Source organism: Agrobacterium sp. NPDC090273 (assembly GCF_044772305.1).
Taxonomy (GTDB): Bacteria; Pseudomonadota; Alphaproteobacteria; order Rhizobiales; family Rhizobiaceae; genus Agrobacterium.
Map to the genome: position 1 here is coordinate 508365 of NZ_JBIVYN010000001.1, position 220622 is coordinate 728986.

The 220622-nt window shown below is 59.3% G+C and carries 239 protein-coding genes, 3 pseudogenes and 1 riboswitch (2 of these 243 cut by a window edge); of the genes and pseudogenes, 105 read left to right on the top strand and 137 right to left on the bottom strand.

What is annotated here, in order from left to right:
* The 3 genes from ACIQT8_RS02455 to ACIQT8_RS02465 form a co-directional block, all read right to left on the bottom strand.
* On the bottom strand, positions 1–148 hold the 5' portion of the coding sequence (locus tag ACIQT8_RS02455) for a peptidoglycan D,D-transpeptidase FtsI family protein (protein WP_400962979.1). The gene continues 1607 nt to the left of window position 1, outside the view; only the first 148 of its 1755 coding nucleotides appear in the window; it begins with the start codon at positions 146–148; the stop codon falls past the left edge of the window.
* A 224-nt stretch (positions 149–372) separates the two neighbouring features.
* Positions 373–738, bottom strand: a complete 366-nt coding sequence (locus ACIQT8_RS02460; protein WP_400962982.1) for a response regulator — start codon at positions 736–738, stop codon at positions 373–375.
* Positions 739–741: 3 nt separating this feature from the next.
* Positions 742–2274: a sensor histidine kinase gene (locus ACIQT8_RS02465; RefSeq protein WP_400962985.1), complete on the bottom strand. Its 1533-nt coding sequence runs from the start codon at positions 2272–2274 to the stop codon at positions 742–744.
* Between the two features lie 253 nt (positions 2275–2527).
* On the opposite strand from ACIQT8_RS02465, the gene ACIQT8_RS02470 reads away from it, so the two are divergent.
* The gene (locus ACIQT8_RS02470) at positions 2528–3073 is read left to right on the top strand and encodes a GNAT family N-acetyltransferase (protein WP_400962988.1); all 546 of its coding nucleotides are present in this window, start codon (positions 2528–2530) and stop codon (positions 3071–3073) included.
* A gap of 13 nt (positions 3074–3086) precedes the next feature.
* On the opposite strand, the gene ACIQT8_RS02475 is transcribed toward ACIQT8_RS02470, so the two are convergent.
* The 6 genes from ACIQT8_RS02475 to ACIQT8_RS02500 form a co-directional block, all read right to left on the bottom strand.
* A complete protein-coding gene (locus ACIQT8_RS02475; protein ID WP_400962991.1) occupies positions 3087–3845 on the bottom strand; it encodes a prephenate dehydrogenase/arogenate dehydrogenase family protein in 759 nt (252 codons plus the stop codon).
* Positions 3846–4049: 204 nt separating this feature from the next.
* A complete protein-coding gene (locus ACIQT8_RS02480; RefSeq protein ID WP_400962994.1) occupies positions 4050–4826 on the bottom strand; it encodes a polysaccharide deacetylase family protein in 777 nt (258 codons plus the stop codon).
* 199 nt (positions 4827–5025) lie between these two features.
* Entirely contained in the window at positions 5026–6219 is a 1194-nt protein-coding gene (locus ACIQT8_RS02485) for a carboxymuconolactone decarboxylase family protein (protein ID WP_400962997.1), read from the bottom strand.
* Between the two features lie 131 nt (positions 6220–6350).
* A complete protein-coding gene (locus ACIQT8_RS02490; RefSeq protein WP_400963000.1) occupies positions 6351–7430 on the bottom strand; it encodes an alpha/beta hydrolase in 1080 nt (359 codons plus the stop codon).
* A 32-nt stretch (positions 7431–7462) separates the two neighbouring features.
* A complete protein-coding gene (locus ACIQT8_RS02495) occupies positions 7463–7933 on the bottom strand; it encodes a cyclophilin-like fold protein (RefSeq protein ID WP_400963003.1) in 471 nt (156 codons plus the stop codon).
* Positions 7930–9126: an MFS transporter gene (locus ACIQT8_RS02500; RefSeq protein WP_400963006.1), complete on the bottom strand. Its 1197-nt coding sequence runs from the start codon at positions 9124–9126 to the stop codon at positions 7930–7932. The genes ACIQT8_RS02495 and ACIQT8_RS02500 overlap by 4 nt, the downstream gene beginning before the upstream one ends.
* A gap of 122 nt (positions 9127–9248) precedes the next feature.
* Here ACIQT8_RS02500 and ACIQT8_RS02505 point away from each other — a divergent pair, with 122 nt between their 5' ends.
* Positions 9249–10148 carry a LysR family transcriptional regulator gene (locus ACIQT8_RS02505; protein WP_400963009.1) on the top strand — a complete coding sequence of 300 codons (900 nt, stop codon included), beginning with the start codon at positions 9249–9251 and terminating at the stop codon, positions 10146–10148.
* 83 nt (positions 10149–10231) lie between these two features.
* On the opposite strand, the gene ACIQT8_RS02510 is transcribed toward ACIQT8_RS02505, so the two are convergent.
* On the bottom strand, positions 10232–10882 hold the full coding sequence (locus ACIQT8_RS02510; RefSeq protein WP_400964350.1) for an NADPH-dependent F420 reductase: 651 nt from the start codon (positions 10880–10882) through the stop codon (positions 10232–10234).
* Positions 10883–10959: 77 nt separating this feature from the next.
* Here ACIQT8_RS02510 and ACIQT8_RS02515 point away from each other — a divergent pair, with 77 nt between their 5' ends.
* Entirely contained in the window at positions 10960–11850 is an 891-nt protein-coding gene (locus tag ACIQT8_RS02515; protein ID WP_400963012.1) for a LysR family transcriptional regulator, read from the top strand.
* A gap of 42 nt (positions 11851–11892) precedes the next feature.
* Here ACIQT8_RS02515 and gstA read toward each other — a convergent pair whose 3' ends face one another.
* Positions 11893–12528: a glutathione transferase GstA gene (gstA, locus tag ACIQT8_RS02520; RefSeq protein WP_400963015.1), complete on the bottom strand. Its 636-nt coding sequence runs from the start codon at positions 12526–12528 to the stop codon at positions 11893–11895.
* Between the two features lie 150 nt (positions 12529–12678).
* Here gstA and ACIQT8_RS02525 point away from each other — a divergent pair, with 150 nt between their 5' ends.
* Entirely contained in the window at positions 12679–13011 is a 333-nt protein-coding gene (locus tag ACIQT8_RS02525; protein WP_400963018.1) for a winged helix-turn-helix transcriptional regulator, read from the top strand.
* A gap of 41 nt (positions 13012–13052) precedes the next feature.
* On the opposite strand, the gene ACIQT8_RS02530 is transcribed toward ACIQT8_RS02525, so the two are convergent.
* The 7 genes from ACIQT8_RS02530 to ACIQT8_RS02560 form a co-directional block, all read right to left on the bottom strand.
* The gene (locus ACIQT8_RS02530; protein ID WP_400963021.1) at positions 13053–13448 is read right to left on the bottom strand and encodes a hypothetical protein; all 396 of its coding nucleotides are present in this window, start codon (positions 13446–13448) and stop codon (positions 13053–13055) included.
* Positions 13445–13648, bottom strand: coding sequence for a hypothetical protein (locus ACIQT8_RS02535; RefSeq protein WP_400963023.1), 204 nt, complete (start codon positions 13646–13648; stop codon positions 13445–13447). Before ACIQT8_RS02535 ends, ACIQT8_RS02530 begins: the two co-directional genes overlap by 4 nt.
* A 61-nt stretch (positions 13649–13709) precedes the next feature.
* Positions 13710–13961: a hypothetical protein gene (locus tag ACIQT8_RS02540; protein WP_138792483.1), complete on the bottom strand. Its 252-nt coding sequence runs from the start codon at positions 13959–13961 to the stop codon at positions 13710–13712.
* 84 nt (positions 13962–14045) lie between these two features.
* Positions 14046–14624: a hypothetical protein gene (locus ACIQT8_RS02545; protein ID WP_400963026.1), complete on the bottom strand. Its 579-nt coding sequence runs from the start codon at positions 14622–14624 to the stop codon at positions 14046–14048.
* A 9-nt stretch (positions 14625–14633) separates the two neighbouring features.
* The gene (locus tag ACIQT8_RS02550) at positions 14634–16079 is read right to left on the bottom strand and encodes a hypothetical protein (protein WP_400963029.1); all 1446 of its coding nucleotides are present in this window, start codon (positions 16077–16079) and stop codon (positions 14634–14636) included.
* A gap of 47 nt (positions 16080–16126) precedes the next feature.
* On the bottom strand, positions 16127–19945 hold the full coding sequence (locus ACIQT8_RS02555) for a hypothetical protein (RefSeq protein ID WP_400963032.1): 3819 nt from the start codon (positions 19943–19945) through the stop codon (positions 16127–16129).
* Between the two features lie 83 nt (positions 19946–20028).
* Entirely contained in the window at positions 20029–22881 is a 2853-nt protein-coding gene (locus ACIQT8_RS02560; protein WP_400963035.1) for a hypothetical protein, read from the bottom strand.
* A 58-nt stretch (positions 22882–22939) separates the two neighbouring features.
* Here ACIQT8_RS02560 and ACIQT8_RS02565 point away from each other — a divergent pair, with 58 nt between their 5' ends.
* Entirely contained in the window at positions 22940–23659 is a 720-nt protein-coding gene (locus tag ACIQT8_RS02565) for a hypothetical protein (RefSeq protein ID WP_400963038.1), read from the top strand.
* Positions 23660–23967: 308 nt separating this feature from the next.
* Entirely contained in the window at positions 23968–24357 is a 390-nt protein-coding gene (locus tag ACIQT8_RS02570; RefSeq protein WP_262525960.1) for a hypothetical protein, read from the top strand.
* Positions 24358–24449: 92 nt separating this feature from the next.
* On the opposite strand, the gene ACIQT8_RS02575 is transcribed toward ACIQT8_RS02570, so the two are convergent.
* Positions 24450–25325, bottom strand: coding sequence for a LysR family transcriptional regulator (locus ACIQT8_RS02575; RefSeq protein WP_400963041.1), 876 nt, complete (start codon positions 25323–25325; stop codon positions 24450–24452).
* 130 nt (positions 25326–25455) lie between these two features.
* On the opposite strand from ACIQT8_RS02575, the gene ACIQT8_RS02580 reads away from it, so the two are divergent.
* Genes ACIQT8_RS02580 through ACIQT8_RS02590 form a run of 3 tightly spaced genes read left to right on the top strand, consistent with a single transcriptional unit; the run spans position 25456 to position 27204 of the window.
* Positions 25456–26199, top strand: a complete 744-nt coding sequence (locus ACIQT8_RS02580; protein WP_400963044.1) for a glutamine amidotransferase — start codon at positions 25456–25458, stop codon at positions 26197–26199.
* Between the two features lie 28 nt (positions 26200–26227).
* Positions 26228–26452, top strand: a complete 225-nt coding sequence (locus ACIQT8_RS02585) for a 4-oxalocrotonate tautomerase family protein (RefSeq protein ID WP_400963047.1) — start codon at positions 26228–26230, stop codon at positions 26450–26452.
* A 29-nt stretch (positions 26453–26481) separates the two neighbouring features.
* Positions 26482–27204: an aspartate/glutamate racemase family protein gene (locus tag ACIQT8_RS02590; RefSeq protein WP_400963050.1), complete on the top strand. Its 723-nt coding sequence runs from the start codon at positions 26482–26484 to the stop codon at positions 27202–27204.
* Here the strand turns inward: ACIQT8_RS02590 and ACIQT8_RS02595 are convergent, their stop codons facing one another.
* On the bottom strand, positions 27205–28110 hold the full coding sequence (locus ACIQT8_RS02595) for a LysR substrate-binding domain-containing protein (protein WP_400963053.1): 906 nt from the start codon (positions 28108–28110) through the stop codon (positions 27205–27207). It lies immediately after the preceding gene.
* Positions 28111–28227: 117 nt separating this feature from the next.
* Between ACIQT8_RS02595 and ACIQT8_RS02600 the strand changes: the two genes are divergently transcribed.
* Entirely contained in the window at positions 28228–28932 is a 705-nt protein-coding gene (locus ACIQT8_RS02600) for an SDR family oxidoreductase (protein WP_138792472.1), read from the top strand.
* A gap of 67 nt (positions 28933–28999) precedes the next feature.
* Here the strand turns inward: ACIQT8_RS02600 and ACIQT8_RS02605 are convergent, their stop codons facing one another.
* From ACIQT8_RS02605 to ACIQT8_RS02635, 7 genes are all read right to left on the bottom strand, one after another.
* Positions 29000–29806 carry an AraC family transcriptional regulator gene (locus tag ACIQT8_RS02605; protein ID WP_400963056.1) on the bottom strand — a complete coding sequence of 269 codons (807 nt, stop codon included), beginning with the start codon at positions 29804–29806 and terminating at the stop codon, positions 29000–29002.
* A 44-nt stretch (positions 29807–29850) separates the two neighbouring features.
* Positions 29851–31386: an MFS transporter gene (locus ACIQT8_RS02610; protein WP_400963059.1), complete on the bottom strand. Its 1536-nt coding sequence runs from the start codon at positions 31384–31386 to the stop codon at positions 29851–29853.
* Positions 31373–32548 carry an HlyD family secretion protein gene (locus ACIQT8_RS02615; RefSeq protein ID WP_400963062.1) on the bottom strand — a complete coding sequence of 392 codons (1176 nt, stop codon included), beginning with the start codon at positions 32546–32548 and terminating at the stop codon, positions 31373–31375. The genes ACIQT8_RS02610 and ACIQT8_RS02615 overlap by 14 nt, the downstream gene beginning before the upstream one ends.
* 218 nt (positions 32549–32766) lie before the next feature.
* A complete protein-coding gene (locus ACIQT8_RS02620; protein WP_400963065.1) occupies positions 32767–33435 on the bottom strand; it encodes a GNAT family N-acetyltransferase in 669 nt (222 codons plus the stop codon).
* Between the two features lie 185 nt (positions 33436–33620).
* The gene (locus tag ACIQT8_RS02625) at positions 33621–34658 is read right to left on the bottom strand and encodes an aliphatic amidase (RefSeq protein ID WP_400963068.1); all 1038 of its coding nucleotides are present in this window, start codon (positions 34656–34658) and stop codon (positions 33621–33623) included.
* A gap of 13 nt (positions 34659–34671) precedes the next feature.
* The gene (locus tag ACIQT8_RS02630) at positions 34672–35505 is read right to left on the bottom strand and encodes an MFS transporter (protein ID WP_400963071.1); all 834 of its coding nucleotides are present in this window, start codon (positions 35503–35505) and stop codon (positions 34672–34674) included.
* A 141-nt stretch (positions 35506–35646) separates the two neighbouring features.
* Positions 35647–36075: a cupin domain-containing protein gene (locus tag ACIQT8_RS02635; protein WP_400963072.1), complete on the bottom strand. Its 429-nt coding sequence runs from the start codon at positions 36073–36075 to the stop codon at positions 35647–35649.
* Between the two features lie 83 nt (positions 36076–36158).
* Between ACIQT8_RS02635 and ACIQT8_RS02640 the strand changes: the two genes are divergently transcribed.
* The 3 genes from ACIQT8_RS02640 to ACIQT8_RS02650 all read left to right on the top strand — a co-directional run bounded on the left by ACIQT8_RS02640 (position 36159) and on the right by ACIQT8_RS02650 (position 38767).
* Positions 36159–36968 carry an AraC family transcriptional regulator gene (locus tag ACIQT8_RS02640; protein ID WP_400963075.1) on the top strand — a complete coding sequence of 270 codons (810 nt, stop codon included), beginning with the start codon at positions 36159–36161 and terminating at the stop codon, positions 36966–36968.
* Between the two features lie 163 nt (positions 36969–37131).
* Positions 37132–37716: a TetR/AcrR family transcriptional regulator gene (locus ACIQT8_RS02645; protein ID WP_400963078.1), complete on the top strand. Its 585-nt coding sequence runs from the start codon at positions 37132–37134 to the stop codon at positions 37714–37716.
* Between the two features lie 25 nt (positions 37717–37741).
* Entirely contained in the window at positions 37742–38767 is a 1026-nt protein-coding gene (locus tag ACIQT8_RS02650) for an NAD-dependent epimerase/dehydratase family protein (protein ID WP_400963081.1), read from the top strand.
* Here the strand turns inward: ACIQT8_RS02650 and ACIQT8_RS02655 are convergent.
* Positions 38758–39156 (bottom strand): MerR family transcriptional regulator, encoded by a 399-nt coding sequence (locus ACIQT8_RS02655; protein ID WP_400963084.1) that lies wholly within the window; start codon positions 39154–39156, stop codon positions 38758–38760. The genes ACIQT8_RS02650 and ACIQT8_RS02655 overlap by 10 nt on opposite strands.
* Positions 39157–39223: 67 nt before the next feature.
* On the opposite strand from ACIQT8_RS02655, the gene ACIQT8_RS02660 reads away from it, so the two are divergent.
* From ACIQT8_RS02660 to ACIQT8_RS02675, 4 genes are all read left to right on the top strand, one after another.
* A complete protein-coding gene (locus ACIQT8_RS02660) occupies positions 39224–40207 on the top strand; it encodes an aldo/keto reductase (protein ID WP_400963087.1) in 984 nt (327 codons plus the stop codon).
* Between the two features lie 121 nt (positions 40208–40328).
* Positions 40329–40982 (top strand): NAD-dependent dehydratase, encoded by a 654-nt coding sequence (locus tag ACIQT8_RS02665; RefSeq protein ID WP_400963090.1) that lies wholly within the window; start codon positions 40329–40331, stop codon positions 40980–40982.
* A gap of 19 nt (positions 40983–41001) precedes the next feature.
* A complete protein-coding gene (locus tag ACIQT8_RS02670) occupies positions 41002–42162 on the top strand; it encodes a M20 aminoacylase family protein (protein ID WP_400963093.1) in 1161 nt (386 codons plus the stop codon).
* 49 nt (positions 42163–42211) lie between these two features.
* Positions 42212–42487: a hypothetical protein gene (locus ACIQT8_RS02675; protein WP_400963096.1), complete on the top strand. Its 276-nt coding sequence runs from the start codon at positions 42212–42214 to the stop codon at positions 42485–42487.
* Positions 42488–42518: 31 nt separating this feature from the next.
* On the opposite strand, the gene ACIQT8_RS02680 is transcribed toward ACIQT8_RS02675, so the two are convergent.
* Positions 42519–43538, bottom strand: coding sequence for a LysR family transcriptional regulator (locus ACIQT8_RS02680; protein ID WP_400963099.1), 1020 nt, complete (start codon positions 43536–43538; stop codon positions 42519–42521).
* Here ACIQT8_RS02680 and ACIQT8_RS02685 point away from each other — a divergent pair.
* The 3 genes from ACIQT8_RS02685 to ACIQT8_RS02695 all read left to right on the top strand — a co-directional run bounded on the left by ACIQT8_RS02685 (position 43537) and on the right by ACIQT8_RS02695 (position 46851).
* Complete coding sequence (locus ACIQT8_RS02685; protein WP_400963102.1) at positions 43537–44709, top strand: MFS transporter; 1173 nt, start codon at positions 43537–43539, stop codon at positions 44707–44709. The genes ACIQT8_RS02680 and ACIQT8_RS02685 overlap by 2 nt on opposite strands.
* A gap of 4 nt (positions 44710–44713) precedes the next feature.
* The gene (locus tag ACIQT8_RS02690; protein WP_400963105.1) at positions 44714–45724 is read left to right on the top strand and encodes an alpha/beta fold hydrolase; all 1011 of its coding nucleotides are present in this window, start codon (positions 44714–44716) and stop codon (positions 45722–45724) included.
* A 116-nt stretch (positions 45725–45840) separates the two neighbouring features.
* Positions 45841–46851 carry an NADP-dependent oxidoreductase gene (locus ACIQT8_RS02695; protein ID WP_400963108.1) on the top strand — a complete coding sequence of 337 codons (1011 nt, stop codon included), beginning with the start codon at positions 45841–45843 and terminating at the stop codon, positions 46849–46851.
* Between the two features lie 20 nt (positions 46852–46871).
* On the opposite strand, the gene ACIQT8_RS02700 is transcribed toward ACIQT8_RS02695, so the two are convergent.
* Complete coding sequence (locus ACIQT8_RS02700; RefSeq protein WP_400963111.1) at positions 46872–47762, bottom strand: LysR family transcriptional regulator; 891 nt, start codon at positions 47760–47762, stop codon at positions 46872–46874.
* Between the two features lie 127 nt (positions 47763–47889).
* Between ACIQT8_RS02700 and ACIQT8_RS02705 the strand changes: the two genes are divergently transcribed.
* Entirely contained in the window at positions 47890–49428 is a 1539-nt protein-coding gene (locus ACIQT8_RS02705) for an MFS transporter (protein WP_400963114.1), read from the top strand.
* Between the two features lie 29 nt (positions 49429–49457).
* Here the strand turns inward: ACIQT8_RS02705 and ACIQT8_RS02710 are convergent, their stop codons facing one another.
* Positions 49458–50153: an alpha/beta fold hydrolase gene (locus ACIQT8_RS02710; protein WP_400963117.1), complete on the bottom strand. Its 696-nt coding sequence runs from the start codon at positions 50151–50153 to the stop codon at positions 49458–49460.
* Between the two features lie 268 nt (positions 50154–50421).
* Here ACIQT8_RS02710 and ACIQT8_RS02715 point away from each other — a divergent pair, with 268 nt between their 5' ends.
* On the top strand, positions 50422–51411 hold the full coding sequence (locus ACIQT8_RS02715) for a carbon-nitrogen hydrolase family protein (RefSeq protein WP_400963120.1): 990 nt from the start codon (positions 50422–50424) through the stop codon (positions 51409–51411).
* Positions 51412–51451: 40 nt separating this feature from the next.
* On the opposite strand, the gene ACIQT8_RS02720 is transcribed toward ACIQT8_RS02715, so the two are convergent.
* Entirely contained in the window at positions 51452–52081 is a 630-nt protein-coding gene (locus ACIQT8_RS02720) for a TetR/AcrR family transcriptional regulator C-terminal ligand-binding domain-containing protein (protein WP_400963123.1), read from the bottom strand.
* Between the two features lie 53 nt (positions 52082–52134).
* Here ACIQT8_RS02720 and ACIQT8_RS02725 point away from each other — a divergent pair, with 53 nt between their 5' ends.
* Positions 52135–52974: an N-acyl homoserine lactonase family protein gene (locus ACIQT8_RS02725; protein ID WP_400963126.1), complete on the top strand. Its 840-nt coding sequence runs from the start codon at positions 52135–52137 to the stop codon at positions 52972–52974.
* Between the two features lie 216 nt (positions 52975–53190).
* Positions 53191–53511 (top strand): hypothetical protein, encoded by a 321-nt coding sequence (locus ACIQT8_RS02730; protein ID WP_400963129.1) that lies wholly within the window; start codon positions 53191–53193, stop codon positions 53509–53511.
* A 39-nt stretch (positions 53512–53550) separates the two neighbouring features.
* Here the strand turns inward: ACIQT8_RS02730 and ACIQT8_RS02735 are convergent, their stop codons facing one another.
* The 11 genes from ACIQT8_RS02735 to ACIQT8_RS02785 form a co-directional block, all read right to left on the bottom strand.
* On the bottom strand, positions 53551–55707 hold the full coding sequence (locus ACIQT8_RS02735) for a hypothetical protein (RefSeq protein WP_400963132.1): 2157 nt from the start codon (positions 55705–55707) through the stop codon (positions 53551–53553).
* 11 nt (positions 55708–55718) lie between these two features.
* A complete protein-coding gene (locus ACIQT8_RS02740) occupies positions 55719–56228 on the bottom strand; it encodes a hypothetical protein (RefSeq protein ID WP_262525940.1) in 510 nt (169 codons plus the stop codon).
* Positions 56221–56697, bottom strand: coding sequence for a hypothetical protein (locus ACIQT8_RS02745; protein WP_400963135.1), 477 nt, complete (start codon positions 56695–56697; stop codon positions 56221–56223). The genes ACIQT8_RS02740 and ACIQT8_RS02745 overlap by 8 nt, the downstream gene beginning before the upstream one ends.
* The gene (locus ACIQT8_RS02750) at positions 56678–58774 is read right to left on the bottom strand and encodes a hypothetical protein (protein WP_400963138.1); all 2097 of its coding nucleotides are present in this window, start codon (positions 58772–58774) and stop codon (positions 56678–56680) included. The genes ACIQT8_RS02745 and ACIQT8_RS02750 overlap by 20 nt, the downstream gene beginning before the upstream one ends.
* Positions 58767–59384: a hypothetical protein gene (locus ACIQT8_RS02755; RefSeq protein WP_400963141.1), complete on the bottom strand. Its 618-nt coding sequence runs from the start codon at positions 59382–59384 to the stop codon at positions 58767–58769. Before ACIQT8_RS02755 ends, ACIQT8_RS02750 begins: the two co-directional genes overlap by 8 nt.
* A gap of 100 nt (positions 59385–59484) precedes the next feature.
* Positions 59485–59958 (bottom strand): pyridoxamine 5'-phosphate oxidase family protein, encoded by a 474-nt coding sequence (locus ACIQT8_RS02760; RefSeq protein ID WP_400963144.1) that lies wholly within the window; start codon positions 59956–59958, stop codon positions 59485–59487.
* A 30-nt stretch (positions 59959–59988) separates the two neighbouring features.
* The gene (locus tag ACIQT8_RS02765) at positions 59989–60678 is read right to left on the bottom strand and encodes a pentapeptide repeat-containing protein (protein ID WP_400963147.1); all 690 of its coding nucleotides are present in this window, start codon (positions 60676–60678) and stop codon (positions 59989–59991) included.
* A 110-nt stretch (positions 60679–60788) separates the two neighbouring features.
* Complete coding sequence (locus ACIQT8_RS02770) at positions 60789–63959, bottom strand: multidrug efflux RND transporter permease subunit (protein ID WP_400963150.1); 3171 nt, start codon at positions 63957–63959, stop codon at positions 60789–60791.
* A gap of 9 nt (positions 63960–63968) precedes the next feature.
* Positions 63969–65189, bottom strand: coding sequence for an efflux RND transporter periplasmic adaptor subunit (locus tag ACIQT8_RS02775; RefSeq protein ID WP_400963153.1), 1221 nt, complete (start codon positions 65187–65189; stop codon positions 63969–63971).
* Between the two features lie 60 nt (positions 65190–65249).
* Positions 65250–65807: a TetR/AcrR family transcriptional regulator gene (locus tag ACIQT8_RS02780; RefSeq protein WP_400963156.1), complete on the bottom strand. Its 558-nt coding sequence runs from the start codon at positions 65805–65807 to the stop codon at positions 65250–65252.
* Between the two features lie 863 nt (positions 65808–66670).
* The gene (locus ACIQT8_RS02785; RefSeq protein WP_400964352.1) at positions 66671–68917 is read right to left on the bottom strand and encodes a hypothetical protein; all 2247 of its coding nucleotides are present in this window, start codon (positions 68915–68917) and stop codon (positions 66671–66673) included.
* Between the two features lie 30 nt (positions 68918–68947).
* Here ACIQT8_RS02785 and ACIQT8_RS02790 point away from each other — a divergent pair, with 30 nt between their 5' ends.
* Positions 68948–69037, top strand: a complete 90-nt coding sequence (locus tag ACIQT8_RS02790) for a hypothetical protein (RefSeq protein WP_400964354.1) — start codon at positions 68948–68950, stop codon at positions 69035–69037.
* A 1855-nt stretch (positions 69038–70892) separates the two neighbouring features.
* On the opposite strand, the gene ACIQT8_RS02795 is transcribed toward ACIQT8_RS02790, so the two are convergent.
* Positions 70893–71369, bottom strand: coding sequence for an Lrp/AsnC family transcriptional regulator (locus ACIQT8_RS02795; RefSeq protein ID WP_400963159.1), 477 nt, complete (start codon positions 71367–71369; stop codon positions 70893–70895).
* Positions 71370–71472: 103 nt separating this feature from the next.
* On the opposite strand from ACIQT8_RS02795, the gene ACIQT8_RS02800 reads away from it, so the two are divergent.
* The 4 genes from ACIQT8_RS02800 (at position 71473) to ACIQT8_RS02815 (ending at position 75653) form a co-directional block, all read left to right on the top strand.
* Positions 71473–72672, top strand: a complete 1200-nt coding sequence (locus tag ACIQT8_RS02800) for a diaminopropionate ammonia-lyase (protein ID WP_400963162.1) — start codon at positions 71473–71475, stop codon at positions 72670–72672.
* Positions 72672–73922 (top strand): Zn-dependent hydrolase, encoded by a 1251-nt coding sequence (locus tag ACIQT8_RS02805; protein ID WP_400963165.1) that lies wholly within the window; start codon positions 72672–72674, stop codon positions 73920–73922. The genes ACIQT8_RS02800 and ACIQT8_RS02805 overlap by 1 nt, the downstream gene beginning before the upstream one ends.
* Complete coding sequence (locus tag ACIQT8_RS02810) at positions 73919–75076, top strand: M20 aminoacylase family protein (protein WP_400963168.1); 1158 nt, start codon at positions 73919–73921, stop codon at positions 75074–75076. Before ACIQT8_RS02805 ends, ACIQT8_RS02810 begins: the two co-directional genes overlap by 4 nt.
* Positions 75077–75140: 64 nt before the next feature.
* Positions 75141–75653, top strand: coding sequence for a GrpB family protein (locus tag ACIQT8_RS02815; protein ID WP_400963171.1), 513 nt, complete (start codon positions 75141–75143; stop codon positions 75651–75653).
* A 7-nt stretch (positions 75654–75660) separates the two neighbouring features.
* Here the strand turns inward: ACIQT8_RS02815 and ACIQT8_RS02820 are convergent, their stop codons facing one another.
* On the bottom strand, positions 75661–76056 hold the full coding sequence (locus ACIQT8_RS02820; RefSeq protein WP_262525925.1) for a helix-turn-helix domain-containing protein: 396 nt from the start codon (positions 76054–76056) through the stop codon (positions 75661–75663).
* A gap of 138 nt (positions 76057–76194) precedes the next feature.
* On the opposite strand from ACIQT8_RS02820, the gene ACIQT8_RS02825 reads away from it, so the two are divergent.
* Complete coding sequence (locus ACIQT8_RS02825) at positions 76195–77190, top strand: zinc-dependent alcohol dehydrogenase family protein (RefSeq protein WP_400963175.1); 996 nt, start codon at positions 76195–76197, stop codon at positions 77188–77190.
* 58 nt (positions 77191–77248) lie between these two features.
* On the opposite strand, the gene ACIQT8_RS02830 is transcribed toward ACIQT8_RS02825, so the two are convergent.
* The 8 genes from ACIQT8_RS02830 to nikA form a co-directional block, all read right to left on the bottom strand.
* Complete coding sequence (locus tag ACIQT8_RS02830; RefSeq protein WP_400963178.1) at positions 77249–77911, bottom strand: LysE family translocator; 663 nt, start codon at positions 77909–77911, stop codon at positions 77249–77251.
* A 132-nt stretch (positions 77912–78043) separates the two neighbouring features.
* Entirely contained in the window at positions 78044–79075 is a 1032-nt protein-coding gene (locus tag ACIQT8_RS02835; protein ID WP_400963180.1) for a hypothetical protein, read from the bottom strand.
* A gap of 41 nt (positions 79076–79116) precedes the next feature.
* Complete coding sequence (locus ACIQT8_RS02840; RefSeq protein ID WP_400963182.1) at positions 79117–80304, bottom strand: hypothetical protein; 1188 nt, start codon at positions 80302–80304, stop codon at positions 79117–79119.
* Between the two features lie 114 nt (positions 80305–80418).
* Positions 80419–81204, bottom strand: a complete 786-nt coding sequence (gene nikE / locus ACIQT8_RS02845) for a nickel import ATP-binding protein NikE (RefSeq protein ID WP_400963185.1) — start codon at positions 81202–81204, stop codon at positions 80419–80421.
* Entirely contained in the window at positions 81201–81989 is a 789-nt protein-coding gene (gene nikD, locus ACIQT8_RS02850; RefSeq protein WP_400963188.1) for a nickel import ATP-binding protein NikD, read from the bottom strand. Before nikD ends, nikE begins: the two co-directional genes overlap by 4 nt.
* Positions 81986–82855 carry a nickel ABC transporter permease subunit NikC gene (gene nikC, locus ACIQT8_RS02855; protein ID WP_400963191.1) on the bottom strand — a complete coding sequence of 290 codons (870 nt, stop codon included), beginning with the start codon at positions 82853–82855 and terminating at the stop codon, positions 81986–81988. The genes nikD and nikC overlap by 4 nt, the downstream gene beginning before the upstream one ends.
* A complete protein-coding gene (gene nikB / locus ACIQT8_RS02860) occupies positions 82852–83796 on the bottom strand; it encodes a nickel ABC transporter permease subunit NikB (RefSeq protein ID WP_400963194.1) in 945 nt (314 codons plus the stop codon). Before nikB ends, nikC begins: the two co-directional genes overlap by 4 nt.
* A 1-nt stretch (position 83797) precedes the next feature.
* Entirely contained in the window at positions 83798–85378 is a 1581-nt protein-coding gene (gene nikA / locus ACIQT8_RS02865; protein WP_400963196.1) for a nickel ABC transporter substrate-binding protein, read from the bottom strand.
* A 168-nt stretch (positions 85379–85546) separates the two neighbouring features.
* Here nikA and nikR point away from each other — a divergent pair, with 168 nt between their 5' ends.
* On the top strand, positions 85547–85945 hold the full coding sequence (gene nikR, locus ACIQT8_RS02870; protein WP_400963199.1) for a nickel-responsive transcriptional regulator NikR: 399 nt from the start codon (positions 85547–85549) through the stop codon (positions 85943–85945).
* A 6-nt stretch (positions 85946–85951) separates the two neighbouring features.
* Here nikR and ACIQT8_RS02875 read toward each other — a convergent pair whose 3' ends face one another.
* A complete protein-coding gene (locus tag ACIQT8_RS02875) occupies positions 85952–86338 on the bottom strand; it encodes a DUF4440 domain-containing protein (RefSeq protein ID WP_400963202.1) in 387 nt (128 codons plus the stop codon).
* A 47-nt stretch (positions 86339–86385) separates the two neighbouring features.
* Positions 86386–87117, bottom strand: a complete 732-nt coding sequence (locus tag ACIQT8_RS02880; protein ID WP_400963205.1) for a class I SAM-dependent methyltransferase — start codon at positions 87115–87117, stop codon at positions 86386–86388.
* Between the two features lie 263 nt (positions 87118–87380).
* On the opposite strand from ACIQT8_RS02880, the gene ACIQT8_RS02885 reads away from it, so the two are divergent.
* Both ACIQT8_RS02885 and ACIQT8_RS02890 read left to right on the top strand, forming a co-directional pair.
* The gene (locus ACIQT8_RS02885) at positions 87381–87722 is read left to right on the top strand and encodes a hypothetical protein (RefSeq protein ID WP_400963208.1); all 342 of its coding nucleotides are present in this window, start codon (positions 87381–87383) and stop codon (positions 87720–87722) included.
* A gap of 264 nt (positions 87723–87986) precedes the next feature.
* A complete protein-coding gene (locus tag ACIQT8_RS02890; RefSeq protein WP_400963211.1) occupies positions 87987–88328 on the top strand; it encodes a hypothetical protein in 342 nt (113 codons plus the stop codon).
* 81 nt (positions 88329–88409) lie between these two features.
* Here ACIQT8_RS02890 and ACIQT8_RS02895 read toward each other — a convergent pair.
* The 5 genes and pseudogenes from ACIQT8_RS02895 to ACIQT8_RS02915 all read right to left on the bottom strand — a co-directional run bounded on the left by ACIQT8_RS02895 (position 88410) and on the right by ACIQT8_RS02915 (position 92396).
* Positions 88410–88846 (bottom strand): annotated as a pseudogene (locus ACIQT8_RS02895) (acetyltransferase).
* 19 nt (positions 88847–88865) lie between these two features.
* The gene (locus ACIQT8_RS02900; RefSeq protein WP_400963214.1) at positions 88866–90071 is read right to left on the bottom strand and encodes an MFS transporter; all 1206 of its coding nucleotides are present in this window, start codon (positions 90069–90071) and stop codon (positions 88866–88868) included.
* Between the two features lie 48 nt (positions 90072–90119).
* The gene (locus ACIQT8_RS02905; RefSeq protein ID WP_400964356.1) at positions 90120–90776 is read right to left on the bottom strand and encodes a DapH/DapD/GlmU-related protein; all 657 of its coding nucleotides are present in this window, start codon (positions 90774–90776) and stop codon (positions 90120–90122) included.
* A gap of 76 nt (positions 90777–90852) precedes the next feature.
* Positions 90853–91590: an SDR family oxidoreductase gene (locus ACIQT8_RS02910; RefSeq protein ID WP_400963217.1), complete on the bottom strand. Its 738-nt coding sequence runs from the start codon at positions 91588–91590 to the stop codon at positions 90853–90855.
* Between the two features lie 152 nt (positions 91591–91742).
* Positions 91743–92396 carry a hydrolase gene (locus ACIQT8_RS02915; protein ID WP_138792432.1) on the bottom strand — a complete coding sequence of 218 codons (654 nt, stop codon included), beginning with the start codon at positions 92394–92396 and terminating at the stop codon, positions 91743–91745.
* 157 nt (positions 92397–92553) lie between these two features.
* On the opposite strand from ACIQT8_RS02915, the gene ACIQT8_RS02920 reads away from it, so the two are divergent.
* Entirely contained in the window at positions 92554–93435 is an 882-nt protein-coding gene (locus ACIQT8_RS02920; RefSeq protein ID WP_178340822.1) for a LysR family transcriptional regulator, read from the top strand.
* 5 nt (positions 93436–93440) lie between these two features.
* On the opposite strand, the gene ACIQT8_RS02925 is transcribed toward ACIQT8_RS02920, so the two are convergent.
* The 3 genes from ACIQT8_RS02925 to ACIQT8_RS02935 all read right to left on the bottom strand — a co-directional run bounded on the left by ACIQT8_RS02925 (position 93441) and on the right by ACIQT8_RS02935 (position 96223).
* Positions 93441–95042: an EAL domain-containing protein gene (locus ACIQT8_RS02925; protein ID WP_400963221.1), complete on the bottom strand. Its 1602-nt coding sequence runs from the start codon at positions 95040–95042 to the stop codon at positions 93441–93443.
* Between the two features lie 107 nt (positions 95043–95149).
* On the bottom strand, positions 95150–95641 hold the full coding sequence (locus tag ACIQT8_RS02930; protein ID WP_400963224.1) for an AAA family ATPase: 492 nt from the start codon (positions 95639–95641) through the stop codon (positions 95150–95152).
* Positions 95642–95725: 84 nt separating this feature from the next.
* A complete protein-coding gene (locus ACIQT8_RS02935) occupies positions 95726–96223 on the bottom strand; it encodes an Lrp/AsnC family transcriptional regulator (RefSeq protein WP_400963226.1) in 498 nt (165 codons plus the stop codon).
* A gap of 88 nt (positions 96224–96311) precedes the next feature.
* On the opposite strand from ACIQT8_RS02935, the gene ACIQT8_RS02940 reads away from it, so the two are divergent.
* Complete coding sequence (locus tag ACIQT8_RS02940; RefSeq protein ID WP_400963229.1) at positions 96312–97484, top strand: MFS transporter; 1173 nt, start codon at positions 96312–96314, stop codon at positions 97482–97484.
* Positions 97485–97532: 48 nt separating this feature from the next.
* On the opposite strand, the gene ACIQT8_RS02945 is transcribed toward ACIQT8_RS02940, so the two are convergent.
* From ACIQT8_RS02945 to ACIQT8_RS02965, 5 genes are read right to left on the bottom strand one after another with little or no spacing between them, the layout of a single operon-like run.
* The gene (locus ACIQT8_RS02945) at positions 97533–97922 is read right to left on the bottom strand and encodes a hypothetical protein (RefSeq protein WP_262525905.1); all 390 of its coding nucleotides are present in this window, start codon (positions 97920–97922) and stop codon (positions 97533–97535) included.
* A gap of 14 nt (positions 97923–97936) precedes the next feature.
* The gene (locus ACIQT8_RS02950) at positions 97937–98827 is read right to left on the bottom strand and encodes an FAD:protein FMN transferase (protein WP_400963232.1); all 891 of its coding nucleotides are present in this window, start codon (positions 98825–98827) and stop codon (positions 97937–97939) included.
* A gap of 1 nt (position 98828) precedes the next feature.
* A complete protein-coding gene (locus tag ACIQT8_RS02955; protein ID WP_262525901.1) occupies positions 98829–99818 on the bottom strand; it encodes an aldo/keto reductase in 990 nt (329 codons plus the stop codon).
* A gap of 15 nt (positions 99819–99833) precedes the next feature.
* Positions 99834–100817 carry an aldo/keto reductase gene (locus tag ACIQT8_RS02960; RefSeq protein WP_400963235.1) on the bottom strand — a complete coding sequence of 328 codons (984 nt, stop codon included), beginning with the start codon at positions 100815–100817 and terminating at the stop codon, positions 99834–99836.
* A 16-nt stretch (positions 100818–100833) separates the two neighbouring features.
* Complete coding sequence (locus tag ACIQT8_RS02965; protein WP_400963237.1) at positions 100834–102267, bottom strand: MFS transporter; 1434 nt, start codon at positions 102265–102267, stop codon at positions 100834–100836.
* A 134-nt stretch (positions 102268–102401) separates the two neighbouring features.
* Here ACIQT8_RS02965 and ACIQT8_RS02970 point away from each other — a divergent pair, with 134 nt between their 5' ends.
* Positions 102402–103295, top strand: coding sequence for a LysR family transcriptional regulator (locus ACIQT8_RS02970; RefSeq protein ID WP_138792423.1), 894 nt, complete (start codon positions 102402–102404; stop codon positions 103293–103295).
* A 4-nt stretch (positions 103296–103299) separates the two neighbouring features.
* Here the strand turns inward: ACIQT8_RS02970 and ACIQT8_RS02975 are convergent, their stop codons facing one another.
* The gene (locus tag ACIQT8_RS02975; protein WP_400963241.1) at positions 103300–104613 is read right to left on the bottom strand and encodes an adenylate/guanylate cyclase domain-containing protein; all 1314 of its coding nucleotides are present in this window, start codon (positions 104611–104613) and stop codon (positions 103300–103302) included.
* A gap of 313 nt (positions 104614–104926) precedes the next feature.
* On the opposite strand from ACIQT8_RS02975, the gene ACIQT8_RS02980 reads away from it, so the two are divergent.
* From ACIQT8_RS02980 to ACIQT8_RS03005, 6 genes are all read left to right on the top strand, one after another.
* Positions 104927–106009, top strand: a complete 1083-nt coding sequence (locus ACIQT8_RS02980; RefSeq protein WP_400964358.1) for an alpha/beta fold hydrolase — start codon at positions 104927–104929, stop codon at positions 106007–106009.
* Between the two features lie 141 nt (positions 106010–106150).
* On the top strand, positions 106151–107161 hold the full coding sequence (locus ACIQT8_RS02985; protein ID WP_400964359.1) for an alpha/beta hydrolase: 1011 nt from the start codon (positions 106151–106153) through the stop codon (positions 107159–107161).
* Between the two features lie 161 nt (positions 107162–107322).
* Positions 107323–107667 (top strand): carboxymuconolactone decarboxylase family protein, encoded by a 345-nt coding sequence (locus ACIQT8_RS02990; protein WP_400964361.1) that lies wholly within the window; start codon positions 107323–107325, stop codon positions 107665–107667.
* 3 nt (positions 107668–107670) lie between these two features.
* Entirely contained in the window at positions 107671–108162 is a 492-nt protein-coding gene (locus ACIQT8_RS02995; protein WP_400963244.1) for a cupin domain-containing protein, read from the top strand.
* Positions 108155–108628 carry a cytochrome P460 family protein gene (locus ACIQT8_RS03000; RefSeq protein ID WP_400963247.1) on the top strand — a complete coding sequence of 158 codons (474 nt, stop codon included), beginning with the start codon at positions 108155–108157 and terminating at the stop codon, positions 108626–108628. Before ACIQT8_RS02995 ends, ACIQT8_RS03000 begins: the two co-directional genes overlap by 8 nt.
* Positions 108625–109302, top strand: coding sequence for a DUF4405 domain-containing protein (locus tag ACIQT8_RS03005; protein ID WP_400963250.1), 678 nt, complete (start codon positions 108625–108627; stop codon positions 109300–109302). Before ACIQT8_RS03000 ends, ACIQT8_RS03005 begins: the two co-directional genes overlap by 4 nt.
* Here the strand turns inward: ACIQT8_RS03005 and arsK are convergent.
* Positions 109299–110477 (bottom strand): arsenite efflux MFS transporter ArsK, encoded by a 1179-nt coding sequence (gene arsK, locus ACIQT8_RS03010; protein ID WP_400963252.1) that lies wholly within the window; start codon positions 110475–110477, stop codon positions 109299–109301. The two genes, ACIQT8_RS03005 and arsK, sit on opposite strands and share 4 nt — an antisense overlap.
* Positions 110470–110820, bottom strand: a complete 351-nt coding sequence (locus ACIQT8_RS03015) for an ArsR/SmtB family transcription factor (protein ID WP_400963254.1) — start codon at positions 110818–110820, stop codon at positions 110470–110472. The genes arsK and ACIQT8_RS03015 overlap by 8 nt, the downstream gene beginning before the upstream one ends.
* 42 nt (positions 110821–110862) lie before the next feature.
* Here ACIQT8_RS03015 and ACIQT8_RS03020 point away from each other — a divergent pair, with 42 nt between their 5' ends.
* Positions 110863–111378 (top strand): DUF6428 family protein, encoded by a 516-nt coding sequence (locus ACIQT8_RS03020; protein WP_400963256.1) that lies wholly within the window; start codon positions 110863–110865, stop codon positions 111376–111378.
* Between the two features lie 63 nt (positions 111379–111441).
* Here the strand turns inward: ACIQT8_RS03020 and ACIQT8_RS03025 are convergent, their stop codons facing one another.
* Both ACIQT8_RS03025 and ACIQT8_RS03030 read right to left on the bottom strand, forming a co-directional pair.
* Positions 111442–112188: a F0F1 ATP synthase subunit A gene (locus tag ACIQT8_RS03025; protein ID WP_400963259.1), complete on the bottom strand. Its 747-nt coding sequence runs from the start codon at positions 112186–112188 to the stop codon at positions 111442–111444.
* A gap of 482 nt (positions 112189–112670) precedes the next feature.
* A complete protein-coding gene (locus ACIQT8_RS03030; RefSeq protein WP_400963262.1) occupies positions 112671–113840 on the bottom strand; it encodes a calcium:proton antiporter in 1170 nt (389 codons plus the stop codon).
* A 268-nt stretch (positions 113841–114108) separates the two neighbouring features.
* Between ACIQT8_RS03030 and ACIQT8_RS03035 the strand changes: the two genes are divergently transcribed.
* Positions 114109–115257, top strand: a complete 1149-nt coding sequence (locus ACIQT8_RS03035; RefSeq protein ID WP_400963264.1) for an aminotransferase class V-fold PLP-dependent enzyme — start codon at positions 114109–114111, stop codon at positions 115255–115257.
* A 125-nt stretch (positions 115258–115382) separates the two neighbouring features.
* On the opposite strand, the gene ACIQT8_RS03040 is transcribed toward ACIQT8_RS03035, so the two are convergent.
* A complete protein-coding gene (locus ACIQT8_RS03040) occupies positions 115383–118292 on the bottom strand; it encodes an autotransporter outer membrane beta-barrel domain-containing protein (RefSeq protein ID WP_400963267.1) in 2910 nt (969 codons plus the stop codon).
* Positions 118293–118913: 621 nt separating this feature from the next.
* Between ACIQT8_RS03040 and ACIQT8_RS03045 the strand changes: the two genes are divergently transcribed.
* Entirely contained in the window at positions 118914–120368 is a 1455-nt protein-coding gene (locus tag ACIQT8_RS03045) for an amidohydrolase family protein (RefSeq protein ID WP_400963270.1), read from the top strand.
* A gap of 20 nt (positions 120369–120388) precedes the next feature.
* On the opposite strand, the gene ACIQT8_RS03050 is transcribed toward ACIQT8_RS03045, so the two are convergent.
* Both ACIQT8_RS03050 and ACIQT8_RS03055 read right to left on the bottom strand, forming a co-directional pair.
* Positions 120389–120688, bottom strand: a complete 300-nt coding sequence (locus ACIQT8_RS03050) for an AzlD family protein (RefSeq protein ID WP_400964363.1) — start codon at positions 120686–120688, stop codon at positions 120389–120391.
* A gap of 16 nt (positions 120689–120704) precedes the next feature.
* Entirely contained in the window at positions 120705–121343 is a 639-nt protein-coding gene (locus ACIQT8_RS03055; RefSeq protein ID WP_400964365.1) for an AzlC family ABC transporter permease, read from the bottom strand.
* Positions 121344–121594: 251 nt separating this feature from the next.
* Here ACIQT8_RS03055 and ACIQT8_RS03060 point away from each other — a divergent pair, with 251 nt between their 5' ends.
* Positions 121595–122053, top strand: coding sequence for an Lrp/AsnC family transcriptional regulator (locus tag ACIQT8_RS03060; RefSeq protein WP_138792408.1), 459 nt, complete (start codon positions 121595–121597; stop codon positions 122051–122053).
* On the opposite strand, the gene ACIQT8_RS03065 is transcribed toward ACIQT8_RS03060, so the two are convergent.
* Positions 122025–123089: an AI-2E family transporter gene (locus tag ACIQT8_RS03065; RefSeq protein WP_400963274.1), complete on the bottom strand. Its 1065-nt coding sequence runs from the start codon at positions 123087–123089 to the stop codon at positions 122025–122027. The genes ACIQT8_RS03060 and ACIQT8_RS03065 overlap by 29 nt on opposite strands.
* A gap of 247 nt (positions 123090–123336) precedes the next feature.
* Between ACIQT8_RS03065 and ACIQT8_RS03070 the strand changes: the two genes are divergently transcribed.
* Positions 123337–123825: a hypothetical protein gene (locus ACIQT8_RS03070; RefSeq protein WP_400963277.1), complete on the top strand. Its 489-nt coding sequence runs from the start codon at positions 123337–123339 to the stop codon at positions 123823–123825.
* Between the two features lie 59 nt (positions 123826–123884).
* On the opposite strand, the gene ACIQT8_RS03075 is transcribed toward ACIQT8_RS03070, so the two are convergent.
* Positions 123885–124472 (bottom strand): sugar O-acetyltransferase, encoded by a 588-nt coding sequence (locus ACIQT8_RS03075; protein WP_138792405.1) that lies wholly within the window; start codon positions 124470–124472, stop codon positions 123885–123887.
* An 83-nt stretch (positions 124473–124555) separates the two neighbouring features.
* On the bottom strand, positions 124556–125758 hold the full coding sequence (locus ACIQT8_RS03080; protein ID WP_400963280.1) for an MFS transporter: 1203 nt from the start codon (positions 125756–125758) through the stop codon (positions 124556–124558).
* Positions 125759–125838: 80 nt separating this feature from the next.
* On the opposite strand from ACIQT8_RS03080, the gene ACIQT8_RS03085 reads away from it, so the two are divergent.
* The 6 genes from ACIQT8_RS03085 (at position 125839) to arsH (ending at position 129676) form a co-directional block, all read left to right on the top strand.
* A complete protein-coding gene (locus tag ACIQT8_RS03085) occupies positions 125839–126402 on the top strand; it encodes a TetR/AcrR family transcriptional regulator (RefSeq protein WP_400963283.1) in 564 nt (187 codons plus the stop codon).
* A 150-nt stretch (positions 126403–126552) separates the two neighbouring features.
* Positions 126553–126918 carry an ArsR/SmtB family transcription factor gene (locus tag ACIQT8_RS03090; protein WP_400963286.1) on the top strand — a complete coding sequence of 122 codons (366 nt, stop codon included), beginning with the start codon at positions 126553–126555 and terminating at the stop codon, positions 126916–126918.
* Between the two features lie 39 nt (positions 126919–126957).
* Positions 126958–127485 (top strand): arsenate reductase ArsC, encoded by a 528-nt coding sequence (locus ACIQT8_RS03095; protein ID WP_400963289.1) that lies wholly within the window; start codon positions 126958–126960, stop codon positions 127483–127485.
* Position 127486: 1 nt separating this feature from the next.
* Positions 127487–128545, top strand: coding sequence for an ACR3 family arsenite efflux transporter (arsB, locus tag ACIQT8_RS03100; RefSeq protein WP_400963292.1), 1059 nt, complete (start codon positions 127487–127489; stop codon positions 128543–128545).
* Positions 128546–128547: 2 nt separating this feature from the next.
* Entirely contained in the window at positions 128548–128973 is a 426-nt protein-coding gene (arsC, locus tag ACIQT8_RS03105; RefSeq protein ID WP_400963295.1) for an arsenate reductase (glutaredoxin), read from the top strand.
* Entirely contained in the window at positions 128900–129676 is a 777-nt protein-coding gene (arsH, locus tag ACIQT8_RS03110; RefSeq protein ID WP_400963298.1) for an arsenical resistance protein ArsH, read from the top strand. The genes arsC and arsH overlap by 74 nt, the downstream gene beginning before the upstream one ends.
* Before the next feature lie 40 nt (positions 129677–129716).
* Here arsH and ACIQT8_RS03115 read toward each other — a convergent pair whose 3' ends face one another.
* Positions 129717–130133: a rhodanese-like domain-containing protein gene (locus ACIQT8_RS03115; RefSeq protein WP_400963301.1), complete on the bottom strand. Its 417-nt coding sequence runs from the start codon at positions 130131–130133 to the stop codon at positions 129717–129719.
* Positions 130134–130191: 58 nt separating this feature from the next.
* Between ACIQT8_RS03115 and ftrA the strand changes: the two genes are divergently transcribed.
* The 3 genes from ftrA to ACIQT8_RS03130 all read left to right on the top strand — a co-directional run bounded on the left by ftrA (position 130192) and on the right by ACIQT8_RS03130 (position 132267).
* Positions 130192–131199: a transcriptional regulator FtrA gene (ftrA, locus tag ACIQT8_RS03120; RefSeq protein ID WP_400963303.1), complete on the top strand. Its 1008-nt coding sequence runs from the start codon at positions 130192–130194 to the stop codon at positions 131197–131199.
* A 264-nt stretch (positions 131200–131463) separates the two neighbouring features.
* A complete protein-coding gene (locus tag ACIQT8_RS03125; RefSeq protein WP_246705207.1) occupies positions 131464–131808 on the top strand; it encodes a YkgJ family cysteine cluster protein in 345 nt (114 codons plus the stop codon).
* An 84-nt stretch (positions 131809–131892) separates the two neighbouring features.
* Positions 131893–132267, top strand: coding sequence for a VOC family protein (locus ACIQT8_RS03130; RefSeq protein WP_400963306.1), 375 nt, complete (start codon positions 131893–131895; stop codon positions 132265–132267).
* A gap of 257 nt (positions 132268–132524) precedes the next feature.
* Here ACIQT8_RS03130 and ACIQT8_RS03135 read toward each other — a convergent pair whose 3' ends face one another.
* Positions 132525–133454: a LysR substrate-binding domain-containing protein gene (locus ACIQT8_RS03135; protein WP_400963309.1), complete on the bottom strand. Its 930-nt coding sequence runs from the start codon at positions 133452–133454 to the stop codon at positions 132525–132527.
* Between the two features lie 111 nt (positions 133455–133565).
* On the opposite strand from ACIQT8_RS03135, the gene ACIQT8_RS03140 reads away from it, so the two are divergent.
* Both ACIQT8_RS03140 and ACIQT8_RS03145 read left to right on the top strand, forming a co-directional pair.
* Positions 133566–134318: a 3-oxoacyl-ACP reductase family protein gene (locus tag ACIQT8_RS03140; RefSeq protein ID WP_400963312.1), complete on the top strand. Its 753-nt coding sequence runs from the start codon at positions 133566–133568 to the stop codon at positions 134316–134318.
* A gap of 22 nt (positions 134319–134340) precedes the next feature.
* The gene (locus ACIQT8_RS03145; RefSeq protein WP_400963315.1) at positions 134341–134937 is read left to right on the top strand and encodes an NADPH-dependent F420 reductase; all 597 of its coding nucleotides are present in this window, start codon (positions 134341–134343) and stop codon (positions 134935–134937) included.
* Positions 134938–135100: 163 nt separating this feature from the next.
* Here ACIQT8_RS03145 and ACIQT8_RS03150 read toward each other — a convergent pair whose 3' ends face one another.
* Positions 135101–135853, bottom strand: a complete 753-nt coding sequence (locus ACIQT8_RS03150; protein ID WP_400963318.1) for an SDR family oxidoreductase — start codon at positions 135851–135853, stop codon at positions 135101–135103.
* A 95-nt stretch (positions 135854–135948) separates the two neighbouring features.
* On the opposite strand from ACIQT8_RS03150, the pseudogene ACIQT8_RS03155 reads away from it, so the two are divergent.
* Positions 135949–136837, top strand: a pseudogene (locus ACIQT8_RS03155) (cupin domain-containing protein).
* 123 nt (positions 136838–136960) lie between these two features.
* Positions 136961–137626, top strand: a complete 666-nt coding sequence (locus tag ACIQT8_RS03160) for an aspartate/glutamate racemase family protein (RefSeq protein WP_400963321.1) — start codon at positions 136961–136963, stop codon at positions 137624–137626.
* Between the two features lie 32 nt (positions 137627–137658).
* Here ACIQT8_RS03160 and ACIQT8_RS03165 read toward each other — a convergent pair whose 3' ends face one another.
* Positions 137659–137961 carry a hypothetical protein gene (locus ACIQT8_RS03165; RefSeq protein ID WP_400963324.1) on the bottom strand — a complete coding sequence of 101 codons (303 nt, stop codon included), beginning with the start codon at positions 137959–137961 and terminating at the stop codon, positions 137659–137661.
* Between the two features lie 200 nt (positions 137962–138161).
* Between ACIQT8_RS03165 and ACIQT8_RS03170 the strand changes: the two genes are divergently transcribed.
* From ACIQT8_RS03170 to ACIQT8_RS03190, 5 genes are all read left to right on the top strand, one after another.
* On the top strand, positions 138162–138350 hold the full coding sequence (locus ACIQT8_RS03170) for an XRE family transcriptional regulator (RefSeq protein ID WP_138792386.1): 189 nt from the start codon (positions 138162–138164) through the stop codon (positions 138348–138350).
* Positions 138351–138384: 34 nt separating this feature from the next.
* Positions 138385–138741, top strand: a complete 357-nt coding sequence (locus ACIQT8_RS03175; RefSeq protein ID WP_400963327.1) for a hypothetical protein — start codon at positions 138385–138387, stop codon at positions 138739–138741.
* Positions 138742–138753: 12 nt separating this feature from the next.
* Complete coding sequence (locus tag ACIQT8_RS03180; protein WP_400963330.1) at positions 138754–139452, top strand: glutathione S-transferase family protein; 699 nt, start codon at positions 138754–138756, stop codon at positions 139450–139452.
* A gap of 68 nt (positions 139453–139520) precedes the next feature.
* Complete coding sequence (locus tag ACIQT8_RS03185) at positions 139521–140150, top strand: hypothetical protein (protein ID WP_400963333.1); 630 nt, start codon at positions 139521–139523, stop codon at positions 140148–140150.
* Positions 140151–140263: 113 nt separating this feature from the next.
* The gene (locus ACIQT8_RS03190; RefSeq protein ID WP_400963336.1) at positions 140264–140848 is read left to right on the top strand and encodes a tyrosine phosphatase family protein; all 585 of its coding nucleotides are present in this window, start codon (positions 140264–140266) and stop codon (positions 140846–140848) included.
* 43 nt (positions 140849–140891) lie between these two features.
* Here the strand turns inward: ACIQT8_RS03190 and ACIQT8_RS03195 are convergent, their stop codons facing one another.
* On the bottom strand, positions 140892–141398 hold the full coding sequence (locus ACIQT8_RS03195) for an NUDIX hydrolase (protein WP_400963339.1): 507 nt from the start codon (positions 141396–141398) through the stop codon (positions 140892–140894).
* The gene (locus ACIQT8_RS03200; protein ID WP_400963342.1) at positions 141388–141903 is read right to left on the bottom strand and encodes a hypothetical protein; all 516 of its coding nucleotides are present in this window, start codon (positions 141901–141903) and stop codon (positions 141388–141390) included. Before ACIQT8_RS03200 ends, ACIQT8_RS03195 begins: the two co-directional genes overlap by 11 nt.
* Positions 141904–142053: 150 nt before the next feature.
* On the opposite strand from ACIQT8_RS03200, the gene ACIQT8_RS03205 reads away from it, so the two are divergent.
* The 3 genes from ACIQT8_RS03205 (at position 142054) to ACIQT8_RS03215 (ending at position 143809) form a co-directional block, all read left to right on the top strand.
* Positions 142054–142629, top strand: coding sequence for a GNAT family N-acetyltransferase (locus ACIQT8_RS03205; protein WP_400963345.1), 576 nt, complete (start codon positions 142054–142056; stop codon positions 142627–142629).
* 75 nt (positions 142630–142704) lie between these two features.
* Positions 142705–143220: a GNAT family N-acetyltransferase gene (locus ACIQT8_RS03210; RefSeq protein WP_400963348.1), complete on the top strand. Its 516-nt coding sequence runs from the start codon at positions 142705–142707 to the stop codon at positions 143218–143220.
* Positions 143221–143413: 193 nt separating this feature from the next.
* The gene (locus ACIQT8_RS03215) at positions 143414–143809 is read left to right on the top strand and encodes a YybH family protein (RefSeq protein ID WP_400963351.1); all 396 of its coding nucleotides are present in this window, start codon (positions 143414–143416) and stop codon (positions 143807–143809) included.
* A 62-nt stretch (positions 143810–143871) separates the two neighbouring features.
* Here the strand turns inward: ACIQT8_RS03215 and ACIQT8_RS03220 are convergent, their stop codons facing one another.
* The 3 genes from ACIQT8_RS03220 to ACIQT8_RS03230 form a co-directional block, all read right to left on the bottom strand.
* A complete protein-coding gene (locus tag ACIQT8_RS03220) occupies positions 143872–144135 on the bottom strand; it encodes a hypothetical protein (protein WP_400963354.1) in 264 nt (87 codons plus the stop codon).
* Between the two features lie 109 nt (positions 144136–144244).
* Positions 144245–144682, bottom strand: a complete 438-nt coding sequence (locus ACIQT8_RS03225) for a GNAT family N-acetyltransferase (protein WP_400963357.1) — start codon at positions 144680–144682, stop codon at positions 144245–144247.
* A 99-nt stretch (positions 144683–144781) separates the two neighbouring features.
* Positions 144782–145495: a DNA helicase gene (locus ACIQT8_RS03230; RefSeq protein WP_400963360.1), complete on the bottom strand. Its 714-nt coding sequence runs from the start codon at positions 145493–145495 to the stop codon at positions 144782–144784.
* Between the two features lie 339 nt (positions 145496–145834).
* Between ACIQT8_RS03230 and ACIQT8_RS03235 the strand changes: the two genes are divergently transcribed.
* Complete coding sequence (locus tag ACIQT8_RS03235; protein ID WP_400963362.1) at positions 145835–146704, top strand: PhzF family phenazine biosynthesis protein; 870 nt, start codon at positions 145835–145837, stop codon at positions 146702–146704.
* A 222-nt stretch (positions 146705–146926) separates the two neighbouring features.
* Positions 146927–148126 carry a CmlA/FloR family chloramphenicol efflux MFS transporter gene (cml, locus tag ACIQT8_RS03240; RefSeq protein WP_400963365.1) on the top strand — a complete coding sequence of 400 codons (1200 nt, stop codon included), beginning with the start codon at positions 146927–146929 and terminating at the stop codon, positions 148124–148126.
* A 72-nt stretch (positions 148127–148198) separates the two neighbouring features.
* Here cml and ACIQT8_RS03245 read toward each other — a convergent pair whose 3' ends face one another.
* The 4 genes from ACIQT8_RS03245 to ACIQT8_RS03260 all read right to left on the bottom strand — a co-directional run bounded on the left by ACIQT8_RS03245 (position 148199) and on the right by ACIQT8_RS03260 (position 150628).
* Positions 148199–148537, bottom strand: coding sequence for a DUF6616 family protein (locus ACIQT8_RS03245; RefSeq protein WP_400963368.1), 339 nt, complete (start codon positions 148535–148537; stop codon positions 148199–148201).
* A complete protein-coding gene (locus ACIQT8_RS03250) occupies positions 148534–149352 on the bottom strand; it encodes a DNA alkylation repair protein (RefSeq protein ID WP_400963371.1) in 819 nt (272 codons plus the stop codon). The genes ACIQT8_RS03245 and ACIQT8_RS03250 overlap by 4 nt, the downstream gene beginning before the upstream one ends.
* The gene (locus ACIQT8_RS03255) at positions 149349–149876 is read right to left on the bottom strand and encodes a MarR family winged helix-turn-helix transcriptional regulator (RefSeq protein WP_400963374.1); all 528 of its coding nucleotides are present in this window, start codon (positions 149874–149876) and stop codon (positions 149349–149351) included. The genes ACIQT8_RS03250 and ACIQT8_RS03255 overlap by 4 nt, the downstream gene beginning before the upstream one ends.
* A gap of 104 nt (positions 149877–149980) precedes the next feature.
* Positions 149981–150628: an HAD family hydrolase gene (locus tag ACIQT8_RS03260; RefSeq protein WP_400963377.1), complete on the bottom strand. Its 648-nt coding sequence runs from the start codon at positions 150626–150628 to the stop codon at positions 149981–149983.
* A 184-nt stretch (positions 150629–150812) separates the two neighbouring features.
* On the opposite strand from ACIQT8_RS03260, the gene ACIQT8_RS03265 reads away from it, so the two are divergent.
* Complete coding sequence (locus ACIQT8_RS03265; RefSeq protein WP_400963379.1) at positions 150813–151208, top strand: hypothetical protein; 396 nt, start codon at positions 150813–150815, stop codon at positions 151206–151208.
* 249 nt (positions 151209–151457) lie between these two features.
* Here the strand turns inward: ACIQT8_RS03265 and ACIQT8_RS03270 are convergent, their stop codons facing one another.
* Together ACIQT8_RS03270 and ACIQT8_RS03275 are read right to left on the bottom strand one after the other, a co-directional pair.
* On the bottom strand, positions 151458–152066 hold the full coding sequence (locus ACIQT8_RS03270; RefSeq protein WP_400963381.1) for a LysE family translocator: 609 nt from the start codon (positions 152064–152066) through the stop codon (positions 151458–151460).
* Positions 152067–152068: 2 nt separating this feature from the next.
* Positions 152069–152932 carry a DMT family transporter gene (locus ACIQT8_RS03275; protein WP_400964367.1) on the bottom strand — a complete coding sequence of 288 codons (864 nt, stop codon included), beginning with the start codon at positions 152930–152932 and terminating at the stop codon, positions 152069–152071.
* A 200-nt stretch (positions 152933–153132) separates the two neighbouring features.
* Here ACIQT8_RS03275 and gcvA point away from each other — a divergent pair, with 200 nt between their 5' ends.
* Positions 153133–154050: a transcriptional regulator GcvA gene (gcvA, locus tag ACIQT8_RS03280; protein WP_400963384.1), complete on the top strand. Its 918-nt coding sequence runs from the start codon at positions 153133–153135 to the stop codon at positions 154048–154050.
* A 313-nt stretch (positions 154051–154363) separates the two neighbouring features.
* Complete coding sequence (locus tag ACIQT8_RS03285; protein WP_400963387.1) at positions 154364–154792, top strand: GNAT family N-acetyltransferase; 429 nt, start codon at positions 154364–154366, stop codon at positions 154790–154792.
* A 42-nt stretch (positions 154793–154834) separates the two neighbouring features.
* Here the strand turns inward: ACIQT8_RS03285 and ACIQT8_RS03290 are convergent.
* Positions 154835–154948, bottom strand: a pseudogene (locus ACIQT8_RS03290) (integrase); the annotation flags it as partial.
* Between the two features lie 224 nt (positions 154949–155172).
* Here ACIQT8_RS03290 and ACIQT8_RS03295 point away from each other — a divergent pair.
* Entirely contained in the window at positions 155173–155619 is a 447-nt protein-coding gene (locus tag ACIQT8_RS03295; protein ID WP_400963390.1) for a GNAT family N-acetyltransferase, read from the top strand.
* A gap of 255 nt (positions 155620–155874) precedes the next feature.
* Here the strand turns inward: ACIQT8_RS03295 and ACIQT8_RS03300 are convergent, their stop codons facing one another.
* The 9 genes from ACIQT8_RS03300 to ACIQT8_RS03340 form a co-directional block, all read right to left on the bottom strand.
* Positions 155875–157335: a hypothetical protein gene (locus ACIQT8_RS03300; protein WP_400963393.1), complete on the bottom strand. Its 1461-nt coding sequence runs from the start codon at positions 157333–157335 to the stop codon at positions 155875–155877.
* Positions 157336–157483: 148 nt separating this feature from the next.
* Positions 157484–157699: a hypothetical protein gene (locus ACIQT8_RS03305; RefSeq protein ID WP_400963396.1), complete on the bottom strand. Its 216-nt coding sequence runs from the start codon at positions 157697–157699 to the stop codon at positions 157484–157486.
* Positions 157692–158102: a Bbp16 family capsid cement protein gene (locus tag ACIQT8_RS03310; RefSeq protein WP_400963399.1), complete on the bottom strand. Its 411-nt coding sequence runs from the start codon at positions 158100–158102 to the stop codon at positions 157692–157694. The genes ACIQT8_RS03305 and ACIQT8_RS03310 overlap by 8 nt, the downstream gene beginning before the upstream one ends.
* Positions 158103–158222: 120 nt before the next feature.
* Complete coding sequence (locus ACIQT8_RS03315; protein WP_138792358.1) at positions 158223–159263, bottom strand: major capsid protein; 1041 nt, start codon at positions 159261–159263, stop codon at positions 158223–158225.
* Between the two features lie 3 nt (positions 159264–159266).
* Positions 159267–159998, bottom strand: coding sequence for a hypothetical protein (locus ACIQT8_RS03320; protein WP_400963402.1), 732 nt, complete (start codon positions 159996–159998; stop codon positions 159267–159269).
* Positions 159982–160344, bottom strand: coding sequence for a hypothetical protein (locus ACIQT8_RS03325; protein ID WP_400963405.1), 363 nt, complete (start codon positions 160342–160344; stop codon positions 159982–159984). Before ACIQT8_RS03325 ends, ACIQT8_RS03320 begins: the two co-directional genes overlap by 17 nt.
* On the bottom strand, positions 160341–162029 hold the full coding sequence (locus ACIQT8_RS03330) for a portal protein (protein WP_400963408.1): 1689 nt from the start codon (positions 162027–162029) through the stop codon (positions 160341–160343). The genes ACIQT8_RS03325 and ACIQT8_RS03330 overlap by 4 nt, the downstream gene beginning before the upstream one ends.
* A 3-nt stretch (positions 162030–162032) precedes the next feature.
* Positions 162033–162275, bottom strand: a complete 243-nt coding sequence (locus ACIQT8_RS03335) for a hypothetical protein (protein ID WP_400963410.1) — start codon at positions 162273–162275, stop codon at positions 162033–162035.
* A 5-nt stretch (positions 162276–162280) separates the two neighbouring features.
* Positions 162281–162406 (bottom strand): hypothetical protein, encoded by a 126-nt coding sequence (locus ACIQT8_RS03340; protein ID WP_400963413.1) that lies wholly within the window; start codon positions 162404–162406, stop codon positions 162281–162283.
* A 675-nt stretch (positions 162407–163081) separates the two neighbouring features.
* Here ACIQT8_RS03340 and ACIQT8_RS03345 point away from each other — a divergent pair.
* Positions 163082–163552 (top strand): GNAT family N-acetyltransferase, encoded by a 471-nt coding sequence (locus ACIQT8_RS03345; protein WP_400963416.1) that lies wholly within the window; start codon positions 163082–163084, stop codon positions 163550–163552.
* Positions 163553–163597: 45 nt separating this feature from the next.
* On the opposite strand, the gene ACIQT8_RS03350 is transcribed toward ACIQT8_RS03345, so the two are convergent.
* From ACIQT8_RS03350 to ACIQT8_RS03365, 4 genes are all read right to left on the bottom strand, one after another.
* Positions 163598–164197, bottom strand: a complete 600-nt coding sequence (locus ACIQT8_RS03350) for a DsbA family protein (RefSeq protein ID WP_400963419.1) — start codon at positions 164195–164197, stop codon at positions 163598–163600.
* A gap of 11 nt (positions 164198–164208) precedes the next feature.
* Positions 164209–164703, bottom strand: a complete 495-nt coding sequence (locus ACIQT8_RS03355) for a GNAT family N-acetyltransferase (protein ID WP_400963421.1) — start codon at positions 164701–164703, stop codon at positions 164209–164211.
* Positions 164704–164912: 209 nt separating this feature from the next.
* Entirely contained in the window at positions 164913–165665 is a 753-nt protein-coding gene (locus ACIQT8_RS03360) for an SDR family oxidoreductase (RefSeq protein ID WP_400963424.1), read from the bottom strand.
* Positions 165662–167128: an MFS transporter gene (locus ACIQT8_RS03365; RefSeq protein WP_400963427.1), complete on the bottom strand. Its 1467-nt coding sequence runs from the start codon at positions 167126–167128 to the stop codon at positions 165662–165664. Before ACIQT8_RS03365 ends, ACIQT8_RS03360 begins: the two co-directional genes overlap by 4 nt.
* 96 nt (positions 167129–167224) lie before the next feature.
* On the opposite strand from ACIQT8_RS03365, the gene ACIQT8_RS03370 reads away from it, so the two are divergent.
* The 4 genes from ACIQT8_RS03370 to ACIQT8_RS03385 all read left to right on the top strand — a co-directional run bounded on the left by ACIQT8_RS03370 (position 167225) and on the right by ACIQT8_RS03385 (position 169813).
* Complete coding sequence (locus tag ACIQT8_RS03370; RefSeq protein ID WP_400963429.1) at positions 167225–167869, top strand: TetR/AcrR family transcriptional regulator; 645 nt, start codon at positions 167225–167227, stop codon at positions 167867–167869.
* 81 nt (positions 167870–167950) lie between these two features.
* Positions 167951–168913 (top strand): cation diffusion facilitator family transporter, encoded by a 963-nt coding sequence (locus tag ACIQT8_RS03375; protein ID WP_138792349.1) that lies wholly within the window; start codon positions 167951–167953, stop codon positions 168911–168913.
* Positions 168914–169013: 100 nt separating this feature from the next.
* Positions 169014–169343: a hypothetical protein gene (locus ACIQT8_RS03380; RefSeq protein ID WP_400963432.1), complete on the top strand. Its 330-nt coding sequence runs from the start codon at positions 169014–169016 to the stop codon at positions 169341–169343.
* A gap of 38 nt (positions 169344–169381) precedes the next feature.
* Positions 169382–169813: a GNAT family N-acetyltransferase gene (locus ACIQT8_RS03385; protein WP_400963435.1), complete on the top strand. Its 432-nt coding sequence runs from the start codon at positions 169382–169384 to the stop codon at positions 169811–169813.
* An 80-nt stretch (positions 169814–169893) separates the two neighbouring features.
* Here ACIQT8_RS03385 and ACIQT8_RS03390 read toward each other — a convergent pair whose 3' ends face one another.
* Both ACIQT8_RS03390 and ACIQT8_RS03395 read right to left on the bottom strand, forming a co-directional pair.
* The gene (locus ACIQT8_RS03390) at positions 169894–171405 is read right to left on the bottom strand and encodes a terminase (protein WP_400963438.1); all 1512 of its coding nucleotides are present in this window, start codon (positions 171403–171405) and stop codon (positions 169894–169896) included.
* Positions 171389–172027: a terminase small subunit gene (locus ACIQT8_RS03395; protein WP_400963441.1), complete on the bottom strand. Its 639-nt coding sequence runs from the start codon at positions 172025–172027 to the stop codon at positions 171389–171391. The genes ACIQT8_RS03390 and ACIQT8_RS03395 overlap by 17 nt, the downstream gene beginning before the upstream one ends.
* Positions 172028–172112: 85 nt before the next feature.
* On the opposite strand from ACIQT8_RS03395, the gene ACIQT8_RS03400 reads away from it, so the two are divergent.
* The 3 genes from ACIQT8_RS03400 (at position 172113) to ACIQT8_RS03410 (ending at position 173994) form a co-directional block, all read left to right on the top strand.
* The gene (locus ACIQT8_RS03400) at positions 172113–172337 is read left to right on the top strand and encodes a hypothetical protein (protein WP_400963443.1); all 225 of its coding nucleotides are present in this window, start codon (positions 172113–172115) and stop codon (positions 172335–172337) included.
* 62 nt (positions 172338–172399) lie between these two features.
* On the top strand, positions 172400–172705 hold the full coding sequence (locus tag ACIQT8_RS03405; protein ID WP_400963446.1) for a hypothetical protein: 306 nt from the start codon (positions 172400–172402) through the stop codon (positions 172703–172705).
* Positions 172706–173538: 833 nt separating this feature from the next.
* Complete coding sequence (locus ACIQT8_RS03410; RefSeq protein WP_400963449.1) at positions 173539–173994, top strand: hypothetical protein; 456 nt, start codon at positions 173539–173541, stop codon at positions 173992–173994.
* A gap of 44 nt (positions 173995–174038) precedes the next feature.
* On the opposite strand, the gene ACIQT8_RS03415 is transcribed toward ACIQT8_RS03410, so the two are convergent.
* Positions 174039–175196, bottom strand: a complete 1158-nt coding sequence (locus tag ACIQT8_RS03415) for an acyl-CoA dehydrogenase family protein (protein WP_400963452.1) — start codon at positions 175194–175196, stop codon at positions 174039–174041.
* 193 nt (positions 175197–175389) lie between these two features.
* Between ACIQT8_RS03415 and ACIQT8_RS03420 the strand changes: the two genes are divergently transcribed.
* The gene (locus ACIQT8_RS03420) at positions 175390–176082 is read left to right on the top strand and encodes a winged helix-turn-helix transcriptional regulator (RefSeq protein WP_400963455.1); all 693 of its coding nucleotides are present in this window, start codon (positions 175390–175392) and stop codon (positions 176080–176082) included.
* A gap of 330 nt (positions 176083–176412) precedes the next feature.
* On the opposite strand, the gene ACIQT8_RS03425 is transcribed toward ACIQT8_RS03420, so the two are convergent.
* Positions 176413–178029 (bottom strand): DUF5677 domain-containing protein, encoded by a 1617-nt coding sequence (locus tag ACIQT8_RS03425; RefSeq protein WP_400963458.1) that lies wholly within the window; start codon positions 178027–178029, stop codon positions 176413–176415.
* 184 nt (positions 178030–178213) lie between these two features.
* Positions 178214–179080 carry a LysR family transcriptional regulator gene (locus tag ACIQT8_RS03430; RefSeq protein ID WP_400963461.1) on the bottom strand — a complete coding sequence of 289 codons (867 nt, stop codon included), beginning with the start codon at positions 179078–179080 and terminating at the stop codon, positions 178214–178216.
* Positions 179081–179165: 85 nt separating this feature from the next.
* Here ACIQT8_RS03430 and ACIQT8_RS03435 point away from each other — a divergent pair, with 85 nt between their 5' ends.
* Positions 179166–180104, top strand: a complete 939-nt coding sequence (locus tag ACIQT8_RS03435) for a DMT family transporter (protein WP_400963464.1) — start codon at positions 179166–179168, stop codon at positions 180102–180104.
* Between the two features lie 13 nt (positions 180105–180117).
* Here ACIQT8_RS03435 and ACIQT8_RS03440 read toward each other — a convergent pair whose 3' ends face one another.
* The 4 genes from ACIQT8_RS03440 to ACIQT8_RS03455 form a co-directional block, all read right to left on the bottom strand.
* The gene (locus ACIQT8_RS03440) at positions 180118–180510 is read right to left on the bottom strand and encodes a GFA family protein (RefSeq protein ID WP_400963467.1); all 393 of its coding nucleotides are present in this window, start codon (positions 180508–180510) and stop codon (positions 180118–180120) included.
* Positions 180511–180577: 67 nt separating this feature from the next.
* Positions 180578–181252, bottom strand: a complete 675-nt coding sequence (locus ACIQT8_RS03445) for an HD family hydrolase (protein ID WP_400963470.1) — start codon at positions 181250–181252, stop codon at positions 180578–180580.
* 75 nt (positions 181253–181327) lie between these two features.
* On the bottom strand, positions 181328–182017 hold the full coding sequence (locus tag ACIQT8_RS03450) for a Type 1 glutamine amidotransferase-like domain-containing protein (protein WP_400963473.1): 690 nt from the start codon (positions 182015–182017) through the stop codon (positions 181328–181330).
* 65 nt (positions 182018–182082) lie between these two features.
* Positions 182083–182388 (bottom strand): hypothetical protein, encoded by a 306-nt coding sequence (locus ACIQT8_RS03455; RefSeq protein WP_138792327.1) that lies wholly within the window; start codon positions 182386–182388, stop codon positions 182083–182085.
* A 175-nt stretch (positions 182389–182563) separates the two neighbouring features.
* Here ACIQT8_RS03455 and ACIQT8_RS03460 point away from each other — a divergent pair, with 175 nt between their 5' ends.
* Positions 182564–183094: an AAA family ATPase gene (locus tag ACIQT8_RS03460; protein ID WP_400963476.1), complete on the top strand. Its 531-nt coding sequence runs from the start codon at positions 182564–182566 to the stop codon at positions 183092–183094.
* An 83-nt stretch (positions 183095–183177) separates the two neighbouring features.
* On the top strand, positions 183178–183705 hold the full coding sequence (locus ACIQT8_RS03465; RefSeq protein WP_400964369.1) for a GNAT family N-acetyltransferase: 528 nt from the start codon (positions 183178–183180) through the stop codon (positions 183703–183705).
* Between the two features lie 189 nt (positions 183706–183894).
* Here the strand turns inward: ACIQT8_RS03465 and ACIQT8_RS03470 are convergent, their stop codons facing one another.
* Complete coding sequence (locus ACIQT8_RS03470; RefSeq protein WP_400963479.1) at positions 183895–184626, bottom strand: SDR family NAD(P)-dependent oxidoreductase; 732 nt, start codon at positions 184624–184626, stop codon at positions 183895–183897.
* Between the two features lie 79 nt (positions 184627–184705).
* Positions 184706–185287 carry a TetR/AcrR family transcriptional regulator gene (locus tag ACIQT8_RS03475; protein WP_400963482.1) on the bottom strand — a complete coding sequence of 194 codons (582 nt, stop codon included), beginning with the start codon at positions 185285–185287 and terminating at the stop codon, positions 184706–184708.
* Between the two features lie 176 nt (positions 185288–185463).
* Here ACIQT8_RS03475 and ACIQT8_RS03480 point away from each other — a divergent pair, with 176 nt between their 5' ends.
* Positions 185464–185796 carry a hypothetical protein gene (locus ACIQT8_RS03480; protein WP_400963485.1) on the top strand — a complete coding sequence of 111 codons (333 nt, stop codon included), beginning with the start codon at positions 185464–185466 and terminating at the stop codon, positions 185794–185796.
* Positions 185797–185865: 69 nt separating this feature from the next.
* Here ACIQT8_RS03480 and ACIQT8_RS03485 read toward each other — a convergent pair whose 3' ends face one another.
* Both ACIQT8_RS03485 and ACIQT8_RS03490 read right to left on the bottom strand, forming a co-directional pair.
* Positions 185866–186297 carry a hypothetical protein gene (locus tag ACIQT8_RS03485; RefSeq protein ID WP_400963487.1) on the bottom strand — a complete coding sequence of 144 codons (432 nt, stop codon included), beginning with the start codon at positions 186295–186297 and terminating at the stop codon, positions 185866–185868.
* A 150-nt stretch (positions 186298–186447) separates the two neighbouring features.
* On the bottom strand, positions 186448–187314 hold the full coding sequence (locus ACIQT8_RS03490; RefSeq protein ID WP_400963489.1) for an aldo/keto reductase family oxidoreductase: 867 nt from the start codon (positions 187312–187314) through the stop codon (positions 186448–186450).
* Positions 187315–187444: 130 nt separating this feature from the next.
* On the opposite strand from ACIQT8_RS03490, the gene ACIQT8_RS03495 reads away from it, so the two are divergent.
* From ACIQT8_RS03495 to ACIQT8_RS03505, 3 genes are all read left to right on the top strand, one after another.
* Positions 187445–188338 carry a LysR substrate-binding domain-containing protein gene (locus ACIQT8_RS03495; RefSeq protein WP_400964371.1) on the top strand — a complete coding sequence of 298 codons (894 nt, stop codon included), beginning with the start codon at positions 187445–187447 and terminating at the stop codon, positions 188336–188338.
* A gap of 505 nt (positions 188339–188843) precedes the next feature.
* On the top strand, positions 188844–190844 hold the full coding sequence (locus tag ACIQT8_RS03500) for a GAF domain-containing protein (protein WP_400963491.1): 2001 nt from the start codon (positions 188844–188846) through the stop codon (positions 190842–190844).
* Positions 190845–190849: 5 nt separating this feature from the next.
* Positions 190850–191230 carry a response regulator gene (locus tag ACIQT8_RS03505; protein ID WP_400963494.1) on the top strand — a complete coding sequence of 127 codons (381 nt, stop codon included), beginning with the start codon at positions 190850–190852 and terminating at the stop codon, positions 191228–191230.
* A 126-nt stretch (positions 191231–191356) separates the two neighbouring features.
* Here the strand turns inward: ACIQT8_RS03505 and ACIQT8_RS03510 are convergent, their stop codons facing one another.
* Complete coding sequence (locus ACIQT8_RS03510) at positions 191357–192253, bottom strand: LysR family transcriptional regulator (protein ID WP_400963497.1); 897 nt, start codon at positions 192251–192253, stop codon at positions 191357–191359.
* Positions 192254–192388: 135 nt separating this feature from the next.
* Between ACIQT8_RS03510 and ACIQT8_RS03515 the strand changes: the two genes are divergently transcribed.
* Entirely contained in the window at positions 192389–193363 is a 975-nt protein-coding gene (locus tag ACIQT8_RS03515) for an MBL fold metallo-hydrolase (protein WP_400963500.1), read from the top strand.
* A gap of 53 nt (positions 193364–193416) precedes the next feature.
* Entirely contained in the window at positions 193417–193983 is a 567-nt protein-coding gene (locus ACIQT8_RS03520; protein ID WP_400963503.1) for a pyridoxamine 5'-phosphate oxidase family protein, read from the top strand.
* Here ACIQT8_RS03520 and ACIQT8_RS03525 read toward each other — a convergent pair whose 3' ends face one another.
* A complete protein-coding gene (locus ACIQT8_RS03525) occupies positions 193984–194442 on the bottom strand; it encodes an Lrp/AsnC family transcriptional regulator (RefSeq protein WP_400963506.1) in 459 nt (152 codons plus the stop codon).
* A 126-nt stretch (positions 194443–194568) separates the two neighbouring features.
* On the opposite strand from ACIQT8_RS03525, the gene ACIQT8_RS03530 reads away from it, so the two are divergent.
* On the top strand, positions 194569–195852 hold the full coding sequence (locus tag ACIQT8_RS03530) for a cystathionine gamma-synthase family protein (RefSeq protein ID WP_400963509.1): 1284 nt from the start codon (positions 194569–194571) through the stop codon (positions 195850–195852).
* Between the two features lie 360 nt (positions 195853–196212).
* On the opposite strand, the gene ACIQT8_RS03535 is transcribed toward ACIQT8_RS03530, so the two are convergent.
* Complete coding sequence (locus ACIQT8_RS03535) at positions 196213–197145, bottom strand: NADP-dependent oxidoreductase (RefSeq protein WP_400963512.1); 933 nt, start codon at positions 197143–197145, stop codon at positions 196213–196215.
* A 31-nt stretch (positions 197146–197176) separates the two neighbouring features.
* Between ACIQT8_RS03535 and ACIQT8_RS03540 the strand changes: the two genes are divergently transcribed.
* The 3 genes from ACIQT8_RS03540 (at position 197177) to bchE (ending at position 200565) form a co-directional block, all read left to right on the top strand.
* Positions 197177–197980: an AraC family transcriptional regulator gene (locus ACIQT8_RS03540; protein WP_400963515.1), complete on the top strand. Its 804-nt coding sequence runs from the start codon at positions 197177–197179 to the stop codon at positions 197978–197980.
* Positions 197981–198087: 107 nt separating this feature from the next.
* Positions 198088–198897 (top strand): hypothetical protein, encoded by an 810-nt coding sequence (locus tag ACIQT8_RS03545; RefSeq protein WP_400963518.1) that lies wholly within the window; start codon positions 198088–198090, stop codon positions 198895–198897.
* Between the two features lie 129 nt (positions 198898–199026).
* Positions 199027–200565 carry a magnesium-protoporphyrin IX monomethyl ester anaerobic oxidative cyclase gene (bchE, locus tag ACIQT8_RS03550; RefSeq protein WP_400963521.1) on the top strand — a complete coding sequence of 513 codons (1539 nt, stop codon included), beginning with the start codon at positions 199027–199029 and terminating at the stop codon, positions 200563–200565.
* 36 nt (positions 200566–200601) lie between these two features.
* Here the strand turns inward: bchE and ACIQT8_RS03555 are convergent, their stop codons facing one another.
* A complete protein-coding gene (locus tag ACIQT8_RS03555) occupies positions 200602–201468 on the bottom strand; it encodes a protein-L-isoaspartate O-methyltransferase (protein ID WP_400963524.1) in 867 nt (288 codons plus the stop codon).
* Between the two features lie 237 nt (positions 201469–201705).
* Entirely contained in the window at positions 201706–202884 is a 1179-nt protein-coding gene (locus tag ACIQT8_RS03560; RefSeq protein WP_400963527.1) for a GGDEF domain-containing protein, read from the bottom strand.
* A gap of 334 nt (positions 202885–203218) precedes the next feature.
* On the opposite strand from ACIQT8_RS03560, the gene ACIQT8_RS03565 reads away from it, so the two are divergent.
* Positions 203219–203749, top strand: a complete 531-nt coding sequence (locus ACIQT8_RS03565; RefSeq protein WP_400963530.1) for a hypothetical protein — start codon at positions 203219–203221, stop codon at positions 203747–203749.
* Positions 203750–203982: 233 nt separating this feature from the next.
* Positions 203983–204405 (top strand): hypothetical protein, encoded by a 423-nt coding sequence (locus ACIQT8_RS03570; protein ID WP_400963533.1) that lies wholly within the window; start codon positions 203983–203985, stop codon positions 204403–204405.
* A gap of 79 nt (positions 204406–204484) precedes the next feature.
* On the opposite strand, the gene ACIQT8_RS03575 is transcribed toward ACIQT8_RS03570, so the two are convergent.
* The 3 genes from ACIQT8_RS03575 to ACIQT8_RS03585 all read right to left on the bottom strand — a co-directional run bounded on the left by ACIQT8_RS03575 (position 204485) and on the right by ACIQT8_RS03585 (position 206479).
* Positions 204485–205039 carry a hypothetical protein gene (locus ACIQT8_RS03575; protein ID WP_400963536.1) on the bottom strand — a complete coding sequence of 185 codons (555 nt, stop codon included), beginning with the start codon at positions 205037–205039 and terminating at the stop codon, positions 204485–204487.
* Between the two features lie 205 nt (positions 205040–205244).
* Complete coding sequence (locus ACIQT8_RS03580; protein WP_400963539.1) at positions 205245–205991, bottom strand: SDR family oxidoreductase; 747 nt, start codon at positions 205989–205991, stop codon at positions 205245–205247.
* A gap of 53 nt (positions 205992–206044) precedes the next feature.
* Positions 206045–206479 (bottom strand): MarR family winged helix-turn-helix transcriptional regulator, encoded by a 435-nt coding sequence (locus tag ACIQT8_RS03585; RefSeq protein WP_400963541.1) that lies wholly within the window; start codon positions 206477–206479, stop codon positions 206045–206047.
* 365 nt (positions 206480–206844) lie between these two features.
* On the opposite strand from ACIQT8_RS03585, the gene ACIQT8_RS03590 reads away from it, so the two are divergent.
* Positions 206845–208182, top strand: coding sequence for an enoyl-acyl carrier protein reductase FabMG (locus tag ACIQT8_RS03590; protein ID WP_400963544.1), 1338 nt, complete (start codon positions 206845–206847; stop codon positions 208180–208182).
* Between the two features lie 231 nt (positions 208183–208413).
* Here ACIQT8_RS03590 and ACIQT8_RS03595 read toward each other — a convergent pair whose 3' ends face one another.
* Complete coding sequence (locus ACIQT8_RS03595; protein ID WP_400963547.1) at positions 208414–208974, bottom strand: peroxiredoxin; 561 nt, start codon at positions 208972–208974, stop codon at positions 208414–208416.
* 168 nt (positions 208975–209142) lie between these two features.
* Positions 209143–209970 (bottom strand): oxidoreductase, encoded by an 828-nt coding sequence (locus ACIQT8_RS03600; RefSeq protein WP_400963549.1) that lies wholly within the window; start codon positions 209968–209970, stop codon positions 209143–209145.
* Between the two features lie 75 nt (positions 209971–210045).
* Here ACIQT8_RS03600 and ACIQT8_RS03605 point away from each other — a divergent pair, with 75 nt between their 5' ends.
* Positions 210046–210957, top strand: coding sequence for an AraC family transcriptional regulator N-terminal domain-containing protein (locus ACIQT8_RS03605; protein ID WP_400963552.1), 912 nt, complete (start codon positions 210046–210048; stop codon positions 210955–210957).
* Positions 210958–211058: 101 nt separating this feature from the next.
* Here ACIQT8_RS03605 and ACIQT8_RS03610 read toward each other — a convergent pair whose 3' ends face one another.
* Positions 211059–211625, bottom strand: coding sequence for a TetR/AcrR family transcriptional regulator (locus ACIQT8_RS03610; RefSeq protein ID WP_400963555.1), 567 nt, complete (start codon positions 211623–211625; stop codon positions 211059–211061).
* Positions 211626–211967: 342 nt separating this feature from the next.
* On the opposite strand from ACIQT8_RS03610, the gene dctP reads away from it, so the two are divergent.
* Positions 211968–212966: a TRAP transporter substrate-binding protein DctP gene (gene dctP / locus ACIQT8_RS03615; RefSeq protein WP_400963558.1), complete on the top strand. Its 999-nt coding sequence runs from the start codon at positions 211968–211970 to the stop codon at positions 212964–212966.
* A 78-nt stretch (positions 212967–213044) separates the two neighbouring features.
* Here the strand turns inward: dctP and ACIQT8_RS03620 are convergent, their stop codons facing one another.
* Positions 213045–213932, bottom strand: a complete 888-nt coding sequence (locus ACIQT8_RS03620; RefSeq protein ID WP_400963561.1) for a LysR family transcriptional regulator — start codon at positions 213930–213932, stop codon at positions 213045–213047.
* Between the two features lie 2 nt (positions 213933–213934).
* Entirely contained in the window at positions 213935–214771 is an 837-nt protein-coding gene (locus ACIQT8_RS03625; RefSeq protein ID WP_400963564.1) for an acyl-CoA thioesterase, read from the bottom strand.
* Positions 214772–214869: 98 nt separating this feature from the next.
* A riboswitch (cobalamin riboswitch) is annotated at positions 214870–215073 on the bottom strand.
* A gap of 222 nt (positions 215074–215295) precedes the next feature.
* Between ACIQT8_RS03625 and ACIQT8_RS03630 the strand changes: the two genes are divergently transcribed.
* Complete coding sequence (locus ACIQT8_RS03630) at positions 215296–216279, top strand: DUF1852 domain-containing protein (RefSeq protein ID WP_400963567.1); 984 nt, start codon at positions 215296–215298, stop codon at positions 216277–216279.
* Positions 216280–216308: 29 nt separating this feature from the next.
* Positions 216309–217337, top strand: a complete 1029-nt coding sequence (locus ACIQT8_RS03635) for a methionine synthase (protein WP_400963570.1) — start codon at positions 216309–216311, stop codon at positions 217335–217337.
* 81 nt (positions 217338–217418) lie between these two features.
* Here ACIQT8_RS03635 and ACIQT8_RS03640 read toward each other — a convergent pair whose 3' ends face one another.
* The 3 genes from ACIQT8_RS03640 to ACIQT8_RS03650 form a co-directional block, all read right to left on the bottom strand.
* The gene (locus ACIQT8_RS03640) at positions 217419–217904 is read right to left on the bottom strand and encodes a hypothetical protein (protein WP_400963573.1); all 486 of its coding nucleotides are present in this window, start codon (positions 217902–217904) and stop codon (positions 217419–217421) included.
* Positions 217905–218092: 188 nt separating this feature from the next.
* Complete coding sequence (locus tag ACIQT8_RS03645; RefSeq protein ID WP_400963576.1) at positions 218093–218683, bottom strand: TetR/AcrR family transcriptional regulator; 591 nt, start codon at positions 218681–218683, stop codon at positions 218093–218095.
* 322 nt (positions 218684–219005) lie between these two features.
* The gene (locus tag ACIQT8_RS03650; RefSeq protein WP_400963578.1) at positions 219006–219650 is read right to left on the bottom strand and encodes a DUF3885 domain-containing protein; all 645 of its coding nucleotides are present in this window, start codon (positions 219648–219650) and stop codon (positions 219006–219008) included.
* A gap of 303 nt (positions 219651–219953) precedes the next feature.
* On the opposite strand from ACIQT8_RS03650, the gene ACIQT8_RS03655 reads away from it, so the two are divergent.
* Together ACIQT8_RS03655 and ACIQT8_RS03660 are read left to right on the top strand one after the other, a co-directional pair.
* The gene (locus tag ACIQT8_RS03655; protein WP_138795015.1) at positions 219954–220289 is read left to right on the top strand and encodes a hypothetical protein; all 336 of its coding nucleotides are present in this window, start codon (positions 219954–219956) and stop codon (positions 220287–220289) included.
* A protein-coding gene (locus tag ACIQT8_RS03660; protein ID WP_400963580.1) for a DUF429 domain-containing protein crosses the window boundary here: on the top strand, positions 220286–220622 show its 5' end (the start). 464 nt of this gene lie beyond the right edge of the window; 337 of the gene's 801 nt are visible here — the first part of the coding sequence; the start codon lies at positions 220286–220288; its stop codon lies off the right edge, out of view. The genes ACIQT8_RS03655 and ACIQT8_RS03660 overlap by 4 nt, the downstream gene beginning before the upstream one ends.

Here is a 220622-nt window from a genome sequence, read left to right on the forward strand (position 1 = left end):
TGAAACTGCCGATCAGCACCAGAAGACGTTTGCGCGTTTCCTTGCGTCTTGAAACCGCCGCGCCGGGAAGGCGAAAACTGTCGCCGCGTTTGTGCTGGGCAAAATGAAATCGGCTGCGGGCGGAGAGGATGCGAGATGACAGCGACATTGAGTTCCAGAGACCGTGTTCCGGGGCAGTCAAAATCCGATCACTCGGCACCACCGGGATTATTAATGCGAATCAATTAGCATTAATAATGCGAGTCACTCGTTAATGCGAATTTAATTGCATTAGATGGAAGTGGCCGTTTGTCGCAGGGCATAATAAGCCTGTCCGTTGCCTCCAGGCATCGGCCGAAACATCATCGACTGGGGAACTGCGGGCAGAGAGGGCTAGGCCGCCATTCGCCGCATCTGGGCGATCACGTCTCTTTCCCTGTATGGCTTTGAAAAGAAGACGCTGTTTTCCGGCAGACTTGTCTGTGCCGGGGTCATGTGACCGGAGGTGATAATCAGGTGGATGGGTGGCCAGCGGTCACGGATAAGGGCTGCCAGTTTCATGCCGTCCATGCCACGCGGCATGTCGATATCGGTAAAGACAATGGTGATATCCGGTCGCGCTTCGAGAATGGCAATCGCCTCTGTTGCATCCGCAGCTTCGATCGCTTCGAAACCTTCGGCCTCGATCATGTCGACAGCCGCCATTCGCAACAGCGGTTCGTCCTCGACCACGAGTATCTTGGGCGCTGACATTGGCATACCTTACGCCGCCTGTACCTGAACAAGCGGTGCCTTGAATTCGGCACTGAAGCCCGATGGAGCGTAACTCAGCCGAACCTGTCCGGTTCCCACGAGGCCCATTTTTATCAGTTTCGAGCCAAAACCCTTGCTGGTCGGTTCCACGGCGGGAGGGCCGTTTTCTTCGTCCCATGACAGCACGAGCTCGTCTGCGCCGTCTTCCTGCCGCTCTACACCCCAGCGAACGCATACGCTGCCTTCCGCAACGGAAAGAGCACCATATTTCAGGGCATTGGTGGCAAGTTCGTGCAACAGCAGCGAGATGGAGAGTGTGGCGCGGGCTCCAAGGTCGACGCTTGGCCCATCAAGGCGAAAACGGCTTGGATCGACCAGCGCGCCGAGGACGGCCGAAACCACATCACCGATTTTGGCTTCGGCCCAATTCTGTTGCAGGAGGACGTCGTGGGCGGTCGACAGCGCGTGCAGTCTCTGCATGAAGGCATCGACAGGTTCGCGATCTGGAATTGGCCGAAGCGTCTGTGCCGCGATCGCCTGTATCATCGCAAAGGTATTTTTCATGCGATGGCTGAGTTCGTGGTTGAGAACCTTCTGGGCTTCGTCGGCATTGGCCTTGAGCTGCGCTACGGCCTTGCGCTCACTGTTGTCGGTAAAAAGAATGCCGACGCGCAGTTCCGAAGGATCGCCAACGCGAAAGGCTTGCACGTCGAACCAGCGTTGTTCCAGTTCGTTGGCGAAATGTTCGAAGCGTGCAGTTTCGCCCGTGAGCGCAACGCGGCCGTAAATCTCGAACCAGTGTTCCTCGTGGTTGGGTGCCAGATCGCGCATCCATTTGCCATGGGCGTCCACCAGTCCCGTCTGGTCTGCAAAAGCGGGATTGATTTCGATGAAACGATAATCCACGGCCAGTTCGCCATCGAATTTCATTTCGACGATGCAGAAGCCGTCCTCGATGGCGTCGAAGAGCGTCCTGTACTGGTTTTCGGTCAGTCGCTTCTGAATATCGAGATCGTTTTGCCGCGTGATCGCCTCGTTGCGGGCATTGATCGCACGTTTCAGCTCCAGTTGCGTCATGACCTGGCGGGCAAGATTGCGCAGACCTTCGGCCTGTTGCTCATTCAGCCCTTCCGGGCGTGGCTTGTTGTCGATGACACAAAGGCTGCCAAGCGCGTTGCCCGCTTCGTCGCGAAGCGGCGCGCCGGCGTAGAAACGGATATGCGGCGAACCGGTGACCAGCGGGTTTTTATGCGTGCGCGGGTCTTGCGTCAGATCGGGAATGACCAGCAAATCGCTTTCGACCAGGGCATAGGCACAGACTGAACTGTCCAGATCCGTCTCGCAGGGTTCGAAGCCGACCTTGGCCTTGAACCATTGCCGTGTGCCGCTGACCAGGCTGACCAGGGCAACCGGTGTTTCGCAGATCAGACAGGCAAGCGATACGATGTCGTCAAAGCCCTGTTCTGGCGGGGTGTCGAGAACGGCGAAGTCGTCGAGGGCGGCAAGGCGCGTTTTGTTCTGAACGTATTCTGGAATCGACACTTCAAGCCTATCATCGGACATCACGAAAACGCGACAATGACACTTCTGCCGCCAAATAAAAAGAGGCTGTAGCCTTGGCATCCGGCCTATCAGGCAAGCCTAAAAGACGATCTCGGGATGTGTCGCAAGGATTGCGCTTCTCGTTGCGATGCAATCCGGTTTCGCTCTTCGTGGTGCTGGCCTTTTCACGCCTTTGTCGTGAAAAGAGGTTAGGGGCGACGGCTCTGATGAAAACTGGCTGGGAATGGCAGACATGATCGTGACGAAACGCCTGCAATTATGCCGTCTGGACGATCGCCATCGTCACGCATTCGCGATGATGCATGCCGACCGGGAGGTGATGGAAGACCTTGGCGGGCCTGTCGATCACGCGGAAAGCGAGGCCAAGTTCGACCGGTATCTGGCCGCACTGGCTGAACATGGCGTTGCCCGCTGGGCGGTCGAAGACAGCAAAGGCGATTTCCTCGGATATTGTGGCGTAATGCCGCGCATGGCGAGGGAGCATCCCCTTGGGCCGCATTTCGAAGTTGGCTGGCGGTTCAGCCGCGCCGCATGGGGCAATGGGTATGCGGCGGAAAGTGCGGGTGCGGCGCTGACACATGCCGTCACCGATCTCGGCCTGACCGGCATTGTCTCCTACACCGGTGCAGCCAATCTGCGCTCGCAGAGCGTGATGCGAAAGCTTGGCCTGGTTCGCGACGCAGCGCGTGATTTCACCATCACGCACCTGTCAAAGCCGTGGCACGGTCTGGTCTGGACGGTTCCCGTCGATTTCCGTCCGACCCCGACCAGCCGGTAGCATTGCGTACGCATCACGGCCGCGACAGGGCCGATGGCATGTCCAGAGCAGAGGTGAGCGATTTGAACTGCCGGATCATGTCACCGGCATAGGGATTTGCGCCGAGGATCGCCTGAAACACTTCCGGTGCATCGTGGCGAACCATGTCCACGGCGGACATCAGCGCATCGAAGCTTTTTGTCGTCAGGCGTGTCTGTCTCAGGTCCATCTGCAGAAGCAGGTTGGCAACAAGGTGGGTCAGCCCCTGAACCTGCGCGGCATCGCGGTCATGATCGTCAGGCGTGGTGATGATGACATCAAGGCCAAGCCTGCGGAAGAAGGCGGCAACTCGCAGGTGAGGCCCACGCACCGGGCAGACAGCGATCCGCAGCCCGCGAATGCCGCCTCTCGCACTCTGCGGTCCAAACAGCGGATGCGTCGCGACAATCTCTACGTCGTCGGGAAGCAGCTCCTTCATCATGGCGGCGGGTCCGGTCTTGACGCTGCCGACATCGAGCACGAGCGTTGCGGGCTTCAGATGCGGGGCAATTTCGATCAGCACATCGCGCATCCTGCTGACCGGCATGGCCAGCACCACGATGGCGCATTGCGCCGCTGCCTCAAGCGAAACAACCGATACGCCGAGCCTTTCGGCGCGGGCGATATCCGGCGCGATGTCAAAGACGCGGATATCGAAATGCGGGCCAAGGTGTTCGGCAATCAGTTGACCGAAGGCACCGAAGCCAATGATCCCCAGCGATATCAGGGGCAGTTCATGGGAAACGTCAGACATGACATCCTCGAAAAGGCCACACGGCCAGAGGCGTCCGTCAAAATCAAACCGCTGGCCAGGCAGCGGTTGAACAATATGATGAACCCGCCGCTATTTCAGCAGCGCATAATACAGGCCGGCAAAGGTCGTAACGGTCATCATGAGAGCCGAATAGCAAGCCGCATTCTGCAAGTCAACGAAGCTTTGCGGAGGGATACCGGCCTTTCAGTCGCTTGCGACGACCTGCGGTTCGTAGGTTGTCAGATCTTCGAACTTGTAGCCGCGTTTCTTCAATTCGCGGATTACCGTGCGAAGATTGTTTTCTCCGTCGAACTTGTCCTGAAACATCTGGTCGTGCATCAGCAGGATCATCTTTCCGCGCGTGACGAAGCGGTTATGCGCGAAGAGCGCGTCGATCTCGTTCACCAGTGTCCTCGCGGATTGAACAGGCTTGCCGTCGTTGTAGTGAACCCATTCATGATCCCAGCCAAACAGGCGGAAACCGGCCTCGCTGACCAGCTCGAAGTCCAGCCACTCCTGTCCCCATTCGCGCACATCGAGCGAAAGGTCTTCGGAATGAATGTTCTGCAATCGAAACACGTTTCGTCCCGGTAATCTCGCAGGCGTCGGCTTTGCCAGACCGAGAACGCCGTTGGCCTTCTCGAAATCCGCAATGACGCCATCGCTGTTCGAATAGAACTGCCTGTAACGGTTATGGGCGTGGCTGTAGCTGTGATTGCCGACGACGACGGCATCCAGCGATTTTGCTTCCTTCAGAACAGCGCGGCCGCCGTCTTGCGTTTCAACGTGAAGGCCGACCATGAACATCGTTGCCGGCACGTTTTCTTCGAACAGCACCTGCAGAACATTCTCCGTGCCGGGAAGCGGGCCGTCATCGAAGGTCAGATAGATGGTTCGCTCGGCCGCCTTGGCCGATGGTGCGCAAAACGCGGCAAAGGCCACGGCAGCAACAAGGGCTCGAAATCTGTCACCAAACCGCATCCGCACGATCTCCCAGGCCGCCATGGCGTGGAGAGTGCCACAATCAGACGGCGAGACGCAATGTCATCGACAAACTTCTACGATACGGACTGGTCGTGTCGAGAAGAAAGGGCAGGGAGCTACCCCTTCTCTTCCCGGCTCTGCGAATGCTGGCATGTGCGCGGTCAGACAATGCCTTGTCCGACCGCCGCGGGCGCGTTCACTCCGTTGCCGCACCGGATGCATAGTCGCTGTCCGTCACCTTCTCCATCCAGGTTACGGAGCTTCCGTTCAGCGCTTCCGCCACGGCGAAATGGCTCATGGCTTCGTCTGCCGAGGCACCGTGCCAATGCCGGACAAGTGGCGGTATCCAGACGATGTCACCGGTGGTGACTTCCTGGACGTCATCACCTTCCTTCTGCACCCAGCCCCGGCCACTCAGGATATAAAGCGTCTGACCGAGAGGGTGCGTATGCCATGCGGTGCGAGCGCCCGCTGTGAAGGAAACGGTTGCGCCGCCGACACGCGCCGGCTGCGCGGCCTGATAAAAGCTCGAGATTTCCACCTTGCCGGTGAAATACTGCTCTGGCGCCGCAATCATCCCGGTTCCTGCACGGGTGATCTCGATATCGGCATTTTCAGCGTTTGCCGGGGTAGCGTTCCTGGCTTCCAGCACCTGCTTCAGCACCGGCACAGCCGACATGGCGCGAGGCCAGCCGGCGTAGAAAGCCACATGGCTCAACACTTCCGAAGCTTCGGCCTGTGACAGGCCATTATCCATGGCCCGGTTGGCGTGGAACGGCAATTGTTCGGGCTGACCGAGCGCAATCAGCGCGGCAACCGTGATGAGACTGCGGTCGCGGGCGGAGAGATCGGGCCGTTGCCAGAGATCGCCGAAGAGGACGCGGTTGGTGAGGTCTGCGAGCGTTGCGGCTGTCGGCGCCACAGCGGTATTGACGGTGTTTGCGCGGGCTGCCTCTGCGGCGGCTTCCAGTGCGATGCGAGGACCGGTGCTGTTTTCCACCGGCGCGATGCTGCGCTCATCGAACACCTTCTTGGTTTCCGTGACTGCGGAGATGGCGTTCGGCCAACCGGAATAAAATCCGAGATGGGTGATGATCTCGCCGATTTCTTTCGGCTTCACGCCATTGTCCAGCGCGCGGCCAACATGGGCGGCAATCTGCGCGGTCTTGCCTGTCGAAACCAGTGCCGAAACGGTGACCAGGCTGCGGTCGCGCGGCGAGAGGTCGGCCCGTTCCCAGACCTCACCGAAGAGAACGCTGTCGGTGAAATGCCCAAGACCGGGTGCGACGTCATAGACGGCCGGTGGGGCAATCCGCCGGCGTTCTTCCTGTGCTTCGGCGCCAGTGGCGGCGAGGGCGGAGATGGCGAAACTTGCAGCAATGTTTTTCATGTCGGTATCCTTTGTCGTGCAGACAGGCGCGGTCAGCATGAAACGTCTGCCGAACGGGGCCTGTGACGTGGGGATTGACGTCGCCGTTCATCGGCGACGCAGAGTTTCAGGGGTGATTTGTTTTGTTCGTCTCAAGCCAGATGCTGGCCGAAGAAATCGGCGATCCGGTCGAACGGGATCTTGTCCATCCGGTCATAAAGATCGGTGTGGTTGGCGCCGGGAACGATCAGCAACTCTTTCGGCTCTGCCGCTGCGGCAAAGGCCGTTTCGCTGAAATAGCGGGAATGCGCCTTTTCGCCGTGGACGAAGAGAACCGGGCGCGGTGAAATCTCGGCGATATAGGTCAGGATCGGCATGTTCATGAACGACAGCGGCGTCGTCTGGCTCCAGGCGTTTCCGGAGTTGACGGCTCGGGCATGGTAGCCGCGCGGCGTCATGTAATAATCGTGGTAGTCGACGAGAAACTGAGCCTCGCCACCCTTCAGCTCGTTATAGGGTGGCTGGTAGGCGGGCGTGCCATTTTGCGCATCCTGCCAGCGCTGCCGGCTCATCTGTTCAAGCGCCTGAGTGCGCTGCTCAAGGGTAACGCTGTCATTGTAGCCTTTCGACATGACGCGGGTCATGTCGTACATGGTGCTGGCCACCACGGCCTTGACGCGCTTGTCCACGGCCACCGCATTCAGCGCCATGCCGCCCCAGCCGCAGATGCCGATGACACCGAGACGCTCGCGGTCAACGAAAGACTGCAGGCCAAGATAATCGACCGCAGCACTGAAATCCTCGGTGTTGATATCGGGTGAGGCAACGTTGCGGGGTTCACCACCGCTTTCGCCCGTATAGGACGGATCGAAGGCCAGTGCCGCAAAGCCACGCTCGGCCATTGTCTGGGCATAAAGGCCCGATGACTGTTCCTTGACCGCGCCGAACGGACCACTGATGACGAGACCTGAGAGCGGTGCGCTGCCGCGATCCTTCGGCAAATAGAGGTCACCGGCGAGCGTGATGCCGTAGCGGTTCCTGAACGAGACCTTTTGATGGTCAACACGGTCGCTCTTGGCAAAGACCTTGTCCCATGTGGCGTCCTGCGCCACCGCCGCCGACTGGCCAGCCACGGTTACCATGCTCAATGCGGCGACCGTCAGGCCGGTTGTCTTCATCAGATTTCGTCTGCTGGTGTTGAGGGTTTCAATTGTTTCGACGTGTCTGGTCATGGAGAAATCTCCTGCGTGTTTGAGGTTTCGGGTCATGGGAGGGGTTCGATGCGAAGTGGAAATTTCCCGGCGAGATGAAGGGCATCCCGGCCTTCATCAACACGCCCAAGCCGGATCAGGCCGGGGTGTTTGTAATCGGCGTAAAACATCGCCAGATTGCCCCAGGGCATGTAGTAGCAGAGGTCGTATGGGCGCTCGTTGTTGAATGGACCGTGGCCTTCCGTCGTGAGCTTGCGCGGCAGATAGGCGATCTTCTCGTTGGAGCTGAAGTCATCGATCGTCAGGTTGAGCGGAAGCATCGTGAAAAAGTCGCGGGCGGATGCATTGTCATAGAGCGATGCGCTCATGCTTCTGTCGGCGAATGTCAGTCTGATCTTCATGTCGGTCATGTCCTGATTGTTGGGGTCGCTTTTGCCGAAGACGTGTGCGGGCAGGACGAGGGCTGTCAGCGCCGTTGCCAGAAGTGTTCTCCGCTGCGGTTCCGGCGCGTCTGATCTCTTCATGGCCGGTTCCGTGCAGCCCGCCATGCGGCGACGGAAAGAAGCGAGGAGCAGAACAGGAGAAGCGCGCTCATCGAGAATGTCGACAGCCAGCCAAGCGCATCGAAGACCAGCCCGCCGGCCGATGCCCCCGCCGTGATGGCGAGCTGGATGACGGCGACCTGAAGCCCGCCGCCGGCCTCGGCATCATCGGGAAGCGTGCGGCTCAGCCACGTGCCCCATCCGACCGGTGCCGCCGTGCCGAGGAAGCCCCAACCGATCAAGGCGGCGAAGACCGGGATTTTCATAGCCCCGAAGGCGATCATGAACAGGGCGACAACGGCCATCAGCAGCGGGATGGTGATCAGAATGCCGAACAAGCGGTGTTGCAGCAGTCTTCCGACGACCCAGGTTCCGACCGCTCCCGCCAGACCCATGACAAGCAGGAACAGCGACAGCGTTTCGATGTGGACCCGTGTGACCTGTTCCAGAAACGGGCGGAGATAGGTGAAAAGCGCAAACTGCCCCATGAACAGCGTCAGGATCGCCGCCATGCCCATTGCCACCGGCAACCGCGCCAGAAGCCTGAATACGTTGAGCGATGCGCGTTCCCGACGAGGGGGAAGGGATGGCAGGCTGACCCATTGCCAGACAAGCGCAAGCAGACCCACCGGTACAACCAGAAAAAAGGCGCCACGCCAGCCGATATAGGCACCGAGAAGACTGCCAAGCGGGGCTGACACGGTTGCCGCGATGGCATTGCCGGCGTTTAGCAGAGCGAGCGCTTTCGGTATCTCTTTATCGGGGACAAGTCGCATGACGATGGATGTCGACATCGACCAGAAACCGCCGATCGATACGCCCAGCAGAGCGCGTCCTAGCATCAGAACGGGGTAGGAGGCGGCGAAGGTGACAATGGCGCCCGATACCATCAGCAGCGCCGTCAGGCCGAGAACGACGGTCCGGCGGTCCAGCCTGCGGATGACGGAGGCAATGCACAGACTGGTCAGCACGGCAAAGATGCCGGAAACCGATATGGCCTGACCGGTATTTCCTTCGGAAACGCCGAGATCGGTGGCAATGGGCGTGAGCAGGCTGACCGGCATGAATTCCGAGGCGATCAGAACGAAAACGCACAGTGTCATGGATAGCACGGCGCTCCAGGCAGCGGGCGCCGTCTCCTTCGCTTGAACGTTTTCGTTGTAGGTGAGTGTCATATGGCGCCGCCTGTCGAAACGGGGTTTCTCTCTATGGCGCCAGGATATTGTCGCTCTACTTTGCGGACAATCCGTGCTAATCCGCATGGACTTATCGAAATCCAATATCAATAGGGGCAGCCATGCAGCGTGAGGACATGAAGGATCTGCTGTGGTTTCTCGAGGTTGCGAAGGCGCAGAGCTTCACGAAGGCGGCAGCGACACTTGGTACGTCGCAATCGACGCTCAGCTATACGATCAAGCAACTGGAGGCACGGCTTGGCGTGCGTTTGCTGACGAGGACCACACGCAGCGTTGCGACGACCGAGGCTGGTGAGCGTCTGTTCCAGTCGCTTTCGCCGCGTTTTGAGGGAATTGAGGCTGATCTCGCCGACCTCGTCGCTTTTCGCGAAAAGCCCTCGGGCACCGTGCGTCTGACGCTCTCCGATCACGCCTTGCAGATGACCGTCTGGCCAAAATTGAGCAGGGTGCTTTCGGGGTATCCCGACATCCGCGTCGAACTTTATAGCGACAACGGCATGCGCAATATTGTCGAGGAACGTTTCGATGCGGGTGTGCGGCTCGGTGAGAGCGTCGACAAGGACATGATTGCCGTGCGTATCGGTCCGGACTGGCGTTTGCGGGCGGTGGGTTCACCCGACTATTTTGCCAGCCACGGCATTCCACGGGTGCCGCAGGATCTGGTCGGGCATATCTGCATCAACACGCGGCAGGCTACCTGGGGCGGATTTTATGCCTGGGAATTTGAAAAGGACGGCCGCGAGCTTCGGGTCAGGGTGGATGGGCAACTGAGTTTCAACTCATCGATCGCGCAGATCGACGCCGCCATGAAAGGATATGGAATTGCCTATATACCCGAGGATCTCGTCGAGGAGCACATTGCTGCCGGCAGATTGCAGGGCGTACTCGACGACTGGTGTGAACCGTTTACCGGCTATCATCTCTATTATGCCAGCAGACGGCAGATGTCGCCGGCGATGAAGGTTGTGCTTGAGGCGCTGCGCTATCACGGACGATGCTAGATTTTACGTCGCGATATTCCGGTTGACTGAAAGGAAGGGGCGGGATGCCCCTTCGATTTTACACGATCGCTGTTCTCTCGTCTTCAGAGTTGGGTTTCTGCCAGCATCTGTCTGAGGCGGTCGGTGTTCATCGGTACGCAATAGACTGGCCGGTCACGCTCGAAACGCCAGCCTTCAGACAGAGGGCCGACATCCACCGCGTCAAAGCCGAATTCATCATAGAGCCTGATGGCTATGGCCTTGTCTTCCTTGCTGTCACCGGCAAGAGGCAAGGCGCGGCGCTCAGTCGAGCCTGCGGGGCGGCCATCCGTTTCGAGGTCATTCATGGTAACGGCGTTGAAGGCTTTGACGATACGCGATTGCGGAAGGTGTTTTGCCAGAAGTTCGCTTGTCGTGGTCGTGCCGGCATCCAGTTCTGCTATGCCACCATCGCGTTCCCGGTAGTAGTTGTTGGTGTCGATCACCACCTTGCCCGCCAGAGGCGCCACCGGAATGGAACGATAGGCGGCAAGCGGAATGGCAACGACCACGATATCGCCAAAGGCGGCGGCTTCTTCCACCGTGCCGACCTCGCAGCCAACGCCGTATTTGAGGCTGAACAGGGTTTGCGGTCCGCGTGAATTGCTGAGCATGACCTTATGGCCCGCAGCGACGGCAAGCTTGCCGATGGCGCGGCCGACAAAACCTGCGCCGATAATTCCGATGTTCATGTCGTATCTCCGTGTTGATGGGATGACGGAGGTTTAATTTGATGTCAAAACCGGATAAATTCTCCATATTGAACGACATTCAACACTGTCAGGGGTTAATCGTGGACAGACTTACCAGCATGGCGGTTTTCGTCAAATCCGCGGATCTGGGTTCTTTTGCCGGTGCCGCCGAGGCCATGGGCATCTCGCCGCAGATGGTCGCCAAGCACGTCGTGTTTCTGGAAGACCGGCTGGGCACTGCGCTGCTGCACCGGACAACGCGGCGCCAGAGCCTGACGGATGTGGGCCGCGCCTATTACGATCGCTGCAAGCAACTGCTTTCGGAGGTCGAGGCGGCGGAATCCGTGGCGAAGGAGATGCGCTCGCGTCCGAAAGGCGTGCTGCGCGTCAACGCACCCATGACGTTTGGCGCCTTCAGCCTCGCGCCATTCGTCACCCGCTATCTCAGCCGCTACCCGGATATGCAGATCGACCTGACGCTGAACGACCGTTTTGTCGATCCGCTGGAAGAGGGTTTCGAGGTGATGGTGCGTGTCGGCGAGGTCAATGATGCAGCCCTTGTTGCCCATCCTCTTGCGCCATACCGGCTGATTGCCTGCGCGTCTCCGGATTATCTGGCGCGACGCGGCGTGCCCAGGACGCCAGCCGAACTCGCAAAACATGATTGCCTGGCCTATTCCTACTGGTCACCCTCCGTTCCCTGCCGCTGGCAGTTCAGCCGCAACGGCAGGACCGAAGAGGTGCAGGCGACAGGACGCATCCGCAGCAACGACTGGAAAGCGCTGCTGCATGCCGCTACAGAAGGTTTCGGCGTTACCCTTGGGCCTGAGAGCGTGTTAGACGCCGAAATCGCCGCCGGTCGGCTTGTGCGGGTGTTGCCCGATTATGAAGGACCGGTTCGGCCGATGCATGTGATCTATCCGGCGGGGCGCCGACCGACCGTGAAGGTTCAAAGCTTCGTCCAGGCGGTCTTGGAGGAGTTCGGCGAATGAAACCCGGCGCCATGCCGCATGATGTCGCCGGGAGGTGAGAGGTCAATGAAAGGCCAGACCTTCTTCCTGGAGTGACTGTTTCACAGCCTCTATTTGCCGCATGCGTATGTACCATGCCTGCAGGTTGAGGAAGGCATCGAGACGAATATCGGCGTTATAATAGGATTTCAGCCAGGATGCCTGCCCCCAGCCGGTCAGCGCGAACAGATAGGCATCGGCAACGGTGAAGCGGTCTCCCATCAGATAGGGGGCTTTTGCCAGTTGCTCATCAATCCAGGCGAAGCGTTTTAGCAGTTTCGGCCGTGCCGTCTCCAGATAACGACCGGCGAGGTCCGCGTATAGCAGCGGGATGAACCCCTTGTGGATTTCCGTCGCCAGGAAGCCCAGCATTTCCTGCAGCTTGTAGCGCTCGAATGTTCCGTTGGCTGGCGCCAGGCAGCGTTCCGGTTTCAGATCGGCCAGATATTGCAGAATGGCGGCGCCTTCGAACAATACGCGGCCATTGTCCAACTGCAGGGCCGGAATGTAACCATTGGGGTTGATCCGGTAAAAATCTTGACCTGTTTCGTCTTTTCGATCGCTGACGTTGACTTTGATAAACTCGACCGCCAGTTCAAGTTCGTTGGCGACGATATGCGATGCGAGCGAGCATGCCGCCGGCATATAATAGAGTTTCATTGCTGTCTCCGAATGTGTCTCTGCGCGAACCCGTGTCGTATTGCTCGCGGCAGGAAACCCACTTAATGGAGGCGGTATAAAAACGTAAGAACGCAAAATATTGTCATCTAGGTACATAAATTATACCTGTCTTCGCGAAAGGCGCCCGTTATGAAGGATAGCGTGACCGGCTGTTCGGTTGAGGAAACAATGCGTTTGCTGGGCGGGCGATGGCGATTGCTGATTGCTTCCTATCTGGTGGATGGGCCGAAGCGGTTCAATGAATTGCGCAGGCTTGTGCCGGGTATTTCGCAGCGGATGTTGACGCTTGATCTTCGCGCCCTGGAAGAGGCGGGACTGGTGATGCGCACCGTCTATCCCACCATTCCCGTCAAGGTGGAGTATTCGCTGACCAGCGATGGTCGTCGTCTGGAGAAGCTCGTTGCGGTGGTGAAGGAATTCGGCCTTTGGCTGAAGGCGCGCGACGACGTTCAAAGTGGATGAGTGCGGCTCTTTGGCCGTTGCGCAAATTAAAGTGGTGTTCGCTACCGGCGGATGCGACGAGCCAGCAGCGCGCCGGCATCCCCGATGACGATTGCCGGTATCAGGATCAGCGCCATGTCGTTGATGTGCTTGGGTACATCCACAATAACGAGATTTAGCCCAAACCACGGGTTGACGATCTGTACCAGGTAGATTGCTGCCCACCAGAGGCCAAAAGGAACGACGATCAGCCAGCGTCCGAAGCGGGTGGCGCTCCAGCGATCGGCGGTTTCGGTTATGGCAATATCGCGGGCTGCCTCAAGGCGCTTGATCGTTTCGTCGGCGGCGAGACGATCCCCGTCCGTTTCCGCAGCCAGTTTCGCCTGATAGGCGGCAAGCAATGGCGCGGTGAATTTTTCGACCAGTCCGCCAACGAGGAGGTTGGTGAGCCACGTCATCTTGCCCAACCGAATCTATGGGCAAGCATATACCAGCCTTCCGCCAGGGCGGCGATGAGCGCACCGATGAGGATCTGCAGCGCCATCGCAATATCGGGATCTGCGGACATCAGGTCTCCGAGTTCAGGCGCGATAAGCCCCTGGGTAACAAGGACCGCCGCAATATACCGCAACAGAATGCGAATGAAGACGAGCGTCATGTGTGGTGCCCTCCTTTGATGACGGAGGCAGGATTGTTGGGGAAAGGTTGTTCGCGCAAATCTAGAGATGGGTGGAGAGCGCGCCGGCGGCAAAGGCCTTGAACAGCAGTGCGATCATTGGCCCCAGAACGAGCAGCAACAACGCCCAAAGCGCGTTGCGTATCCTGTCGGCGATCTTGCCGACACTGCCCTCAATGCGCATCAATGCGGCGTTGATATGGGGTTGCTGGGCTTCCAGCGTGACAAGCCGCTCTTTCATGTCGTTGATCCGCGCATGAAGTTTTTCGACTTCGCTTCTGATAACCTCATCCATCGTGCTGCTGCCATGTTGTTGGGGAATTGCTTGGTTTCGGGGCGTGGATCGTTCGCGTTTGAAGCAATTTTCCACGCCCGGAAATCAGGCCTGTTGTGCTTGCCGCCACAGAGTGTCGACAGCCGATTCATCGAGATCGAGCGCGGTGGCGATCGTCAGCAAGGTTGGATGCGACCGCTCAAACGCGCTGGCATCGGCCCACTCGATCTCGGCTTCCTGTTTTTCCAATCCTTCCGGCATTGAGGCAATCGCAGCCTCTACACTCGCAAGCGAAATCTGGTTTCTGACCAGGGTCAGACGCAACTGGCGTCGTGAGACGGGCTTGAAGATTTCCGCTGCAGGCGGATCGGGTGGTGCTGGCGTCAGCAGGCCATCTCGATAGATCATGCCCTCGGTGATGTCCGAAGGCTCCGCATCTATGCCCAGCACAATCCTGTCATTGGGCACCATGCGCGAGGGGTCATGCTCGACATTGGTCACTTTGCGCGTGGCAGGGTCAACCATTGCCCAGGCACCATAAATGGCATTCAGAAAATTGCCCTGGTTATCCCAGGCGGTGAGGCTGCGCCTCAGATCATACCAATCCTGGCCCTCCTGGTTGGCAAAGGTCATGATGCCGGTTGAACTGGTCAGGCTGAAATGGCCGAAGTCAATGATGTCCATGATGATGCCTCACGCATTATGTGCGGTGATCCAACCGCGAACGGGGTCGAAGAGTTGGAGGTAGCGGAAGGAATAGTGAGATACGCCGGTTGGGTCTTCGTTACCGCCTCTAAAGTAATACCACCCTATAATAGCTGCTCCCGATGGGGTTTCCCTCCAGCCTGAGGTGCCTGCTGCGACATTAATTTCTCCACGCGACACCCACCTCGAATTGAGGTTCGCAACGCGATCATTGGCCCAGGCCATCGCGCGGTTTTCCAGGCGATCGTTGAGGTCACCCAGTTCCGATGTCCAGACCTTGCCATTGTCACTGACGCGAAGTTTCCAGGTGTCGTCGGCGCCTACAAAGCCAATCGTGCCGTCGTTGTGATGCAGCCTGCGGATCTGATTGTTGTCGGTATCGATGAGCGCAACGGAAGGACCTGTATTTTGAATTCTGAGGTCGCCGGTCATGGTGTCGCCAGCCCTGGCGATCTTTTCGGCGATTGCCGTATCGCGCTGGCTGACTGTCTCGTCTATTTCACTCTTGGTGTAATAGTCACCAAGTGCCGTTTTCAATCCATCGACCTTCGCAACCGGCAAAAGCCCGGTCATGTTGGCGAGATCGTAGACATCGCCGCCGATGCCTTGCGGATCGTAGTCGAGGCGCAGCATGTCACCGACGGTTTCGATGGTGACCCAGACAAAATCATAATCGGAATCGCTGGATTTGACCAAAAACTGCTTGGTGGTACCGCCGGAGAAACGCGCGGTCACTCCAGCCATGAGTTCCGCCTCTGCGCGTGCTTCGATGGCATAGTGGCGGGATGAATATGCGTCTCCTGTGACAATGATGCCATGTGGATTGCTGGCCCATTTTTCGGCGAGGTCGCGCGCCTGCAATGTACCGTGGTAGGCGTGGCTGATCGTGTCGATGTTCGTGCTGACGGTCTGTAGCGCATCGGTAACCTCTGCGACGGCGGCAATATTTTCCTGCATGCCAACGACCGTATCGATCGCATCGGCACTGTCTGCAAGACGAAGGATATCGCCCACAAGTTCATCGAGTTCGGAGGCGTCGGCCGATGCCGGCAGTTTCACGGCGCGGCTCACTTCTTCCTGCAGTTGCTGGTCGCGCATGGCGGCCAGATCAAGCGCTGTTTCCACCACTTCGGCGAAATAGGCGCCCTGGTTTTCAAGGTCGATTTCCTGCACGAAGGGGACAGAAAGCAGCAGTGTGATCTTGAAGCCCGTCTCCGGCGCGACCAGCAGGACCGCACTTCCACCGCCATCTTCGCCAACGCCTGTCACCGTGTAGTCCGTCTGGTGTTGGAGTATGGTGTCGGTGCCGTCGGGTGCGGTGTGCAGAACCCTCAAATGCAGGGGATCGTAGATCTTGAATTTATATTCGAAGGTCTTCGTCGCGCCATTGCCGTTGTAAGGGCCGGATCGGTTCACTTCGCTGGGAATTGTCATGTTAGCTCGCGCCTTGTGAATGTTGCCGAATCCTAGGCGCGAGAAGGTTATTTCCCTGAATTGCCCATCGAATATTCGATTGGGAGTTTTCTCTGCTCCGAAATCTGCCGAAAGAAGTCTTCGATGCTCCGGTGGATCTGGTCCGCTGACCAGTCCGTCCCTAGCCCGGAGGCATGAACGATCGCCGCGACGTCGAATCTGTCGATGTTATCGCCTGCGAAGGACGTATGGACGACCTCCGCAAGCATATTGGCCTCATGGACCTCCACAGGGTTTGCGCGGTCCCTGATTGCGGGCAGGGTACTCGTTGCGAAATGATGTTCGGTTCCTTCGATCGCCTCGAGGATTACAGCATTGGCAAAAAACAGCATGGAGAGATCAATCGCCAGCGATACGCCTGCGTGCTTTGATTGCTGAATGGGTATGTCGCGGTGGGCAGAAATTGCGCCACTGTCGTTGAAGAGAATCCTGGCGTTGAGATAAGAGCCAAGTGCCGAGACCAATCGTTCGACATCGCTCAGATCGGCATTGCCTGAGATGCGGAAACGTTTGATCAGATCGTCGGCATGCGCGACGGCCATTGCGTCATCGTTTGCGAAACTGCGTAAACCTTGATGATAGCGGGCGAGCCAGCACGGTACCTCTACCATCCGGTGGTGTAGGGTCTGTACCAGCCAAAAGGCGATTTCGCTCCAGGCCGTTGCCGCGTTGCCCAGATGTTTTCCGCGAGCATCTTGCCGCCCGGCCATGACGGCCGATTTACGGGCAATGTCATCCAACACATCCGGGCGGAGAGCGTCTCGCACACCAATTGCGAAGTCGTTTTTTCCGACCAGAGACATGAACTGCGAGAGGCCGGTCGCCTGCGACAGGACCGTTGCCAGAGCCGTGACGAGGCGTGTCACAGTCAAATTCTCTCTGGCAACGGAAGCCGTGTGGCCAAGCAGGTCGGCAAGGCTTATCTCCGCTGCGGCGACATCACCGAGCCAGTTTTGCAATCCAGCGAGATCGGCAGTTTTATCGGCTTGATCGAAGATGCTGCGAATTCGGTCATCGTGAAGAATGCGCCTTGTGTTCGAGAGGGTTTCGCCGAGTTCAAGATCGAGAACAAGTCCGTCGACATGCCGGTGCAAGACAAAGAGGTCGAGATCGACGGGGCCGTCTTTGGCCACCTTCTCGTGATGGCTATGCCCGGAGAGCGTCTGCGCCCTGGCGAATTGTCCTGTCATGACAGCTTTTGAAATGCCCATATCTCCAGGTGGTGGCATCATCCCTCGATCAGTGTTCTGATCACTGGAAGAGGAAGGGAACAAGGGCTGGTTACGATAGGCAAGGGGATAAAACCCGCCAGACAGTTCGCTGCCGCCGATGATCACAGGTTCGGCTTTCACCCATTGCGGCGCGGCTCCTGTCGTTCGCTTTTCGCGCGCGGCAATCTCGGGCTGGAACGATGCCAGATAGTCCCAGATGGATTGCACGAAGCGTGCATCCCGTTCGTCAAGGGAGCCCAGAATGGCGTCGATCTGCGCATCGTTCAGGGCGTCATGGCTGCCAGTCTCGGTCAGGCGTTGGCGGTTTGTCGTGTTGCCGCAGTTCAGGGCAATGGCGATCCTGTCCCATTTGGACAGGGCGGAACCGAGTCCGGGCGCAAGCATGCGCCGCGCCATGTCGCATCGTTTTTCGGGGGAGTAAACTTCGTAGAGCGCGGCCAGATCGCTGGTAGCCTTTCGCCTGCGCCTCGCAAGCCGTTCTGCAGCATCATCAACGGGCGCTTTGATCGCGTTATAGGCAACACCGGTATCTCCACCATCTATGTGCCTCAGCGTTGTCGTGGCGGCCACCGTGGGATCGAGATGCGCATTTGCACCAGCTAAAGCGCCTGTCAGGAGGGCCTTTTCAACAGCGCTGACCACACCCGAAGCGGTTTCGTGGAAGTCCCTGTCATGCGTGGCGTCGATCAGTCGGTTGGCACGTTGTGCGCTGTGCTCCACGTTCCTGATGCTGTCGATCACGTCGCGAAGCGCGCGGACTGATCCCTTCCTGTAGGGGGAAGGCCTGGCGTCAGACAGCACGCTGTCGGCAATGGCAAGTTCATTTCCCCGGCCTGCCGTGTTCATGGTGGCGACATAGGCATTCAGTTGGCCGCGCCCATCGGGCTCGCCTGATCTTGCCGGGCGAAAACTGTAACGACCCAGCAGGTCATCGATCGCTGAGAGATAATCGACACGATCGCTGTCGTCATGTCCGGCATCGGTTATTTTTTCGCGGATGGTCGGGTCGCTGAAGCGCTGGAGATCGGTCTCGGTCGCTTCGATTTCGCCAGCGATCTTTCGGCTTTCGACATAGAGCGAATGATTGAGCAATTGTCGGCGTTTGGCGTCGTAAAGCTTCTCCACCATATGCTGTCCGTCAGGCTCGCTTGGCGTCTTGGCTTTCGCAGAGCGGGCTTTTTTCAGTCCTGCGCCAAGGTCGGCCGCTTCGTCGGCCGCCCGGCGTTCAACGGCCAGAAAGCGGTCACTGGCTACGGCATCCTCAACAGGCATGCGGGTGATAGAGGTTTCCGCATAATCCTGCGCCTGTTTGAGTGTCAGCGTATCCGAACGGTTGGCGATCCTGCCGATTGCCGCGAGTTCGATTTCCAGCCATTTCCCGCGTGTAGCATTGTGCACGGCGTCCAGCGCCCTGATATCGGCAGAGCCATCCAGAAGTATATCGCCGTGGCGATGGCGCATGATCTGCTCGACGTTGAAAGCAACAGCATCAAGGCGGCTAGGCGCTTGCACCATGGCCTGCACAAGTTCATCGCCGGATGAATAGCCGAAGATGCCGGCAACGTCGTCAGGGTCCAGCCCACCTTTTTCAGCATAAACGGTCTGCTGCCCGCGCGGCAGGGCATCCAGAATGTCCGCTCCGTAGCGATCGACAAGGATTGCCTTGTCCAGACGAAGAGGCGCAGGCATGCTCGCGTGGCTATCGTCCAGCCAGCGGCCATTGGTCATCCATTCAATTGCGCGGTAAACACCCTCTGCGTTGATCGATCGCTCGATGTCGTGGCGCACCACAGCCTTTTCCCGGCTGTAGTTTTTCTGCCGCTCGCGCCGCAACGGCTCCATCGCGCCGCCCAGAAGCTGCGCTTTCGCTTCATCTTCAGCCTGACGGCGCAGATCCAGAAATTGCTCGTAATCCGTCTCTGGCAGACCCATCGCTTCCGCCGTATCAAAGACCGGATCTGTCTCGCCGGTGGACTGGCGGGCGAACTCTGCGTGGCTGGCGCTTTCCATTGCGCGGTTGAAGATTTCACTGACCTCGGCATGTATCGGCACGCCCTGGATCGTCATGGCGCCATAGATCGAGGTCAGCCATTTCAGATAGGTTTCAAACATGCCGAGAAGATCAGGTGAGGGCGCCTTGCCTTCCATCAGATAGGTTTCGAAGGCCTGATTGAACTGCGTCTGCATCGCCTCATCAATGGCCGCGTCCATCGCCGCATTGCCGGTCGTACCTTTGTCGAGTGCGGTCAGCACCGAGGCTTTCGAGATCTTGGCCCTGCGCTCGTTGGATTTGCGCCCGATCCGTACGGCCATCGCGATGGTGTCGGCATTGTTTCGCCACCACCCCATCAGCACGGCCATGTCTTCAGCGGATTTTACGGCGCCGCGGCTGCCCATGTCCTCTGTTGCCTGCAGGAAGAAGCGGCTGCTGCCTTGAATGATGGTGGAAAGGTCAGAACCGCCAAACAGATCGACGATGGTATCACCGGCGGCGTGGGGCGCGTCCAAAAACTGAAAGAGGCCGCGTGTGCCACCTGTCGCCCTGTCGAAGAGTAAGGAGGACTGTCTGGAGTGAGGTTTATCGGCTGCTCTCATCTTGGTATTCTTCTCAACAGGGGCATTCTGCCGGATTTCAGGGGAGTTTCTGTCTCGCGTGGCTCTATGCTTGTTCATGGCCATCACGGTTTCCTGCTGTTTTTGGCAGGCTGGTTGTGGATCAAGCCCCTGATCCTGCTGTTCTGGCCAACAAATGAATTGTGAGACGGCGGAAACGCGTCAGAAAACGGTTTTATCTTTTTAAAGGGTGCCGTTGGTCCCGACGTCGTCGCGCGCGGCTGGGTACCCGTTAAGACCGATGGAGCGCGCTCCATCGCAATACTGGGCATCCTTAATGCATTTTGTTGAGCCGGGATTTCGAGTTGAGCGGGCTGACCGGGTGAGGATCGCTTGTTCGTATCTCGTTCGGGCGAATTGGCAGACCTGGGACTGCTTGATGTCTGCAGTTGTAACTCCGGCTGTTGCCGTAGCGGAAAACGCTGCAGAAATGCGTCCATCGGCATGCCGTTGCGCTTAGCCAGAGCGGCAGTCAGAGCAGGGTATGCCATGGCCTCTTTGATTGCCGCATCTGCGCTTGTGCCGTGGCGGAGAAACTCCAGCTCTGCGTCGTGACTGATGCGCCTTGCGGTTTCAATTTCTATTTCGAGGCGTTTTTGTGCCTGTTCAACGTCACGGCTTTCTGCTGTGCGCAATCCCTCGCTACGGGCTTTCAAACCTTGAGCTTCGGCGTAAGTGGGCGTTTCTGGATCAAAACGCCCGTTGTGCTTGAAGAATGCTTCGTGGTCGGTGCCAGCGATTTTCGAGGTGAAAACGCTCGTTGGTATCTTGAGATCGCCGCCAGCTGTAAGGGCGTGGTCCACATCCGCAGGCGTTATTCCCCAGCCACGGGGATCAATTCCCTTCGCCTCAAGATATTTGAAGAGGTCCTTGGCGGGCACATAATAATTTTCAACCGGCGTCCCCTCCAAAGTCTTCGCAGTAAAGCTCTGGAATTGTTCGGGCGCGTGATTGCGGATGGTTGAAGATTGCGCAGCTTGTGAGATGTCGTCGATGGTTGAGGGAGTTTGCTCAGCTCTTCTGATGTCGCTTTCCATCGTGGACGAACGGCTGGGTCCAAACGCTTTTGCCCCGCGTCCACCAAACGCGGTAAACGCGGAAAATGCGAAGCCTGCTGCGAAGCTGGTTGGAACTTCATCAAACACGGTTTTCTTGGTGTCATATTGTTTAATGATGAGGTTTTGGCCGACTTGCTGAGCAGCTTCTTTTAGTCCTTCTGCCGCAGGAGGGATTGTGTGCGATAGTACTGAGTTTATGACAGAGGGGGTGCGAGTAAGTTTAAGGGTTCCGCGCCCGAATGGTAATAAACCTATCAGAGCTAGGGGAGCGCTTTTTATCGCGACTTGCATCTGGTCGTGTTCGTTGAGCCCAGCCTTCCGTGCCTCATTTTTCATTTTACCGGTCATGGCGAGAGCTCCAATGCTCCCACTGACGAGTCGGCTGAAAACCGGGCCGGTGCCGCTTGTTAACGCGCCGACGATAGCGGTGGGGACCAATGAGCCAACGGCTTCCCCAAACTTGCGCCCGGGACTGTTTTCGAAACCTGGTGCTGCAGGCGCAAATTTCGCGCCGTAGGTTTGAAGCGCTTTACCTCTCTCGTCGAACCAACTCGAAACGCGTTCAAGGCCTGAGTTATAATTTTTTCCGAGCAGATCACGCAGTTGTTCTGGTGTCATGTCATCGGCCAAAATTTGCGAAAGAAGATTTATTGCGAACGTCGGTGAAATAGCACTTTGCTTGAGGATTTTCTGTCGAAGTTGGTGGAGTTGCTCTGCATTGAGGTCTTTCGCGTTTGCCATTTCTTCGCCCAAAGCGATACGCGGAGCCGGATCGACCGGTTTGAGGAACATACCGGTCCCTTCGAGTAAACTGCCGGATTCTGTTACCGTCTGGCTCGGAAGTCCTTTTCCTGCCTCTACAATGTTTTGTCCCAACCACTTCAGATTCTCGACCGTCATGAGTCGCCCGTCATGACGCTCTACGAGTTCCAAGTCTTCGCTCGCGAAGTGTCGCCTGTCTTCAGGCGTCAAGTACGGCTTTATCTGAAGGAGGACATTCTCGCGCGGCATTCCGGCGAGTTGCTCAGTCACAAGCCCCAATGCAAAGTAGGGGTTAATGTCGCTCTGAGCCTGAATGTCCGTACGAAGCTGGTGAACTCCGGCTTCGTCGAGGCTTCCTGAGTCAGCGATCCTTAGAATCAGTTCGACTTTTTGCTCTGAGACTGAAGGTCCCACATGTTGGATTGCCGCAGTGTCAGCCCTCTTACCAGCCTCGCCTACGGTCTTAGGGGCAGTGGCCATCGGCGTGATTGAATCCGACGGCGCCGGGCCTGGGGGGGTAACAGAGACGGCGGGGTTTGCAGTGCGTCCAACGTCACCGTCCGTATTGCTTCCGGCTACCGGCGTCGTGACAGGAGTGAAGGGTGACCGGGATTGTTGGGCTGTCGGACCAGCCGTTTGGTACATTAGGCTGTTGGGCTGGCCTGTCGCGCGTTCGTCAGCGTCCGTTTTGCTCGCTGCAGCCGGCTGGTAAAAAACACTGTTGCGCCGGTCTTTCTCACGTTCCGTTGCATCTGTAGCGATCCGGTCAAATCTTGCGAGATTTTCGAGATCACGTTCGGCAATTTCGCCATTGGTGCGGTTTTCCGCCAGCCAGGCGGCGAGGCGTGGGTGTTCTTTGAGCAGTTTTGCCCGACGGATTTTGTCAATCGTTCTCTGAAACTCAGCCTCGTTCCCCATGATGATGGAATGTGGTGGGGCAGGGTGGCCGGTCGCCTCTGAATATGCCTGGCCAAGCCTGGCTGTTTTCGAAAATACGTCTGGTTTTTCATCCCCAGATTGCATATCGATATCGGGTGAGACAGCATCCCGACGGTGGTTCTCTTTTCCTTGAGTTTCGCGATCGGGTTGAGTGTCCAAGGCATGCCTTTCCTGTTTGATTGAGGCATGGTTACGGGGGCAATGGTTGTGGGGGTGAATGATGCGCGCAGAAGCCGTAAGCCGTCTTGTCGGCTGGGTGGGCTTGTTGTTGTGTGGGCTGGTCATGCCCGCTCATGCAGCACCGCCCGGAAATTACGCGCCGCCGGAATTCTGGCAGGGCGTCAGGGCGGGAGACAGTTACGACCGGGTGAAAGCGCAGCCCGGCTGGACTGAATGCGGCGGTGCGCCTCGAACACGGTTGTGCCACTACGATCCAGGGCCGAAGGGCGATACAGAGGCATTCGTACTGAAGTTCTTGGGTGAAAGGGCGTTTTCGGGTACGTTCGGCATGGCAGGTGCCGAGAATTTCCTGCCGCTCTACAGGCGTTTTCAGCTTTCCGGGTCGGGAAACACGACAACCATTCGGATCAAAACGTTATTTGTCGATGTCGATCTTTTCAAGGATATGCATGAGCTGGGGGTCAAGAACGCGGTTTTGAAAGCCTTGCCGCTCATCGATCCGAAAAACGTAGAGGCACTTTTAGAACTTCAATTCGTTCCACGCCGTTTGGAAGAGGGCGCTCACTATCGGAATGCTGATGAGTATTTGGAGGCCTTGCCTCCCGGTGCACTTGTTTTGACGGCTCAGAGAAATCCGCTGCGCGAGGTCAATATTGCAGTCATCATGTTCGAATTGAACCTGGCCGACAAAAAGATTGTGTTTCCCGAGTATTGCGTCGATCAATGCAAGTCATGGAGAATGCCCGAGGGAAACTGAGGCATTCGCGTTCGAAACGAGCGAGGGTCTACCGCATTCCGAACTTTTTTCATTGTGCGTGGATTTTCATCTTTAAATTGTATTGTAATGTGTCGTTCTTGCTCCCTGTTGCGGGTGCGTTGGGCAATGATTGCGTCGATACGTTGTGACCTGTTTTTGAGGCTGATCGCTTTTCTCTCTGGCCGACAGAACGATGTTTCCGAATGGTCTGTGGACAATTGCAGGTTCTCGACGAAGCCGTAAGGCGTTTGAGCTTCGACGAACGCTACAGATGAATAACTAGAAATTTTTATGATAAGGATTATGCGATGAATGAATTTGACATGATGATCGGGGGAAACTTTTTCCTGCTCATTCTCCTTGTTGCCTTTGTCACATTTGGCTGCATGCTGAAAATCTCCAGATGGTTCAAGCGCAGCATCGCCACGACGCTGCTGATATGCCTGATGGGGCCGGTTCTGGGTCTGTTGGTCGGCACGGTCACGGTTTTCGTTTTGGCGCTTTTCAACTATTTGCCATCCACACTTGCGACGGTGACGAGTAACCCGCTCGGCTCACTCGCCTATTTTCTGGAGACGGGATTTCCGATCAGCGTGGGCTCCCCTCTCAGCATCATCTTTTTTCTGTTCTTCCGGCCCAAAGCAGCTTCGCCTGAGCAGAGTGTTGCCGGCGCAGACTCCTCAGCCAATTTGAACTGATGTGGTGAGGGGGTGTCCGCGTGGCGGCAATGCTGCTGCGTCTGGACACCGGCAGGCCGGATGCCACAATCGGATCGCCTGTGGCACCCATCTTATTTATCCTGGCTGCGCTTCAGTTCGCCACGCAGCGCCTCCAGTGCCACTGAGGAATAGCCGCGGCGGGTTATGAGGTGTGTGCGGGTCTTTCCAAACCGTGGCGGAAGGGGAATGGCCTGTACCTCAGCCTCGGTGTGGACGGCGCGAAGCACGGAACGTGGCATGATGCCGATGCCTGAACCGGCCGCGACGCAGGCGGTGATCGCATGGTAGGAACCGAGTTCGAGAACCCTTTCCGGCATGATGTTTGAGCTGGAGAGCCAGTCCTCGAAAATGCGCCGATAGGAGCAGCCGGTGGCAAAGGCAATGACGGTGCGTTTTGCCAGTTGCCGTGCGGCCTCAATAGACGCCACCTCTTTGGCGCCGATCAGCACCAGTTCCTCCGTAAAGGCCGGGCAGGTGTCCAGATCGTCGGCCTGAAATGGCTCCGACACAAAGGCGGCTTCCACATCGTAGTTGCGGACACGCTCGATCATCGAGGTTGTGTCGCCTGTCACCAGTTCCAGGCGAACGTCCGGATAACGTTGATGGTAAGATGCCAGCAGGGGCGGCAGGCGGGCGGCTGCCGTGCTTTCCAGTGTGCCAATTCTCAGTGTTCCGCTTGGAGCACGAGAGCGCAGCGCCGCTTCCGCCTCGTTGGACAGGCGCAACAACCTTTCTGCATAGGTCAGAAGCAGTTGTCCCTCGGCGGTGAGAACCAGCTTGCCGCCTTCGCGGTGAAACAGCGAGACCTTTAACCGCTCTTCGAGGTTTTTGACCCGTGTTGTGATGTTCGACTGGACCCTGTTCAGCCGCATCGCTGCTTTCGTTATGCCGCCGCAATCCACGACAGCCTTGAAGATTTCAAGTGAGTCTATGTCTATGTTTCTCAATTCAAGAACTCCCTATCTCTATTATTCATTTTTCAAGATGGGGAAGGCAAGCTAGAAATGTCGCGGACGGATCGGAGCTGTTGCTGCTGGCGCGCCTTGCCAACTCCAACCCATAATCGCGAGGACTATCTTGGATTTGTCTCCCTTGCTGCTCATACAGGTCGGCACGCCGCCTGAAGCCATCCGCACCCGGCATGGCGATCTGCCGCAGTGGTTCCGGCATGCGCTGGGGCCGTTGGCTGAAACGCTGCAAGTGGTCCGTGTTTTCGACGGAGAGGTTTTGCCCGCGCCGGAAAGCATTTGCGGCGCAATCATCACCGGTTCGTGGGACATGGTGACGGAACGTTTGCCGTGGAGCGAAGCGACAGTGCAATGGATCGGTCAGGCGATGGCAATCGACCTGCCGCTGTTCGGCGTTTGTTACGGTCACCAGCTCATGGCGCATGCTCTGGGCGGTCACGTTGACTACCACCCAAATGGGCGCGAGATCGGAACGCAGACGATCCGCCTTTTGGAAGGTGCAGAGCATGATCCACTGCTTCAGGCCATGCCGCCGCTATTTCCTGCGCATCTGACCCACATGCAGACCATCATAAGGCTTCCACCCGGCGCCAAGGCACTTGCCGCGTCCAGTCACGATCCGCATCAGATCGTCCGTTATGGGCGCAATGCCATATCCACACAGTTTCACCCCGAGTTCACGCCGGAGATCGGTGCAGCAATCATTCACCTGCGCGCCGATGCATTGCGCAATGAGGGACGAGACCCGGACAGCCTGCTTGCGGCGGTTGTGGATGCACCAGAGCCGGTTGGACTGCTTCGCCGCTTTGCGGTGCAGGCGCTGAGCCGTCAGCAGCTCGAGACCACTGCCTAGTTTCACGCACCAACATGGAGGCGATCATATGCCCTACGTCAACATCAAGGTTACCGGCGGCTCGGAGGCACCAACCGCTGAGCAGAAAGCGGAACTCATCCGTGAGGTTACGCAGCTTCTGGCCCGCGTCCTGAACAAGAACCCGGAAACAACCGTGGTCATCATCGATGAGGTCTCCATGGACAATTGGGGTGTCGGTGGCGAAAGCACGACCGTTCGCCGGCAGAAAAGCAAATCGCAGAAGCCGGCTTAAGACCAGCACGGCGCTCAAGAGGGACAAGCATGAGAAAGCTGGGTCTTATCGGCGGTATCGGGCCGGAATCGACGCTGCTCTATTATCGGAGGCTGGTCTATGCGGCGCATGCGCGGGTTGGAGACCATTTCTTTCCAAACATGACGATCGAAAGCCTGAATGTCTTTGATGTCTTCCGTTTTTGTCAGGCAAGGGATTATGACGGGCTGACGACCTATCTGATGGCGGGCATCGACAGGCTGATCGCGGCCGGGGCGGAAATCGTGGCGCTCACAGGCAACACACCGCACATCGTTTTCGATGCGCTACAGGCACGGTCGAGCGTACCGCTCATCAGCATCGTCGAGGCGACCCGCGAGGAAGCTGCCAGGAGAGAGCTTCATCGTCTTGGCCTGTTCGGGACACGGTTCACGATGGAAGCAGATTTCTTCAAGGCGCCGTTTCGCGAAAGCGGCATTGAGGTGATCGCACCGTCCGTGCCGGAAATCGATTACATAGCGGCAAAGATCGCGGACGAACTCGAACGGGGAATTGTCCGTCACGAGACGCGTGAAAGTTTTCTCGCCATCGTTCGGCGCATGCAGCGCGATCACGCTATCGACGCGCTGGTGTTGGGCTGCACGGAACTGCCATTGTTGTTCAGCGATGCCGACTTACCGGTAACGAAGCTGGACACCATGGAAATTCATGTGGAAGCGCTGCTTGCGGCGGCGCTTGAGATGTCAGCGGGCGGTAACGGAACGGCTCGCTGATCAATCGGCCCCTGTCGTCGCTGACACCATCCAGCTTTTGATCGCCTCCAGAGCTGCCGATTTTCTGTGGCGGGGCCAGACGAGGTAGAAATCGGAGGGGCCGCGCAGCGTGTGCTGGCAGACCTGTACGAGCCGCTGTTCAGCCAGATCGCTGGCAATGAAGTTGCGGGTGGCGAGTACGATGCCCTGGCCGGCAATGGCCGCGTCGATGGCGTGTGAGGTCTGGTTGAAGCTGATGCGGCGAAAGGCCGGCGCCTCCTGTGGTGCATCCGGCACGCCGAATTGCTGCTCGATATATTCCGGCCAGAAATTGTGGGCGTCCAGCAGAAGCGGAAAACCTGCCAGTTCTGCCATGGTTTTCGGCGGTTCTCGGTCCCTCAGCAGCATGGGACTGCAGGCGGCGACAATTTCCTGTTCGAACAGCAATTGCCAGGACAAGCCCGGTCCAAACGGTGCTCGACCATAACGCACAGCAAGGTCGACGCCATCCACCTGAAAATGCGAGATGCGATCGGTCGCAACGATATGGATATCGAGATCGGGGTGGCGGGCGGTCAGATCCGGCAATCTCGGAATAAGCCATTTGGACGCGAAGGTCGGCGTGGTGCTGATGGCAAGCCGCACGGGCTGCGGCCGCAGGTCGCCGGTTGCGCGGGCAATGATTTCGAAGGCACGCCTGACATCGGCAATATAGGCGCGGCCTTCGCCGGTCAGCGCCAGCGTGCGGGGCAGGCGCTCGAAGAGCTGCAGGCCCAGTTCGGCCTCCAGTCCGCGCACCTGTTGTGCCACCGCACCCTGTGTCACGCCAAGCTCTTCCGCCGCCAGGCGAAAGTTCAGGTGGCGTGCGGCTGCCTCAAAGGCTTTCAGCCCATTGAGGGAGGGAATTTTTCCGAGTGTGTCGCTCATCCGATAGATTTTCTACAGTCAAAATTCAGGAGAACTGATTGGCTGACCGGGCATGTAAGATGATAATCATGGTTTCAGCATAATCAATGTGCGCGTCGATGTGAAAAGGATGAGGACATGGCAGTAGAAAAAGTAGCAATTGTCACCGCGGGCGGAAGCGGCATGGGGGCAGCGGCAGCCAGGCGTCTGGCGGCCGATGGTTTCAAGGTTGCGATCTTGTCTTCCTCCGGCAAGGGCGAGGCGCTGGCCGCAGACCTCGGCGGCATCGGCATTACCGGTTCGAACCAGTCCAATGATGATCTGAAGCGTCTGGTCGATGCTGCGATGGATAAATGGGGACGTATCGACGCGCTGGTCAACAGCGCCGGTCACGGTCCGCGCGCCGCCATTACCGAGATCACCGATGAGCAATGGCACACCGGCCTGGACGTCTATCTGATGAACGTCATTCGCCCGGTCAGGCTGGTCACGCCGATCATGCAGGCGCAGAAATCCGGCGCCATCGTCAACATCTCGACTGCCTGGGCGTTTGAACCGGCAGCTATGTTCCCGACCTCTGCGGTGTTCCGCGCCGGTCTGGCGTCCTACACCAAGATCTATGCCGATACCTACGCGGCCGACAATATCCGCATCAACAACGTGCTGCCCGGCTGGATCGACAGCCTGCCTGCCACCGAAGAGCGCCGCGACATGGTGCCGATGAAGCGTTACGGCACCAGCGACGAAATCGCCGCGACCATTTCCTTCCTCGTGTCGGAAGGCGCCGGCTACATCACCGGCCAGAACCTCAAGGTCGATGGCGGTCTGACCCGTTCGGTCTGACATCAGGCAAAAGCAGCTCCTGTTCCATGGCGGGCAGGGGTCGCAACCGCTTGGCGTGATCTGGCTCCTAGGGTTGATTGCGTGGCTCGGCGAATGCCGTGCTGAGATATCGTGCCGGTGTCGTGCCGAGCATGCGTCGAAACATGGCGATGAAAGCGCTGACACTCTCATAGCCCAGATCAACGGCGATGTTTGTCACGGATTCTCCAACTGACAGTCTCTGAAGCGCCAGGCTGACGTGCCATTGCTGTCGCCATTGCCCGAACGACATGCCGGTATCGCGCTGGAACAGCCGCGTCAGCGTGCGATGGCTGGCGCCAACCCGCGCGCCCCATTCTTCAAGGCTCAATCTGATCGAGGGCTCCGCCATCAGCGTGTCGACAAGCCGTTTCAAGCGAGGATCTGAGGGGATGGGAAGGCGCAACGGCTCCAGCGGCGCCATCTCAAGCTCGTCCAGCAGAACGGCGGCAAGGCGCATCTCCCGCTCATCCCCTGGCGTGTAGGACTGGGTGTCGTTGACGAAGCGTAGAACGAGTTCTCGCAACAGTGGTTGAACGAAAAGTATGCCGCAATCGAGCAAGCCCTCGCGGCTCACGTCTTTTTCAATGTAGAGATTGCCGATCGAAACACGGCCAACCGGCCTTGCAGAATGTTCGATACCTGCCGGTATCCAGATCGCGCATCGAGGCGGCACCGTCCACACGCCTTGCCCGACCTCAACCGTAATCAATCCCTCGATCACATAAAGCAGCTGGTCCTTGCGGTGTGCGTGCACGTCGCCTTCTCCGGTCGAGGCGAACTCTACCTTCTGCCCGACGATCGGTCGGGCAACGTGGTCAAGATAGTCCTGTTTGTCGGAAAATGGTTCTCTCATGCGTACACCGTTTGTGGCAGGCCCGGAGGCACCAGGATTTCACCTTATACAAGTTTGGGCGGTGTCAAATGGTTCGGTGGTGCCGGCTTCAATGTTGCCGCAAGCAAAAGCACGACCATGGCGACACAGAAAACCAGGTGAAAGCCATCGATGAAGGAGAGCACGCTCGATTCTCGCGCCAGGTCACTGACAAGGGTGCCGAGGTTGCCGGCAACGCGCTGGGTGACGAGGGGTTGTCCCGCCTCAATGCCTGCTCTTAGCGCCTCATCATGCGTATCGGCAGCAACTCTCAATGTGAGTGCCGACATACCTGACACAACGGAGGGCACGAAAATTCGCACCAGCGGAATATACGCGCCAATCGCAACGCCATAGGCCGGATTCATGTTCAGGACGACGACGGGAAATGTGCCCATCAGCGTCAGGCATTCGCCGATTGCAAACAGAATGAGAAGCGGGGTGACGTCCTCCAGACGCCATGCGCTGGTCATGGTGCTGCCGCAGTAGACACACAGGCCGGCAATGATCGTGACACCGAGGATCAATAACAGTCGCGAGTCGACACGGCGTGCAAGCCACACCGCAACCGGCGTCATGGCCAGATATGTTGCGAAGACGAGAACCGTCGCGGCGCCCGTCTGCAAAGGCTTCATTTTGGCAACAGTCGTCAGGAAGCTGGGGATCAGGACAGAAGTTGGCGTCACCAGGATTGCGTAGAGGCAGGCAATCAGCAGTGCGGTGCGAACGTTATGGTTGCCTAGTGGCTTGAAGTTGACGAATGCAGCCGGGTTGAGACCGATATGAGCAAGACAGGCGGCCAGCAGAACCGCGCCGACGACAAAGCCTGCGACGATCACACTGGAATCGAACCAGCCCAATGTTTCGCCGAGCGAAAATGCTGCCGCAAGCATCGACAGGCTCAGGCAGAACATCGCCATGCCGCCCCAGTCGGTACTTTTGAATGTCTCCCGGTCGATCGGGCCGATGGGCAGGGCTTTCCACGCGGCAAACGCAAGCATTGGGCAGAGCGCCGTCGTTGTCCAGTATATCCAGCGCCAGTCGAAATGATCGACAAAGACGCCTGATGCCCCAACACCCACATCCGTTCCGAAGGAAAGGCGCAGGCTGTAAATCGCCATCGCCCAAAGCCAGTGGTGAGGCTTGAGATTACGCAGTGCCATGGACATCGTCAGCGGCAGGTAAGTGCCAAGGCAAAGGCCGACGATGAGGTGCATCGCAAGCAGCAGCTGGTAGTCTCTGGCAAACGGGATCATGGCGGTCGTAAGGGCCAGCGTCAGGCTTGGCACCATGATAACCCTTGCGGGTCCGAAGATCAGCGAAAGCCAGACTGTTATCGGCATGATCAGCAGTTGCCCGGCATTCATTGCAGCGCTCAGCCAGGCGCCCTGAATGACGTCGAGGCCAAAATCGCCGCGCAGATCCGGTAAGGACATGCCGAAAAGCCGACCCTGGAACGTGGTCAGAAAGGCGCATGCAAACACCAGACCCACCGTCATGGGCGCGTTGGCGGATGATGCACGGCGGATCAGGCGGGTGAGGCGGGCGTTAAGGTCTAACATCTGCCAGGGCCTGTTTCGTCTCGTCCAATTCCGGATTGCCATAGGCGGCGACGGATTGTCCGTGTGTGTCAATCCCGGCTTCCACCGACATGCCTGAACGCAGCTGCTCAAGTGCCGGTTGGCCCGGTTCGAGTTCGATGCGCACGGGGATGCGCTGAACGACCTTGGTGAAATTGCCGGTCGCGTTATCGGTGGGAACGACGGAGGCCTCCATTCCGGTCATCGGCGCAATCTGTTCTACCCGGGCCTTGAGCATATGCCCGGGCAACGCGTCCACGCTGACGGAAACCGGCTGGCCCACCTGAACGTTGGTAAGCTGCGTTTCCTTGAAATTTGCCACGATATGCTTGTTGATGGCGGGGACGATGGCAATGATGTTCGCACCTGAACTGACGAGGCTGCCAACCTGTGCGCCGCGTCTTCCGACCGTGCCATCAAACGGTGCGACAATCCTTGTTCGGCCGAGTTCGATCCGTGCCGATTTCAGATCTGCTGCGGCGGAATCTCTGTCAGCGGCGCGTTCGGCACGCTGTCCGGAAAGCGTCTTCAGTTGCCTCTGGGCGAGGGTGACTGCGGCGCCTGCTGCTTCTCGTCCGGCCTTTGCTGCCGCCAGCTCCACGACCGCATCGTCGAGCGATTTTCGGGTCACGGCGCCACTCGGCTCCAGTTGTTGCCGTCGTTCGAATTCCTGCTGTGCCTGCCTCAAGTGCGCCTGGGCAATGTGCAGTGAGGCCATTGCCTGCTCGATGACAGCAAACTGCTGTGCTTCTTCGTTATCGAGATTGGCCAGGATCGCCTGTGCCTTTGCCAATGTGGCTTCAGCCGCCTGCGACCGTGCAAGATAGGTATCGTTGTCAATCTCGGCGATAAGATCACCCGCCTTGACCGCCTGATAATCACCGACAGAAATGCGAGTCACATATCCGCCGACGGATGTGCTCAACAGGGTTGGTTCCGATTTGACAAAGGCGTTCTGGGTCCACTGCACCGTGCGTGCGCCGACCCAGCCATTCCAGTTGGTGGATATTGCGATCACGGAGACCAGTGCCACACCACATGCCAGCCACGGCGCCAGTTTCAGCACCCACGCATCCGAACGTTTCGAGTTTTCGTTTTCCTGGCGGGATGCCACCTTGTTTTCGCCTGCGTTGCCTTCGCCCATGTCGTCACCTGCCTGAGAAGATTTTTAAGCAAGGTTTTTGGAACGACCGGAAAAGAATTGCGCCCGCGAGAAGGACAACAAATCCCGAGAAACGGCCATATTGGAGCGACTGCAGTTCGTTGATCGAGGGGCGAACACCCAGTCATCTTCGTTTGCCGACCAGGTGTTAACGATGGGATTCCGTCTCGTCGTTTCGGTAAACGCGCGAGACTACTCTTTCAGGCACCCTGGACGGACAGCCTGCTTTTTTGTGCGCCGTTGGCGTCAAAGTTTTCCGGCCTCAACCAACGGACGTATTCTTGTTTGATGGCCGGCCAATCCTCACTTGTCATGGCGAACCATGCTGTGTCGCGATTTTGGCCCTTCATGACCATGTGATTGCGGAAAATTCCTTCAAACCGGAAGCCGAACCGCACGGCAGCCTTCTTGGAAGGCTCGTTGTCGTTGTGACATTTCCACTCGAAACGGCGGTAACCAAGCTCGTCGAATATGTATTGTGCGAACAGAAAGAGAGCTTCGGTACACACGGTGCTTCTGGCGATCGCTGGCCCCCACAGTATGTTGCCAACCTCGACCACGCCATGCGTCGCATCAATGCGCATGAGCGCCTGACGCCCCTCGACCAATCCGGTTTTCTGATCGATGACCGCGAAGAACATCGGGTCATCCGAGGAGGATGCCTTTTCCAGCCAGCTATCGAATTCGCTGTTTTGGCTGGGTGCCGCTTCGAACAGAAAGCGGAACCGATCATCCGCTCCGGGTGCGATTGTCGAACGATAAAGCTGATCTCTGTGCTTTCCCGCTTCCAGAGGTTCCAGACGGGCATAGTTGCCGTTGAGAACTTTCCGAGACGGCTTTGCGACGCCCAGCCAGTTGGTCAAATCCATTTTAAAGCCTTCACTGTATTTTGGACGCGCAAACTATGAGGTGGAAGAGTTCGCCGTCCCGCCAATGTTTGTCGCCAATCAGACAAAGCATCATGACGACGCCAGTATCTCAGTCATTCTCGACTAACGATCGGCTCGCGTAGCACCCGATGCGAAGCTCGGACCGGGTGCCATGGCTTTCGAGCCTAGTAGTTGCTGCGCCTGCCGTTCGGGATGCCGTCGATCGCGCACTCGTCTGTTCCGATTGTCGGGCGCGTCAGTGCCTCGACCATCTCCCGTGTTCCCTCCGGGTCACTGACCCATTTCGCGTAGAAGCCATAGGGGCATTCTGCGATACCGCGATCGCCATCACCGGAATTGATCATGCCGGTATAGCCTCGGTGCAAGAGCTTGAAGAGATGGTTCTGGGACTGGCCATTGCGGCGGGCATCCCTGATCGCCGAGACGGAAAGCTGGGCATATTGGATGCCGTTTTCCTCGGTCCCGCATTCGCCAAGAGTGCGCCCATCGAATCCGATAATCGCAGAATGACCGAAATAGGAGTAGACGCCGTCGAAGCCCGCGGCATTTGCGACCGCCACGTAGCAATTGTTGGCCCAGGCCATCGACTTCGAGATCTGCACCTGCTGCTCTTTCGCGGGATACATGTAACCCTGGCAACGAACGATGAACTCAGCCCCACGCATCGCGCAGTCGCGCCAGATCTCCGGGTAGTTTCCATCGTCGCAGATGATGAGGCTGATCTTGAGGCCTTTCGGGCCTTCGGATAGGTAGGTGCGGTCTCCCGGATACCATCCTTCGATCGGTGTCCAGGGCATGATCTTGCGGTACTTCTGCACGATCTCACCCTCACTATTGATGAGAATGAGCGTGTTATAAGGCGCCTTTTTAGGATGGTCTTCGTGCCGCTCACCTGTCAGCGAGAAGACACCCCATACTTTCGACCTGCGGCATGCCTCGGCAAAAATCGCCGTTTCCTCGCCGGGGACCTGGGAGGCGGTTTCATACATTTCATCCTGGTCGTACATGATACCGTGGGTCGAGTATTCCGGGAATATGACAAGGTCCATTCCGGGAAGCCCGACCTTCATTCCCTCAACCATACTGGCAATCTTCCGCGCATTTTCGAGCACATCCTGGCGGGTGTGAAGGCGCGGCATCTTGTAGTTGACTACGGCCACTCCGACCGTGTCGTTGCTACTGCTGATATCACCGTGATACATTTGTTTCCCTCATTTATGATATTGATTTTATTAGTCGAATTATCGATGTAGCCAATCGCCGTGAAAGTTCGCAGCAAGGAACATCAGCGGGTCTCCCACGGAGCCCCCCGGCCGCAGACAAAATCCGCGTTTTTTGCAATTTCAGCATATCCAGCATTGGCGTTTCTGTGCGTGCTGTCTCCGTGAACTCGGAGGATTCCGATGTGCCGCGTCTGATGTAGAGGCCGATCGGACCAAGCAACGCGCCAAACAGGAATGGAATTCTCCAACCCCAGCTTTCGAACTCGGCAGGCGTCAATGCCCATGCGAGATATGCGCCAAAAGCTGCGGCCAGCATCATCGCCAGGCCCTGTGTTGCTGTTTGCCAACTTGAAAGGAAGCCGCGTTTTTGCGGGTTGTGTTCGGCAAGAAGTGCCGTTGCGCTACCGTATTCGCCACCGGCAGAAAAACCCTGCAGCATTCTTCCTCCAACGACGAGAAGGGGCGCAAGCACGCCGATCGCGGAGTAGGTTGGCGCAAGTGCGATGATCAGCATTCCGATTGTCATCAGAAACAGGGAAAGGCTCATCACTTTCTTGCGGCCGATCCTGTCGCCGAGATTACCGAGATAGATCGCGCCGAGCGGTCTCATAAAGAACGTTACACCGAAGGTTCCCAGGAACAGCAGCAGGGAGACGGTGTCATTGCCGGTTGGAAAGTAAAGTTTGGCGATCGTGCCCGCCATGATGCCGTAGATATAAAGATCGAAACATTCGAACAGATTGCCAAGTGTCGCCGCAATGACCGTTCCTCTGGAGGTATTGCTTCGCTGTTCGGCAAGTGGATAGGCTGACGTTATGTCACTCATTTTTATTCCCCTTTTTGTGCAGACTGCGGTCGCGACCAATTGCGATGCGCAGGAATTCATCTCCATCATGACCTAGGGGGCGGCCGCTCGATCTCCCTCAGGGCCGCCGCCAATTGCATCGTGAAAGCGTTCAGCGCTTTCTCAGGCGACTTTTGCCGCCGTTTTTACTTCCGGAGCAAAGCCGCCCGGGCCGCCCACGTTGACAACGGTCTCACCCTCGCCGACACGGACAAAAACGTAGTGGACGTCGTCGCCGCCCTCGAGAATTTGGCAGCGGTGGATGGCGCGTCGCGGGAAGTAGGCGTAATCGCCTTTTCCGATCTCGAAGGATCGATCGCCATTCTCGCCGAAATCGACGCGAATGCGCCCGGACAGCATGTACATGACGCTGTCGAATTCCTGGTGGTGGTGCCACTGGCTTGGGGCATCCAGTGCCGTGACGTGGCATTGTCCCACCCAGAGATTGCCCGCTTCCAACGCCTTGCGACGGTTTTGGCCTGGCGTGATAGGTCCGTCGACCAGTTGATCCGCAGTGACGTAGCCGATTTCTTGAAAGAGCCCTGTGCTCATCTTTTTTTCCTTCCTTCGCTCCGCATCCTTGAAAGATGCAAGCAAAAGCCTAGACTGGTCGAATGGAAACATCTGGACAATTTTTGTCGCCAAACAGACAAGCGGAAATCCTGCCATTCGAAACGGCAGAGAGGCCGATCGTTGGTTTTTCCCGCGACTATCCCTCTGGTTTGACAACAGGTTTTCACACGCATCCGCGCGCGCAGCTTGTCTATGCGATCAGCGGTGTCATGCGCGTGGAAACACGGACCTCAAACTACGTCGTGCCTCCGACCACCGCGCTTCTCTTGCCCGCCGACTTGGAACACGCAGTCCGTATGGAGGGGCCCGTCGCTATGCGTGAGTTGTTTCTCAGAGAGGAGGCGACCGACAGACTGGGTACACGGTCGCGCGTTATCGTCGTGTCTCCGCTTCTGCGCGAGTTGATCGTTGCAGTCTGTGCTGAACCGGTAGACTGGAAACCTGACGGACGAGGATACCATCTCGCTGAGCTCGTCATCAGCGAGATCGAACATTCCACCACCATGCCACTGGGGCTGCCCCTTCCGAAGGACAGCAGGTTGAGGCGCGTGGTGAGTGCACTTCGCGACAGACCGCATGACAATAGAGGTCTGGAGGAGTGGACCGAAATTGGGAATGCGTCCAGCCGCACACTTGCACGTCTGTTTCGTGCGGAAACTGGTCTCAGTTTCCGGCAATGGCGGCAACAGGCGCGATTGACCGAAGCTTTGACTGCTCTTTCTATCGGTGCAACGCCAACGAAAGCTGCAGCAATTGCGGGATTCAACAGCGTTCCAGCGTTTGGTGTGGCTTTTCGAGAGTTCTTTGGCATGACGCCCGGACAAGCAAGGTCGCTGAATGAAGAAAGGAATTCTGTTCGTGCTGCACCGTAGGCTGGACGTTGCGTAATGCGGGGCTCCTCTCCAGGTTTTCAGGCTCAGATCACTTTCGTCACGACACGGAGAAAGAAGGTTTGCCCATAAGCATCCTTTCCGCTGGACATTCAGCTCATATTTAATTTATAACCATCTGGTTGGAAATAAATTGGATGAGACGATGGGCAGGAAGCGGGTTATCGATCAGCAGGCGGTTCTTGATGCGGCGGAAAGGGTTGTCGGTCGCGATGGGGCGGCGAATCTGACGGTTGATGCTGTCGCCAGGGAGGCGGGTATCAACAAGGCGAGCGTGCTTTACGACCACAAGTCCAAGCAGGCCCTGGTCGAAGCCGTGGTGGACCGCGCGTTTGAACGCGACAATGATCATCATGCCGGGATTGAAGCGCAGATCGCTGCTGTCGAGGACAAGGCCATCCGTGGGCGTATTCTTGCCGCTGCTGCCCCGCCGCCGGAGGAGTTCAGGGCGGTTGCGCTGAACCTCAGTGCCGCGCTTGCGCTGGATGCCGGGCTGCGTACCAAGATGCAGGATAATCAAGCCCGCACCATTTCCCGCATCGAGGCCACATCACCATCGCCGCGTGGTGCGCTTCTTGCCTATCTGGCGCTGGAGGGGCTGAAATTCCTCGAACATCTCGATTTCCACCATTTCCCGCGTGAAGAGCGCGACAGGCTTCTTCGCGAGATCAACTGGCTTGCAACAGCGCAACCGGGTGAGAGCGACCTTCCCGAAATCGCCACGAGCTGACCCTCCCAGAACACAGGTGAATGACATGACTGACAGCATTGCCGCACAGGACGCGGCCACGGATAAACTCGTTCCGTTTCAACGGATCTTTGTAACGGGCGCTAGCGGCTATGTCGGCCGCAACCTGATCCGCCATTTTGTTGCGCGCGGTGTGGAAATCTCCGCCCTGGTGCGCAGTGAAAGCGTGGCAGAACTGGTTCGGTCGTTGGGGGCGAAACCGGTCATTGGCGAACTTTTCGATCCCGCTTTGTCCGCCGGCATGGCGGGCTGCGATGCGCTGATCCACGCCGCCGCCGATACCGACCATGGGCCTGCCAGCGAAAAACAGCGACGTGTGAATGAGGACGGCACGCGTGCGGTTCTCGATGCGGCCCGTGTCGCCGGCATTCGCAAGGTCATTCATCTCAGCACGGAATCCGTGCTCGCCACCGGCAAGCCGCTCGTCAATGTGGATGAAACCATGCCATTGCCGCAAAGACCGGCAGGCGGTTATTCCCGTACGAAGGCGGCGGCAGAGCGCCTCGCTCTCGCTGCTGACGGGCCCGACTTTTCTGTCGTGGTGCTGCGCCCGCGTTTTGTCTGGGGCAGGGACGATACGACTGCCCTTCCAGCGCTGACGCAGGCGGTAAAATCCGGCAAGTTCGCCTGGATCAGCGGCGGAACCTATCTGACCTCGACCACCCACATCGCCAATCTTTGCACCGCCGTGGAACTGGCGCTTGGCCGTGGTCGCGGTGGCCAGGTCTATTTCATTTCGGACGGCGCGCCCGTGCCGTTCCGCAGCATCGTTTCAGCGCTGGTGGAAACACAGGGGCTTGCCGTTCCTGAAAAGGTGGTGCCGCGTGCCATCGTTCGCACCGTGGCGACCATTGGCGATATTCTGGCGGGCATATCTGGCGGCAGGATTGTTCCGCCGCTGACAAGGCAGGCTTATGCGACCTCGGCTGTGGAGGTCTCGTTCGATATTGGCAAGGCGCGGCGGGAGCTTGGATACGAGCCGGTGATATCAAGGGAAGAAGGGCTGGCGGAACTCAGCGCCGCTCAACACTGATAGTCTTCAAGGCGCGGCGCGTCATCGGGCTTGCCCGCCTTGATCCAGTCCACCTTGCCACGCAGAAACGACAGGGCCGCATCCAGCGCGGCCTTGCGCTCTTCCAGCCTGGCTATCTGCGATTGCAGCACCTCGATCGTGCGTTCTGACGAATGTTCGCCGTCGCGATATTCCTCATTCAGCGCCAGGATTTCACCGAGAGAATAACCCAGCGTCTGCTGCAGACGGATCATGCGTGCCGCCGTCACGTCTTCAGCGCGGAACATCTGGTAAGGATTGGAGCCGCCCTTGGCGCCGCGCTCCGGTTTCAGCAGTCCCTTGGTGATGTAGAAACGGATCGTATCGACCGGCAGATCGGTGGCTCTGGCAAATTCCGAAATCAGCATCATAAACCCTTGACCATGGACTATACTCCATACTTATAAGAGGTGCTTGTCAGAAAGTGGAGACCCAAAAATGACAAGCGAAAATACCCCCATGCCTCAGCTTCAGCTTGGTCCGAATGGCCCGATGATCGGCGTTCAGGGACTGGGCTGCATGGGCATGAGCGAATTTTATGGCGCTACCGATGTGGCCCAGTCGCGTGCAACGCTGGAACGGGCGCTGGACCTCGGCGTAACCATGTTCGACACGGCAGACATGTATGGTGTCGGCGCCAATGAGGAGTTTCTGGCGCCGTTCGTTACGGCCAACCGCGACAAAGTCATCATCGCCACCAAGTTCGGATACACGCGCACGCCCGATAACCCTGATGACTGGAGCATCGATAACCGCCCTGAATTCATCAGGGCGGCGGTGGATCGCTCCCTGAAGCGACTGGGTGTCGAGGTGATCGACCTCTATTACATGCACCGGCGCATCGAGACCGTGCCACTGGAAGAGTCGATCGGCGCGATGGCCGATCTGGTCAAGGCGGGCAAGGTGAAGTGGCTTGGTCTGTCGGCTGTCAGCGCCGCTGAGCTGCGCCTCGCCAATGCCATTCATCCCATCGCCGCCCTGCAGTCGGAATGGTCGATCTTTACCCGCGATATCGAGCGGGAAATCGTGCCGGCGGCGGCAGAGCTCGGGGTGACCATTGTGCCTTATTCGCCCTTGGGGCGCGGCCTGCTGACGGGGCAGGGGTTTTCCGCGTCACTAAGCGGTGATGATGCGCGTCAGAACTTCCCGCGTTTCTCGGCTGAAAACCTGGAAGCCAATATGAAGCTGGTCGCCGGTATCGAAGACATCGCTTCTTCGAAGGGCGTCACGCCTGCGCAACTGGCGCTCGCCTGGCTCTATGCCCAGTCCGACAGATTGAAAGCGAAAACCGTTCCCATTCCCGGCACACGCAAGCCCGAACGGCTGGTGGAAAACGTCGCCGCCGCCACCATTCACCTGACCGATAAAGAAATGGATCGGCTGGAACCACTGGCGGCTGCGGTGCAGGGTGTCGCGGTCTGATGCCTCGGAAGCGCGGTCTTATGGCCGCGCTACCATCTGATCACCGCCAAGGGATCGACGCCGCAGCGCGTACCGGGTAGCCTGTCTCGTATCTGAAGGCAGTTGAACGGGGAGAGGCGGCATGGCGGATATGGCGGGTGAGGGGGCGACGCTTCTGCTTGTCGGGGCTTCGGGGCTGGTCGGAGGTCATGTTCTCAGGCTGGCTTTGGCAGATCCGGCTGTTGCCCGCGTTGTCGCGCCCACGCGCCGCCCTTTGCCGCCGCACCCGAAACTCATTTCGCCTCAGGTGGATTTCGATCAGTTGCCCGAGACGGCCGACTGGTGGCAGGCAAATGCGGTCATCTGCACGCTGGGAACGACCATCAGGACGGCGGGTTCGCAGGACGCGTTCAGGCGGGTGGATCATGACTATCCGCTGGCAGTGGCGCGTCTTGCCCATGCCCACGGCACGCAGACCTATGTTCTCAATTCGGCTATCGGCGCGGACAGCCGTTCATCGATTTTCTACAACCGGGTGAAAGGCGAGGTGGAAGATGGCCTCAAGACAATCGGCTTTCGATCCCTCACTCTGGTTCGGCCGGGTCTGATCGGCGGGCAGCGTGACGAGTTCCGGTTCGGTGAGCGTGCCATGACGGTGGTGTTGAAAGCTCTCGGCCCGCTGTTGCCGAAAAAGTGGCGCATCAATCCGGCCGACAAGATTGCGCGTGCCATACTCGATGCCGCGCTGCGCCCGGTGGGCGGTGTTTACATCGTTTCGGCAAGTCAGTTGGCGTAAGATGATCGCGGGAGGCGGCATGGTTGGACCCTATGGCGATTATGCCGATGTGGTGGCGTGGCGGCGGGATCTTCACGCTCATCCCGAATTGCAGTTCGACGTGCACAGAACGGCTGCGTTTGTTGCTGAAAAACTCGCTGAATTTGGCTGTGACGAGGTGGTGACAGGCATCGGCAAGACGGGTGTGGTCGGCGTCATTCATGGTCAGGCGAAGAGCAGCGGAAAGGTCATCGGCCTGCGGGCCGATATGGATGCCTTGCCAATTCAGGAGGAGACCGGCGCCGCATGGGCCTCGACCGTTGACGGTGTGATGCATGCGTGCGGGCATGATGGCCACACGGCGATGTTGCTGGGGGCGGCGCGCGAGCTTGCCCGCAGCCGAGCCTTCAACGGCACGGCAGTGGTGATCTTCCAGCCGGCGGAAGAAGGCGGTGGCGGCGGCAAGGCGATGGTCGACGATGGGCTGATGGACCGTTTCGGCATCAGCGAAGTTTACGCCATGCACACCGAACCCGGCCTGTCGATTGGTCAGTTTTCGACCGCCAGCGGGCCGCTTGCTGCATCTGCGGATGGTTTCAGGATCAGGATCGACGGCAAAGGCGCGCATGGCGCATCGCCGCATGTCAGTGTCGATCCGCTTGTCGTCGGCGCAAACATTCTGCTTGCGTTACAGACCATCGTGTCCCGCAACGTCCATCCGCGCCAATGCGCGGTTGTGACCGTGGGCTGGATGGGTGGCGGCAAGGCGGGAAATGTCATTCCGCAATCGGCCGAGATGGGCGGCACGACGCGCACCTTTGACCCGGCGACCCGCGATCTGATCGAAAGACGGGTGAAAGAGATCGCCGAACATGTCGCGGTCGCCTACGGCGCTGGCGCAACCGTTACTTACAGACGCATGTATCCGCCCACCGTGAATCATCCGCTGGAAACGGCTTTTGCGGTAAAAGCGGCGCAGTCACTGGTGGGTGATAACGCGGTCAATGGCTTCATGGAACCGCTGATGGGCTCGGAAGACTTTGCCTTCATGCTGGAAGCGCGTCCCGGAAACATCATGCTGATCGGTAACGGAGACGGCCCTTCGGTTCACGATGCGGGTTTCGATTTCAACGACGCCGCCATTCCCTATGGCATTGCCTATTTTCGGGCTTTGGTCGAGCGCGGGATGCCGCTCGATTAGAGGCCGGGGCCAAGGGGTTGCAGGAACGTCTGGACGACAGGGGGATGGAATGGACAAAGACAGGGTGACGTTCTCGACGAGAATTTTGCGCAAGGAAGAGTTTCTGCCGCGCTACATCGTGGTGAAACCCGAGCATGTGACCGGTCGCACCGGTGCCTTTACAGCGGATATCATGCTCAATGAAACAGGCCCGTTCACGCGCAACATCAGGCCCTGGGGCAAGGGCTCGGACGTCTTCTTCTTCAACCTGACCGCACCGCAATGCACCAAGGCCGGGCTGGAGACCAACGACGAATGCCGGGTGACGATCATTCCGAAGCGGTGATCTCGGTTATCGCGATTTTCGCGGAAAGTGCCTATTCCCAGGGGGCACCGGCCGCCCACTCCTTGCGGATTGCCTCAACGAAACGCCGAACCTTCGGCGAGACGTGGCGGCGGGTGGGATAGACGGCGGCAATCGGTGGCTCCTCGCGGCTGAAGTCTTCGAGAACGGGCACGAGACGCCCTTGCCGGATATCGTCGCCAACAAGGAAGGCGCCAAGCTGGGCAATGCCAAGGCCCGCCAGCGTCGCATCGCGTATGGCTTCGGTGTTGCTGAGCCTGAGCGCGCCACGCACATGGACGTCGCGCAGCGCGCCCGCGATGCGGTAACGCCAGGGCACGGGCCCGTTGGCATAGGTGAAGATGATCTTTTCATGCTGCTGTAGCGCGTCGATATCTTCAGGTGTGCCGCGTCGTTCCAGATAGGATGGGGCAGCACAGGTCACCAGCCGGTGAGGGGCCAGAACCTGTCGGATCAGCCCGCTATCTGCCGGTCCACCGATGCGGATAGCGACATCGATCCCGTCACTGACCAGATCGCAATAATCATCGGAAAACGACACATCGGCCTCCAGTTCCGGCCAGTCGGCCAGGAAACGTTGCAGCACGGGCAGAACATGCAGGCGGCCAAAGGCCGTCGGCAGATCGAGGCGAAGCCGGCCTTTCGGTGTCTGGTGGCGTTCGGCAAGTGTGGCCTCGGCATCATCCACCTCGCACAGAATGCGCAGGGCATGTTCGTAGAAAAGCTGGCCTTCATCCGTCAGGCTGGTGCTGCGTGTCGTTCGCTGAATGAGGCGGGTTGCGAGGTTTTCCTCAAGCCGCGCAATGCTCTTGCCCACGGCGGAGCGTGAGATGCCGAGCCGTTCTGCCGCGCGGGTAAAACTTTGCGTATCCGCCACACGCACGAAGGCCAGCACGTCGCCAAAGTGATCGAGCATTGTTTCCAAATCGTCCCATCTGTTGCCCTTGTCGGCCACTTTATCGGTTTTTCGTATCCAGTAAACACCGGTCCGGCAGAGCGACATCGCTCGCCGCAGCACGAAAGGTTTACTCATGGAACTGGAGACGCGTTCGGCACGAACTGCCCGTAGCGGCGGTTGGGCCTCGGTCTATGCGGTGGGACTCTCCACCTTTTCGGTCGTCACGACGGAGATGTTGCCCGTCGGGCTTATGACCGCGATCGCGATGGAGCTGGAAACGTCGGTCGGCACAGCCGGACTGATGCTGTCGGTTCCGGCGATCCTCGCCGCCCTTTTCGCGCCCTTCGTCATTCTGGTGGCCGGCAGCATCGATCGGCGGCGCATTCTGGCCGGGCTCCTGGTGCTGCTGGTTGCTGCCAACATCGCTTCAGCGCTGGCACCCTCCATCGGCTGGCTGCTGGCGGCGCGGGTCGTCGTCGGTTTCTGCATGGGCGGCATCTGGGCGATTGCCGGTGGGCTGGCGCCAAGGCTGGTTCCTACGCATTCCGTCGGCACTGCAACAGCCATCATCTTTGGCGGTGTGGCGGCCGCTTCCGTGCTGGGCGTGCCTGTGGGTGCCGTCATCGGCGACATCGCAGGCTGGCGCTCAGCATTCGGGGCAATGGCGCTGTTCAGCCTTATCGTGCTGGTGTTGAACCTCGTGGCGTTGCCTGCACTTCCCGTCCGCCAGTCCGTCGGTCTTGGTCAATTCAAGGCGCAGCTTGCGCGGCCTGCGGTTCAATCCGGCCTCATCGTCACGCTGCTGATCGTGGCGGGGCACTTCATGGCCTATACCTTCGTCAGCCCCATCCTGCAGTCCATTTCTGGCGTCAGGGTGGAATGGATCGGCGTGCTGCTTTTCCTCTATGGCGCGGCAGGAATTGCCGGAAATTTTCTGGCAGGCATGGCTGTCTCGCGGCAGCTTCCCGCCACACTCGTCAGCATCGCCATCGGGCTGGTCGTGGCAATCCTCGGTTTCCGGTTCCTGGGCACGACGGCGTTTGCTGGTGCCGCGCTGCTTCTTGTCTGGGGTGTGGCCTATGGCGGCGTTTCAGTCAGCCTGCAGAGCTGGATGATGAAGGCCGCGCCATCCGCCCTTGAAATCGCCACGGCGCTTTTCGTTGCCGCCTTCAACATCGGCATTGCCGCCGGTTCGTTCGCCGGCGGGCTTGTGGTCGACCGCTTCGATCTACCCACCACTCTGCTGCTCGCCGCCCTCATGCCGGCGACCGCACTGCTGTTCTTTATCGTCATTCCCAGGAGGTAAGACCTTGACCCACGATATCTTCGAACTCGGCGACATCCAGTTGCAGTCAGGACGCTGCATCCGTCAGGCAAAGCTTGCTTACAAAACCTACGGCACGCTGAACGCGGCAAAAGACAACGCCATCATCTACCCGACCTCGTTCGCTGCCACGCATGAGGATGCAGCCTGGCTGATCGGGCCGGGCAGGGCGCTGGACCCCGAGCGATATTTCATTGTCGTGCCTGACATGTTCGGCAATGGCCTCTCCAGTTCGCCCAGCAATACGCCGATGCCCGGCGGTGGCGGGCGTTTTCCGCCTGTCACCATTCATGACAACGTCCAGCAGCAGCAGCGTCTGCTCATCGAAAAGTTCGGCATCGAGACGCTGCGCCTTGCCATCGGCTGGTCGCTTGGCGGTGCGCAGGCCTTTGAGTGGGCCGCGGCTTTTCCTGACAGGGTGGAACGGTTGTTCACCTTTCAAAGTGCCGCCCGCACCTCGCGTCACTTCCATCTGTTCTTCGACAGCGTGCGTGCCGCCATCGAACTGGATGACGATTTTCGCGATGGCTTTTACGCAACGCAGCCGCTGCGGGGCCTGCGGGTGGCGGCGCGGATCTATGCCGCGTGGGGCTTCTCGCAAGGCTTCTTTCGCGAGCGGCTGGATGAGACGGCACTCGGTTACGCCTCGCTAGAAGATTTCCTCGTCGATTTCTGGGAGGGCTGGTTCCTCAAACGCGACGTCAACAACCTGCTCTCCCATATCTGGACCGGACAGCACGCCGACATCAGCGCTAATGACCGTTACAAGGGTGATCTCGACAAGGCTTTGGCATCGATCAGGGCCGATACCATCATCATGCCATCCTCAAGCGATCTCTATTTCCCGCCTGAAGATGCCGCCGATGAAGCCCGGAAAATTCCGGGCGCGGAGTTCCGGCTTCTGCACTCATCCTGGGGCCATGTGGCGGGCGAGGGCATGAACGAGGCCGACACCGACACCATCGAAACCGCCATCCGCGACCTGCTTGCACGGTGATGTCACCACACGGTTGCGGCAGGAGATGACGCATGCTCCTCCGATCCTGGACTTTGCGCTTCTCGGGGTCATATCCTACCTTTGGGAGACATCATCGTTGTGAGCGGGAGGTCGCGATGCGGGCGTTTGTTTTGACGGAATATGGCGGGGCTGACAGGGCGCAGCTGATTGAGGTGTCCCGTCCGCATCCGGCGCCCGCAAGCGTGCTTGTGCGCGTTCACGCGGCCGGTCTCAATCCCGTTGATTACAAGACGCGCGACGGCGCGTTGAAGGTGGTGCAGCGATACACGTTGCCCGTCGTCATGGGAAATGAACTGGCGGGCGTGGTCGAGGCGTGCGGTGAGGGCGTGACCGGCTTTCTGCCCGGCGACCGCGTTTTTGCCCGTATGCCGAAGGACGCGATGGGCGCGCTTGCGGATTATGCCGTGGTGCCGGAAAAGTTTCTGGCGAAAATGCCTGAGACCGTCGATTTCGTCACTGCGGCCGGTGTTCCCCTGGCCGGGCTTACAGCGCTGCAGGCACTTCGCGATGAACTCGGTGTTACGCAGGGCACCCGCATCTTCATCCCCGGAGGTGCCGGCGGTGTCGGCACTTTCGCCATCCAGATCGCCAGGTGGCTTGGCGCAGAGGTAACAACCACGGCATCGCCACGCGGCAGAGCGCTTGTCGAGGATCTCGGCGCTGATCGGGTCATCGATTACACGACGGAGCGGTTCGAAACCCTGCTTCGCGATATGGACGGCGCCTTCGATCTGCTGGGTGCTGAAACGCTGATGAAGACATTCGGCGTCGTAAAGCGTGGCGGAAAGGTCGTGTCGATTGCGGGCATGCCGGAACCGGAGACGGCGCGAAAGGATCTCGGTCGCGGCCCGATCCTTACGGCGCTGTTCTGGCTTATTTCCTATCGTCTGCGGGCCGAAGCACGCAAACACGCCGTTTCCTATCGTTACCTTTTCATGCATCCAAGCGGGCGCGAACTTGCTGAACTCGCAGCCCTGATCGATGCCGGCACGATCAAGCCGGTTATCGATCGCGTCTTTCCCTTCGATGCGGTCTCCGAAGCCTTTGCCTATCTCGAATCCGGCCGGGCCAAGGGCAAGGTGGTGGTCCAGCTTGTCGAGCCGTGAAGCACCGGTTCTCTTCCGGATCAGGTTTCCCTGAACATGTTTTCAGAGGCGAAATCGATGAAGGCGCGCAGGCGCGGGGTCATGAACCGCGTTGCCGGCCACAGGATCGAAAAGTGGCCGGGTGCCGCGAGATATTCATTCAGCACACTTTCCAGCAAGCCGTCGCGAATGGCGTCCTTTGCCAGAAACTCCGGCATGTAACCAAGGCCGAGGCCATCGATTGCAGCGGCGCGTATCGCTTCCATGTTGCCGCAGGTCAGCGCAACACGCATACCGGCCAGCGCATTGTCGCCATTTTCAAGCCGCCAGTCCTGGAACCTGCCGGATGAGGGGAAACGAAAGCGCAAAGCGTCATGGTGCAGCAACTGGCCGGGCTGCTGCGGTCTGCCCATGCGGGCAAAATAGTCAGGCGCGCCGCAGACGACGAAACGAAACGGTCCGAGGCGTCGCATCATCAGGCTGGAATCGTCGAGTGCGCCGCTGCGAATGGCGGCATCGAAACCGCCTTCGATCAGGTCGACGCGCCGGTCGTTGAAATCGAATTCCAGATCGATGTCAGGATAAAGCCGACGAAACTCCGGCAGGATGGGCAGCAGGAAACGATAGCCGATGGTCGGCAGCGTCACGCGCAGGCTGCCGCTTGGGGCGGCCTTGTTATCCTTGACGGCATCGTGAGTGTCACGCAGGTCCGTCAGAATGGCGCTGTAGCGCTCAAACAGCATCGTGCCTTCGTCTGTCAACGTGACCTGCCGCGTCGTGCGGTTGAAGAGCCGTACGCCAAGCGAGGATTCCAGCCGTGCCACGCTTTTGCCGATAGCCGAGGGCGACAGGCCAAGGCTCTGCCCCGCCTTGGCAAAGTTCAGCCTTTCGGCAACGCGAACGAAGGCTTCTATCTCGCTGAGTTTATCCATGCTTCGCAAATTATAGAATTCTGGTCCGCAATGAAAGGACGAAGAGGCTGATTATCGAATTCCTGTCATCGGGTGCACATGGGCTTTGCGCGTTGATCGCGTCCGCATGTCCAAGCCTGGAGTTCTCATGACCGTCACACCTCAAACCCCATCGGCCAGCCGCAATTCGGTTCTGGCGGCTGTTTGCCTTGCCGCGTTGACCCTGCCTTTAAGCTTTTCGGCGGGCGCCGTGGCAACGCCCGCCATCGGCCAGGATCTCGGTGGATCACCGGCGGCGCTCACCTGGATCACCAATGCCTTCATGCTGACTTTCGGCAGCCTGCTGATGGCGGCTGGAGCTTTGGCCGATCGTTATGGCAGACGGCGGGTGTTTCTGACCGGCCTTGCCCTGTTCGTCGGTTTCTCATTGGCGCTTGGGCTGGCAGGTTCGGTCTGGCTGATCGACCTGCTGCGCGCCTGTCAGGGCGTTGGCGCCGCTGCGGCACTGGCCGGGGGAACGGCAGCGCTCGCGCAGGAATTTGACGGTCATGCCAGAACGCGTGCCTTCGGCCTGCTTGGTACCACCTTCGGCGTCGGTCTTGCCTTCGGACCGTTATTGACGGGTTTGCTGATTGAAAGCATCGGCTGGAGGGCGATCTTTCTGGCAAGCGGTATCATCGGTCTCGTCGCCCTGATCCTCGGTCCGCCGCGCATGCGCGAAACGCGCGATCCCGACGCCGCGAAACTCGACTGGCTGGGCGCGGCAAGCTTCACCGTGATGCTGACGCTCTTCACCGTGGCGATGATTGAAATGTCGGCCCTTGGCACCACAGGCCTGATCGCGCTCGCTGCGGGATTTTTCCTGTCGCTTGCCGTCTTCATTGTAACGGAGATGCGCGTGGAAAGGCCGATGCTCGATCTCTCGCTTTTCCGGTATCCGCGTTTTGTCGGTGTGCAGTTGCTGCCGGTCGCCACCTGCGCCTGCTTTGTCGTTCTTCTCGTCATCATCCCGCTGCGGCTGATCGGCATCGCGCAGCTTGGCGCCATCGAGGCCGGTTTCATCATGCTGGGTCTGTCGGCACCGATGCTGGTGGTGCCCATTCTGGCAACCGTGCTGGCGCGGCATGTCGCGCCGGGTCTGATCTCCGGCATCGGGTTGCTGGTCGCCGCGCTCGGTCTCGTCTGGCTCTCGGGTTTCACGGCTCGGGATGGCAGCCTCATCGTGCTGCCGATGCTGGTGATCGGTATCGGCGCGGGTTTGCCCTGGGGTCTGATGGACGGCCTTTCCATCAGCGTCGTGCCAGCGGAGCGGGCGGGCATGGCGACCGGCATCTTCAGCACGGTGCGTGTGGCTGGCGAGGGGATTGCGCTTGCCATCGTCAGCGCCGCCCTGTCGGCATTGATCGCCGCGTCGCTCGGCCAGTTTACACACCTGTCGGGCAGCGTGCTTGGCAATACCGGGCAGCGTCTTGCCGTCGGCGATCTGGCCTCGGCTGCAGCGCTGTCACCTGATATCGATGTCCATCTTCTGCAGCAGGCTTATCAGGCGGCCTTTTCCACCCTTTGCTGGTGGCTGGCGGCAGCGACGGCGCTTTGCGCCATCACCATCATCGTGCTTCTTCCCAAGGCCGCTGTGGTCGCCGATTTCGAACCGGAGGATATCGACGCTGACGTCGTGGCTGATTGAGCCATTGCATGCTGGGGGCCGGGGAGACTTTACCCTGCCGGAAACGAGGCGAGAAATTGCCGGATGGTCTCAGCCAGCGCGTCCGGCGCCTCCAGCGGGATCATGTGTCCGGTCTGCTCGATCACCTTGAAGCTTGATCCGCTGATACCGTGGTAAAGCTCCTCGGTCTCGGCGCGGCTGCGAAGCCTGTCGTTTTCGCCAGCCACGACGAGACATGGACAGTGAATGTTGACAAGCGTTTCCTGTTCGTCGACGCGGTCGAGCAGGGATTGCTGGCGAAACACCTCGGCTCCCAGCCTTTGGCCCATCGCCTGAATACGCTCGATCAGATCGCTGCGGCCGGCATTGTCGGGGTGAAGCGATGAGGCAACGGCAGGCGCGCTCAATCCCTTGAAGGCGAGGTTGGTTTTTTGCGTTGCGACGGAGGCCTTGCGCTGGCGCTGCACCTCCGTATCGCCCCTGGCAGATGTGGCGATCAGAACAAGGGCGCTGACACGCTCCGGCGCCTGCCGCACGATTTCGCGTGCCACATATCCGCCCATGGAAAAACCGACGAGAATGAAGCGCTCCGGCGCGCTGGCAAGGGTGCGTCGCGCCATCGCCTCGATCGAGCCGTCCTTTGACAGATCGGCATGCACGAAAGGACCGAACTCGCTGATGGCAGGCAGGATATCGCGCCAGAGATCGGCATCGAGCATGAAGCCGGGAACGAGAAGCATCGACATGAAATTTCGCCTTGAACATTGAATCTGCAATCTGCGACACGTTAGCGCCGAGCCGATCCGATGACCATGTGCCATTGCGCTCGATTGACGAATCGAGAGCTGCCCGCCATCCTTTCTTCAGGCGTGGCCTGCGCCCAACCTCCTTGACCTTCCCCGGCATGGTCTTGAACGGAGGCAAAGGGACTTTTGTCTCAGGCCGCCTGTCCATGGTCCGGTCGTTTCGGGCGGGTTGCTGGGGGACTGCGTCTGAGACGTGAAAGGCCCGACAATGACACAGAACGGAAATCTCAAACGCCGTGTGCGCGCCCGCGCCGCCAAAACCGGCGAATCCTACACCGCCGCTCTTCGCCACATCCGTCAGCCATCGCCGACACCCGAGGCGACTTCGTTGCGGCTTGCCGTAGCGCAGACGTCGCTGTTCAATTATCCCGGCGATCCCGCGCAGTTGCGAGAGAGCGGGGCGGAAATTCGCGCTCTGATGCGGGATGCACATCAGGCTGGCGCACGTCTCATCCATTTCCCGGAGGGGGCGACGTCTTCGCCCAACAAGCGGCTGATGTCGGCCAGCGGCCCGAGGGAAATCGGTCCATCCGACTGGTCGCGCTGCGACTGGGTGACGCTGCGGGACGAGTTGCGGGCCATCAGCGCGCTTGCAAAGGCCTTGCGCCTGTGGACGGTGCTCGGTTCCGTGCATGCGCTGACACCGCCGCATCGCCCGCACAACAGCCTCTACGTCATCTCCGATCGCGGTGAACTGGTGACCCGTTACGACGAGCGCATGCTGTCGAACACGAAGATCTCCTTCATGTATTCGCCCGGAAAAGGCCCGGTGACCTTCGATGTCGATGGCATCCGCTTTGGCTGCGCAATTGGCATGGAAACCCATTACGCTGAAGTCTTTGCCGAATATGAGCGTCTTGAGGTCGATTGCGTGCTGTTTTCGACTACCGGTGAAAGCCCATCTGCCGCCCCGGCCTTTGCGGCAGAGGTGCTGGGCCATGCCGCCAGCAATGCCTATTGGGTAAGCTATGCGGCCCATGCGCCGCAAAGTGTCACCGTTCCAGCCGGCATTGCATCGCCGGGTGGCCGCTGGGCAAGCCGCGCCCCGGCAGATGGTAAGGCATCGATCACCGTTACCGATATCCTCGTCGACAGGGACAACCCGGCACGGCCATGGCGCCGCAAGGCCCGCGCCGATCTCTACTCGGCACACCATGTGGAGAGCGATCCGCGCAGCGACAGCCGCGATACGTTCTGACATCTGAAACTCTGGTCAGCGGGCGTTCTGTCCGCTGGCTTCAGGGGTGGGTGTTGCCACTGCGGGCAAGCGCCAACGCCGCGCCGACACAACGTTGCTGGAAACCTTGATCGACGGGCATTCGGCTAATGAAGGTTCTGAACCATGCGGGTGCCACCAGTGCCTCCATAACGGCGGTATGATCCGGATTTTCCGGCAGTTCGCCGCGAAGCACGGCTTTATCGAGCATTACATAGGAACCGGAAAACCGTCCCTGCCAGAATTCGGCGAGCACGTGACCCACCACCTCGTCACCTTCCAGTGATGCGGCGAAAAACGCCTGTGCCAGTTTCTTCGTCCCTGGGTCAGCCAGCATGGCCACGATGCTGGCCAGATAGGCCTGAAGGTCGCTCCCGACTGATCCCGTGTCCGGTATGGGAACCAGATCGTTGGAAATGTCGTGCAGCATGTCACTGACAAGTTGCGGGCGGGTCGGCCAGCGACGGTAGATCGTGGCGTTGTCCACCGAGGCGATTGCGGCAACGGCGCGGTGGGTAAGGCCGCTATAGCCTTCCTCCTGCAGCAGACGCCGTACGGCATCCATCACCGCTTCGCGCACGCGTTCGCTGCGACCGCCACGCCGTTCCTGAACCCTGTCGAACGGCCCAATGTCCGACCCACTTGACCGCATCGCCTGTCACTCCTATTTCTTAATGCAGCAAATGCTGCGTTAAGGTAGATACCATGAAAATTCATTGCATTCAAACAGGCGATGTCCAGATCAAGAGCCGTCATCAGCTCGCCCGCTTTGCGGCCCGGCCGGCACGTGCCCTGGATGTCGTTGTCGATGGGAGTTGGTCGCCAAGATTGCCGATCGGCTGCTGGCTGATTGAGCATCCCGAAGGTCTTATTGTCGTCGATACCGGTGAAACGTCGCATGCGAACGATCCGGGTTATCAACCGTGGTGGCATCCTTTCATGCAGTTTTGCGAGCGCCGTTGGGTGCGACCGGAAGAAGAGGTTGGACCGCGGCTCCGCGCCATGGGTTTTGACCCGAAAGACGTGCGCTGGGTGGTGATGACCCACATGCATGGCGACCATGCTGGCGGCATAGGTCATTTTCCCAACAGCACTATATTGCTCAGCAAACCGGAGGCGCATGCGGCGCTGTCACGCACTGGCCCGCTCACCGGTTATCTCAACATGCATTATCCTCAATGGCTGAAACCCACGGAGGTCGAGTTTACCGATGGTCCTTTTGAAAGTTTCGGCAGCAGTAAAACGCTGACGCGGGACGGCAAGGTTCATATCGTTCCGACCCCCGGACATACGCAAGGTCACATGTCTGTGGTGGTGGATACGGGCGATCAATGCGTGTTGATCGCAGGCGACGCGTCCTACAGCGAGAATGACATGATCGCCGGTCATGTCGACGGCGTCGCCTTCGATGCGGCCATCCACCACGATACCACGCGGCGAATGCGCGAACTTTGCCAGCGCAGGCGGACAATCACCCAATTTGCCCATGACCCGCAGAGTGCAGCCCGTCTCGCAGCCCTGCAGATCACCGAAATCCCGGTCTGATGTCGTTCCCTGCGGCGTAAAACAGAGCTGTTGCAATTTCGTGTTTGCTGCAACCATGTGTGGATTTTTGCCTGGCGATTGCATAACGATAATGGCGGCGTCAATTGGGGCGCTGTTTTAGAAAATTACCGTGCGCCAAGTGCCACGAACATATTCATTTTTGCCTGGGTTGCTCTCTGTTTCGCAGTGGCGGCGCCGGGCGTATTGGGGGATTTCATGACGGACGTGGTTGAGGGTATTTCGCCGGCTCAATGGAAAAGACAGAGATGGCAGGTCATCAGAAATATGGCGCTGCTGGCTCTTGGCTTACAGTTGGTGAAAGTCGTGATCGTTGGCCGTTTCCCCATTTCCGGTTGGGGCGCCTTTGTCGGCGAGCAATTGGGCGCTGCGCTTGCCTATTTCCTTTTTGGCCTGTTGGGCTTTTTCGTCGCCCGTATTGTTCAGAGGGGACGTAACCCGTCGGCAGGGCTTTACACCGGCTCGATCATGATTGTCATCTTTGGCATTCTTGCATTCATTGCCGAGATGAAACACTAGGATCAGGCGTTCCTGTTTTTCGCACCTGCATCCACAAGGTCACGAACGCTCGCCGGTGATCGGGGGGCGGCTGGCGATCATGGGGATCAGCCGGTCGTTGAGCATCTTCTGCATGTCAGTCTCCGTCAGGGTCTTGCCGTTGTTCAGCCGTTTGAATTCGGTCACGTCTTCGGCGAGGCCGATCTGCAATTGCGCCAGGCGTCTGGCCTCCTCGGCGGTCATGTTGGCGGGGTATCTGATGAAGCCGAGTTCCGTCATCAATTCGCGTGAACGCGTGAAGGTGCGGTTCAGATCGAAGCTTTCGGATTTCGCCCTTTTCCGGTCGGTCTGGGCCGCCTGTCGCCATGCGGTGACCTTTTCCCAGTCCTGATCGGACAGCCGGCTGCGGTGTTGGAAAAGATCCGCTTTTGCAAAACCTTGCGGGTCGTTGGCATACTGGCTCTGCAGCTCGGAGAGCGTGCTTTCGTCAGTGTTCGGCTCACCGGACTGGCGCACGGTCCTGTGGTAGTCTCTGAGGGCGCGCATGCCCGAGGGGCCGATGGTCGACTGGGTCTTGACGGGCATGGTCATCGGGTCGAACGCGGGGTCGGACTTCACCTGCGCCTGCGCCCACTGCTGGGCATCTTCCCGTGCGGCATCGATCGCGCGCTTCTGCGCGGTGAAATAGGCGTCCAGCACGTTCCTCGTTGCGGCGCGTTCATCGGGATCGGCAATTGCAGCCAGTTTCCGTTCGATCTCGCTCAGGCCCTTCGGGCTGTAATTGGCCAGTTTCATGGTGTCGGGATCGACAGTTCCGGCTGTGCGGATGCCAAGCAGTCTGGTCGGGTCCTCAGCCGTGACCTCAATCCTTCCGGCCCGCGAACGATTGCTGCCAAGCACCAGAAACCTGCCATTGGCATCATGGCCCTGAAACAGACCGACATCGGCGATGTCGTTGTCGCGGTTGAAAACGACGATATCGCCGGGGCGAGGCGCATCGGTGGCCGTGCCGAAATGGAGATAGGAGCGGGGCTCCCGATTGTGCCCTGGCGTGACACCCTGGCGGTCAAGCACATCGTTGAGAACGTCTCTGGACCAAAGGCCGACCGAGGGGTCGACAGTCGTTCCGGCGGCGTTTTTCAGAAAACCGGTGACCGCCGTTTCCGTGTCGCCGTTCATCATGCCCGAAGGGCCACGCGGCAGCGCTGGAAGTCGACCCAAAGGGGCATTTTGCGGGCCGGTTACGGCCGACGCGGCAAAGGTTCGGTAATCCTGCGGCAACAGGGCCGCGCGGGCGCGGGTGGGGCCGGGTCCAGGCCCGGCGTCCGGGCTGGCACTGGCGGCCACAAGGTCTCGTCGCGGTCCGGCCGGGCGCCCGTCATCATAGGTCGGAATGGAGAGGCTGCCGGTAATCTCGCTCAGATTGCGGTTTGCCCTGGCCTGAAGAACGGGGCCTGCGAGCGCCGTTTCCAGCTCTTCACGGTCGGCTTGGATAAGCTGTCCGCGCCGTTCTGCCATGTAGTCTTCAGCGGCCAGTGCATCCCTGCCGGCAATATCGAGGACGATGTCTTTCGTGACGCCCGAGACATAGTGCTGTTTGCGCTCTGCCAGCACATCGGCACTCCAGCCGTGCATATAGCCCTGTTCATCCAGCTCGTTCATGCCGCCTTCTATGGCGGCGTCAGCCTTTGCCGGATCGTTGTAGGTCGCCAGTGCATCGTTGGCGTAACCGGCGATACGGCGGTTGGAGGTCTCCGTGAACCAGGCCTTGCGCTGCTCGGCAACGTGGCTGATTGCGCTGTCCAGCAGGCCGGTCATCGCCTCGCGGGAGCTGTGGTCGTAAAGTTTTGCGGCGCCCGGCGTCAGTCCTCTGGCAAATTCCATGCGCTTTTGCCCGGCCTGCCGTTCGAAAGCGGCACGCGCGTCGAGCGCAGCTTTGCCCGTGAGTTTCAGGAAGCCGTCTTCGCCGTAAAGCGCGTTGCGTTGCCAGTCTGCGTAATGTGTACCGGCATCCTTGGCGCTGTTGGCGTCGTCCAGTTCCTGCACGCGCACCATGGCGTCACCAGCGGTTTCGAGCCCTCTGGCCAGCACCTGCATGCCGCGGCCAACACCGGCGCCAAAGGCTTCCGCGTCGGCGCGCACGCTCAACCCCTCGGTATATTCGGGGCGCAGGGCGACGTGCTGCTGGGTGTCCTGATAACGTGGAACGGTCGGCATGTTGAACCTCTTCAGATATAGCCCAGTTTATTGGCCTGCGCGTAGGCGTTGCTACCGCCGCCGAGAATGGTGCCGATGGAACTCAGATAACCGCTCTTTGTCGCGGCGTCGGCGCGCATGCGGTCCAGTGTGGCGCTGGCGCGCTGGTTGGTGGCCTGCACCTTGTAACCATAGGCTTCACGGTAGGCGTTGGTCTTGATGTTCAGCGCATCCATCTCTCCCATGCGGGCTGTGTCGACGATGGTGTCGAGCGGCGATCCGAAGGAAAGGTCGAGCCCGTTCGCGGCCATGGCGGCACGCTGGCGGCCCTGCAGATCGGCGGTCTGCATGCGCTTCTGCTGCTCTTCCTGCTTGCCGCGCTCGATGGCGTCTTTCGCCTGCCGGTCGGCAATCTGCGCATTCATGGTCGCGACCTCGGCGTTATAGCGGTTGGCCGCCGCAGTCGCTTTTGCTTCCTGCACCTGTCCCGCCGCGCCCAGCAGGGTTGAACCCAGCGTCAACGCAATTCCCAAATCACACATCGGTCGCCCTCATTTCGAAAAGCCGGAAGGAATGCCCGTTGATATCCACGGGGTCGAACAGCCGAAAACCCAGCCATTCGAGCCAGCGAACGGAAACCGTGTTGCGGGCATCCACAAAGTTTCTGAGCACGGAATAACGCTGCAACAGTTGCGACGGCCAATGGCTGGATATGCGAAGAAACACCCGAAAATTCTGCTCCACCGCGTCGGTGCCCAAAAGCCAGGGGGCGCCAACGCCGGTGAGGACGTTGATGTCGCCAACGCCCCACATCAGTTCCGGGCGGCCGTTGAAGATGGCTGTCCAGCAGCAGGATGACTTGCGATAGGAATAGGAAAGTGCCGCAAGCGGTGTGCGGCCGGACGCGGCGAACACCTCTTGGCGGTCTGCAGCCCGCATGCGGGATGCAATGGCGCGGATGTGGCCGGGGCAGGCGCGTACGATGTTGAGATCAGCGGCCAAGGGTGACATCCGGCATGATGGCGAGGATGGTCATGGGCAGCGGATCGAACTGCTTTACCCACATGCTGCCGCTTTCCGTCCAGTCCCAGTTGGGGGTGATCCTGAGGTCGCCGGTGTAGAGCCTGATAGCCTCGTTCCAGGCCTCGTCGCGGCGCTGCTTGTATTCCACCAGCGTGTCGTCATCGCGCCCGCCATCATTGGGGCCAACGAAGATGCCGCGCGTACTTTCCACTCTCAGCGTCACTTCGCTGATGGATTTTGCCCGGCCCTGAACGGTGCCCAGCCCCTGAATCTGGCCGAGATCGAGGTCCAGCGTCTGGATGGTCGCCGTCATCGGCAGACCGATATGGATCTTGGCGGCGGCGTTCTGCAGCGTGACAGCGCCGCCCGCGACCTTCAGATTGCGCACCACATTGCCATCGGCCAACGCCACCACATCCTGCCCCTCCAGATGATCGAGGCCGGTGATGGTGGAAGCGGGCGGGCCGTTATAGGTCAGGCCGCTATCGACGAAAAATGCATCCGCAACGGTGGCGAAGGAGCGGCTGTGCAGGCGCTCGATATAGCGTTTCGTCTCGCCGTTGATCGTGCGGCGTACGATGAAATAGGCGACGTCTTCGCCGTTTTCCTCGATCACCGTCACGTCTTCGAAATGCGCGTCGCCATCAGGGCCGCTTTCATGGCGGGTCCAGCCCCACACATCCTGTTCCTTCATGTAGGTCAGCGACACCAGCGCGCCATTATCGAGCACGACCCAGACGATGGAGTCAGGCGCCTGCGAATAATCCCAGGCGGCAATTTCGCGGTCCTTGAAGAGATGCCGTGCAAGAACCGTCAGGTCTTTGCCGACATAGCTGTCCTGCGTGTAATCATAGGAGAAATCGCGGATCACGCCGCCAAGCCGCTGGGCAAACAGCACCGTGTTGCCAACCACAATCGGCTGCACCTTCGCCGCGCCGCGATAACCCTGGTTGTCGAGTTTCAGGGCAGAGGGTGAAATGGCGTCGGAGGCCGAACCGCCGGTGACGATCCATTCCGACCCGGAGGTCAGAAGCAGAAGACCCCGCACGGAAATCATCGAACGGATTTCATTCACCTGCCGGGCGCGGATACGGAACGTCACCGCGTCACTTGCCTTGGCAGGCGAGGAAACACCAAAATTCTCGTAATTGGCAGACTGGCTCAACCACACCGCCTGCGGGTCGTCCTCGGTCGAGGCGAAGGCCAGCCGCTGTTCGATGAAGGTTACGCAGCGAGGATAGCTGCCAGCGGCGTTAAAGGGGTTGCGGCCGGTTTGCGGCGTGTCGGCAAGGTCGGGCGTGATGTTCTCGTCATCGAAGGAAAAGCCCGTCGTGCCGCCGATATAGCCGTAAATGCCGTTGTCTTCGCGGTAGACGATGTAGCGCACGGCGCCTGCCACGCCGTTCCACGTCACGCGGTTGATGCCGCCTTGAATGGCAAGGTCGTTTACCACGCCGCCACTGTTGGATGGCAGGCTTTCTTCGCCGCTCTCCGCCACGGCTGAAACAACGTAGTTATAGACCGTTGCCACATAACCGGCCTTGCCGGCCGTATCGCCCGGCTTGTTGACGGAGGTCAGAACCGGGGAGGCGATCTTCGGCTGAAAACTGACATTGCTCAGCGTCCAGTTGTCATCGGCCAGCCGCCCGAGTTTCCGGACCGGATGGGCCACATGGCAAAGGTAGAGAACGTCCGCCTCCTGCACGAACACCAGATCGGCCACCTGTGCGGCCGTATAGGTCGTGGCAATTTCATAGGCGGCTGCGCCTGTCACGATCAGCCCGCCGTCGCGGAAAATCCTGATGTAGTTGTGGCCGAATTCCAGCACATAGGTCTGCTCGGTGTTGAACTGGAATTTTATCAGCCGGGCACGGCTGGCGCTGTCCTTGATTTCATGGACGAATTCCAGCCCGGCCCGGTTCGAGACCCCGCCATGCGGGTGAATGAACACGTTGAGCGCGGTGCGCATGCCACTGCCATATTTGGCAAGATCGGTGCGGGCGCCAAGGGCAGGGGAAAGCTCGCCTGCGGTAAAGGAGGGCTGGTAGGCGCGAAATTCAGCCATGGTCACGCACCGCGATGAAATCGGTCACGATGTCGGATGTGTGCCGCGTCTCGCTGGCATCGGCCTGTTCGGCGCTCGCCTGCGCGCTGGTTGCCACCTTCAACGCATCGGCACGAATTTTCGGCTCGCGCGTCAAGGGCATCGCAAGACGCACGGCCAGATGCCAGGACAGCGCCTCGATGAACAGCGGTGAATATTTGGTGGGGTCGGTCAGTCGTGCCGTGTAGCGAAGCACGCAGGGGGAGAGATTGCCATAAAGCGTCTGCCCCTCGATTTCATAAGGATGCTTCAGCTCGTCACTGTCCTGACTGTACTCCTTCAGCGTGCTGCCATCCCCGGCATAAACCGGCCTGATCCAGCGCACCTGCAGGCAATCGGAGGGCAGGGTGTAGGCGTAACGCCAGGCACCCGGCTTGTCATTGTCGACCTCCGCCAGAAACTGCGTCCTCCTCGCCGCCGTCCAGGGATAGGACTGCAGCAGGACATCGCGCGTGTGAGCATAGAACTGATTGCAAGCACGCGCCTCGGCGCTCTTTTCCGTCAGATCGGTGATGTTGGACTTGCCGACATTGGAAAGGGCAAGATTGCAGATAGAAACGACCGAAGCCATGAACCAACCTTTCGTGTTGGCTCCTGGATAGGGCGGGAATGGTTGTCAGGCTGGCATGGGTAAAGCGACATCCCGCCCACGCGGCGGGTGGTGCCTGCCGTCAGCGCTCACGCAGGGTCACGCCGTAGGTTTCGAGTGCGCTCGCCATGCGCTCGTCTTCCGTGCGCTCGGGAAAGAGCGTGTAGCTCGGTGCCCAGATTCTCGAGATGCGGTCGATCTTGATGGCTATGATGTGGCGGATTGGGAAGTCGGTTCCTGCCATCTGCAGAAGTCTCTCACCGTAGACCGGAAAGTCCTGCTCGTCTGGTTTGATAATCCGGGCGGTGCCGACGATCTTGAAGCCGCGTTGGCGAAAGACGTCGATGAAGCTGACGCAGGCTCTGGGCTGGGCGCGCAGGTTGCGGACGGTGTTGGCGGAGGCGATATCGGCCACGACGATATGGTCGTCGCCGTGCGACGCGAAGATTTCCTTCGGGCTCACATTCGGCGTTCCCTCGGCATCGACGCTCGCCAGCCAGCACAGTACGGAATTTTCGATATCGGTCCTGATGGCGTCGTTGATCCTGGCGTTCATGCGTGTCTCGCTTTGTTCGTCCTTGCCCTGTTATCGGACGTTCAAACCCAGTTCGGCAAGCAGCATTCCGGCCTGTTCGCGCGAGATCGTCGCGCCCTTGAATTTTTTTGCGTCGATCAGGCGCAGACCGCCGAGATCGGCGCCTCGCAGATCGGCGTCTTCGAAGCGGGCATCCACCACATTGGCTTCGCGCAGGCTGCATCGGTCGAACACCGCTGCCCTGAAATCGCATCTGGCAAGATCGGCCATGCTGAAATCCACGCCCTCGATGCGCGCCTTGCGGAAGGAGAGACCGGGCAGGCGGGCGGCGGAGAGCAGCGTGTCTTTGAAGCTGATGCCCATGGCACGCAGGCGTGTCAGGTTGGCGCCGGTCAGCTTGCAGCCGGTAAAGGCGGTGTCGTTGACGCGGGCCTCCACGAAAGACGCGTTGTTGAAATCGCAGCCCTGAAACGTGACTTCGGGCAGGTCCGCACCGGAGAAATCGGCGAAGGGACCACGGCAGGCGGCGAATTTTGCGCCTTCAAGGTTGGCGCCGCGCAGATCGGTGCGGCCGAAGCGGCACTTTTCGAAGCTCCAGCCTTCGAATTCAAGACCGGCAAGATCGGCTTCCTCGAAATCGCAATCAACCAGATGCACGGGCAGGGATGGCTGTCCCAGTTCGGTGACATCGGCGCGTGAAAGTCTGCGTCCTTCGATTGTCCGGGCGATTTTGTCGGCCATGTCTGCACTCCTGCCAGTCTTGATTTTCGTCATCTATGCCGACCGGCCCCGCGCTGATTGCTCAGAAACGGGGCCGGTCATTCACGGGGTATCAAACAGTCGCGGGAGGATCAAACGGAGCTCAGCTCTTTTTGACGCGCCGCCTGATGCGCCTCTTCCTCCATCAGATCCGCCTCGTCATCGTCCACCGGCCGCTTGGTCCTGAACAGTTTCAGCACGAAGACGAAGAAGGCCGGAACGAAGAACACCGCAAGGACGGTGGCCGAGATCATGCCGCCCAGAACCGCCGTACCGATGGCGTTCTGGCTTGCGGCGCTGGCGCCGGAGGCGATGACCAGCGGCACCACGCCCAGCGTGAAGGCAAGCGAGGTCATGATGATCGGGCGGAAGCGAAGCTTTGCCGCATCGATGGCCGATTCCAGCAGCGGTTTGCCTTCGGCATAATAGTCCTTGGCAAATTCGATGATCAGGATCGCGTTCTTGGCCGAGAGACCGATGATGGCGATCAGGCCCACCTTGAAGTAGATGTCGTTGGGCATGCCCGCGACCATGACCGCCAGCACGGAGCCGATGACGCCGAGCGGCACCACGAGCATGACCGAGAGCGGAATGGACCAGCTTTCGTAGAGACCGGCCAGAAGCAGGAACACGAACAGAAGGCTGATGCCGAACAGGAACGGCGCCTGCGAACCGGACTTGATCTCTTCCAGAGACTGCCCCGTCCATTCAAAGCCGATGCCTTCGGGCATTTCGCCCGCCAGACGTTCCATTTCCGCCATGGCCACACCGGAGGAATTGCCGGCCGCCGGTTCGCCGGAAATACGCACGGTCGGATAACCGTTGTAACCGACGATCTGCGGCGAGCCCTTCTGCCATTGTGCAATGGCAAAGGAAGACAGCGGAACCATGCCGCCGCTGGCATTGCGCACGTTCAGCTTCAGCAGGTCTTCCACCTGCAGGCGGTTACGATCCTGCGCCTGCACGATCACGCGCTGCATGCGGCCCGAATTCGGGAAGTCGTTGATGTAGGACGAACCGAGATTGGCGGTGATGGTGTTGTTGATATCGGCAAAGGTCACACCAAAGGTGTTGGCCTTTTCACGGTCGATCACCAGCAGCACCTGCGCGGCATCCGGCAGGCCTTCCACACGCATGCCTGCAAGAACCGGGCTCTGGCTGGCCTTGGCCATCAGGTCGGCGGCAGCCGCCGTCAGGGCAGCCTGGCCAACGCCGTTGCGGTCCTGCAGACGGAAGGCGAAACCGCCGGTGGCGCCGAAGCCTTCGATGGCCGGTGGCGACAGCGCGAAGCTGGTTGCATCCTTCAGGCCAAACAGGGCCATGTTGACACGGTCGGCAATGTCCTGCGCGGAGTTGCCTTCGCCACGTTCGCTCCAGTCCTTCAGCGTCACGAACATCAGGGCGGCATTGGCGCCGCTACCGGAGAAGCTGAAGCCCTGAATGGCAACGATATCCTTCACGGCAGGCTCGGAGCGGAAGATCGCCTCGATCTGTTCCACCGATGCCAGCGTGCGGTTGGCACTCGCCTCCGGCGGGCCCTGGATATCGACCAGCAGGTTGCCCTGGTCTTCGGCCGGAACGAAGGACGACGGCAGGTTGACGAAGAGGTAGCCGAGACCGACGACGAGGGCGAGGTAGATCACCATCATCCGGCCGGCACGTTTCGCCATGCCGTTGGTCACGCTGACGTAGCGGTTGGTCAGCCGGTCAAAATTGCGGTTGAACCAGCCGGCCGGGCCTTTTTTCTCATGGTGGCCCTTCTTGATCGGTTTCAGGAAGGTTGCGCAGAGCGCCGGTGTCAGAGACAGCGCCAGGAAGGCGGAGAAGGCAATCGAAACCACCATCGTCAGCGAGAACTGGCGATAGATGATGCCGGTCGAACCGGGGAAGAACGCCATGGGAATGAACACGCAGGAAAGAACCAGCGTGATGCCCAGAATGGCACCGGTGATCTGCTTCATGGCCTTGCGGGTGGCAGCCTTTGGCGAAAGGCCTTCTTCGGCCATGATGCGTTCGACGTTTTCGACCACGACGATGGCGTCATCGACGAGAATGCCGATCGCCAGCACCATGGCGAACATGGTCAGCACGTTGATGGAGAAGCCTGTGGCGAACATCACCGCCACGGTGCCCAGCAGCGCCACCGGCACAACAAGGGTCGGAATGACCGTGTAGCGGAAGTTCTGCAGGAACACGAACATCACCACGAAGACCAGCACAACGGCTTCGATCAACGTGTGCAGCACCTTTTCGATGGAGGCCGAAACGAAGGGGCTGGTGTCGTAAGGCGTGTCATAAACGACGCCCGTGGGGAAGAAGCCAGAGAGTTCGTCCAGCTTTGCCTTGACGGCGTTGGAGGTGGCAACGGCGTTACCCGTGGAGGAAAGCTGGATGCCGACTGCCGCACTCGGCTGGCCGTTCAGGCGGCTGGAGAAGTTGTAGTTTTCCGCGCCGAGTTCGATGCGGGCCACGTCCTTCAGCAGCACGGTGCTGCCATCCGGGTTGGCGCGCAGAATGATCTCTCCGAATGCCTTGGGATCGGAAAGCTGGCCCTGCACCAGAACGGTGGCGGTCAGGTCCTGCGACACGGGGTTGGGGGCAGCACCGATCTGGCCGGCGGCAACCTGCGCGTTCTGCGCGGTGATGGCGGCGTTGACGTCTGCTGCCGTCATGTTCAGGCCAACCAGCTTGTCCGGATCGATCCAGACACGCATGGCGCGCTGGGCGGCAAAAAGCTGCGCACGGCCCACGCCGTCAATACGGCGCAGTTCACCCAGCACGTTGCGGTTCAGGTAATCGCCCAGCGCCACTTCGTCCATGCGGCCATCGGTGGAGGTCAGCGTCACCATCATCAGAAAGCCCGATGCGGCCTCTTCAACCGTCACGCCTTGCGAGGTCACGGCCGAAGGCAGGCGGGATTCCACGCGACGGATAGCGTTCTGCACATCCACCGACGCCTGGTCGATATCCGTGCCCGCCTCGAAGGTGGCGTTGATGCTGACGGAGCCGGAGGTATCCGAGGTGGACTCGAAATACATCATCCCGGAGACGCCATTCAGCTCTTCTTCGATTAGGCGCGTCACACCCTGATAGATTTCCTGCGGCGAGGCGCCGGGGTAGGCGGTGGATATGGTCAGCTGCGGCGGCGCAACCTTGGGGTATTGCGCAATCGGCAGAAAGGGCAGGGCAATGATGCCCGCGATGGAAATGAACAGGGCGAAGACCCAGGCAAGGATCGGCCTGCTGATAAAGAACTGTGCCATGGTTTTTCCTTACTGGCCCGTCGTCGCGGCAGCGCCGTTACCGGCGGCCTGCTCGCTGGCTTTCTGCGGGGTGGGCGCCCAGGGTTCAGGCGCCACCTTGGCGTCCGGCTGCACCTTCTGCACACCGTCCACCACGAGTTTTTCGCCCTGCTTCAGGCCGCTTTCGACCACCCATTCCTGGCCAAGCGCCTGGCCGAGTTCGACCTCGCGCAGCTTTGCAATGTTGTCGGCATCCACCACATAGACCTGGGCTCGGCCGTCCTGCGTGCGGGTCACGGCGCGTTGCGGCACGGTAATCGCATCCTGGCGCACCGCCTGTTCGATCTTCACGCGCACATACATGCCGGGCAGCAGGTCGCCGCCGGTGTTGGGAAACTCGGCGCGCAGCGTCACCTGACCGGTGGTGGAATCCACATTGGCGCTGGAAAACAGAAGCTTGCCCTTTTCGCGGTAGACATCGCCATTGTCGAACACCAGTTCAACGCTGGCCTGACCGGGGGCGGGGCTCTGCAGCCTGCCTTCGTTCACGGCGCGGCGCAGCGCCAGAAGATCCTGCGCGGACTGGGTGAAGTCGGCATAGACAGGGTCGATCTGCTGGATCAGCGCCAGGCTCGATGTGCCGTCAGCCGTGACAAGCGCACCTTCGGTCACCAGCGCACCGCCGATGATGCCGGTGATCGGCGCGCGAACCTCGGTGTATTCGAGGTTGATGCGGGCTTCTTCCAGCGCGGCCTGCTGCAGAGCCACGTCTGCCTCCGCCTGCGCCAGATTGACGGAGGCCGTGTCGTATTCGACGCCGGTTGCGACATTGCGTTCGCGCAGCGTCTTCTGGCGGTCAAGCTGCACTTTGGCGTTGTCGCGGGTCGCTTCCGCCCGGCGCAGGGCCGCTTCGGCGCTGGCCACACGCACGCGGAACAGTTTCGGGTCGATGCGGTAGAGCACGTCACCCTGCTGCACCAGCGCACCCTGTTCGAAAACGCGCTCCTGCAGGATGCCGGAAACGCGGGCGCGAACTTCGGAAACGCGGGTTGCCGCAACGCGGCCCGGCAATTCGCTGACCACGGGAATGGCATGCGCCTTGAGGTCTATCACGCCAACGGCGGCGGGCGGCATGGCGGGCATGCCCTCCTGGGCGCGTGCGCCGGTGGTTGCGCCCATGGCGGTCAGGGTCAGAAGCGAGGTTGCAAAAAGGCACGCCTTCAGGCGCGGCAGTGTTCTGCTGCGTTGCATGGTGGTTCTCTCAATGTTGGGGTCAGGCCATCAGGCGGCTTCAGCCGTCAGGCCGGGATTTCAGGTCTTGTCGGGAAAGGATGTGTAGATCGTTCGCACACCTTCAAGAATGCTTGTCCGCTCTTCGTCGCTCCATTGGTGGAAGCCAAAAAATTCGGTGACACAGAAGCCGCACAAGGCAAGGTAAGCCATCAGCGCCGCCCTGGGTTTCGGGCCTTTGCTGATTGCGTCGAGGTCGGTCTGGGTCCACTCGCGCATCTGCTGCTGGATCTTTTCTTCCGATGACATCGAGGCGCTGATGGCGATGGCAACAGCCCGCTCCACATCATCCACCACACGCTCGGCCGCGGTAATACGGCCGTAAAGCTCGGGGTGAGGGGTGTCCTTCGCCGCAGCCACCAGTTCCGCCTGACGCTCCAGTTCCTGGTGCATCCGGCGGTCGATCAAGGCTTCCAGCAGGGCGCTCTTGGATTTGTGGTCGTAAACGACGGTTGATTTGCTGACACCAGCCTCCTGCGCCACGGCATCGATGGAAAGCCCGGCAGCACCCAGCTTCACCACCACCCGCTCGGCAGCATCCAGAATGTCATCCTTCATGATCTTGCGAATACGGCCCACGTCACTCTCCAAATCAGAACACACCCCGTTCTAAACGAAATCATCAGGCATGTTCTATCTGTTCGCACTTTCGCATCTTCCACAGGCAAACCCAAAACACGGATCACCCGGAATCGCTCAAGTCGCAGGATTATTTACGAACGATCGTATTTAAATGCAATAAAAAACGACCGTTCGTATAAAAATAATGGTTTTGGGGTGTGGGGGTGTGTTTGCGTGTTGTGGTGGTGAGAGCTGTTTAAGTGCGACAGGGAACAGTGCTTTGGGCGTGGATGAAGGCGCCCAGAGTGCGTGCTGATTAGATGGGGCATTCCTGGAAGCTAAGGCGCTGAATAACAGCGTCTTTTGCAGGAAGGGAGTGAGACGCGATGTCTTGTTTATGTGCTGTTTTTCTTCGCTGACGATAATTGCATGGCAATAAGGCGGATGTCAGTTTGCCTTATCCGTTACCTCTGGAATGTACGAAATGGTGGCGCAGGAGGGAGCGCTAACCATCGCTTGAAAGCCTTGGAAACCGGGCCTTAAGGGATGCCTAGGGGGAGGATGATGTCTGCCTTGTATGCCTCTGCTTTGCACAGTCTAGCGAAGCGTTCAAGAGGCGGGCATACGCATTGCAAATTGAGCAAGATACGACAGCCAAAATCTGAGATGCTAAATGCGGCAGCTTGTCAAACAATGCCGTTTTAGTAGTGCATTTTTGCTATCTAAGGTGTTGATGCAAGCGTTACTCGAAGACGGTTGGCAAAAGACGATGTCCAGCTTTGCCAGCGGAGATTTCTATACAGGTAGTAGGCGCAAAATCGCTATCCGCGCATGAAATGGCGACCATCTACCTAGTTGATTAAGGCAGATCGTCACCGACATCACGTTAAAAAGTGCCCTTCCTGCCAGCCATATATGTATTCGGCAATTTGAGGGTCACGTACCAAACGCCGAACAGCCTCTAACAATGGCTTATAGTTTGCAGTTTGGTTCCTCAATAGCTTTCGCAGTATGATGCTTGTGGCTCTCTCACGATTGACAACTAGGGGGCTGCGGGACCAAATTTCTACGATAGCCGAGACCGCGACCGGGACGTGAGATCTCATCTCGGCTCCCGCCTGACCAATCAGCGAACAGAACAAATCCACTTCCGCATCGCTCAAATCTCCTGAACTCAGCATGTCGAATGCTGTCACCACTCGTCCGGCGTTCAAACTAAGGGCCTCTTCCCCAACGTCGCTCAAGTGAATGGTGCTCTTAACGACAGTCGTAGTGTCTAGTTGACCAACTTCCTCCAGATGAAAGAGCAACGACTGCAGCCAAGTAGATTGAACGCCGAAAAGACCCTCAGCCCATTGACGCAGATGAAAGTCATCAGACAGCAGTAGACGCCCAGAGCCATCGGCTGCGAAAATGTCATCAAAGAACCGGCCTCCGTCTCGATTGCGAAATCTTATAATCTCCGCGGCCGGGTCCGTTCTCGCAATCGTCGGAAGCAAATCGCAATCGTCTTTCAACCACTGCAAGTCGGATCGCAAAAGATCTATTCTAGACCGCACCTCATCTTCAGTGCTGTCGGAGATCACGAGACTGCCATTATGGATGGCGATCGTTGAGGTGCGTTTTGTACCATCTTCCGCCTCAAAATAGCTTGTCTGCTCTGCTTCCTGTAACCGCTTCGCAAATATGTCGATCGTAGTTTGTGTAACGCCTATTCTTCCAAATTCTTGTTCAACACACTTTTCGATACCCAGTCTTCTGATGAAATAACAAGCTACGGGGTCGGCAATAAGTCCAAGTTTTGTAGCATTTTTTATTGATGCGCTTGCCCTGTCTTGATCTGCTTGAACGGAAGAAGATACTTTGGGAGAAACGTTACACTCTCGCTTAAGGCCTAGAAATGCGTCGATAGGATCAATACCTAGATGGAAGCCAAGGATCGGTAAAGGATAAGATCCCTCCTGATATTCCTTTGCTTTCTGCTGTGAATATTCTGCGCGCTGCTGAAGGAGCGCCTTCATTTCCTCAAGGCCGCCTTCTTGATCGGGTGCTATTGATATCGATTTGAAGCCGGACGCATCAGGAAATTGTTCCTCAAAGCGCCTCAGAATGTAATGAAACGCGTCCAGAACTTTGTGCTTGATAGTAGTAATGGTCGCATCTTCGCCCTTGCCAAAAGGCCATAAAAAGACGTCGCCCTCCTGTTTTCCAAAAGCCGCTATTGCGATTGGGTGATCCATAGCAATATTCTCGTCTCTTAACAGAAACAGTCGCTTATTTTCCTCGAGAATATAGGTCTGCCTGGACCCATCCACGCGCATGACTTCAAACGCTGCATTGCCCTCAACTTTGGTTAGGTGCAAATCATCGCTAGTACCCGGAGGTTTCCCAAAGCCGAGCACGCTCGAACTCAGAGCCATCCATGCTCTGTGGTCGTTTCGGTTTTCGCAGAAGAGTTGATAAGCATAGGTTCTGGCGCGTTCCATCTCCCCGCAAAAGACGAGCAAATTTACGTATTCTCTTTTCTCATCAATGGTACCGACCATGTCAGCATCAGTAAGGTCGGCCACCACTCGCCGGATGCGAGTGTTGTCGTTCATTCTAAGAAGTGATTGGACGTACCATTCGAGCGCACTAATGGACTTCGAATTATTCTCAAAAAGTTTGCGCGTGACAGGCACAGCTTTCGCTGCTTCTCCATGGAGGTAACTGGCATTCGCGATAAATTTCCACCCAAAAACCGAGTTCTTAACTTCGACCGATAGCTGATCTACAATCTCTTTTGCGGTGGTACCTAGCCCGCCTCGAACACAGGCATCGCAAAGAGTTTGCAGCGCTGGGCTTTCCTTGCTGAAACTGACTCTGCCTCGTAATATGTCGGCACATTCGCGGTAATATCCACGAGCCAACAGCTCATCAGCAGCCCGGATGACGCTTAGAAAATTCCATTCATCAGCCTCAATTAGTGATCCAAGAAGTTTTCGGTCGCTTTCTGTCTTCTCTTTCTCTGCTATCGGAATCCGTTCTATCTCGTCACTTTCGTCAATCAATTCGAACGCACGACTATATGCTGAGCGAATTAAGACGAGTTCGAGCGAGGCTGCTTCGATCGAAGTCAACTCTTCCATTGCTTCATCGGCCGCCCTCCGGTCTGAAGAATTTATCGCGATACGTGCCTTGGTAAGAAGTGCAGTCGAGCGGAGTGCATCAGGCAGTGCTTTCTTGAGGGTCTCATTGATGCGATGTAGGGCCTCTTTACGTCTGCCCATTTTCGCTTCGATCTCTGAAGCCATCACCTGTAGTTCTGGAACTGTCTCAATAGTCTCAATAAGCTCGAATGCTTCGTAATCCCTGTCTTCCTGCAAAAATAGAACAGCGCGAATTTGGGCTAATTCAGCCAGCAAAGTCGGATATCCTTCGATAACTCTGTCCAACAACTTTGCCGCTTCCGAAACACTACCGGACAATCGAAGGGCGACAGCCGTGTTATTCGCTTGCGAAGGCAGTAGAAGTTTATTTGGAGGTCGACGCTTCAGCGACGCCTCCAGATCGGAGCGAAGGATGTCAGCACTTTTAGAAAGTTGCTGCTCAAATGCATCGGCAACCTTCGCCCCGAGGAGAAATGCTTGGTTTTGCTGGGCATTATCGAGAACATCTTGAGCCCACATTATGGCGACACGGCTATTAGCAGGGTGGGATTTATAAGCAGCGTCTAGTGATGTGGAGTAGTCCTCACTGCGAGCAGTGCGAATAAATTCAAGGTTTGCCGCGACGATGTCATCGTTGTCGGGCTCCTGGAGTTTGTAATCTTCAATATTAAACTCTTCTTCAGCTCTTGCGGCTGCGTACAGTGAGACAACAACCGCCAAGCTCTGATGGTCGCCTTGTTCCTCGATGAGACTTTTGGCTCGTTCTAAGGCCTCTTTATTCTGCCCATCGTTTAACTCTGCGAGCGCCAATCCCGTTTGAGCCTTTTTATCTTCAGGGGCATACGAGTATGCTTTTCTTAGGGACGCGCTTGCCTCCGCCAGCTCACCAATGTTCTCTTGAATTATGCCAATATTGAAGTACAGGCGAAATGCGACAAACCCGGAGCTGTACTTCTCGTCAGACTGCAAATTCGCAAGCAACTTTAGCGCTGTTTCGCTATCTCCGTCAGTAGCAATCTGGCGGTATTCTACAATTCTCTTTATTTCATCTTGATCGGTGTTTTCTTCTACGCTAATCGCACCTTGAATGTTGTTTTTGGGGCTGTGCCCAGACATCGTTTGGGTGAGCCATTCGCGGTTGTTGTTGTCGCCAGCATTCAGAGAGACGTGAATGTGTTGTTCAACTGTATTGTAGTCTCCGCTTATATTTGCCGATTGCACGTTTGAACGAGACTTAGACAAGACGGCAGATATTAGCGAAGACAGGCCAAATTTCATGTCGGCTTACTTATCCGTTCCAACGTTTGAGGACTGATTTACAGTATTGCCACGACCTGAAACTTTCGCATTCTGCCGTGTCTCAGTTCTGTTAAGAATAGTCTTTCCCGCCCAGAACAGCGCTGCAAACGCTATTACAGCCCCTATGATGGTCGCTACCCAAGACGCCTCTTCAAGCATGATCGTCTCCCCCTTTGATTTTGGATCGTGCGTTTGCACAGTACTTTTATGTTCGGTGTTGCTGGCGGATAAAACAATAGACTATCGCCAATTTATACACTTACTCCGGCTGCATCGCGCTATGTTGCAACACCTTATCCACAGCCGCACGGCGCAGAGAAATGGCAAATTGTTACAAGGGGTTTTAAAGCTTCTTCGTTCAGCTACGTCCCAATGGGCGCTGCTGTTCTGGCGTGTCGGAACTCATTCCCTTTTTTGCGTGCGGTCTGTCCACATAAGGCCTAACTATCAATGGAGTGACATAAGGCGGGGGGACATGGTGTTGTCTGCAAGGGCATAACCTTATGGACATCGATCAGTGCTATCTTCGCGTGCGCGGAAACTTTGATGCGACTATCTGCCATCAATGGCAATGGACAGCAGCCTTTCGTACGCTTGCTGCCACCTGTGCTAGAAAATCTGGACGGGAACCCGCGAGCTAAACCTACTAATAACTCTACCGCACCACCGGCACCTCAAGCCCGGATTTCACCCGGTCCATTGCCACGAAGGTTTTGAAGCGTTTGACGTTGTTGTTTCCGAAGAACAGTTCGCGGGTCAGGGTTTCGTAGCGGGCCATGTCGCTGACCACGAAGACGAGGACGAAGTCGGCTTCGCCGGTGACGTAGTAGCATTGCTGGATTTCGGGGGTGCTGGCGAATTGCTGCTTGGCGGCTTCGATCTGGGCGGCGGTTTCGCTGATGACTTCGACTTCCACGAAAATGGTGATCGGCTGGCCCAGCGCATCGGGGTCGACCACGGCGACGTTGGCCTTGATGACGCCCATGTCGGTCATGCGCTTGATGCGGCGCTGCACGGCGGGCGCGGAGAGGTTGACGGCTTCGCCAATCGTTCTTTGCGGCGTGAGGTTGTCTTTCTGCAGGATCGCCAGAATTTTCAGGTCGAAGTCGTCAAGCGGCTGTGAACGGCGCATCGGGCGGCTTTCATGAAACAAAATTGCAAATAAGCGCCAAGATATCAGCGCAAATATCGTGTTGAATGCAATATGTTTTCTTCAACCGAGATTGGAGATGGCGATGTTTCTTCGAAATGAAAACCCTGTTTATGGCGCCGCGCTGGATGTAACGGATGCGGAGACGCTTGGCCGTGCGGCGGCAAGCGAGGTGTCGCGTTTCCTGTCTTACCGGGTGGGTCATGCTGCCACACCACTGGTGTCACTCCCGGCGCTTGCCGCAAAGCTTGGTGTCGGGGCCATCCATATCAAGGATGAGGGGCATCGTCTGGGCCTGAAGAGTTTCAAGGCGCTGGGCGGTTCCTATGCCGTGATCCGGCTGGTGCTGGAAGAAGCCTCGCGGCGGCTGGGGCGCGCGGTCGATATTGCCGAACTGGATAGCGGCGAGGTTCTGGCCATTGCCAAAACCATGACCTTTGCCTGCGCCACGGATGGAAACCACGGTCGCTCGGTTGCCCAGGGCGCGCAACTGGTGGGCGCCAGCGCGGCAATCTTCGTGCATTCCGGTGTCAGCGATGAGCGCGTTGCGGCGATTGCCCGTTTCGGGGCGGAGATGATCCGCGTTGAGGGCAATTACGACGATTCCGTGCGGCACGCCGCCCGTGTTGCCGAAGAGCGCGGCTGGACGATCGTGTCCGATACCTCCTGGCCGGGATACGAGCGTATTCCCGGTCTGGTGATGCAGGGTTACACCGCCATCGTCACCGAGGCGCTTGCCGCGCTTGCCGAACCACCCACCCACATCTTCATCCAGTCCGGCGTCGGCGGCATTGCGGCGGCGGTGGCCGGGCATATGGCGGTGCTGTTTGGCGACAGGCGGCCGGTGTTCACGGTGGTTGATCCCGCCCGCGCGGCCTGCCTCTACGCGTCGGCCAAGGCGGGGCATGCGGTTGTCATTCCGCATGGCGAACCCACCGTCATGGCCATGCTGGAGTGCTACGAGCCCTCGCTTGTTGCATGGCGCATTCTTTCGCGGGTGGCCGATGCCTTCATGACTGTCGATGAGGAAGACGCCATCGCCGTCATGCGCTCGCTTGCCAGTCCGTTGCCCGGTGATCCCGCCATCGTCTCGGGAGAAAGCGGCGGCGTCGGTCTTGCTGGTCTCATCAAGGCTGCGCAAGATCCCGCCATCAAGGCGGCGCTCGGTCTGAACGATGCGTCCCGCGTGTTGCTGGTCAACACCGAAGGCGCGACTGATCCGTTGCGCTATCAGGAGATTGTCGGCCAGTCGCCGGACACGGTTCTCGCGGAGGAGAAGGCTTGATGAGCGGCATATCCATTGATCGCCAGCGGCTGCTTGGCCGGTTGAGACAGCTTGGCGATATCGGCCGGGATCAGGAAGGCCGCCTCATTCGCCTTGCCGCGACAGACAGCGAAAAGGCCGGGCGCGACCAGTTCGTCGCCTGGCTGCGCGAGGCCGGTCTTGAGGTGGCCATCGATCGTATCGGCAACATCTTCGGCATCTGGCGGCCAGAGGCCGGACATGACGCCCAACCTCTGATGTTGGGATCGCATATCGATACGGTCATCAATGCCGGTATTTATGATGGCTGCTACGGCGTGCTGGCGGGGCTTGAGGTTATCCAGTCGCTTGCGGAAAACGGCTTTGTGCCTGCCATGCCTGTGGTCGTTGCGGCCTTTACCAATGAGGAAGGTGTTCGTTTCGCACCTGACATGCTGGGTTCGCTCGTTCATGCCGGCGGTCTCGGCATCGAGGAGGCGCTGGCAACCATTGGCACGGATGGCGCAATCCTTGGAGATGAGCTTGCCCGCATCGGTTATGCCGGTCCGCATGAGCCCGGTTTCCTGAAGCCGGAAACCTATATCGAACTGCATATCGAGCAGGGGCCGGTCCTGGAGCGCGAGGGGCTGCCGATTGGCGCGGTGGAAAACCTGCAGGGCATTTCCTGGCAGAAGGTCGTTATTGAAGGCGATGCCAACCATGCCGGCACGACGCCGATGTCCATGCGCCGCGATGCCGGGCTTGCCGCTGCCCGCGTCATCACCTTTCTGCGGGAGCGGGCCGCCGCCTCCAACACGCCCATGGTTGCCACTGTCGGCACCATGGCCTTTGAGCCGAACGCCATCAATGTCATCCCGTCCAGGGCCACCTTCACGGTCGATCTGCGTGACCCGGATGAGCAGCGCCTGAAGGACGAGGAGGCCGCGCTGGCTGCCTTTCTTCTGCGGCTGCAGCAGGAGGAGGAGGTCAGCATAAGCGTGGAGCGGCTGGCGCGTTTTGAGCCTGTTGTGTTCGACAGCGGCATCGTGTCGCTGATCGAAAAGGCTGTCTCCGGTCGGGGACTTCGCTCGCGGCGCATGACATCCGGGGCAGGGCATGATGCGCAGATGATGGCGCGGATTGCCCCCTCGGCCATGATCTTCGTGCCGAGCGTTGGCGGTATCAGCCACAACCCCAGGGAATTCACCGCAGATGACGATCTTGTCGCCGGTGCCAACGTGCTGCTCGATGTCGTCAGATCGCTGACAGATGCGCAAAAGGTAAAGCCATGACCGGGATTTCTTCGCTTCACGCCGCCATGAAAGAGTGGCGCCAGCACTTGCATGCCAACCCGGAATTCGGCTTTGAGGAACGGGCGACAGCCGCTTTCGTGGCAGCAAAGCTCAGGGAATTCGGGCTGGATGAGGTGGTGGAGGGGGTCGGCGGTACCGGCGTTGTCGGTACGCTGAAACGCGGCACGGGCAACCGCTCCATTGCGCTGCGGGCCGATATGGATGCGCTGCGCATTACCGAACACGCCGACAATTCTTACAGATCGCGCAACCCCGGTGTCATGCATGCCTGCGGGCATGATGGCCACACCGCCATGCTCTTGGGTGCGGCCAGACACCTGGCGGAAGAGGGCGATTTTGACGGCACCGTGCGCTTCCTCTTCCAGCCGGCCGAGGAATGGGGGCGGGGCGCTCTGGCGATGATCGATGACGGGCTGTTTCAGCGGTTTCCCTTCGATGAAATCTACGGCATTCACAACATGCCCGGTCTTCCCGTCGGTCTGCTGCAAACCAGGCCCGGCGCCATCATGTCGGCGGAGGACAATTTCGAAATCACGCTGTCAGGTGTTGGCGGTCATGCGGCCCGTCCGCATTGGGGCAACGAGGTTCTGGTGGCGGCCTGCGCGCTTGTCACCAACCTGCAGACCATCGTGTCGCGCCGCATCGATCCGGCCGATATCGGCGTGGTCTCCGTCACCGAACTGATTACCGATGGCACGCGCAACGCGCTTCCCGGTCTGGCGCGCATTCTGGGCGATGCCAGAAGCTTCGACCCCAGGGTCAGCGCGCGCATCGAACAGCAGATGCGCACCATCGCCGAGGGAACGGCGCTGACCTACAATGTCACCGCAGAGGTGGCCTACAGCCGCGAGTTCGTGCCGCTGGTCAACGATGCGGCGCTTGCCGGCGAGGTGCTGTCGCTGGCTGAGGATCTCTATGGCAGCGAGAATGTCGATATCGCCGACAAACCGATGACCGGCTCGGAAGATTTCGCCCGTTTTCTGGATAAGGTGCCGGGCTGCTTTGTCTTTCTCGGCAACGGCAAAAATTCCGCGCCGCTGCATAATGCCAGCTACGATTTCAACGACGACGGCCTGATCCACGGCGCCAACTTCCATGTCGGCATCGTTGAGCGGCGGTTGCGACAGGGCTGAAAATGGCTTGATCTCCGCAGACAAAGCCTGTCCAAACGGACGGCGGTGTTTTCAGGGGTTTTCCATGCCGACCTTGGTTGAAATCGTTGCATATGATCCGGACTGGCCGCGGCATTTCGAACGCGCCGCAGCGCGGTTGCGGGCCATGCTCGGCGGCCGGGTCGTGGCGATTGATCATATCGGCAGCACCGCCATTCCCGGACTTTCGGCAAAGCCTGTTATCGATATCGATGTGACCGTGTCAGGCCCCGGTGACATTGCCGATGCGAGCGCGGTGCTTGTTGAGGCCGGGTTCGAGCCGCGTGGCAATCGCCATGCTGATGATATCTGGGCCTTCCTCGACAGAGATTCCTCGCCGCAGCTCAGGGTCTATCTCTGCCCACCCGAAAACCGGACCCATCAGGCCCGCATGCTGTTTCGAAACCACCTGCGCCAAAATCCGCAGACGGCTGCCGCCTATGCGGCCTTGAAAACCCGGCTTGCTGCCCGTTTTCCCTATGATGGCGACCGCTACACCTCGGAAAAAACCGCTTTCATCGCCGGGATTGTCAGCGGCCTCGAGAACAGTTCCCCATGACGTCCGGTCAGGCAGAGGGGCTGGTCTCGGGCTTCACGGCTTGCAGATGGTCGTCGCGGGCAACGAGGTTGCGGCGGGTGAGCCAGCCATGCCCCCAGTCGCGCAGACCCAGCAGGATCGGGGCGAGTGTTCTGCCTTCTTCGGTGATCGAATAATCGACCCTCGGCGGTATGACCGCGAAGACCTTGCGTTCAACAAGGCCGTCATCTTCCAGCTCACGAAGCTGCTTGATCAGAAGGCGTTGCGAACAGTCGCCAAGCTCTCGTTTCAGCGCGTTAAAGCGCAGGGTTCCCTTGAGCAGGTGATACAGGATCATGCCTTTCCACTTGCCGCTGATCAGGTTCAGGGCCGCGTACATGGTGCAGCCGGGCACCTCGTCGTAATTCCTGTCCTTGTTCATCATGACCTCGCAGGCGGTATACTTTTGGGCACTATATGCATTCGATTACCGTATTTTCATTTCTGCATCCAGTTGCCAATTGCATCTGACCGTTCCCGCCGCTCCTAAGGCCGGGCGCGAAAGATGCAAGGAGTAAGCAGCATGACGAGAGTTGTACGGTTTCACGAATACGGCGAGCCGGAGGTGCTTCGGATCGACGATATCGAGGTTCCAGCACCAGCACCTGACGAGGTGCAGATTGATGTGAAGGCCATTGGCCTCAACCGCGCCGAGGTGATGTTTCGCAAAAACGCCTATCTGCAACAGGCCGAATTTCCCTCAAGGCTCGGTTATGAAGCCGCCGGTACGGTGAAGGCGTTTGGCAGGCATGTTTCCGGTTTTGCAGAGGGGGATGCGGTCAGCGTCATCCCCACACTCGATATGGCGCGGTGGGGCACGTATGGGGAGGTCATCAACGTTCCGGCCCGGCACGTCGTCAGGCATCCGGAAAATCTGTCCTTCGAACAGGCCGCCGCATCGTGGATGCAATATGTGACGGCATGGGGAGCCTTGATCGAACAGGCGAAATTGTCGGCGGGCGAGTTCGTCATCGTCTCGGCCGCATCGAGCAGCGTCGGCATCGCGGCATTCCAGATTGCCCGCGGCGTTGGCGCTGTCGTGATTGCCACAACGCGGACCAGCGCCAAGGCGCAGGCTCTGCTCGATGCCGGCGCGCATCACGTCATCGCCACGGCGGAAGAGGATCTGCCGGCGCGTGTCAGCGACATCACGGCCGGTAAAGGCGCCCGCGTGGTCTTCGATCCGATCGGCGGCCCCGCCATCGCCGAGCTTGCCGAATGCATGTCCGTTGGCGGTATCCTGCTGGAATATGGCGCCCTCAGCCCTGACGAAGGACCGTTTCCGCAGTTCGCCGTGCTCGGCAAAAGCCTGACGTTGAAGGGTTACCTCTACACGGAGATCGTTTCGGACGATGCGATCCTGATGCGGGCGAAGACCTTCATCAATGAGGGGCTGCGAACCGGGGCGCTGAAACCGCTGATTTCTCGTAGCTTCGCGTTTGACGATATTCAGGATGCGACACGTTTTCTGGAAAGCAATGCGCAGATCGGCAAGATCGTCGTTTCGCTGTCGTCCTGACCACGGATCGATTTAACCGCTCTCCCGTCAGCCTCCGGAGGTTGGCGGGAGGACCGCACTATCGCGCTGGCGCCGGTGCGGGTGAGGGGCTGCCGGAAAGCAGCAGCCTGATACCGAGGCCCAGCAGGATGATGCCGGTGAAACGTTCCTGCCAGGCCAGCAATCTTGGCCAACGATGCAGGAATTGGCCGACACTGCCGGAGGCGATCGCCACACCACCCAGAGAAACGATGCCGACCAGTTTCTGTATCGATCCCAGAACCAGCAACTGCAGCCAGACAGGGCCTGCGCCCGGATCGACAAACAGCGGCAGGAAGGTGAACATGAAAAGCAGCGATTTCGGGTTTGTCAGGCTGTTGAGCGTGCCTTCGCGCACGGCCTTCCAACCGGAAACCGGTTTTGCTTTCAGCCGTGCTTCGGACTGTGGCCCAAAGCTCGCCCAGACCATTTTGGCACCAAGGTAGATCAGATATGCCGCGCCGGCCCATTGGAGCGCGGTGAGGGCGGACGGATAGGCCGCCACGAGCGATGCCAGACCCAACACCAGCAAACTTACCTGGACAATACCGGCAACGAATATCATGCCGACAACTGTCAGCAATGCGATCTTGCGCCCTTGGCCAACGCCACGTGCTATCACCAGCATCATGTCAGGCCCCGGCGTTATTTCGAGAACGGCGAGTGCTATGAGAAAGGTCAGAAAAGTGGAAGCGTCGGGCATTGGCAATCACGGTAGAAGATCGACTTCAGACGTCTTAACACACGCCGTTTTGAAAAGGCAGCATCGGGGATCTTTGTCGCTGAATTGGTCAACAGCGGTGGATATTTCTGATGTGACCGTTCCCTCGATTTTTCAAACGCCGCAGGTGGCGCGGTCCACGTAGAGTTGTTTCGACGGTTCGTTGCTATTGCGGATGATGATTGCCCAGATCGTCACGCCGAGACGAAGGGCTGTCTGGAAATGAGGCGCGCTGCACATTCGTTTTTTCGCATCGGCATCAAACCCGGCGGAAATCGGGCCAGGCATGAAGAGATATAATATATAGTTTTTGTTCGTGTACCGCGGTGGATGATACGTATATTCAACTCCTTCCAGAAAGTTCACCTTCGCCAGACCTGCGATATAGGCGTCGATCTGTTCGTCCAGGGTCTGACATTGAGCCGGGTTGATCCGCACATTCAGAACAGTGTTGTCGTCACGATTGTGGTAACGGCTCAATATGCTGACGCCCCTGTCAAAGAAATCTCTCCGGATGGCCGGGTCGGTGCAGCGTGTGTAGATTTCGCGGAGCTTCGTTTCCTCGGGTTTTCCCTTGTTGCCCGTTGCGCTTATCACAAGCAGAACGGCGTCAGATTCTGCTTTTACCGCTGTAAGCGTAAGCCCAGGTCCCATGTTCATCGGAGGCTTCAGGTTCATATCGGATACGATTTGCATCGCCTGTCTGTGGGCGAGGGAACGTCCTGTCGTCTGCGCGGCGGTAATTCTCCGTTCAAGCGACTTTCGATCCGCTTTTGCTGCCGTCGCTTCAACTCTGTTCTTGTTCCAGACCTCACACGAAGACCGCGTCAACGTCACGTTTGCGATGGGCTGGTCGTTCTTGTCCCAGTAACGGGTTTCGGCAATTCCGGTCCAATCGAAAACCTCTTCGACCTCCGGTGAGTTACAGGCATCGTGGGTTTCGTAGGCTGTGAGCAGATCGGTATCCGCTTCAGCATCGCCGTGAATTTTAATCGTGCGGATAAGGGTTCTGCCTATGACTTTTACGTCGATCAAAGTCCTGTTGTCGTCAGCATGCTCCATCCCAGCGCAGCCGCGATTGTGTCCATGCCTTTTTCTTTCAATTAAGGGCTGTGATAATAACTTTTTCAAATAAGGGACAAGCATCAGCTCTTGCTGCCAGCCGTCATCCGATCATCGCCTGGATCTCATAAAGGATCGTCGATTGGCTGTGTGGGCCGCTCCGGGTTGCTTAGAGCCTGACAGGTATCCCAGTCGGCGGAAATCGCAGCGAGCGGTGCGCCTGTCTCCGTAAGGTAGACGTTCCGAAGCGTTAAACCCACGTTCACCTGGAATAGCGGTAATTGACACTCGCCGCTTATGATCTCTGCCTCTACCCCGTCGGGCCAGGCGATGCTCAGTGTGATGTAGCGGGTGAGGGTTTTATCGGCGTAGGACATTCGGATGAGGGTCGACACTTCGTCCATTTTTACCGGTGTTTTTTCAGATGCTGCAATCGCTGTCATTCCGTCATCGACCGCGGTGTTCCATATCTCACAGAGTGAGGTGCTGGCTGTCACCGTATCGAGAGTTTTTCCCGCCTTGTCCTGATAGCTGAACATTGCGGCTGCGCCTGATGAATACAGCGTCTTCAAGTTTTCCGCGTTGCAGAGCGCGTACATGCTGCCATCGCGGATAAGTAGAGCCTGCTGTTCATCGGGGGCCTCGATCTGCAAAACCTGGATCAGGGTTTTGGTGTCAGCTTTGACCGCGACCTTGGTCGCCTTCACCGGAGCTTCTGGAAAGTTGTCGGACCGGGAGGAAATGAGCTGGATGTAGCGTTCGGCGATGCGGCTCTGTTCATTGTCCTCAGAGGCTGTCTCGGTCGTGTTTCTTTTCACAATCGTGTCCTTGACACGCATCGATACGGACTGTCCCGCCATCGCAAGAATGAAGCTGAGCAGGATGATGCCAGTCGCTTTCATGCCGCTTGTTCTGGTGCGGTTTTTAGGCTTGGCAAACAGGAGAAAAAGATTGGCGACAGGAATGAACGACAAGATATATCTGTTGCGTGTTCCATATGCATCGAGTGATCGAGCCGCCGCAGTGATGCCAAGAAAGGCACCAATGGGTATGAGAGATCCATAGTAAGCGGCGACGATGAGCGAGAGGTAGCCGTTTTCCGATGCATGTGGCACCGCTAACGACAAAACGGAAGTCAGCCCGACCAGAAACGACGAAAATCCGTTAGACAGGACGTATGCAGATCGCCCCATTTTCCAGGGAAGCTGTATCAGGGCGCCCGCCAACAGGCCGGAGACGCTCACAATACCCCAAACTAAAAAGAGCGTCTGCCACGCCCCCATCTGCAGCACGTCATACGCGATTGATTCCATGTCCCGCCCCTCAATTCATGATTGTGGTAGCGCTCATTTTGATCGCGCGCAAGCGGGAGGGTGATGTCGGTAAAGTTGTGCTGTTCAGGGGTTTCCTGTTGTGTCGATTCCGCTTTATCGAACCGGCAATGGTGGCAATACGGCCTGGTGCAGAAGCCTGGATGCCGGGTGGCTGACATGGTCGAATCCGGCTGATCCGATCTCCTCGACGATGCGTCCTTCATCCATGACAAGGCAGCGCGAAGCAAAGCGTTTCACCAGTCTCAGATCATGCGTCACGAACAGATAGGCGATACCGCTTTCGCGTTGCAGCCGTGCCAGCAGCGCGAGCGCGGAAGCCTGCAGATGGATGTCGAGATTGGAGACGGCCTCGTCGAGAATAATCAGTCTGGGGTTTACGGCCAGCGCACGGGCAATGCAGACACGCTGTAGTTGTCCTCCACTGAGCTGAGCCGGCAGACGTCCGGCAATGTCGGCTGGCAGTTCCACCATCCGCAGCAGTTCCCGCACACGCGTTTCGCGCTGGGCCTCCCTCAGCGTCGTCAGGTGCCGCAATGGCTCGGCAATGATGGCGCGAATGCTGAAACGGGCGTTCACCGCGCTCGGTGAATCCTGGAAGATCAGCTGAACCTCACGCCGGAAGTTCCGGCTTTCGGCACGGTCGAGCGCCGGTACCGGCTTGCCGCGAAACAGCACCTGTCCCGCATCTGGTTGTTCCAGGCCCACCAGCAGACGGGCCAGCGTGCTCTTGCCGCAGCCGCTGCGGCCAAGAAGCGCCACAGTCTCGCCCTCGGCAATGGTCAGCGAGACCTTTTCGAGAACCGTCTTGCGGCGGCTCTTACCCACCAGAGACTGGGTCTGGTAGCTCTTGTCGATATCGATGGCGGCAAGAAGGCTCATGCGGTCAGTTCCATACCGTAAAGCGACAGATGCGCGGCGACCAGCATACGCGTCACCTCATGTCGGGGGCGGTGAAAAATCTCCATGACCGGCGCCTGTTCCACCAGGCGGCCATGATCGAGAACGGCAACATCATGGGCCAGTCTTGCCACGACACCCATATCGTGCGTGACGAGCAGGATGCCGAGATTTCGCTCTGTTACCAGCCGCTCCAGAAGGTCGAGGACGCGGAGCTGTACGACGAGGTCGAGATCTGTCGTCGGTTCATCGGCAAAGAGGAAAGACGCCTCGCTCAGCAATGCCAGCGCAATCATCATTCGCTGCAACATGCCGCCGCTCATCTCGAAGGCGTGCAGGCCGAGAGTGTTTTTCACCTCGTCCAGACCGGCAGCGCGCATCGCATCCTCAATGCGATCTTTTGCATCGGCGCCATGTTTGCCTGTTGCCTTCAGGGTTTCAATCGCGTGGTCGCGCATGGTGCGGACCGGGTTGAAGGCGCTGCGCGGGTTTTGCATGATGGTCGCAACGTGGCGGCCGCGCAGCGCTGCGGCGTGCTGTGCCGCCCCGTCAATCGTGATGCGGCCCTTGGCCACCACCACGCCGGGCGGCAATACGCCAAGAGCGGCTGAACAGGTCATGGATTTGCCCGATCCGCTGGCACCGACCAGTGCCAGAATGCGCCCCTGTTGAATGGTCAGCGACAGGTCGTTGACGAGGTGGCGTGTGCTTCCGTCGAATGTGGTCGTCGCGGTCAGGCCTTCGATGGCCAGGGTCTTGCCGGTCAATGGCTGTGCTCCGCCTTGATGTGTGGGTCGAGACGATCTCGAAGGGCGTCTCCGAAAATGTTGAAGGCCATGACGCTGAGAAACAGCGCCAGTCCCGGCCAGAGGATCAATGTTGGCGCCGTCCAGACGAACTGGCGGGCATCGCTGATCATCACGCCCCATTCGGCGGTGGGCGGCGTCACGCCAAGGCCGAGGAAGGAGAGGCCCGAAACATGTAGCATGATATGGCCGATATCGAGTGTCGCCAGAACGACAAGCTGCGAAAAGGTGGCGGGCAGCAGATGTTCCACGAAGGTGCGGATTGGCCCCGCGCCACTCATTCGCGCCGCCAGCAGGAATTCCCGATGTCTTAGCGACATGACGATGCCGCGCACGATGCGCGCATACCAGGCCCAGTGCGACAGCGCGATAGCCAGAATGACATTGGTGAGACCCGTGCCGAGCATGCCGACCATGAACAGCGCCAGCACCAGCGTGGGAAAGGTCAGGAACACATCGGTCACGCGCATGATGAGCTGATCGGCCCGCCCGCCGAGAAAACCTGCCGCGCCGCCGATCACCACGCCAAGCATCAGTATCAACGCCAGTGTAATGGCAACGGAACCGAGTGAGACCCGGACACCGGCAATCAGCCGCGAGAGAATGTCGCGGCCGAGATGATCGGTACCCAGCCAGTGCGCAAAGCCGGGAGATTGCAGCCGCCGCACCAACTCCACCTCGTCGGGATGGTAGGGGGTAATCCACGGTCCGGCGATGGCGGCAAGAATGAGCAGCGCGATGATGAGGCAGGCAAGCCGCAGCGACCAGCGGCGGGGCATCAGGAACGACCATTTGCTGCGGCTGGGATTGGTGGCGAGATCGGTCATTCCGCGCCCTCCGCAGACAGGCGAATGCGCGGGTCGGCCCAGGCATAGACGATATCGACGATCAGATTACAGACAACGAAGATGGTGACCATGACGAGCGTGAAGCACTGGATGACGGGGTAATCGCGGTTCATGATGGCCGAGACGGCGTATCGGCCAACACCTGGCCAGCCAAAAATGCTTTCAATCACCAGCGTGCCGCCAATCAGTTCACCGATATGCATACCGGTTGCGGTGATGACCGGAAGCCAGGCGTTGCGCAGCACATGAGAGCGTTCGACGGTGCGTTCCGACAGGCCGCGAAGGCGCGCGTAACGAACGTGGCGTTGCCCTGCGACCTCCAGCATGCTGGCCCGCAGCAGCCGCGCATTGATCGACAGCAACATGAAGGCGATGGCAATGGCGGGCATGACGAGATGCGCAAAATCGCCGCGTCCCATCGGCGGCAGCCAGCCAAGCTTGATGGAAAACACCAGCACCAGCAGAAAGCCCAGCCAGAAGTTCGGCATGGATACGCCCAGAAAGGCAACGGTCCTGACAACCTGATCCTGCCAGCCTTCCCGGTGGCGCGCCGCCCACATGCCAAGAGGGATGGAGAGGCCAAGCGTCAGCAGCAAAGCCAGCCCCGCCAGTTGCAGCGTTGCTGGCAGAAAATAGAGAAGGTCCGGCAGGACAGGCCGCTGGGTGGCAAAGGATATGCCGAAATCGCCGCGCACGGCCTTGCCCAGCCAGTCAAGATATTGCGTGGCTAGCGGCCGGTCGAGGCCGAGCATCTGGCGGGCATCCTGCAGCGCCTCGGCAGTCGGCGGCACCTTGGACAGACGAAGGTAGTCCATGGCCGGATCGCTCGGCCCAAGCCGCAGCATCAGGAAAATGACCAGCGAAGCGCCAAGCAGCATCGGCACCAGCAGGAGCACCCGGCGGGCAATGAATGCAAGCATGTCAGTTGGTCCCGGGGGCAAGTTTCTCGAAAGGGATTTCGCTCGACATCGCGCCAAAGGTGATCTTGCCGATTTCCGGTTTTGCCACGGCAATCGCCGTCACATAGGTCAGCGGCAGATAGACGGCCTCTTCGTGCAGGCGCGTCAGAATATCCTTGTAAAGCGCCTGCCGTTTCGTTTCATCGGTGGAGACAAGCACTTGGCCGATCTTCGCGTCGATCTCGGCCTTGTCGGGAAGGCCAAGCTGCGCCTGATAGTCGGCATGCGAGGGCACCCGCATGGAACTGACGAAGGCGTGTGGATCGTAGGGCGCACCCCAGGTGCGGTTGAAGATGATGCCGAACCGGCCATCGCGCTGGCGGGCATAGACGCTGCTTTCTTCCTCTCCGGTCAGCGTGACATCGATGCCGACCTTGCGCAGATCCGCCTGAACGATTTCAGCCATCGACTTGCTGATGGCGTCCGTACCGACGAAGCAGAGTTCAACCGTCAGCGGCTCTCCATTCTTTTCGCGGATGCCGCCTTCTGTTTTTTGCAGCCAGCCGGCCTCATCCAGTATTTTTGCGGCGAGTGCGCGGTCGAACGTATAGGGTTTCAGGCCGACATTGGCGTAGGGCACGTTGTCGGCAAACAGGGTGTCGGCGCGTTTCTGTGTGCCGTAGAGTACGGTGGCGATCATCGTGTCCTTGTCGACCGCATGGTTGATCGCCTTGCGGACGGCGAGGTCTCTGGTCGTCCCGTGATTTGTGTTGATGGCCAGCACGCGGGTTTCCAGCGGCGCGGATAGCTCCGCCTTGTAGGTGCCCATTCTGGCGAAGCGCTCATAGGTATCGGGAGAGATCGGCCCGTCCGTTCCGTAGATCAGGTCTATCTCGCCGGTTTCGAATGCAATGGCGCGGGTATTGGGGTCGGGAATGACCTTGACCGTGACCTGCTCGTAGACGGGTTTGTCACCCCAGTATCTGTCGTTTCGGGTGAAGACATCGCTTTCCCCCAGCCTTGTTTCCGTCAGCATCCACGGACCGGTACCAATGGGAGCTGCGATGCCATCCGCCGTGCCGCCGTTCCTGAACTGCGAGGGTGCCACGAAGCGGAAGGGGCGTGGCAGGGCCAGTTCCTGCAACAGCGGATAATAGGCGTCTTTCAGGCTGATGCGCACCCGGCGGGCGTCAACGACATCGGCCGAGACAATCTGGTTGGCAAGCTCCAGCCACCCATGGCGTGTGCGGTTTTGCAGCACGGCATCGATATTGGCCTTGACGGCGGCGGCATCGAACACCTCGCCATTGGAGAATTTTACCTCGTCGCGCAGCGTAAAGAGATAGGTTCTGCCGTCGGCCGAAGTTTCCCACGATGACGCCAGCCACGGCCCGACGGTGCCATCGGCCCTGTAGCGAACCAGCGGCTCATAAACCATGTTCTGCGCAAACATCTGGTTGGGCGAATAAAGATGCGGGTTGAGCGGCCCGACATTCATCGGCCATGAAAAGTTCAGTTTCGGATCTGCCTGAGCAGCGGATGCGAATGCAACCGTCGCAACGGAAAGGGCGATGGCGAGCCCTCGAAATCTGTGGCTGAACATGGCAATACCTTTATGGCAGGATGTCTGAGTATGTTGTTTTTTCAAAAATCTCATACTCGGCAATTCGTCAATACGCACATACGTCAAATAGCGTAGCTGGCGGCTGGACAATGGCTGTTTTGAAGGCGAGAACGGCAGGGTGACCGGTCATCTCAGGAAGGAAAGCGCATGCAGCGGATTACGATCACCATCGACGACGAGCTGATGGCTGAGCTGGACAGGATGATCGAGGCGAGGGGGTATCAGAACCGTTCGGAAGCGCTGCGCGATCTCGCCCGTGCGGGTCTGCAGCAGGCATCCCTCGAGGATGGTCAGATGGACCGTTGCGTTGGCGTTTTGAGCTATACCTACGACCATCACGCCCGCGATCTTTCCCGCAAGCTCACCAATACCCATCACGACCACCACGATATTTCAGTGGCCAGCATGCATGTGCATCTCGACCACGATCGGTGTCTCGAAGTCAGCATCCTCAAGGGTAAGACGGAAGACGTGCGCCACTTTGCCGACCATGTGAAGGCCGAGCGCCATGTCACCCACGGCACGCTGGCGGTGCTGCCGCTCTGAAGGCGATCAGCGGGGAACTGGCGTTCCCTGATGGAAGATCATCTGCCAGCGACCATCAACGCGTTTCCAGATGGAACTTCTCAGCGCCTCGTTGCTCTGCTGGTCCTCCGCCAGCGGGCGGATGCTCTTGTAGGTGACCAGCACCACATCTTCTGACAGTGGTTTTGCGGTAAAGTCGGCGACCCCTAGCGGTGGTGTCGACACCGATACCTCTTCCTGCGCCAGCGCCTCGATGGTGATCTGCTTGTCGTAGACGCGGCCGGACTTGCCGAACTCGACGAAGTCATCGGCCAGCAGATCGGAGACCGCCTGCGGCGACGATCTGACCTTAGGGCGGTGCAGGCTGGTTTCCAGAGAGAAAAACATCTCGATATCATTCGCATCAAACGACATTGCAGCTCCGGCTGGCATGGAATGGGAGGTGTGGGGCGGGGTGTCCGTCAGGGGCGATGTGCCGCGACCAGCAGCATCATCGGGCGCTCAAGTTCTTCCGCCAGTGAAGGAAACTGCCTGATCTGGTCCGCCGTCGGGGCGAATTCCCTGATTTCGCGGATGGTGAAGCCATTGGTAACAAGGCTGTTCAGCGTCGTTGCCATCGTGCGATGGTATTTGAGAACGCCTTTGGCGAACCAGTCGGTGCGCCGCTCTCCCTCGATCGAATAGCCGTTGACCGGCCAGGTCTTTCGTCCGTCGTCACCGGATATCCATTGCGGCTTGTCGGCGGCCATGAAAATCGGATGTTCGATGGTGAAGACGAAATCGCCGCCTGAAACGAGTGCGGCATGAACCATGCGAACGAGGCGCTCAAAATCGCTGACATAGTGGAAGGCGAGCGCACTGTAGGCGAGATCGAACGACGCCTTCGGCAATTCAAGCGTTTCGAGATCGGCTCTTTGATAGTCGATTGCAGGGTAGGGCGTGTCGGCGCGTGCCCGCTCGATCATGTTTTCAGAGAGGTCGATGCCAAGCACCGAGGCCGCGCCCTGCTCATGCATCCAGCGCGAGGCCCAGCCGAAACCGCAACCGAGGTCGACGACGCGTTTGCCGGTCAATGACGGCAGCATGGCGCGAATGGCCGGCCATTCCGGCGCACCATCCAGACCCTGCACTTGGCGCGGAAGCTGGCTGTAACCGGCAAAAAACGCCGCGTTGTCGTAAATGTTCTGCGCCATGATCGAACCTCGCATCCGCACTGCCATGACAGGCCGTCACCTGAAAGTGACATACCTGGCCGCCCGATGACGGCGGCACATGATAGCTGCTTCGCCAGAGGCGTCAAAGACGTGGACGAGCATCGCTCACTTCGGTGAAGGTTGCGTCATGATGCGGGCGACAGCGCATTCCAGTCTGGTGTCGATCCCAGCATGCACACTCCGCTGCTTGCATTTGATGTAGGGTAGGATACTGCTCTGGAAGAGGTATTCAGGGGGCTCGAATGAAACTCAAACTGTTGGTTCTTTTCGCTTTTCTCGTGCCGGGACAAGCATTTGCGTTTTGCTCGGAACCTTATGCTCGTCTTACAACTCCCACGGCTCCAGGTAGCTTCAACAAGCCGGATGTGCCCTACTGTTTGTCGTCCTACAAATTCTCAGGAAGTCACACCTGCGACCAATGGGAGATTGACAGCTATAAACGTGAAATTGAACGTTATGTAGACAATCTGCAGACTTACGTTGATGAAGCTTACGCGGTCGCGAAGGTGGCATCCAATTATGCAGACGAGGTTCAAGCTTACGCCGAGTGCGAAGCGAAAGAGGTGAGCTCACAGCATCAGTAGTAATTGCCGGTCACGGGCGTGGGCTTTTGATGTTGATATATTTCGATTTTCTTTTCATGAGCTTGCTCGTTAGTTGACAATGTGTACTCTAGTCAGTGGGGAATGACTTGGGGGCTACAATTGAAATCAAATGCTGTACTAATTCTGGCTTGCACTGTTGTGGTGTCAGGCTGCACGAGTTCGAGCGTCGTAAGGACATCTCAGAACACGGCCATCATCAAGACCAGCGCAGAACCGATGTGTGGGAGTACGGGTGCTGCGAGGGTGGCCGAAAAACAGGCTGCTATAGAAACAATTAAAGCCGGATTTGATCGCTATATCATTACGGGTGCAGGTTCGTCGGATAACGTCAGTGTTACTCAGCTTCCTGGCCACTACAACACGTACGGCACAGCAAACATGTACGGCAACTATGGTACGTACAGCGCTACCACTGTTTATCAGCCGGGACCAACAATCGTTAGCGGATCTTATGATCAATCGTTTGCGATACGCATGTTCCGCGATGGAGAGCCGGGAGCATCGCAAGCGCTCTCAGCAAAGCAGACTTTGGGACCAAAGTGGGAGCTCTTTGTGAAGAACGGTGTGAATTTCTGCACCTCGTGACGAATGATGGCGGCGCTCTATGCGTCGCCAGTCCTCCCGAGGCCCTTAGAAATCTTGGCCTCTGTCCGAAGCGCAATTGGCTCAGTTCACATAAGCCAGATGAATGAGCGGGTAAGGCCTGCCTTGTCCGTCGAGGGGTGAGCGGCCCGTTTCACGAAATCCCATTTTCTTATAGAAGCCAATGGCCTGATCGTTCTGCTCGTTGACGTCTGTTGTCATATCAGGATGAAGCGAGAGGCCGTGGCGGACGAGTGCGGCGCCAATGCCGTTACCGCTGTGACGCGGATCGACGAACAGCGCTTCCATATGGCGCTGTCGATCAGCATGAAGGCGAGAGGATGATCGGCCGCATCGACCGCGAGCCAGAGCGGTGCCTGCGGCAGGAAACCGCAGAGCATTTCATCGAGGGCGATACGGTCTTCGGGCAGCAGGTAGCCATGCGTGGCATCAACCGCGCTTCTCCAGATATCCATGATGCGGTCGCCCTCGCCGGGGCGTGCTGGTCGAATGCTGATCATGATCTACGCCTATACCAGTTCACGCTTGCGCCGTGGATTTTTTCGACACGAGCAGCAGCACCGGCAAAGCACAGAGCGACAGGACCGCGCCCGTGGTGAAGGCGGTGGCGGAGCCGTAGAATTCCCAGAGGAAACCGGCAAAGACATTGCCGATCAGCACGGTGAAGCCGGTCATCAGGTTGAAGGCGCCAAAGGATGTGCCCTTGAGATGCGCCGGGGCGGATTGGGCAATCAGCGTGGCAAGAAGACCTTGCGAGAGCCCCATGTGAAGACCCCAGAGAACAATGCCGAGGAGGAAGACGGGGATCGAGGTCGAAAGCGCCAGCACGGCATAAGCGGCGGCCAGGACGGCAACGCTTGCGGCAAGCAGCCCGTTCGGCCCGATGATATCCGAAAGGCGTCCGGTCGGGTAGGCGGTCAGGCCATAAACGGCGTGCATGATGACCATGGTGATCGGTATCCAGGCGGGCTGGAAACCAGCCTCCTGCGATTTCAACAGCAGGAACGCCTCGCTGAAACGGACGAAGGTGAGGGCGGAGGCGGCGAGGATGACGAGCCATGTCGCGCGGCTCAGTCGCATCATCTCGCCGATCCTTGGAGCCGGGCTTGCCTTGCGTGGTGGCTGGTCGGGTTCGCTCACGCCGAACATCAGCACAAGGACGGAAAGGAAAGCCGGGATGACAGCGATCCAGAAGATGAGCGAGACATTGCCGCTCAGCGCAAACATCAGCCCGATGGCCGCCAATGGGCCGACAAAACCGCCAACCGTATCGAGTGATTTTCTCAGGCCGAAGGCCGCACCGCGAATTTCCGGTGGCGTGACATCGGCAATCAGCGCATCGCGCGGCGTGCCGCGTATGCCCTTGCCAACCCGATCCACGGCCTTGGCGGCAATCACCGCATCAACCGAGGTTGCCAGCGGAAAGACGAGCTTCGAGACCGCGCCCAGCCCGTATCCGATCACGGCCAGCATCTTTCTGTTGCGAGTCCAGTCGGCAATGACGCCGGAAAACAGCTTTGTCACAGTGGCGATCGCCACTGAGATGCCCTCGATGAAGCCGACGGTGATTGCGGACGCGCCAAGCCCTGACACCAGGTAAAACGGCAGCAATGTCTGCACCATCTCGGATGATATATCCATCAGAAGGCTGACGAGCCCGAGCAGCCAGACGGTTTGCGGGATCGGTGTCGATGTCGCGGCTGTTCTGCTGAAAAGAAATGTCATGGCTGGCCCCCGGCTTGAGGAGCGGGATAGATCGCCGTTTATTCCCGGTCAATCGCCATCCGTCTCCCAGAGGCGGCAGAATTCTTCGATGTCGTCGGTACGAAATTCGCCAGCGCGCGCCACGATCTCGTCCTGCGGCCTGTCCCACCATGCCAGCCGCGCCAGCCGCCCGGCAATCTCGCGGGAAAAGCGCTCGCGGATGAGGCGGGCGGGCACGCCGCCAACAATGGTGTAGGGCGCGACATCGCGTGAGACGACCGCACCGGCGGCGAGAACGGCGCCGTCGCCAACCGTCACGCCCGGCAGCACGATGACGCCGTGGCCGATCCACACATCGTTGCCGATGGTGACGATGGCGCGTCTTCGATCTTCGAAAAACGCGTGATCGCGGCCGACATCGCTCGAGTAATAATCGGTGCAATAGGTGAAGCGGTGCAGGGAGGGGCGCTGCATGGGATGGTTCGGTGCACCGATCCTGACCGATGCGGCAATGGCGCAGAATTTGCCGATCCGCGCATCGGCCACCATGCAGTTTTCACCGAGATAGCTGAAATCCCCGAGCGTCGAATATTCGACCCTTGTGGCCTCGAGGATTTCGCAGTGTTTGCCGATGTCGACCTCACGCAGTCCCACAGTCGGGTGGATGAAGGTTTCGGCAAGTTTGGGAGCCGGCCGAGCGTTCGTCTCGTCCGGCGATGTCGTCATCGTCACGATGCAGTCCTGTCCTGGGAGGTCTCGATAGGGCGTCGACTAAACCAGGCGGATGACGATGGTGCGACACTCACTGCATGATGAGGCCGCCATCGACGGCATACTGGCTGCCGGTGACATAGGATGCTTCGGATGAAAGCAGGAACAGGGCAACGGCGGCCGCTTCATCTGCGCTGCCAGCCCGGCCGAGCGGAACCTGATTGACGACGAAATCCTCAAAACCCTGCCGTGCTTCATCCGGCAGGAAGCTGCGGAAGTTGGTTTCGATCGGGCCGGGGACCAGTGTGTTGACCCGGATGCCGCGCGGCGCCAGCGCCGACGCCCAGGAGCGGGCCATGGCGACGACCGCACCCTTGGTTGCCGCATAGAGCGCGGTTGCGGCCGCCCCTTCATAGGTCGAGCTGGAAGAGGTGAGCAGAACCGATGCGCCGGAGACGAGATGCGGCGAAAGTGCTGCAAGCTGCAGCATCGGGCCGCGCACATTGGTCGCCATCATGGCGTCGAAGCCTTCGGCATCAATCTCTTCCGGCAGGCCAAGGGTCGCGAAGGCGGCGTTCAGCCACAGCCCGTCCAGCGGACCGGCCGAGGCCACGGTTTCGGCAAGGGCTGTTGCAGTCGGTTCGGCGGCGTCGTTGCGGAACACCACGGCCTTGTCGGCGAATTCCCGCTCTGCGGCTTTCAGGCGCTGTTCGTTCAGGCCGGTCAGAAGCACTGTTCCGCCTTCGGCAATGATGCGCCTTGCGCCAACCAGTCCCATGCCGCTTGTGCCACCGGTGATCAAGATGCGTTTGCCGCTGAATCTGCTCATGGTTCGATCTCCTTATGCACATTTCGTTCTGAAACGGGCCTGTTCTACGCCCGGCAATGCAGCCGGCGCAATGATCGATGATGACGCAGTTCTGCCAGAAGACGATGCGGCAACCGGCGTCGGGGATGGGGTCTCCACCCCCGCGCCGATGATCAGCCAGCCGTGGTCGGGACCGGGGTGTTGAGCAGCTGCTGCTCCCAGAGATAGGCGATGCCGCTGCCTGCCGCGTGGTGCTTCAGGATATCCGTCAGTTCCGCGGCATGTTCGGTGCGGGCCCAGTCGCGCTGCCATTCGGCGGCCAGTGCCAGCCACGTCATCATGTTGGCACCGGCGGCGATCATGCGCTGGATCGCAAGTTCGTGGGCTTCGACGGACACGCTGCCCGAGGCATCGGTAATCACCGTCACATCCCAGCCTTCGCCAAGGGCCTGGATCGTCGGCATGGCAACGCAGATCTCTGTCCACAGACCGGCGATGATGAGCTGCTTGCGTCCGGTTGCCTTGACGGCATCCACCACGGTCTGATCCTGCCAGGTGTTGATGAAGGTACGGTCGATCACCTCCTGACCCGGAAAGACATCGGTGATCTGCGGGAAGATCAGGCCGCCGCGATCGGCGATCACGCTGGTCAGAATGGTGGGGACGCCGAACACCTTTGCGGCTTTTGCCAGCGCCGTCGCGTTGTTGACCACCATCTGCGGCTCGTGGCTGTTCAGGTTGGCAAGCTGGTAGGGTTGATGGTCGATCAGAACCAGAACCGAATCTTCGGGGCGAAGGAGTGAAGCAAGGCCGTTACGAAAGGTCATGAATGCATCCTCTTGCTGTCGTTTTGGGTGTGATGTTCGTTTGCCGACAGGGTTGCGCTGACAGCGGCGCAGCCTGTGGCGCGAACACTGTCATTGCGTTTTTCGCTACGATAGTGCTGACTTGCGGCAAGCTGTGTCGCGCAAACCGGAACGCCAGATGGATATCGAAGACCTCAGGACATTCGTGGAAGTTGCCGAAGCCGGCGGTGTTTCACCGGCCGCACGGCGGCTCAACCTGTCGAAATCGATTGTCAGCCGCCGGCTGATCCGGCTGGAGGCGGAACTCGGCATCCAGCTTCTGGCCCGCACGACACGGGGTGCCGCCTTGACCGAGGCCGGGATCACCTTTCGCGATCATGCGGCCAGAGCCTGCGCCGAAATCGATGAAGCCAGGGAAACCATCCTGCCGGCGGGAGAGCTTTGCGGGCGCCTGCGCATTGCCGTGCCTCTTTCCTTCGGCCCGACGCATTTTGCCCCGGTGCTTGCGCAGATGGCGCAGCGTCATCCGCAACTCAATGTGCACACATCCTACAGCGATCGCTTTGTCGATCTGATCGCAGAGGGTTTCGATTGCGCCATTCGCGTCGGATATCTTGCGGATTCCAACCTGATTGCCAGACGTGTCGGCCCGCTTTACGGCAAGCTGGTCGCCAGCCCAGACTATGTCAGGAAACATGGAGAGCCGAAGACACCGGCCGAAATTGTCGATCATCAGGCGCTGATGCAGGGCACGGAAGCCTGGCAGTTTCTGGATGGAGAGAAGACGATCACGGTCTATCCGCGCGGCCGGTTCAAGGCCGACAATGCCGTGGCGCTAACCGCGGCGGCGCTGGCTGGTCTCGGCATCGGCTGGTTGCCGGATGGTATTACCGGCGAACACATCGCCTCCGGTGCGCTGGTTCCGGTCATGACCCGCTATCCGCCGCCGCCGGCCGGCATCTATGTCATCCGCCCGCCGGGGCAGCACCCTTCCAGAAAGGTCCGGGTGCTGACCGAAATGCTGATCGACTGTTTCGAGCACACGCGCAGTGCGGGCTGACGGCCTTAACGTGAATGGCTGAAGTGGACAGGGCGGATGATCTTGGCGCCGCCCTTGATATCGGCGTTGCGCCGCTCGTAGAACGCCATGAATTGCTCAAAGGGCAGGGCCTTCGAATAGAGCCAGCCTTGCCCATATTGCACCCCGGCCTTGTGCAGAACCGCTTCCTGTTCGGCGGTTTCGATGCCTTCTGCGACCATCTTGAGTTTCAGGCTGTGCGCCATCTCGATGATGTGCGGTGTGACGAGGCTGGTGGCGGCATTGCGACCGAGGGCATCGATGAAGGACTTGTCGATCTTGAGCACCGTCACCGGCAGGCTCTGCAACATCGACAGGCTGGAATAGCCGGTTCCGAAATCGTCGATGGCAATCACATGTCCGGCGTCGCGGGCTCTGGTCAGCGTGGCGCTGGCGGCATCTGCCTGAATGAAGCCGCGCTCCGTCACCTCCAGCCAGATCTGCGATGTCTGGACCTTCATGGTCCGGAGCTGATCGTCGATCTGGGTCAGGAACCGGCCGTCCTCCACATCCTGTGGCGATATGTTGATGGCGACGTGCATGTCGCGGTGTTCGGCAAGCGCATCCTTCATGGTTTCAAGCACGTTGCGCACCATGATTTCGGTGATCTGGCCGATCATGCCGTTCTGCTCGGCAACGGGAATGAAAAGATCGGGCCGGACAGAAGAGCCATCCGGGCGCTGCCAGCGGATCAGGGCTTCGGCCCCGATGCAGCGGCCGGTCGCGAGATCGATGATCGGCTGGTAATGGGCGACGAATTCCTTGCGACGAATACCGATCGCCAGTTCACCGGCCAGTGACAATCGCTGCCGCGACACCCAGGCAATCAACGCGATGAGGCCGAGCGATATGCCGATGCCAACCGGGATCATCTTCCAGAGTTCGGCGTCGGTGCGCCAGTCCACGACGCTGCGGTTGGAAATGGCGAAGGCGGCAAAGTCCTTGCCGCGACGGGAGGAAAAGACCTGCCTGTCATTGAAGCCGCTGATTTCCTGGCTGACCAGACGCGAGACAAGCTGCGGATCGGCTGCGCCGGACAGTGCAATCGGCTGGCCATCCAGCGAAGCGATGCCGAGCAGCATGGGCGTGTCGTGCAGCACATCAACCAGCCGTTCGCGTTTCAGAAGCGCGTGGTAATTGCCTTGGCTTACCACGATCATGCCATCGACCGGGTCCGAGAGACCGCCGCCATTGAGGCGCAGTTCATAACCTTCGGAAAGCGCGATGCTGTCCTCGAACAGCGTTGCCTCGGTGCGGGCCATCCCCCAGGTGTCGCAGACGAGTTGTCCGTTGTTCGTCACGGCAATCTCATCGACGGAGAGTGCGTCGGTCGTCAGTTTCTGCAGCCGGGCAATATCGTCGGGTGTGCAGGACTGGCGATTTTCCGCTGCAAGCACCTTGAGCACGGCGCGGGCGCGGGCAATGTTGAGGTCGCCGCGCTGCACGGTCCAGTCGGCATAATCGGCAAGGTGCCGTCGTTCCAGCGCAAAGGCCCGTTCGCGTGAAATGTAGACTGCGGCGAGCAGCGGCAAAGCCCCGGCGCAAATTGCCAATCCGAATGCAATCGTCAAAACAATGTTTCGCCGCATCTTGGCTTCCTTGAGCGCCGGGCATCACAAGCAATGATGTTCAACTTAAACGTTCAAGGTTGTCAGAACCTTACAATTGCGGTGGTAATTCTCACGGGGACAATCCATCAGAGCAAAGCCATGATCTCAGTCACACTGTCTTCGACCGACAGGCGAAATGTGTCGAGGCTGAGGTCAGTCGACCACGGTTCGAAGCTGCGCGCCTCGATTGCCGCCCATGTGGGCGGTGTCAGGCCTTCTATGGTCGAAGGGCGGGTCTCTGCGCGGTGACGATGGGTGGTCGCATCCGAGCAGCGGATTTCAATCTCGATGTATCGGCGGTCGTTCTCCGTCGCCACCTGCCTGAAGGCCTTGCGGGTGATCTCCGTTGCATTGACGGAGTCTACAATCACGGTCCGGCCGAGCCGCAGATTGTCCGCCGCCAGCCGGTAAAGGCCGATGTAGCCGGCCGGTCCGACATCGCATCCGTCCGGCAGGCACGAACGGATTGCCTGTTCCAGCGTATCGACCCTGAGGTAACAGGCGCCGATGCGTGCGGCGAGCGCCTGCGCGATGGTGCTTTTTCCCGAACCGGGCAGGCCGCCCAGAATAATCAGCATGTCACCCTCCCGATCAACCCCGTTCCATCTTCGACGCCATGACGCCATGACGCCATGAGCCCGTGACGCCGTGATGTCTGCCGTTCAGGGGTAAGGGCCACGCTCCAGAAAGGTTGAAAGGGCGATGTAACTGCGCACGGAGCGCACCCCTTCGAGGCTTTGAATTTCCATCAGGAAGTTTTCGAGCGATTCCGTGTCGACAGCCCGCACCTTGACCAGCACGCAGCCATCGCCCGCCACGGTATGCAGTTCTTCGACCTCGGGCCGTTTGGTGAATTTCAGCAATTCGCGCGTTGCGCTGTAGCTGCTGGTATCGATCACCAGAAAGGTCAGCAGCGAGCGGCCAAGCTTGCAGCCGTCAAGCTGGGCAACCGTGCCCTTGATGACGCCATCGCGCTTCAGACGCTTGACGCGTTCGTGCACGGCGGGGGCGGAGAGATTCACGATCTTGCTGAGTTCGGCGTAGCTGGCGGAGGCATCCTCGGCGAGCACGCCTAATATTTTTCGGTCTGTCGCATCGATATCGGCAGGGTGATGGCGTGTTTGCCGAACCGTATCTTTTTCTTCAACTTCAGCTGCCATTTCGGCTTTACCTCCGAATTTCATTCCACCATATGGCCATTAACGCCGAATTTTATTCGGAAGACAACCGCCTATCTGGAGTTTCATCATGCCCTTGGCTCTTCTCGCGCTGGCCGTCGGCGCTTTCGGTATCGGATTGACCGAATTCGTCGTCGCCGGCATCCTGCCGCAGATCGCCCAGGAGTTCGGCGTCGACATACCGACGGCCGGTCTCATGGCCACCACCTATGCGCTGGGTGTGTTTGTCGGCGCACCTGTTCTGACCGTGCTGGGGGCGAAAGTGCCCAGAAAGACGATGCTGATCGGTCTTGCGGTCATCTTCACGCTTGGCAATGTCATCACCGCCATTGCGCCGACCCTGTCGATTGCGCTGACGGGGCGCATCATCACCTCCTTCAACCACGGTGCGTTCTTCGGCATCGGTTCCATCATCGCCGCCTCGCTGGTGGCCCCTGACCGGCAGGCGCGTGCGATCGCCTTCATGTTCTCCGGCCTGACGATGGCCAATCTCGTCGGCGTTCCCGCCGCGACATGGCTGGCACAGGTCTATGACTGGCGGCTGGTGTTCTGGCTTTCGGCCGCCATCGGCGTTGTCACCATTGTCAGCGTTGCTTTGCTGGTGCCGCAGATCAAGGCGGGCAAGGCCATTGCCCTGCGCCGTGAACTGCGTGCCTTCACCGATCCGCAGGTGTTGCTGGCCATGGGCATCACCGTTTTCGGCCCGGCGGCCTTCTTCACCTCGATCACCTATATCGCGCCGATGATGATCGAGGAGGGTGGTTTTTCGGAAGCCGGTGTGGCGCGACTGATGGTTCTCTTCGGTCTTGGCCTTGCCGTCGGCAACTGGGTAGGCGGGCGTTTTGCCGACCGCTCGCTGTTCGGTACGCTGTTCGTGACGCTTGCCGCACAGGCCGCCATCCTGATGGTGTTCTGGGCCGGCGTTGAAAATGCCGTGGTCGCCTCGGCCTCGGTCTTCCTCATGGCGGCCTTCGGTTTTGCCACGGTTTCGCCGATCCAGAAGCTGGTCATGGACCGCGCCAATGCCGCCGGTGCGCCAACCATCGCCGCTTCGGTCAATATCGGCATGTTCAATCTCGGTAACGCACTTGGTGCCTGGGCGGGCGGCGCCACCATTGCGGCCGGTTTCGGTCTTGCCTCACCAAACTGGGCAGGCGCCATTCTGTCGCTCATCGCGCTGGCTCTGGCCTTCATCGCACGGCTTGGAGCCGATGCGGAATATGCCCGGGCGGCGGCGGAATAACACCTTTCGCCGAACATGTGTGGCGGCCGGTTTCGACCGGCCGTTGCCTTATCCGGCTTTGCGCGCCGCCTGATCCCTGATCTGCCTGAGAGCCGCGTTGAAGCCTTTCGGCGTGCCGCTGGACCCCGCCAGCTTGCCGACCTTGACCTGATCGATGCGCCTGCCAACCACGACATCGGGCACTGCCGCCGCAAAGGCGCGCTGCAGTTCCAGCGACCTTGGGACATAGGCATGCGGTGTGACCGTGACGGCGGTGATGATGTCGTTTTGCAGGGTGACACGCACGGTCACGAAAGACGGCTGGCCGCCATATTGGCCGGTCGCTTCATAGTCACCATCGACATATCGGCTGCGGTTCACGCCCTGCGCATCGGCCGCTCCGGCAAGTGTCAGCACGAGAGCCGATGCCATCAGCATGGTTCTGGTCTGGCTGGTCATATCAATGTCCTTTCTCAGGTGAAAACTTCGCCATCGAAGTTGTCGGAAACTTCGGCGCGGCCATCGGCGAACAGGCGGACGAAGGAAAAATCGAATGCCTGCCTCAGACGTGCGGCCGGGGCGAAGAACAACGCCGTGGCAAGGCCATCGGCCGTCGCCGCATCTGCCGCCACCGCCCATGTGGCGATGACATCGTGCGTCGGTCGTCCGGTGCGGCCATCGACAACGTGGTGCAGCCCATCACCCCAGGCGCGACGATTGACCGCCGAGGCGCAGAGTGCGCCATCGGAAAGCGCGGCGATGCCGATAACGCGTGAGGGATCGCGTGGATCTTCCAGCCCGACGGTCACAGGCAGGTTGCCCCGATGCCGCATGTCGCCGCTGCCATCGACAAGGAAATCCTCGATGTCTTTCGATTCCAGCAGGTCGGCGATCAGGTCGACAAGCCGGCCCTTGCCGAGTGCGCCGAGATCGATGGTCAGCGGTCGTCCGGTCGTGAGTGTCGCGCCATGTCTCGTGACATCGAGGTTCCATGCCGGACGTTGCGATGCCGGGCAGGGTGTCGAGTCAGAGGTTACAAGCGAATAGCTGCGGTCATACCCCAGCCGCTCGAGATCGGCGCCAACCAGCGGATCGACCGCGCCATCGGTTGCGGTGTGAAGCCGGTCGTAGAGGTCGAACATCACCGCCGCATCAGGCGGAAAGTCAAAGACGCCACCGCCTTGGGCAGCGGCGATCTTTGCGATCAGTGAAGTCTCGCGAAAGCGCGAATAGAGCCTGTCGAAGTCTTCCGTCAGCTCAAGCACGCGCTCTCGCATGGTGGTCGATAGCGGTTGCGGCGTGTCGATCTCGAAGCGCGTGCCGATGGCATCGAAGCTGAAACGGCAGTTCGGCACGCCGTCCATCTCAGCGGCCCGTCATCTTCATGGCGGCTTCGGGAAGCCGGTCGCCAACCACCTCGATCCTGGACAGCACGGCGTCGATTTCCGTGAGGTCGGCTGCGGTCAGTTGCAGATCGACGCTGCCAAGGTTTTCGTCCAGACGGTGCTGTTTGGTCGTGCCGGGGATCGGCACGATCCACGGTTTTTGCGCCAGCAGCCAGGCCAGCGCCACCTGGGCGGTTGTGGCGCGCTTGTTTTCGGCGATGACCGTGATGGCGTCGACCAGCGCGAAATTCGCCTTGCGTGCCTCCGGCGTAAAGCGCGGCACGCTGTTGCGGAAGTCGGTCGGGTCGAAGGTGGTGTTCTCATCGATCTTGCCGGTCAGGAAACCGGCGCCAAGCGGACTGAACGGCACGAAACCGATGCCCAGTTCTTCAAGCGCCGGCAGAAGCTCCGCCTCCGGGCCGCGCCAGAACAGCGAATATTCGCTCTGCACGGCGGCCACCGGCTGCACGGCATGGGCCTTGCGAATGGTCGCCACACCGGCTTCCGAAAGGCCGAAATGCTTGACCTTGCCTTCGGCAATCAGGTCTTTCACCGCACCGGCGACGTCCTCAATCGGCACGGCCGGATCGACACGATGCTGGTAAAACAGATCGATACGGTCGGTCTTCAGCCGCTTGAGGCTGGCTTCGGCCACGGCGCGAATATGCTCCGGGCGGCTGTTGGTGCCGCCGCGCCGTTCGCCGGTTTCAAGGTCGATGTCGAAACCGAATTTGGTGGCGATGACCACGCTGTCTCGGATTGGTGAAAGGGCTTCGCCCAGCAGCTCTTCATTGACGAAGGGGCCGTAGGCTTCGGCGGTGTCGAACAGGGTGATGCCCCTGTCATGGGCATGGCGGATCAGCGCGATCATGTCGCCGCGGTCGGCGGCCGGGCCATAGGCCGAGCTCATGCTCATGCAGCCAAGGCCGAGGGCGGAAACCTCGAGGTTTCCGATAGTTCTCTTTTTCATGGGTTTCTCCCGTTGTTACTTGCCGACGCGGGCTTGCAGATGGGCCGGGTAGCGGTCGCCGACGATATCGATCTTTGCCAGCGCATCGGCGATTTCGGCGGCGTCCTGCGCGCTCAGTTCAACAGTCGCGGCACCGAGATTTTCTTCCAGACGGTGCAGCTTGGTGGTGCCGGGGATCGGCACGATCCAGGGTTTGCGGGCCAGAAGCCAGGCGAGGGCGATCTGTGCCGGTGTCACGCCCTTGGCGTCGGCAATCTGCGTCAGGGCTTCCACCAGTGCCGTGTTGGCTTTCAGGTTTTCGGCCTGGAAACGCGGCACGACGCTGCGGAAATCACCGGGCGCGAAGGTTGACGAGGCGTCGATCTTGCCGGTCAGGAACCCCTTGCCGAGTGGGCTGAACGGCACGAAGCCGATACCAAGCTCTTCCAGCGTTGGAATGATCTCCTTTTCCGGCTCGCGCCAGAACAGCGAATATTCGCTTTGCAGCGCCGTGACCGGCTGCACCGCATGTGCCCTGCGAATGGTCTGCGCACCCGCCTCGGAAAGACCGAAATGCTTGACCTTGCCTTCGGCAATCAGGTCCTTCACCACGCCCGCCACATCCTCAATCGGCACATTCGGGTCGACACGATGCTGATAAAGCAGATCGATGACATCGGTCTTCAGGCGCTTCAGCGAGGCCTCGACCGACTGGCGCACATAATCGGGGCGGCTGTTCATGTGCTGGCCGCCATCCGGGCTTGGCAGTTCGAAACCGAACTTGGTGGCGATGACCACCTTGTCGCGGAACGGCTGCAGCGCTTCGCCAACCAGTTCTTCATTGGTGAAGGGGCCGTAGACCTGTGCGGTGTCGAAGAAGGTCACGCCACGGTCGTGGGCGGCGCGGATCAGCGCGATGGCGTCCTTCGTGTCGGTCGCGGCGCCATAACCGAAACTGAGGCCCATGCAGCCAAGGCCGAGGGCGGAGACGTCGAGCGTTCCGAGTTTGCGATTTTGCATTTTATTCTCCTTCGGGTCAGGCCGTGCGCTCAGTCGGCACGGCGTTGGAGTTTGCCTGGCGCGAGGCCGCAGGCACGATTGTCAGAAGGGCAATGATCAATGTCAGCACGAGCATAACCGTTCCGGCATCAAAGGCATGGGATACGCGGTAGGCCGTCAGGTCAGCGCCGCTGAGGCCAGCAGAACCGATGGCCGCAATGGCGATCAACACGCTGAGGCCGACCGAAGCACCCATCTGGTGGGCGACATTGACTGCGCCGGAGGCTGCACCGGCATCGGCATTGTCGACGCGGGCAACGCCGGATGAGGTGAGCGGGCTCAGCGTCAGACCCTGGCTGATGCCGATCAGCAGCATGGGCATGGCAATCGCCGTCCAGTAACTTGAGCCGACGCCGGCGCGGCTCAGCCAGGCCATCGCCACGATACCGACCATCATGCCGGCAACAAGCACCGCGTTGCGGCCAAACCGGCGGATCAGGCGCGGCACGATCATGGCTATGGGCACATGCAGGGCTGTGGCCGGAACGAAGGCAATGCCTGTGAGCGCCGGGCGCAGCCCTGCCACTTCCTGCAGATAGAGCGTCGTGAAAAAGAAGAAACCGACCATTGCACCGAGGTAGAGAACGCGGGCGCCATAGGCACCGGAACGTTCGATATCCGAAAACAGGCGCAGCGGCAGGATCGGCTGTTTTGCGCGGCGTTCGATGCGCACGAAGGTGGCAAGCAGGACGAGCGACAGGGCAATGATGCCGATGGTCGTGCCGTCCCATCCGGCCTGCGCCGAACGGATGAAACCGTAGACGAGGCCGCTCATGCCCGTGGTCGAGGTCAGCGCACCGGGAATATCGAAGGTGCCGGGCTGTCTGCCGGTTTCCTTGATGTAGACGCGGGCTGCAAGGATCATGGCAATGCCGATCGGCAGGTTGATGAGGAAGCCGACACGCCAGGACAGCCAGTCGGCCAGCAGCCCGCCGACGATCAGGCCGACAGTCGCCGACACACCGGCCGCCGCACTGTAGAGCGAAACGGCGCGCACGCGTTCATCGCCTTCCTCGAAATTGGTCTGCAGCAGGGCAAGCGTGGCGGGCGCGAGAATGGCCGAGCCGAGACCCTGAATGGCCCGCCACGCCAGCATCCAGGCGGCGGATTGCGAGGCGCCGATTGCAAGCGAGGCCAGCGTGAAGATCGCCATGCCGGTGATGAACATGCGGCGACGGCCGAGAATGTCACCGGCACGCGCACCCAGAAGCAGGAAACCGCCGAAGGTCAGCGTATAGGCGCTCTGCACCCAGGCAAGGCCGGCATCGGTAAAGCCGAGTTCGTGGTGGATTTTCGGAAGTCCGGTCAACACGACCGATATGTCCAGCACGATCATCACGTAGCTGATGAGGATGATGGCGAGGATTGCGGTCTTGTGTTGCGGGGAGGCGGTCAAGTGAATGTCGGGCATCGTCGTTCCGTTCTGCGCGGGCGCTTGGCCGTCCTCCACGGCAAGGCTGCGGTTTCGATGCTCTGAAGATATTCCTTGCCGACCTTATCGATTAGAGGCAGTAATCGGCATGAGGCTATAAGGATACCTAATAAATGCCGCAGGAAAATTTCAACGATCTGATCGCCTTCGTCACGGTGGCGCGCGAGGAGAGTTTTACCCGCGCAGCCGTCAAGCTCGGTGTCTCGCAATCGGCGCTCAGCCAGACGGTGCGCGGTCTTGAGGAGCGGCTGGGACTTCGCCTGCTCACCCGAACCACGCGCCGCGTTTCACCGACGGCGGCGGGCGAGCGGCTGTTGCAGACGGCAGGGCCGCGCTTCGATGAGATACAGGCGGAGCTGTCTGCGCTCAGTGACATGCGCGACAAACCCGCCGGCACCATTCGCATCACAACCGGCGAACATGCGGCAATCTCGGTGCTTGCGCCCGCCCTTGAAAAATTCATTCCGCAATATCCCGATATCAACGTCGAGATCACCGTCGATTACGGCCTGACGGACATTGTTGCGGAGCGTTATGACGCGGGCGTGCGGCTTGGCGAACAACTGGCCAAGGACATGATCGCGGTCAGGATCGGACCGGAAATGCGCATGGCTGTGGTCGGTTCGCCCTCCTATTTCCAGCAGAACCTCTGGCCGGAGGTTCCCGAAGATCTGACCAGCCACAATTGCATCCAGATCCGCATGCCGACCTACGGCAACATTCTTGCCTGGGAGTTCGAGAAGGACGGCCACGAACTGAAGGTCCGTGTCGAGGGGCAGCTCGTATTCAACAACATCGCCATGCGGCTCGATGCCGTCAAACGCGGTTTCGGCCTGGCCTATATGCCGGAAGATCTGGTGGAAGAGCACATTGCGAAGGGCGAGCTGATCCGGGTGCTGGAAGACTGGTGTGCGCCGTTTGCGGGCTACCACCTCTATTATCCGAACCGGCGCCATGCCTCGCCAGCCTTTGCGCTGGTGGTCGATGCGCTGCGTTACCGCGGATAGGGTTTCAGTCGTTCAGCACATAGAGATCGACGGGCTTTTGCCGGTTGCGCACATTCGCCGCGCCGAGATAGGTCAGCCCGACTGCATGGCCCGCCGCCTTTGCCGTTTCGCCGCTCAGCAGGCAGCGCGTGTCATGATCCTTGTTCAGCGCTTCCAGCCGCTGCGCCAGGTTCACGGTATCGCCGTAAAGCGTGTAGGACAGCCGGTCATCGCTGCCCACCGTCCCGGCGGCAACCGGGCCGGTGGCAATGCCGATGCGCAGTTTCAGGCTGTGGCCGCCAAATTTTTTCTGGTCCGTCAGCCGCAGGATTTCGCGGGCCGAGGCGATGGCGCGTTCGGCATGATCTTCGACCGGCAGCGGCGCGTTGAAGGAGGCGATGAAGGCATCGCCCATGTAGCTGACGACAAGACCGCCATTGCGGGCAATGACGCCTGCGGTGGCGGAAAAGAGTTCGTTCAGCACCGCAATCAGCACTTCGGGGAAAAGCTGTTCCGATAGCGCGGTAAAACCTTCGACATCGGCAAACAGCAGCGTTGCCTCGCGCATCTGCGGGCGGAGATAGCCTTCATTGCTGGCAAGTTCGCGTACCACATGCGGCGGCACGTATTTGCCGAAGATCCGCTGCATGCGCCGCCGTCCGGTTTCGGCCACGGCTCTGGCCTGCACCATGTGCCGGGCGCGATGCACGGCGAGGGCGGCAATGCCCGTGACCGCGCCGATAATCAGCACCTCCTGCAGTCTGGAGGCCATGCCGAGAAAATGCGGGCTCAGCACCACCGAATAAAACACCTCCCGTTTCGGCGCGAGCGGCAGGTTTTCGTAAGTCAGGAAGTCGCCCAGGCTGAAAACGATCCAGCCGATCGATGCCGAGAGCCCCGCCATGCACCACACACCGGTCCAGACGACGAGGCGGGGGGAGAGCGTCAGCACCGAGGCGACAATAACGATGTAATAGAAGTGATCGCGGCTGGTCAGAAAGACGAGGTTCTGCGGCACCATCTCGCCGCTGCTCAATGGCACGAAGGACAGGACAGCCGAAATCAGCAGCGCATCCATGGCAAAGAAGGCATAGCGTGAGGGGACTTCGTAACGCGTCTCTTCGGCTGCCAGCGGCAGAAGACCGATCGCCGCCAGCAGCAGAAACAGCCCGGCGACCCAGAGATTGTTGGGATAGTGATACCCCCAGAACGCCGTTCCGGCCATCAGCACCGCCGCAACGGTGCGGCCGTAAACCGCAAGCTCAAAACCGCGACGTTCGGCAAATGCCGTGGCGCGGAGGGCGGGATCGAGCGCAGGCGTTTTTATCTCCAACGGCATATCTCCACGGCAGTTGATGTAAGCCGCGGAGCGAAGCAGACGGCTACTCGCGGTATCAACGCGCAAACGTGGGAATCTGGACAATCTTGTGGCGACGTTTTTTGCGAGATTTCGTGAAAACCCGAATGCGATCAGCCGTTTGAACGGTTTTCAGCCGCTTTGGCGCCGAGGTATTTTTACGGGTGGGGTGGAAATAGTAATCAACACTCTGTGATTGATAAGTGGGGCTAATAACCTCATCCGGTTTCCGGCCGCTAATCCCGTCAAAGCGACCGCGATATCGTTTCTCATCGCAATTCTCGAGACGGGTATGATGAGACAGAATTTCAAATCGCTGGCGTCGGTACTGGTGCTCTCCGGTGGCCTGATGGCATCGCCATCGGCATGGGCGGAGGCGGCCAAACCCGGCCCCATCATCATTCAGCAGCAGGGCAGTTTTGCCGTGGGCGGCACGGTGGCAAAGACGCCGGGCACCTATAACAACAATGCGCCTGGTGCGGAGGGACAGTCGCTCCACGGCGACCACGCCTATGTTTTCTATCAGGTGCCGGAGAACCCGAAGCCGCTGCCCATCGTCATGCTGCATGGTGCCTTTCAGTCGGCGCGAAGCTGGGAAACCACGCCGGATGGACGTGAGGGGTTTCAGAACATCTTCCTGCGTCGCGGTTATTCCACCTATCTTGTCGATCAGCCGCGCCGGGGCCGGGCGGGCAACAGCACGGTGGCGACGACCATCGAGCCGACGCCTTACGACCAGCTGTTTTTCGACCAGTTCCGCATCGGCAAATGGCCCGATTATTTCGGGAACGTGCAGTTCTCGCGTGACCCGGCCGCACTCGACCAGTTTTTCCGCTCGGTCACACCCAATACCGGTCCCTTTAATGCGACGGTGATTTCGGATGCCATGTCGGCGCTGTTCGACCGGACCGGTCCCGCCATTCTGTTCACCCATTCGCAGGCCGGTGGCCCCGGCTGGCTGACGGCGATCAGGAACCCGAACGTCAAGGCCATCGTGGCGCTGGAGCCGGGCAGCGGTTTCATCTTTCCAGAAGGTGAGGTGCCTGCCGACATGCCGAGTGCGGCTGGCACGCTGAAGGGCGAGGCGGTCTCTGCTGCCGATTTCGAAAAGCTGACCCGTCTGCCGATCGTCATCTATTACGGCGACAATTTCCCGACCGAACCGACCGCCGAGCGCGGCCAGGACAACTGGCGTGTGCGGCTGGCGATGGCGAAGCTCTGGGTCGATGCCGTCAACAGACACGGTGGCGACGCCACGCTGGTGCACCTGCCGGAAAAGGGCATCAAGGGCGGCACGCATTTTCTGATGTCGGACCTGAACAATGTCGAGATCGCCGACCAGATCTCGCAATTCCTCACCGACAAGGCGCTCGATTGAGCGAGCGGCGCATGGGCAAAAACCCGGCCCGATCTGACAAGGAGCCTCTGCATGAGCAATGACATCATCAACGGCGCGAGACGCAGGTTTCTCGGCGCCACGGCGCTTTTCGTTTCCGGCGCAATTTTCGGAGTATCAACCATGAGCACGACCGAGGCTGTCGCAGCCGATTACAAACAGAACCCGTTCACGCTGGTCTATGACGGTGCGATCACCAAAAACGAACCTGGCAAGGTGAATATCCACCCGGTGACATACAGGCTTGCTGGTCTCGACATCGTTGCCAATGTTTATACCCCTGCCAATTACGACCCGGCGCAAAAATACCCCGCCATCGTGCTGGCTCACCCGAATGGCGGCGTGAAGGAACAGACCACCGGGCTTTACGCGCAGCGTCTGGCGGAGCGCGGTTTCATCACCATCACCGCCGACGCAGCCTATCAGGGCGGAAGCGGCGGGGCGCCGCGCAGCGTCGACAAACCGCAGCATCGCATCGAGGACATTCACGGCATGGCCGATTTCATCAGCGGTTTTCCGGGTGTCGATACGGCGCGGCTGGGGCTGCTCGGCATCTGCGGCGGCGGCGGATATTCGCTGGCGGCGGCCAAGACCGACAAGCGTTTCAGGTCGGTTGCCACGCTCAGCATGTTCAATTCCGGCCGCGTTCGCCGCAACGGCTTTCAGGACTCGCAGCTCGAAACGATCCAGACGCGGCTGCAGCAGGCGTCCGCCGCCCGCGCTCAGGAAGCCGCAGGTGGAGAGGTGCTTTATGCCGGTGATGCCAACCTGACCGATGCGCAGATCGAAGCCTTGCCTTTCGATCTCTATCGTCAGGGGTATCACTATTACTGGCGCACCCATGCGCATCCGGGCTCGACCTTCCGTTACACCATGAGCAGCCTGATGGATCTGATGCGCTGGGATGCGACCGACGAGATCGAGCTGATCGACGTCCCCTTGCTGATGATCGCCGGCAGCGAAGCCGATACGCTTTACATGACGGAAGACGCGTTCCCCCGGGCCACCGGCACGAAGGACAAGGAACTCTTCAGGATTGCCGGCGCCAGACACATCGAAACCTACTGGGTGCCGGAATATGTCGATGCGGCGCTCGACAAGCTGACCCCGTTCTTCGGCAGAACGCTCGTCTGAAACAGTCTCGTTTTTTCATTCCCCTCGAAAACAGGTCAGGGCGTTGCCATGCCGCATCGCCCCGGCCATCCCCTGTGCCATGCAAGGAGTTCCCTTTGAAGCGACTGACCAGAAGCCTGTTTTTCGCCACCAGCGTCACTCTCATTCTCGGTTCCGTTACGATGACCCAAGCCCAGACCACGACACCTTCGCCACAGCAGAGCCGTGCCCAGCAACTGATGGGCGAGACCGCGCCAAAGCTCGCCGAACTGACCGATGGTGTCCTCTACGCCGATATTTGGGAACGCTCCCAACTCTCCAAACGCGACCGCAGCCTTGTGACGATCACGGCGCTGATTGCGCTCAATCGTCCCGATCAGTTGCGCTCGCATATCCGTCTTGGCCGACAGAATGGTCTGACGGAGGAGGAGATCGTCGAAACCATCACGCATATGGCGTTCTATTCCGGCTGGCCAAGTGGTGTCTCGGCTGTCGCGATCGCCAAAGACGTGTTTGCGGAGGACTGATCCATGAACACGACATCGCTGGTTACTGTCGCGGCAGCCCTGAGCGCCACCGCAGCTTTTGCTGAACCCGATCGCGCCGTGAAGGTTACGCGGTCGAGTGTTGCGACTGCGACCGCAGGCTCTGCGGAAAACTTCACTGGCTCCGTGACAGTGCAGTCGCGGTTTCAGACACCATCGCCCGCCCGGGTCGGTGGTGGCCTCGTTACCTTCGAACCGTCTGCCCGAACCGCCTGGCACACCCATCCACTCGGTCAGACCCTGATCGTAACAGAGGGCGTGGGGCGCGTGCAGCACTGGGATGGCGAGATTGAGGAGATCGTTCCCGGAGACGTGGTGTGGATACCGCCCGGCGTCAAGCATTGGCACGGGGCATCGCCCGAAAGCGGCATGGCGCATATCGCCGTTGCGGAAGCCCTTGATGGCAAGACGGTGGAGTGGATGGAACACGTGACCGACGCACAATATGGCCTGAAAAACGGGGGCGCCGATGAATAAGGTTTTCAGGATGGCGGCTGCTGCCGCTTTCGTCACCAGCGCTGTCGTGCTCGTCGGCATGCAGGTTCAGGCAGAGCCGACGCGGGCGACCATGCCGGATATCAGCAAGCTCGTCCATTACACCACGGTGACGCGGGGTGAGGTGACGGAGCATATCATGACGACGCGGGAAGCGATCGAGGCGGTCAAGCGGGGCGAGCCGATCCCCAACGGTACGCATGTGGCGCTGGTCGATTATCGCGGTGGCGAGGTCTTCCGTTATTTCATCATGGAAAAAGGCGAGGGCTGGGGGCAGGACTATGATGAAAACCGCCGCACCGCCGACTGGCAGTTCCAGTGGTTCAAGCCCGATGGCTCGATCAACATGGAAGAGAACACGGCGCGCTGCCAGCGTTGCCACACATCGCGGGCAGACAGGGACTTCCTCTATACCTTCAACGACATGCGCCGGTTCGAATTCGAATGAGCGCCGTCTTTCGTCTGCGCCTGCTGCTCGATGTCGTTGCCATCGGGCTGATTGTCGCCTGTCTGGCCTACTGGTGGCTCGATAATCTTGCGCATGAGATCTTCGGCACGGCCCTGTTCGCGCTGGTCATCGGGCACAATGTCTTCAATCGGCGCTGGTATGGCGGCGTGGCGAAGCGCAGGCTTGATGCCGTGCGCATCGTCAATCTGGCGACCATCGCCTGTCTCGCCCTGGGCATGACGATCATGCTGGTGACGAGCCTGCTGATCTCGCGCGACCTGCTGCCGTTCATGGCGCTAGACGGCGCCTTTGCGGTGCGGGAACTGCATATGTTTGCAGCCTATTGGGTGCTGCTTGTCATCGCCATCCATCTCGGCACCCGCTGGCAGGTGGTGATGAATGCCTGCGCCGCGCTGTTGCGTCTCGACGGCAAAAGCCGCTGGCGCACGGCGGGTCTGCGGGTGGTGACAGCGGCCGTTGCAGCGCTTGGTGTCAGAAGCACGGTCGAGATGGGTTTCGGCTCGAAGCTGATGCTGACCTACGCGCTGGATATGTGGGATTTCAACGCCTCGACGCTGCAGTTTTTCGTCAACTACGCGTTGATCGTCGGGCTGTTTGCCGCCGTGACCCATTACGCCCTCCTGCTTGCCAGACGCGGCAGATCAGGTGTCTAGCGCGCCAGTCTTGCCAGACTGACGAAGAGGATGATCGCCGATGCGCCAAGGGTTGCCGTGACCGCAAGCGAAGCGCCAATGCCAATGGCGGACATGGCAAATGCCAGCGCGAAGGGGGCGAGTGCGGAGACGATCAGACGCGCCGCCATCATCTTTCCCTGCAGCCTGCCATAACCCTGGCTGCCGAAGAGGTGGAGCGGCAAGGCGCCGATCACGATGCTCAACAGGCCGTTGCCCATACCGAAGACCACGGCGAAGACCATGGCGCCAGCGATGGAGGGTGCTGAAACGGCAAGCGTCATCACGCCTGCCGGCATCAGCGCGGCGGCGATGATGGCCAGATGCGCCGCATCGATGCCCTTGCCAAACACCATGTTGATCAACCGGCTCGCCACCTGTGAGGGGCCGAACAGGGTGGCGATCATGGCGGCGGTTGCGCCAAGCCCGAGGCCGGACAGCAGCGGCACCATGTGCACCAGCACAGCGGCGCTAACCAGCGAGGTCAGGGAGAAGCCCGCCACCATCAGCACAAATCCAAGCTTTCGATGCTCTCCAGGCAGGACGCCTTCGACAAGCTGAAGCTCGCGGGCAGGGGCATTGCGCGACTTTACCATGGTCGCGGCAAGCCAGGCGTGAAGCGGCAGGCAGATCAAGAGGTTCAGGGCGGCAAACACCAGATAGACCTGCTGCCACGACAGATGGGCGTGCAGTGCCGTGGTGATCGGCCAAAAGATGGTGGAGGCAAAACCGGCAATCAGCGTCAGATAGGTGATGCTGCGTGCGGCGACCTGCGGCTGAAGCTGCACCAGCAGCGCAAAGGCGGCGCCATACTGAACGAGGTTGGCCGCCACCTCCATCACGATCAGCGCGGCGGCATAGGATGCCTTTTCCGGTGCGTAGGCGCAGGCAACAAGTGCTGCCGCCGCCACCGCCGAGCCTGCCGTCATGACCTTTGCCGCGCCCAGCCGGTCAAACAGCGTCCCAAGCCACGGCGCCGTCAACCCGCCAACCATGAGCGCCACGGACAGCGCGGCAAACACCCATTGCTGCGACAACCCGAAATGCCCGGCCATATCGGGTGCGAGAATGCTGAAACTGTAATAGAGCGTGCCGTAACCGATGTTCTGGGTAACGCCCAGCAGCAGGACGGCGGCGACAGGCACACGATCAGACAATTGGTTTTCCGTTCGCGTTCATTTCTGATTTGCAGGACATGGGCTTGCAGATGTCCGGGTGTCCGGCACAGCAGTCTTCCAGCAGGAAGCGCACCAGACCGCTCAGGGCAGCGTAATTGGCGGTGTAGATGATCGAGCGCGCCTCGCGTTGCTGGCCGATCAGACCGGCACGGTCCAGCTCCTTCAAATGGAACGAGACGTTGGAGGGCGAGGCTTCCAGCCGTTCGGCAATCGACCCCGCCGACATGCCGTCCGGACCCGCCACCACCAGCATCCGCACGATCTGTAGCCGGCTTTCCTGTGACAGCGCGCCGAAGGATGCGAGGGCTTGACGTTCTTCCATGTTTCAATAATCCTTGAAATATTGAAACGAGGAATAACGCGGATGAACGCCTTCGACAAGACCTCATCGCCCGACATCAGCCTCGGGCTTCTGCTCGGAACGCTGGCGCGCAAACCCGACCTGCCGCTGGTGTTCCGCTATGACGGGCAGGTGGTAAAGCCCGGCTATCACGTTACCGAAGTGAAGGCCGGGCAGTTTTCGGGCCTGGATTGCGGCGCGAACCCCGAGGCATGGGCGGAAATCTTCGTGCAGCTCTGGGATGTCGAAGAGGGCGGGCGAACCCACATGCAGGCCGGGAAATTTGCGGCGATCATCCGCAAGGTATCGGAGCATGTGAAGCTGGATGGCTCGGCGCGGCTGACCTTCGAGGTCAGCGACGGGGTGCGGCCGATGGCGCTTTATTGCGCGGCAACGCCGCAGGTTGGCGAGACTGTCATCTCGGTAGAACTTGCACCGCGCCCGGCCAGCTGCAAGCCGCGTGACCGGTGGCTGGCGGCGCAGGAAACCGCCACGCCAAAGCCGTGTTGCGCACCGTCATCGACAGGCTGTTGCGCCTGATCCTATGGCAAGCGGCGGGCCTTGGCCCGCCCGTTTCACATCAGGGTTTCAGTTGTCGGGTTTTCAGTGGCCGGGATGCAGTGCGTCGTTCAGATACATGCAGGTCAGCATGGTGAAGACGTAAGCCTGAATGGCAGCCATCAGGAATTCCAGCGCGGTGATCGCAACCGTCATGAACAGCGGCATGATGGCGCCGGCGACACCCAGCGTTCCCATGGCACCGAGCGATGCGACAAAACCGGCAAACACCTTGAGCGTGATGTGGCCTGCCAGCATGACGGCGAAGAGACGCACCGAATGGCTGACCGGGCGAGAGAGGTAGGAAATCAGCTCGATGGGAATGATGATCGGCGCCAGAACGGCGGGAACGCCATCCGGCTTGAACAGCCGCAGGAAACCGAAGCCGTGCTTGTAGAGGCCGTAGAGCGTTACCGTCAGGAACACGAGTGCGGCGAGCCCGAAGGTCACGACAATCTGGGCCGTGACCGTGAAAGCGTAGGGAAACATGCCAAGCAGGTTGGCAGTCAGAATGAACATGAACAGCGTGAAAACGAACGGAAAGAAATGCATTCCGTGTTTGCCGACATTGTCGCGCAGCGTCTTGTTGACGAACAGGTAGAGCATTTCTGCGCTGGATTGCCACCGGCCGGGGACAAGCCGTTTCTGCGCTGTCGCCAGAAGCAGGAAACCGGTGGCGATGGCGACGGTCAAAAACATGGTGGCGGAGGCGTTGGTGAAGCTCAGATCCACACCGCCGATGTTGATCTCGATGATCTTTTTCACTTCGAATTGTTCAATGGGTCCGGCCATTCGGCTTCCTCTGACGGGCTGTGGCCACGACAGACCGACGGCACGCCAAAGCAGCGCCACAGCGTTGCCGGGCGCGCAGAGCCTGCGGACCAATGATTTCTGGATGATGGGTGACGGTCAACAATCGGGCGGCCTCTGATCTCGACAAGGAGATTCGGGGCCGTCCCCGGAACGTTTCAAGGCGCGGGTCGTCCCGCACAGGGGCTTCTTAGCTGCGTCGCGCTCTGATTGCAACGGCCATAGTTCAAAGGCTGCTGCACGGCGAAAACGCACCTCACGGTTGGCGGTGAGCAGGAAAATGGCGAGCGCGGACACGCGTGTAACGATGCCCGGCGATCGCTCGCACGCACTGTCCATGATCGTCTGGCGTATCGCCCGGTAAAGCTTTCGGCGGCTGGTCCACATCATGATTACCTCATGGCTGTGGGGCCGTCCCCTGGTCGCTTGGCAGAGCGCAGGTCGTCCTGCGGTGCATCTGCGTGTCAGGCGGTAAACAGCATCAGGCCGAACACGAAGAAGAGAAGAATATGCAGCATGCCCTGCGTGGCGGAGGTGCGGTGCCCGAGATAGGTCAGTGTCGTCAGACCGATGGTCAGTGCCAGAAGCACGGTTTCCACCGCCGAAATGCCGAAAACCACGGTCTTGCCGGTCATCAGGCCCACCGTCAGCACGGCTGGAACCGTAAGGCCGACGGTCGAGACGAAGGCGCCGAGGCACAGGTTGATCGCGCGCTGCGTTTCGTTGTTGAGCGCGGCCTTGATGGCGGTGATGGATTCCGGTGTGAAGACGATGATGGCAATCAGCACGCCACCCACGGCAACCGGTGCGCCAGCCTGCACCACGCCGTAGTCGATGATGATGGCGAGGTCATGTGCCAGAAGCACGATGGGCAACATCAGCGCCACCAGCGTGACCGCATGCATGAGGTTGCTGCTGCCGCCGGCCTCTGCCGTCGTGTCGTCGGCCTTGTTGCGGCTTGCTGCTTCCGATAGCAGAATCCACATGCGCCCGGCTTCGGGCTGCATGAAATCGCTGCGGTATCTGCCCATCTGCAGCGCCAGAAAACCGCCATAACCGATCACGGTCAGAACCGAGAGAACGAACGCCTGCACCGGCGTAAACGTGCCGTTGCCCGTGCTCAGTGTGTTGGGCAGCAGCAGTGCGACGCCGACAAGGATCAGGATCATGCTGATGAAGGTGATGGTGCCGGGGGCGTTGTATTCCTGCTCGCCATATTTCAGCGCACCGGCCAGCAGGCAGATACCGGTGATGAGGTTCATGATGATCATCATCACGGCAAAGATCGAGTCCCGCGCAATGGTCGGCGCTTCGCCCGGCCCAAGCATCACGGCGGCAATCAGGATCACCTCTATCGACACGATGGAAAGCGTCAGGATCAGGGTGCCATAGGGTTCGCCAAGCCGGTGCGCCAGCGCATCGGCCTCACGCACGACACCGAACGCGGCCATCAGGATTGTCGCAAACAGCACGGCAAAACAGGCGATCGCCACTATCGGCGACATGTCGGCGGAAAGCCAGGAATGAAACTCGAACTGAAACGCGGCAACGACGGCCCAGGCGATGACAAGCTTGGGGACAACACCACGGAAAAGAGAAATTGCGGGCATGTGGGGCATAAATGGTGACCTCATCCGGGGTCGTCCCCAATCACATCATGCCGCCCTCGGGTCGTCCCGAACGGAGCTTATCAAGCTGGTTCGAGGAATTATCACGTCTGTGCGCCAGGGTCTAGGGTAGTCCGATTTTGTGAGAATCGCGGAGACGACATGTTCACTTCTCGGCAGACAGACGGCTGAAGTCTGCAAGCGCACAGCAAACTCCACGGACGCCGCAGGTGGGTTGCCTGCCGATATTCCGGAACGTAGTATCCTCTCAATTTTGCGGGCGGCAGGACCTTGAATGAACGATGAATTCATACGGCAGTTGCGAAGCGACATCCCCTACATTCACGACAAGATTTACGTCGACAACGCTTCGGTAACGCCCATACCGACGCGTGTTCAGGTGGCTAGTGAGCAATATAACAGGATCGTGTCCGAAAGGCTGCGGGAATACCGCGCCGCATCGTTACCATTCTTCGACAAAGGCCGTGCTCTTGCCGCAAAGCTTGTCGGATCACGTCCTGACAATATTGCCTATGTCCAGAATACTGCTCACGGGCTCTCGCTCGTAGCCTTGGGTGTGGACTGGCGTGCTGGTGACAACATCGTTGTTTGCGCGGAAGATTTCCCTTCGAACTATCTTTGCTGGGTGCAATTGGCTGAGTTTGGTGTTGATGTTCGGAGGGTCGGTTCCAAGGCAGGACGTATTGAAGTCAGCGATGTTCGCGAAGTCGTCGATAGCCGGACCCGTGTCGTCTCGGTAAGTCACGTCCAGTTCTACAGCGGGTTCCGTGTCGATGTTGCCGCGCTTGGGGAAATCTGCGCAGCCTCAGGGGCGCTGCTTGTGGTCGACGGTACTCAATCCACCGGGGCAATCAAACTCGATGTCGGAGCCGCTGGTGTCGACGTCCTTGTCGTCAGTGCTCACAAGTGGATGATGGGGCCGCGCGGGATCGGTTTTGCCAGTTTCTCCGAACGCGCTCTTGCCGCGATCACTCCAAGGGTTGTCGGTTGGCTTAGTGTCAACGATCCATTCGCTTTCAATCGCAAGCTCGACTTCCTGCCGGATGCCCGTCGCTTTGAGCCCGGAACTGCCAATGGTTCAGGCATCTTGGGACTGGCCGAGAGGCTTGCTCAAATCGATGAGCTAGGCATCGACCGGATCGAGGAGAGGATTTTATCGCTCAGCGAATTGCTTCGTGAGCGCTCACGGGAGAAAGGTCTCAATCTTGTCTACGATTTCGGTGGCAAAACTGGCTCCGGGATAAACCTTCTCAGAAGGCTCGGAACCTCCACCTTGGAAACACATGCCAACTTAACCGCTAACGGAATTTTCGCCAGCATCCGAAACGACGCGATCCGGATATCGCCGCACTACTATAACACGCCGGACGAAATCGAGCGGATCGTAACGGTGATGTCGTGTGACAGAGTGGGATCGGCATAACCGATCGCTAGGCCGTAAACAGCGTGACGACAATCGATTAAGAGACGCTCCGAAACTAATCTCAATAAGGCGATGTGAACAAATAAAACGGCGGGCAGCTTCTGCCGCCCGCCGGCCGTTTCAGGTTACCACTTCACGCGGAAGCCGGCTGTTCCGCTGAGGGCGTAGCTGTCGGTGAAGTCTTTCAGGGCGGATTTGGCGGTGAGTTCGCCGTAGATCGAGAAGCGGTCCTGCTTCCAGGTCATGGAGCCGCCCAGCGTCACGCCTGCCCAAAGCCGTTCGCTGCTGCTGTCGAAGCCGACGCCGGAGACGTCGATGGCGGTCCCGTTGAGGAACTCGTTATAGAGATTGGCAACGCCGTAGATGCGGCCGCGAACGGTTTCGCCGTTCTTGTCCTGCCAGGTCTCGTCGCGGTCCACCGCCACGCCCAGACGCCCGATCAGGCTGTCGCCGTCCTTCAGCGAAACGCGGGCGCCGAAGCGGTCGTTGAAGGTGGAGAAATCGACCGAGGAATAAACGAGCTGCGCCTGCGGGGTGATGACCCATGAGCCGTAGGTGAAGCGGCGGCCGCCTTCGAGGCTGAGGGCATAACCGAAGCCGTTACTGCCGTTTTTCAGCGCGCCATTGACCAGATCGGATTTCAGGATGGTGTCGTACCACGTCGCCTGGCTGACGGCGTCGGCGTAAAAGCCGTCATTACCGTACCAGGTCAGCGTGCCGCCGATGCCATAGCCCGTCGTGTCGACCTCGCCATTGCCGTAGATCGAGTTGATATCGCCGGTGATGGTGCCGAGATGGGCGGTCAGCCCACCGATCAGGCGGCCTTTTTCATTGTCGTAAAGCGCGCCGTCGATGCCACCTTCGGCCTTCCAAAGATCGTAGTCATAGGTCGCACCGCTGCTGCTGGACTTCGGGTCGATGCTGCCATGCATGCCCTTGGTGCGGAACCAGACGCCATCGAGACCCGATGTCGCGACAGGCTCGAGATCCGTCTGCCAGTAGCGGTTGCCGACGCGCTGCTGCAGGGTGTCCAGTTCGTTCAGCATCTGCAGCATTTGCGGATAGGCTTCGTAAAGCGCCACGCCCGGCTGGTAGAGCGGGTCCGTGGCCGAAACCGATGCATCGAGAACGGAACGCAGATACCAGTCGCCATCCGCACCCTGATAGAGCCGGTAGGCATAAGCGCCGCCGACCACGGCCTCTTCGCCTTCATAGGTGTAATCGCCGAGCAGCGAGAAAAGACCTGCCGAAGTGCCCGCGACATCGACGATCCTGATGCCGTCGATCGTCAACGCACCATCGCCATTGAGGTTGGTCACGGCGACATTGGTGCTGCCGGAGGTGTTGCCCGTCACGACCAGTCCGTCGGTGGCTGAGCTGTCGTCGCCCAGCACGCTTTCAATCGCCAGCGTGCCGCCATTGCCGGTGTAGTCGCCGCCGATGGTCAGGGTGCCGATGCCATTGCTGCCGGGCGCAATGGTGCCGCCCGCCTGGTTGGTGGTGTTGCCGACCGTGCCCGTACCGGCCAGCGTGCCGGAGATGACATCCACCACGCCGCCGAGCGTGGCGTTTACTTCGAGAACGCCGCCATAGATGCTGGCAATGCCGGAAAAGCCTGTCTGGGCGGCATTGAAGACGGTGCGGCCGGCATACTGGTTGATCGCACCGCTGCCATTGATGGGCGTGTCGAACACATAGCCGGTTTCGGTGTGGTTGAAATTGATCTCGGCACTTGCCGCCAGTGTGACGGCGGAGGCGACCAGCGTACCTGCGGCCTCAGCAGCCTGACCGGCGACGCCACCGATGTTCAGTGAGGCATTGCTGTCAGCGTCCGCACCGCCAACCACAAGGGCAGAAGCGCCGCCATTGACGATCACCGTACCGTCATTGGCAATCGTCAGAGCGCCGGTTCCGAAGGTGCCGACACTAATTGCATTCGCCTGCAGTTCCGAACCTTCGCCAGAGACAAGCACACTTGCATTGGGAACAGTCGCGCCGGTCGCAGTTGCAATGCTCATCGTTGTTGCTGTCACCAGACCACCGTCAAGGATCGAAAGCGAGCCTTTCTGTAAGGCAAAGGCTGTCCCCGTGCTCCAGCGTGAACCTTCGCCCGAAACAACGGCGACGATGTTCGCTCCCGCGTATACGTTGTTGCCCAACGCGCCCAGTGTTGTGCCATTGGCGACATCGATCACGCCTCCTTCCAGCACATTGACGTAGGTTGTGCCGTTGAACGACGTGAAGGCGTTCCCAGCTGAAATTTGCGACCCGCCTCCAACGACATTTATAATCGAAGTGCCGAGTGATCCGGTATTATGAGAGGCAATGCTGCCAGCCGTCGTGTAGGTCGCACCGGCTTCAACCGTAAATGTGGAGGTGCCGCCACCAGTTGCGAGAATGGTTCCGTCAGTTCCTGTTGCTGTAACGTTCGTCCCGGTTCCGGAAATCGTCAGGCTTGCTTCCGATCCCGCGACCGAAGCAATGTCGAGTTGTCGCAGAGCGCCGCCACTCGATGATCCAAATGTCACGGTGCTTCCACCGTTGATAACAGTCTGGCCGCTGTTCAGAGCAATTCTGTTGACGCCAAGGGTCGTGCCGCTGATGCTGAGCGTACCGTCGCCGTTTTTGGTGAGGACCGTCGTGCCCGTGTAGAGTTGACCGGAAAAGGTGAGTGTTGAGCCCGCTGCCACATCGAAGGATGCCGTTGCCGGCAAGGTCAACGTAAACGTTCCAGTATTGACCGTGATGGTGCTGTTCACGGCCGGCAGGGCGCCAGTCACGGCAAAACTGCCGGTCAGCGTAATGGTGGAGGAGGCGTCGCCGCTGGCTGCCGCGTCGGTAATGGCCTGTGAAAGTTCGGCCTCATTGGAGGCTGTGAAACTTGCGGCCAGCGACGGCCGCATGGAACAGCCGAGTGCCAGAACGGCGAGAGATACGCCTGAAAGAAAACGGATGTTTTTGCTGGATCTGATGGCATCGCGTGCCAATGCGCGCGCTTCTTTCGAAGCCCGTGGTTCTACCGTAACGTCGTTCACTATTCGCCCCCGAATATGACAAATACCGCAGTGCGGCCGATCTGCCCGTCTCCCCGTCTTCAGACTCACTTAGAACAAGGGAAAGTTGCAGTTTCGCAATGTCGAATAGTCGAAAAAACTGACGATCGGTAGAACAAGATTTCCCGGATGGAAATTGGGGGAGGTGTCACGCCATTCAGTTTTCTTCTCACAAATACGTTGTAAAACAATATGTTAAAATTATATCTGTCGGCGCACTTCCCTTAACGTAAGGTGCGTTTTGCGTGCTGTCATTCGTCAAGAAATCAATTGCACGTTATAGGTGTTGCAGGCGCTTCGTCATCATCTGCCGTTCCCTTCGCAGCCGCGGTATTTCAGCCTGAAAATGGCCTCTAAATGTGCTGACGCGGCAACCAGCACGCGTGCGTTCCCGCAGTCATTTCCAGCAGCACTTTGCAGCGTGGGGCAGGTGGTGAAAACGGTCAATTCGTGGTTTGAGCGTCGAAAAAATATCTGCCGGTCTGATTGTTCGCTTATCCGCTGTTCCCGGCATGATTGCGCTTGTCGCTCAGCGGCAAATCGGCTTAACTCGCAACCCGACGGTGGTTGATCCGCTTCCGCAGAAACAAGGGGTATCACTTGGTGTTTCGTCTCGGACAAAGGTACGCTCATCTCACGCATGGTGGCGGCTGCGCCTGCCACAGTCCTGAAGCTCAGAACCTCTTTGCAAGGATGAATGCGGGGCTTTCCCGCCGTTCCGTGCTGAAGGGCATTGCGGCAAGCCTGGCGGTGGCCGCACTCGGTCAGGTCGACCCTGCTTTCGCGCAGGCACCGGCAAAATCGATCCTGCTGCGCAATGTCAAAATCTTCAACGGCATCGACAGCAGGCTCATCGACGGCAATGGCGTGCTGATCGAGGGCAATCTCATCAAGGCGCTGGTGGGTGCGGCGGATGCGGTTGCGGATGCGCAGGTGATCGATTGCGGCGGCCGCACCCTGATGCCGGGCATGATCGACGCCCACTGGCATTCCATTCTCGCCGGCATTTCTCAGGTGGCGGCCATGACAGCGGATGTACCCTATGTGCATCTGGTGGCGGCACAGGAGGCGGAACGTACGGTGCTGCGCGGTTTTACCACCGTGCGCGATGTCGGCGGGCCTTCCTTTGCGCTGAAACGCGCCATCGATGAAAACCGTGTGGCCGGTCCGCGAATCTATCCCTCCGGTGCCATGGTGTCGCAAACCTCGGGGCATGGCGATTTCCGCATGCGCACTGATCTGCCGCGCCAGCCGCAGAGCGATCTGAGCGTTGCCGAGACGGCGGGTATTTCCGCCATTGCCGATGGCGAAGCGGAAGTGCTGCGCCGGGTGCGCGAGCAGCTGATGCTTGGCGCCAGTCAGATCAAGATCATGGGCGGCGGCGGTGTGTCATCCTCCTTCGATCCGATCGATTCCCTGCAATATACGCCCGCCGAAATGAAGGCGGCCGTTGCGGCGGCATCGGACTGGGGCACCTATGTCTGCATTCACGCCTACACCTCCGCGGCCATTCGCCGGGCGCTGGAATGCGGCGTCAAATCCATCGAACACGGCCAGCTGGCGGATGAGGAAACCGTGCAGCGGATCGCCGATGCCGATGCGTGGTGGAGCATCCAGCCGTTTCTCGCCGATGAGGATGCCAATGCCAAACCATCGCCGGAACAGCGCCAGCAGCAGGAGCTGATTGCCGAGGGCACGGTGCGGGCGATCGAGCTTGGTCGCAAATACAAGGTCAGGATGGCGCTGGGCACCGATATTCTGTTCAACCCGGCTGGCACCGCTACGCAGGGCAGGCAGCTCGCCAAATTCGCCCGCTGGTATGACAATGCCGAGGTTTTGCGGATGCTGACCAGCGGCAATGCCGATCTCTTGGGGCTTTCGGGCCCGCGCAATCCCTATCCCGGCGAGCTTGGCCGCATCGAGGCCGGCGCATATGCCGACCTGTTGCTGCTGGATGGCGATCCGCTGCAGGACATATCCCTGATCGGTGACCCCGATCGCAGCATGCCGCTGGTGATGAAGGACGGGCGCATCCACAAGAACACCTTGCCTGCCTGAGACGCCGGCAAGGCGTCTTTTCAGCCCATCATGTTGCGCAGAAGACCGGCAGAGACGATGCCGATGATGACGGTCGGCAGAATGGGCAGGCGCGTGGCGGCAAGCATCGTCACGGCCAGCGCGATGAGATCGGCCGGTCGGCCCGAGACGAAATCCGGGGCGATGATGGTGATGAGTACGCAGCCCGGCGCGGTCTCCATTGCCGCCTGCATGCGCGGGCTCAGCGTGCGGTTGCGCAGGAACAGATAACCGCCGATCCGCGTCAGATAGGTCACCGTTGCCATCAGAAAAATCGCAGCGACATAATGCGGGTCGAACAGGGGGGTGGGGAGTGCGTCAAACATGCGCTTTGGCCAGTAGATAAGAGAACAGGACGCCGGAGAGCGCACCGGCGGGCACGTACCACGCGCCGGGAACGAGAAGGTGAACGGTGGCTGCCACGACAACGCTCATGAGCCAGGGCAGGGCAGAGCGCGCGCCTTTCCACATGCCCGCCAGCATCACCAGAAACACCGCCGGAAAGGCCATGTCGAAACCGTAACGCGTCACATCTCCCAAGAGCGGGCCGACGGCTGCGCCAACAGCGGTAAAGACAATCCAGCTCACATAAAGGCCAAGCGCGACACCGAAGAAATAGCCCGCACTCAGGCCGCGTCTCGCCTTCCGGGCATCGGCCAGACCCATCGCCCAGCTTTCGTCGCACATGAAGAACAGTGCCACCAATGCCTTGCGGCGGGAAAGGTGCTGCATCAGCGGCGCAAATGCCGCGCCCATCAGCAGGTGGCGGCTGTTGACCAGGAAGGTGATGGCGACGATGAGCGCGATATGCGGCGGCGAGGTCCATAGCTCGACGGCGGCAAATTCCGATCCGCCGCCAAAATTCAGCCCGGTCATCAGCGGCACTTCGGCAATGCTGAACCCCTTGGCGGCGGCCTGCGCCCCCAGCACCAGCGCGAAGGGCACGAAGCCCAGCATCACCGGAATCCCATCCTTCAATCCGCGCCACAGTTCGCTTCGCGCACCGCCATAAAGGCGGGCGTCACTTGCAACATATTCAACCACCGAACGTCTCTTTTCACTTTCATGCCATTTCGCCCCGAAGCCTTGATCGAGACGGCGGCATCATAGAGCTGTCGGTGTGGTGGTTGGTTGCGTTCTCTTTCCAATTTTTAGAAAAACTGGCATTCTGTGCCAATCAATCGCCATATGCTTGAAACGAAACGCCAATGAAACTCGATGCCATCGACCGCAAGATTCTCCGTGTGCTGCAGCAGGATGGGCGCATTCAGAACACCGACCTCGCGGCCAAAGTCGGCCTGTCGCCATCGCCGTGCCTCAGGCGCGTCAAGCTTCTGGAGGAGGCTGGCATCATCCGCCAGTATGTGGCGCTGGTCGACGCCGCCAAGCTCGACATGGGCTTTACCGTGTTCGTGCGCATCTGGCTCGACAGCCAGGACGAGGAAACCACAACGACCTTTTACGAAGCGGCCGAGAAGCTGCCGCAGGTGGTGGAATGTCACCTGATGGCGGGCGATTGCGATTTCATGCTGCGCGTCGTGGCGCCCGATCTCGATGGTTATCGCCGCTTCCAGATGGAACACCTTGGCCGCATCAAGGGCGTGCGCAACATCAAATCGGAAATCCCGATGCAGAAGATCAAGCAGTCGTGGGAGGTTCCGGTATAGCGTCCGGATCGGGCTCCGGTCCTTCGGCACCCATCAAGGCCGCAAGCCACGCGGCCGATGGTGAGGAGGCGGCAAAAGAGGCCACCGCAATGGCGATGGGAACACCGATGAAGGTGCCGTAGATGCCCCACAGGAAGGTCCAGAGAAAGATCGACGCCAGAATGACGAAGGGCGACAGGGTCAGCATGCCGCCTGAAAGCACGGGTTCGAGATAGTTGCCGCTGACGAACTGCACGACGGTGAGGGTGGAAAACAGCACGAATGCCGTCCACGGGTCGCCAAGCTGGACGAGCCCGAATACCGTGGGCAGGATGGTGGCAATCAGCGGGCCGATGAAGGGAATGTAGTTCAGCACGAAGGCGATCACCGCCCATTGCGGCGCCAGCGGCACGTCGAGCGCATAGATCACCACGCCGAAGCAGAAACCCGTGAGCAGGCTGATGACGGTGCGGACCCAGATATAGGTGCGAAGCTTCTTTGCCGTCGTGCGGCAGGTATCGAGCATAATTTTGGCCGACGAGCCCAGTGAGAAGCGGTCAAGACGGTTCTCAACGGCATCGACCTCGATCAGCCCCGTCAGAAGATAGGCAACGGCGACCATCAGGAAACTGGTAAACTGGCTCATGCGCGAAAAGGCCTGCTGCACGGCGCGCAGCATCCAGTTGACGTTGAAACCATCGGCCCACAGCGCGCCAACGACAATGCCGTTCTTTTCCAGCCAGCCTGTGACGCTCTGGTAGAGCAACTGGTAGCGTTCCGACTGGGCGGCAACATTGCTCCAGACCGCGCCGGATGCCCAGACGATGGCGAAACCGAAAAGCGCCAGTACCAGTGTCGCGCCCACCAGTGTTACCGCCGCGGCAACCACCTTCGGCACATGCATCTGCAACGCCTTCTGCGCTGGCCAGACCAGCGCCAGCACGAAGATCGCAAGCGTCAGCGGGGCCAGAAACACATAGGCAGCCTTGGCCGACCACAGTGCAATGAGAACCGCAATCACCGTCAGGCTGACACGCGCACCCTGAAATCCGGCCATCAGTTCGCCCCTGCTATTGCCTTGTAACGACGATGCTGATCGACAGCATTCAGCCGGGCGGCAGCGGTGAAGACAGGTGATAAAAAGGCTGCAAGGCGTCGTCGCATGAACTACCCGTTTTCTATGGGGGAAGCGGGAACCGGCAATTCCCCAAGCTATAACGGCTCGATACAACAGGTGCAATGCTGGGTAGAAGGCGAATGGCGGTAGCGGCAATATGAGGCTTTTGGGAAAATGGACGCGGCGGATGGATGACGGGCTGATCGACACGTTGCAATCGACCATCGACACCGCCTGGGAAAAGACCGGTCTTGGCACGGCGGTCCGTGTCAGGACTGCACGTCAGGACGATGGATCGCCGCATGTCGAAATCCGTCGTGGCCTCTACGAGATCGTCATTACCGAACGCGGGCAGGAGACGCAGCGGATGTCAGGTCTTTCGCTGCCGGATGCGGCACGCTGGTTTTTGTCCGGCATGGCGTTCGGCCATGCCTGCGCCTCTGAACTGAAGGACAGACGTGCGCCCGAAAACGCCCCTCCGCTGGATTACGGCCTGAAGGATGACGGCTATTCGCGCTGGAACTGGATGGCCCCCGCCATCGCCACCATGCACCGCATTTCGCCGGAGATGGGCGCCTTCATGGAACAGCATTATGCCGAGGTGCTGCGCCATGCGCCGCTCAACGCATCTGAAAAACGCAATGCCCGTTATCCCTTGCTGCCGTTTGCGGCGTGACGGCGATGGGTGAAAGGGCCTCAGCCGGATCGTTGAGGCCCAGGAAAAATATGCGGCGATTACGCCTCGCGGTACTTGGCGATGTCGGCGTCAGTGATCTGACGGATCACGCGGGCGGGGTTTCCACCGACCAGTGACATGGGCGGCACATCGCGGATGACGATGGCGCCCGCAGCCACGACGCTGCCACGGCCGACCGTGACGCCGGGAAGGATCTGCGCGCCCGCGCCAATCCAGACGTCGTCTTCAATTGTCACCGGGAAGGCATATTCCAGCCCCTTGTTGCGGCGTTCGATGTCCAGCGGATGCCCGGCGCAGCAGATGTGCACATTCGGTGCGATGAAGACATTGCTGCCGATCTTTACTTTGGCGCCATCGAGAATGACCAGATTGACGTTGGCGTAGAAGTTTTCGCCGATTTCGATGTTGAAGCCGTAATCGCAGTTGAACGGCGCCTCGATCAGAAACTCCTTGCCGGTCTTGCCGAACAGGGAACGGATGATCTCGCGGCGCTTTTCGCTCTGGCTGGGCGGCGTGGTGTTGAAGGCAAACAGCGCATCCTTGGCGGCATCGCGTTGACGCTTCAGCTCGGGATCGTAGTTCGCATCGTAGAGCAGGCCGGCGGCCGCCTTTTCCATTTCGTTCATGGGGTATCCTTTCGATGTCTGTGGCAGGCCCGTGAGGCTGTGGGATTGTGCTACGGGCCAGCAGGATGGTCAGGTTACGCCGCTCAGGCCGGCGTTCTCGATGTTTCCTCGGCGTTTGCTGCAACCCTTGGCCGCACGGCGGGGGCGGCGGCAATGGCGCAGAACAGCAGCGTCAGCACCACCAGCATGGCGTTGCGCAGGCCATAATGTTCGCCGATCAGTCCGAGCAGCGGCGGCCCGACGAGGAAGGCGACATATCCGCCGATCGTCACGATCTTGACCCGCTCTGCGGAGTTGGCGCCGGAGTCACCGGCGGCGGAAATGGCAACCGGAAAGCCGAGCGAGGCGCCAAGCCCCCACAACAGCACGGATGCGCCGGCCAGAACCGGGTGATGCGAGAAGATCACCCCGGCAAGCCCGAGCGCGCCGAAGATCGCGCTGGTGCGAATGACGGCGGACCGGCCGAAACGCTCCAGAAAATACCCGCCGGAGAAGCGCCCGATGGTCATGGCCGTGGCAAACACCAGGAAGATCAGCGAACCCGTGGTTTTGGAAAAATCATGCTCGTCGACCATCAGGATCGGCAGCCAGTCATTGGCTGCACCTTCGGCCAGCGCCGTGGCAAGAACGATCAGGGCAATGGCGAGCAGGCGCGGGTCGCGCCACGGGGCATCTTCGCTGTCGCCTCTCACCTCGCTGGTCTGCGCTGCATCGTTGCGCGCCGTTCCCTCGGGGATATGGCGGATGAAATAGAGCGTCGATGGTGCGATGAGAACGACCACGGCAGCCAGATGCGCCTCGACCGGCACGGCCAGCGCATTGGCGGCGAAACCGGCCAGCGCTCCCAGCACCGTGCCGAAGCTGAAACAGCCGTGCAGCGCATGCATCAACGGCTTTCCCGAGGCGCGCTCGACCATGGCGCCATCGATATTGACGGCAATTTCCGCAAAACCCATGCCGAGGCCGAACGATCCAAGCCCCAGTGCCACAATGGCGGCCTCTCCGGTCAACGTGCCGGTTGCCATCAGCGCGACACCCGTTGCCACCGCCCATGTTCCGGCGTGGATCACCGTTTTGGTGCCGAACCTGCCGACGGCGAAGCCGGAAAACAGGATGCCGGTCATGGAGCCGACCGAGAGACCGAGAAGGACGAGCCCCATCTCGGCAATCGAGGCATCGATGCGATCGCGAATGGCAGGTGTGCGGGTGACCCAGGAGGCCATGGCAATGCCGGGAAGGAAAAAGAACGCGAAGAGAGCGAGGCGTCGTTGCTGGAGCGAGGGCATGGTATCTCTTGGTCTGGGAAAGGAATTGTTGATATATGTACGATAGTACACAACGTCAATCTACCTGAAAAGCGACGATCATGACCAAAGTTTCCCCGCCCAGAAGCCGCCGGGCAGCCAACGACCCGGAAAGGCGTGAAAAAATCATCGCCGCAGCCCGCCAAACCATTGCGCGGCTTGGCGTTGCCGACACCACGCATCGGCGCATCGCGGAAACCGCCGGTCTGCCGCTCGGTTCACTGACCTATTATTTTTCAGGTCTCGACGAGATCATCGCCGCCGCCTTCGAGCAGCTGGCGGAGGAAGTCTCCGGCCGTTTCCTTGCCGTCATGGCGGCTGCGGCAGACCGCGAGGCGGCGCGCGAGGCGCTGGTTTCCTATCTCTGCGACGATGCGCCGGACAAATCCGATGACATGATCGTCATCTACGAACTCTACGCCTATGCCTCACGCCGGACGCTTCTGAAAACCATCATGCTGAACTGGATGGCCGCCAGCCGTCGTGCACTGGAGCAGCATTTCACGCCGGAAGAGGCGAGGGCGCTCGACGCCATGATCGAAGGTATCACCATCCACAACGCCACCAACCCCAAACTGCTCGACCGCGCCGATATCGCCCGGATCGTGGAGACGCTGACGCGCTGATTTCCGGGGTGTGCGGAGCCCGAACTGGCTGGTTGTTCGGGCCGGAGGGAGGCTTGCCGCGCAAAAAAAGTCCTGCGCTTTCCACTGCGCCAACCACGCCCATAGAGATTTTCCATTGACAATGCACGTTATATCCATAAATCTGGATATATGGAAAACTTGACAGCAATAGCGGCGCTTGCCGCGCTCGCCCAGACCACCAGGCTCGATACGTTCCGGCTGCTCGTGCGGCACGAGCCGGAGGGTGTTCCGGCTGGTGAACTTGCCCGGCTTCTCGATGTGCCGCAGAACACCATGTCGGCGCATCTTGCCACCTTGTCGCGTGCCGGTCTGGTGAAAAGCGAACGCAAGAGCCGATCGATCATCTATCGGGCCGATCTCGATGGCCTGCGTGATCTGACTTTGTTTCTGCTGAAGGACTGCTGCGGCGGTTCGACCGAACTCTGCGCGCCGCTGATCGCGGAGCTGACGCCCTGCTGCGCGCCGGGTGCTGCCAACCATCAACAACCCTCATGACGCTCCATCACGCTCCGGCGTAACCACGGACACACGACCATGACAGACAGGATCTACAACGTGCTCTTCCTGTGCACGGGCAATTCCGCACGCTCCATTCTCGCCGAAGCCATTCTCAACAAGGAAGGGGCCGGACGCTTCAGGGCCTATTCGGCCGGCAGCCAGCCCAAAGGCAGCGTGAACCCGCACGCGCTTCAGGAGCTGAACGTGCTTGGTTACGACGCAACCGGTTTCTCATCGAAAAGCTGGGACGTTTTCTCGGGGCCGGATGCCCCGGAGATGGATTTCATTTTCACGGTATGCGACAGCGCCGCAGGTGAGGCCTGTCCGGTTTGGATCGGTCATCCGATGACGGCACATTGGGGTATCGAAGATCCGGCGGCGGTGGAAGGTTCCGAGGTCGAGATCCAGCGCGCTTTTGCACAGGCAGCCCGCTTCCTCAAAAACCGCATTACTGCCTTTATAAATCTGCCCATCGCCTCCATCGATCGCATGGCGCTTGAACAGCATGTTCGCCAGATCGGTTCGCTTGACGGTGCGTCCGTCAAATCCACCGGGGATGCGTGATATGTCCGCGTTCGAACGCTACCTGACCGTCTGGGTCTTCCTCTGTATCGCCGTCGGCGTTGCACTCGGTCACATCATGCCGGGCGTCTTCCACGTCATCGCAGCGGCAGAGATTGCCAGCGTCAACATCCCTGTCGCCATTCTGATATGGCTGATGATTATCCCGATGCTGCTCAAGATCGATTTCCGGTCGTTGACGCAGGTAGGGTCGTACTGGCGCGGAATTGGCGTGACCCTGTTCATCAACTGGGCCGTGAAGCCGTTTTCAATGGCGCTGCTCGGCTGGCTTTTCATCGGTTGGCTGTTCCGTCCCTATCTGCCTGCCGATCAGATAGACTCCTACATTGCAGGGCTGATCATTCTCGCGGCAGCGCCGTGCACCGCCATGGTTTTCGTCTGGAGCAATCTGACGCGGGGCGAACCGCTGTTCACGCTTTCGCAGGTCGCGTTGAACGACGCGATTATGGTCGTTGCCTTCGCGCCGATCGTCGGGCTTCTGCTTGGTCTTTCGGCGATCACCGTGCCGTGGGCGACACTTGCGCTTTCGGTTGCGCTTTACATCGTCGTGCCAGTCATCATTGCGCAGGCCGTGCGCCGCCACCTGACGGCGGATGGAACGACCGGTGCGCTCGACAGCCTGCTTTCGAAACTTCAGCCGATGTCTCTTGTGGCATTGCTCGCGACGCTGGTGCTGCTCTTTGCATTCCAGGGTGAGCAGATCATCGCGCAGCCGGGCATCATCGCTTTGCTCGCGGTTCCAATCCTCATCCAGGTCTATCTCAACTCCGGTCTTGCCTATCTCCTGAACCGGATGACGGGGGAACGCCATTGCATCGCCGGACCTTCGGCATTGATCGGCGCCAGCAACTTCTTCGAACTGGCGGTCGCCGCCGCCATCAGTCTGTTCGGGTTTCAGTCTGGCGCGGCGCTGGCAACGGTTGTCGGCGTGCTGATCGAGGTTCCGGTCATGCTCTCGGTCGTCTGGATCGTGAACCGCTCGAAGGACTGGTACGAGGCTTCCCCCGCCGTTTCCCGAACCATCGTCACTGAAAGGACCTGAACGTGGACGTCACGATCTATCATAACCCGGCCTGCGGCACGTCGCGCAATACGCTCGAACTCATCCGTCACGCCGGCATCGAACCGACGGTGATCGAATATCTGAAGACCCCGCCGAGCCGCGAGCAGCTTGTGCGGATGATTGCCAGTGCCGGCCTCACGGTACGGCAGGCAATGCGCGAAAAGGGCACACCCTATGCGGAACTCGGCCTGGACAATCCGGAGCTGAGCGACGCGCAGTTGCTGGATGCGATGCTGGAAACGCCGATCCTGATCAATCGTCCGTTTGTCATGACCCCGATGGGCACGCGGTTATCCCGTCCGTCCGAAGTCGTTCTCGATATTCTTCCTGCCGATGCTTTCAAGGGGCCGTTTACCAAGGAGGGCGGCGAACAGCTTCTTAACGACGAAGGAAAGCGCCTTGTCTGATCATCTTCCGGCGCTTGCGAGCGAACATCTTCACGCGATCGATCACGATGCCCTGCGCCCGGCATTCTCGCGCCACAAGCCACGCATCCTGATCCTGTACGGATCGCTGCGTGAGGTGTCCTACAGCCGCCTGCTTGCCTTTGAAGTGAAACGCCTGCTGGAGAAAATGGGGTGCGACATCAGGGTGTTCGACCCGAAGGGATTGCCGCTTCCGGATGAAGAACCCGCAAGTCACCCCAAGGTGCAGGAGCTGCGTGAACTCTCGCAATGGTCGGAGGGGCAGGTCTGGATCAGCCCGGAGCGCCACGGAGCGATGACGGGGATCATGAAGTCGCAGATCGACTGGATACCGCTTTCCGTTGGCTCCGTACGCCCGACGCAGGGCAAGACCCTTGCGGTGATGGAGGTTTCCGGCGGCAGCCAGTCGTTCAACGCGGTCAACCAGATGCGTATCCTCGGCCGCTGGATGCGGATGATCACCATCCCCAACCAGTCGTCGGTCGCCCGGGCGTATCAGGAATTCGATGCGGATGGCCGGATGAAGCCATCGTCCTATTACGACCGCGTCGTCGATGTCTGCGAGGAGCTGGTCAAGTTCACCATCCTGACGCGCGATGCATCGGCCTACCTCACCGACCGCTACAGCGAGCGAAAGGAAGAGGCGGCCGAACTGGAAAAGCGGGTGTCGCTGACATCGATCTGACCGGCCGCATCATGGCCTTGGGCCGCAAGGGATTAAGGGATCAGGTGCCGGTTGCGGCGGCAGTTTCGGCCGTTTCCAGCCTGAACCCTTCATCGATCCAGCCGGTGATGCCGCCAGCCATGATCTTGACCGGGCGGTCCAGCCCGGCAAGACGCAGCGCGCCGCGGGCCGCGCCGTTGCAATGCGGGCCGGCGCAATAGGTGACGAAGACAATTTCTTGTGGCCATTCGCTCATCTTGGAGCGGACGATCTTGCCGTGCGGCAGGTTGATGGCGCCCGGCACATGGCCTCTGGCGAACAGAGCGGGGCTGCGCACATCGATGAGCACGAAATCCGCACCCTTTTCGAGCGCGTCGTGCACATCCCAGCAATCGGTTTCGAAGGTGAATTCGGCGGCAAAATGCTCGCGGGCCAGTGCGCTTGGGGCAGGCGGAACGGCGGTTACGGCTGTGCTCATGGGGATCTCCTTTGCCCTTCCGGTCTATCCCTTGCAGCCGTGCTTGCAATTGGCGCAAATGACAATATACGTAAAGATCATGCCAAACCTCACCGGACCCCTCGTTGTCGGCCTTCTTTACGATGGTCTCTGCACCTTCGAATTCGGCATCGTTGCCGAAATCTTCGGTCTGTCACGGCCCGAAATGGGCGAGACCTGGTATCGCTTTGCCAGTTGCGCGGTGGATGAGGGGCCGATGCGCGCTCATGGCGGTTTTTCGATTGTTGCCGATCACGGGCCTGAAATTCTCGAAGAAGCCGATATCATCGTCGTTCCCGGCTGGAAGGGCACAGACATTGCCGTACCAGACACACTGTGCCGTCAGCTTCGGGCCGCGCACAGCCGTGGCGCACGGATCGCCTCGATCTGCTCCGGCGCCTTCGTTCTGGCTGCAACCGGTCTTCTCTCCGGCGGCACGGCGACAACGCACTGGCGTTACGCCGACAAGCTGCGCCAGCTTTATCCCGATATCGAGGTCGACGATGCCTCGCTCTACCGTGCCCATGATCGCATCTACACCTCCGCCGGCAGTGCGGCGGGCATCGATCTTCTGATCGAGATCGTCAGGCAGGATTTCGGGGCAGGGGCCGCCAACTCCGTGGCGCGACGCCTTGTCATGCCCGCGCACCGCACGGGCGGACAGGCGCAGTTTCTCGAACGGCCGGTCTCGGCCCGCGAAGGCCTCGAAATTGCCCCGCTTCTCGACCGCATCCGCGCCGATCTGGCACGGGAATGGAGCGTCAGGCAGATGGCCGAGGCAACCCGCATGAGCACCCGCACCTTTCTGCGCCGCTTTTCGGAAGCCACCGGCCAGACGCCGGGAGACTGGCTGGCGGACGAGCGCATAAACGAAGCCAAACGGCTGCTCTGTCAGGGCAATGCCAGAATGGAAACCGTGGCCATGACCGCAGGCTTCGGAAGCTCCCACACCCTGCGCCACCACTTCCGAAAAAAAGTCGGCATCAGCCCGGTGGAATATCGAGCCCGCTTCATGCGGGAGACGGCGGACAGGCGGGCAACGGTCTGAGCGGACACGACAGGGGCTGGGGCGATATTCGCAACGCGGACAGCATAAGACCTTTCCCCCTTGATGCCGGTGATCTATAGGTCAGGCGACGGCATGTCGCAGAGTGGCTCGTCCAGCGGCAATTTGCGGAGTGGCAATTCGCATCTGCCGCAAACACCCGCAAGGGCGGGATATGCACATAAAACTGTTGCCTACATGACTGTCCATGCGCGCCAGGCGCAAGCATGGCGTTGAGAACGAAGCCATTGGGCAAGGAGCGCCGAGATGCCTGAGGGTTACGATTACGCCATGGAATTTTCCGACCTTGAAACCAGCGTCGACTGGGACTGTCAGACCTGCGGTGCCTGCTGTTCCTATTCGTCGGAATGGCCGCGTTTCACCATGGAAAGCGATGAGGCGCTGGACCGGATTCCGGCAAAGTTCGTCTCCGATGACGCCCGGGGCATGCGTTGCGATGGCGAACGGTGTACGGCGCTGTCAGGCGAAATAGGCAAGGGGACCGCGTGCACGGTCTATGACGTCCGCCCGGATGTCTGTCGCGCCTGCCTGCCGGGAGATCCCGAATGCATAATGGCCCGCGCCGCTCATGGCATGGAAACGGGCATCTGAGCAGAAACCTCGTCGCGCGGCCTTGCAAAAGCTCTTGAAAAATGGCGCTCTGGCCGGAACCGGTTCGGTCTCTGGAGATGAAGCATGTTCACCCACATCATGATTGGCAGCAACGATCTGGAGCAGGCCAGACGCTTTTACGACGCCACCTTCGCCGCACTCGGCGGCAAGCCCGGCGAGATGGATGCGCGTGGCAGGCTGATCTATGTCCATGAGGGCGGGCGCCTGATGGTCACCACGCCGATCGACGGCAACCCGGCAACTGCGGCCAACGGCGGAACAATCGGCATTGCCGCCGAAAGCCCCGACCATGTTCTGGCATGGCACGCCGCAGGCACCGTCAACGGCGGCAAATCAATCGAAACCCCACCCTCGGAACGCCCAAACGGCGCATTCGTCGCCTATCTTCGCGACCCCGACGGAAACAAACTGACCGCACGGTCTAAGCCGACGAAATGATGTGGGCGCCTGCCTGACCGATCAATGATCTGGAGTGTAGATGGACTGGCTTGGTTCCATTTTCACGCCAGAATTGTCGGGGCAGCGCGTCACCGTCCAACACGGAAAGTCAGCATCTGTCAGGTGTGGTTATCATGCCACCTTGCATGCAGAGCCCAGGTTTTCTTGCCTTCCGGCAGCACGCTGTTTCAGTTCGAATTAAACGATGAGGGGCTGTCGTCCGGATTTTTGCGACCTTGCGCCTGTTTGAAAGCGCGCTATCCCAACGTGCCTGCAAATCGCGTGGGCCATTCTTGCCGTTGAAAAACGTCACTGATGAAATCGATGAATACGCGTGTCTTGGTCGGAAGCAGGGTTCGGTTCGCATAGTAGATGGAGATTGGACCGGCGTCTGCGTACCAGGCGGGTATGAGCCGAACAAGTTGTCTATTGTCGAGATAGGGCAAGGCATCCGGTTTTGCAATCATGGCAACGCCAAGACCAAGCAATGCTGCGGATCGCATCGCGGCCGGATCGTTAAGGACAATCCTTTCCTTCAATGTCGCTGGTTGCTCTCTGCCTTCGACGTTGCGCATCTGCCATTGCCGGATACGCCCCGTTTTCGCAGAGCGCATGACAATGCCGTCCAGTTCCATAAGGCCGGATGGATCGTAAGGGGGAATGCGATCCCGCATATACGACGGTGACGCCACCGCGATGATGTGAGCCGAAGCGAGTGTTCTGGCGATAATTCCGGGCGTCAGGTCGAACCCACCGCCGATGGCCGCATCGTATCCCTCCGCGATTAGATCCACCTGTCTGTTGTCAAACATCCATTCTGGTTTGATGCGCGGATATCGGCGCATAAATTCGGGCAGGGTTGGGAGAATGTACTCAGCCCCGAATGTTGGGCTCATGCTCAGCTTCAGCACACCCGCTGGCTCGGCGTCGTCGTTGGATGCCTCTGAGATCGCACCCTGAAGGCTTTCCAGGTGATCACGGATGGAGAGCAGGAAACGCTCACCGGCCTCGGTGAGTGTCAGACGTCGTGTGCTGCGTTGGAAAAGCCGCAGTTTGAGGTTGGCCTCAAGAGTGGCGACGTTGCGGCTAACCGCTGCTGGCGTCAATCCCAGCCTGCGAGCGGCCGTCGAGAAGCTGCCAAACTCGGCACTTCTTACGAAGGATTCCAGATTTGCGAGAGTTTCCACGCTGTCACTTTCAAGAATTGTTTGAAAGTAATAACACTCAAAACCCTCTAATCAAAGCGGAATAAGAGCGCGATATTTCCTCCACCGAAACCAAACGATGGAGTTATCGAAATGTCCAATACTTCTCTCAAACTGTCCGGCAAGACTGCTCTTGTCACCGGCGGTTCGCGTTCTATCGGCGCGGCAATTGCAAAGCGTCTCGCGGCTGACGGAGCCGCAGTGGCGATCACCTATAGCGCCTCGCCGGAAAAGGCAGCCGCTGTCGTGAAAGAAATCGAGGCCGCAGGCGGTCGTGCTGTCGCAATCCATGCCGACTCTGGCGATCCGCAATCTGTCCGGGCTGCGGTGGCCGAAACCGAAAAGCAGTTCGGTTCGCTTGATATCCTCGTCAACAATGCCGGAATCGCACTGGGCGGGCCAATCGAGGACATCAAATTTGAAGATTACGAGCGGATGATTGCCGTCAACGTCACGGGTGTATTCGTTGGGACGCAGGAAGCGGCTCGCCGTATGAAACCGGGTGGCCGCATTATCCACATCGGTTCCTCCATGGTCCGTTACGCGGCCTTTCCAACGGCCTCTCTCTACACATTGACCAAGGGCGCCGTATCGGGGTTCAATCGTAGCCTGGTTCGTGATCTCGGTCCGAAGGGTATCACCGTGAACACCGTGCATCCTGGCCCGACTGATACCGACATGAACCCGGATGGAGGTCCCGTCTCGAAGATCGTTGGTCCCGGTATGGCGATCGGCCGTTATGGCAAGGACTACGAGGTCGCAAGCGTCGTTGCCTACCTCGCCAGCCCGGAAGCTGCCTTCGTTACCGGCGCTGAGATTGTCGCCGATGGTGGTTTTACCGCCTGATCCTCTAACCTGGAGACGCATCATGTCTATCGGAATTATTGGGGCTGGAGCGATAGGCTCCGCATTTGCCCGCGCTCTGGCGCGAAACGGCATCGCCGCTACGATTTCCAACAGTCGAGGTCCTGACACGCTTCGGGACTTTGTCCTGGAACTCGCGCCATACATTACAGCAGGTACAATTGAAGACGCCGCCGAGGCTGATCTCGTGCTCATCGCCGTGCCGTGGTCGAAACTGCCGAAAGCACTGGCGAACATGCCAGATTGGGCGGGGCGTATCGTGATCGATGCCAACAACCCGATTGAAGCGCCGCTCTTTAAACCCGCCGAACTGGGTGGCAGGCTTTCGACAGAAATCTTTGCGGAGCTGGTACCGGGTGCTCGTGTGGTCAAGGCGTTCAATCACTTGCCGCCGCATCTGATATCAGGCGATCCGCATGCGGAAGGCGGAAGCCGTGTGCTCTTCTATTCTGGAGATGATGCAAGGGCGAAGGCAGAGGTGGGTGAATTGATCGTCAAGCTGGGTTTTGCCGGTGTTGATCTCGGTTCGATTGCGATCGGCGGAAAACTCGTTCAGTTCCCCGGTGGACCGCTGCCCGCACTCAATCTCGTCAAGTTCTGAGATTTTCCGTCGTGCCCGATGCATACGGCTTCGTTGCGTCGGGCACACATCATCCCACACGACTTCTGAAACGATTCCTGATGGTCTTCGATTGGATTGATCGGAGAACGCACCTTACCTAACGACAGTGCGTTCTCCTTACGTTATCTAGCAGGCGGGCTGGTTACAGACCGGCCTCGGCCATCCACAGTTCGGCGTCCGCGCCTGCGGCAATGCGCAGCGGGGCGGAGGGATTGGTGGCGGCGTGCCAGATTGCTTCGGCAACATCGGGCGCGTGGGTGACGGGCCCCTTGTCTTCCTGAACGTTTTTGATGAACTGCTGCAGAAGCGGCGCGTAGTCGGTATCATCCATGCCGCGCAGGTGCGGGCGGGCGCTGCTGCCGAAGCTTGTTTCGGGTGAGCGGCCGGGCAGCACGATATGCACGCGAACGCCCAGCGGCTGCATTTCGATTGCCAGCGACTCGCTGAACGCATTCACCGCCGCCTTGCTGGCGCGGTAAACCCCGACCACCGGCATCGGTTTTACCGTGACCGTGGAGGTGACGTTGATGATGACGCCGGCGCGGCGCGCACGCATTTGCGGGGCAACGGCCTGGATCATCGCCAGGGTTCCGATGGTGTTGGTCTGGAACAGTGCCTGCACGGTTTCCGGCGCGGTCAGTTCCACCGGGGAGGGTGCGCCAAACCCGGCATTGTTGACGAGAACGTCAATCTCGCCCGCCGCCGCGACCGCTTTTGAAATGCTGTTCTGATCGGTGACATCGAGGGCCAGTATGCGCAGGCGCTCCGATTGCGGCAGCACATCCGGGTTGGGTGTCCGCATTGTCGCAACCACATCCCAGCCTCTTTCGAGGAACAGTTTTGCGGTTTCGAGGCCGAAGCCTGAGGAACAGCCGGTAATCAAGATCGTGGGCATGACTTTCTCCTTGGGTGACTGTTTCCAAGGGTAGTGACGGGAAGCGAGACTTTGTATAGTCTGAAGTCCTCATTTCTTTAGCGATAGTCCTTGTTATGACCGTAGATCCCCTTGCTGAAATCGTCACGCTTCTGCAGCCCGCCGCGCGGCTGTCGAAACTGGTGGAGTGTGGCGGCGCGTGGCGCATCCCCCGGGAGGCGACCGGCGAACCCTTTTATTGCGCGATCCTTGAAGGAAGCTGCCGGGTGACCTTTGACGGTCATCAGGTGCTGACGCTGCAGGCCGGAGATTTCGTTCTTGCACCCGCCATGCGTGACCTCGTCAACGAGAGCATCGATGCCGCAGCCGATCTGCCGGCCATGCTGCCGGTCAGGATCAATGACGGGCATTTTCGCGTCGGCTCGCAGCACGGTCCGGCCAGTCTGCGCATGCGCATCGGCCATTGCAGCTTCGGTGCGCCTGACACGGCGCTGCTCGTCTCGCTTTTGCCGGAGGTGGTTGTGGTGCGCGACAAACCCCGGCTTGCCACGCTGATGCAGCTGATCGATGAAGAAACGCGCGAGCGGCGCGCGGCCCGCGAGCTTGTTCTGGAACGGTTGATCGAGGTGCTGCTGATCGAGGCGCTGCGCTCGGGCACGGAAACCGGGGTTGAGCCGGGGGCTGGGGGATGAGCGTCTGGCGGGTGCGCTGCGTGCCATGCATGCCCGGCCAGATCAGGCCTGGACCGTGGTCGATCTCGCCCAAGAGGCGGCGCTGTCGCGTTCGGCCTTCTTTGCACGTTTCAGCCGCGTTGTCGGCGTTCCGCCGATGGAATATCTGCTGGTCTGGCGCATGGCGCTGGCAAAGCAGTTGCTGCGCAATGGCCGGCTGGGGATCGAGGACGTGGCCGAACGGGTAGGGTATGGCTCTGCCAGCACCTTCAGCGTGGCTTTCGCCCGCCATGCCGGTGTGCCCCCGGCGCGATATGCGCGTATGGCCGCGTAGGATTGGCCGCCTAGGATGGGCAGCGTAGAATGGCCCGTGTTTGGCCTTGCCGCGCGGGCCAAAATTTCGGAAGACATGGCGTCCTGATGCGGACAGAACCATTTCCTCCAGCCGGAGTTCGTCGTGAAAATTGCCTGCCTGCATACTGCCGAAAGCAATGTCGCCGTTTTTGAAAGTGCCGCAAGGGAGCTTGACCTTCCGGCAGGCGCGCTTTTGCATGAGGTGCGTGCGGATCTTCTCGCTGCGGCTGAAACGGCCGGAGGGCTCAACGCCGACATTGCGCGTAACACGGCTTCAGTGCTGCGCCAGCTCTGCCAGAGCGCGGATGCCGTTCTTCTTACCTGCTCGACATTGGGACCGGTTGCGGACGAACTCACCGATACAACAGAGGTTCCGGTTCTGCGCGTCGATGCCGCGCTCGCCAGTCAGGCGATGAAGCATGGCGGCAAGGTTGTGGTGCTCTGCGCGGTGGAAACGACGCTTCAGCCGACAGCACGATTGTTTGAAAAGGCGGCCGGGACGCGCCTTATCCCCGCTGACGTCAGGATACCCGCTGACATCAGGATCGTTTCCGGCGCATGGGCGCGTTTCAAGGCTGGCGATAACGAGGGTTATCTCGCTGCCATCGCGGCGGCTGCCGATCGCGCCTATGACGAGGGTGCCGATATCGTCGCTCTTGCCCAGGCCTCCATGGCTGGCGCATCGCGGCTCGCAGGCAAAGGCAGAACGCCACTCACCAGCCCCATCGCGGGGCTCGCCGCTGCCGTCAGGTCAGCCGCGCGGGACTGACACACGGGCAGGAGTGGCCACGGCAGGTTTTCTTATTCCGAGTACAAGGGCCTGTCGTCGCCGGAAACGGTGGCGCCGGGGCTTTTGACAACCGTTCCACCACCCAGAATTCGGCCCTTGATGGTGCCGCTCAGGACCAGATTGCCATCGTTGTGAACGTTGCGACCGATCTCGCCCGAGACAACCGCGTTTGCGCCCGCATCGATTTTCAGCCCGCCTGAGAGACCACCGGATGCGATGAGACTTCCGCCCGGTTTGACATGTGTGACGCCAGTGACCTGACGGCTCGTGATCGTCACGTCGGTTACGACCAGATCGCCAATATGCTGGTCCATCTCGATGGCTCCTTCATAGGTGAAAGGGGTACTCGCGGGTCGCATGGTAGCGTCTAAACCGGCTTTGACAAACAGCCGTGCCATCGAGCAGCGCGTGTGTCCGGTTGCCCGCTGCAAATATTTCGCTGAACCCTGCCATCTCCAGGGAACTGCAACGCCGTCTGATCTGTTTCTTGTCGCCTGATTTTTGGAGCCACAAGATGGATCAGATTACCTTGAAACCCCACTCCGCCCAACGTCGTCGCCAGGCCCGCCTGGCAAAAGGCTACAGTTATGAAGACCTTGCAATTGCCACCGGTCTGACTGTTGCCGAAATCGCCGCTGCTGAAGAGGCCGACGAGGCGGCGCCCGTCAAATATCTTGAAAGGATCGAGCACGCGCTGTTCTGAAACATATGGCGCCCTGACGAACGGAGACGACCACTTGAAGACCAGCCCGCCGCTCGAGACGCCCGATGGACGCTACATCGTCGTGCGGGGCAGGCTGTGGCGCAAATCCAACCCGCGCCTGCCGCCGGAGCGCCTGATGTCGCTGGTATCGGAGCTGATGTCGGCGCGCAGGGCGGTCAGGCAGGCCGGGGCGGATGACGGCAGGCTTCGCCATGCGCGAGACGCGGTCAATGCGGCCAAGATTGCACTCGGTGAACGCGGGCCGGTGTGGTGGTCGGATGGCGCGCCGGATTTTAACCGGCGTCTGGTGACATCCACGCCCTATGCCGACTGGTATCATGCGCGCAGCGTCGGCGATGCTGATGACGGTGCTGATAGCGATGCGCGATGAGAGGAGAAGGATTTGAGCGATTTCGAACTTTATTATTGGCCCGTTCCGTTTCGCGGCCAGTTCATCCGGGCCGTTCTGGCCTATGGCGGCCAGAGCTGGGACGAGCACGACGCCGATGATATCGGAGAGATGATGGCTCTCGATGCCGCACAGCAACCGGTTGCCTTCATGGGCCCGCCGGTGCTGATCGATCGAAAGCGTGGTTTTGCCATTTCGCAGATGCCGGCGATTGCTCTTTATCTCGGAGAACGGCTCGGGCTTTTGCCCGATACGGCAGAGGGCAGGGCGTTGAGCGTGAAGATCGTCAACGACGCCAACGATGTGATCGATGAGCTGACCCTCGACGGTGGCCGCGAGATGTGGACGTCGGACAAGTGGGACGCATTTGTGCCGCGACTTGAAGCGTGGATCAGGATTTTCGAGGCGACCGGCGTGCGAAACGGGCTGCAGGCCGGGTCCGGGTTCATGCTCGGCACGGAAAAGCCCGGCATTGCCGATATCGTCACCTCCATTCTCTTCACGACGATGGCGGATCGTTTCCCGGCCATCAAGGCGGTGATCGTCAGGACGTCTCCGTTGATCTGGGGGCTTGCCGAGCGCATGCAGGCGACACCGGCGCTCTCGTCGCTGAACCGCAAGAGCTTCGAGGATTACGGGGATTCCTATTGTGGCGGAGAGATCGAAAAATCGCTGAGAAAGGTCGCGGGTTAAATCCACGCGGGCCTTCATGGCATCACAAAATCATTGACCTCTCGGGCTGCAAATCCCATCTAAAGGCCATGCCAAAGAACGCAAAGAACGATATCGAGCTGATCAGAACGTGGACGCTGTCGACGGCGGCGACGCTTGGTTCGTCGGTGCGGGCCAAGGGCATTCTGCAGGAAATGCAGGCAAGACTGCCCGCCGCCATCAAGAAGCTGCTGGTTCTCGAAGGGCGCGAGCTGACGCTTGCGATGCCCGCCAGTGACAAGGCCGTCTTCAATGCCGCCGTCGCCGTTATCTCCAGGGCGATGGATGAGGTTGAAACCCTGCCGGTCATTCCGCGCGAGATCCAGGATATTCTGACCATCAAGACCAGCGAACGCCACAGGTGGCTTGCGGACGGGCGCCTGCCGAGTGCCGGAACGCGCACCGTTCGGCTGAACGGCCGCGCTCGTCGCATCACCTTCCACGTTTTCGACCCCAAGGTGGTGGAAGACCTTCTCGACCGGGGTGCGGTTGATGAATGGCGTGTTGAAGATGCCGAAGCCAAGGCCGAAAAAAGACGCCGTGCCGCCTATCAGGCGAAACTGACACGGTCTCTGAAAAAGGCTGAGAAGACCGCGAAAAAGCCGAAAAATGATCCCGACAATCCGGCTGCGGAGCTTCGCGGCTGGGCCGAATTCGACGTCGACGGATTTCTTCGTTAGCCGTCAGCCAGCTTTCATATCCCGGTCGTCGAACTGGATTATCAGGCTGGACCGTGGCGGAGCTTGCTGTAAGCTCCGCATCGCTTTTACTTCGCATGACCAGGTGTAATTCCATGAAGATCCATTTCTCCCCCGAACTGACCGTCTGTGGCATTGATGAGCTGACATCGCACAGCGCCAGAAACGTTACCCATGTGCTGTCCATCATCGATCCGGACCGTCCGGCCCTGACCGAATTCTCCGGCTATGGCGATCACAGCCGCACGACGCTGCGCTTCCATGACATCATTGCCGAGCAGAACGGCCACATCCTGCCGACGCAACAGCATCTGGAAGAAATTCTGGCATTCGGCCAGTCGTTCCTCGACAGTCGGGATGATGAGACCGCCGCGCATATTCTCGTGCATTGCCACATGGGCGTTTCGCGCTCCACGGCGGCGATGATGACGCTGATGGCGCAGGCCAATCCGGATGAGACGGCGCAGGCGCTGTTCCTGAAGCTGGTGGAAATCCGCCCGCAGGCGTGGCCGAACTCCCGCATGATCGCCTTTGCCGACGAGCAGCTTGGCCGCAAGGGTGAATTGAGCGAGCAGTTGAAACGCCATTATGGACGCCAGCTCAAGGCCCAGCCGCAGTTCAGAGACTGGATGGCCTCGCTTGGTCGCGGCGCCGAAGTCGAGATGGCTGTCGAGGCGTAATTGCCTTGACCTCTTTTGCTGTGAGCGTGGCGTGACGCCGGGCTCAGGCTTTCAGGGAAAGCGTCTGTGACAGGGCCTGCTGGACAAGATCGAGCAGGCCGGCCTCGCGTGCGGCATGCACCGCCGAGGAGAGTTTGGGAGCGGCTGACACGTCCTTGAAGGTCCGTCGCTTTCTTATCTGCACTTCGGGGTAGTCGGCTACCAGCTCGTCCACCTCGACCAGAATGAGGGCAGCGCGGCGCGGCCAGAATTCCGAGCCCTTGCGGTAGGTAAAATCGCCGATGAAGGGGTTGAGGATACGGCCTTTGACGCCAGCTTCCTCGTAAGCCTCCCGCAATGCCGCTTCCGCCACCGTTTCGCCAGCTTCAATCGTGCCTTTGGGAAAGGTCCAGCCGTTGCCAGACAGCGAGCTGACCATGACAACGGAAATGTCATCGCCTTGCATGCGCACACATGACACCATCACCTGAGTCACAGGGACCAGACGCTCAAGAAGACGCTTGCGCGGCTGCATTGGCCACAGACGTGACCGGGCTGCTTCATGCCTCATAGTAAGGTTCCCGGACGTTCGATCTGATACCATCGAAGTGCTCCGTGTTTAGATCCGCACGCGGAAGAACGAGAAGAGTAATATTGCGTCCCACATCAACCGAACGCGGTTTGGAACAAAGGCGTTCCGCAAGAACGAAAACCCGGCGTGTCTTTTTGTCGAATGCCGGCAGGCACATTAGTTTCAGGTAGCTTTCGATATAGGACTGACCGGAGTTTTCCTGATCCCAGACCAGCAGTAAAACATCCGAGACCGACAGAAAAATGGCCTGCACATAATCGTGTCTGCAATCACTGATCAGCATGATGTCGCGGGAGTTTTCCCGTGCCTGTGCTACTTCGGCCAATATTGCCCGGCCTTGCAGCATCGGGCTTAATCCATCCTTGTCCGAAATGTCGCGTACGGGAATGTCACAGCCAATCGCGGCCGACAGCTTGTTCACCTCTCGAATGACAGATGCCTTTGCCGCTGACGTCTCTCTGCCGGCGAAAGCTATGACAGTCATTTTAACGCCAACTCCTCAACGCTTGTGACGGTTTTATGACACAGCTTGTCGCATATTGAAAGGTACAGTTTCTCACCGGCACGCTCTGAGAGGGCGGCTTCACAAATTTGTGCCTGCTTGCCGATCGCTGTAGCGTTGCCGGATACGGGAATGGCAATGGAAAGCGAGGTCATGGTGCGAGACGGAAATCTGCCGCCAACGGCGTTCCAGACCGGGCGTCTGTGGCTGCACGCTGCGCGGGCCGACCATGCGCCACGCCTTTTTGCTGAATATACCGGCGATCTCGAGGCTTCACGCTTTCTGCCGCGCGGGCCCCATCAGTCGCAGGCGCAAACCCTCGCCGTAATCGATGCGTGGGGGGCTGACCGCTGGACCTCAAACGACCGCTTCGCCTGGAGCATCATCGATCGGGAAAGCGACAGGCCAATCGGCCTTTTTCTGCTGCTGATGCAGGGCGACGGCGCGGAGATCCATTACGGGCTGGGGCGTGGTTTCTGGGGGCAGGGGCTGGCGACCGAAGCCGGCAAGGCGGTGATGTTTTGGGTCACCGGGCAATCGCACCTTTCCACCATCCGCACCACATGTGCCGCAACCCACGGCGCAAGCTGCCGCGTACTGGAAAAGATCGGTCTTGTGCGCGATGCGTTTTTGCCCGGCGCGTTGCTGATGAAGCCTCGCGGCGAAAGACTGGATGGCTGGTCCTATCTGTGGCGGCGCACGGATTGATGGCTCCTCAAATCGTCATTCAGGCTTTAGAGAGCTGGCTTAGAGATCGACCGAACTGGCAGGAGAGTGTTTGAAATGGTGGCGTTTTCGATTGATAGGCTGGGCCGGGATGATGCGGAGGCCTATCGTGCGCTGCGTCTTGAAGGTCTCATGCGTCATCCGCAGGCGTTCGGCGCGTCCCATGACGATGAGGCCGTTCTGAGTGTCGAGCAGTTTGCCGGGCGTGTTGAAGATGCCCTTATCTTCGGTGCCCGCTCGAGCGTCGACCTGAGCCTGATCGGCACCATGGCGATCCGCATTCCCACGGCGGAAAAGCTTCGGCACAAGGCGTTGCTGTGGGGTGTTTATGTTCGGCCTGAGGCGCGCGGTCTCGGCGTTGGCGCGGCACTTCTTTCCCATGTCCTTGACCATGCGGCGACGCTTGTGGAGGAGGTGACACTGGTTGTCGGGGCGGACAATGCGCCGGCTTTCGCCATGTATTGCCGCGCCGGCTTCGAGCAATACGGCCTTGAAAAACGCGCCCTGAAGCTTGGCGATACCTATGTCGACGAGCGGCTGATGGCGCTCGATGTCACCGGCCGGAGAAAATGAGCCTGATCGACGGAGTGGTTTACGCCGTGCCGCTGCCCATGCTAGTCAACAAGCATGGAATTTGAACGCGCCGCCGCATCGATTATGACCGCCATTCTTCGAGTGGTGGGTTAGGCACGTCTTCGTTCCAGACAAAGCAACCCGCCGCGAGGCGGGTTTTCTGTTTCCGCTTGCGGCCATTTTGGAGTCCGAAATGACCGAGCATCCCCTGAAATCCCTGATCGTATCAGCCGACCGCGCCATCACCGCCAAAGACTTCGACGGGCTGATGCGGTTTTACACCGATGATGCCACGCTGGTGGTGAAACCCGGCCTTGTCGCCAAAGGCAAGGACCAGATCCGTAGTGCATTCGAAGCCATTTCCGCCTACTTTCAGGGGCAACTGACCGTGCACCAGGGCAGGATGGAGGTGATCGAAGGCGGCGATACCGCGCTGGTGATCATGGAGACAGTGCTTGAAACGGCTGACGGGGAAGGGGCGAAAACCGCAATCACCCGCCGCGCCACCTACGTGTTCCGCAAGGACGCCACTGGCAACTGGCTTTGCGCAATCGACAATTCCTACGGCACATCCCTGCTCGACGCCTGATACACATCCCCCGGCCGTGTTTCAGAAATGCGGTCGGGGTGATGTTTTGCGGGTTCGGGTATTCAGGACTGCGAGGAAACCTCTTTCCAGCGTTTGTAGAGCAGCCATGCACCGGGCAGCATGTAGCGGGTCACAACGAGAGACCCGAAAATCAGGGCGATCACGAAAACATGGAACAGGACGGGATTATCGATGGCGCTGACGAATACGCGGCGATTGATCCGTATTTCGCCGGTGATGAGCTTGTTGATCGACGCCCCAAGCGCGACAGGGCCTATCATTCCCATGCCGACGATTAGGCTCCACATCTGCAGCTTGTCTTTCATTTGCTCCACCTCCCATAAGGCGATGGTAGCAACACGATCCGTTCGAACCCTGAAATTCGACGATGCAATTTTAGCGATTCATGCGATGGGTTAGGCGTCCTGTCAGAGATCAGACGCGGGTCTTGATCAGCCGGATCTGGTTGTCGTCGGCCACGCCATCGTCGCGCCAGCCAAGGTGGCGGTAAAAGCCGGCGGCGCGGCTGTCGGGTTCCGTTTCCAGCCAGATTGCGGCGTGGTGGCGGAAGAGTTCGGCTTCCGCGGCGAGGACGAGGGGTTTGCCCAGCCCTTTTCCCTCATGCGCAGGCAGCACGAAAGCCGCAAACAGCGAGGCTTCTTCGGCATCGATCATGGAAAAGCCCACCACCTCGCCATCGTGCACGGCAACCCATGCTGAGGGCGAGGCGGCAATCATGTCGGCAATGGCATCTTCGGTGATGCCCATCGCGGTCAGCTGCTCCCGCGACAGATGGTTTTCCTGCACCGAGGTCCGCACATGGAATATGGCCGGAATGTCGGTTATCAGGGCAAGTCTGATCTCTGCAGGCACGGCTTCACCTTGATATGTTGTATCTCGACGCCGCTGATATCACCGATTGTACTGGCATGCATGAAAAATGCCGCGACCTGGTGCCGTCGCGGCAGGTTTTCAGGCGACCGCCTTCATCTGCGCTTCGCCGCCATGCAGGAAGCAGGCCTTGCTGAATAGGGCTTTATCGACGAAGTTAGGCAGACGGATATCGCCGATATCAGGCAGCCGTTTGCCGGTCGTTTCAAAGGCCCGGTCTATCTGGGAAATGAAGCCCAGGATAATGCCTGTCTCCCTTGCAAAACGCCCAAGCGATTGAAGCTGTTCGGAAAGGTCGGGCTTGCTCCGCTGCTGGTCGAGCAACTGCAGATAATCGATGACGGCGACCGTTCCCGGTTCCAGTCCGGACATCTGCCTGATGATATAGTCGGCGCTGATATCGTCGGAGGTGAACACCTGAACGGCATCTGCGGCAACGCAGGCATCACCCTGCAGGGACGCCAGATGCCTGCGCGCCTGCGGCTCGGTGAATTCCAGCGTGAAGAACAGGGCCTTGCGGCCATTTCGGGCGGCATCCAGCAGCAGTTTTAGACCAAGCCGCGTCTTGCCCTGACCGGGGCGCCCGGCCAGCAAAAGCAGATCACCATCGTCCAGCCGGTCCAGAATGATTTCGGAAAGCGGCGTGGAAGACAGGCTGGCGGACAGCAGGCTCCAGCGGGCAAATCCTTCCTCGCGGGCGATGTGATCGAGCGCTTCGTTCAGCGGCAAAGCCTTGTTGCGGGCCATCAATCTGGCGCGTCTTTTCAACTGGAAGATAGGGGTAGAAAGCTTCATCAAAACCTCCATTGCGAGCTGAAACGCAATCCCTCCTCATGCGATGCTCGAACAGATGGTTCGACAAACGGGCGTTACCCTGCATGTGTCATGCTTTCCCGAAAGGAGGGGGGAGGCCTGGGGCTGCCTGTGCCAGAAAGCTAGCGAGTTGCATGATTCCCGGCAAGGGGTGATTGTTCTCGCGGCATTGCGCCCGCGTGTTTCCTCAGCGCTGCAAGGCATCCGACCCGGACCGGGGCCTGCACCAAATCTGATGGCATCCATCAGCCGATTAGATTTGTCATGGCGCGAGGATGGGAATAGTTGCAGATGGACCCAGACCACGCAGGGAGCCATAGAGTGCGAACATATAAAGTTGTCGATGCCTTTTCGAACAGGCCGTTCATGGGCAATCCCGTTGCTGTCGTTCTCGAGGCGGCGGGGCTGACCGATGACGAGATGCAGACCATTGCGCGGTGGACAAACCTTTCCGAAACCACCTTCGTTCTGCCCGCGACCACACCGGATGCGGACTACCGCCTTCGCATTTTCACGCCGCGAAGCGAGTTGCCGTTTGCGGGGCATCCGACCCTGGGCAGTGCCCATGCCGTGCTGGAGGCGGGCCTTGTCAGTCCGCGCGCTGGCCTGCTCGTTCAGGAGTGTGGAGCAGGTCTCATCAGGATTTCTGTGGCGGGAGAGGGTGCCGAGCGAAGACTGACGTTGTCGATGCCACCGGCAAAAATCCGCACGCTGACAGGTGCGGAGGTGGATGAACTTGAAGCCATCCTCGGCCGTGCTGTTCAAAGGGAGAGTGCCCCTGCCATCGTCGACGTTGGCGCGGTCTGGGTCGTGGCGCGTCTTCAGGATGGCGAGGCTGTTCTTGGATTGACACCCGACTTCGCACGTTCGGCAGCGTTCGAGCGTCAACTCGGCGCCACCGGTGTAACCGTGTTCGGCGGCTACCAGGGCGGCGAGGCGGATATTGAAGTCCGCTCCTTCGCGCCGTCCTGCGGTGTGGAGGAGGACCCCGTCTGCGGCTCCGGTAACGGCAGTGTCGGCTATTTCCGCGCAGCACGCGAAGCATCTGCGGCAGGCGGCATCCACTATACGGCGTCACAGGGGCGCCGGGTCGGCCGCGACGGCCGCATATCGGTCGTCACCGATGGCAAAGGCGGTGTCACTGTTGGCGGTATGTGCGTGACATGTGCCGAAGGCACATTGCTTTATTGATCCGCTTGTGACGGCGCGTCGGCCCTCGACTTGAGGCCGCCAATCGCCTAACCTCCCGGCCATCGAGATTTCGCCCGTGGAGCGCATTATGGGTTCGGCCAAACAAGCAGACAGATAAGCCGCAACAGCTTTTTCGTTGTTGCGGCGTCCTGTCGAACCCAGATCCAGCCATTGCTGCAGACAGACGCTGCCAGATGCTCTCATTTGTGCGGACGTTTTCTCATGTCTCATCCTACTCCTCTCTGGAGCCACCGCCTGCCTGCGGCACTGCTGCTGATGGCGCCTTTCGATATCCTCGCGTCGCTGGCGATGGATATCTATCTGCCGGTCGTTCCGGCCATGCCCGGTATTCTCGGCACCAGCCCCGGCATCGTCCAGTTAACGCTCAGTCTCTACATGGTGACACTTGGCGCAGGTCAGCTCGTCTTCGGGCCGGTTTCCGATCGCATTGGCCGTCGCCCGGTGCTGATTTTCGGAGGTGTCGTGTTTGCCATCGCGTCCTTCGCGCTTGCCGCATCTTCCGCAGCCGTACCGTTCCTGCTGTTGCGGTTGCTGCAGGGCCTTGGCGCCTCGGCGGCGCTGGTTGCCCTGTTTGCAACGGTTCGCGATGTTTACGCCGAGCGCCCGGAAGGTGCGACCATCTACAGCCTGTTCGGATCGATGCTGGCTTTCGTGCCCGCGCTCGGGCCGATCGCCGGTGCCCTGATTGCCGATGCCTATGGATGGCGGGCAATCTTCCTCCTGCTCGGCGGGCTTGCCTCGCTGGCGGTCCTCAATGCGCTGGCGCAATGGCACGAAACACGACCGGTCACGGCCATGCCATCGCACCGGTCCTTCCGGCCGATGTTCCGCAGCCTTGCATTCTGGAGCTACACGCTGGGTTTCAGTGCGGCGATGGGCACGTTTTTCGTGTTCTTCTCCACCGCGCCGCGGGTGCTGATCGACAAAGCGGGGTACTCCGAACTGCACTTCAGCCTGATGTTTGCGACAGTGGCCGTGGTGATGATCCTCATCAGCCGCTTTGCCAGAGGATTTGTCGCCGCCTGGGGCATTACCGGCAGTCTCGTCAGGGGCATGGTCATGCTGCTGGCCGGTGCCATTCCGCTCGGTCTCGGGCAGGCATTCGCGCAGCCATCCTTCTTCAGCTTCGTCATGCCGATGTGGCTGATGGCGACAGGCATCGTGTTTGCGGTGTCCGTCACGGCCAATGGTGCGCTGGCCGAATTCGACGACAGGGCCGGCTCGGCAGTGGCGCTCTATTTCTGCATCCAGAGCCTGTTCGTCGGCATCGTGGGAACGCTGATGGTCCTTGCATTTGATGGCGACACCGCCTGGCCGCTGGTGGCCTATGCCACGGTCATGGCGGTGCTGGTGCTGTTTGCGCTTTACCTGCTGGGTCGAAACCGCCGCCAGGTCCTATGATGTCTGCCGGGCGGTGGATGATCTGCCGCCCGGCAATCTCATGGGTGGATGAGTGGTGCTTCAAGGTTCCCCTTACAGCGCTGCCAGTTCCGCAAGATGCGTGTTCAGGTCGCCACCGGCGCCTGTGGCGTTGATCGTGTCGAAGTAGTCGTGCCAGCCGGAGGCGGCGATGCCGTTGATGAGCGCTTGCATGGCGGTGGCGTCGGGTGCGCGCCAGATTGCGAAGAACTGCTGGGTGGGGGCGTTCAGTGTTGTCGCCTCGGTTCGTCCCAGCGCGATTGCCTCGATGCCGAGGGCGGACAAGGCGCCCATGCCTGCGCCGATGGCTTCGAAAAAGCCGGTGCGGCCGGCTTCATCCAGAGACAGCCATTGCTGCCTGGGGGAATAAAGTTCGGCAAGATAGTGCGTCATCGGTGTGGGCCTTTCGTTTCTGATGAAGCCTTGCGGGTGAGCGAGCGCAGCGCACGGCGGCAGATCCGCTGTGTTTGCGGCGTCGGGCTCTGGCTGGACCAGCGGTCGCAAAGGTCCTGCACCCAGTCTGGCCGGTCCTTGCTGGCATCGTTCAGCCAGTTGCCGAGGGAATCCTGAACGTAAGGGGAAGGGTCGGCGCGCAGGGGCTCGAGGATCGGCAAGGCCTGTTCAGGGCACTGGCGCAGCGTTGCGATATGCGCGCACCACACGCCGCGCGGCCGGGTCGCCTCGCACGCGAAACGTCGCAGCCGTTCCGAAGGCGCATGGGTCCAGGCCGCAAGCTCGCGGATGGCGCTTTCGATCTCCTTGGCAATATGCGGGCGCACCGCCATCCATGCCCATTCGCGCACGCCGAAATGCATGTCGTCAGCCAGCGGCCGGATGAGTTGAAGGCGCTGATGAAGCGTGCGGTCGGGCGTCGCTCCCACCAGAAAACATGCCCAGCCGCGCACCGTATCGGAAGGGTGCCGCCGCAGCCTGTCCAGCATCGACGCGCCCTGATGCTCGTCCACCAGCGCCTGCCGGATCAGTTGCGCCGCCAGCGCCATGCGCCGGGAAATGCCATCTGTCGAGGCCTGCCGCATGGTTCCGATCGCCTCTTCGCCAATTTCAGGCAGTGCGGCAGCCATAAGGGCAGCGAAATCGACGGCCAGGCATTCCGTCAGCGTGGTCGCCTCCACAGTGCCTGCATTCAGCTGCGCCAGACGTGACGGCGCGATATCCGCAACGCGTTTTCCGGATGCACGACCGCTCACGGGGAAGGGGCCTCTGTCGCGGCGAGGTCATCATGCGGCAGGGTCACGTTGCGCCATACACGTTGCAGCATGTTGCTCAGCATCAAGCGTTCGGCGGCGTCGAAGCCTGCAAATAATGAGCCGATCCAGCGGCTGTGTTCATGGAAAAGCTCTGCGGCCGTCGCCTGTCCCTTTTCCGTCAGGCGAACGGAGACCTTGCGGCGATCCTGCCTGTCGTTGTGCCGGGCCAGAAAACCATCGCGTTCCAGCCCGTCCAGAAGACCTGTTACCGTTGCACGCGTCACACCGGCGCGTTCGGCCAGTTCGTGCGGCGCCAGCCCCTCGGGCAGATCGCGCAGCAGAAACAGCAGAACGAATTTGCCTTCCGACAGGTTGTGCGGCGCAAGCCGCCCGGCGCAGGCACGATCAATGGAGGCCGCAAGCGACAGCACCTCGAAACACAAGCGCATATTGCCGATGTCAGTCTGACCCCGGCGTTCGGCCTCGTCGAGCAAGGCAAGGTGTTTTTGTTCCAGTAATGTCATGTGGCGGCATATAGTATGGTGCCTAACGATGAGTCAACAGGCTGTTTCTATTGGGGTAAGGCCGCAATGAGGGATCGGCTGGCAGGGCAATGGCGCGGTCTGGCTCAGATGCCGAGAATGGACCGCGCTTCGGCGAGCGAACCTGCCTGGTGGTGGGCGCGCAGATCGCGGCTCATCACCATGTCGGGAATCTGGATGACCTTCGCCAGTCCGGCCTCCACGGCTGCGCGCACGCCAAGGTCGCTGTCATCAAGCGCGATGCACTCCGATGGGTCGAGACCGAGCGCTGCGGCGGCGGCGATATACACATCCGGCGCAGGCTTGCCGCGCTTGACCTTGTCGACGCCGACGACTGCGTTGACGCGCTCGAGAAGACCGGCATGTTCGAGCTTCCATTCGGCTCTGGCGGTGACGCTGTTGGTGGCGATGGCGCGGGGCAGTTTGCGCTCATCCAGCGCGTCCAGAAAATCATGCACACCGGGACGCAGGGGAATGGCGTCGCGCATTTTCTCGTCCATCGCCTCGTTCCAGGCACGGTTCAGTTCCTGGCTGTCGATGGAGGCGCCGATTTCGAGGTTGATCAGCCGCGCGCTCTCCACCCGGTCGACACCGACCAGCGTGTGAAAGAAATCCTGCGAAACCGCATATCCGAGACTGCGCAGCACCGCTGGCCCGACCTCGAACTGTAGCCGCTCGGTATCGAGCAGAAGCCCATCAAGGTCGAGCAACACACCTGAAAACTGCAACGCCATCGTTTCCCCCCCCTGCCATCAGAGTTCCGGTTTAAGCGGCCAGTCTCATATAGTCCAGCCCGAGGCGGGCATCTCGGCCATATGGCAGGGCGCGTTCAGGTGCGATCTGGACGTGTGGCTTGATTCCCAAGCGTATTGTGATCTTAGTCACTCTCCAACAGCGGTATGTCCTGGGGATAGTGCGATGGGCGAGGGCCAGAGCGAATATTGTGCGGAGGTGGTGAACGCGATTGAACGCATCAGGCGGTTCGCGCAAAAATTTCACACGAACGCCGAGGCGGCATTGCTGGCGGGCTCGCGCTCAAGGGGCACAGCACGCGCGAACTCGGATTACGATGCCGTTCTGTTTTTCCCTTCGCTGCCCACGGGCGCATGGCGCGAGGTTGTGGCGTTCGAAGGGCAGGTGCTTGAAGTCTTTTGTCACGACCTCAACACGTTCTCCTATTTCCGCCGGGAGATTGACCGCCCATCAGGAAAACCGGTTCTGCCTGCGCTGGTGACGGAAGGTATCTCTGTCTTGCCGCCCACGCCGACGCTGGAGCGTGCGCGTGTCATCGCAAAGCAGGTGATTGACGCATGACCTCTGCCGCTGACCAACGTTGAGATTGATCGCCGCCGCTTCTCTGATCGCAGGGTAACGTCAAGCTCTTTCCCATTTATCCGATGGCCGACGGAGTTCGAACATTGTCCGCAGTCGGCCCAAAGCGGTCATCTGACTAAACGCGGACCAAGAATAATAAGCAAAATCCACCGCGCTTTTCATTGAAGCACAACCACGCTTGTTCGACCGGGCACGCCCCATGTGAGAAGATTGCTTGTTTGGGGTTGGCTAGCGGAGAGGCAGGGCCAGTCCGACTGCGACGAACAGGCCGCCGCAGATATGATTGAACTTCTTTCCGACCCGAGCGAGCCAGGGTTTCACACGGTCGGCCATTGCAGCCAATCCATACTCGACCAGGAACTCGGTCAGCGCGTACGTCGCAGCGATCACCAAGAATTGGATGAATAGATCGCCGTGCGGATCGAGAAATTGCGGCAAGAGTGCGCTGAAAAACAGGAAGCTCTTGGGGTTGGTGCCGCCCGTCAGCAGACCTGCACGGAACAATGTCCAGCCGCTTGTGATGCGCGGTTTGGAGTCGGACGAGACTGTTACAGGCGGCGAGCGCCAGAGCTTGATGCCCAGAAAGATCAGATAGGCGCCGCCGATGAGTTTAAGGGCGGTCAACCATCCCAGCGACGATCGCAGAAGTGCGCCGATCCCGAACATGCAGACCGCAATGATGATCGTGAAGGCGATCAAACCACCCGCGATAGTCCAGAGCGTCTTGCGCGTCCCATGCATCGCTCCGTGGGTCAGGACTAGCAGGCAGTTCGGCCCAGGCGTAAGCGATATGCCGAGCGATGTCAGCAGGAACAGTAACCAGATATCAAATTGCATGATCAAAGATTTTCAACGTTGTCGTTTGGACGTTTGGGCGTCTTCATGGCAAGGGCAAGCCCTGCGAGGATGCAGACCACTCCAAGGATGAACTTGGAGCCGATCAGGTCGCCGAAGATCAGCGATGAGGCGATAATGCCGAAGACCGGCTGAAGGTATTGAACGCTAGCAGCGACGCCGGCGGGCACTCCGCGCAGAATGTGGAGCCAAAGGAAAAGGCCAAGTGCGGTAACGACAACTCCGAGATATGCAGCTGCACCCAAGGCTCCGCCGGTGATCTGGAAAGGTGCGTGGTAAGCCTCCCAACCGGCCCAGGGCAGAAGAGCGATGAAGCCGAAGAATGTGCTCCATGCCGCGACGACGATCGTTCCGTACCGATTGGTCAGTTCGACGCTCCAGACATAATAGAAGGCGATCGCCAGCGCAGATACGATCATCCATACAGGCCCCACGATGGTCGTGGTAGCCGCAATATCGCCGTCACCTGAAGCGACTACGGTGATGCCCGCAAAAGCTGCGACCAGGCCGATGAGCTGAAGCCGTGAAATCTTCTGCTTCAGCCTGAGTGCAGCAAAGAAAACTATGAAGACAGGGATTGTGGCGGAGATGATCGTGCCCACAGAGGCTGATGTTCCGGCAACCCCAAAGGTCTGCGCTACCTGGCCGATGCCAATGCCCAGAACCCCAAGCGCTGCAACCGCCGGCACGGCATTCCATGCAAGCCGCTTCCTGCCGATCGTTAGGATCAACAGAAGTGGTACGGCGACCGCAAATCTCACTGCCGTCAGTGTCAGCGGCGGCATCGTTTCAAGCCCATATTTCGTGACTGGGATCGAAAGTCCCCACATCAGCGCAAGCGCCAGCATTGCCACCAGGTTGCGGATCGACAATGGAGCCTGAACCGCAAGCACAGGCAATGCAGCAATTGAAGTCGAAGCTTGAGTGTCTGTGGTCACGGGACGATCCGATCGTTGTGCTTATACGTCACGTCTACCGCGCCAGGATCACGATAGACAAACGATATGTTCTCACCTATGTGTGATGCATTATCACACATGAGAAAGCGATGTTCGATCACCTTCCACCTTTGCAAAACCTGCGAGCCTTCGAGGCCACGGGACGTAGGTTGAGTATGACCCTTGCGGCCGACGAGCTGCACATCACGCATGGGGCGATTAGCCGACAGATCAAATCACTGGAAGACCATCTGGGCATCGCCCTCTTTCGGCGATTGACCCGTAAAATCGAGCTAACCGATGCAGGACTCTCCTATTATGGTGTCGTGACAAGGGTGTTGGCCGAATTGTCACGGGAGACCGAACTTCTTCGACGGCGAGGCGATAGTGGACGCGTGGTCCTCAGTACGGGCATTTCATTCGCGAGCAAATGGCTCACGTCGAGATTGCACAAACTTGTCGACCGTTATCCTGATTTCGACGTCCATCTGGAAGTGACGGACGTGAACGTCAGTTTCATCGAAGGGCAGGTGGATGTTGCCATCCATTACGGCAATGGGGAGTACCCATTCGCATCCTGCGAACGGATCATGACGGAGACGGTGACTCCCGTCTGCACCGCGGAATATCTTGCCCGTCTAGGGGTAGCTGTCCCGGCCGACCTGGGTCGTTGTAAACTCCTCCACGAAAATCGGATGAATGCGAATTGGGAGACGTGGTTCGAAGCACAGGGATTGCCATACCCAGGTGCGCGCGGCACTGCGTTTAGTCATGGCAGCATGGCCATTGAGGCGGCTATCCGAGGTGAAGGTGTGGCCATGGGGCGGACGGTTCTGATTGCCGACGATGTATCCTCAGGCCGTCTCGTCGTGCCTTTTCCGCGTGACCGGCTCGAAGTTGAGCTCGGATATGATCTCGTTTATCGGCAAGGTCACTACAGCCATCCGAAGGTGAAAGCGGTTAGAGCCTGGATCGTTGATGAGATTGCCGCGTTCGAGCAGGTACGATCCAACTGGCTTCTGACTTGAGCATGCGGCGTTGTGGGCATATGCGTGAGCCGCTGTCATGAATAGGTGACAATTGCCCGTTTGTCAGGATCGAACGCTCCAAGTAATTGGCTTTGAACTGCTCCCAGTAGTTTCCCCCGTCAAGATAGTGGTAGCGACTTCAGTCTTCGGACGACGGTCTCCTTGGATGTCTGCTTCTGGCGCGAAACGGAAGACCACCTTCGGCCCCGAGAGGAAGTCGAGCTCAGTCCTGAACGTCCATTGACAACTGACCCCGTTTGGAGTGGGAAATAATCGCTATTTTATGGGCTCAATTTGGAAAGCGTCCGATAAGATGGAACAATCGCAATACAGCATCGCGTCCCGTTTGCCGACAGTGGAAGAGTACCTGCATCTTCGTTCTGTCGCCGGGCTAAGTGCGTTTTCGCCAGAGGCTGCCCGGTTAGGGCTAACGGGTACGGTTTACTCGGTCGTTGTCATGCATCAAGGCGCGGCAATCGGGATGGGGCGATTGATCGGCGATGGAGGCTGCTTTTTCCAGGTTGTCGATATCGCTGTTCATCCCGACCATCAGGGACGAGGACTGGGAAAAACCATCATGCAGACAATCATGTCGTATGTCTCGCGAAAGCTGCCAGTCTCGGCCTATGTCAGTCTGATCGCCGACGTTCCGGCGAACAAACTCTACGAAAAATTTGGCTTCAAAGAAACTGCTCCGCGATCGCTGGGAATGGCATATCGGGTTACTTCGGCTGAACCTTAAAACGAGCTTGCAAGACGGCCGCAATGGGCGCGAGGCAGACCATCATTTGCTTTTAAGTTCGATCTGCTCAGCGATCCTGAGCGCGTCATCGACTTCCACGCCGAGGTATCGGACGGTGCTTTCGAGTTTTGTGTGACCAAGCAGAATCTGGACAGCCCAGTCTTGGGCTGAAGCGGTCGCTTTTGGGCGACCAACATTCCCTTATTCCAGGGACGACGGGTACGCAGCACAATGTCCATGACAAAACCCTGCCACTCTTCCCACTTCGTCGCCCGTATTGGGAAGGGCAAATGATACTATAATTGCGGCTGCTCGGCCCTTTGCGGCCGTAAGGATCACATGATACGGAGGAAAAAGTCGACATCATTGACGAGACGGTCATGGAGCCTGCAATCGAGATCAAACCTGTTCTGGAATTGCCGCCCGGCATAGAAGGTCTTCGAGCCGAGGCATCCAGCGCAGGCTTTCGTTTCATAGAGAAACTCGTCAATGAATGGGAATCGAACGCCAATCGCTTCGATCGGCCTGGAGAGATTTTGGCGGGTGCTTTTCAAAATGGACAGTTGGTGGCTGTCGGCGGATTGAATATCGATCCTTACGTCGAGGACATTACCGTCGCTCGTTTGCGCCACCTATATGTACTCAAAGATTTCCACCGCAGAGGGGTAGCGTCCAACGTCGCTCGCTATCTGCTGGATGCGGCGCGAAGATCATTTGACACAGTCCGGTTATTTACTGATACGGCAGAAGCCGCAGCGCTCTATGATGCGCTTGGTTTCACGCCAGCCAAATCCACCAGCGCCACTCACATTATCAGGTTCCGATGACCGCTTCTGGCGCTTTCCAACCTAAAGCGCTGTTTTACATAAGAAAGTGTTCTCCGTCTGCGTCCGGCTCACGCAGCGTTCAACGTCTTTTCGCGGCCCGCGCTTCTCTAAGGGTTCAGCACTCGGCCCTCCTTCGATGGGGTCGAACGCCGTTCAATCTATGCTGCATCTTGATGACGGATCATCGGCCCAAGCGACGTAACGAGCCCACATCACCATTGTCCGCGAAGGACGCCTCACCACGCCGCCCCACGCTCAAACCATCGCCAGTTTCTCCAGCCTCGGCCGGCGCACGCGGATTGTGGCGGAGCCGGGGGCCATGAAGATGATGTCGAGGGCGCGGCTGACGATCCATTGGACGCTGTCGAAGGCGGGCAGGGTTGCCGGTTCGGTGGCGTCTTCGAATGTGAAACCTTCGGTCGAGGGGAAGGCGCCGTAATTGCCGACGCCGGTGCCTGGCTGGTTGCAGCCGTGGGCATAGATGGAGGCGTTGATGCCATCTCGGGTGTAGTTGAAATCCATGGAGGGCGAGGCGGCACCCAGACTGGTCGCGCCAGACATGACCTCAATGGTGGAGAAACCCTGCAGAACTTCTCCGGCGGCGACCTTGGTGGCGGGGCTCGTCACTTCGTTCTGAAACAGAATGCCGCCATTGGCTGCCGTTGCGGTGATGACGAATTCCACGTAACGCCCGGCCGCATCTTCTCCCACGTTCACGGTAAAGGCCGTGGTGGTGTCGTTGGCGCGGCGCCGCGCAATCCAGCTTGTCGGCACACCGGCGAGTGCGCCGCCTGTGGCATTGGTGCCAAGCGTTCCGCCGGCGTTCAGGGTGCCGCTGGTGCCTGAAAATTCCGGGTTGGTCAGAAGCTGGGTCGTGTAGTTCGAGGAATAGCGTTCCGAAGCATCAGAATAGGAAACGGGAAGGGGCGGAATAGCCTCCCTTATGATGTCGGCAAGCTTCTTGCCCACCGCATAGGCGCCGGGAACCGCCTCATGCACGAAGACACCGGAATCGTTCATCATCGTGCCGGTGCGGAAGGTTATGGCGCTGCTGGTGGTGGTCAGCGGGTTACGCAGCGCATCGCGCACTTCCAGAAGATGCACGTCGCGCCGTCCCTTGCAGAGCGCCTGGATCTTGCGGTTGGCATCGGCTGTCGCGGCAATCATTGCCGCGTTGTAGTTGGATGCGCCATGCAGGGTGCGGAAAATGCACTGAATGCCAAGTGCGCTGCAGGCGTTCAAAAGCCGTGCCGCATTGGCAACGATGTTGTCGGCCACATTGGTCAGCGTTACGGCCGCGCCGCTCAAAAGGTCGGTGTAGCTGCTCTGGGCAATGTCATTGGTGCCCATGGTGAAGATCAGCGTGCCCGCACCGCTGGCAACCAGCGAGCCATTGCCGAGATCGGCCAGAAAACGCTGCAGGATCTGGTCGCTGCGCTCGCCGGATGCGGCGCGCTTGACCACAAACTGCATTCTCTGGCCACTCAGCGCATTGGCAATGTTGATGCTGTTATAGACGGTGCGGCGTACCCGCGTGCCGGGGTCCATGAAGGTCTGCGCCACCAGGCTGTCGCCATAGAGCGCCACCAGATTGGTGGATTTCGTGGCGCGGGTCAGCGGCACCACACCCAGAACGCGCTGGTCGTTGAACATCTTCGTGCTGTCATCGACAAAGCGCACGCCGAGAACGCGCTGCTCGTTGTAAAGTTCTGCCATGGGTCACCGTCTGGAAAAGAGGATAGAGCGGAGGAGAGGGCGGCCCGAAGCCGCCCCGATGTTTTCGCGTTTGCCGGTCCGCGGCCGCTGGCGCTGTGGCTCAGTCGGCCGGGCTGTCCGGTTCCCGCTGCACGCCATCGCCTTTCGGCTAGGTTGATCCGGCAGCCGGTCTGGCGGCGTTTTTCACCGGTTTGCGGGTGCTGTCCTGCCGCGCGGCTGCGGCGCGTTCGGGCGTGTAGGGCGCCACCCATTTCGGCCGGCGCGTTTCGTCCTTCCACAGCGCATCGTCAATGTCGAAGCTGTCGCCCGCCTCGCGGATTTCACCGTCGATGTACCCACGGGTACTGGCGATGACCTTAACCATTGGAATGGTTTCCGAGTGTCACGCCAGCGGTGATCCTGCCCGCCGTCGGCGCTGTGCCGGTGACCGTGTAGTTCAGCCGCAGATAACGTTCGGCCGTGCCACGCGGCAGATACTCCGGCAGCAGAACCTTGCCGGTTTTCAGCTCCGCCAGCGGAACGGTCTGCGACCAGAGGCTTTTCGGCGATGAAAAGCCGGTGTTGTCGTCGCTCTGCAGATCGAGCGTCAGCGAGGTGAGGTTGTTGAAATCCTCCACCACCTGCAGGCGGAACGGGACCGCTTTGCCCTTGCCGATATCGCGGGCGATGCCGGAGGGGACAGGGCCGAGATCGAGCGTGTTGGTGGAAGGCGCCGTGGCTGTCACGGCCTGGGCGTTGGAAAGCATGCTTTGAGTGTCGAAAATCACGACGTGTTCCTTTCTCAAACGTCGACCGAATGCGGTTTCGGGGGTATCCGCTGCGGCAACGAGACAAGCGGGGAGAGGGCCTGCCGCCCTGAAACCGGCGGCAGACGCTTTGGGCAATCGTCAGAGTGCGACGGGCGGAACCGGCGCCTCGGTGCTTAGAAGCGAGTCCGCGATGCGGATCGGGATGTTGCGATAGGTCGTCACTTCCTCGCCTTCGAGGTTGGCGGATTTCAGCGGCACAGAGTTGGCGCGTCCCGTCGTCAGGCCACGGTCGGTGGACTGCTCGTCGAGAATTTCCATGACCTGGCGGTTCATGTAGCACACCGTGCGGCCGCCCTTGGCGTTGATGCCGTAGGTCATGTAGAGGCGGTAATAAGCCTGGCGCAGAAGCTTCCAGAGGTCGACATTGCCAGCCATCATCTCCGACACATCGATATTGGCGATACGCGCCATGTAGCGGTAATCCTTGACGAAAGCGCCCATGTGCCACTCGAAGGCGGTCACCTTGGCGTAATAGGTGTTGCCGTCGTCGTCCTTCACCGGCTCTTCGCCCTTGTCCATCACTTCCACGCCGGCCTTGGTGCCTTCGGGATAGAGCAGGGATGCGGCATGGTCGGCCCAGGTCACGAACCAGATGGAGGTGTTGTCGCCGCCGGTGCCACCGGCATTGATCACCTGGTTGGCGGCGTTCGGCCGCGTCGGGTCGGGAATGTTGCTGTTATAGGCGCTGAAACGCGGCGCAAAACCCTTGAACTTTTCCGGGGTCTTGTCCGTGTCGTGGTAGAAAAGGCCGGTGGCCATTTCCTGGTTCATGGCTTCCAGAAACGGTGCGCTGTCGACCAGACGCTGCTTGGCCGGGTCAGGCGCCAGTTTCAGCAGGCGCGTATCGATTTCCGAGCGCGCTTCGAGAAAACCTGTCGTGTCATCCACCTGCTGCAGCGTGCTCTTCGACTTCTGCACACCCTTGTAAAGTTTACCCCAGCCGGCCGATGGCAGGCCGGTGCGGATGGAATGGCGGTGAATGCCCTTGAGATTGCACTGGGTGGCAATCGCATCTTTCAGAATGGGGTTGTTCTGCGCCAGCAGTTCAAGAACGATGCCCTCACCGGATGCCTTGTGGGCGTCGACGAGGGTGGGAACGGTGCTACCAATGATAGCCATAGCTTATTTGCCCTTCGGTGCGTCGTTAGGAAAAAGAAGGTGAGCGGTTTCGGCCTTCCTGCCGTCGCCGTCTGCGCCTCCGGTTGGTGGGTTGTCCTCGCGGATCATCGATCCGACTTTCGCAAATATCCGGATGAGTTCTGGGTGGTTGCCTCCGCCGCTGGCGTTCAGATATTCCTTCAGGGCAGGTGTCCCGAGGGTGGAAAGGGCGCGCTGCGCATTGGACACCGTGCCCTGCCATTTGTGCCCGCCGATATCCCGGTCCTTGCGGGCGTCATCGGCCCAGCCCTGCACACGGTTGGCCCAGCCTTCGGCTGCGGCAGCACCGCGTTTCGTCTGTGTCTCGATGAAGGTATCGGCCAGTTTCTGTGCCTGCCGGCTGGTCAGGCCCATGTCCCTGAAATCTGTGCCCAGCGCATCGAGAAGCTCCTGATCAACCTCCACGCCCTCGGGCATGGTCAGGCTGTATCTGCCGTCTTCGGGCACCGTGTCAGCCAGATCACCGGCCTCGTCACTGGCGGGATCATCAGTCGCGTCATCGTCGGCGTTTGCGTAGGAAATGGTCAGGGACTGGCCGTTTTCAGCCTCATCGCCGGTCTGCGCTCTGTCATTGGGAAACAGCACGGCCTCGGGAGAGGGCGATGCGCCATCGCCTCCGGGGCTGCCGGAACCGCTGCCTTCGGCAGCAAACAGGAACGCCGTCAGGCCAAGCCACCTGTTAGGCATCAACGTCATGGTCTTCACCTTCCTCGCTTGAGGCACGGCGTTTCGCCGCCGCCTCATCCATGGCCCTGAAATCCGCGATGGCCAGCAACAGCTTCGGGTAGAAGGTGGGGTCGATGCTATCGAGCTGTGCGATAAGCTTGCGACCGGCACCCTGCCTGCCAAGCGTGTAGTTCGTTGCGTTGGTCAGTTCCCCCGAATAGGCATCCTGGTAGATGGCGCATTGTTCCAGCATCCAGAACAGCACGCGTTTGCCGGCATCGAGAGCAAAGACATCACGAAACGCCATCGTGATTTCGTCACGCTCCAAGGTGTGAAGGGCAGAAGGTTGTTGGCTCAAATGGGCGAAATCCGTCATGCGCCGAGCCCCAGCTGGCGCAGCAGCGCGCTGCCATTCGGGTTCTCATTGGCGCTGGCCAGCAGTTCGGCGGCCTTGGCGCCCTGGTTCAGCGCCGGTGCCATGGTTGAGGCCATTTCGGCAGACTGTTTTGCCTGCGCTTCCTCGGCACGCCGGTCGCGGATGGCCTGTACCTTGTCGTCCGCCAGGATCAGCGAGGGCGGCGCGCCGATCGCTTCGACATAGAGGTCGATCGCCTCGTCGGTATCGAGCTTGTCCAGCGCATCCGGTCTTGCCCCGGCAAGCTGGCCGATGAAGGCGACACCGCGCTCGATCGGCCCGGTGGAAACCGCCATCTGCGCCTGCGCCAGCGTGGAGGTATATTCCACCTTGAGCTGCTCGCCCTGCAATTCGCGTGGCGGCGGCGGCAGCTCATCGCGGGCGGCCAGAATGTCGAAGGTTCGGTCGATGGTCGGTCCAAGCTGGTCGCCGAAGACATTTTCCAGCACCGGGCCCAGTTGCAGCAGCTGTTCTTCCTTGCGCTGCGTCAGTTCGAACTGATTGCGCGGCTGCACGCCTTCCATGTTGGTGATGGCGAAGAACAGATCGGCGAAAAACGTGCGGTCGATGCGGCGCTGGGTTTCCTGGATGTCTTCGCGCAGCTCCGAAAGGCTGAGATTGACCTCCATGGCCGGGCGAAACCCCTTGCCGGCCGGATCGTCCACATAGTTCACCGCACCCGGCAGAAGCGAGGTCGGGCTGTTCTGCATGGAGGTCGGCGCGTTCATGGGCGGGCGCACCTTCTTGTCGATGCCCTCCAGCTTGCGGGTCTGTTCGAGCTGCAGCATCCTGATATCGCCCAGAGCCTTCTGTCCCGGCGACAGCGAATAATGGTCGTCGTCGGACAGTTCCCAGGCGGGCGCGATGATGGGGTTGCTGTCGAAACCGCTTTCTTCCAGCAGCTCCGTGCCGATGTCATCCACCCAGTAGTTGGAGAGAAACGGCTTGTTGCGCTTGTCGCGCATGGCCGGATCGTGGTCGTAACGCGGCTCTATGGCGTGGTAGACATCGAAACATTCGGCATATCTGGCCGTGTCGTAGAGGTCGCGAATGCGCTGCGGTACCTGCGTGTAACCGAAGCGCTCGACAATGCGCTGCACGCTCCAGCGAAACACCCGGTAAAGCGTGGTGGCGCGGCCCTTGTGGTTGCGCGCAAGCCAGAAGCGGCCGTGCACAAGCTGCTGCACGCGGATGACGGTGTCCTCGTCCTCCACCAGAATGGCAACCGACTGGCCGAACTGGCCAAGATCGCCATAGCCCACATGGAAGGCGCGGTAGAGGTTGGATGCGGCAAAGACTTCGCGCATCTTGTCCTGCACGGCGGCCAGATAGGCCTTGACGGAATCCGCCTTCTTCAGGCCGGGATCGAAGGTCGTCAGGCGAAACCACGGCCGGGCGGGCGAGGTGAGGCCGGAATGCATGCCGGATTTCAGGGTGTCATAGGCATGGGTGCCGGTGCTGTCGATGATCCTGGCGCGTGAGCGCGGACCTTCGCGGTTGCCGGACAGGCGAAGCCGGGTTGGCTCGATGTAATCGGCCAGCGCCCGCCACTCCGCTTCCCAGGGCTGGCGGACCTGTTTCAGCTCTTCCAGACGGCGGCGGTGATAGGTGATCTGCGTTTCGTGCGAACGGGGAAAATCGGCCATGGCTCAGGCTCCCAGCAGGGTTTTCTTGCCGTCCGTGCCGGTCAGCGTGGGCGAGGAGGTCTGCGCCAGCGAGCCGACGCCGGTGGCCGAGGTCAGGATGGTGCTGCTCGCACCCTTGATCCGGTCGGTGGCACGCCGCGCCGTGGTGGCCTGTGCGGCCGCATAATCAGGCGTTTTCTGCTGCGCATATTCAGGCGGGGCAACGGGGACCGCGGCGGTGGTCTTGGGAGAAGAAAACATGCACATGGCAATCATCCGAGGTTTTCAGGAACAGGGAGAACAGCGGTGGCTGGCACGCGGCGCAGAACCGCGCCCGCACGCATCACCGGCAGGCCGGCGGCGAAGACGCGCAGATCCATGTCGAAGGTGTCATCCATAAGCTGCTCCACACGGCCACCCGGCCATCTCAAGCGAAGGTGCGCGATGAATGGTTGTCAGCCCGAATTGCGGGTGGAACGGCTGCGCCTTGCGAGGTCGCGAGGCGCCTGAAACCAGCCTCTGGCGAACCGAAAAATCGCCATTACATCAGCATGGGAAAAGCAGTCGAGCGCACAGGATGTGTCATGACAGGTGAAGCACCGACCCGATGGCAACGCACGGCGGCGGCTGGTGGAAAAACATCCTTCAGAGAGAACATGCTTTTGGCCTATGAGCCGTATCGCCACGTTGCGAATGTTTTTTCGCCGCAGGTCTTGTGCGCTCCGAAATCTTGTCGATAAATTTCCATCCGAAACGAAAAAAGACGCCCCGAAGAGCGCCTTTTTCATTTTGGGAAGTCGAGGATTCGTAATGCCCGAAGGCAAACTGCCAATCTGGTCTCGACTTTTCGAGGGTGAATATATGTGAAAATGCCGGGAGCGTCGACTTGCATCCGATTGCCGCGATCAAATATATCGCGCAGCATCTGGAGGCGCTTGTGCCCGGCGAGCAGACTCCACTCTATCGGCTGATAGCGGACGATGTCGCACCCGTAGAAACCAGTGCGACCAAGTTGCACGCCGAGTTGGATGCGTACAGAAATTTGCGCTCAAAAGTGGTGCAGAGGTTCAATCATGTCGGTCAGATTGCGAACGGTGGGCGAGGCGGAGAAGGGGCAGCTTCGAGGCATGCTTTCGACGTATCTGCAGGAACTCAGCCAGTATGGTGCTGTCGATGCCGATTATGTTTATTTTGACAGCTATTGGACCGATCAGGACCGCTGGCCGTATTTCATCGACCATGGCGGCGCTGTGGCCGGTTTTTCCCTCATCAACACCTGGTCGACATCGCTGAAGGGCACGGACTTCGCGGTGGCCGAGTTTTATATCAAACCGGAATTTCGTAGCGTCGGCGTCGGCAAGGGTGCCTTCACCAGTCTCCTGGAACGTCACCCCGGCATATGGGAACTCAGCGTTCTCAAGGACAACCACGCCGCAGAAAAGTTCTGGCGCCAGACCATCGCAACGGCGGATGTGAAGGCAATCGAGCGGATCGAGCTTGATGACGTCTGGATTTACCGTTTCATGACTGCGGAGCAGACATAGGGCATCTCTGCGTGCACGCCATTGCCATTCGCCGGGCCGTATCCGTCAGGGCGTTTTCGCGTCCATTGCCTCGGCAAAAGGGCGGATCGTTCCGTCAGGGGTAATCAGCTTCCCGTCAAGGAAGAATGCCGGCGTCCCCCGTACATCATAGACCGTCATTGCGGTTGCCATCGTGCGGTTCAGCTCATCCAGCAGTTTCTGATCGTTCAGCAGACGCTCGAAGCCGTCACTGTCGATCCCCACGCTTGCGGCGATCTCGTGTATCACCGGTTTGCTCCCGGGCTGAGTGATCTTCTCAAAATTGTCGGTGAACGCTGCAAACGCCTTTTCCTTGTTCGCATCGTTCACGCTAGCAATCACCATGAAGGCGACAGCATCGACAGAGTTACGAATAAAGGGGCGATGAACCAGCCGAAGCTTACCAGTTTCGACATAACGTTTGTGAAGCTCCGGCAGGATTTGCCGTTCAAAATCCACACAGTTCGAACAGGTGGGCGCGGTATAGACGAGCAACGTTTTCGGCGCCGTCTGCTCACCGACATAGCGGTCGAGAGGGGTCGGATCCATCACCGAACCGGCAAGAAGCCAGGTTGGCGTCAAAGCCGTGGCAATGGCAAAGGTGGTTGCCATGATCAATCTGCGCATTCTTCCCCCAATCAGAGCGTCATCATCATGTCGTGCCAGGCCATTCCACCGTGGTCGGAGTCGGATGGCTGAACATATCGGTAGCCCAATTTTTCATAGAGGGCTACGTGCCGATCCCTGCACATCAGATGGATTGTCTGCTTTTGCATGACCCGCATTCTTTCAACGAAGCCACTCATCAGCATTTTTGCGTAGCCCTTGCCCTGTTCGGCCGTATCGACAACGACAGACATGATGACGACATTCGCAGCTGATGCATCGTGTCCGACCAACTCCTTGAAGGCTTCATCCGACATGACGACCGTGTGGGCGCAACCGGAATTGATGAAACCGACGATCCGCCCATCGGCTTCCAGCACGAGGAAGCCTTGCGGATATTGCGCGATCCGTTTTGAAATCTTCACCAGTGTCGCGGCCTCGTCGCCCTCATAGGCGCCAGCCTCGATCTCGAAACACCGTTCGGCGTCGGCGGGAACGGCATGGCGAAAGGATATCTGCGCGGTCATGGTCAATTCCTCGAATAACACAGGTGCTCCTTACACGCTGGTGCCGATGGCTTGAAGTGCATTGTCGTCAGGAGCGTCGCGGTGGAACTGCCGTCCTGTATCCCTTGCCGTTCAATGTGCCGCGTGACACCCTGAAGATGCTGCCGGCACATCAGGCGGTCGACAGGTGCTGTATCAGCTGAAATCACCGTCGCTCTGGCTGCCGCCTTTCATGCCGGAGGATAAAGCCCGCCGTCGTCGGCGTCGATGTCGATGGTCAGCGAGATGTGGCGGGGGCGTGTCAGGGCGTAGAGGGCGGCTTCCACCACGTCGCGGCTGGTGCCGCGTTCGCCCTTCTGTCGTGTTGCAGCGTCCATCCAGTCCTGCTGGTCGGGGCGGGCGTCGTCGAGATAGGGCGGGTTGATCAGGATCGAACGGAACCTGCTGCCTGAAAACGCCTGTCTGAGCCCTTCGGCAAGGGCGACCTGTCCGCGTTTGGCGGCGTAAAACGGCACGGAAACGGATTGCAGGGCGGCATTCGGCAGGCCGCTGATCGAGCCGATTGTCACCACATCGGGTGTTTCGGATGCCAGCATCAGCGGGCGAAGCCCTTGCACGAAGAGGAATGTGCCGGTGATGGCGGCGTTGATAACGGCAAGCACGTCTTCCTGCCGATAGGGCTGGTCGCTGGCTTCCAGCCACATGGCGCCGTTGTTGATGAGGATATCGACACGGTCTTTTCGAGCGGTGATCCGGTCCACGGCGTCGTTGATACTCTGGGCTCCGGCAAGGTCCAGCGCAGTGATCTCGGGCTTCTTGCCGCCGCGTTCCGCAACAAGCGTTGCGATGGTCTGCAGATCTTCGGTCCTGCGGCCGCACAGCACCAGTTCGCAGCCCGCATCGGCAAGCGACAGGGCAAAGGCGGCGCCGAGGCCACGGCCGGCCCCGGTAATGACGGCGATCTTTCCAGCCAGCGTCTTCATGATTTTGCTCCTTCGGTCCGGGTTGCCATCCATGCCACCAGCGCGGCACCCGCCAGCACGATGGCGGTTGCCGCCGCCAGAACCGACATGAACGACAGGTTGAATGCGGCCGCGGCGGCGCGCTGCAGCGCATCGCTGGCCGGTCCCGTCAGGCTTTGTGCCTGCCGCATGGCCTGATCGATGCCTTCGGCGGCCACGCCGTCACCCTCGAATGCATGGCTGTAGATGGCCGCAAGCGCACTGCCGAAAATGGTGACACCCATGGCGCCGCCGAGTTCGAACGAGACTTCTTCCACGGAGGCAGCCGTGCCGGCGCTTTCCGCCGGCGCATTGTGCAGGATCGAGGCGGAGGCCGAGGTCATCGTCGCGCCGACGCCAATGCCGATCACCACCATCGAGACGATTTCAACGACGAGCGATTGCATGCCGAAGAGGTGAATGAGCCCGCCGACGGCCATCAGCGCCATCGACACCGGCAGCATGCGCATGCCAAAGCGTGGCAGAAGCCGGCCGGCAACCGGACCGGCCAGAAATGCCGCGAGCGGCAGGGGCAGGAGCCTGATACCCGCTTCCAGCGGCGAAAGCCCCAGCACAAGCTGGAAACGCTGCGTCATTGCCAGTTCCAGGCCAATCAGGGCTGATGCGGCAATGAGCGCGGCGATGACACCGCCGCTGAAACTGGCATTGGCAAACAGCCGCAGATCGAGCATCGGCCGGGCCGCACGGCGCTGGCCGCGAATGAAGGCAGAGACAAAAACAATGCCGGTCACACCGGCAATGGCGGCGATGGCAAGTGACGGTTCGGGCTTGCCGAATTCCTTGATGGCGAGCGTGGAGGCAACCAGACCGACCATGATCTGCACCGAGGCCATGAGGCTGAAGGGGTGATGCGCGCTGCCTTTCTTGTTCGGTACGAACAGGCTGCCCAGCACCAGCGCCAGCGCCACGATCGGCACGTTGATCAGGAACACCGACCCCCACCAGAAGAACTCCAGCAGAAAACCGCCGAGGATCGGCCCGAAGGCCGCACCGCCGGAGGCAATGGCAGCCCAGATGCCGATGGCAAGGCTGCGCTCGCGCTCATCCTCAAAGGTGTGGCGAATGATGGAAAGTGTTGCCGGCATCATCATCGCGGCCCCGATCGCCAGCGCGACACGCCCGCCAATCAGCACGTTGGGCGAGGGTGCGAAGGCGGCAAGCAGGGAGGCGAGACCAAACACCAGAAGTCCGCCGAGAAACAGCGGCTTTGCGCCGTAACGATCACCCAGCGCACCGGACGCGGGCAACAGTCCGGCCACCGTCAGCGCATAGGCATTGACGATCCAGAGTTTTTCAGAGGGGCTTGCCTGCAGCTCCTGCGTCAGGCGCGGCAAGGCCGTGTAGAGCACCGTCATGTCGATGACGATGAGCAGCAATGCGCTCGACACCACAGCGAGCACCAACCAGCGATTATTCCAGGACATCACGATTTCCCGATACGTCTCATCAAACGGCGGCAATCTCTACACTGTAGAAATAACTTTGCAAGCGTGCTATTGGCTGATGCCACGGAGTTGATGATGACCAGAACCGAAACCCAGATGTCCGCCCGTGGGCTCGACAAATCCCTGATGACAGCCACCGCCATCGCGCTGATGGAAGAGATCGGCGTGGACAAATTCAGCGTGAGAAAGCTGGCAGAGCGGCTCGGCTGCGATCCGATGGCCGTGCTTTATCATTTCGGAAACAAGGACGGGCTCCTGCGCGCCATGGCAGACGGGCTGACCGCCAGGCTCGCCCTTGTGTCAGGCGACCAGCCGTGGGCCGACAGGCTGCGGCAACTGGCCGGGCAGTACCGACAGATTGCGCTTTCCTACCCGGCCACCTTTGCGCTGTTTCAGCGTTATCTCAGCACGGGCAGGGCGGATTTTGCCCATATTGAAATGGTGCATGGCGCGCTGGTGGAGGCCGGTTTGCGGGATGAGGACATGCCCGCCGTCAGCCTTGCCTGGTATGCCGGCATCATCGGCCTGTGCATGGGGGAAATCTCCGGCCTGATCCGCCCCACATCGGCGCAGGACGATCTGGAACTGAACACACTGCCGCCGGCGGAATACCCGCTGACACGGCGGCTGCAACCCCGTTACCGCCACCTGCATGCAACAGAGGTTTTCGACCGCGCGGTCGACATGTTGCGCGCAGGTATCGAAGCCGCGCGGCGCTGATCCGCCGCAGACATGCGAAGGCAACGCCTCTGTGGCATGATGCGCTTTCGCGGGACCGACAAAACTGTTTGAGTAAGAAGAATGTTTTCCACCCCCCTTAGAGATTTTTATCATCTTCGAGATGAGCAGGGCGTCTTTCGCCTGTCCATTTCCATGACCATCCTCGTTGCGACGTTCGGCATTGTCACCGGTATCCTGTCCGGTTCGGCCTCGATCATCTTCGACGGTATCTATTCGTTCCTCGATACGATCATGAGCCTTCTGTCGCTGTGGGTGGCAAAGCTGATCCTGGCCGACACGCAGATCGTCGGCAATCTTTCGGAGCGGTTTCGCAAGCGCTTTTCCATGGGCTTCTGGCATCTGGAACCCATCGTTCTCGGCCTCAACGGCACGCTGCTTTTCACCGTGGCAGCTTACGCGCTGGTCAATGCGCTCGGCACCATTCTCAATGGCGGCACGGAACTCAGCATGGATGCGGCCGTGGCCTACGCCGCCGTTACCCTCGTCATCAGCCTTGTCATGGCGCGCATCGCCAGCGTTGCCAACCGCAAGATCGGCTCGGCGCTGATCGGGCTCGATGTGAAGGGCTGGCTGGTCGGCGGCGGCATTTCCGGCGCCCTGCTGGTGGCATTCGGCACGGCCTTGCTGCTGGAAGGAACCAGCTTTGCCTGGCTCATTCCCTATGTCGACCCTGTCGCGCTGGTGCTCGTCTGCCTCGTCATCATTCCGCTGCCCATCAGGACAGTGCGGGATGCGCTGGCGGATATTCTGATGATCACGCCTGCCGATCTGCGCCGCCACGTCCGCTCCGTCACGACAGAGTTCGTCGAACGCCACGGCTTCAGCGATTTCCGCGCCTATGTCGCAAAAACCGGCCGCTCACGCGAAATCAGCGTCTACATCATCGTACCCGAAGACCGCGCCACCCGCTCGCTGCTGGAATGGGACACGCTCAGAGACGAACTCGGCGATGCCATCGGCGGCAAAGGCCCGGACCGCTGGATCACCATCACCTTCACCAGCGACCTGCGCTGGGCGGAGTAGTGGGCGTCAGACTCCGTACTGCAAATTCTGCGCAGCGCGGTAGACACACCAGCATCAACGTGGTGTGACGCGACCACCAGACAGCAATCCGGAAGAACCAATGCCCCCTCTGACGCCGCCGCCCAAAATCAGGCTCTCCCGATTGAGAGACATCGGCTGGTCTTTGTGGGACCCGATCGGACTGCTCGGTCCCGACCAGCGGTGGGACGAGGGCGAGGCGCTTTCGTTTGCCGATGAATATGACGCCTATCTGGTTCAGGCCGCCGGCATGCTGCGACGGGGTGCTCCTGACGAAGAGGTGGTGGCGTTTCTGGTCACGATAGAGACGGATCATATGGCGCTCGACCAGCAGCCCGATACGGAAATTCGCGCAAGAACGACGGTCGCCGCGATCAAGGCGGATGATGAGCTCTGGACCTATCCGGCGTAACGTTCCAGTCTGTTGCTTTACGGGATGGGAGCGACCGGATGGAATTGCGGCTGTTGAAAGCTCACGACGTCGACGGCTGGAAGGCATACCACGCCATTTGCCGCCATGTTCTCTTCGAACTGCGCGGTCAAGAGAATTATGATCCAACCCATCCGGACGAGCACCGGGAAGGGCACTTTCCCCTGCTTTTCAGCCTTGATGGCACGCCGGTCGGAACCGTTCGTCTTGATCTGGACGACGCGCAAGCTGGCGTCGGCATTGTTCGGCTGGTCGCGGTCCTGCCCGAGTACCAGAGGCGGGGCGTTGGTTCGGCGATGATGCAGAGACTGCAATCCTTCGCCGCCACAAAAGGGGCGCAGAGGCTGGATGTCCATGCTGCCCGAAACGCCGTGCCATTTTACGAGAAACTGGGCTGGCATGTGATCGATCCGTCGCCAGACAGCCCGCTGATGACAAAGCCGATAGGATGATGGCTGCACGGGTGGTTATCGCCCCCTGGCCAGGTCATCCTGCTGTTGGCAAACAACAGCGATTAGCCCACCCCAAACACTCACCCACCCAACGGATCATACTCCGTATCCGCACGCATCACGCCCGGTTCATAAACCGTGGTGCCATCCGGCAGGGTTACGGCCTTGCGGGTGCGCAGTTTTCTGGTGACGGGTTGGGTGAAGGTAAGGGCAAGGGCGTCGCCTTCGTTTGGGGAGGGGATGCCGCGTTCCTTCATGTCCTGCTTGCTTTCAAGCTGGATCTTGCCGTCGATGCGGGCCACGGTTTCGGGGCCGACGAGGTCCTGGTAGAGCGTTTCGTTCCGTGGGTCGATGGCGCCACCTGCCTTGATCCAGCGTTTCATCTGGCCCCAGATGTACGAGCGCATGTTGTAGAAGCCGGGGTCGAGCGTTCTGGTGGAGCCGAACCATACCAGTTGCCAGGAGCGGCCCATGGTCGTGCCGGCGCTGACGATGCCGGTGCCATACCCCGCATCCACGAACACGGCGTCGGCCTGATAGTCGTCTTCAAAGCGGGCAATCAGGTTTGCCACCTCGATGTCGTTGTCGTTGCGGGGAATGGAGGCGAGGCGCCGGGAAAACAGCCCCTGCCGCAGCATGATCACGGTCGGGTCGTCGCCGGTCCATGAGGGGTCGACGCCGATGATGACGGGGGCGAAGCCATATTGCGCGTTGCGCAGGTGCACGGCGCGCGCCTTGTCCACGTCGTCGGCGGAAATGAACTGCATGGCGGATTGCGACGGGAACTGCCCCCGGACTCGCACCTTCACATAATCGCTGTCTTCGCCGTGGTCATCGACCATGCGCTGCAGGAACTGCTTGTTGGTGCCGGGAATGGTGCGGCTGTCGATCTGCCGGCCAATCCAGCGGTGGCGGAAGCGGCGGAAACATTCGCGAAAGCGGCCGCTGTTGCGTGTCGGGTTGCCAAATACCACCCAGATGATGACGGTGTCTTCATCCGTCAGCGCACCCTCGGCGACCTCCCACACCCTGTCGTGGATTTTCGAGGCCTCGTCGAACAGCAGCAGAATGATCTTGCCCTTGTTGTGCAGCCCGGCAAAGGCCTCGGTGTTGTGTTCGCTCCAGGGAATGAAATCCTGCCGCCAGCTTTCGCCGCGCCTGGGGTCTCTGCTCTTGATCGACATGGTCTGGATGTCGAACCAGTGGGCGGTGATGGACATGCGAAACCACTTGCCGATTTCCGGCGCGGTCTTGGTGCGAAGCTGGCCTTCGGTGTTGGCGGTGGTGACGATGCGGCAATCGGCAAAACAGGACATGGCCCAGTTGGACAACATGCCCATTTCCGCCGACTTGCCAATCCCGTGGCCGGATGCCACCGAGATCTGCAGCGGCTGATACCGCGTTGCCGGGTTTTCGAGATGCCGGCCGATGATGTCGTTGATGTCATCCTGCCAGCCGCGCGGGCCATCGTGACCGGCCAGTTCACCGACCCCCCAGTCCCACGCCAGCCGGCTCCAGCGTCTCGGGCTGAAGCGGCAGGAGGCGGCAAGCTCGATCAGCCTGTTGTCGTCGCTGTCAGGGGGTGTTGGCATCGTCTGCGGCGTCCTGTTCTTGCATTCCGGTGTTGATCCCAGCGTTAGCCGCGCCATCACTCAAAGGTGCGGCGAGGGGTTTTGCATCGCTTTCCAGACGTTTGCCGGCCCGCTCCAGCCGGTCGGCCAGCGCGTTCAGTCCCTTGTGCTCGAACACCTCCTGGAAGGCATTGACCCTGATGTGTTTGCCAACCAGTTCCAGCCGTCGTGTGCGGTCCACCAGCTTCAGTTTCTTCACCTGCCCAACCAGCCTGCGGTCGTCACCTTCGCCTTCATAAAGCGCCAGAATATCCACGCCCGAGACCAGACCCTGACGCCAGATCAGCGGCCAGTCTTCGATCGGCAGGAGATCGCCGTGGTCGTCATAGAGATCGGCCATGTCGGCCGAGAGTTCTTCGCCAATGCGTTTCAGCACCCAGTCTGCATCGATCTGCGTGCGTGCGGCGCGCTCCTTTTTTGCCATCTCGATCTCTGCGGCAATGGCGGGGTCTCTCAGCAGGTGCGAGCCCATTCTACCAGCCGCATGTTTGCGGTAACCGGCCCGGATGGCGGCCTGCGTGGCGTTCAGATCCAGCAGATATTCGTCCACAAAGCGGGCCTGTTTTGGCGTCAGTGATGTCATAGCGCGTCATGCCTCCGTTTCGGAATTCCTCTAACAGCTCAATGGTTGTGTGAGAAAACGTCAGCAAGGCATTGAAAATGTTTAAGTGACGCGCATCGGCTCCAAACAGCTTCGCAGACATCATGCAAAAACAGAGAGCGGGCCGAAGGCTGGAGGCATTGTTCTTCAAGCCCTATGGCGGTTTTTGAAAACACCTGCATCACTTATTCATTTTCAAACGCATAGAGAAAAAAAGACGCTTTCCCGCAGCATCCGGAAGCCACCGGAAATGGTCAGTGGCATCCGCCCCGCCTTGCCGTTTGCAGCCTGATTTACACGACAACCAAGTCTGCCCTGTTCTGCCCGGAAGCCGCAGCAATCAGGAGAGACGCCTTGGCACCCATCAGCGCCACATTCGAATTCGATGAACTCAGCATCGCCGTGCACGGTCGTTTTGACAGCGGTGTGATGATTTCCGGCTGCGCCGAACTGGAAGGCGATGACGAGGGTTTCCTCGTGACGGAACTTTATCTGGAAGACGGCACCTGCCTGTCGGACGTGACAGAGCTGGAGACACCCTTCGAGGCGGAACTGTTCAGGCGCATTGCCCTGATCATCCAGAACGACAGAACGCGCGTCGGCCGCTATGCCGCCGCCGAGTGGGCCGATGCGGTGGCGCTGCACAAAGAGGTGGCCTGAAGCGAGGTGGCCTGAAGCGAGGTGGTCTGAAGCGAGGTGGTCTGAAACGAAGGCGGTGAAATCTCCGGGCCGGTTCGATACCGCCGCGCCTGCAGTGCCTATAGATGCTCAGGCTTCACATCCAGCGTTTTGCCGGGCCGTGCTGCACATCGTCGGCGATCTGGTTCTCACCCCTCCAGAGGGGCGATGCGCATAAACGGAGTAGGGATTGAGCCGGCATTGACGTCCGGCATCAGCGGTATCGCGGTGGGTGTATGGGGCATGTGAATGTGCAGAAGCCCAAGCGGTGGATGAAGGTGATGGCCTTGTCAAACCATGCCGTTTTCCGGTCTCCGGCTATCGTAGCGCTCGCCACCAGATTTGACGTAAACGTCAAACATAAACACCTCGAAAAACGTCCTTTCATCGCGAATAAAGTCGTTTTATATCAATTCATTGCGTGTGTTTTCTCCGAACTCAGAAAAAGCGTTGGTTTTGCATCGAGACACGAAATCCCGGTTTTTCAAATGACAGTCCGTTAAGTGCCCAAATCTGGTTCACGGCAAGACGGATAGGCCGCTGATCGCATCGACCGAGACCTATCGCCGGTGTTTCAACCCAATTCCGGCACCATATTTCTGGTTGAAATTTTTCCTAGCCACCTAACCCTATGAATTAGAACGGCATATGTATCGACAGGCAAGCGATATAGGAATTAATTCATATTTCGCTTGCCCACATGCCCCGGACGCGCTTATCATCCCGGCATAATCTACAGGAGAGAGTTGCAGAATGTTTTCTTGGAGCGACATCGCCGGCTCAGACGGCCTTGCCAGAGTCAGGGGTGGGGCCTGATGTTCAAGCTGACCCTGAACCCGACATTCATTCCGTCCGCACTCTCACGCAATGATCGAGAAAACCTGTTTAACTCTCTAAACAATCTGGAAAAATCCATTTTAAAATTCGTGCGGGAGCAGATCGAAAACCTTGATGTCGCAGGCTGGGATGCGGCGGGCATTTCGCTTGATACCGCAGCGCTCAGCCCTGACGATCTTGAGCTTATGGGGCTGCGCAACGCCTTGCACGAGGTCGCCATTCTGGCGGAGCGACGTATGGCGGCGCTGCCGGAGGATATCGATCTTGATGAAGAACTGGCCTGCATCGCCGATATCATGCGGCCCGGTGATGCCATCGCCGAGCGTATGCTGCTGCTGGTTCCCGCCACACCCGAGGCAGTGGATGCGAAGCTCAGGGCTGGCATCTGGACATCGGGTGACTATTTCAGGACCTATCTGCGGCCCGCTTGCTAGGGCACCGGTTGGGGCTGGCCGGACAGGACCGGCCAGCGTTTTCGTCAGTAGATCGCCTCCGTCGGCAATCCCAGTGCGCATGCCCCGGCATAATGTGCCTGTGCGCCCGGCTGCATGGGGTGGTAACGCGCGCCCTGAATATCGCGGAAGCAGCGTTCCAGCCCGTTGTCGCGATAGAAGGCTGCGCCACCGGCAACCTCCATGGCCAGTTCCGCCACCTCGATGGCGTGGCGTGCCACCAGTGAGCGACCGATCATCACCTCGTTGACCGTCTCGGCCGAAGGCGCGTTTTTCGCCACCACCTCCAGCATCCAGCGGTGGGCAAGCTGTGCGGCTCTCAGTGCCGTGTCCATGCGCCCGATCAGGCCAATCGTGTGCTCGCTGCTGGTCTTGCCGCGCATCATGTTGATGGCGATGTCGCGGGCGTTTTCGGCGATACCGAGATAGACGGCATAGATCAGCGGAAAGGCCACCGTGGCGATGACCTGGAACACCGGATGCCATTGTCCTGCTGTTCTGGAAAAGGCGACGTTCGCATCCGGTATGAACAGGTCATCGATGATGACATCGTTCGAGCCGGTGCCCCGCATGCCCATCGTGCGCCAGGTCTCCTCTATGGAAACCTCGGGCGCGGCCATCGGTGCGCCAAAATGAATGACGCTGCGGCTGCCGTCGTCGCCTTCATAAATCGCGCCGGTCATCAGAACATTGCCTGCGGCCGCACCGGAGGTAAAGCGTTTGCGTGCCGCGATTTGGTAGCCGCCATCCACCTTCGTTGCCTTGCCCGATCCGCCGATCCAGTCCGACCCGCCACTTGAGAGCAGAATGATCCTGTCGGCCGCCACACGTTTCAGAAGCGGTTCCACTGCCGCCACCTTCTGGTGGCGCCAGCGCCAGGCAGGAATGGCGACCTGATGAGTGTGCATGGAAAAGGCAAGCGCGGTGGAGCCGCAGACATGCGCCAGCGATTTCAGCATCTCTGCCAGTTCCGGCACCTCTGCACCCAGCCCGCCCAGCTCTTCGGGCACACCCGCATGCACCAGACCGGCCTCTTTCAACAGGCCGTAATTCTGGCCCACGAAGTCATCGTTTTCATCGATCGATGCGGCGCGTTCCGCAAGCGTCTGCAACACGGAACGGGTTCGTTCGGCAATCGATGGACCGCCGACCGGTCTTTCCATTGGTTCTACAAGCCCGAGCATTTCAAGTCCTCCTCCTCGAGATCAGGACTGAAATTTTGCGCCCGTTTCAGACCTGCCGCTAGTTCAGGAACTGTACTGCTCAAAAACTCGGTCGAACTGCCTTGTCGCTGAGGGCGGGGCACACCCGGATGGGGCATTGGCGGAACGGCCGCTTTGCAATATTCTTGGGGCCATCAGACCTCTGGAGGTCCCCATGGTAGAGCGTCACGGCTATGGGCAGTTCTGCCCCGTCTCTATGGCAGCGGAAGTCCTCTGTTCGCGCTGGACGCCATTGGTGGTGCGCGAACTCCTCTGCGGCTCGACACGCTTTAACGAGCTGCGCCGCGGCCTACCCAAAATGTCTCCGGCGCTGCTGTCCAAGCGGCTGAAGGAACTCGAACACTCCGGCATCATCATGGTCACGCGCAATGCCGGCGGCATCAACGATTACCAGCTCACCGCCGCTGGCGAGGAGCTGCGCCCGCTGATTGTCGGGCTGGGCAACTGGTCGCAGCGCTGGATGGAGTCGCGCCTGTCGCTCAAGAACCTCGACCCGTCTCTTTTGATGTGGGACATGCGCCGCAACCTCGATGCCGGAAGGCTGCCGCCGCGCCGCTGCACGATTCAGTTTCTGTACCCCGAACTCTCCGCCTCGCAGCGATGCTGGTGGCTGGTGGTGGAAAACGGCCAGGTCGACCTCTGCAATTTCGACCCCGGCTACGACGTCGACCTCCTCGTCGAAGGCGCCCTGCGCTCCATGACTGCCATCTGGATGGGCATCTCCACCATCCGTCAGGAAATCGACGCATCAACCCTCAAACTGGAAGGCGACAGAGGCCTTGCCCGCAACATGCAGGACTGGCTGGGCCTGAGCGTCTTTGCGAAGACGCCGAGGATGCGGGCGTGATGGAGTATAGAGGCAAGTCGACTACAGGCGTGATTTGGAGAAGTTCTTTGATAACGCGGGGCAAAATCCGAAGATTGCATTATGCTCAAGGCAAAGGGCGAAAGCATGTTGCCGGCCACTCCAGATGCTGTTGTCATGATCGTTGAATGGATGGCTCACTCGAGTTGCGGTCAAATAACGAGCGAAATGTTTATCCCAATGAGCTCATAGGCGAAGACGTCGCGGACGACCTTTCTGTTATTGGCAGGTGATCTCCCTTCTCAAAAGGGCTTAAATAAGTGTTCATCGACCCCAACTGGTCACGAAAAAATCAGTTTGCCTCGAATTCCATTACTTATCGAAGCTGCCATTACCTTCTGGCTTCGCTTCTCTTTCCTTTACCTCTTCAGCAGTAGGCATTTTGGACGCTTTGTGTACTCTAATTCGGGGTTTGAAGGACGGGTAAAGCTTGTTCAAATCGTCCAACATTCGATTCAATATTTTGCAGCCGTCGGGAATGATCGATGGCATGTTGCCCTTCATAAAGGCTGGTATTCTGTGGAAGCGATGCAGAGGGTTCAAACAGGTCGTCAAAGCGGCATCTCGAACCGCCCCCCACTGCCCGTGTGTGTAATTTGAGGTCCAGTCATAGTAACGGTCGTAAACATCCTTAACACCGGCTTCTTCTGCGATTTTTCGCAGGTTCAAATTCGCCCAATGCCCAAGCGGAATGTCCTGGAATTCCATCCAGCGATCCTCGTTCGCCAACGCTTCCATCAATGGAAGATCGACGAACTCCGGAGCATCCTCTTCACGAATATTTTTTAAGAAAGCGAGTTTTATCTGCCCAGCTCCAGCGCTTCGATATTGGAGCCAAATCGTTGCATCGTCTTTTCGGGCCAAATAGCTAAAGGTAATAAACGCCTCGACGATAGTCCTAAGAATGAGCCTTCCTTCTACGCGACAGTGGATGGAACCTAATGCGGCGTGAACCAGCAAGTGAAGGGCGTATACGACGATTCCAAAAGCACCGTCGTGACGAGGGTCAGTAGCCGTTGTGATTTCGGTGGCATGAAAATGGTCGTCTAGATCTCTGAGGACATCAACGATTTCTTCAACGACATCACGATGTCCACCGTTTGGCTTTTCTGCTGTATCGGATGGGAAACAGGGCGTTGTGCCACGCATCTCTCTCCAAAAATCCTCAGCATGAATCGCCGGTAGTGTTCTCGGAAAATCTGCATGAGGCTTGCCGTCGATGTCGGTCGCAAATTCACTGTCACGGAGACCCAGCTCCAATGCGCGGATCGATGGACGCACCTTCTTCATATCACCGTGGTTGGGATACAGACGGAGTTCCTCGATCTGCTCGTCGAACTGCGGGCCAAACACAACCCTCTGCCTGACAATGATGTGCGACATGACCTTAAGCCACCGGACGTCTGTTGATCTCTGGGATTGGTGATCAAAGGCTTCGCTTATTGCATTGGCCAATGTCTTGATGCCCGAGGACCTATCTGCCTCTTTTAAGCATCGCCGCCAATGATGCAGGTCGGGGAGAGTGGTCACAAAAAGCAGAGCGGCCAAATGGCTTTTGGCGGACTCATTGCGAAGAACTTCCTCAAACATCGTGTCGAACTCTTGCTCGGTCGCTGTCGCGAGGAAATTATGCGTCACATGAAGCTCTTTCGCAGTTTCCAGCCGTTCTCGAGTGCGAGAAACGACGAGGCGAAAAAGGTGAAGGTATTCGTCCCGGTCCATGCAACTGGCGAGAATACACGCCCACAAAATATTTGGCACACACTCATCTACCCAGGGTCGAGCAAAGTTCATATTTTTCAAAATTGAGTATGGGGAGCGAAGCCGCGATCCTTCTCGTGGATGAGCGTCTAACGAAGAAATATTTCGATTTTTGAATTCGGCGTTTTTCACATGCTCCCTGCCTGAGCCTTTTTGTTTCTTACTCACCGTATCTCCTCCCTTCGGGCGTACTGAGTAATTAACACCGATTCTTGATCTACTAAGTATTGCCTCATTACCTATTTTCGCGATCTTTTTTGTTCCATTCGATAGAACTGGGGTTTGAAATGGTGGATGTCGATTGAAGCTCGCGGGGCATACGGCGGCTACCTCCAGAGGGTAGGCCTCACGCCTACGCATCAAGCGTCTGCAGCACCTCGTTATAGATCGCTTCCACCGCTGCGGAGCGCCTGGAATCCCGGCTTCGCACAAGGGCAACTTCCATTTTGGGCAGGTCGGGCAGGCCGTGGCGGGTGTCCAGCAGTTTGAGGTGGGCGGGGGCGCTGCAGCGGGCGACGGCGGCGACGGCGAGGCCGGCTTCGACGATGGCGAGTTGCCCGGTAATGTTGGGCGAACCATAGACCACGCGGTAGTCGCGCCCCAGCGCCTCGATACCGGCCAGAACCTCGTTTCGAAACCTGTTGCCCAGTTCGTGCAGCGCCAGCGGCAAGGGGTCTCTGCGCCAGGCTTCGTGCTGGTCGGAGGCGACCCAGACCAGAGGTTCGTGAAACAGGAAGCGGCCTCTGTCCGGTTCACCGCGTGCGGCCGTGTCGCGTGTCACCAGCGCCACATCCAGATCGCCCCGATCGATGCGCGGCAGAAGCGAGCTGGACGGTTCACAGACCACCGTAATCTCGACATCGGTAAAGCGGGTGGCGAGCGAACGCAGCATCAGCGCAAAATGGCTGGAGATATAATCGTCCGGCACGCCAATGCTGACCTTGCCTGAAATGGTGGCGCCGCGCATGGCCAGTTGCGCCCGCCCGTGCAGTTCCGTCAGTTGCCGGGCGTAAGACAGGAGATCGATACCCGCCGGTGTGAGCGAGAGCGTGCGCGGACCACGATCGAGCAGCGTATGCCCGACACAATCCTCCAGCTTTTTAAGCTGCATGCTGACGGCAGATTGCGAGCGGGAAACCTGCCGGGATGCCGCCGTAATCGAGCCGGAATCCACCACAGCGATAAAGGCGCGCAGCCAGTCGATCTGCAGGTCGTGCATGGCAACGTCTCCCATTCGAAAATCGAATGCTTATCCTAATGAATATTCGCTTTTCAGGATAGTCTCTTCGCGCGATTGTCTTGCCATGAGCACGCAGCAACCCACCGCACCATCCGTTCTGTCATCCACCCCCGCACCCTTCACCGGGGAACCCTCGGCGCGTGAGCGTCAGGGCACCATGCTGCTGGTCCTGGGCGGGCTGATCCTTGGCACCGTCGGGGTTTTTGTGGTGCAGGCGGGGCAGGACCCCATCACCACCGTGGCGTTTCGCTGCACCTTCGGCTGTCTTTCGCTTCTGATCTGGGGCGCGATGTCCCGGCGTCTGCCGGAAATCAGGCTGCGCGGCCGTGCGCTGTTCGGCGCACTTGTCACCGGCATCCTGATGACCATGAGCTGGGCGCTGCATTTCGCCGCCATTCCCAGAACCTCCATCAGCATCTCGACCGTGGTGTTTCACATCCAGCCGTTCTGGACGATGGCGCTGGGTGCCTGGCTACTACGGGAAAAGGTGTCCTCGGCGCAGGTTTTCGCCGCCCTTGTCGCCTTTGCCGGTCTGGTGCTGAGCACCGGCGTGGTGGACGGGCTGGCGGGTGCCGCCACGTTGAGCCACGGGTTTCTGCTCGGCCTCGGCATGAGCCTGTTCGGCTCGTTCATCTATGCCGGTGTGCCGCTGGTGGCGAAGTCCATGACCTCAGTCACGTCCTTTGCGCTGTCATGGTGGCAATGCCTGGTGGGCGCGGCCTTCACCCTCTGGTGGCCGGCACTTTATGGCTGGCCGACGGATGGTGCGGCGATTGCCTGGCTGGTCGGGCTTGGCGCCATTCACACCGGGCTTGCCTATGCGGTGATGTATGCCGGTTTTGCCCGCCTGAGCACCGGCCGCATCGCCGTGCTGCAATTCGTCTATCCGCTCACGGCCTTCATCATTGACTGGAAGGTCTATGGTCACACGCTTTCCGCCATTCAGCTTGTCGGGCTCGCGCTGATGGCCGGGGCAATCTGGTCGGTCAGAAGCGGCAAATAGGCATGCCGGGCGTTCAGTTGAAACCGTCATATTGCGGCAGGTCGTCGGTAATTTCGTACCAGGGCGCTTTCGACCCAACAAAAATGTGGTGGGTGGGGCGAATGGAGGGCGCGTCCACCAGCGTGCCCATCGTCACATGCACCCAGGCGGCTTCGCGGACGAGGGAATAGAGCAGAGAACCGCAGATACCGCAGTGGGCATCGTGATTGTCCGGCTGGCCATAGATCATCAGATCGGCGTTGCCTTTGGTCACAACAAGCTTTTCGCGCTGAATGCCGGCAAAGGCCTTGAAAGCCGAGCCCGTCGCACGGCGACAGCCCGAACAGTGGCACATCGCGGCATAGACGAATGCATCCTCGACCGCATATTCCACTGCGCCGCAAAAACACCCGCCGGACAAACGCATCCTTCAGCCTCCATGCTTCGTTCAGGCAGTCTTGCGTGCAAATCCCGAAAACACCAGGGTTTGATGACTATTCCTGCGGAGTAACCGGCGCGGCCTCAGCCAGAAATTCCCGGCGCACACCCTCGTCGATCAGGCTTTGCGCCGCCGTCCACAGGCGGCTGGAGCCACCGGCGATGACGGCCTTGCGTTCCATCACCATATCCCTTGTCACACCGGCGGAATGCCAGGTGCCGCCGCTGGTGAAGAAGTTGTGCAGCAAAGGCTGCAGCCGGTCCATCGCTCTGGCAAAGCGCGCCTCGGGTGTCTTTCTCGCCTCGAACTCGTCCCAGAGCGCGCGAAACTCCGCTGCCTGATCTTCCGGCAGCAGGCCGAACAGCCGGTCGGCGGCGGCTATTTCGCGCGCTTCCTGATCCGTCACGGCCTTGGCGTCGTAAATGAAGGTATCGCCGGCATCGATCTCGACGATGTCGTGGATGAGGATCATCTTCACCACGCGGGCAAGATCGACCGGTTCGTCGGCATATTCAGCCAGCAGAACGGCCATCAGCGCCAGTTCCCAGGTGTGTTCGGCATCGTTTTCCCGGCGGGAGGCATCGAGCAGCGGCGTCATGCGCAGCACGGTTTTCAGCTTTTCGACCTCGAGAATGAAGCGGATCTGCTTTGCCATCCGGCCATCGGCAAACAGGGTCTCCAGATCGATATCATCTGGCGACAGCGGCTTGAGCTTGGTCTCGAACGTCATGGTTCACCTTCATCATGGGAAAGACAGATACGGCAGGCAGCGCTCCGCTGACATAATCGTCTTGCCGCTTCGCGTCTACGCACTGATGGCGCTTAACGGCATGGTGCGGGCAGGGCGCGTTTCGCCCTTCTCGATCCACAGGGGTTGGCCGATGCATTCCAGCAGGCCATTGCTCACCACCAGCCCGTCGCCATCCCGGCACGCCAGAATGGGTCTTGGCGTGAAGCGGCTGTAACGGATCAGATCGGCCAGAAATGTCGGGCGCTCATCAAGGTGCGGAAAGAACTCGAAGGGCACGAGATCGAGTGCCGTTTCCTCCATCGCTTCTTCCGGTGCGGTGTCCGTAAACAGCGCGTCGGTGGCAATTGTCGGCGTCAGCAGAATGGCGCCCGCACTTGTGCCAACCAGCACACCGCCGTCGACAGCCCATTGTCTGAGGCGTGGCATCAGCCTGCTGCGTTTCAGGCGGGCGAGAAAATCCGCCGTATGGCCGCCGGTCAGGTGGATTGCGTCACATCCAAACAGTGCCGCCTCAGCGTCTGCACCATGAGTCTCATCCAGATCGTGGAAGATGCAGAGATCGAGCCCGTATTGCGCGTAATAGTCGACGCGCTCGAGGAAAAACCGCCTGTCCGGCTCCGGCCCGGATGCAATATAGGCGATGCGCCGTCCGGGGCCCTTTTCGGCCATCACCGCCAGCAGCCTTTCGTCGATTGCCCGGTTTTCAGGGATGATCTGATCGCAATAGAAGGCAAGATTGAGCACGGCGGCCTCTCCGCAAAATGACCTCGGACGCATTGTGATGCGGCGCTCTGCGCTCAAGGACCGGGTTAGATGCCCGATCCGTCCAGCTCCTGCGCATCCTCACCCTCCCAGGGGGACGGCAATGTCATCTGTTCCAGATTGGCCGAGGGCATCGGCATCCAACACTTCAGCTCCGGATCGGCATATTCGATGATCCGGCCCGGTGCGGAATCGGAGGAACGCCAGGCTTCGGCACCATATCTGTCGCCATTCGACCAGTAGGCGAGATCGACCGTTCCCGGCCCCTGTTCGGAGGGGCGAATGGTCACCAGAATGCGGCTGCCATCTTTCGGTGCGCTCCGCATGTGTCGCCAGCGGTCTAGTTCTGCCATCTGTTCCTCCCATCCTGTGACTGGCCGGAGTGTCGCCTCAGGAATGAGAACGGTCAACGCCAGTTTTGCGAGAAATGCGTTGAAAGCGGCGTCATAAAGCTGAAGCATGTTCGGCCGACAGTCATGGCAAAGATCCTGGCTGGAGAACAGAACCGCTGTTTTGAGACGAGGCGATATGGGTATCCGCAACTACCTCATCGAAGGCGTATCGGGCGCGGGAAAAACCTCCGTCGCCACGGAGCTGCAGCGGCGCGGTTACCATGTCGTGCATGGCGACCGGGAACTGGCCTACAAGGGCGATCCCGCCACGGGAGAGCCTATCGATCTTTCGGCCCTGGAGCACAATCGCGCCGACTTCGCCTTCACCCATCGCCACCACCTGTGGGATGTCGCCAAGGTAACATCGCTGATTGCCGACAAGAGCCGTTACGTGTCGTTCTTTTGCGGCGGCTCCAGAAACTTCGATCACTTCATCGACCTGTTCGATGGCGTGTTCGTCCTCAGTCTCGATGCCGAAACCCTGATACAGCGGCTGGCCGTGCGCCCGGACGACGAGTTTGGCGGCAGGCCGGACGAGCGGACATTCGTGCTGCAACTGCTGGCCAGCAAGGAAGACATTCCCCGCAACGCCATCGATATCGATGCGACAGTGCCGCTGGCTGCCGTCGTGGATGACATTCTGTCGAAATGCCGGATATCCCATTAGGCGGGAGGCGGCTGCATCGCGCATTGATCGCCTGAAATTTCACCACTAACCTTGCGGCGGGATTTTGCGACATGCCAATGAGGGTGGACATGGCCGATACAAATGCCCTGGGGCAGATCGACATCACATCGATTACCGCCGACCATATCGAGGGATATCACCACGCGCTCGATACGGTTGCAAGGGAACGGAAATATCTGACGATGTTCGAGGCGTTTCCTCTGCCGCAGACGCGCGACTTCGTTCTCGGAATGATCGAGCAACGCAATCCGCATATGGTTGCGGTGGCGGCAGACCGCGTGGTCGGCTGGTGCGATATCTCGCGGCATTTCTTTCCCTCGCACGCCCATCGCGGAAGCCTTGGCATGGGCATCATTCCCGAATTTCGCGGGAAGGGGATCGGGCATCGGCTGATGATCGCGGCTCTGGACAAGGCGCGCGAAGAAGGTTTTCTTCGTGTCGAGCTCTCCGTCCGCTCCGATAATACCAACGCCATCGCGCTTTATGAAAAGGTCGGCTTCGTGAAGGAGGGGCTGCTCAAACGCAGTGTCTGCGTGGACGGGCAATTCAGCGATACCATCTGCATGGCCATTCTGCTGGATGAGGCGTGACAGGCAAAACTCAAAAAAAACCCTCCGACGGGAGGGTCTCAAGGGGTGCCGAAACCCGCAAAGTTGCGGGCAGGATGGACAAAGAGGGGGAGGCTTGTCCGGCTAATCAATGCGCATCGCGACATTCGGTTCCGGCGCCTGCCGATTTTTTTTGACAGGCGCTAGGGATTGCCGCGTGCCGGTGGCCGATCAGAGCGTCAGGCCGCCATCGATGGTCAGGCTTGAACCGGTCATATAGGACGAGGCGGGGCTGGCGAGATAGGCCACAACGCCGGCAATCTCGGCAGGGTCGGCGATGCGTTTCAGAGGGCTTTTCTCCGACAGCATAGCCACCAGATCGGAGGTCATATCCGTGTTGGTCGGGCCGGGCTGGATGTTGTTGACGGTGATGCGGCGTGGCGCAAGATCGAGCGCGATACCCTTCACCATTGCCGCAACCGCCGTTTTGGTGAACTGGTAGACGCTGGAACCGCGATGACCGGTGCTGATTGCCACATTGGAGCCGATGGTGATGATGCGCCCTCCATCCCTGATATGCGGTACGGCCGCCTGAATGGACAGGAACACACCCCGGACATTGATATCCAGCATCTGATCCAGCTCCTCAAGGCTGACGTCTTCAACCGTGTTGAGGCGCAGAATTCCGGCATTGACGACAACGGCGTCCAGCGGCCCGAAAAGATCGACCGTCTTTGCCACGGCGGCGCGGATGGCCGAGGGATCGCCGCTGTCGGCCTCAATGGCAGCGGCGCGACCACCGGCAGCCTGCAGTTTCGCCACGAGTTCATTGGCGCTGTCAGGCCGCGAGACATAGGTGAAGGCGGTGTCGAAACCATCCTTCACCAGTCTTTCTACTGCCGCAGCGCCAATGCCGCGTGCGCCGCCAAAAACGAGGGCCGTCCTGCGTTCACCTGTCGTCATGATCGTCTCCTTTATTGACTGATCGATCCATAATTGAGCATATAAAAACCTCCCGTCGCGGGAGGCCAGTTTCAGTGTCTCAGGGTGTCAGGCGTTGCGCGGCAAAGCGCGCCATGGCCTTGAGATCGGCGGCTGCGGCACCACTGCGCGCCGCAAGCTGCAGCCCCGTCATCGTCATCTGCACGAATGCGGATGCCTCGGCGGGATCAAGGGCTGGGTCTATGTCTCCCGACGCCTGACCCTGCCGGATACGCTCGGCAATGCGCGTGTTGAGCACCTGGCTGGATTTGCCACGCCGCTCATTCAGTTCCGCATCGGTAATGCCGAACTCGCCGAGCGAGCCGACGCCCATGCAGCCCAGCACCCGCTCGTTTTCATCTTCCGCGATCAGCCCGGTCAGCAGGTTTTCGATGCCCTGCAGAGGCGAGGCGGCATCGCTCAACCTTTTCAGGTGACCCGATACCGTGCGCCGCTGATAGGTATCCAGCGCCTCCAGATAAAGCGTACGCTTGTCGCCAAAGGCACTATACAGGCTCTGCCTGCCGATCCCCATCGCGCCCAGCAGATCATCGGTCGATGTCGCAGCAAATCCCTTTGCCCAAAACACCCGCAAGGCACTGTCCAGTGCCGCATCACGATCAAATTCTCTCGGTCTAGCCATGCTGACTGGATATCCATTATTGATAGATCGGTCAATAACTATTTTGGACCGCGTTTGAGGGCAGTGGTAAATTCTCATCCGGTATAACTCCACCAGCCCACCGCCCAAAACCGACACATTTTCTTCTAAGGTGAAGCCAAGTCAGAACAGCACGCACGTCTATGGGAGATCTTCGCATGAGTAATTCCTGCCCCGTCCTCACGCCCGCCGAAAGGCACATCAACGACCTCATCGAACGGGCCACCGAAGGCATGATGGCTGGGGTTCTGAAGGCACTGGAAGATGCGACGACGCAGGTATCGGAAGGGTGGAAAAGTGAGGAAGCAACGCAACCCCCGCCACCCCAGGACTATTTCGCCGCCGTCCTTCACCAGCGCATGTTCCTGCATCTGTGCGGCGCGGATGCCGAAACCATGAAAGGCGGCGACGCCATTCTGGCCGGCCACCTCATCCGCAACCAGCAGGGCATTGTGGAGCATTATGCGTGGGGAACGAAAGAAGTCGATTAGCCGCGTGATGCGGCGAAAAGGAGGGGGACGGCGGGCTCCCGTAGAAATTCACGCCGCAGCCAAGTCACTCTAATCACGCCCTTGCAGGCTGACTGCGCGCGAGGCAGAACCCGTCGCCAGCTTGAATATATGCCCTGCAACGGCGCCGCCCACGGTTGCCGAGATACAAAAATTATAGGGGCCATCTCTCCAGAGACCGGGCATGAAATACCCCATGATCAGGATTGAGCATAACCCCAAGACCGCACCTGCCAGCATGAAAGTCCAACGACCATGAAGGCTGTACCTGTTGATGATGAAAAGCGACAATACGGCGAAAGGCAGAACCAACGGTAACGAAATCGGGTAGATGATTGGCAGCATCATCAACGCCATCAACGGTGATCTCAACACCGCATCCGGAAACCAAGCTCCAACCCCGAAAACCAGCAGCGTTACGTAGGTTCCCGCAAGGTGAGCGAGCAATATGTTCCTCAAAGTGCGGAGCGTTGGTGCGAGCATGCCGATTCCATCTGAACAGAATTCCTGACGTCGGCATTGCTTATCAGCCTCCTCGCCACTGAGGAACGGACCGCGACACAACCGGGGCATATTATCCGGACAGCACGGAAGAGGCGCGAGCCATCACCCGCACTGCCCGGTTTGTGTTTCTCACGCCGCCATGCTTTCCAGTTGCGAAAGTGCATCGTCCGGCAGTTCAACGCTCTCGGCCGCGATGTTCTCTCTGAGGTGGGTGCGTGATGAGGTGCCGGGGATGAGCAGGATGTTGGGTGAACGTTTCAGCAGCCAGGCGAGGGCCACCTGCATGGGTGTTGCGCCGAGGCGGGTTGCGACATCTGACAGGGTCGAGGACTGGAGCGGCGAAAAGCCTCCGAGCGGGAAGAACGGCACGTAGGCGATGCCGTCTGTGGCAAGCTTGTCTATCAGGGCGTCATCGCCACGGTGGGCGAGATTGTACTGGTTCTGCACGCAGGCGATGTCGGTGATCGCCTTGCCGTCGTCGATCTGCTTTGCCGTGACGTTCGAGAGGCCGATATGCCGGATCAGGCCCTGCCGTTTCAGCTCTGCCAGCACTTCCAGCGGCTCATCGAGCGAGCCTTCCGCCGGACCGTGCACATCGAACATGGCGCGCAGGTTGACGACATCGAGAACATCGAGGCCGAGATTGCGGAGATTGTCATGCACGGCCTGCGTCAGTTCCTGCCGCGAAAAGGCCGGGTTCCAGGAAGCATCCGTGCCGCGCAGGGCGCCAACCTTCGTGACGATCACGAGGTCGTCGCGGTAGGGATGAAGCGCTTCGCGGATGATCTGGTTGGTGACATGCGGGCCGTAGAAATCGCTGGTGTCGATGTGATTGACGCCGCTTTCGACAGCTTCGCGCAGAACGGCAATTGCCTCCGCACGGTCGCGGGGAGGGCCGAATACGCCCTTTCCGGCAAGCTGCATGGCGCCGTAACCAAGGCGGTTTACAGCGCGGTCGCCGAGAATGAATGTGCCGGATTTTCCAATGGTCGTCATGGCTTTGTCTCCTGTTTCGACCATCAAGGTAAGCGCCTGACATTAACGTCACAATCCGGTAAGATCCGGACATGCTGTCCGCGTGAACGGACAATAGGCAACAGTTAAGGCGGAGAGTTGAATGCGCGAAATGGCCGATGTCGAGGCTTTCCTGCTGGTGGCGCGTGCCAGGGGTTTTCGCGAGGCATCGCGCATCAGCGGCACGAGTTCGTCGTCCCTGAGCGATGCTGTCAAGCGTCTGGAGGCCGAGCTTGGGGTGCGGCTTCTCAACCGCACGACGCGCAGTGTTCTGCCAACCGAGGCCGGGCGGGGGCTGATGGAACGTCTGGGGCCTGCCTTTTCCGAAATCGCCTCTGCGCTCGATCAGGCGACAAGCCACCGGGACCGCCCGGCCGGCGCGTTGAAGCTCAATGTTCCGGCAAGTGCCGCCCGGCTGGTGTTGCCGCGCATCGTGCCGGCATTCCTGGCAGCCTATCCGGATATCCGGCTGGAAATCGTCACAGATGAAAGCTTCGTCGATATCATCGAAGGCGGTTACGACGCCGGCATCCGTTATGACGAGCGGCTTGAGCAGGACATGATTGCCGTGCCGATCGGCCCGCGCGAACAGCGCTTCGCGCTTGCCGCGTCACCCGCTTATCTCGCCGCGCATGGAACACCGAAAACCCCGCGCGATCTCCTGTCGCACAATTGCATTCGCGGTCGCTTTTCGGGCCGCGCCATTCCCGGCTGGGAGTTCGAACGGGACGGGGAGGTACTGACGATAGAGCCCTCCGGCAGCCTCGTCGTCCAGGCAGGCGGCGCCACCGATCTTGGCATAGACGCGGCGATTTCCGGCCTCGGGCTCATGTATCTCTTCGAAGACTGGCTGCAGCCGCATTTCCAGAGCAAAGCGCTTGTGCCGGTTATGGAAGACTGGTGGCTGAGTTTCTCCGGCCCCTTCCTCTATTACCCCGGCCGCCGCCTCGTACCGTCGCCGCTCCGTGCGTTCATCGATTTCATCAAGGCGATGCCACGTGTCTGAGGAGCGCTGCCTGACATGCCTTTTTCATGATCCCGTAGCCCCCGGTCTGGGTGCGGTATGGGCAGCTGAGGTGATTGCGGCATAATGCCGCCAGAAGGGCTTTTAACGAAAAAGACGCTGCCGAAGCGGCTGTTTTGAGGTAGATTCTACGATAGACAACATCAGTAACAGTCTGAAAGTATTCAAAATGGAATGGGTAGATTGGTTCCCGATAGTCTTCTTTCCTTTGAAGATTCTCGTCCTGGGAACGGGCATGTTCTTCTCCATCAAATGGCACCACGACCAGGCGAAAAAGAAGTAACGAAACCGGCGGACCACAAGCGCCCGCCGAACACATCGATTTCGCCAAGGCAATGTCTTGCGGTTGAACGTGTATCACAGGCGCAATGCCACGATTGAGCGCCAACCGCATCGATTGCAAAATCACGCGTTTTGATTATTCAATTGAGCGCTCGAAAGTTGAGAGGACATATCGGGCGCTTCGTTCCCTCGTTTGAGACCGCCCGTGACATCAGCCGATAATTTTTCCGACATCGACCTGGACCTTGATCGTCGCATCGAGCTTCTCGAAGCCTACGACATTCTGAACACGGCGCCCGAACCCGAATTCGAAGACATCGTTCTGATTGCATCCGAGGTCTGCCAGACACCTGTCTCGCTGGTCAGCCTCGTTGAGAAAGACAGGCAGTGGTTCAAGGCACGTTTGGGTTTTGAGCCAAGCGAGACACCGATTGAGCAATCTGTCTGCGCACACGCTCTAAAAAGTCCGGACCTGCTGATCATTCCCGATCTGACCCTTGATCCTCGCACCCTAGACAACACGCTGGTCACCGATACGCCGCATATCCGGTTTTACGCCGGTGCGCCATTGATCGGGCCAGATCATATCGCCATTGGCACGCTCTGTGTCATTGATACCGTTCCACGTCCCGAAGGACTGAGCATCTCTCAGCAGAATGTCCTGAAGGCACTCGCACGACAGGTGATTGCACACCTCGAAGCGCGTCGCATCTCTCACCGCAAAGGCGAGCTGTTTCTGCGGCAGAAAGGGATGGCAGCCAGTATGCGAGCGGAGGCAAGAAGGTACATTGCAGCACAGGAAGCAGGTGGCGTCGGCACGTTCGAAATAGACATCGCGACTGGAACGGTCTCCACATCACCAGAGTTTTGCCGCATCTTCGATGTCGCGATCGCGAACTCATATCCAACATCGACATTTGAAGCCTTGGTCGTCGATCAAGGCATTCAATCCACAGATGCAACGCGTAAAGATGCCTCTGCGGAAATGGACGTCGAGTACCGTATCAGAACATCGAAGGGTGTCCGCTGGATCAGTCGCCAGGCAACAATTGATCGCGATGATAGCTTCCGCCCCGTGACGATGCGCGGCACGGTTCAGGACATTACGCAGCAAAAACGATCAGCATTGCGGGTTCAGGCCCTTCTGGACCTCGGGGATTGTCTCCGCGACCTTGAAACAGTCGAAGACATGACGACCTCAGCTGCCAACCTGATGGGCAGCGCGCTCGATGCGGTGCGAGCCGGTTTCGGTGTTGTCAATAACGCCACTGAATCCATCGTCATCCACCCGGATTGGCACGGGCCGGGATTTGCGAGCGTCGCGGGCTCCCATTACTTCAGGGATTACGGGTCGATCATTGACGACATCAAACGGGGCGAAACGATTGTCATTTCGGACGTCGCCACAGATCCCCGTCTTGCCGACCGCGCGGAGCGGCTGTTGAGCCTTGGGGCAAGGGCCATCGCGCTCGTGCCGATCCTCGATCACGGGCGCTTCACGCTCATGGCCTTCGTTCACTATGACGAGCCCCGAGATTGGACAGAGGAAGAGCTGACTTACGTTCGCAGTTTCGGAGACCGCGTACAGAGTGCCATCGCAATGCTCCGGGCCGAGGCGGATCAGAGGCTGATGACCCGCGAAATGGGTCATCGTCTCAAGAATTCTTTCGCCATGGTCCAGGCAATCGCCACCCAGACATTGCGCCCTGTCACCGAGCGGGAACATGTTTCCAATTTTGAAAAGCGGCTTCTTGCTCTCAGCAAAGCGCACGACATTCTGCTCAGCGATCAGGGTGAGGCACCTTTCCGGGCGGTCGTGGAAAGCCTTGGCGAGACCCTCGGTCTGTCATCGAGGATGGAAATTGACGGACCGCCAATCCCGCTTGGCGCGAGGGGTGCCCTGTCACTTGGACTTGTTCTGCATGAACTCGGAACGAATGCCTTGAAGTACGGCGCCTTCTCCCAGCCGAACGGAATTGTCAGGGCAAGCTGGGTGGTGGACACATCGGGATCGGAACCTGTGGTGCGCTTCTCCTGGGTGGAAAGCGGAGGGCCGCCACCCGTGCCACCGACACGGCGCGGCTTCGGCTCGAAACTCATTCAGATGGGTTTGATCGGAACAGGCGGCGTCAAAGTGAGTTATGAACCTACGGGCTTCTCGGCAGAGATGTTCGCGTCGCTCCAGCAACTGCAACAGGCGAACTGAATTCAATGGGACAGTCAACGCCAATCAACAAACCGGTTGTTCTCGTTGTCGAGGACGAACCGCTTCAGCGGATCATGGCGGTTGAACTCGTCGAGGAATGCGGGTTTGAGGTCGTTCAGGCCTGGGGCGCGGACGAAGCAATCCGCATTCTGGAAAGCCGTGACGATATCCGCATCGTGTTCACCGACGTGGACATGCCCGGCAGTCTGGACGGGTTGATGCTTGCCGCCGCGATCCGCGATCGCTGGCCGCCCATTCAGATCATCATCACATCCGGCTGTCTCGACCTGAAAGACACCACGCTGCCGCCGCAAAGCGTGTTCTTCAGCAAGCCTTATCAACACGACAAAGTCGTTGCCGAACTCTTCCGCATGGCTGAGGCCTGACCTCCCAGACAGATGCACGTTCAACTGCAGGCAACATTGATTGCCTTACATCCACGTTAAACGAAAATTTGCACCCTCTGCATCGCGGTAAACTCGTCCCGACCGAGAGGTGCCCGACGACGGACACTACCCCGCCATCCGTGCTCGCAAACGGGGTGTGATCCAGTCGAGAAAACGTCTCACCTTCAGTGGCTGGAGGTCGGTGGGGGCGTAAATGATGTTGATGGGCAGGGGGTCTGGCGCGTAGTCTGCCAGTACTTCCTGCAACTCTCCGGTGCTCAGCTGGTCGGCGATCTGGTAGGAGAGAACGCGGATGATGCCGATGCCGGAAACGGCGGCCTGGATGGCGGCTTCGGTGGTGTTGACGGCGAGTTTGGGGCGGGGCTCGACGGTGAATGCCGAGACGTCGCGGCGAAATCGTACCTCCGGCGCGCTGGCAAAGCCCTGAAAACTGATGCCGTCATGCTGGGCAAGGTCCTCGGGTTTCAGCGGAATGCCGCGTCGGGCCAGGTAATCGGGGCTGGCGCAGACCACGCGGCGCACGGTGCCGACACGGGTTGCGATCAGTGCGCTGTCGGCCAGATGGCCGATGCGCAGCGCCACATCCACGTGCTCATCCGCAAGGCTGATCTGCCGGTCTGCCAGTGTCAGCCGCAGGTTGATTTCCGGTTGTTCCTTCAGAAATTCCAGCGCGATTGGCAGCACATGGCGCTCGCCGAAGGTGACGGGGGCTGTCATGTGCAGCCCGCCGCGCAGCGCGCCATAATCGCCGCTTGCCTGACGCTCCACCGCGTCCAGTTCCTCCAGAATACGCCGTGATGCGGCAACGTAGCTGCGTCCTTCATCCGTCAGGGTCAGGCCACGGCGGGTGCGCAGCACCAGGCGCACGCCGAGGTGTTTTTCAAGATCGGCGACCTTGCGGCTGACCGTGGCAAGCGGTGCGTGCAGGCGCCGCGCCCCCGCTGAAAGACTGCCCGCATCCACCACCGCCAGCAGCACCGACATCGCATCAAACCGGTCCATTTCATCCTTCCAGAAAATGAGAGGAAACTTCCTGAAATGGCAGGATACCCCATCGTTTATGGATATCATAGCTTCATGTCGTCGAGGGGACGCAAACGGCTCCTCCCATTGTTCAAAGATCAGGAGAAAGACGCCATGCCCCAACTTTCACGCCGTGCCTTCGCCAGCGCTCTTCCTCTTGGCCTTCTTGGCGGAGGGCTGATCGGCAGCGCATTGCCAGGCCTCGTTGCAGCGCAGGAACCCGCAAAGGCGCTGGCCAGCGTCACGCCGCTGGCGCAGATCCGTATCGGTCGCTTTACGGTGACAGCGCTGACCGACGGTTATGCCGACATGCCCTACAACTTCTTTCCCGGCCGCAGTCCGGCCGATGTGGAGCAGGCAGCCGTCGCCCAGTCTACCGCCCGGCCAAGCGGCGTGCGGTTCCTGTTCAACCAGTATCTGATCGATGATGGCCAACGCCGCATCCTGATCGATGCCGGTGCGGCAGGCTCGATCGGCGAGACCGGCAAGTTGCCGCAGGCGCTTGCCACGCTTGGCCTGAAGCTCGACCAGATCGACGCCGTAATCGTCACGCATATGCACCAGGACCACATGGGCGGTCTGATTGCCGGCGGCAAGAACAACTATCCGAAGGCCGAGCTTTATATCGATCGCCGCGACGTCAAGCACTGGACCGACCCGGCCAAGCGCGCCGGTGCACCGGATTACCTGCAGACCAGCTTCCAGATGGCGGATGAGGTGGTGCGCCTTTACCCCAGGCTGCAGGCGATTGACGGCGAACGTGAAATCGTCCCCGGCGTGTCGATCGTCGACCTGACCGGCCATACGCCCGGCCATATCGGCGTGCGGGTGGAAGACGGGGGCAAGAGCATGATCATGGTGTCGGACATGATTTTCCCGGTGGTGCATCCCGCTGCCACGGATGTGTTCTTCCTGTTCGAGCAGGATCGTGACGCCGCCAAAACGATGCGCGACCGATTTTTCCCGCGTGCTGCCGCAGAAGGCGCACTGATTGCTGCCACGCACATGCCGTTCCCGGGGCTCGGCCGCATCGTTTCCGACCGTGGGCAGACCCGCTGGGAAGTGGCAGACTGGGCCTTGCAGGATTGAGGACGGCTTCGGCCGCCCGCAGACACGAACTGGCCAGGAAAGGATGAAACGGAATGAGCAGATATCTCAATATCGCCACAACACCTTCCGTGGCGGCCGCACAGGAACATTACGGCAGCGCGGAGCAATGGGCGCGGATCGGCGCACGCGATGGCGCGGAAACGGGTGAAAGCCAGCGGCTTGGCCCGGCGGAAGCCGCCTTTATCCGGGGCAGGGATGGTTTTTACCTCGCCAGCGTTTCGGAAACCGGCTGGCCCTACGTGCAGTATCGCGGTGGGCCGGCCGGTTTTCTTACCGCGGTTGATCCGACGCTGCTCGGTTTTGCGGATTTTCGCGGAAACCGGCAATACATCACCACCGGCAATGTCACCGCCAATGACCGCGTCTCGCTGTTTTTGATGGATTATGCCCACCGGCGGCGCCTGAAAATCTTCGGCCACATGCGGGTTATCGATGCGGACGAAGATCCTGATCTGGCAGAGCGGCTGACGATGCCGGATTACCCGGCCAGGGTGGAGCGTCTGGCGCTCATCACGGTGGAAGCGTTTGACTGGAACTGCCCGCAGCACATCACGCCGCGTTTCACGCTGGCCGAGCTGGAGCAGTATGCATCACGCTAGTCAGATGCGGCGGGCCTTGATGGTGTTCATCACGAAGCTGGTCTCGATGGTATCGACACATTTCAGCTTGGCGATCTTTTCCTTGATGAAACGCTCGTAATCCTCCAGCCCGCCGCACATGACTTTCAGCATGTAATCGCGCGAACCGGTGACGAGGTGGCATTCCAGCACCTCATCCCAATCCAGAACCGCCGTCTCAAACATGCGGATTTCATCGTCATGCTGGCGGCTGAGGCGAATGGAGGCGAGTGCCGTCATGGTCCAGCCTTCGGTGGCCGGATCGATGATGGCGCAATAACCCTTGATCACCCCCAGATCCTCCAGCCGGCGCAGCCGCCGCAGGCAGGCCGATGCCGAGAGGCCGACGCGTTCAGCCAGTTCATTGTTGGTGATGCGTGCGTCGGCAGACAGTTCTTTCAATATGCGTCTGTCGATCGCATCGGCAATTTTCTGCGACATTATAGGCCGTTCCCCGCAATTTATTGCGCCATCAGACAGAGCAGCGCTGCAGAATGCAAGGTATTTCGGCCCGATTGGGTGTAACCTTGTCTCAGTTCAACGCCTGTTTGAGGAGACACACCGGACATGACCGCGCCGCATCCGTCTAAAACCCATATCGGCAACCACGCGCTTCACCCTGAAACGCAGATGCTCAATTACGGTTACGATCCGGAATTGTCAGAAGGCGCTGTAAAGCCGCCGGTGTTCCTGACATCGACCTTCGTGTTCCAGACGGCGGAAGACGGCCGCGATTTCTTCGATTACGTTTCCGGCCGCAAGGAGCCGCCGGCGGGCAAGGGCGCTGGCCTCGTCTATTCGCGCTTCAACCATCCCAACAGCGAGATCGTCGAGGATCGTCTGTCGGTTTATGAGCGCACCGAAAGCTGCGCGCTGTTCTCCTCCGGCATGTCAGCCATTTCAACGACGCTGTTTGCCTTCGTGCGGCCGGGTGACACCGTGCTTCACTCGCAACCGCTTTATGGCGGCACGGAAACGCTGCTGGCAAAGACCTTCCACAATTTCGGCGTTTCGGCCGTGGGCTTTGCCGATGGTGTCAGCGAGGCCTCGGTCACAGCCGCCGCAGAGGCTGCGATGCAAAAGGGCAGGGTATCCGTTATTCTCATCGAAACCCCCGCCAACCCGACAAACAGCGTTGTCGATATTCCCATGGTGCGCCGAATTGCCGACATGATCGGCGAGAAGCAGGGGCACCGGCCGATCATAGCCTGCGACAACACGCTTCTGGGCCCGGTGTTCCAGCGGCCGATCGAGCACGGCGCCGATATCTCTCTCTATTCGCTGACAAAATATGTCGGCGGCCATTCCGACCTCATTGCCGGGGCAGCACTTGGCCGCAAGGACGTGATGAAACAGGTTAAGGCGCTGCGCGGCGCCATCGGCACGCAGCTTGATCCGCACTCCTGCTGGATGCTCGGCCGCTCGCTGGAAACGCTGCAGATCCGCATGGAGCGCGCCGACAGCAACGCCAGACTGGTGGCCGAATTTCTGCAGGCTCACCCCAAGGTCGACAAGATCCACTACCTGCCGTTCAGCGATCCGGCCTCACCAGAGGGCAAGGTCTTTGCGGCGCAAAGCACGGGGGCGGGATCAACCTTCTCGTTCGATATCGTCGGCGGGCAGGCGGCCTCCTTCAAGTTCCTCAACGCGCTGAAAATCTTCAAGCTCGCCGTCAGCCTCGGCGGCACGGAATCACTCGCCTCACACCCGGCAACCATGACCCACTCCGGCGTGCCGGCCGATGTGCGCCAACGCATCGGTGTGCTGGAATCCACCATCCGCCTCTCCATCGGCATCGAACATCCTGGCGATCTCATCGCCGATCTGACGCTTGCGCTGGATGAGGCGTGAGGGCAGGCGGGCTTACCGGTTGCTGAAAGGACGGTGGCTTCAGGCCGTACACTCACAAGAGCGGAGCCACAGCCGCATTGAGGCGAGCCGGACCATGAAGTCGTTCAGATCATATCGGCTCATGCGGATGCTGAATCAGTTCCAGCCGGAATGCGCGAGCTGGTGCTGGGAGGACGGGAGAAATCCTTCTGCTCTTTTCAGAGCCCCAGCTGATCCCCTCGCCAAGTCTTGCCTCCCGGCTTGGCTAAGAGCACCCGCACCATAATCGCGAAAGCAGCCCACGCGCAAGCCTATGGGTTCACAACCTGGTCTCAATGCCTGAGATGACCGTCGCCGGTCAGCAGATCAGGTATTTTCCTTTTAATCCGAAACGGACAGCACGATCTTGCCACGCGCACGGCCGCTTTCGGACAGCACAAGCGCCTGCCTGACCTCGGCAAGCGGCAGGACCTTATCGACATGCGGCGTTACCTTGCCTGCTTCGACCAACTCCGTGATCGAGGTGAGGGTTTGCGCGCTTGGCACGGTGAAGGAGCGTTTGACGCTGACGCCGAAGCGTTCGGCTTCGCTGCCATCGGGAAAGGCAACAACGGTCACCATGAAGCCGCCTTTGCGCAGGGTTTTGAATGCCCGCCCGAAGGTCTCGCCACCCATCGTATCAAACACGACGTCCATGTCGCTGATGACCTCTTCGAAAGGCTGGCTGGTATAGTCGACGAAGACGTCTGCGCCGAGGCTGCGAACGAAATCTTCGTTACGCGCCGAGCCGACCGCCGTGACAAGGGCGCCCCGTGCCTTGGCAAATTGCACCGCCAGCGAGCCGACGCCGCCGGAACTGTTGGTGATGAGCAGGCGCTGCCCGGCTTTCAGGTCGGCCACATCGAACAGGGCCTGCCATGCCGTCGTGCCGGCCAGCGGCAGTGCTGCGGCCTCAACCGGACCGAGCCCGACCGGCACGCGGACCAGGTTACCCGCCTTTACAACAGCGTAGTGCGCGAAGGCGCCGGTGTGAACCATTCCGAAAACCGTCTCTCCCTCGGAAAAGCCATCCACGCCGCTTCCTATTTTCTCGATCGTGCCGACCAGCTCGCCGCCGAGATGGATCGGGAGGGTCATCCCCATGCGCTGGCCCGCACCACTGCGGATTTTCCAGTCCACCGGATTGACGCCTGCGGCGAGAACCTTGACCAGAACCTCGTCCGCCTGTGGCTCCGGCCTGTTAACCTCGGTGAACTCCACGACATCGTTTGAGCCATATTCGGCGATGACCACCGCCTGCATCTTCATTCCCATCAGCGCTCTTCCTTGATCATCCATTGGCAAGATGGTAACAGAGAATTTCTTCGATGTGACGCCAACCTGCATCGCGGAAAGGCCAATCGTTTTGCCGCTACCTTTCACCATTCACCGCATGACCAAACGCCGTGGAGAGGCCTTGCCGCTTCATTCCCATGATGAGGCGCAACTGACGTTTGCGGCCTCCGGCATGGTGCAGGTTCATACGGATGATGGGGTGTGGCTGGTGCCTCCGCAGCTTGCAGCGTGGATACCCGCAGGCGTTTCACACCGGCTGGATATCATGACGGATGCGGAACTGTGGATGGTGCATTGGCAGCAATCCGCCATCCGGGAGTGGGTTCCCTCAGCCTTTCCGCAACGGGCATTCGCTTCGCGGGTTACGCCATTGCTGCGTTCTCTGCTCGATGCCGCCGTGGCCGCCGATCCTCAATCAGAAAAGGCAGCCCTCATCGTCAGGCTGATGCTACACGAACTGACCGCCATGCAGGATGCACCGACATTCCTTCCCTTGCCGAAAAGCCCGACGGGCAGGCGCGTGGCGGAGCTTGCCCTTGCCGACCACGCCAACCTGATGGACCTCGGCGAACTCGCATCTCGCGCTGCCACATCGGTCCGCACCGCAAGCCGGCTCTTTCCCGCAGAAACCGGCATGACACTGAAAGCATGGCGCCAGCGGGCCCGGATCGCCTGGACCATGCGGCGGCTCGCCGAGGGAGAACCCATCGCACGCGTGGCAGACCAGGCCGGCTTCGCCAGCACCGCCGCCTTCTCCCACGCCTTCCGGCAGGTGACCGCACTGACTCCGACGGCATTTTTGCAGGACGCCTGAGCGGCGATTGTTTCGTGCTTTGACCGGGTGAGGATGACAGTCGTGTTATCCGGACGCGACCGCACTTGTTCTATTGCGACCGTTGGCGCCTTTGATAGGATCGCCAGATGAGCAGTCTGGACCTCACAGCTTTATCAGCCGCCAGAGACCGATTGATTTCGGTCGCTTTCGATCACTTCAGCGTTGATCCCGACGTGATCGGTCTGTTCATTTCCGGCTCACTCGCGGCGGGAAGCGCTGATTCCTACTCAGATATCGATCTTCGGGTTGTTGTGAATGCCGAGCGCCATAACTGGTTCGTTCAGCATCGGCGGGACTTTCCGCAACAATGGCCCGGCTTTTTGTTCAACGAATGGATGCCTGGGACGCATCACTGCGTTTCACATTTCCGCCCGTTCAACAAGATCGACATATTCTACCTCAATGCTGCGAAGCTTACCCCATCCCCTTGGTATCGGCTTCCGATGATTATTCTCCACGATCCCGAAAGGATCGTCGCTGACCTGGCCAATCGCTCCAGAGATCTGACGTTCACAGTCACGGCAGACGAAATCGACGTCTCCATCAGCAAGGGGCTTGCAGCCGCCCACGAGACATACAGACGGGCCAAGCGCGGAGAACTCTTCTATTCTCAAACGCTTCTGGACGAATTGCGCCAACATGTTATGCAATCTGATGATTGGCTGCATGACCGGACCGCAGAGACGACAGTTGTTGCCAAGTTTGACCGTCGATCCAGTCCGGACGTGCGGCAAGCCCTCGCGGTTTCCTACTGTGAACTCGATGCGGACATGATCTTACAAGCACTCAGCCGTCTATTGGCCCTCTATCGTGTGCAAATCATGCATCTGCACGAGCAATTTAGGCTGGATCGCTCTATCGAAAACGATCTGGCTGCGTTGGATGTTTGCGAGTGACTGCTTCTGCGCTTTTCGGTCAGCCAATATTGGCCTTCGATCCATTAGAACAAGTATTATTCTGAGTTAAACGGATTTTCATAAGGTGTGCTCTAAGTCTCCTTAAACATTGTTACAGGGGCCGCACGCTTGAAAATCTGTATCGTCAATCCGCCACATACGGCGATCGGAAGCCGCGTGCCGGATGATCACCTGCCGCCTCTGGGGCTTCTTGCCATCGGCGGTCCATTGATCGATGCCGGCCATGATGTGTCGCTGATCGATGCGGAATTCGGGCCGATGTCGATTGCAGCCATCCTTTCGGACATCATGGCCGCAGCACCCCAGGCGGTGCTGATCGGTCATTCCGGCTCAACCTCGGCCCATCCGACGGCGCTCGCAATCGCGCAGGCCATCAAGGCTGCCGACGATCAGATATTGCTTATCTATGGCGGCGTGTTTCCAACCTATCACTGGCAGGACGTGCTTTCCGAGACCGATGCATTTGACGTGATCGTGCGCGGCGAGGGGGAGTTGACCGCGACTGTGCTGATCGATGCTCTCGAAACCGGAAGGCCACTTGCCACGGTCAACGGCATTGCCTTTCGTGACGACGACGGCCGGGCCAGGGCAACAGCGCCTGCGCAGGCGATTGCCGATCTCGACAGCTTTCGTGTGGGCTGGGAACTGATCGATCATGATCGCTACAGCTATTGGGGCGGCAAGAAGGCCGTGGTCATGCAGTTTTCCCGTGGCTGTCCGCATTTGTGCAATTACTGCGGTCAACGTGGTTTCTGGACCCGCTGGCGGCATCGCGATCCCGTGCTGTTTGCGCGCGAAATCGCCAGACTTCACCGCGAGCATGGCGTTGAACTGATCAACCTGGCTGACGAAAACCCGACCTCCTCGAAGAAGGCGTGGAAGGCATTTCTCGATGCGATGATCGCCGAGAACGTGCCTGTGCTGATCGTCGGCTCCACCCGCGCCGACGATATCGTTCGCGATGCGGACATTCTGCATCTTTATCGCCGGGCGGGCGTGATCCGCTGGCTGATCGGCATGGAAAACACCGACGAGGCGACCTTGGCGCTGATCCGCAAGGGTGGTGGCACTGCGACCGACCGGCATGCCATCCAGCTTTTGCGCCAGCACGGCATCCTTTCCATGGCCACATGGGTGGTGGGTTTCGAAGAGGACCGGTTGAAGGATATGTGGCGCGGTTTTCGCCAACTACTGTCCTACGATCCCGACCAGATCCAGGCGCTTTACGTGACACCGCACCGGTGGACGCCGTTTTTCCGCATAGCCAAGGATCGGCGGGTCATTCAGGCAGACGTGCGCAAGTGGGACTACAAACATCAGGTTCTGGCGATGGCACATTTCCGGCCCTGGATGCTGTTCTTCTGCGTGAAGGCAATCGAACTGGCGATCCAGGCGCGACCGAAGGCGGTGGGGCGCTTGCTGTTTCACCCCGACCGGGAGCAACGGCATTCCATGCGCTGGTATACGCAGATGGGCCGGCGCGTGTGGCTGCGCGAGATCTTTCAGTTCCTGTTCCGCGACCGGTTTCTGGTGGATCGACCGACGCTCGAAACCTTCTGGGGAGGCCCGCAGGACGCCGAGGAGGAATCGATGGCACTGCCGGCGCGGCGACCGAAGCAGCCGAAGCATGAAAGACAGGCTGTTTAGCGTCTTAGACGGTTCTCTGCCGTCCCGGATTTCTCCTCAAGCATAGGCCAGGCACCAGCCGGGAGCGCGGAGCCAGCATTGTGCTTCCGGCAGATCATCCGTTCGATAAAGCCGTGTGACCCTTCTGTGTTCTCCGCTTTCGAATGCCGCCGCGAGCGCTTTTTCGGAGTGTTCGTCGCGCATGCCTTCGCAGGGGAAGATGGCGACGGGTGAAATCCATTGTGCCTGGAATTCGTCGCCCCTGCGCGTTATCAGAAACACCGCGCCGCGAAGATGCATGTTGCTCCAGTTGCTGTTGGCGAAGCCAAGATCGGTCGTGAGCGGCAGGATCAGCCTTCCACCGTCTTTCAGGCGGTCCAGCCAGATCGTTGCGGGCCGTGTTGCGCCAGCGTTCACATAGATCACATCGGCGGGATCGAACGCCGCGGCGCTGCCGTCTCCGTGAACCACCGAGGTGTTTTGATATGGGGCGAGATTGGCGGTGGCGCGGGCAGCAAGTTCCGGCTCGAACTCGATCGCCGTCACCGTGCCGGACGCGCCGACGAGGTTCGCAATAATTGCCGAATAATATCCCGCACCGGCGCCAACATGCACGACATGCTCACCGGCCTTGAGAGCAGCTTGCGAAAGCAGGAAGGCATGGAGCGACGGCTGCCCGTTGTTGATGCGGCGCTCGGGCAGGATACCGACAACGTCATCGGTATAGAGGTATACGGGGTTGGCGGTCGGGGTTTGCACATAGGCCTTGCGCATACGAAAGATCGGCCACGGCCCGGGACCAAGAAAATCTTCTCGCGGCACCTCGGCAAAGGCTTTCTCGACACGGGCATCGACAACCCTTACAGCCGCCGCAATCTGCATGGCATAGGCCCGCCGCACGATCTTCAATTCGTCTGGTGTCATCAGCAAACCAACCCGATCGATGTCTTCAAGGTGGCAGAATAGGCAGTTTTGCGATGCCGGCAATGCCTGCTTTCGGCCCGAAGCGGCCGTTCTCGAGGCATTGTCGCTTTGCGCAGGCGCAGGTGTGCACCATGTCATAGAAGAAGGAAGACGGGTGAAGCAGAAGATGAGTGGCGGCCCGTAGCGGACGTTAATGGAGAAGGTCGGGCCGCATTGTCCGCCTCAGTCGCAGTCAGCTTATGAGACGGTGCGAGCAGAACCTGTCGATACAGCGTGGAGATGGCTTGCAACCTCGATCCGGTTACGGCCCGCGCGCTTGGCGATATAGAGCGCCTTGTCCGCCGCGCTCAGCATCGCGTCGAAATCCATTGGAACGGAGCGCCCCAAGGCAACCCCGGCGCTGACCGTGCATGTGAGGGTTTCGCCTTCCAGGTGAATCCTGTGATCCGCGAAGGCTTTGCGAATGCCCTCCGCCACCATTTCGGCGCGATTGGGCATGACTTCTTTCAAAATCAGAGCGAATTCCTCGCCGCCGAGGCGCGCAGCGGTATCACCGGCTCCACAGTTGGCCGCAAGTTCGGCAGCAAAAATTTTCAGCACGCGGTCGCCAGCGGCGTGCCCAAACGTGTCGTTGATGGATTTGAAATGATCGAGGTCGAAGACCAGGACTGCCGTTTCCGGTCCGATCATACGCTGACCGCAGCGCTCGAACAGCGCCCGGCGATTCAGGAGACCGGTTAGCGGATCAGTGATGGCGTCCAGACGGTGCCGCGCCGCGAGCCGCCATTGGTGAAGCGCCAGTGAAAGGGCGCCGATGCCGGTCATCCCGGCGATGCAGATGGCGATACTGAGATCCTCGGCCCAATTGCTTGGCGCGACGCCCAGTACGGCCTTTCCATCGGCAACGAGAACGGCGGCGCAAAGAACAAAGGAAATCCCCGTCAGGCAATAGAGGACGGAAATTCCGATGAGGGGGACCAGCGCTTCTTCGCGTGCGCGCCAATATTGCCAGGCCGTCGCGAAGAGCATTGTGGCGATCGCCGAATTCTGGGCGATAAATGCGATCCCGTCGTAACCAATCACGAGCGGCGGAATAGAGACAAGCATCGCCGCGATGGCACAGGCAATAACGGGTCTTAGTGGCAATCTGTTGCGGCGAAACTGGCAGCCTGCTCCCCAGATGATCGCGAAGCCCGCGTGAAGAAGAATGAACGACATCACGCAGAACGCAACGACAGGATCGTCCACATAAAGGCCGTAGGTAATGATGCCGCTGACGATGAGCACGAGCCCGAGCGTACAGCTCAATAGAAAGGTCTCGGAGCGGCGCGCGAACCAGCTACCGAGCAGGGTCACACCAAGACACGTGGCCGAGACGGCAAGCGCAATCAAAAGTGAGTTGTAATCAAGCATCATGCCCAAAAACCATAGCCGCTATCGCTTTTCCTGTCGGGGAGGAGCCTATGAGGTTTCCGTGACGAATCTCTTACTCACGTTGCTAAAAACTCGCCCTTTGGTTGGTAGCTGGCGGTTTATTGAATTCCATTCGACCTCAACCTTGGGGCGTAGCTCCTCAGGGGCGGCTATCATGCCTTCCATCGGGCATCGACAGTTTCCGGATGTTGGGCAACCTCCGCTATCGGTCGTGAGTGAACTCCAGTAATGGAGGTCAGGTCCGACAAAGCGATACATCCTTTATTTGTTTTGCATCGAAGGTACCTTTTAAATTAATCCATTTGGGAAGAAACTCATGCGCTTTTTAATCGCTTTGGTAGTTGCTATCGCATCCAGCAATGGTGTCGTCGTTGCATGTCCTCTCGATGACGTGCTGAAACTTTGTGTGGCGACTGGCGCAAGCATAAACGCCCTGGCAAAAGGTGCAGAGCAGGGCGATTGGACAGTGAAAGTCCTTTCCTCTCCCCCAGATCCAACTTCTCGCCCTGTACTCGGCAGTGGCCTTTATACAATGCCGAGTGGACTGGAATTCTTCATCAGCTATCGAGACTACAAAGATTTCTTCTCCTCGCACTGTGAGCTTAGTTTCGTTATGGCCCTAGCGAAGGGTGAAGATCGTGTGATCTGTACGAGCGACGAGTTTAAGGCTTTCGAGACTGCTCTCTCCCAAACCTCCGTCGATGGGGTCACTAAAGTGACCTCCAATTCTGGCACCGCATTTCTGTTGGAGCGACCAAATATGTGGGTGACGGTAGTACTCGCGATCTCCATGGGAGAGCAGAAGCCACTCAATGTGTGGGTTGAAACCTCTAAGCTGAAGAAGTGATAGAATTGACGAAGTCTGGCGTCAGCTCGCACGCAATTCTGTCATAACAGTGGGCACCCAAAACCGCCATATCGCGCCCCAAAGCGTTGTTTTCGCTCCACGTCAGCTTCCTCTGCAGGCTGATCTTCAACACAAATCAATTGAAGCTTATTGCTCGACGCCCTACACGCTGCTTACGCAAGTTCTTGCTGAGTGCGAGCGGCCCTTATCCGGGGAGCTGGTATCGAGTATGCATGGAAGCTGACAAAGGAACGCAGATGTCGATTACTGTACATAAAACAATTCCCGCTGCGCGTATGCGCCAGTTCCATCAGATGGTTGAGCGGTGGCTCGAGGAGGGCCCGATCAAGCTCGCGACCAATGCCACGATAAGCGCAATGGACAATGCCGGAATCCCGAAGGATGAGCAGGCCGCGATCATCGAGGACCGGGATATCATCATGAAACACAATATGCGCCTCGGCGTCATCAGCGAGGTATTCGCACCGGCCATCGAGAAAACGGTGAATTTGTCCCGGTCGGGAAGTGAAGCTCAGGATGAGATCGCCCGGTTGATTGTCACCGCGATTGGCATCCGCCAACCCGATGACAGTGAAGTGGTCACATTCACCTTCACCACTCAAAGTGAGGCCGACGCTTTCGATACATACATCTGAAAGCGTCGCCATGAGCGGTCTTCGGTCTGAGCGTCTGGCAGATATCTCGCCGGTGTCAGGCCGTTCAGCGCTGAGGCGCTCAGATCTTCCCGCTTATCCATAGGATGGAGATGATGAGGCCGCCGATTGTCATGGCCGAAGACATGATCGTTGCCAGGATAAGGGCGACAAGCGTTAGTGCGGAGACAGGGGAAGACACTTCCAGCAGATAGTTCGGGCGTATCGTCTCGGGATTGTCGCAGGTAATCAGGATTTCGCCTGGCGCCGTGCACTCGAATGAACCGAGCGGCACGGATTGTTTCCCCGCCATATCAGTTCTCTGAACGCGAAAAAGCGAACGTCCGTAGGATCGATAATCCAGCGGTACTTTGCCGGGAAATGTGGTGACGGAAAACCGGGCGGAGAAATGGGACACGCCGGTGAAGAAGGTGAAAGGCGGGATCAGGACGTTGATAACGTAGCGGTCCGGCCGGGGTATCGTCAGTTTGCATGGGGCTTCACCCGCCGAAAACCGCACCCTTACTTTTGGAAAGATCACCCGTGCCAGCATGGCGATGCAACGGACCAGGAAATAGGCGCCAACGAGCATGGCCACAGGGGCGAGCAGATGGAAAGACATGCTTGGGAAGGTCACTATCAATCTCTGGAAACAACAATGCCCCATCGTAAATGATGTGTCTTATCAAACGCAACGACCGATGTTCGTTCAGCACCGCAGGCCCGAACCACACATCACAGCCACCGCGGGACGTCATATTCCGTTTTCAATACAGGGCAGGGCGTTCAGAAAACCGGGAGGCGGAACGGATCTGTCACGCTCCCCGGCATCGACCCGCATGTCACCAGTTTTTCTGAACCAGTTCGCCCTGTGGCGAACAGCTGTAAAAGCCGGCCGATGGTCCGAACGCGTGAGCCATTGCCAGTGCGACGGCCGGGCGTGCGCCAATTTCAGGCGGGTGCCCGGCGCCGTTCCCCGTCATGTCAGTGGATGTCAGGCCCGGATCTACCGCATTCACCTTGATCCCTTCGCGATCGAGTTCTTTTGCCAGCTTCACGGTCAGCATGTTGAGCGCCGTCTTTGATGCGCAGTAACCGCCAAACCCCACACTCCATGTCTCGCTTCGCATATCGAGAGAATCTGCGAGCGAACTGAGGCCGCTGCTCATCATGACGATCCGCGCCGCCTCTGATCTGCGCAGCAATGGCAGGAAGGCCTGAGTGACGCGTAATGCGCCAAACACGTTGGTCTCGAACATCCGCCTGATCTCATCGATCGATTCCTCCGCTAGGGAAGGCGGTGGTCCGAACATGAGCCCGGCGTTATTGACCAGAACATCGAGACTGCCCGTCTCGCTGTCGATGGTTTGAACGGCGGCGGCAACGCTTGCCTCATCCGTCACATCGAGCTGGACTGCACGCGCTTCAATGCCCTCGCTCTGCAATTGGTGCGCCGCCGCATCTGCGCGCGACAAATCCCTGCATCCAAGCCAGACCAGCAGGCCATTCGTGCCAAGCTGCCGGGCAATGGCGAGGCCGATGCCTTTGTTTGCGCCTGTGACGAGTGCGGAAGACGGTGCCTTGCTCATTTCATATCCCTGACAGTTTCGGTGTCAGCGATATACTACGAATCTCGTATTATTCAATTATCGTATTTTGCGATTTTGTCCGTCAGACGAAGAAACGCAATCCGATCAGTATCATCGAGCGCCTCGAGCATTGCCCGGCAGGAGGCTCTGTAACCGTCCATGTAACCCGCGACAGCGTCTTTCCCATTTTGTGTGAGTGTGAGAGCGACCGATCGACGGTCGGCCTCTGGCCTGTTCCGCTCGATCATGTCCCGGCGCACCAGCCGGTCAGCCGAGGACGACATTGTCGTCAGCGCAACCTGAATGTGGCGCGCGACGTCTCCCAGGCTGCATTCGGGACGTTCGTTGATGAACAGAAGGACCTGGATGTCGAGCGCATTAAGCCCGTTCTGCATCGCGGCGGCCGCCTCGGCCACCTTGAACCGGCGGGTGAAGCGCTCAAAAGCGATGGCAAGTTGTTCGGTTTGTTCGACTGTGGGTTCTGTCATTCCCGGTATTAAGCATTTCCGCATCGTAAACGTAAGCCTCGGGCGAGAGGATATCTCCCTTGTCCATGCCTTGTGCGAATCGAGCGTGCACATGTCTCGAACCGAGGTGAAGATGTAGCATCTCCCGCTCGGACGGCCTTTTCGACGTGGTTTTCAGGCGCCGCAGACAGAGTGCCATTTTCACGAAAAAAGAGCGCGGATCGCCTGCAATCGGGCGGCGGGGCGGGGAACAATTCGGGTGGCGCTCACGTTATGCGATGCTCTGTAACCCAATATGAATTCCCAAGACGCGCGAATTTGGGCATCACATGATCCAGAAGTCGGTTAGCCGACGCTCGAAGTCTTGAATGAAGAATGTTTGAAAAATGAAAAACTCGTCCTCTCAGCAGCAGCTTCCCGAAAACACTGTTTTCAAGAGCGGTGATATCTTCGTCCTTTTTGGCGAACTATTCGGACGTGGTTACGCCACGGGACTGCTCGATGAAGCGCGCAAGGCGGGAATGAAGATCGTCGGCATCACGGTCGGCCGTCGCAACGAAGACAACACTCTGCGTCCGCTTGACGCGGAAGAGCTGGCAGCGGCCGAAGAGCGGCTGGGCGGCAAGATCATCAATATCCCGCTCATGGCAGGTTTTGATCTCGATGCCCCGGAAGGCGGACAGACGCCAACCGATCTTCTGGCAGACATGTCGCTTACAAGCTGGGAAGACGACAAGCTCGACTGGAGCTATATCGAGCAATGTCAGAACATTTCCGCCAAGCGTTTCACGGATGCGCTGACGCAGGTGATGGCCGAACTCGACGGGATGATCGGCAAGGGTCAGAACGTGTTTTTCGCGCACACGATGGCGGGCGGCATACCGAAAGCAAAGGTGTTCCTGGTTCTCGCAAACCGTATCTACAAGGGCACCGGGGCAAGGCACATGTCGTCTCAGGCGCTCATCGAGAGTGATCTGGGCAAGCTGATCCTGAAGAATTTCGACGCGGTGTCGGCAGATACGTTCGGCCACCTGATCGAATTCAGCTCTGCCATTCGTGAGCGTGTGGAAGCGTCTGGTTGCCAGGTCCGCTACACGGCCTATGGCTATCACGGCAGCGAAATCCTCATCGATGGCGAATATCGCTGGCAGACCTACACCAACTATACGCAGGGCTACGCAAAGATGCGGCTCGAGGGTATAGCCGAGCGGGCATGGGCGGCCGGCATCAAGGCATCCGTCTATAATTGCCCGGAAATCCGGACGAACTCTTCCGACGTGTTCACGGGTATCGAACTGCCTTTGATCCCGCTTCTCCTGGCTTTGAAAAAAGAAGGCGGCGCGGAATGGGCGCGAGAACAATGGCAGGCATGCCAGGCTCTGCTGGCCGATAACGTCACCCTCGACGACGTTATGGACAAGATCAGAACCATGCAGGCCAGCGATGTGATGATCCCGTTCTACAATTTCTCGGCATGGCCGATGCCGAACAGCCAGGCTCAGGCCGATCTCACCATCGGCACGTCACACGAGATCACGCAGATGCACCGCGATGGCAAGTCACTGATCAGTGACCACCTGAGCACATTTGTGGTGGAAGCAACCGGGCAGTTGATTTTCAGATCGTCCAGCGCACCTACCGGACCGGTGCAATGGCTCAATCACGATATCGTCGCCCGACAGCTCAACGCGACCCACGACCGGGCGCGCAGCAAGGCGGCGTGATAAGCCGCCATCTAACGAGAATCTCCAGACATGAATCAGACCCTTCGCGAACCACATCTCGAAGGGTCTTTTTTGATGGATGTTACGCGACAGTCGTGTCGGCGCTCTCGTTGATACGAGCCCGGGAAAGCTGGACCCGTTCCTTGCGTCCGCCCTTTAAAAACATGCCATCGGCCGGCATAATTCCAAGGACACTGAAAGCCGGGGCTGGCAACGCTGGCATTGATCGGTTCAGGAATTTCTATTGGCTTTCAACCAGGCAATCACGGCATCGGCATTGTTTTCTGGCGGATGAACGGGGTAGAAGACGTGCCTGATCATGCCTGTCTCGATAATCATCGTCAGCCTTTTCAGCAATGTCATGCCGCCAGCCTGGAACGTTGGCAGACGAAGGGCTGATGCCAGACGAAGCGAATGGTCGGAGAGGAGGGGAAAGGGCAGGTGAAGCCGTTCTGCCGCTTCTCGTTGATAGTCCGTGGTCTGCGTGGAAAGGCCAAACAGATGCGTTGCTCCCAGGGCCTTCAATTCGGCGAAATGGTCCCGGAAGGCGCAGGATTGCGGTGTGCACCCTCTCGCACCGGGAATGGCATCCCATCCATCAATCGCCTTGCCTCCGGGCGGGCTTGTCCTGGGATAGGCATAGACCACCGACAAGCCCGGTCCGCGAAGATTAACGGCCGTACCATCCGTTGCCTCCAGCACGACATCAGGCAATTCCATGCCAGACAAATGCCTGGCTGCCCCGTCATCGTGTGGTGTCAGTAATGCCTCATCCTGATCGCGTTCAACCATTACCGTCCGTTGCCCTTCCTGTCTGTCAATTCAGCAAAACTAGACAATTTCCATGCCGTCGCAATGTGTGAGAATTGATGCGTAGCCGGCTTTTTTTCTGGATGGCTTTCGGCCCGAAGCGGTCGCAGCCTCGGGCCGAGATATGGCGCGGTCTGGCGCGCCGCTCCGTCAACCGTCTGTCGAACGGGTGAGCGGCTCCCAGTCGTCTATCTCCTGCAGCATCGCCTGAAGCCGCTTGCGGACCAGACCAAGGGCATCGCTGCCGAGAAGCAGTTGCGGTGGGGGATTTTCGGAGGCGACAAGGGTCAGGACCGCATCGGCAAGTTTCTCCGGATCGCCGAGTTGCGCGCCGTGCTTGTTCTGTCGCGCCGCGCGGATCGGATCAAACAGCGCGTCATACTCCGCGATGGAGCGCTCTGTGCGGACCATGGAGCGTCCGGCCCAGTCAGTGCGGAAGGAGCCGGGGCAGAGCGCTGTTACATGTACTCCGAATGGCGCCATCTCGGCACGCATCACCTCGGATATGCCCTGCAACGCAAACTTGCTGCCGCAGTAATAGGCAATACCCGGCATGGTGATCAGGCCACCCATGGAGGTGACGTTGACGACGAACCCCGAGCGCCGCTTACGGAACCGCGGCAGGAAAGCCTTGGCCACAGCGACCGCGCCGAACACGTTGACGTCGAACTGGCGCTGCATCTCGGACAGCGGGGATTCCTCCAGCACTCCCTCGTGCCCGTAACCGGCATTGTTGATCAGGACATCGACCGGGCCGAAGTCGTCCTCGGCCTGCTGGACGGTTGCCTCGATGCGGTCGAAATCGGTAACGTCGCACAATACGGCGTGGGATCGGGGAAGACGCTCGCTGAGAGCGGAGCGCGCCGCCTCCGAGCGAACCGTGCCGATCACCTCATGTCCGGCCTCAAGCGCTGCCCTGGCAACGGCGAACCCGAATCCCGAATTGGCGCCAGTGATGAAGAAAGTCCTGGCAGTCATGAAAGAGCCCTCACTTTTGCTTTTCGATGAATTGACAGATAGTCTGGGTGTTCGAGGCAAAATAGTGCAGATCCTATGATAGAATTGCTCAATCCTATTGATGTTGACGATCTCACGGCGCAGGCGTCTAAGCTCGCGTCGCGCCCCGGCTACAATCCCACGGCGTTGGCTGGCATGCGCGTCCTGCGCTCCGAAGCCATTCTGGAGGACGTGCCTGTGCTGTATCGGCCCGGTGCAGTCTTTGTGCTGCAGGGCGCGAAACAGGGTTTTCTGGATGGGCAGGTCTATCGCTACGATGCCGATCATTACCTAGGCGTGTCGGTGCCAGTTCCATTCCGGATGGCGTCGCAAGCCAGCCCTGAACGGCCCTTGCTGGCACTTTATGTCGAATTCGACCTGCCTCTTGCGGCAGAGATTGCCGTGATGCTGGAGGAGCGGGGAAACCCCGTGCAGGAGCAGGCCCGCAGCCTTGTTTCAAGCCCGATAACGCCGAGGATGCGGGAGCTTTTGAGCAGGACCTTTCAGGTGCTCGCCGATCCGCAGGAAAGTGCTATTCTTGGGCCCGGCCTGAAGCGGGAACTGCACTATCTGGTGCTCGTCGGCCCGCAGGGAAATGTTCTACGGGCGGCCCTGCGCCAACGGGGGACCACCGGCCGGATCGTTGAAAGTCTCGCGCGCATTCGCGCCTCGTTCTCCTCGGGACTTTCCGTGCCGGCTCTGGCCGCCGAGGCCGGAATGAGTGTTCCGTCCTACCACGCCCACTTCAAGGCCCTGACAGGCACATCGCCGGTTCGCTACCTCAAGGCAATGCGACTGCACGAAGCGCGCCTGATGATCGCCCGCAACCATGGTCCCGTGGCCACGGTCGCAGCCGAAGTCGGCTATGCGAGCGCCGCCCATTTCAGCCGCGATTTTCGCCAGTATTTCGGGCGCAGTGCCACCGAGGAAGCCCGCTGGATGAGGGCACATCTAGGCGAAGCCACGTGACGACAGGCCCGGAAACCATGGTCGTTCAAGCGCAATTCATTTTCTTGCCCAATCCGACCTGGCCGGTGTCTCCTTTCGGCCCAAAGCGGTCATTCTGATCGTCAGATTTGCGCGGCCGCCCTCAGATATGCCCGCGACAGCAATCGCGCCTCCTCGCGAAAACCGTCAAGTATCTCTGGGCCGGAAGCCAGATTGGCAAAGCTTCCCCGCGAAATACCGGCCAACGCCGAAAGCAGGGTGAACGATACCTTCCTCGGCTCCGTGAAAGAAGCATCCGAGGCGTTGGCGAGCACCCGGACAACGGCGTTCACAAGTCTTACATGTATATCGGGGGACATCTTGAACTGATCGATGGCGCCCGCGACGCGATAGAGAGCGATTGTTGCGTCCGGCCGCGCGACCTTTACGGAGACATAGGCATCCGCGATGCTTTCAGCCAGCTCTTCCAGCGGCCGGCCATTCGCTGCAATATCCACGCGCTCCAGCGCCTCAGCCACTTCTTCGAAATGACGTAGAAGGATGGCGAACAGCAAAGCCTCTTTGTTGGGGAAGTACTGGTACAGCGTTCCAACCGAAACGCCGCCGCGTTCCGCCACCCGCGTGGTGGTCAGCCGCGATAACCCTTCGCTCAGCAAAACCTGAATGGCGGCTTCGTGGATCGCTTCCACGGTGACCCCCGATCGCGATTGAACCGGGGTTTTCCGGGGTTTTAGACGTTGCGGCACAACCTGAGAGGCGTCTTTCAAAATGCGAATTCCTAACTGAAGGATCATTCAGATATATATATGGGCATTCCCCGATCAAGTGAGGGGTCAAAGGAACCTTGTCATATGGCTCCAGATGATCGGAGCGTTTCTTGACAGGCAAGACACTCTTTCCCCGGCTCGCGTCAGGGTTAACATGAAGGTACCGATATGACCGAATTCAGCAAAGGCTCCATCGGAAACGGGTTCAGCCGCAGGATGTTTATCGCCTCGGCGATTGGCGCGGCCGCATCTACGTCATCGATCGTGAACGCCGCCGCTCAGGGGAGCACCAGGGCTACCCGCACTCTGAGGTTTAGTGATCACGAACCGCTTGGCGGAATGCGCACACGATTTCTCAAAGATGTCGTATTCCCGGCAATCGAGAAGGAGTCGAACGGCCGCCTAAAAATCAAGGATCACTGGAACGGCGAGATTGCAGCCGCCTATGATGCATTGGGTGCCGTCACGAAGGGCACAACCGACATCGGTACGGTGGTGCCGGAATATACGGCCAAGCAGATGCCGCTGCACCAGATATTTAAAAGCTTCATCCGAGGCCCCATCGGCGGCCGACAGATTGAATTCTTTGATCGCGTCTATTCGGAAATTCCCGCTTTCCCAGCAGAACTCGACGACAATAACATTGTTCAAATCTACTTCGGTACAGGGTACCCGGTCGCATTTTTCAGCAACGAGCCGATGGTCGACCTCGATAAGCTGAAGGGTGGCCGATGGCGGTCTGCAAGTTTCTGGCATCTGGATTTTCTCAGGAATTACGGGGCAACTCCCGTCACCATGCACTGGGGACCAGAAATCCCGGCTGCCCTGAGGGCGAAGACGCTCGACGGCCTGATGGTGAACGTCGACAGCGGCTACATGCTGAAGGTACACGAAAGCGCGCCCCATGTTCTGGTTTCAAAGGACCTGTGGCTGGGTCATGTTTACATCCTCGCTATGAACAAGGACGTCTGGAAAAGCCTTGCCCAGGAAGACCAGGACGCCATCATCCGGGCCGCCCGGAAATCCTATGCGGGATTGGATGCGGTCATGGGCGAAAGCTTCGACACACAATTGGAAGATTTGAAGAAGGCAGGTGCGACCGTACGTGTGCTCACTGCCGAAGAGGTAAAACAGTTCGAAGCCGCAACCAGATACAAGGATGTTCAGTCCGCGTGGGCCCAAGGCCAGCAAGCCGAGGGTATCGCCAATGTTGCCCCTGCCATCGAGAGCGTTTCATCTATCATGGCTGATTTCATCGAGTAGAATATCCTGCGGCAGCTTTTGGCGCGATGCCGCCGTAACCACATTCGGCCGCAAGCGGTCACTCATCCCTCCAACGCGTCAGGCTGATGTCTGGCGTGATGTTGCGAGAAATCCTGCGATGAAATCGACAGTGTCGTCACCATCCCTGAAACCGAGATGGATGCTTTTGCGGATGCCCAGTTGGCCGATGCGGACGGGATGGACACCGAGTGTTGCGGCTTCGCGACGCACGAGCCAGTTCGGGATGGCGCTGACGCCGCGACCTGCCGCGACGAGCTGAAGCATCATTTCCGTTGTCTCGACATTGCGGTGGTGGCGCGGGCGGGCGTTGGCGGGCACGAGGAACTGCGTGAAGACATCCAGCCGCTCCGGCGGTACCGGATAGGTAAACAGCGTCTCATCCAGCAGGTCGGCAGCTTCGGCATGAGGTTTCTGCGCCAGCGGGTGACCGGCCGGAACGGCGAGCACCAGTTCGTAATCGAACACCGACAGATACTGGATACCGGGTGCTTCGATCGGGTCGGGTGTGATCAGGATGTCGATCTCGTACCCCGTCAGTGCTGCCACGCCACCGAAGGCGAAGGATGTCGTGAGTTCCAGATCGACGTCCGGCCAGTCCATGAGATAGGGTTTGGTCACCCCCACCAGCCACTGATGGCAGGGATGGCATTCCATGCCGATCTTCAGGGAACCTCGCTGGCCATGGCGATAATCCGACAGCACATTTTCAGCCCTTTCGATCTGCGGAAGAACACGCTGTGCCAGCCGGACGATGTAGCGGCCGGCCTCGGTGAGACGCAGGTTGCGCCCGTATTTTTCCCACATCGCCACACCGTAGCGCTCTTCAAGTTTGCGGATCGTATGGCTGAGCGCAGACTGCGAGACGTTCAGCCGTTCCGCCGCAGCCGTCAGGCTGCCGAGGCGGTCGACTTCACGCAGGATCGAAAGATGTTGCCTGTCCAGCATGATTATTCCCACCCCTTGTCAAAGAGCGCTCTCACCGCAGAAGCGCCGTCGCGGACAGGAACTGGCCGGTGGTCCCTGTCGACCGCGACCATGGTGAAGTGTCCGGTCGCGGTAATGTGCCTTTCGCCCGTCATCAGGTTTTCGGACCAGAGTTTTGTCTGGATGGACATCGAACTCTTGCCCACGCGTTCGACCCGTGCCTCTGCCTCGACGATTTCACCGATCTCTATTGCTCGCGTGAAGTCGATGCGCTCGGACGACGCCAGCACCACCATCTGGCCGCAGTAGCGTGACGCTGCGACGAAAGCGGCCTTGGTCATGTAGGCGATTGCATCGCCCCCGAACATCCGGCCGACGCTGTTTGCCTGATCCGGAAAGACGATCTCGACCATGGCAACCACGTCGCTCGTCTCTGGCGCTTCCTCCGGGAGCAGGGCAGGCAAGGCGTAATGCGCGGCGTGCTCGCACTCCGGCACAGCGACCATATGGAAGACCCCGCGTGTGCAGGTGTTTCGCTCCCGGCCGACAATGGTTTCCGCCACCATTTCCACCTCGACCGTCAGGGAGCGGCGACCTGCCTTGACGGGTTTGGCGCTGAATTCGATGACGTGCCCTATGCGGGCCGGCTGCCTGAAATCAATGCGCTCGCAGGATGCGGTGACGAAGGGTGCCCGACCGAACCTCGTGGCCGCGATGAAGGCAACGCGATCCATGAGAGCAAGACCGGTTCCCCCGAAAAGGGTGCCGTGATGGTTGGTGTCTCCGGGAAAGACAATATCGATGAGGCGGGTTGTGGAGCCGTGCTGCGCACGCTTTCCTGTTGTCGGTGTCTCAGTCATCGGCCTTGCCATCAGGTTGCGGCCGGGCAGTGGCATGACGCAAAGACGAAGGCAGCAGAATGCCCATCGCGAAAGCGGCACTCCGGGACACCCCGCCCGTGGACGTTATCTATCGCGGCAGGTCTCCTGGCTTGCGGGTCGTTGCTTCGGTCCGTCTTCCCGAGGCAGGCCTCAGTGACTTCGATGGACTTTCGCTCGCCGCTTACAGTTGCGGGGGCAGCTTCGGTTTCAGGCAAAACCCTCACCGAATTCCCTCTTAGCTCCGGATTTGCATCCGCAGAACCACGATGACGAACCAATGTCGCATGTCGCAGAAATGGTCAAGGCATCTGCCACCGCGACCTCGCATCCACTCATGAAGCTGGCTCATGCTTCGATGAGATAATACCAATTTTTCCAGATCAGCGGCTCAGGCATAAGTCAGGCATGGCTCTCAACGACGGAGAGCATGACATCTGCTGACCGAGAGAACCGACAAAGCACGCCATTCAGGTTCTGTTCCGCGATGAGGACAACACAACGCCATGACCAAAGACCTCACCTTCACGATCAAGCGTCTTGCCTTTGACGAGGATTATTGCCCGTCTGAAAGCACCCGGATCACCACCAACTTTGCCAATCTGGCAAGGGGTGAGAACCGGCGGGACAATCTTCGCAACGCCTTGAGGATGATCGACAATCGTTTCAACGCCCTGGCGCACTGGGATAACCCCAGAGGCGATCGATATTCTATCGAGCTCGACATCATATCCGTTGAGATGAATGTCGGCGCTGAAGACCACGGCGACGCATTCCCGATGATCGAGATATTGAAGACGACGATCATCGATCAAAAAACCGGCGACCGCATCGAGGGTATCGTCGGAAACAATTTCTCCTCCTATGTCCGGGATTACGACTTCAGCGTGGTGCTGCCCGAGCACAACAGGGGGAGGTCCGAGTTCAGTACGCCGGACAATTTCGGTGATCTGCACGGAAACCTTTTCAAAAGTTTCCTGAACTCGGATGCCTACAGGCAGCATTTTCAGAAGCCGCCGGTGATATGCCTGAGTGCGTCGAGCAGCAAAACATATCGTCGGACCGGAAATCAGCATCCGGTACTGGGTATCGAATACCAGCAGGATGAACTGTCTTCGACGGACCTCTATTTCCAGAAAATGGGATTGCAGGTCCGATTTTTCATGCCGCCGAACAGCGTCGCGCCTTTCGCCCTATATTTCGTCGGCGACCTCTTGGCCGACTACACCAATCTTGAACTCATCAGCACCATCAGCACGATGGAGACGTTCCAGAAGATCTATCGGCCCGAAATCTACAACGCCAACTCAGCCGCCGGGGCCTGTTATCAGCCAAGCCTGAAGAACCAGGACTATTCCCTGACGCGAATTGTCTACGATCGCGAAGAACGTAGCCGGCTGGCTGTCGAACAAGGACGCTTTGCCGAGGAGCACTTCATCAAACCCTACAGAGCCATTCTCGAGCAATGGTCGGCCAATCACGCCCGCTGACGAAACCCATGAACATAAGGTCGCATAACATGAAAAGACTGTTGCCCACGTCAACCGCCGGCAGCCTGCCCAAACCCTCCTGGCTGGCACAACCCGAGAAACTCTGGTCGCCCTGGAAACTGCAGGATGATGAACTCGTCGAGGGCAAGCGGGATGCCCTGCGTCTTTCTCTCGACGATCAGTTACAGGCGGGGATCGATATCGTCAGCGACGGCGAGCAGACGCGCCAGCACTTTGTGACGACGTTTGTCGAACACCTCAGCGGCGTCGATTTCGAAAAACGCGAGACGGTCCGGATTCGCAATCGCTACGATGCCAGCGTTCCGACGGTCGTTGGCGCTGTGTCTCGCCCAAAACCGGTCTTTGTGGAAGACGCCAGGTTCCTGCGCCAGCAGACCACGCAGCCCATAAAATGGGCCTTGCCTGGCCCCATGACGATGATCGATACGCTCTATGATGCCCACTACAAAAGCCGCGAAAAGCTGGCCTGGGAATTCGCCACGATCCTCAATGAGGAGGCGAGGGAACTGGAAGCCGCCGGTGTCGATATCATCCAGTTCGACGAGCCCGCATTCAATGTCTTCTTTGACGAAGTGAACGATTGGGGTGTTGCCACTCTCGAAAGGGCAATCGAAGGGCTCAAGTGCGAAACCGCCGTCCACATCTGCTATGGCTACGGCATCAAGGCCAATACGGATTGGAAAAAGACCTTGGGGTCGGAGTGGCGGCAATATGAGGAATCCTTCCCCAAGCTGCAGAAATCCGGTGTCGATCTGATCTCGCTGGAGTGCCACAACTCGCACGTTCCGATCGATCTGATCGAACTCCTTCGCGGTAAAAAAGTCATGGTCGGAGCCATCGACGTGGCAAGCAACACAATCGAGACCCCTGAAGAGGTCGCCGACACGCTGCGAAAAGCCCTGCAGTTCGTCGATGCCGACAAGCTTTACCCCTGCACCAATTGCGGCATGGCTCCGCTGTCTCGTCAGATCGCAAGAGGCAAACTGAATGCCCTGGGCGCCGGGGCGGAAATCATCCGAAGAGAACTGTCGGCCTAGCGCTGACCGTTCAACGGGGGCAAGCCCAAAACGGGGGCAGGTGGCTAGAGTATGAGTTGACCACCTGCCCATACGGCTTTTTCAGCGCGGTTTGCCGGCGTAGCGGGCGAGATAGATGAACTGTGCGGCAAGGCCGAGGAGGAAGGTTGCGGCGACGGTGGCGAGGGCGATTTTCAGGATGAGTGCATCGGGGCTGGCGGCGATCGGGTGGCCGTCGGGAACGCGTCTCAGCGTCTCCGAGACGGATGGCACCATCAGCAGGAAGACCGTGAGACTCAGAAGCAGCGTTTCCACGTACTTTTGAAGGCGTCCGAGGAAGGTCAGCCTGTGAACCGTGTAGCCGCCGATGAGACACAGCAATGTAACAAGCGCGATGGCCGGGCTGACGGGCGCCTTCGCAACGAGGAAAATGGTCAGGCTGCCGATCAGCATACAGATGAAATAGATGCGGCCGGCCAGACTGTCTGGCTTGATCCGCCCAAACCGGAAAATCATGTATGCCGCGGCAGGGATGGCCGGGAGGCTTCCCAGCGTATGCAGCCAGCCGAGTGGTGTTATTCCAAACATGTCAGTTCCTTTCGATCTGATTTCGGGTCTTGAGGAGGGGATCTCCCCGGTTCTCTCTGTTTTCTCCGCGCGGAAAGATACCGATCAGCAGGCGCCAAAGAGACAATCAACCTTCTAGTTGGTAGGCTGGGAGTGCGTAGATATTGGCGCGCGGCATAAGCTTTCGCCTGTCTACGGATGTCTCACGCTTATCCCTGGTGTTTCGGCCTCAGGTCTTCGAATGCGGCGGAGGTGACGATCGAGAATTTGGTCGCATCGCCATAGGCGCGTGCTGAAAGCATGGCTCCGTGAACGGTGGCCATGAACAATTCCGCCTCGACCGCCGGCGCGCGTGAAATGTGGATGACACCCTGGCTTGCGGCGCGCTCGAATGTTCGGGTCAGCCAGCCAGAAAGAAGCTGGAAATAGGCTTTGACCTCAACGGCAACCTCGGGCGGCAGGAGAGGGAGCTCGCTGGCCAGCAGGGCACAGACGCAAAAGGGCCGGCTGCCATCATCGATGCATTTTGCCCAGTGGTCGGTATAGGTGCGCAACTGGTCCAGCGGGTGGGGCACATTCTGTTCGATCCCGGCAAAGCCGGTTTCGGCAGCGATGCGATAGCGGCTGACAAGTGTTTGAACCAGATCGACCTTGCTGGGGAAATGGTGGTGAATGCTGGCTTTGCGGATGCCGACGATATCGGCAATATCCGCGTAGCTGAAACCATTGTAACCGCCGGAAACGATGAGTTTCTGCGCGCAGGCGAGGATGTGATCGTAAGTGGAACCGACATTGCTCATGCGCGCAACCTACCTTCTGGTAGGGAGACTGTCAATTCTGCGAAACCGGTTTTATGGGATAGAGACTCGTGGCCTGGACGAACTTGTTTGAAGAGGGTGGAGAACCGAAAATCGAGATGGAAAACTATGCCAGAAGCAAGGATAATTCCTTACTTTTAGAACTTCGCAATCCATCATCGTAATTTCCACTGACAAGACCTGCGGTCCCGGTGATCAGGGCAGGAGCTCGACTTTCGCTCCTGAAGTCTGGCTTGCGGAATGAGGTCTTTTCTCCGTTGCACGCACGGCGAAGCTTCAGGTCCGCCGACAACTCATGACGCTGTCATCCCGCTGCGAAAACCCGGTCCATTGCTGACCGATCATAGTCCAGCAGCCATGTTCCAAACTGATCGTAGAGGGGCTGCAGCGTGGCTCGATTCAAGGCGACAATATCCATACCCCTGTCATCATAGGCTGTTGCGGCAATCCCTCGCTGAAAATCGACGATATGAATACGCAGGAACTTGCGGATTCTGGGCTCCATCGGCAATTCCTGAGTGATGCTGGCCCAAAGGAGAGCGTTGATCTGATCCGGGTCGTTGGGAAATTCCGCCTCGTGCCAATATCTGCGCCGGTCTTCGCAGTCCTCATCGTCTAACTCTGTCCGCTCTGCCGGACCAAACTTGCCTTTGAAACCCATCGCAGACAAAGCTGAAAAACTTCTCCCAGCACGCGATGTCCGCCGCTCACGATCGAGATAGTCTATGACGGCAGTAAGGTGTGTCGATCCATGGAACAACGCACTCAAAATAGCTCTGGACCGATCCATTGCCTGAAGGAAACAGGCGGGGACTTCCGATATATCGTCTCCCAGATTGAAACGCAGAGCGAAATCCGTTTGGTAGAACAACGCATAGGGAAAGCCGCTCCAGCCAAAGACTTCAAAAACTCTTTGCGTCGGACGACCGGCCGCCTGTTCTATTCGCATTACCTAGGGCACTCCACGTTCCAAGGGTTTGCCTGACGATTCCACCAACCTCGGCGATCGTTCAAGCGAGTTCCACAACCAGTAGCGTTTTCTTTCTGAGGCCGTAACCCTCTTTGAGACCTTCCAGAGAAACGCCGATGAGAACGGTGCATCGGCTGGCCGAGACCTGACCCCCGGGGGCAGCCGCAGACCGGTTGCAAAAACATCCGCATCTTCCACGTGCGTGGTTGCCGCGACTCTTCTCCTCGCTTAGCTTCGTTCACGTCGTCTTCGGCAATGACTGGATAGCGAGGTCTTCTAAGCTTGAAACATGACCCTGGTGAGATCGTCGCTGACCTGCTGCGCAATGCAAACGGCATCAACCGCGCCTCCACGGAGATCATCGACGACCTGTTGTTCCGCTCGATTGTTGCGATCCGTGATCTGCGACGTCAGGCGGGCATTCCCGAAAGCGGCACCCGGCAGGATGCGATTATCCGTCTGGCCGAGGTGGCGGCCGGATCTGACCGTCAGGAAGAGGCGGCACGGCGCGATGCGCTGCTGGAGGCTGCCGACCTGATCCGCACGCTTAACGTGGTGGTCAAGAGCGGTATCAGCCTCAGGCTGACGGAAGTGGTGCCGGATGAAACGGGCAGATGATGGCCGCGCAAAAGAGGGCCGTGCTGGGCATCGATGCGGCGTGGACGGAACAGCAACCGAGTGGCGTGGCGCTGATTAGCGATGACGGTTCCGGCTGGCGACTGATCGAGGTCGCCGCGTCCTATGAAGGCCTGCTGCGGGATGCCGGTTCTCAGCCCATTGCGCGCCATCGCGGCTCGGTGCCGGATGCTGCGGCGCTTCTGGCCGTGGCGGAGGCGAGGGTGAGTTGCCCCGTCGATCTGGTGGCCATCGACATGCCGCTTTCCCTGCAGCCCATCATCACGCGCAGACCATCCGACAACATGATTTCAACGGTTTATGGTGCCAGGCACG

Excerpts from the sequence above, each read along its gene's own strand:
- ACIQT8_RS02460 (WP_400962982.1), bottom strand. The coding sequence starts at position 738 with ATGCCAATGTCAGCGCCCAAGATACTCGTGGTCGAGGACGAACCGCTG.
- ACIQT8_RS02470 (WP_400962988.1), top strand. The coding sequence starts at position 2,528 with ATGATCGTGACGAAACGCCTGCAATTATGCCGTCTGGACGATCGCCAT.
- ACIQT8_RS02475 (WP_400962991.1), bottom strand. The coding sequence starts at position 3,845 with ATGTCTGACGTTTCCCATGAACTGCCCCTGATATCGCTGGGGATCATT.
- ACIQT8_RS02480 (WP_400962994.1), bottom strand. The coding sequence starts at position 4,826 with ATGCGGTTTGGTGACAGATTTCGAGCCCTTGTTGCTGCCGTGGCCTTT.
- ACIQT8_RS02485 (WP_400962997.1), bottom strand. The coding sequence starts at position 6,219 with ATGAAAAACATTGCTGCAAGTTTCGCCATCTCCGCCCTCGCCGCCACT.
- ACIQT8_RS02490 (WP_400963000.1), bottom strand. The coding sequence starts at position 7,430 with ATGACCAGACACGTCGAAACAATTGAAACCCTCAACACCAGCAGACGA.
- ACIQT8_RS02495 (WP_400963003.1), bottom strand. The coding sequence starts at position 7,933 with ATGAAGAGATCAGACGCGCCGGAACCGCAGCGGAGAACACTTCTGGCA.
- ACIQT8_RS02500 (WP_400963006.1), bottom strand. The coding sequence starts at position 9,126 with ATGACACTCACCTACAACGAAAACGTTCAAGCGAAGGAGACGGCGCCC.
- ACIQT8_RS02505 (WP_400963009.1), top strand. The coding sequence starts at position 9,249 with ATGCAGCGTGAGGACATGAAGGATCTGCTGTGGTTTCTCGAGGTTGCG.
- gstA (WP_400963015.1), bottom strand. The coding sequence starts at position 12,528 with ATGAAACTCTATTATATGCCGGCGGCATGCTCGCTCGCATCGCATATC.
- ACIQT8_RS02525 (WP_400963018.1), top strand. The coding sequence starts at position 12,679 with ATGAAGGATAGCGTGACCGGCTGTTCGGTTGAGGAAACAATGCGTTTG.
- ACIQT8_RS02530 (WP_400963021.1), bottom strand. The coding sequence starts at position 13,448 with ATGACGTGGCTCACCAACCTCCTCGTTGGCGGACTGGTCGAAAAATTC.
- ACIQT8_RS02535 (WP_400963023.1), bottom strand. The coding sequence starts at position 13,648 with ATGACGCTCGTCTTCATTCGCATTCTGTTGCGGTATATTGCGGCGGTC.
- ACIQT8_RS02540 (WP_138792483.1), bottom strand. The coding sequence starts at position 13,961 with ATGGATGAGGTTATCAGAAGCGAAGTCGAAAAACTTCATGCGCGGATC.
- ACIQT8_RS02545 (WP_400963026.1), bottom strand. The coding sequence starts at position 14,624 with ATGGACATCATTGACTTCGGCCATTTCAGCCTGACCAGTTCAACCGGC.
- ACIQT8_RS02550 (WP_400963029.1), bottom strand. The coding sequence starts at position 16,079 with ATGACAATTCCCAGCGAAGTGAACCGATCCGGCCCTTACAACGGCAAT.
- ACIQT8_RS02555 (WP_400963032.1), bottom strand. The coding sequence starts at position 19,945 with ATGAGAGCAGCCGATAAACCTCACTCCAGACAGTCCTCCTTACTCTTC.
- ACIQT8_RS02565 (WP_400963038.1), top strand. The coding sequence starts at position 22,940 with ATGATGCGCGCAGAAGCCGTAAGCCGTCTTGTCGGCTGGGTGGGCTTG.
- ACIQT8_RS02570 (WP_262525960.1), top strand. The coding sequence starts at position 23,968 with ATGAATGAATTTGACATGATGATCGGGGGAAACTTTTTCCTGCTCATT.
- ACIQT8_RS02585 (WP_400963047.1), top strand. The coding sequence starts at position 26,228 with ATGCCCTACGTCAACATCAAGGTTACCGGCGGCTCGGAGGCACCAACC.
- ACIQT8_RS02590 (WP_400963050.1), top strand. The coding sequence starts at position 26,482 with ATGAGAAAGCTGGGTCTTATCGGCGGTATCGGGCCGGAATCGACGCTG.
- ACIQT8_RS02595 (WP_400963053.1), bottom strand. The coding sequence starts at position 28,110 with ATGAGCGACACACTCGGAAAAATTCCCTCCCTCAATGGGCTGAAAGCC.
- ACIQT8_RS02600 (WP_138792472.1), top strand. The coding sequence starts at position 28,228 with ATGGCAGTAGAAAAAGTAGCAATTGTCACCGCGGGCGGAAGCGGCATG.
- ACIQT8_RS02605 (WP_400963056.1), bottom strand. The coding sequence starts at position 29,806 with ATGAGAGAACCATTTTCCGACAAACAGGACTATCTTGACCACGTTGCC.
- ACIQT8_RS02610 (WP_400963059.1), bottom strand. The coding sequence starts at position 31,386 with ATGTTAGACCTTAACGCCCGCCTCACCCGCCTGATCCGCCGTGCATCA.
- ACIQT8_RS02615 (WP_400963062.1), bottom strand. The coding sequence starts at position 32,548 with ATGGGCGAAGGCAACGCAGGCGAAAACAAGGTGGCATCCCGCCAGGAA.
- ACIQT8_RS02620 (WP_400963065.1), bottom strand. The coding sequence starts at position 33,435 with ATGGATTTGACCAACTGGCTGGGCGTCGCAAAGCCGTCTCGGAAAGTT.
- ACIQT8_RS02625 (WP_400963068.1), bottom strand. The coding sequence starts at position 34,658 with ATGTATCACGGTGATATCAGCAGTAGCAACGACACGGTCGGAGTGGCC.
- ACIQT8_RS02630 (WP_400963071.1), bottom strand. The coding sequence starts at position 35,505 with ATGAGTGACATAACGTCAGCCTATCCACTTGCCGAACAGCGAAGCAAT.
- ACIQT8_RS02635 (WP_400963072.1), bottom strand. The coding sequence starts at position 36,075 with ATGAGCACAGGGCTCTTTCAAGAAATCGGCTACGTCACTGCGGATCAA.
- ACIQT8_RS02645 (WP_400963078.1), top strand. The coding sequence starts at position 37,132 with ATGGGCAGGAAGCGGGTTATCGATCAGCAGGCGGTTCTTGATGCGGCG.
- ACIQT8_RS02650 (WP_400963081.1), top strand. The coding sequence starts at position 37,742 with ATGACTGACAGCATTGCCGCACAGGACGCGGCCACGGATAAACTCGTT.
- ACIQT8_RS02655 (WP_400963084.1), bottom strand. The coding sequence starts at position 39,156 with ATGATGCTGATTTCGGAATTTGCCAGAGCCACCGATCTGCCGGTCGAT.
- ACIQT8_RS02660 (WP_400963087.1), top strand. The coding sequence starts at position 39,224 with ATGACAAGCGAAAATACCCCCATGCCTCAGCTTCAGCTTGGTCCGAAT.
- ACIQT8_RS02665 (WP_400963090.1), top strand. The coding sequence starts at position 40,329 with ATGGCGGATATGGCGGGTGAGGGGGCGACGCTTCTGCTTGTCGGGGCT.
- ACIQT8_RS02670 (WP_400963093.1), top strand. The coding sequence starts at position 41,002 with ATGGTTGGACCCTATGGCGATTATGCCGATGTGGTGGCGTGGCGGCGG.
- ACIQT8_RS02675 (WP_400963096.1), top strand. The coding sequence starts at position 42,212 with ATGGACAAAGACAGGGTGACGTTCTCGACGAGAATTTTGCGCAAGGAA.
- ACIQT8_RS02685 (WP_400963102.1), top strand. The coding sequence starts at position 43,537 with ATGGAACTGGAGACGCGTTCGGCACGAACTGCCCGTAGCGGCGGTTGG.
- ACIQT8_RS02680 (WP_400963099.1), bottom strand. The coding sequence starts at position 43,538 with ATGAGTAAACCTTTCGTGCTGCGGCGAGCGATGTCGCTCTGCCGGACC.
- ACIQT8_RS02695 (WP_400963108.1), top strand. The coding sequence starts at position 45,841 with ATGCGGGCGTTTGTTTTGACGGAATATGGCGGGGCTGACAGGGCGCAG.
- ACIQT8_RS02700 (WP_400963111.1), bottom strand. The coding sequence starts at position 47,762 with ATGGATAAACTCAGCGAGATAGAAGCCTTCGTTCGCGTTGCCGAAAGG.
- ACIQT8_RS02705 (WP_400963114.1), top strand. The coding sequence starts at position 47,890 with ATGACCGTCACACCTCAAACCCCATCGGCCAGCCGCAATTCGGTTCTG.
- ACIQT8_RS02710 (WP_400963117.1), bottom strand. The coding sequence starts at position 50,153 with ATGTCGATGCTTCTCGTTCCCGGCTTCATGCTCGATGCCGATCTCTGG.
- ACIQT8_RS02715 (WP_400963120.1), top strand. The coding sequence starts at position 50,422 with ATGACACAGAACGGAAATCTCAAACGCCGTGTGCGCGCCCGCGCCGCC.
- ACIQT8_RS02720 (WP_400963123.1), bottom strand. The coding sequence starts at position 52,081 with ATGCGGTCAAGTGGGTCGGACATTGGGCCGTTCGACAGGGTTCAGGAA.
- ACIQT8_RS02725 (WP_400963126.1), top strand. The coding sequence starts at position 52,135 with ATGAAAATTCATTGCATTCAAACAGGCGATGTCCAGATCAAGAGCCGT.
- ACIQT8_RS02730 (WP_400963129.1), top strand. The coding sequence starts at position 53,191 with ATGACGGACGTGGTTGAGGGTATTTCGCCGGCTCAATGGAAAAGACAG.
- ACIQT8_RS02735 (WP_400963132.1), bottom strand. The coding sequence starts at position 55,707 with ATGCCGACCGTTCCACGTTATCAGGACACCCAGCAGCACGTCGCCCTG.
- ACIQT8_RS02740 (WP_262525940.1), bottom strand. The coding sequence starts at position 56,228 with ATGTGTGATTTGGGAATTGCGTTGACGCTGGGTTCAACCCTGCTGGGC.
- ACIQT8_RS02745 (WP_400963135.1), bottom strand. The coding sequence starts at position 56,697 with ATGTCACCCTTGGCCGCTGATCTCAACATCGTACGCGCCTGCCCCGGC.
- ACIQT8_RS02750 (WP_400963138.1), bottom strand. The coding sequence starts at position 58,774 with ATGGCTGAATTTCGCGCCTACCAGCCCTCCTTTACCGCAGGCGAGCTT.
- ACIQT8_RS02755 (WP_400963141.1), bottom strand. The coding sequence starts at position 59,384 with ATGGCTTCGGTCGTTTCTATCTGCAATCTTGCCCTTTCCAATGTCGGC.
- ACIQT8_RS02760 (WP_400963144.1), bottom strand. The coding sequence starts at position 59,958 with ATGAACGCCAGGATCAACGACGCCATCAGGACCGATATCGAAAATTCC.
- ACIQT8_RS02765 (WP_400963147.1), bottom strand. The coding sequence starts at position 60,678 with ATGGCCGACAAAATCGCCCGGACAATCGAAGGACGCAGACTTTCACGC.
- ACIQT8_RS02770 (WP_400963150.1), bottom strand. The coding sequence starts at position 63,959 with ATGGCACAGTTCTTTATCAGCAGGCCGATCCTTGCCTGGGTCTTCGCC.
- ACIQT8_RS02775 (WP_400963153.1), bottom strand. The coding sequence starts at position 65,189 with ATGCAACGCAGCAGAACACTGCCGCGCCTGAAGGCGTGCCTTTTTGCA.
- ACIQT8_RS02785 (WP_400964352.1), bottom strand. The coding sequence starts at position 68,917 with ATGGAAGAGTTGACTTCGATCGAAGCAGCCTCGCTCGAACTCGTCTTA.
- ACIQT8_RS02795 (WP_400963159.1), bottom strand. The coding sequence starts at position 71,369 with ATGCGCCGTTCACAGCCGCTTGACGACTTCGACCTGAAAATTCTGGCG.
- ACIQT8_RS02800 (WP_400963162.1), top strand. The coding sequence starts at position 71,473 with ATGTTTCTTCGAAATGAAAACCCTGTTTATGGCGCCGCGCTGGATGTA.
- ACIQT8_RS02805 (WP_400963165.1), top strand. The coding sequence starts at position 72,672 with ATGAGCGGCATATCCATTGATCGCCAGCGGCTGCTTGGCCGGTTGAGA.
- ACIQT8_RS02810 (WP_400963168.1), top strand. The coding sequence starts at position 73,919 with ATGACCGGGATTTCTTCGCTTCACGCCGCCATGAAAGAGTGGCGCCAG.
- ACIQT8_RS02815 (WP_400963171.1), top strand. The coding sequence starts at position 75,141 with ATGCCGACCTTGGTTGAAATCGTTGCATATGATCCGGACTGGCCGCGG.
- ACIQT8_RS02820 (WP_262525925.1), bottom strand. The coding sequence starts at position 76,056 with ATGATGAACAAGGACAGGAATTACGACGAGGTGCCCGGCTGCACCATG.
- ACIQT8_RS02825 (WP_400963175.1), top strand. The coding sequence starts at position 76,195 with ATGACGAGAGTTGTACGGTTTCACGAATACGGCGAGCCGGAGGTGCTT.
- ACIQT8_RS02830 (WP_400963178.1), bottom strand. The coding sequence starts at position 77,911 with ATGCCCGACGCTTCCACTTTTCTGACCTTTCTCATAGCACTCGCCGTT.
- ACIQT8_RS02835 (WP_400963180.1), bottom strand. The coding sequence starts at position 79,075 with ATGCTTGTCCCTTATTTGAAAAAGTTATTATCACAGCCCTTAATTGAA.
- ACIQT8_RS02840 (WP_400963182.1), bottom strand. The coding sequence starts at position 80,304 with ATGGAATCAATCGCGTATGACGTGCTGCAGATGGGGGCGTGGCAGACG.
- nikE (WP_400963185.1), bottom strand. The coding sequence starts at position 81,204 with ATGAGCCTTCTTGCCGCCATCGATATCGACAAGAGCTACCAGACCCAG.
- nikC (WP_400963191.1), bottom strand. The coding sequence starts at position 82,855 with ATGACCGATCTCGCCACCAATCCCAGCCGCAGCAAATGGTCGTTCCTG.
- nikB (WP_400963194.1), bottom strand. The coding sequence starts at position 83,796 with ATGCTTGCATTCATTGCCCGCCGGGTGCTCCTGCTGGTGCCGATGCTG.
- nikA (WP_400963196.1), bottom strand. The coding sequence starts at position 85,378 with ATGTTCAGCCACAGATTTCGAGGGCTCGCCATCGCCCTTTCCGTTGCG.
- nikR (WP_400963199.1), top strand. The coding sequence starts at position 85,547 with ATGCAGCGGATTACGATCACCATCGACGACGAGCTGATGGCTGAGCTG.
- ACIQT8_RS02875 (WP_400963202.1), bottom strand. The coding sequence starts at position 86,338 with ATGTCGTTTGATGCGAATGATATCGAGATGTTTTTCTCTCTGGAAACC.
- ACIQT8_RS02880 (WP_400963205.1), bottom strand. The coding sequence starts at position 87,117 with ATGGCGCAGAACATTTACGACAACGCGGCGTTTTTTGCCGGTTACAGC.
- ACIQT8_RS02885 (WP_400963208.1), top strand. The coding sequence starts at position 87,381 with ATGAAACTCAAACTGTTGGTTCTTTTCGCTTTTCTCGTGCCGGGACAA.
- ACIQT8_RS02900 (WP_400963214.1), bottom strand. The coding sequence starts at position 90,071 with ATGACATTTCTTTTCAGCAGAACAGCCGCGACATCGACACCGATCCCG.
- ACIQT8_RS02905 (WP_400964356.1), bottom strand. The coding sequence starts at position 90,776 with ATGACGACATCGCCGGACGAGACGAACGCTCGGCCGGCTCCCAAACTT.
- ACIQT8_RS02910 (WP_400963217.1), bottom strand. The coding sequence starts at position 91,590 with ATGAGCAGATTCAGCGGCAAACGCATCTTGATCACCGGTGGCACAAGC.
- ACIQT8_RS02915 (WP_138792432.1), bottom strand. The coding sequence starts at position 92,396 with ATGACCTTTCGTAACGGCCTTGCTTCACTCCTTCGCCCCGAAGATTCG.
- ACIQT8_RS02920 (WP_178340822.1), top strand. The coding sequence starts at position 92,554 with ATGGATATCGAAGACCTCAGGACATTCGTGGAAGTTGCCGAAGCCGGC.
- ACIQT8_RS02925 (WP_400963221.1), bottom strand. The coding sequence starts at position 95,042 with ATGCGGCGAAACATTGTTTTGACGATTGCATTCGGATTGGCAATTTGC.
- ACIQT8_RS02930 (WP_400963224.1), bottom strand. The coding sequence starts at position 95,641 with ATGCTGATTATTCTGGGCGGCCTGCCCGGTTCGGGAAAAAGCACCATC.
- ACIQT8_RS02935 (WP_400963226.1), bottom strand. The coding sequence starts at position 96,223 with ATGGCAGCTGAAGTTGAAGAAAAAGATACGGTTCGGCAAACACGCCAT.
- ACIQT8_RS02940 (WP_400963229.1), top strand. The coding sequence starts at position 96,312 with ATGCCCTTGGCTCTTCTCGCGCTGGCCGTCGGCGCTTTCGGTATCGGA.
- ACIQT8_RS02945 (WP_262525905.1), bottom strand. The coding sequence starts at position 97,922 with ATGACCAGCCAGACCAGAACCATGCTGATGGCATCGGCTCTCGTGCTG.
- ACIQT8_RS02950 (WP_400963232.1), bottom strand. The coding sequence starts at position 98,827 with ATGGACGGCGTGCCGAACTGCCGTTTCAGCTTCGATGCCATCGGCACG.
- ACIQT8_RS02955 (WP_262525901.1), bottom strand. The coding sequence starts at position 99,818 with ATGAAAAAGAGAACTATCGGAAACCTCGAGGTTTCCGCCCTCGGCCTT.
- ACIQT8_RS02960 (WP_400963235.1), bottom strand. The coding sequence starts at position 100,817 with ATGCAAAATCGCAAACTCGGAACGCTCGACGTCTCCGCCCTCGGCCTT.
- ACIQT8_RS02965 (WP_400963237.1), bottom strand. The coding sequence starts at position 102,267 with ATGCCCGACATTCACTTGACCGCCTCCCCGCAACACAAGACCGCAATC.
- ACIQT8_RS02970 (WP_138792423.1), top strand. The coding sequence starts at position 102,402 with ATGCCGCAGGAAAATTTCAACGATCTGATCGCCTTCGTCACGGTGGCG.
- ACIQT8_RS02975 (WP_400963241.1), bottom strand. The coding sequence starts at position 104,613 with ATGCCGTTGGAGATAAAAACGCCTGCGCTCGATCCCGCCCTCCGCGCC.
- ACIQT8_RS02980 (WP_400964358.1), top strand. The coding sequence starts at position 104,927 with ATGAGACAGAATTTCAAATCGCTGGCGTCGGTACTGGTGCTCTCCGGT.
- ACIQT8_RS02985 (WP_400964359.1), top strand. The coding sequence starts at position 106,151 with ATGAGCACGACCGAGGCTGTCGCAGCCGATTACAAACAGAACCCGTTC.
- ACIQT8_RS02990 (WP_400964361.1), top strand. The coding sequence starts at position 107,323 with ATGACCCAAGCCCAGACCACGACACCTTCGCCACAGCAGAGCCGTGCC.
- ACIQT8_RS02995 (WP_400963244.1), top strand. The coding sequence starts at position 107,671 with ATGAACACGACATCGCTGGTTACTGTCGCGGCAGCCCTGAGCGCCACC.
- ACIQT8_RS03000 (WP_400963247.1), top strand. The coding sequence starts at position 108,155 with ATGAATAAGGTTTTCAGGATGGCGGCTGCTGCCGCTTTCGTCACCAGC.
- ACIQT8_RS03005 (WP_400963250.1), top strand. The coding sequence starts at position 108,625 with ATGAGCGCCGTCTTTCGTCTGCGCCTGCTGCTCGATGTCGTTGCCATC.
- ACIQT8_RS03015 (WP_400963254.1), bottom strand. The coding sequence starts at position 110,820 with ATGGAAGAACGTCAAGCCCTCGCATCCTTCGGCGCGCTGTCACAGGAA.
- ACIQT8_RS03020 (WP_400963256.1), top strand. The coding sequence starts at position 110,863 with ATGAACGCCTTCGACAAGACCTCATCGCCCGACATCAGCCTCGGGCTT.
- ACIQT8_RS03025 (WP_400963259.1), bottom strand. The coding sequence starts at position 112,188 with ATGGCCGGACCCATTGAACAATTCGAAGTGAAAAAGATCATCGAGATC.
- ACIQT8_RS03030 (WP_400963262.1), bottom strand. The coding sequence starts at position 113,840 with ATGAGGTCACCATTTATGCCCCACATGCCCGCAATTTCTCTTTTCCGT.
- ACIQT8_RS03035 (WP_400963264.1), top strand. The coding sequence starts at position 114,109 with ATGAACGATGAATTCATACGGCAGTTGCGAAGCGACATCCCCTACATT.
- ACIQT8_RS03055 (WP_400964365.1), bottom strand. The coding sequence starts at position 121,343 with ATGCTGGGCTTCGTGCCCTTCGCGCTGGTGCTGGGGGCGCAGGCCGCC.
- ACIQT8_RS03060 (WP_138792408.1), top strand. The coding sequence starts at position 121,595 with ATGAAACTCGATGCCATCGACCGCAAGATTCTCCGTGTGCTGCAGCAG.
- ACIQT8_RS03065 (WP_400963274.1), bottom strand. The coding sequence starts at position 123,089 with ATGGCCGGATTTCAGGGTGCGCGTGTCAGCCTGACGGTGATTGCGGTT.
- ACIQT8_RS03070 (WP_400963277.1), top strand. The coding sequence starts at position 123,337 with ATGGATGACGGGCTGATCGACACGTTGCAATCGACCATCGACACCGCC.
- ACIQT8_RS03075 (WP_138792405.1), bottom strand. The coding sequence starts at position 124,472 with ATGAACGAAATGGAAAAGGCGGCCGCCGGCCTGCTCTACGATGCGAAC.
- ACIQT8_RS03080 (WP_400963280.1), bottom strand. The coding sequence starts at position 125,758 with ATGCCCTCGCTCCAGCAACGACGCCTCGCTCTCTTCGCGTTCTTTTTC.
- ACIQT8_RS03085 (WP_400963283.1), top strand. The coding sequence starts at position 125,839 with ATGACCAAAGTTTCCCCGCCCAGAAGCCGCCGGGCAGCCAACGACCCG.
- ACIQT8_RS03090 (WP_400963286.1), top strand. The coding sequence starts at position 126,553 with ATGGAAAACTTGACAGCAATAGCGGCGCTTGCCGCGCTCGCCCAGACC.
- ACIQT8_RS03095 (WP_400963289.1), top strand. The coding sequence starts at position 126,958 with ATGACAGACAGGATCTACAACGTGCTCTTCCTGTGCACGGGCAATTCC.
- arsB (WP_400963292.1), top strand. The coding sequence starts at position 127,487 with ATGTCCGCGTTCGAACGCTACCTGACCGTCTGGGTCTTCCTCTGTATC.
- arsH (WP_400963298.1), top strand. The coding sequence starts at position 128,900 with ATGCTTTCAAGGGGCCGTTTACCAAGGAGGGCGGCGAACAGCTTCTTA.
- ACIQT8_RS03115 (WP_400963301.1), bottom strand. The coding sequence starts at position 130,133 with ATGAGCACAGCCGTAACCGCCGTTCCGCCTGCCCCAAGCGCACTGGCC.
- ftrA (WP_400963303.1), top strand. The coding sequence starts at position 130,192 with ATGACAATATACGTAAAGATCATGCCAAACCTCACCGGACCCCTCGTT.
- ACIQT8_RS03125 (WP_246705207.1), top strand. The coding sequence starts at position 131,464 with ATGCCTGAGGGTTACGATTACGCCATGGAATTTTCCGACCTTGAAACC.
- ACIQT8_RS03130 (WP_400963306.1), top strand. The coding sequence starts at position 131,893 with ATGTTCACCCACATCATGATTGGCAGCAACGATCTGGAGCAGGCCAGA.
- ACIQT8_RS03140 (WP_400963312.1), top strand. The coding sequence starts at position 133,566 with ATGTCCAATACTTCTCTCAAACTGTCCGGCAAGACTGCTCTTGTCACC.
- ACIQT8_RS03145 (WP_400963315.1), top strand. The coding sequence starts at position 134,341 with ATGTCTATCGGAATTATTGGGGCTGGAGCGATAGGCTCCGCATTTGCC.
- ACIQT8_RS03150 (WP_400963318.1), bottom strand. The coding sequence starts at position 135,853 with ATGCCCACGATCTTGATTACCGGCTGTTCCTCAGGCTTCGGCCTCGAA.
- ACIQT8_RS03165 (WP_400963324.1), bottom strand. The coding sequence starts at position 137,961 with ATGGACCAGCATATTGGCGATCTGGTCGTAACCGACGTGACGATCACG.
- ACIQT8_RS03170 (WP_138792386.1), top strand. The coding sequence starts at position 138,162 with ATGGATCAGATTACCTTGAAACCCCACTCCGCCCAACGTCGTCGCCAG.
- ACIQT8_RS03185 (WP_400963333.1), top strand. The coding sequence starts at position 139,521 with ATGCCAAAGAACGCAAAGAACGATATCGAGCTGATCAGAACGTGGACG.
- ACIQT8_RS03190 (WP_400963336.1), top strand. The coding sequence starts at position 140,264 with ATGAAGATCCATTTCTCCCCCGAACTGACCGTCTGTGGCATTGATGAG.
- ACIQT8_RS03195 (WP_400963339.1), bottom strand. The coding sequence starts at position 141,398 with ATGAGGCATGAAGCAGCCCGGTCACGTCTGTGGCCAATGCAGCCGCGC.
- ACIQT8_RS03200 (WP_400963342.1), bottom strand. The coding sequence starts at position 141,903 with ATGACTGTCATAGCTTTCGCCGGCAGAGAGACGTCAGCGGCAAAGGCA.
- ACIQT8_RS03205 (WP_400963345.1), top strand. The coding sequence starts at position 142,054 with ATGGCAATGGAAAGCGAGGTCATGGTGCGAGACGGAAATCTGCCGCCA.
- ACIQT8_RS03210 (WP_400963348.1), top strand. The coding sequence starts at position 142,705 with ATGGTGGCGTTTTCGATTGATAGGCTGGGCCGGGATGATGCGGAGGCC.
- ACIQT8_RS03215 (WP_400963351.1), top strand. The coding sequence starts at position 143,414 with ATGACCGAGCATCCCCTGAAATCCCTGATCGTATCAGCCGACCGCGCC.
- ACIQT8_RS03220 (WP_400963354.1), bottom strand. The coding sequence starts at position 144,135 with ATGAAAGACAAGCTGCAGATGTGGAGCCTAATCGTCGGCATGGGAATG.
- ACIQT8_RS03230 (WP_400963360.1), bottom strand. The coding sequence starts at position 145,495 with ATGAAGCTTTCTACCCCTATCTTCCAGTTGAAAAGACGCGCCAGATTG.
- cml (WP_400963365.1), top strand. The coding sequence starts at position 146,927 with ATGTCTCATCCTACTCCTCTCTGGAGCCACCGCCTGCCTGCGGCACTG.
- ACIQT8_RS03245 (WP_400963368.1), bottom strand. The coding sequence starts at position 148,537 with ATGACGCACTATCTTGCCGAACTTTATTCCCCCAGGCAGCAATGGCTG.
- ACIQT8_RS03255 (WP_400963374.1), bottom strand. The coding sequence starts at position 149,876 with ATGACATTACTGGAACAAAAACACCTTGCCTTGCTCGACGAGGCCGAA.
- ACIQT8_RS03260 (WP_400963377.1), bottom strand. The coding sequence starts at position 150,628 with ATGGCGTTGCAGTTTTCAGGTGTGTTGCTCGACCTTGATGGGCTTCTG.
- ACIQT8_RS03265 (WP_400963379.1), top strand. The coding sequence starts at position 150,813 with ATGGGCGAGGGCCAGAGCGAATATTGTGCGGAGGTGGTGAACGCGATT.
- ACIQT8_RS03270 (WP_400963381.1), bottom strand. The coding sequence starts at position 152,066 with ATGCAATTTGATATCTGGTTACTGTTCCTGCTGACATCGCTCGGCATA.
- ACIQT8_RS03275 (WP_400964367.1), bottom strand. The coding sequence starts at position 152,932 with ATGCTGGCGCTTGCGCTGATGTGGGGACTTTCGATCCCAGTCACGAAA.
- gcvA (WP_400963384.1), top strand. The coding sequence starts at position 153,133 with ATGTTCGATCACCTTCCACCTTTGCAAAACCTGCGAGCCTTCGAGGCC.
- ACIQT8_RS03285 (WP_400963387.1), top strand. The coding sequence starts at position 154,364 with ATGGAACAATCGCAATACAGCATCGCGTCCCGTTTGCCGACAGTGGAA.
- ACIQT8_RS03295 (WP_400963390.1), top strand. The coding sequence starts at position 155,173 with ATGGAGCCTGCAATCGAGATCAAACCTGTTCTGGAATTGCCGCCCGGC.
- ACIQT8_RS03300 (WP_400963393.1), bottom strand. The coding sequence starts at position 157,335 with ATGGCAGAACTTTACAACGAGCAGCGCGTTCTCGGCGTGCGCTTTGTC.
- ACIQT8_RS03305 (WP_400963396.1), bottom strand. The coding sequence starts at position 157,699 with ATGGTTAAGGTCATCGCCAGTACCCGTGGGTACATCGACGGTGAAATC.
- ACIQT8_RS03315 (WP_138792358.1), bottom strand. The coding sequence starts at position 159,263 with ATGGCTATCATTGGTAGCACCGTTCCCACCCTCGTCGACGCCCACAAG.
- ACIQT8_RS03320 (WP_400963402.1), bottom strand. The coding sequence starts at position 159,998 with ATGACGTTGATGCCTAACAGGTGGCTTGGCCTGACGGCGTTCCTGTTT.
- ACIQT8_RS03325 (WP_400963405.1), bottom strand. The coding sequence starts at position 160,344 with ATGACGGATTTCGCCCATTTGAGCCAACAACCTTCTGCCCTTCACACC.
- ACIQT8_RS03330 (WP_400963408.1), bottom strand. The coding sequence starts at position 162,029 with ATGGCCGATTTTCCCCGTTCGCACGAAACGCAGATCACCTATCACCGC.
- ACIQT8_RS03335 (WP_400963410.1), bottom strand. The coding sequence starts at position 162,275 with ATGTGCATGTTTTCTTCTCCCAAGACCACCGCCGCGGTCCCCGTTGCC.
- ACIQT8_RS03340 (WP_400963413.1), bottom strand. The coding sequence starts at position 162,406 with ATGGATGACACCTTCGACATGGATCTGCGCGTCTTCGCCGCCGGCCTG.
- ACIQT8_RS03345 (WP_400963416.1), top strand. The coding sequence starts at position 163,082 with ATGTCGGTCAGATTGCGAACGGTGGGCGAGGCGGAGAAGGGGCAGCTT.
- ACIQT8_RS03350 (WP_400963419.1), bottom strand. The coding sequence starts at position 164,197 with ATGCGCAGATTGATCATGGCAACCACCTTTGCCATTGCCACGGCTTTG.
- ACIQT8_RS03355 (WP_400963421.1), bottom strand. The coding sequence starts at position 164,703 with ATGACCGCGCAGATATCCTTTCGCCATGCCGTTCCCGCCGACGCCGAA.
- ACIQT8_RS03360 (WP_400963424.1), bottom strand. The coding sequence starts at position 165,665 with ATGAAGACGCTGGCTGGAAAGATCGCCGTCATTACCGGGGCCGGCCGT.
- ACIQT8_RS03365 (WP_400963427.1), bottom strand. The coding sequence starts at position 167,128 with ATGTCCTGGAATAATCGCTGGTTGGTGCTCGCTGTGGTGTCGAGCGCA.
- ACIQT8_RS03370 (WP_400963429.1), top strand. The coding sequence starts at position 167,225 with ATGACCAGAACCGAAACCCAGATGTCCGCCCGTGGGCTCGACAAATCC.
- ACIQT8_RS03375 (WP_138792349.1), top strand. The coding sequence starts at position 167,951 with ATGTTTTCCACCCCCCTTAGAGATTTTTATCATCTTCGAGATGAGCAG.
- ACIQT8_RS03380 (WP_400963432.1), top strand. The coding sequence starts at position 169,014 with ATGCCCCCTCTGACGCCGCCGCCCAAAATCAGGCTCTCCCGATTGAGA.
- ACIQT8_RS03385 (WP_400963435.1), top strand. The coding sequence starts at position 169,382 with ATGGAATTGCGGCTGTTGAAAGCTCACGACGTCGACGGCTGGAAGGCA.
- ACIQT8_RS03390 (WP_400963438.1), bottom strand. The coding sequence starts at position 171,405 with ATGCCAACACCCCCTGACAGCGACGACAACAGGCTGATCGAGCTTGCC.
- ACIQT8_RS03395 (WP_400963441.1), bottom strand. The coding sequence starts at position 172,027 with ATGACATCACTGACGCCAAAACAGGCCCGCTTTGTGGACGAATATCTG.
- ACIQT8_RS03410 (WP_400963449.1), top strand. The coding sequence starts at position 173,539 with ATGTTCAAGCTGACCCTGAACCCGACATTCATTCCGTCCGCACTCTCA.
- ACIQT8_RS03415 (WP_400963452.1), bottom strand. The coding sequence starts at position 175,196 with ATGCTCGGGCTTGTAGAACCAATGGAAAGACCGGTCGGCGGTCCATCG.
- ACIQT8_RS03420 (WP_400963455.1), top strand. The coding sequence starts at position 175,390 with ATGGTAGAGCGTCACGGCTATGGGCAGTTCTGCCCCGTCTCTATGGCA.
- ACIQT8_RS03430 (WP_400963461.1), bottom strand. The coding sequence starts at position 179,080 with ATGCACGACCTGCAGATCGACTGGCTGCGCGCCTTTATCGCTGTGGTG.
- ACIQT8_RS03435 (WP_400963464.1), top strand. The coding sequence starts at position 179,166 with ATGAGCACGCAGCAACCCACCGCACCATCCGTTCTGTCATCCACCCCC.
- ACIQT8_RS03440 (WP_400963467.1), bottom strand. The coding sequence starts at position 180,510 with ATGCGTTTGTCCGGCGGGTGTTTTTGCGGCGCAGTGGAATATGCGGTC.
- ACIQT8_RS03445 (WP_400963470.1), bottom strand. The coding sequence starts at position 181,252 with ATGACGTTCGAGACCAAGCTCAAGCCGCTGTCGCCAGATGATATCGAT.
- ACIQT8_RS03455 (WP_138792327.1), bottom strand. The coding sequence starts at position 182,388 with ATGGCAGAACTAGACCGCTGGCGACACATGCGGAGCGCACCGAAAGAT.
- ACIQT8_RS03460 (WP_400963476.1), top strand. The coding sequence starts at position 182,564 with ATGGGTATCCGCAACTACCTCATCGAAGGCGTATCGGGCGCGGGAAAA.
- ACIQT8_RS03470 (WP_400963479.1), bottom strand. The coding sequence starts at position 184,626 with ATGACGACAGGTGAACGCAGGACGGCCCTCGTTTTTGGCGGCGCACGC.
- ACIQT8_RS03475 (WP_400963482.1), bottom strand. The coding sequence starts at position 185,287 with ATGGCTAGACCGAGAGAATTTGATCGTGATGCGGCACTGGACAGTGCC.
- ACIQT8_RS03480 (WP_400963485.1), top strand. The coding sequence starts at position 185,464 with ATGAGTAATTCCTGCCCCGTCCTCACGCCCGCCGAAAGGCACATCAAC.
- ACIQT8_RS03485 (WP_400963487.1), bottom strand. The coding sequence starts at position 186,297 with ATGCTCGCACCAACGCTCCGCACTTTGAGGAACATATTGCTCGCTCAC.
- ACIQT8_RS03490 (WP_400963489.1), bottom strand. The coding sequence starts at position 187,314 with ATGACGACCATTGGAAAATCCGGCACATTCATTCTCGGCGACCGCGCT.
- ACIQT8_RS03495 (WP_400964371.1), top strand. The coding sequence starts at position 187,445 with ATGGCCGATGTCGAGGCTTTCCTGCTGGTGGCGCGTGCCAGGGGTTTT.
- ACIQT8_RS03505 (WP_400963494.1), top strand. The coding sequence starts at position 190,850 with ATGGGACAGTCAACGCCAATCAACAAACCGGTTGTTCTCGTTGTCGAG.
- ACIQT8_RS03510 (WP_400963497.1), bottom strand. The coding sequence starts at position 192,253 with ATGGACCGGTTTGATGCGATGTCGGTGCTGCTGGCGGTGGTGGATGCG.
- ACIQT8_RS03515 (WP_400963500.1), top strand. The coding sequence starts at position 192,389 with ATGCCCCAACTTTCACGCCGTGCCTTCGCCAGCGCTCTTCCTCTTGGC.
- ACIQT8_RS03520 (WP_400963503.1), top strand. The coding sequence starts at position 193,417 with ATGAGCAGATATCTCAATATCGCCACAACACCTTCCGTGGCGGCCGCA.
- ACIQT8_RS03525 (WP_400963506.1), bottom strand. The coding sequence starts at position 194,442 with ATGTCGCAGAAAATTGCCGATGCGATCGACAGACGCATATTGAAAGAA.
- ACIQT8_RS03530 (WP_400963509.1), top strand. The coding sequence starts at position 194,569 with ATGACCGCGCCGCATCCGTCTAAAACCCATATCGGCAACCACGCGCTT.
- ACIQT8_RS03535 (WP_400963512.1), bottom strand. The coding sequence starts at position 197,145 with ATGGGAATGAAGATGCAGGCGGTGGTCATCGCCGAATATGGCTCAAAC.
- ACIQT8_RS03540 (WP_400963515.1), top strand. The coding sequence starts at position 197,177 with ATGGTAACAGAGAATTTCTTCGATGTGACGCCAACCTGCATCGCGGAA.
- ACIQT8_RS03545 (WP_400963518.1), top strand. The coding sequence starts at position 198,088 with ATGAGCAGTCTGGACCTCACAGCTTTATCAGCCGCCAGAGACCGATTG.
- ACIQT8_RS03555 (WP_400963524.1), bottom strand. The coding sequence starts at position 201,468 with ATGACACCAGACGAATTGAAGATCGTGCGGCGGGCCTATGCCATGCAG.
- ACIQT8_RS03560 (WP_400963527.1), bottom strand. The coding sequence starts at position 202,884 with ATGATGCTTGATTACAACTCACTTTTGATTGCGCTTGCCGTCTCGGCC.
- ACIQT8_RS03565 (WP_400963530.1), top strand. The coding sequence starts at position 203,219 with ATGCGCTTTTTAATCGCTTTGGTAGTTGCTATCGCATCCAGCAATGGT.
- ACIQT8_RS03570 (WP_400963533.1), top strand. The coding sequence starts at position 203,983 with ATGGAAGCTGACAAAGGAACGCAGATGTCGATTACTGTACATAAAACA.
- ACIQT8_RS03580 (WP_400963539.1), bottom strand. The coding sequence starts at position 205,991 with ATGAGCAAGGCACCGTCTTCCGCACTCGTCACAGGCGCAAACAAAGGC.
- ACIQT8_RS03585 (WP_400963541.1), bottom strand. The coding sequence starts at position 206,479 with ATGACAGAACCCACAGTCGAACAAACCGAACAACTTGCCATCGCTTTT.
- ACIQT8_RS03590 (WP_400963544.1), top strand. The coding sequence starts at position 206,845 with ATGAAAAACTCGTCCTCTCAGCAGCAGCTTCCCGAAAACACTGTTTTC.
- ACIQT8_RS03595 (WP_400963547.1), bottom strand. The coding sequence starts at position 208,974 with ATGGTTGAACGCGATCAGGATGAGGCATTACTGACACCACACGATGAC.
- ACIQT8_RS03600 (WP_400963549.1), bottom strand. The coding sequence starts at position 209,970 with ATGACTGCCAGGACTTTCTTCATCACTGGCGCCAATTCGGGATTCGGG.
- ACIQT8_RS03605 (WP_400963552.1), top strand. The coding sequence starts at position 210,046 with ATGATAGAATTGCTCAATCCTATTGATGTTGACGATCTCACGGCGCAG.
- ACIQT8_RS03620 (WP_400963561.1), bottom strand. The coding sequence starts at position 213,932 with ATGCTGGACAGGCAACATCTTTCGATCCTGCGTGAAGTCGACCGCCTC.
- ACIQT8_RS03625 (WP_400963564.1), bottom strand. The coding sequence starts at position 214,771 with ATGACTGAGACACCGACAACAGGAAAGCGTGCGCAGCACGGCTCCACA.
- ACIQT8_RS03630 (WP_400963567.1), top strand. The coding sequence starts at position 215,296 with ATGACCAAAGACCTCACCTTCACGATCAAGCGTCTTGCCTTTGACGAG.
- ACIQT8_RS03635 (WP_400963570.1), top strand. The coding sequence starts at position 216,309 with ATGAAAAGACTGTTGCCCACGTCAACCGCCGGCAGCCTGCCCAAACCC.
- ACIQT8_RS03640 (WP_400963573.1), bottom strand. The coding sequence starts at position 217,904 with ATGTTTGGAATAACACCACTCGGCTGGCTGCATACGCTGGGAAGCCTC.
- ACIQT8_RS03645 (WP_400963576.1), bottom strand. The coding sequence starts at position 218,683 with ATGAGCAATGTCGGTTCCACTTACGATCACATCCTCGCCTGCGCGCAG.
- ACIQT8_RS03650 (WP_400963578.1), bottom strand. The coding sequence starts at position 219,650 with ATGCGAATAGAACAGGCGGCCGGTCGTCCGACGCAAAGAGTTTTTGAA.